The sequence below is a fragment of the Streptomyces sp. NPDC014676 genome, from assembly GCF_043084105.1.
Lineage (GTDB): Bacteria > Actinomycetota > Actinomycetes > Streptomycetales > Streptomycetaceae > Streptomyces.
Map to the genome: position 1 here is coordinate 308211 of NZ_JBIBZI010000005.1, position 219959 is coordinate 528169.

General features: G+C 73.1%; 220 protein-coding genes, 4 pseudogenes and 1 riboswitch (2 of these 225 cut by a window edge). Of the genes and pseudogenes, 118 read left to right on the top strand and 106 right to left on the bottom strand.

What is annotated here, in order from left to right; genetic code table 11:
* Nucleotides 1-827, top strand: the 3' portion of a protein-coding gene (locus tag ACF1DX_RS16885; protein WP_391791930.1) for a LacI family DNA-binding transcriptional regulator. It extends 268 nt beyond the left edge of the window; the window shows 827 of its 1095 coding nt (coding positions 269-1095); the start codon falls outside the window, past its left edge; its stop codon occupies nucleotides 825-827.
* Nucleotides 828-834: 7 nt separating this feature from the next.
* On the top strand, nucleotides 835-1650 hold the full coding sequence (locus ACF1DX_RS16890; protein WP_391791931.1) for a hypothetical protein: 816 nt from the start codon (nucleotides 835-837) through the stop codon (nucleotides 1648-1650).
* A 4-nt stretch (nucleotides 1651-1654) separates the two neighbouring features.
* Here the strand turns inward: ACF1DX_RS16890 and ACF1DX_RS16895 are convergent, their stop codons facing one another.
* The 7 genes from ACF1DX_RS16895 to ACF1DX_RS16925 all read right to left on the bottom strand — a co-directional run bounded on the left by ACF1DX_RS16895 (nucleotide 1655) and on the right by ACF1DX_RS16925 (nucleotide 7058).
* Entirely contained in the window at nucleotides 1655-1873 is a 219-nt protein-coding gene (locus tag ACF1DX_RS16895; RefSeq protein WP_030865797.1) for a helix-turn-helix transcriptional regulator, read from the bottom strand.
* Nucleotides 1873-2370, bottom strand: coding sequence for a DUF2975 domain-containing protein (locus ACF1DX_RS16900; protein WP_391791932.1), 498 nt, complete (start codon nucleotides 2368-2370; stop codon nucleotides 1873-1875). The genes ACF1DX_RS16895 and ACF1DX_RS16900 overlap by 1 nt, the downstream gene beginning before the upstream one ends.
* Before the next feature lie 74 nt (nucleotides 2371-2444).
* A complete protein-coding gene (locus ACF1DX_RS16905; RefSeq protein ID WP_391791933.1) occupies nucleotides 2445-3716 on the bottom strand; it encodes a DUF6986 family protein in 1272 nt (423 codons plus the stop codon).
* Between the two features lie 275 nt (nucleotides 3717-3991).
* Nucleotides 3992-4954 (bottom strand): electron transfer flavoprotein subunit alpha/FixB family protein, encoded by a 963-nt coding sequence (locus ACF1DX_RS16910; protein ID WP_391791934.1) that lies wholly within the window; start codon nucleotides 4952-4954, stop codon nucleotides 3992-3994.
* A gap of 61 nt (nucleotides 4955-5015) precedes the next feature.
* Nucleotides 5016-5804, bottom strand: coding sequence for an electron transfer flavoprotein subunit beta/FixA family protein (locus ACF1DX_RS16915; RefSeq protein WP_391791935.1), 789 nt, complete (start codon nucleotides 5802-5804; stop codon nucleotides 5016-5018).
* A gap of 221 nt (nucleotides 5805-6025) precedes the next feature.
* Nucleotides 6026-6535 (bottom strand): flavin reductase family protein, encoded by a 510-nt coding sequence (locus ACF1DX_RS16920; RefSeq protein ID WP_391791936.1) that lies wholly within the window; start codon nucleotides 6533-6535, stop codon nucleotides 6026-6028.
* Between the two features lie 217 nt (nucleotides 6536-6752).
* Nucleotides 6753-7058, bottom strand: coding sequence for a TlpA family protein disulfide reductase (locus tag ACF1DX_RS16925; protein ID WP_391791937.1), 306 nt, complete (start codon nucleotides 7056-7058; stop codon nucleotides 6753-6755).
* 289 nt (nucleotides 7059-7347) lie between these two features.
* Here ACF1DX_RS16925 and ACF1DX_RS16930 point away from each other — a divergent pair, with 289 nt between their 5' ends.
* Nucleotides 7348-8076 (top strand): lysophospholipid acyltransferase family protein, encoded by a 729-nt coding sequence (locus ACF1DX_RS16930; RefSeq protein WP_391791938.1) that lies wholly within the window; start codon nucleotides 7348-7350, stop codon nucleotides 8074-8076.
* 269 nt (nucleotides 8077-8345) lie between these two features.
* Here the strand turns inward: ACF1DX_RS16930 and ACF1DX_RS16935 are convergent, their stop codons facing one another.
* The 4 genes from ACF1DX_RS16935 to ACF1DX_RS16950 form a co-directional block, all read right to left on the bottom strand.
* Complete coding sequence (locus ACF1DX_RS16935; RefSeq protein ID WP_391791939.1) at nucleotides 8346-8939, bottom strand: transglutaminase domain-containing protein; 594 nt, start codon at nucleotides 8937-8939, stop codon at nucleotides 8346-8348.
* 75 nt (nucleotides 8940-9014) lie between these two features.
* Entirely contained in the window at nucleotides 9015-10085 is a 1071-nt protein-coding gene (locus tag ACF1DX_RS16940; protein WP_383340934.1) for a threonine aldolase family protein, read from the bottom strand.
* Entirely contained in the window at nucleotides 10082-10828 is a 747-nt protein-coding gene (locus ACF1DX_RS16945) for an SDR family NAD(P)-dependent oxidoreductase (RefSeq protein WP_391791940.1), read from the bottom strand. The genes ACF1DX_RS16940 and ACF1DX_RS16945 overlap by 4 nt, the downstream gene beginning before the upstream one ends.
* Nucleotides 10829-10866: 38 nt before the next feature.
* Complete coding sequence (locus tag ACF1DX_RS16950) at nucleotides 10867-12264, bottom strand: DUF6421 family protein (RefSeq protein ID WP_391791941.1); 1398 nt, start codon at nucleotides 12262-12264, stop codon at nucleotides 10867-10869.
* A gap of 253 nt (nucleotides 12265-12517) precedes the next feature.
* Here ACF1DX_RS16950 and ACF1DX_RS16955 point away from each other — a divergent pair, with 253 nt between their 5' ends.
* A complete protein-coding gene (locus ACF1DX_RS16955) occupies nucleotides 12518-13201 on the top strand; it encodes a glycerophosphodiester phosphodiesterase (protein WP_391791942.1) in 684 nt (227 codons plus the stop codon).
* 4 nt (nucleotides 13202-13205) lie between these two features.
* On the opposite strand, the gene ACF1DX_RS16960 is transcribed toward ACF1DX_RS16955, so the two are convergent.
* Nucleotides 13206-13748, bottom strand: a complete 543-nt coding sequence (locus tag ACF1DX_RS16960; RefSeq protein ID WP_391792140.1) for a GNAT family N-acetyltransferase — start codon at nucleotides 13746-13748, stop codon at nucleotides 13206-13208.
* An 82-nt stretch (nucleotides 13749-13830) separates the two neighbouring features.
* On the opposite strand from ACF1DX_RS16960, the gene ACF1DX_RS16965 reads away from it, so the two are divergent.
* Nucleotides 13831-14235, top strand: coding sequence for a VOC family protein (locus ACF1DX_RS16965; protein WP_391791943.1), 405 nt, complete (start codon nucleotides 13831-13833; stop codon nucleotides 14233-14235).
* 109 nt (nucleotides 14236-14344) lie between these two features.
* Here the strand turns inward: ACF1DX_RS16965 and ACF1DX_RS16970 are convergent, their stop codons facing one another.
* On the bottom strand, nucleotides 14345-14926 hold the full coding sequence (locus ACF1DX_RS16970; protein WP_391791944.1) for a MarR family winged helix-turn-helix transcriptional regulator: 582 nt from the start codon (nucleotides 14924-14926) through the stop codon (nucleotides 14345-14347).
* Nucleotides 14923-16608: an FUSC family protein gene (locus ACF1DX_RS16975; protein WP_391791945.1), complete on the bottom strand. Its 1686-nt coding sequence runs from the start codon at nucleotides 16606-16608 to the stop codon at nucleotides 14923-14925. The genes ACF1DX_RS16970 and ACF1DX_RS16975 overlap by 4 nt, the downstream gene beginning before the upstream one ends.
* A 158-nt stretch (nucleotides 16609-16766) precedes the next feature.
* Between ACF1DX_RS16975 and ACF1DX_RS16980 the strand changes: the two genes are divergently transcribed.
* The 4 genes from ACF1DX_RS16980 to ACF1DX_RS16995 all read left to right on the top strand — a co-directional run bounded on the left by ACF1DX_RS16980 (nucleotide 16767) and on the right by ACF1DX_RS16995 (nucleotide 20139).
* Nucleotides 16767-17321 (top strand): DUF5134 domain-containing protein, encoded by a 555-nt coding sequence (locus ACF1DX_RS16980; protein ID WP_391791946.1) that lies wholly within the window; start codon nucleotides 16767-16769, stop codon nucleotides 17319-17321.
* 94 nt (nucleotides 17322-17415) lie between these two features.
* Nucleotides 17416-18354, top strand: coding sequence for a M56 family metallopeptidase (locus ACF1DX_RS16985; protein ID WP_391791947.1), 939 nt, complete (start codon nucleotides 17416-17418; stop codon nucleotides 18352-18354).
* Between the two features lie 249 nt (nucleotides 18355-18603).
* Nucleotides 18604-19284: a phosphatase PAP2 family protein gene (locus tag ACF1DX_RS16990; RefSeq protein ID WP_391791948.1), complete on the top strand. Its 681-nt coding sequence runs from the start codon at nucleotides 18604-18606 to the stop codon at nucleotides 19282-19284.
* Nucleotides 19285-19461: 177 nt separating this feature from the next.
* Complete coding sequence (locus ACF1DX_RS16995; RefSeq protein WP_391791949.1) at nucleotides 19462-20139, top strand: TetR/AcrR family transcriptional regulator; 678 nt, start codon at nucleotides 19462-19464, stop codon at nucleotides 20137-20139.
* Here the strand turns inward: ACF1DX_RS16995 and ACF1DX_RS17000 are convergent.
* Entirely contained in the window at nucleotides 20127-21629 is a 1503-nt protein-coding gene (locus ACF1DX_RS17000) for an LVIVD repeat-containing protein (RefSeq protein ID WP_391791950.1), read from the bottom strand. The two genes, ACF1DX_RS16995 and ACF1DX_RS17000, sit on opposite strands and share 13 nt — an antisense overlap.
* A 236-nt stretch (nucleotides 21630-21865) precedes the next feature.
* On the opposite strand from ACF1DX_RS17000, the gene ACF1DX_RS17005 reads away from it, so the two are divergent.
* On the top strand, nucleotides 21866-22483 hold the full coding sequence (locus ACF1DX_RS17005) for a DUF305 domain-containing protein (protein ID WP_391792141.1): 618 nt from the start codon (nucleotides 21866-21868) through the stop codon (nucleotides 22481-22483).
* A 59-nt stretch (nucleotides 22484-22542) separates the two neighbouring features.
* Here the strand turns inward: ACF1DX_RS17005 and ACF1DX_RS17010 are convergent, their stop codons facing one another.
* A complete protein-coding gene (locus tag ACF1DX_RS17010; protein WP_391791951.1) occupies nucleotides 22543-23010 on the bottom strand; it encodes a DUF6214 family protein in 468 nt (155 codons plus the stop codon).
* A gap of 199 nt (nucleotides 23011-23209) precedes the next feature.
* On the opposite strand from ACF1DX_RS17010, the gene ACF1DX_RS17015 reads away from it, so the two are divergent.
* Nucleotides 23210-24553, top strand: a complete 1344-nt coding sequence (locus ACF1DX_RS17015; RefSeq protein WP_391791952.1) for an FAD-dependent oxidoreductase — start codon at nucleotides 23210-23212, stop codon at nucleotides 24551-24553.
* Between the two features lie 337 nt (nucleotides 24554-24890).
* Here the strand turns inward: ACF1DX_RS17015 and ACF1DX_RS17020 are convergent, their stop codons facing one another.
* Nucleotides 24891-25244, bottom strand: coding sequence for an ArsR/SmtB family transcription factor (locus ACF1DX_RS17020; RefSeq protein WP_391792142.1), 354 nt, complete (start codon nucleotides 25242-25244; stop codon nucleotides 24891-24893).
* A 133-nt stretch (nucleotides 25245-25377) separates the two neighbouring features.
* Here ACF1DX_RS17020 and ACF1DX_RS17025 point away from each other — a divergent pair, with 133 nt between their 5' ends.
* Nucleotides 25378-26457, top strand: coding sequence for an NADH:flavin oxidoreductase/NADH oxidase (locus ACF1DX_RS17025; protein WP_391791953.1), 1080 nt, complete (start codon nucleotides 25378-25380; stop codon nucleotides 26455-26457).
* Between the two features lie 239 nt (nucleotides 26458-26696).
* Entirely contained in the window at nucleotides 26697-27494 is a 798-nt protein-coding gene (locus tag ACF1DX_RS17030) for a pectate lyase (protein ID WP_391791954.1), read from the top strand.
* 64 nt (nucleotides 27495-27558) lie between these two features.
* Here ACF1DX_RS17030 and tnpB read toward each other — a convergent pair whose 3' ends face one another.
* Together tnpB and ACF1DX_RS17040 are read right to left on the bottom strand one after the other, a co-directional pair.
* Nucleotides 27559-29013 (bottom strand): IS607 family element RNA-guided endonuclease TnpB, encoded by a 1455-nt coding sequence (gene tnpB / locus ACF1DX_RS17035; RefSeq protein ID WP_391791955.1) that lies wholly within the window; start codon nucleotides 29011-29013, stop codon nucleotides 27559-27561.
* Nucleotides 29010-29180, bottom strand: a pseudogene (locus ACF1DX_RS17040) (IS607 family transposase); the annotation flags it as partial. The pseudogene ACF1DX_RS17040 and the gene tnpB, both read right to left, overlap by 4 nt.
* Here ACF1DX_RS17040 and ACF1DX_RS17045 point away from each other — a divergent pair.
* The 5 genes and pseudogenes from ACF1DX_RS17045 (at nucleotide 29146) to ACF1DX_RS17065 (ending at nucleotide 33319) form a co-directional block, all read left to right on the top strand.
* Nucleotides 29146-29301, top strand: a complete 156-nt coding sequence (locus tag ACF1DX_RS17045) for a hypothetical protein (protein WP_391792149.1) — start codon at nucleotides 29146-29148, stop codon at nucleotides 29299-29301. The pseudogene ACF1DX_RS17040 and the gene ACF1DX_RS17045 overlap by 35 nt on opposite strands.
* Nucleotides 29302-29391: 90 nt before the next feature.
* A pseudogene (locus ACF1DX_RS17050) lies at nucleotides 29392-30547 on the top strand (WD40/YVTN/BNR-like repeat-containing protein).
* Nucleotides 30548-30629: 82 nt separating this feature from the next.
* Nucleotides 30630-31307, top strand: a complete 678-nt coding sequence (locus ACF1DX_RS17055) for a uracil-DNA glycosylase (protein WP_391791956.1) — start codon at nucleotides 30630-30632, stop codon at nucleotides 31305-31307.
* Nucleotides 31304-32311 (top strand): N-acetylglucosamine kinase, encoded by a 1008-nt coding sequence (locus ACF1DX_RS17060; RefSeq protein ID WP_391791957.1) that lies wholly within the window; start codon nucleotides 31304-31306, stop codon nucleotides 32309-32311. Before ACF1DX_RS17055 ends, ACF1DX_RS17060 begins: the two co-directional genes overlap by 4 nt.
* An 84-nt stretch (nucleotides 32312-32395) precedes the next feature.
* Nucleotides 32396-33319 (top strand): sirohydrochlorin chelatase, encoded by a 924-nt coding sequence (locus ACF1DX_RS17065; RefSeq protein ID WP_391791958.1) that lies wholly within the window; start codon nucleotides 32396-32398, stop codon nucleotides 33317-33319.
* A gap of 84 nt (nucleotides 33320-33403) precedes the next feature.
* Here ACF1DX_RS17065 and ACF1DX_RS17070 read toward each other — a convergent pair whose 3' ends face one another.
* Entirely contained in the window at nucleotides 33404-34432 is a 1029-nt protein-coding gene (locus ACF1DX_RS17070) for a lactonase family protein (RefSeq protein WP_391791959.1), read from the bottom strand.
* Nucleotides 34433-34526: 94 nt separating this feature from the next.
* A complete protein-coding gene (locus ACF1DX_RS17075; protein WP_391791960.1) occupies nucleotides 34527-36014 on the bottom strand; it encodes an FUSC family protein in 1488 nt (495 codons plus the stop codon).
* Between the two features lie 206 nt (nucleotides 36015-36220).
* On the opposite strand from ACF1DX_RS17075, the gene ACF1DX_RS17080 reads away from it, so the two are divergent.
* From ACF1DX_RS17080 to ACF1DX_RS17095, 4 genes are all read left to right on the top strand, one after another.
* A complete protein-coding gene (locus tag ACF1DX_RS17080) occupies nucleotides 36221-36697 on the top strand; it encodes an Lrp/AsnC family transcriptional regulator (RefSeq protein ID WP_073934751.1) in 477 nt (158 codons plus the stop codon).
* A gap of 20 nt (nucleotides 36698-36717) precedes the next feature.
* Nucleotides 36718-37413: an HAD family hydrolase gene (locus tag ACF1DX_RS17085; protein WP_391791961.1), complete on the top strand. Its 696-nt coding sequence runs from the start codon at nucleotides 36718-36720 to the stop codon at nucleotides 37411-37413.
* Between the two features lie 138 nt (nucleotides 37414-37551).
* Complete coding sequence (locus ACF1DX_RS17090; protein ID WP_391791962.1) at nucleotides 37552-40368, top strand: beta-L-arabinofuranosidase domain-containing protein; 2817 nt, start codon at nucleotides 37552-37554, stop codon at nucleotides 40366-40368.
* A 92-nt stretch (nucleotides 40369-40460) separates the two neighbouring features.
* Nucleotides 40461-41210 (top strand): DUF4142 domain-containing protein, encoded by a 750-nt coding sequence (locus tag ACF1DX_RS17095; protein ID WP_391791963.1) that lies wholly within the window; start codon nucleotides 40461-40463, stop codon nucleotides 41208-41210.
* Nucleotides 41211-41215: 5 nt separating this feature from the next.
* Here the strand turns inward: ACF1DX_RS17095 and ACF1DX_RS17100 are convergent, their stop codons facing one another.
* Complete coding sequence (locus ACF1DX_RS17100) at nucleotides 41216-41956, bottom strand: LysR family transcriptional regulator substrate-binding protein (protein ID WP_391791964.1); 741 nt, start codon at nucleotides 41954-41956, stop codon at nucleotides 41216-41218.
* Nucleotides 41957-42014: 58 nt separating this feature from the next.
* On the opposite strand from ACF1DX_RS17100, the gene ACF1DX_RS17105 reads away from it, so the two are divergent.
* Together ACF1DX_RS17105 and ACF1DX_RS17110 are read left to right on the top strand one after the other, a co-directional pair.
* Complete coding sequence (locus ACF1DX_RS17105) at nucleotides 42015-42413, top strand: DUF5997 family protein (protein ID WP_391791965.1); 399 nt, start codon at nucleotides 42015-42017, stop codon at nucleotides 42411-42413.
* Between the two features lie 100 nt (nucleotides 42414-42513).
* Nucleotides 42514-43002, top strand: coding sequence for a hypothetical protein (locus tag ACF1DX_RS17110; RefSeq protein WP_391792143.1), 489 nt, complete (start codon nucleotides 42514-42516; stop codon nucleotides 43000-43002).
* Here ACF1DX_RS17110 and ACF1DX_RS17115 read toward each other — a convergent pair.
* Complete coding sequence (locus ACF1DX_RS17115) at nucleotides 42968-43279, bottom strand: hypothetical protein (protein WP_391791966.1); 312 nt, start codon at nucleotides 43277-43279, stop codon at nucleotides 42968-42970. The genes ACF1DX_RS17110 and ACF1DX_RS17115 overlap by 35 nt on opposite strands.
* A 174-nt stretch (nucleotides 43280-43453) precedes the next feature.
* On the opposite strand from ACF1DX_RS17115, the gene ACF1DX_RS17120 reads away from it, so the two are divergent.
* A complete protein-coding gene (locus tag ACF1DX_RS17120) occupies nucleotides 43454-44539 on the top strand; it encodes a MerR family transcriptional regulator (RefSeq protein ID WP_391791967.1) in 1086 nt (361 codons plus the stop codon).
* Nucleotides 44540-44570: 31 nt separating this feature from the next.
* Here ACF1DX_RS17120 and ACF1DX_RS17125 read toward each other — a convergent pair whose 3' ends face one another.
* Both ACF1DX_RS17125 and ACF1DX_RS17130 read right to left on the bottom strand, forming a co-directional pair.
* Complete coding sequence (locus tag ACF1DX_RS17125; protein ID WP_391791968.1) at nucleotides 44571-45818, bottom strand: cation:proton antiporter; 1248 nt, start codon at nucleotides 45816-45818, stop codon at nucleotides 44571-44573.
* Nucleotides 45819-45822: 4 nt separating this feature from the next.
* Complete coding sequence (locus tag ACF1DX_RS17130; RefSeq protein WP_030865659.1) at nucleotides 45823-46293, bottom strand: cation:proton antiporter regulatory subunit; 471 nt, start codon at nucleotides 46291-46293, stop codon at nucleotides 45823-45825.
* A 286-nt stretch (nucleotides 46294-46579) separates the two neighbouring features.
* On the opposite strand from ACF1DX_RS17130, the gene ACF1DX_RS17135 reads away from it, so the two are divergent.
* From ACF1DX_RS17135 to ACF1DX_RS17150, 4 genes are all read left to right on the top strand, one after another.
* On the top strand, nucleotides 46580-47416 hold the full coding sequence (locus ACF1DX_RS17135) for a universal stress protein (RefSeq protein WP_391791969.1): 837 nt from the start codon (nucleotides 46580-46582) through the stop codon (nucleotides 47414-47416).
* A gap of 340 nt (nucleotides 47417-47756) precedes the next feature.
* Nucleotides 47757-49169 (top strand): cytochrome P450, encoded by a 1413-nt coding sequence (locus ACF1DX_RS17140; protein WP_391791970.1) that lies wholly within the window; start codon nucleotides 47757-47759, stop codon nucleotides 49167-49169.
* Nucleotides 49144-50154, top strand: a complete 1011-nt coding sequence (locus tag ACF1DX_RS17145) for a (-)-alpha-amorphene synthase (RefSeq protein ID WP_391791971.1) — start codon at nucleotides 49144-49146, stop codon at nucleotides 50152-50154. The genes ACF1DX_RS17140 and ACF1DX_RS17145 overlap by 26 nt, the downstream gene beginning before the upstream one ends.
* Before the next feature lie 199 nt (nucleotides 50155-50353).
* Nucleotides 50354-53263 carry an ATP-binding protein gene (locus ACF1DX_RS17150; protein ID WP_391791972.1) on the top strand — a complete coding sequence of 970 codons (2910 nt, stop codon included), beginning with the start codon at nucleotides 50354-50356 and terminating at the stop codon, nucleotides 53261-53263.
* 343 nt (nucleotides 53264-53606) lie between these two features.
* Here ACF1DX_RS17150 and ACF1DX_RS17155 read toward each other — a convergent pair whose 3' ends face one another.
* Nucleotides 53607-54029 carry a secondary thiamine-phosphate synthase enzyme YjbQ gene (locus ACF1DX_RS17155; protein WP_391791973.1) on the bottom strand — a complete coding sequence of 141 codons (423 nt, stop codon included), beginning with the start codon at nucleotides 54027-54029 and terminating at the stop codon, nucleotides 53607-53609.
* A gap of 92 nt (nucleotides 54030-54121) precedes the next feature.
* Here ACF1DX_RS17155 and ACF1DX_RS17160 point away from each other — a divergent pair, with 92 nt between their 5' ends.
* The gene (locus tag ACF1DX_RS17160; RefSeq protein ID WP_391792144.1) at nucleotides 54122-55192 is read left to right on the top strand and encodes an NAD(P)-binding domain-containing protein; all 1071 of its coding nucleotides are present in this window, start codon (nucleotides 54122-54124) and stop codon (nucleotides 55190-55192) included.
* A gap of 18 nt (nucleotides 55193-55210) precedes the next feature.
* Here the strand turns inward: ACF1DX_RS17160 and mltG are convergent, their stop codons facing one another.
* Together mltG and ACF1DX_RS17170 are read right to left on the bottom strand one after the other, a co-directional pair.
* Entirely contained in the window at nucleotides 55211-56056 is an 846-nt protein-coding gene (gene mltG / locus ACF1DX_RS17165) for an endolytic transglycosylase MltG (RefSeq protein WP_391791974.1), read from the bottom strand.
* A 43-nt stretch (nucleotides 56057-56099) separates the two neighbouring features.
* Nucleotides 56100-57902, bottom strand: coding sequence for an ABC transporter ATP-binding protein (locus ACF1DX_RS17170; RefSeq protein ID WP_391791975.1), 1803 nt, complete (start codon nucleotides 57900-57902; stop codon nucleotides 56100-56102).
* A gap of 101 nt (nucleotides 57903-58003) precedes the next feature.
* Here ACF1DX_RS17170 and ACF1DX_RS17175 point away from each other — a divergent pair, with 101 nt between their 5' ends.
* The 5 genes from ACF1DX_RS17175 (at nucleotide 58004) to ACF1DX_RS17195 (ending at nucleotide 63479) form a co-directional block, all read left to right on the top strand.
* Nucleotides 58004-58468: a MarR family winged helix-turn-helix transcriptional regulator gene (locus tag ACF1DX_RS17175; RefSeq protein ID WP_085576243.1), complete on the top strand. Its 465-nt coding sequence runs from the start codon at nucleotides 58004-58006 to the stop codon at nucleotides 58466-58468.
* Between the two features lie 192 nt (nucleotides 58469-58660).
* On the top strand, nucleotides 58661-60493 hold the full coding sequence (locus tag ACF1DX_RS17180) for an ABC transporter ATP-binding protein (protein ID WP_391791976.1): 1833 nt from the start codon (nucleotides 58661-58663) through the stop codon (nucleotides 60491-60493).
* Nucleotides 60490-62271 (top strand): ABC transporter ATP-binding protein, encoded by a 1782-nt coding sequence (locus ACF1DX_RS17185; protein ID WP_391791977.1) that lies wholly within the window; start codon nucleotides 60490-60492, stop codon nucleotides 62269-62271. The genes ACF1DX_RS17180 and ACF1DX_RS17185 overlap by 4 nt, the downstream gene beginning before the upstream one ends.
* Nucleotides 62272-62738: 467 nt before the next feature.
* Nucleotides 62739-63209 (top strand): DUF5709 domain-containing protein, encoded by a 471-nt coding sequence (locus ACF1DX_RS17190; protein ID WP_391791978.1) that lies wholly within the window; start codon nucleotides 62739-62741, stop codon nucleotides 63207-63209.
* 15 nt (nucleotides 63210-63224) lie between these two features.
* Complete coding sequence (locus ACF1DX_RS17195; protein WP_085572959.1) at nucleotides 63225-63479, top strand: type B 50S ribosomal protein L31; 255 nt, start codon at nucleotides 63225-63227, stop codon at nucleotides 63477-63479.
* A 20-nt stretch (nucleotides 63480-63499) separates the two neighbouring features.
* Here ACF1DX_RS17195 and ACF1DX_RS17200 read toward each other — a convergent pair whose 3' ends face one another.
* Entirely contained in the window at nucleotides 63500-64294 is a 795-nt protein-coding gene (locus ACF1DX_RS17200; RefSeq protein ID WP_030865603.1) for a metal-dependent hydrolase, read from the bottom strand.
* A 145-nt stretch (nucleotides 64295-64439) separates the two neighbouring features.
* On the opposite strand from ACF1DX_RS17200, the gene ACF1DX_RS17205 reads away from it, so the two are divergent.
* Together ACF1DX_RS17205 and ACF1DX_RS17210 are read left to right on the top strand one after the other, a co-directional pair.
* Complete coding sequence (locus ACF1DX_RS17205) at nucleotides 64440-66953, top strand: DEAD/DEAH box helicase (protein WP_391791979.1); 2514 nt, start codon at nucleotides 64440-64442, stop codon at nucleotides 66951-66953.
* Between the two features lie 19 nt (nucleotides 66954-66972).
* The gene (locus tag ACF1DX_RS17210) at nucleotides 66973-67839 is read left to right on the top strand and encodes an acyl-CoA thioesterase (RefSeq protein ID WP_391791980.1); all 867 of its coding nucleotides are present in this window, start codon (nucleotides 66973-66975) and stop codon (nucleotides 67837-67839) included.
* Nucleotide 67840: 1 nt separating this feature from the next.
* Here the strand turns inward: ACF1DX_RS17210 and ACF1DX_RS17215 are convergent, their stop codons facing one another.
* The 7 genes from ACF1DX_RS17215 to ACF1DX_RS17245 all read right to left on the bottom strand — a co-directional run bounded on the left by ACF1DX_RS17215 (nucleotide 67841) and on the right by ACF1DX_RS17245 (nucleotide 74459).
* On the bottom strand, nucleotides 67841-68761 hold the full coding sequence (locus ACF1DX_RS17215) for a DUF6397 family protein (RefSeq protein ID WP_391791981.1): 921 nt from the start codon (nucleotides 68759-68761) through the stop codon (nucleotides 67841-67843).
* Between the two features lie 125 nt (nucleotides 68762-68886).
* Nucleotides 68887-69294, bottom strand: coding sequence for a roadblock/LC7 domain-containing protein (locus ACF1DX_RS17220; RefSeq protein WP_391791982.1), 408 nt, complete (start codon nucleotides 69292-69294; stop codon nucleotides 68887-68889).
* 170 nt (nucleotides 69295-69464) lie between these two features.
* Nucleotides 69465-70070, bottom strand: a complete 606-nt coding sequence (locus ACF1DX_RS17225) for an ATP/GTP-binding protein (RefSeq protein WP_391791983.1) — start codon at nucleotides 70068-70070, stop codon at nucleotides 69465-69467.
* 106 nt (nucleotides 70071-70176) lie between these two features.
* Nucleotides 70177-70587 (bottom strand): DUF742 domain-containing protein, encoded by a 411-nt coding sequence (locus ACF1DX_RS17230; RefSeq protein WP_391791984.1) that lies wholly within the window; start codon nucleotides 70585-70587, stop codon nucleotides 70177-70179.
* Nucleotides 70588-70609: 22 nt separating this feature from the next.
* A complete protein-coding gene (locus tag ACF1DX_RS17235) occupies nucleotides 70610-71047 on the bottom strand; it encodes a roadblock/LC7 domain-containing protein (protein WP_391791985.1) in 438 nt (145 codons plus the stop codon).
* Nucleotides 71044-73620 carry a nitrate- and nitrite sensing domain-containing protein gene (locus tag ACF1DX_RS17240; RefSeq protein ID WP_391791986.1) on the bottom strand — a complete coding sequence of 859 codons (2577 nt, stop codon included), beginning with the start codon at nucleotides 73618-73620 and terminating at the stop codon, nucleotides 71044-71046. The genes ACF1DX_RS17235 and ACF1DX_RS17240 overlap by 4 nt, the downstream gene beginning before the upstream one ends.
* 65 nt (nucleotides 73621-73685) lie before the next feature.
* A complete protein-coding gene (locus ACF1DX_RS17245) occupies nucleotides 73686-74459 on the bottom strand; it encodes an MHYT domain-containing protein (RefSeq protein ID WP_391791987.1) in 774 nt (257 codons plus the stop codon).
* 150 nt (nucleotides 74460-74609) lie between these two features.
* On the opposite strand from ACF1DX_RS17245, the gene ACF1DX_RS17250 reads away from it, so the two are divergent.
* From ACF1DX_RS17250 to ACF1DX_RS17265, 4 genes are all read left to right on the top strand, one after another.
* Complete coding sequence (locus tag ACF1DX_RS17250; RefSeq protein ID WP_391791988.1) at nucleotides 74610-75209, top strand: class I SAM-dependent methyltransferase; 600 nt, start codon at nucleotides 74610-74612, stop codon at nucleotides 75207-75209.
* Between the two features lie 281 nt (nucleotides 75210-75490).
* The gene (locus tag ACF1DX_RS17255) at nucleotides 75491-75805 is read left to right on the top strand and encodes a hypothetical protein (protein WP_391791989.1); all 315 of its coding nucleotides are present in this window, start codon (nucleotides 75491-75493) and stop codon (nucleotides 75803-75805) included.
* A gap of 138 nt (nucleotides 75806-75943) precedes the next feature.
* The gene (locus ACF1DX_RS17260) at nucleotides 75944-76813 is read left to right on the top strand and encodes a hypothetical protein (protein ID WP_391791990.1); all 870 of its coding nucleotides are present in this window, start codon (nucleotides 75944-75946) and stop codon (nucleotides 76811-76813) included.
* A 181-nt stretch (nucleotides 76814-76994) separates the two neighbouring features.
* The gene (locus tag ACF1DX_RS17265) at nucleotides 76995-78380 is read left to right on the top strand and encodes a tannase/feruloyl esterase family alpha/beta hydrolase (protein WP_391791991.1); all 1386 of its coding nucleotides are present in this window, start codon (nucleotides 76995-76997) and stop codon (nucleotides 78378-78380) included.
* A gap of 4 nt (nucleotides 78381-78384) precedes the next feature.
* On the opposite strand, the gene ACF1DX_RS17270 is transcribed toward ACF1DX_RS17265, so the two are convergent.
* Nucleotides 78385-78567 carry a hypothetical protein gene (locus ACF1DX_RS17270; RefSeq protein WP_391791992.1) on the bottom strand — a complete coding sequence of 61 codons (183 nt, stop codon included), beginning with the start codon at nucleotides 78565-78567 and terminating at the stop codon, nucleotides 78385-78387.
* A 286-nt stretch (nucleotides 78568-78853) separates the two neighbouring features.
* Here ACF1DX_RS17270 and ACF1DX_RS17275 point away from each other — a divergent pair, with 286 nt between their 5' ends.
* Nucleotides 78854-81694, top strand: a complete 2841-nt coding sequence (locus tag ACF1DX_RS17275; protein WP_391791993.1) for an SNF2-related protein — start codon at nucleotides 78854-78856, stop codon at nucleotides 81692-81694.
* An 11-nt stretch (nucleotides 81695-81705) separates the two neighbouring features.
* The gene (locus tag ACF1DX_RS17280; protein ID WP_391791994.1) at nucleotides 81706-82977 is read left to right on the top strand and encodes an SWF or SNF family helicase; all 1272 of its coding nucleotides are present in this window, start codon (nucleotides 81706-81708) and stop codon (nucleotides 82975-82977) included.
* Nucleotides 82978-83136: 159 nt separating this feature from the next.
* Here ACF1DX_RS17280 and ACF1DX_RS17285 read toward each other — a convergent pair whose 3' ends face one another.
* Together ACF1DX_RS17285 and xylA are read right to left on the bottom strand one after the other, a co-directional pair.
* A complete protein-coding gene (locus tag ACF1DX_RS17285; RefSeq protein ID WP_391791995.1) occupies nucleotides 83137-83535 on the bottom strand; it encodes a hypothetical protein in 399 nt (132 codons plus the stop codon).
* A gap of 433 nt (nucleotides 83536-83968) precedes the next feature.
* On the bottom strand, nucleotides 83969-85135 hold the full coding sequence (xylA, locus tag ACF1DX_RS17290; RefSeq protein ID WP_030865575.1) for a xylose isomerase: 1167 nt from the start codon (nucleotides 85133-85135) through the stop codon (nucleotides 83969-83971).
* Between the two features lie 127 nt (nucleotides 85136-85262).
* Between xylA and xylB the strand changes: the two genes are divergently transcribed.
* The 3 genes from xylB to ACF1DX_RS17305 all read left to right on the top strand — a co-directional run bounded on the left by xylB (nucleotide 85263) and on the right by ACF1DX_RS17305 (nucleotide 88864).
* Nucleotides 85263-86708: a xylulokinase gene (xylB, locus tag ACF1DX_RS17295; protein WP_391791996.1), complete on the top strand. Its 1446-nt coding sequence runs from the start codon at nucleotides 85263-85265 to the stop codon at nucleotides 86706-86708.
* Between the two features lie 292 nt (nucleotides 86709-87000).
* Nucleotides 87001-88209 carry an ROK family protein gene (locus ACF1DX_RS17300; protein ID WP_391791997.1) on the top strand — a complete coding sequence of 403 codons (1209 nt, stop codon included), beginning with the start codon at nucleotides 87001-87003 and terminating at the stop codon, nucleotides 88207-88209.
* 259 nt (nucleotides 88210-88468) lie between these two features.
* Nucleotides 88469-88864, top strand: coding sequence for a luciferase family protein (locus ACF1DX_RS17305; protein ID WP_391791998.1), 396 nt, complete (start codon nucleotides 88469-88471; stop codon nucleotides 88862-88864).
* A gap of 21 nt (nucleotides 88865-88885) precedes the next feature.
* On the opposite strand, the gene ACF1DX_RS17310 is transcribed toward ACF1DX_RS17305, so the two are convergent.
* From ACF1DX_RS17310 to ACF1DX_RS17340, 7 genes are all read right to left on the bottom strand, one after another.
* Nucleotides 88886-89080: a hypothetical protein gene (locus ACF1DX_RS17310; RefSeq protein ID WP_030865562.1), complete on the bottom strand. Its 195-nt coding sequence runs from the start codon at nucleotides 89078-89080 to the stop codon at nucleotides 88886-88888.
* Nucleotides 89081-89182: 102 nt separating this feature from the next.
* Nucleotides 89183-90046 (bottom strand): phosphatidylinositol-specific phospholipase C/glycerophosphodiester phosphodiesterase family protein, encoded by an 864-nt coding sequence (locus tag ACF1DX_RS17315; RefSeq protein ID WP_391791999.1) that lies wholly within the window; start codon nucleotides 90044-90046, stop codon nucleotides 89183-89185.
* A gap of 179 nt (nucleotides 90047-90225) precedes the next feature.
* Nucleotides 90226-91302: an acyl-CoA dehydrogenase family protein gene (locus tag ACF1DX_RS17320; protein ID WP_391792000.1), complete on the bottom strand. Its 1077-nt coding sequence runs from the start codon at nucleotides 91300-91302 to the stop codon at nucleotides 90226-90228.
* On the bottom strand, nucleotides 91299-92480 hold the full coding sequence (locus tag ACF1DX_RS17325; protein WP_391792001.1) for an acyl-CoA dehydrogenase family protein: 1182 nt from the start codon (nucleotides 92478-92480) through the stop codon (nucleotides 91299-91301). Before ACF1DX_RS17325 ends, ACF1DX_RS17320 begins: the two co-directional genes overlap by 4 nt.
* Nucleotides 92477-93454 (bottom strand): NADPH:quinone oxidoreductase family protein, encoded by a 978-nt coding sequence (locus ACF1DX_RS17330; RefSeq protein WP_391792002.1) that lies wholly within the window; start codon nucleotides 93452-93454, stop codon nucleotides 92477-92479. The genes ACF1DX_RS17325 and ACF1DX_RS17330 overlap by 4 nt, the downstream gene beginning before the upstream one ends.
* Nucleotides 93455-93571: 117 nt before the next feature.
* Nucleotides 93572-94147, bottom strand: a complete 576-nt coding sequence (locus tag ACF1DX_RS17335) for a helix-turn-helix domain-containing protein (protein WP_391792003.1) — start codon at nucleotides 94145-94147, stop codon at nucleotides 93572-93574.
* A gap of 110 nt (nucleotides 94148-94257) precedes the next feature.
* On the bottom strand, nucleotides 94258-95454 hold the full coding sequence (locus ACF1DX_RS17340; RefSeq protein WP_391792004.1) for an RNA-guided endonuclease InsQ/TnpB family protein: 1197 nt from the start codon (nucleotides 95452-95454) through the stop codon (nucleotides 94258-94260).
* A gap of 178 nt (nucleotides 95455-95632) precedes the next feature.
* On the opposite strand from ACF1DX_RS17340, the gene ACF1DX_RS17345 reads away from it, so the two are divergent.
* The 5 genes from ACF1DX_RS17345 to ACF1DX_RS17365 all read left to right on the top strand — a co-directional run bounded on the left by ACF1DX_RS17345 (nucleotide 95633) and on the right by ACF1DX_RS17365 (nucleotide 100352).
* Nucleotides 95633-96580: an NAD(P)/FAD-dependent oxidoreductase gene (locus ACF1DX_RS17345; RefSeq protein ID WP_391792005.1), complete on the top strand. Its 948-nt coding sequence runs from the start codon at nucleotides 95633-95635 to the stop codon at nucleotides 96578-96580.
* A 51-nt stretch (nucleotides 96581-96631) separates the two neighbouring features.
* Entirely contained in the window at nucleotides 96632-98170 is a 1539-nt protein-coding gene (locus tag ACF1DX_RS17350) for an ATP-dependent DNA ligase (protein ID WP_391792006.1), read from the top strand.
* Nucleotides 98167-98631, top strand: a complete 465-nt coding sequence (locus tag ACF1DX_RS17355) for an NUDIX domain-containing protein (RefSeq protein WP_391792007.1) — start codon at nucleotides 98167-98169, stop codon at nucleotides 98629-98631. The genes ACF1DX_RS17350 and ACF1DX_RS17355 overlap by 4 nt, the downstream gene beginning before the upstream one ends.
* Nucleotides 98632-98707: 76 nt before the next feature.
* Nucleotides 98708-100093, top strand: coding sequence for an NADP-dependent succinic semialdehyde dehydrogenase (locus ACF1DX_RS17360; protein WP_391792008.1), 1386 nt, complete (start codon nucleotides 98708-98710; stop codon nucleotides 100091-100093).
* 25 nt (nucleotides 100094-100118) lie between these two features.
* Complete coding sequence (locus tag ACF1DX_RS17365; RefSeq protein ID WP_391792009.1) at nucleotides 100119-100352, top strand: DUF6213 family protein; 234 nt, start codon at nucleotides 100119-100121, stop codon at nucleotides 100350-100352.
* A gap of 88 nt (nucleotides 100353-100440) precedes the next feature.
* Here ACF1DX_RS17365 and ACF1DX_RS17370 read toward each other — a convergent pair whose 3' ends face one another.
* Complete coding sequence (locus tag ACF1DX_RS17370) at nucleotides 100441-101097, bottom strand: transcriptional regulator (protein WP_391792010.1); 657 nt, start codon at nucleotides 101095-101097, stop codon at nucleotides 100441-100443.
* Between the two features lie 103 nt (nucleotides 101098-101200).
* On the bottom strand, nucleotides 101201-102427 hold the full coding sequence (locus tag ACF1DX_RS17375; protein ID WP_391792011.1) for an acyl-CoA dehydrogenase family protein: 1227 nt from the start codon (nucleotides 102425-102427) through the stop codon (nucleotides 101201-101203).
* Between the two features lie 170 nt (nucleotides 102428-102597).
* Between ACF1DX_RS17375 and ACF1DX_RS17380 the strand changes: the two genes are divergently transcribed.
* Nucleotides 102598-103239 carry a TetR family transcriptional regulator gene (locus ACF1DX_RS17380; RefSeq protein ID WP_391792012.1) on the top strand — a complete coding sequence of 214 codons (642 nt, stop codon included), beginning with the start codon at nucleotides 102598-102600 and terminating at the stop codon, nucleotides 103237-103239.
* A gap of 89 nt (nucleotides 103240-103328) precedes the next feature.
* Here the strand turns inward: ACF1DX_RS17380 and def are convergent, their stop codons facing one another.
* Nucleotides 103329-103874 (bottom strand): peptide deformylase, encoded by a 546-nt coding sequence (def, locus tag ACF1DX_RS17385; RefSeq protein ID WP_391792013.1) that lies wholly within the window; start codon nucleotides 103872-103874, stop codon nucleotides 103329-103331.
* Between the two features lie 146 nt (nucleotides 103875-104020).
* On the opposite strand from def, the gene ACF1DX_RS17390 reads away from it, so the two are divergent.
* The 7 genes from ACF1DX_RS17390 to ACF1DX_RS17420 all read left to right on the top strand — a co-directional run bounded on the left by ACF1DX_RS17390 (nucleotide 104021) and on the right by ACF1DX_RS17420 (nucleotide 111880).
* Nucleotides 104021-105259, top strand: a complete 1239-nt coding sequence (locus ACF1DX_RS17390; protein WP_030865523.1) for a MurT ligase domain-containing protein — start codon at nucleotides 104021-104023, stop codon at nucleotides 105257-105259.
* 25 nt (nucleotides 105260-105284) lie between these two features.
* A complete protein-coding gene (locus tag ACF1DX_RS17395) occupies nucleotides 105285-106016 on the top strand; it encodes a type 1 glutamine amidotransferase (RefSeq protein ID WP_073934696.1) in 732 nt (243 codons plus the stop codon).
* Between the two features lie 199 nt (nucleotides 106017-106215).
* On the top strand, nucleotides 106216-107241 hold the full coding sequence (locus ACF1DX_RS17400) for a 6-phosphofructokinase (RefSeq protein WP_073934695.1): 1026 nt from the start codon (nucleotides 106216-106218) through the stop codon (nucleotides 107239-107241).
* A 206-nt stretch (nucleotides 107242-107447) separates the two neighbouring features.
* On the top strand, nucleotides 107448-108398 hold the full coding sequence (locus ACF1DX_RS17405; RefSeq protein WP_391792014.1) for a cytochrome c oxidase assembly protein: 951 nt from the start codon (nucleotides 107448-107450) through the stop codon (nucleotides 108396-108398).
* A gap of 201 nt (nucleotides 108399-108599) precedes the next feature.
* On the top strand, nucleotides 108600-109880 hold the full coding sequence (locus ACF1DX_RS17410; RefSeq protein ID WP_391792145.1) for a DUF6777 domain-containing protein: 1281 nt from the start codon (nucleotides 108600-108602) through the stop codon (nucleotides 109878-109880).
* 4 nt (nucleotides 109881-109884) lie between these two features.
* Nucleotides 109885-111690 carry a protein kinase gene (locus ACF1DX_RS17415; RefSeq protein WP_391792015.1) on the top strand — a complete coding sequence of 602 codons (1806 nt, stop codon included), beginning with the start codon at nucleotides 109885-109887 and terminating at the stop codon, nucleotides 111688-111690.
* A gap of 13 nt (nucleotides 111691-111703) precedes the next feature.
* Nucleotides 111704-111880, top strand: coding sequence for a hypothetical protein (locus ACF1DX_RS17420; protein ID WP_391792016.1), 177 nt, complete (start codon nucleotides 111704-111706; stop codon nucleotides 111878-111880).
* Nucleotides 111881-111901: 21 nt separating this feature from the next.
* Here the strand turns inward: ACF1DX_RS17420 and ACF1DX_RS17425 are convergent, their stop codons facing one another.
* From ACF1DX_RS17425 to ACF1DX_RS17440, 4 genes are read right to left on the bottom strand one after another with little or no spacing between them, the layout of a single operon-like run.
* Nucleotides 111902-113107: a sensor histidine kinase gene (locus ACF1DX_RS17425; RefSeq protein WP_391792017.1), complete on the bottom strand. Its 1206-nt coding sequence runs from the start codon at nucleotides 113105-113107 to the stop codon at nucleotides 111902-111904.
* Nucleotides 113104-114816, bottom strand: a complete 1713-nt coding sequence (locus ACF1DX_RS17430; protein ID WP_391792018.1) for a cation acetate symporter — start codon at nucleotides 114814-114816, stop codon at nucleotides 113104-113106. Before ACF1DX_RS17430 ends, ACF1DX_RS17425 begins: the two co-directional genes overlap by 4 nt.
* 19 nt (nucleotides 114817-114835) lie before the next feature.
* Complete coding sequence (locus tag ACF1DX_RS17435) at nucleotides 114836-115192, bottom strand: hypothetical protein (protein WP_391792019.1); 357 nt, start codon at nucleotides 115190-115192, stop codon at nucleotides 114836-114838.
* An 11-nt stretch (nucleotides 115193-115203) separates the two neighbouring features.
* The gene (locus ACF1DX_RS17440) at nucleotides 115204-115977 is read right to left on the bottom strand and encodes a LytR/AlgR family response regulator transcription factor (protein WP_391792020.1); all 774 of its coding nucleotides are present in this window, start codon (nucleotides 115975-115977) and stop codon (nucleotides 115204-115206) included.
* 77 nt (nucleotides 115978-116054) lie between these two features.
* Here ACF1DX_RS17440 and ACF1DX_RS17445 point away from each other — a divergent pair, with 77 nt between their 5' ends.
* The 4 genes from ACF1DX_RS17445 to ACF1DX_RS17460 all read left to right on the top strand — a co-directional run bounded on the left by ACF1DX_RS17445 (nucleotide 116055) and on the right by ACF1DX_RS17460 (nucleotide 121311).
* The gene (locus tag ACF1DX_RS17445; protein ID WP_391792021.1) at nucleotides 116055-116558 is read left to right on the top strand and encodes an Lrp/AsnC family transcriptional regulator; all 504 of its coding nucleotides are present in this window, start codon (nucleotides 116055-116057) and stop codon (nucleotides 116556-116558) included.
* A gap of 124 nt (nucleotides 116559-116682) precedes the next feature.
* On the top strand, nucleotides 116683-117495 hold the full coding sequence (gene ddaH / locus ACF1DX_RS17450) for a dimethylargininase (protein ID WP_391792022.1): 813 nt from the start codon (nucleotides 116683-116685) through the stop codon (nucleotides 117493-117495).
* Nucleotides 117492-118718, top strand: a complete 1227-nt coding sequence (rocD, locus tag ACF1DX_RS17455; RefSeq protein ID WP_391792023.1) for an ornithine--oxo-acid transaminase — start codon at nucleotides 117492-117494, stop codon at nucleotides 118716-118718. Before ddaH ends, rocD begins: the two co-directional genes overlap by 4 nt.
* Before the next feature lie 127 nt (nucleotides 118719-118845).
* The gene (locus ACF1DX_RS17460) at nucleotides 118846-121311 is read left to right on the top strand and encodes a SpoIIE family protein phosphatase (protein WP_391792024.1); all 2466 of its coding nucleotides are present in this window, start codon (nucleotides 118846-118848) and stop codon (nucleotides 121309-121311) included.
* A gap of 164 nt (nucleotides 121312-121475) precedes the next feature.
* Here the strand turns inward: ACF1DX_RS17460 and ACF1DX_RS17465 are convergent, their stop codons facing one another.
* Entirely contained in the window at nucleotides 121476-121931 is a 456-nt protein-coding gene (locus ACF1DX_RS17465) for an RpiB/LacA/LacB family sugar-phosphate isomerase (protein ID WP_391792025.1), read from the bottom strand.
* A 165-nt stretch (nucleotides 121932-122096) separates the two neighbouring features.
* Between ACF1DX_RS17465 and ACF1DX_RS17470 the strand changes: the two genes are divergently transcribed.
* The gene (locus tag ACF1DX_RS17470; protein WP_391792026.1) at nucleotides 122097-122822 is read left to right on the top strand and encodes a lysophospholipid acyltransferase family protein; all 726 of its coding nucleotides are present in this window, start codon (nucleotides 122097-122099) and stop codon (nucleotides 122820-122822) included.
* Between the two features lie 70 nt (nucleotides 122823-122892).
* On the opposite strand, the gene ACF1DX_RS17475 is transcribed toward ACF1DX_RS17470, so the two are convergent.
* Complete coding sequence (locus ACF1DX_RS17475) at nucleotides 122893-124494, bottom strand: alpha/beta hydrolase (RefSeq protein WP_391792027.1); 1602 nt, start codon at nucleotides 124492-124494, stop codon at nucleotides 122893-122895.
* 232 nt (nucleotides 124495-124726) lie between these two features.
* The gene (locus ACF1DX_RS17480) at nucleotides 124727-125356 is read right to left on the bottom strand and encodes a TetR/AcrR family transcriptional regulator (RefSeq protein ID WP_391792028.1); all 630 of its coding nucleotides are present in this window, start codon (nucleotides 125354-125356) and stop codon (nucleotides 124727-124729) included.
* A gap of 107 nt (nucleotides 125357-125463) precedes the next feature.
* Here ACF1DX_RS17480 and ACF1DX_RS17485 point away from each other — a divergent pair, with 107 nt between their 5' ends.
* On the top strand, nucleotides 125464-126465 hold the full coding sequence (locus ACF1DX_RS17485) for an ABC transporter permease (RefSeq protein WP_391792029.1): 1002 nt from the start codon (nucleotides 125464-125466) through the stop codon (nucleotides 126463-126465).
* A gap of 92 nt (nucleotides 126466-126557) precedes the next feature.
* Here ACF1DX_RS17485 and ACF1DX_RS17490 read toward each other — a convergent pair whose 3' ends face one another.
* Nucleotides 126558-126845, bottom strand: a complete 288-nt coding sequence (locus ACF1DX_RS17490; RefSeq protein ID WP_391792030.1) for a type II toxin-antitoxin system Phd/YefM family antitoxin — start codon at nucleotides 126843-126845, stop codon at nucleotides 126558-126560.
* Between the two features lie 68 nt (nucleotides 126846-126913).
* Here ACF1DX_RS17490 and ACF1DX_RS17495 point away from each other — a divergent pair, with 68 nt between their 5' ends.
* The 3 genes from ACF1DX_RS17495 (at nucleotide 126914) to ACF1DX_RS17505 (ending at nucleotide 128878) form a co-directional block, all read left to right on the top strand.
* Nucleotides 126914-127549, top strand: a complete 636-nt coding sequence (locus tag ACF1DX_RS17495) for an ATP-dependent Clp protease proteolytic subunit (protein ID WP_391792031.1) — start codon at nucleotides 126914-126916, stop codon at nucleotides 127547-127549.
* 7 nt (nucleotides 127550-127556) lie between these two features.
* The gene (locus tag ACF1DX_RS17500) at nucleotides 127557-127865 is read left to right on the top strand and encodes a hypothetical protein (protein ID WP_030865466.1); all 309 of its coding nucleotides are present in this window, start codon (nucleotides 127557-127559) and stop codon (nucleotides 127863-127865) included.
* Nucleotides 127866-128198: 333 nt separating this feature from the next.
* Nucleotides 128199-128401, top strand: a riboswitch (cyclic di-AMP (ydaO/yuaA leader).
* A gap of 3 nt (nucleotides 128402-128404) precedes the next feature.
* Nucleotides 128405-128878, top strand: a complete 474-nt coding sequence (locus ACF1DX_RS17505) for a C40 family peptidase (protein WP_391792032.1) — start codon at nucleotides 128405-128407, stop codon at nucleotides 128876-128878.
* A gap of 38 nt (nucleotides 128879-128916) precedes the next feature.
* Here ACF1DX_RS17505 and ACF1DX_RS17510 read toward each other — a convergent pair whose 3' ends face one another.
* Complete coding sequence (locus tag ACF1DX_RS17510; RefSeq protein ID WP_391792033.1) at nucleotides 128917-129378, bottom strand: ATP-binding protein; 462 nt, start codon at nucleotides 129376-129378, stop codon at nucleotides 128917-128919.
* Between the two features lie 212 nt (nucleotides 129379-129590).
* Here ACF1DX_RS17510 and ACF1DX_RS17515 point away from each other — a divergent pair, with 212 nt between their 5' ends.
* On the top strand, nucleotides 129591-130451 hold the full coding sequence (locus tag ACF1DX_RS17515) for a helix-turn-helix domain-containing protein (RefSeq protein WP_391792034.1): 861 nt from the start codon (nucleotides 129591-129593) through the stop codon (nucleotides 130449-130451).
* 9 nt (nucleotides 130452-130460) lie between these two features.
* Nucleotides 130461-130685: a DUF397 domain-containing protein gene (locus tag ACF1DX_RS17520; protein ID WP_391792035.1), complete on the top strand. Its 225-nt coding sequence runs from the start codon at nucleotides 130461-130463 to the stop codon at nucleotides 130683-130685.
* 53 nt (nucleotides 130686-130738) lie between these two features.
* Here ACF1DX_RS17520 and ACF1DX_RS17525 read toward each other — a convergent pair whose 3' ends face one another.
* Nucleotides 130739-131866: an 8-amino-7-oxononanoate synthase gene (locus ACF1DX_RS17525; RefSeq protein WP_391792036.1), complete on the bottom strand. Its 1128-nt coding sequence runs from the start codon at nucleotides 131864-131866 to the stop codon at nucleotides 130739-130741.
* Nucleotides 131867-132014: 148 nt separating this feature from the next.
* Between ACF1DX_RS17525 and bioB the strand changes: the two genes are divergently transcribed.
* The 4 genes from bioB (at nucleotide 132015) to ACF1DX_RS17545 (ending at nucleotide 135927) form a co-directional block, all read left to right on the top strand.
* Nucleotides 132015-133166 carry a biotin synthase BioB gene (gene bioB, locus ACF1DX_RS17530; RefSeq protein ID WP_391792037.1) on the top strand — a complete coding sequence of 384 codons (1152 nt, stop codon included), beginning with the start codon at nucleotides 132015-132017 and terminating at the stop codon, nucleotides 133164-133166.
* Nucleotides 133159-134439 (top strand): adenosylmethionine--8-amino-7-oxononanoate transaminase, encoded by a 1281-nt coding sequence (locus tag ACF1DX_RS17535; protein WP_391792038.1) that lies wholly within the window; start codon nucleotides 133159-133161, stop codon nucleotides 134437-134439. Before bioB ends, ACF1DX_RS17535 begins: the two co-directional genes overlap by 8 nt.
* Before the next feature lies 1 nt (nucleotide 134440).
* Nucleotides 134441-135157 (top strand): dethiobiotin synthase, encoded by a 717-nt coding sequence (bioD, locus tag ACF1DX_RS17540; RefSeq protein ID WP_391792039.1) that lies wholly within the window; start codon nucleotides 134441-134443, stop codon nucleotides 135155-135157.
* Nucleotides 135158-135225: 68 nt separating this feature from the next.
* Nucleotides 135226-135927 carry a class I SAM-dependent methyltransferase gene (locus tag ACF1DX_RS17545; protein ID WP_391792040.1) on the top strand — a complete coding sequence of 234 codons (702 nt, stop codon included), beginning with the start codon at nucleotides 135226-135228 and terminating at the stop codon, nucleotides 135925-135927.
* Here ACF1DX_RS17545 and ACF1DX_RS17550 read toward each other — a convergent pair whose 3' ends face one another.
* Together ACF1DX_RS17550 and ACF1DX_RS17555 are read right to left on the bottom strand one after the other, a co-directional pair.
* Complete coding sequence (locus ACF1DX_RS17550) at nucleotides 135928-136302, bottom strand: fic family toxin-antitoxin system, toxin component (RefSeq protein WP_391792041.1); 375 nt, start codon at nucleotides 136300-136302, stop codon at nucleotides 135928-135930.
* A 4-nt stretch (nucleotides 136303-136306) separates the two neighbouring features.
* A complete protein-coding gene (locus tag ACF1DX_RS17555; RefSeq protein ID WP_344561835.1) occupies nucleotides 136307-136546 on the bottom strand; it encodes a toxin-antitoxin system HicB family antitoxin in 240 nt (79 codons plus the stop codon).
* 185 nt (nucleotides 136547-136731) lie between these two features.
* Between ACF1DX_RS17555 and ACF1DX_RS17560 the strand changes: the two genes are divergently transcribed.
* A complete protein-coding gene (locus ACF1DX_RS17560; protein WP_391792042.1) occupies nucleotides 136732-137559 on the top strand; it encodes an ABC transporter ATP-binding protein in 828 nt (275 codons plus the stop codon).
* A 7-nt stretch (nucleotides 137560-137566) separates the two neighbouring features.
* A pseudogene (locus ACF1DX_RS17565) lies at nucleotides 137567-138382 on the top strand (ABC transporter permease); the annotation flags it as partial.
* Here ACF1DX_RS17565 and ACF1DX_RS17570 read toward each other — a convergent pair.
* Both ACF1DX_RS17570 and ACF1DX_RS17575 read right to left on the bottom strand, forming a co-directional pair.
* Nucleotides 138351-140264 carry a recombinase family protein gene (locus ACF1DX_RS17570; RefSeq protein ID WP_391792043.1) on the bottom strand — a complete coding sequence of 638 codons (1914 nt, stop codon included), beginning with the start codon at nucleotides 140262-140264 and terminating at the stop codon, nucleotides 138351-138353. The pseudogene ACF1DX_RS17565 and the gene ACF1DX_RS17570 overlap by 32 nt on opposite strands.
* 155 nt (nucleotides 140265-140419) lie before the next feature.
* Nucleotides 140420-140587, bottom strand: coding sequence for a hypothetical protein (locus tag ACF1DX_RS17575; RefSeq protein ID WP_391792044.1), 168 nt, complete (start codon nucleotides 140585-140587; stop codon nucleotides 140420-140422).
* Nucleotides 140588-140902: 315 nt separating this feature from the next.
* Here ACF1DX_RS17575 and ACF1DX_RS17580 point away from each other — a divergent pair, with 315 nt between their 5' ends.
* From ACF1DX_RS17580 to mug, 6 genes are all read left to right on the top strand, one after another.
* Nucleotides 140903-141328: a GNAT family N-acetyltransferase gene (locus tag ACF1DX_RS17580; RefSeq protein WP_391792045.1), complete on the top strand. Its 426-nt coding sequence runs from the start codon at nucleotides 140903-140905 to the stop codon at nucleotides 141326-141328.
* Between the two features lie 159 nt (nucleotides 141329-141487).
* A complete protein-coding gene (locus ACF1DX_RS17585; protein WP_391792046.1) occupies nucleotides 141488-142855 on the top strand; it encodes a hemolysin family protein in 1368 nt (455 codons plus the stop codon).
* A complete protein-coding gene (locus tag ACF1DX_RS17590) occupies nucleotides 142852-143865 on the top strand; it encodes a hemolysin family protein (protein ID WP_391792047.1) in 1014 nt (337 codons plus the stop codon). Before ACF1DX_RS17585 ends, ACF1DX_RS17590 begins: the two co-directional genes overlap by 4 nt.
* 58 nt (nucleotides 143866-143923) lie before the next feature.
* Complete coding sequence (locus ACF1DX_RS17595) at nucleotides 143924-144700, top strand: SGNH/GDSL hydrolase family protein (RefSeq protein WP_391792048.1); 777 nt, start codon at nucleotides 143924-143926, stop codon at nucleotides 144698-144700.
* Between the two features lie 72 nt (nucleotides 144701-144772).
* Complete coding sequence (gene purB, locus ACF1DX_RS17600; protein WP_391792049.1) at nucleotides 144773-146215, top strand: adenylosuccinate lyase; 1443 nt, start codon at nucleotides 144773-144775, stop codon at nucleotides 146213-146215.
* Nucleotides 146212-146760: a G/U mismatch-specific DNA glycosylase gene (gene mug / locus ACF1DX_RS17605; protein ID WP_391792146.1), complete on the top strand. Its 549-nt coding sequence runs from the start codon at nucleotides 146212-146214 to the stop codon at nucleotides 146758-146760. The genes purB and mug overlap by 4 nt, the downstream gene beginning before the upstream one ends.
* Nucleotides 146761-146785: 25 nt before the next feature.
* On the opposite strand, the pseudogene ACF1DX_RS17610 reads toward mug, so the two are convergent.
* The 3 genes and pseudogenes from ACF1DX_RS17610 to ACF1DX_RS17620 all read right to left on the bottom strand — a co-directional run bounded on the left by ACF1DX_RS17610 (nucleotide 146786) and on the right by ACF1DX_RS17620 (nucleotide 148899).
* Nucleotides 146786-147195, bottom strand: a pseudogene (locus tag ACF1DX_RS17610) (hypothetical protein).
* Nucleotides 147196-147250: 55 nt separating this feature from the next.
* Nucleotides 147251-147976, bottom strand: coding sequence for an ABC transporter permease (locus ACF1DX_RS17615; RefSeq protein WP_391792050.1), 726 nt, complete (start codon nucleotides 147974-147976; stop codon nucleotides 147251-147253).
* A 2-nt stretch (nucleotides 147977-147978) separates the two neighbouring features.
* Nucleotides 147979-148899, bottom strand: a complete 921-nt coding sequence (locus ACF1DX_RS17620; protein ID WP_391792051.1) for an ABC transporter ATP-binding protein — start codon at nucleotides 148897-148899, stop codon at nucleotides 147979-147981.
* Between the two features lie 108 nt (nucleotides 148900-149007).
* Between ACF1DX_RS17620 and ACF1DX_RS17625 the strand changes: the two genes are divergently transcribed.
* From ACF1DX_RS17625 to ACF1DX_RS17635, 3 genes are all read left to right on the top strand, one after another.
* A complete protein-coding gene (locus tag ACF1DX_RS17625; RefSeq protein ID WP_391792052.1) occupies nucleotides 149008-150177 on the top strand; it encodes a sensor histidine kinase in 1170 nt (389 codons plus the stop codon).
* Between the two features lie 14 nt (nucleotides 150178-150191).
* A complete protein-coding gene (locus tag ACF1DX_RS17630) occupies nucleotides 150192-150854 on the top strand; it encodes a response regulator (RefSeq protein WP_391792053.1) in 663 nt (220 codons plus the stop codon).
* Nucleotides 150855-150951: 97 nt separating this feature from the next.
* Nucleotides 150952-152109 carry an ROK family transcriptional regulator gene (locus ACF1DX_RS17635; protein WP_391792054.1) on the top strand — a complete coding sequence of 386 codons (1158 nt, stop codon included), beginning with the start codon at nucleotides 150952-150954 and terminating at the stop codon, nucleotides 152107-152109.
* 173 nt (nucleotides 152110-152282) lie between these two features.
* Here ACF1DX_RS17635 and ACF1DX_RS17640 read toward each other — a convergent pair whose 3' ends face one another.
* Both ACF1DX_RS17640 and ACF1DX_RS17645 read right to left on the bottom strand, forming a co-directional pair.
* Nucleotides 152283-153044, bottom strand: a complete 762-nt coding sequence (locus tag ACF1DX_RS17640; protein WP_030865405.1) for a GntR family transcriptional regulator — start codon at nucleotides 153042-153044, stop codon at nucleotides 152283-152285.
* 160 nt (nucleotides 153045-153204) lie between these two features.
* A complete protein-coding gene (locus ACF1DX_RS17645; RefSeq protein WP_391792055.1) occupies nucleotides 153205-154092 on the bottom strand; it encodes an RNA polymerase sigma-70 factor in 888 nt (295 codons plus the stop codon).
* Between the two features lie 163 nt (nucleotides 154093-154255).
* Here ACF1DX_RS17645 and ACF1DX_RS17650 point away from each other — a divergent pair, with 163 nt between their 5' ends.
* The 3 genes from ACF1DX_RS17650 (at nucleotide 154256) to ACF1DX_RS17660 (ending at nucleotide 158348) form a co-directional block, all read left to right on the top strand.
* Nucleotides 154256-155086, top strand: a complete 831-nt coding sequence (locus ACF1DX_RS17650; RefSeq protein ID WP_391792056.1) for an alpha/beta fold hydrolase — start codon at nucleotides 154256-154258, stop codon at nucleotides 155084-155086.
* 302 nt (nucleotides 155087-155388) lie between these two features.
* A complete protein-coding gene (locus tag ACF1DX_RS17655) occupies nucleotides 155389-156975 on the top strand; it encodes an alkaline phosphatase D family protein (protein WP_391792057.1) in 1587 nt (528 codons plus the stop codon).
* A 110-nt stretch (nucleotides 156976-157085) separates the two neighbouring features.
* Nucleotides 157086-158348, top strand: coding sequence for a GNAT family N-acetyltransferase (locus tag ACF1DX_RS17660; RefSeq protein WP_391792058.1), 1263 nt, complete (start codon nucleotides 157086-157088; stop codon nucleotides 158346-158348).
* 276 nt (nucleotides 158349-158624) lie between these two features.
* On the opposite strand, the gene ACF1DX_RS17665 is transcribed toward ACF1DX_RS17660, so the two are convergent.
* On the bottom strand, nucleotides 158625-159812 hold the full coding sequence (locus ACF1DX_RS17665; protein ID WP_391792059.1) for a trans-sulfuration enzyme family protein: 1188 nt from the start codon (nucleotides 159810-159812) through the stop codon (nucleotides 158625-158627).
* 60 nt (nucleotides 159813-159872) lie between these two features.
* Between ACF1DX_RS17665 and ACF1DX_RS17670 the strand changes: the two genes are divergently transcribed.
* Nucleotides 159873-160364, top strand: coding sequence for an Lrp/AsnC family transcriptional regulator (locus ACF1DX_RS17670; protein ID WP_391792060.1), 492 nt, complete (start codon nucleotides 159873-159875; stop codon nucleotides 160362-160364).
* A 32-nt stretch (nucleotides 160365-160396) separates the two neighbouring features.
* A complete protein-coding gene (locus ACF1DX_RS17675; RefSeq protein WP_391792061.1) occupies nucleotides 160397-162085 on the top strand; it encodes a DUF885 domain-containing protein in 1689 nt (562 codons plus the stop codon).
* Between the two features lie 15 nt (nucleotides 162086-162100).
* On the opposite strand, the gene ACF1DX_RS17680 is transcribed toward ACF1DX_RS17675, so the two are convergent.
* From ACF1DX_RS17680 to ACF1DX_RS17690, 3 genes are all read right to left on the bottom strand, one after another.
* On the bottom strand, nucleotides 162101-162946 hold the full coding sequence (locus ACF1DX_RS17680; RefSeq protein WP_391792062.1) for an SDR family oxidoreductase: 846 nt from the start codon (nucleotides 162944-162946) through the stop codon (nucleotides 162101-162103).
* Between the two features lie 226 nt (nucleotides 162947-163172).
* Nucleotides 163173-163685, bottom strand: a complete 513-nt coding sequence (locus ACF1DX_RS17685) for an immunity 21 family protein (protein ID WP_391792063.1) — start codon at nucleotides 163683-163685, stop codon at nucleotides 163173-163175.
* A 43-nt stretch (nucleotides 163686-163728) separates the two neighbouring features.
* The gene (locus tag ACF1DX_RS17690) at nucleotides 163729-164202 is read right to left on the bottom strand and encodes a rhodanese-like domain-containing protein (RefSeq protein ID WP_391792064.1); all 474 of its coding nucleotides are present in this window, start codon (nucleotides 164200-164202) and stop codon (nucleotides 163729-163731) included.
* A 94-nt stretch (nucleotides 164203-164296) separates the two neighbouring features.
* On the opposite strand from ACF1DX_RS17690, the gene ACF1DX_RS17695 reads away from it, so the two are divergent.
* The gene (locus tag ACF1DX_RS17695; RefSeq protein WP_391792065.1) at nucleotides 164297-164743 is read left to right on the top strand and encodes an Lrp/AsnC family transcriptional regulator; all 447 of its coding nucleotides are present in this window, start codon (nucleotides 164297-164299) and stop codon (nucleotides 164741-164743) included.
* Nucleotides 164744-164753: 10 nt separating this feature from the next.
* Here the strand turns inward: ACF1DX_RS17695 and ACF1DX_RS17700 are convergent, their stop codons facing one another.
* From ACF1DX_RS17700 to ACF1DX_RS17720, 5 genes are all read right to left on the bottom strand, one after another.
* Entirely contained in the window at nucleotides 164754-167750 is a 2997-nt protein-coding gene (locus ACF1DX_RS17700; RefSeq protein ID WP_391792066.1) for an AAA family ATPase, read from the bottom strand.
* On the bottom strand, nucleotides 167747-168910 hold the full coding sequence (locus tag ACF1DX_RS17705; protein ID WP_391792067.1) for an exonuclease SbcCD subunit D: 1164 nt from the start codon (nucleotides 168908-168910) through the stop codon (nucleotides 167747-167749). The genes ACF1DX_RS17700 and ACF1DX_RS17705 overlap by 4 nt, the downstream gene beginning before the upstream one ends.
* A gap of 117 nt (nucleotides 168911-169027) precedes the next feature.
* Complete coding sequence (locus ACF1DX_RS17710; protein ID WP_391792068.1) at nucleotides 169028-169654, bottom strand: YigZ family protein; 627 nt, start codon at nucleotides 169652-169654, stop codon at nucleotides 169028-169030.
* Nucleotides 169655-169682: 28 nt separating this feature from the next.
* A complete protein-coding gene (locus ACF1DX_RS17715; protein ID WP_391792069.1) occupies nucleotides 169683-170225 on the bottom strand; it encodes a SixA phosphatase family protein in 543 nt (180 codons plus the stop codon).
* A complete protein-coding gene (locus ACF1DX_RS17720; protein WP_391792070.1) occupies nucleotides 170222-170935 on the bottom strand; it encodes a hypothetical protein in 714 nt (237 codons plus the stop codon). The genes ACF1DX_RS17715 and ACF1DX_RS17720 overlap by 4 nt, the downstream gene beginning before the upstream one ends.
* A 202-nt stretch (nucleotides 170936-171137) precedes the next feature.
* Here ACF1DX_RS17720 and ACF1DX_RS17725 point away from each other — a divergent pair, with 202 nt between their 5' ends.
* The gene (locus ACF1DX_RS17725) at nucleotides 171138-171545 is read left to right on the top strand and encodes a CoA-binding protein (RefSeq protein ID WP_030865347.1); all 408 of its coding nucleotides are present in this window, start codon (nucleotides 171138-171140) and stop codon (nucleotides 171543-171545) included.
* A 38-nt stretch (nucleotides 171546-171583) separates the two neighbouring features.
* A complete protein-coding gene (locus ACF1DX_RS17730; protein ID WP_391792071.1) occupies nucleotides 171584-172807 on the top strand; it encodes a 4-hydroxybenzoate 3-monooxygenase in 1224 nt (407 codons plus the stop codon).
* Nucleotides 172808-172817: 10 nt separating this feature from the next.
* Here the strand turns inward: ACF1DX_RS17730 and ACF1DX_RS17735 are convergent, their stop codons facing one another.
* Complete coding sequence (locus tag ACF1DX_RS17735; RefSeq protein WP_391792072.1) at nucleotides 172818-173177, bottom strand: ArsR/SmtB family transcription factor; 360 nt, start codon at nucleotides 173175-173177, stop codon at nucleotides 172818-172820.
* Nucleotides 173178-173237: 60 nt separating this feature from the next.
* On the opposite strand from ACF1DX_RS17735, the gene ACF1DX_RS17740 reads away from it, so the two are divergent.
* Nucleotides 173238-174266 carry a cation diffusion facilitator family transporter gene (locus ACF1DX_RS17740; RefSeq protein WP_391792073.1) on the top strand — a complete coding sequence of 343 codons (1029 nt, stop codon included), beginning with the start codon at nucleotides 173238-173240 and terminating at the stop codon, nucleotides 174264-174266.
* Nucleotides 174267-174301: 35 nt separating this feature from the next.
* Here the strand turns inward: ACF1DX_RS17740 and ACF1DX_RS17745 are convergent, their stop codons facing one another.
* The 3 genes from ACF1DX_RS17745 to ACF1DX_RS17755 all read right to left on the bottom strand — a co-directional run bounded on the left by ACF1DX_RS17745 (nucleotide 174302) and on the right by ACF1DX_RS17755 (nucleotide 176383).
* A complete protein-coding gene (locus ACF1DX_RS17745; protein ID WP_391792074.1) occupies nucleotides 174302-174859 on the bottom strand; it encodes a YbaK/EbsC family protein in 558 nt (185 codons plus the stop codon).
* Between the two features lie 23 nt (nucleotides 174860-174882).
* The gene (locus ACF1DX_RS17750) at nucleotides 174883-175455 is read right to left on the bottom strand and encodes a helix-turn-helix domain-containing protein (RefSeq protein ID WP_391792075.1); all 573 of its coding nucleotides are present in this window, start codon (nucleotides 175453-175455) and stop codon (nucleotides 174883-174885) included.
* Between the two features lie 130 nt (nucleotides 175456-175585).
* Nucleotides 175586-176383 (bottom strand): acyltransferase, encoded by a 798-nt coding sequence (locus ACF1DX_RS17755; protein ID WP_391792076.1) that lies wholly within the window; start codon nucleotides 176381-176383, stop codon nucleotides 175586-175588.
* 115 nt (nucleotides 176384-176498) lie between these two features.
* Between ACF1DX_RS17755 and ACF1DX_RS17760 the strand changes: the two genes are divergently transcribed.
* Nucleotides 176499-177029 (top strand): gamma carbonic anhydrase family protein, encoded by a 531-nt coding sequence (locus ACF1DX_RS17760; protein WP_391792077.1) that lies wholly within the window; start codon nucleotides 176499-176501, stop codon nucleotides 177027-177029.
* Nucleotides 177030-177115: 86 nt separating this feature from the next.
* On the opposite strand, the gene ACF1DX_RS17765 is transcribed toward ACF1DX_RS17760, so the two are convergent.
* Together ACF1DX_RS17765 and ACF1DX_RS17770 are read right to left on the bottom strand one after the other, a co-directional pair.
* The gene (locus ACF1DX_RS17765; RefSeq protein ID WP_391792078.1) at nucleotides 177116-177745 is read right to left on the bottom strand and encodes a DedA family protein; all 630 of its coding nucleotides are present in this window, start codon (nucleotides 177743-177745) and stop codon (nucleotides 177116-177118) included.
* Nucleotides 177746-177829: 84 nt separating this feature from the next.
* The gene (locus ACF1DX_RS17770; RefSeq protein WP_217135657.1) at nucleotides 177830-178267 is read right to left on the bottom strand and encodes a DUF4442 domain-containing protein; all 438 of its coding nucleotides are present in this window, start codon (nucleotides 178265-178267) and stop codon (nucleotides 177830-177832) included.
* Nucleotides 178268-178401: 134 nt separating this feature from the next.
* Between ACF1DX_RS17770 and ACF1DX_RS17775 the strand changes: the two genes are divergently transcribed.
* Entirely contained in the window at nucleotides 178402-179409 is a 1008-nt protein-coding gene (locus tag ACF1DX_RS17775; protein ID WP_391792079.1) for a hypothetical protein, read from the top strand.
* Between the two features lie 62 nt (nucleotides 179410-179471).
* The gene (locus tag ACF1DX_RS17780) at nucleotides 179472-180770 is read left to right on the top strand and encodes an MFS transporter (RefSeq protein WP_391792080.1); all 1299 of its coding nucleotides are present in this window, start codon (nucleotides 179472-179474) and stop codon (nucleotides 180768-180770) included.
* A 108-nt stretch (nucleotides 180771-180878) separates the two neighbouring features.
* Here ACF1DX_RS17780 and ACF1DX_RS17785 read toward each other — a convergent pair whose 3' ends face one another.
* The 3 genes from ACF1DX_RS17785 to ACF1DX_RS17795 form a co-directional block, all read right to left on the bottom strand.
* Nucleotides 180879-181724 carry a spermidine synthase gene (locus ACF1DX_RS17785; protein WP_391792081.1) on the bottom strand — a complete coding sequence of 282 codons (846 nt, stop codon included), beginning with the start codon at nucleotides 181722-181724 and terminating at the stop codon, nucleotides 180879-180881.
* 72 nt (nucleotides 181725-181796) lie between these two features.
* A complete protein-coding gene (gene tuf / locus ACF1DX_RS17790; protein ID WP_391792082.1) occupies nucleotides 181797-182966 on the bottom strand; it encodes an elongation factor Tu in 1170 nt (389 codons plus the stop codon).
* 319 nt (nucleotides 182967-183285) lie between these two features.
* Nucleotides 183286-184017, bottom strand: coding sequence for a DNA alkylation repair protein (locus ACF1DX_RS17795; RefSeq protein ID WP_391792083.1), 732 nt, complete (start codon nucleotides 184015-184017; stop codon nucleotides 183286-183288).
* A 49-nt stretch (nucleotides 184018-184066) separates the two neighbouring features.
* Here ACF1DX_RS17795 and ACF1DX_RS17800 point away from each other — a divergent pair, with 49 nt between their 5' ends.
* Nucleotides 184067-184840 (top strand): TVP38/TMEM64 family protein, encoded by a 774-nt coding sequence (locus ACF1DX_RS17800; RefSeq protein WP_391792084.1) that lies wholly within the window; start codon nucleotides 184067-184069, stop codon nucleotides 184838-184840.
* A gap of 16 nt (nucleotides 184841-184856) precedes the next feature.
* Here ACF1DX_RS17800 and ACF1DX_RS17805 read toward each other — a convergent pair whose 3' ends face one another.
* On the bottom strand, nucleotides 184857-186026 hold the full coding sequence (locus ACF1DX_RS17805) for a thiolase family protein (protein WP_391792085.1): 1170 nt from the start codon (nucleotides 186024-186026) through the stop codon (nucleotides 184857-184859).
* A gap of 114 nt (nucleotides 186027-186140) precedes the next feature.
* Between ACF1DX_RS17805 and ACF1DX_RS17810 the strand changes: the two genes are divergently transcribed.
* From ACF1DX_RS17810 to ACF1DX_RS17820, 3 genes are all read left to right on the top strand, one after another.
* Nucleotides 186141-186611 (top strand): winged helix-turn-helix transcriptional regulator, encoded by a 471-nt coding sequence (locus ACF1DX_RS17810; RefSeq protein ID WP_383341395.1) that lies wholly within the window; start codon nucleotides 186141-186143, stop codon nucleotides 186609-186611.
* Between the two features lie 159 nt (nucleotides 186612-186770).
* Complete coding sequence (locus ACF1DX_RS17815) at nucleotides 186771-187646, top strand: undecaprenyl-diphosphate phosphatase (protein ID WP_391792086.1); 876 nt, start codon at nucleotides 186771-186773, stop codon at nucleotides 187644-187646.
* 136 nt (nucleotides 187647-187782) lie between these two features.
* Nucleotides 187783-187962 (top strand): hypothetical protein, encoded by a 180-nt coding sequence (locus ACF1DX_RS17820; RefSeq protein ID WP_030865293.1) that lies wholly within the window; start codon nucleotides 187783-187785, stop codon nucleotides 187960-187962.
* 17 nt (nucleotides 187963-187979) lie between these two features.
* Here the strand turns inward: ACF1DX_RS17820 and ACF1DX_RS17825 are convergent, their stop codons facing one another.
* Together ACF1DX_RS17825 and ACF1DX_RS17830 are read right to left on the bottom strand one after the other, a co-directional pair.
* On the bottom strand, nucleotides 187980-188720 hold the full coding sequence (locus ACF1DX_RS17825) for an SDR family NAD(P)-dependent oxidoreductase (protein WP_391792087.1): 741 nt from the start codon (nucleotides 188718-188720) through the stop codon (nucleotides 187980-187982).
* A 734-nt stretch (nucleotides 188721-189454) separates the two neighbouring features.
* A complete protein-coding gene (locus ACF1DX_RS17830; protein ID WP_391792088.1) occupies nucleotides 189455-189739 on the bottom strand; it encodes a hypothetical protein in 285 nt (94 codons plus the stop codon).
* A gap of 300 nt (nucleotides 189740-190039) precedes the next feature.
* Between ACF1DX_RS17830 and ACF1DX_RS17835 the strand changes: the two genes are divergently transcribed.
* Together ACF1DX_RS17835 and lnt are read left to right on the top strand one after the other, a co-directional pair.
* On the top strand, nucleotides 190040-190525 hold the full coding sequence (locus ACF1DX_RS17835; RefSeq protein ID WP_391792089.1) for a nuclear transport factor 2 family protein: 486 nt from the start codon (nucleotides 190040-190042) through the stop codon (nucleotides 190523-190525).
* 70 nt (nucleotides 190526-190595) lie between these two features.
* Complete coding sequence (gene lnt / locus ACF1DX_RS17840; RefSeq protein ID WP_391792090.1) at nucleotides 190596-192161, top strand: apolipoprotein N-acyltransferase; 1566 nt, start codon at nucleotides 190596-190598, stop codon at nucleotides 192159-192161.
* On the opposite strand, the gene ACF1DX_RS17845 is transcribed toward lnt, so the two are convergent.
* Nucleotides 192085-192990, bottom strand: a complete 906-nt coding sequence (locus ACF1DX_RS17845) for a Gfo/Idh/MocA family protein (RefSeq protein ID WP_391792091.1) — start codon at nucleotides 192988-192990, stop codon at nucleotides 192085-192087. The genes lnt and ACF1DX_RS17845 overlap by 77 nt on opposite strands.
* Before the next feature lie 13 nt (nucleotides 192991-193003).
* Nucleotides 193004-194197 (bottom strand): FAD-dependent monooxygenase, encoded by a 1194-nt coding sequence (locus ACF1DX_RS17850; RefSeq protein ID WP_391792092.1) that lies wholly within the window; start codon nucleotides 194195-194197, stop codon nucleotides 193004-193006.
* Nucleotides 194198-194289: 92 nt separating this feature from the next.
* Here ACF1DX_RS17850 and ACF1DX_RS17855 point away from each other — a divergent pair, with 92 nt between their 5' ends.
* The 3 genes from ACF1DX_RS17855 (at nucleotide 194290) to ACF1DX_RS17865 (ending at nucleotide 196039) form a co-directional block, all read left to right on the top strand.
* Entirely contained in the window at nucleotides 194290-194892 is a 603-nt protein-coding gene (locus ACF1DX_RS17855; protein ID WP_391792093.1) for a TetR/AcrR family transcriptional regulator, read from the top strand.
* Between the two features lie 30 nt (nucleotides 194893-194922).
* The gene (locus tag ACF1DX_RS17860; RefSeq protein ID WP_391792094.1) at nucleotides 194923-195435 is read left to right on the top strand and encodes a DinB family protein; all 513 of its coding nucleotides are present in this window, start codon (nucleotides 194923-194925) and stop codon (nucleotides 195433-195435) included.
* A gap of 145 nt (nucleotides 195436-195580) precedes the next feature.
* Complete coding sequence (locus tag ACF1DX_RS17865) at nucleotides 195581-196039, top strand: hypothetical protein (protein WP_391792095.1); 459 nt, start codon at nucleotides 195581-195583, stop codon at nucleotides 196037-196039.
* Nucleotides 196040-196061: 22 nt separating this feature from the next.
* On the opposite strand, the gene ACF1DX_RS17870 is transcribed toward ACF1DX_RS17865, so the two are convergent.
* The 5 genes from ACF1DX_RS17870 to fabG form a co-directional block, all read right to left on the bottom strand.
* Nucleotides 196062-196577, bottom strand: coding sequence for a hypothetical protein (locus ACF1DX_RS17870; protein WP_391792096.1), 516 nt, complete (start codon nucleotides 196575-196577; stop codon nucleotides 196062-196064).
* 139 nt (nucleotides 196578-196716) lie between these two features.
* The gene (gene ung, locus ACF1DX_RS17875) at nucleotides 196717-197400 is read right to left on the bottom strand and encodes a uracil-DNA glycosylase (RefSeq protein ID WP_391792097.1); all 684 of its coding nucleotides are present in this window, start codon (nucleotides 197398-197400) and stop codon (nucleotides 196717-196719) included.
* A gap of 90 nt (nucleotides 197401-197490) precedes the next feature.
* The gene (locus ACF1DX_RS17880) at nucleotides 197491-199077 is read right to left on the bottom strand and encodes an ABC transporter substrate-binding protein (protein WP_391792098.1); all 1587 of its coding nucleotides are present in this window, start codon (nucleotides 199075-199077) and stop codon (nucleotides 197491-197493) included.
* Nucleotides 199078-199355: 278 nt separating this feature from the next.
* Nucleotides 199356-200114: an SDR family oxidoreductase gene (locus ACF1DX_RS17885; RefSeq protein WP_391792099.1), complete on the bottom strand. Its 759-nt coding sequence runs from the start codon at nucleotides 200112-200114 to the stop codon at nucleotides 199356-199358.
* A 13-nt stretch (nucleotides 200115-200127) separates the two neighbouring features.
* Nucleotides 200128-200889 (bottom strand): 3-oxoacyl-ACP reductase FabG, encoded by a 762-nt coding sequence (gene fabG / locus ACF1DX_RS17890; protein ID WP_030865253.1) that lies wholly within the window; start codon nucleotides 200887-200889, stop codon nucleotides 200128-200130.
* A 281-nt stretch (nucleotides 200890-201170) separates the two neighbouring features.
* On the opposite strand from fabG, the gene ACF1DX_RS17895 reads away from it, so the two are divergent.
* On the top strand, nucleotides 201171-201731 hold the full coding sequence (locus ACF1DX_RS17895) for an excalibur calcium-binding protein (protein ID WP_391792100.1): 561 nt from the start codon (nucleotides 201171-201173) through the stop codon (nucleotides 201729-201731).
* Between the two features lie 132 nt (nucleotides 201732-201863).
* Here the strand turns inward: ACF1DX_RS17895 and ACF1DX_RS17900 are convergent, their stop codons facing one another.
* On the bottom strand, nucleotides 201864-202247 hold the full coding sequence (locus ACF1DX_RS17900; RefSeq protein ID WP_391792101.1) for a DUF3037 domain-containing protein: 384 nt from the start codon (nucleotides 202245-202247) through the stop codon (nucleotides 201864-201866).
* Nucleotides 202244-203008, bottom strand: coding sequence for a HipA family kinase (locus tag ACF1DX_RS17905; RefSeq protein ID WP_391792102.1), 765 nt, complete (start codon nucleotides 203006-203008; stop codon nucleotides 202244-202246). The genes ACF1DX_RS17900 and ACF1DX_RS17905 overlap by 4 nt, the downstream gene beginning before the upstream one ends.
* A 190-nt stretch (nucleotides 203009-203198) precedes the next feature.
* Between ACF1DX_RS17905 and ACF1DX_RS17910 the strand changes: the two genes are divergently transcribed.
* Nucleotides 203199-203702, top strand: coding sequence for a Rieske (2Fe-2S) protein (locus tag ACF1DX_RS17910; RefSeq protein ID WP_391792103.1), 504 nt, complete (start codon nucleotides 203199-203201; stop codon nucleotides 203700-203702).
* A 41-nt stretch (nucleotides 203703-203743) separates the two neighbouring features.
* Nucleotides 203744-204214: a pyridoxamine 5'-phosphate oxidase family protein gene (locus ACF1DX_RS17915; RefSeq protein ID WP_391792104.1), complete on the top strand. Its 471-nt coding sequence runs from the start codon at nucleotides 203744-203746 to the stop codon at nucleotides 204212-204214.
* Here ACF1DX_RS17915 and ACF1DX_RS17920 read toward each other — a convergent pair.
* Complete coding sequence (locus tag ACF1DX_RS17920) at nucleotides 204189-205130, bottom strand: LysR family transcriptional regulator (protein WP_391792105.1); 942 nt, start codon at nucleotides 205128-205130, stop codon at nucleotides 204189-204191. The genes ACF1DX_RS17915 and ACF1DX_RS17920 overlap by 26 nt on opposite strands.
* A gap of 75 nt (nucleotides 205131-205205) precedes the next feature.
* Between ACF1DX_RS17920 and ACF1DX_RS17925 the strand changes: the two genes are divergently transcribed.
* A complete protein-coding gene (locus ACF1DX_RS17925; protein WP_391792106.1) occupies nucleotides 205206-206165 on the top strand; it encodes a DMT family transporter in 960 nt (319 codons plus the stop codon).
* Nucleotides 206166-206448: 283 nt separating this feature from the next.
* Here the strand turns inward: ACF1DX_RS17925 and ACF1DX_RS17930 are convergent, their stop codons facing one another.
* Nucleotides 206449-207786 carry an aminotransferase class I/II-fold pyridoxal phosphate-dependent enzyme gene (locus tag ACF1DX_RS17930; RefSeq protein WP_391792107.1) on the bottom strand — a complete coding sequence of 446 codons (1338 nt, stop codon included), beginning with the start codon at nucleotides 207784-207786 and terminating at the stop codon, nucleotides 206449-206451.
* 35 nt (nucleotides 207787-207821) lie between these two features.
* Between ACF1DX_RS17930 and ACF1DX_RS17935 the strand changes: the two genes are divergently transcribed.
* Nucleotides 207822-208502, top strand: coding sequence for a pyridoxamine 5'-phosphate oxidase family protein (locus ACF1DX_RS17935; RefSeq protein ID WP_391792147.1), 681 nt, complete (start codon nucleotides 207822-207824; stop codon nucleotides 208500-208502).
* Nucleotides 208502-209134: an FMN-binding negative transcriptional regulator gene (locus ACF1DX_RS17940; RefSeq protein WP_391792108.1), complete on the top strand. Its 633-nt coding sequence runs from the start codon at nucleotides 208502-208504 to the stop codon at nucleotides 209132-209134. The genes ACF1DX_RS17935 and ACF1DX_RS17940 overlap by 1 nt, the downstream gene beginning before the upstream one ends.
* Before the next feature lie 44 nt (nucleotides 209135-209178).
* On the opposite strand, the gene ACF1DX_RS17945 is transcribed toward ACF1DX_RS17940, so the two are convergent.
* From ACF1DX_RS17945 to ACF1DX_RS17960, 4 genes are all read right to left on the bottom strand, one after another.
* Nucleotides 209179-210135: a DMT family transporter gene (locus tag ACF1DX_RS17945; protein WP_391792109.1), complete on the bottom strand. Its 957-nt coding sequence runs from the start codon at nucleotides 210133-210135 to the stop codon at nucleotides 209179-209181.
* A 225-nt stretch (nucleotides 210136-210360) separates the two neighbouring features.
* Nucleotides 210361-211341: a DMT family transporter gene (locus tag ACF1DX_RS17950; RefSeq protein ID WP_391792148.1), complete on the bottom strand. Its 981-nt coding sequence runs from the start codon at nucleotides 211339-211341 to the stop codon at nucleotides 210361-210363.
* Nucleotides 211342-211408: 67 nt separating this feature from the next.
* Nucleotides 211409-211942, bottom strand: coding sequence for a Clp protease N-terminal domain-containing protein (locus tag ACF1DX_RS17955; RefSeq protein ID WP_391792110.1), 534 nt, complete (start codon nucleotides 211940-211942; stop codon nucleotides 211409-211411).
* A 180-nt stretch (nucleotides 211943-212122) separates the two neighbouring features.
* Entirely contained in the window at nucleotides 212123-212755 is a 633-nt protein-coding gene (locus ACF1DX_RS17960; RefSeq protein WP_391792111.1) for a PadR family transcriptional regulator, read from the bottom strand.
* Between the two features lie 163 nt (nucleotides 212756-212918).
* Here ACF1DX_RS17960 and ACF1DX_RS17965 point away from each other — a divergent pair, with 163 nt between their 5' ends.
* Complete coding sequence (locus ACF1DX_RS17965) at nucleotides 212919-213728, top strand: PhzF family phenazine biosynthesis protein (RefSeq protein WP_391792112.1); 810 nt, start codon at nucleotides 212919-212921, stop codon at nucleotides 213726-213728.
* A gap of 54 nt (nucleotides 213729-213782) precedes the next feature.
* Here ACF1DX_RS17965 and ACF1DX_RS17970 read toward each other — a convergent pair whose 3' ends face one another.
* Together ACF1DX_RS17970 and ACF1DX_RS17975 are read right to left on the bottom strand one after the other, a co-directional pair.
* Nucleotides 213783-214583, bottom strand: coding sequence for a CPBP family intramembrane glutamic endopeptidase (locus ACF1DX_RS17970; RefSeq protein WP_391792113.1), 801 nt, complete (start codon nucleotides 214581-214583; stop codon nucleotides 213783-213785).
* Between the two features lie 79 nt (nucleotides 214584-214662).
* Nucleotides 214663-216180 carry a glutamate-cysteine ligase family protein gene (locus ACF1DX_RS17975; protein WP_391792114.1) on the bottom strand — a complete coding sequence of 506 codons (1518 nt, stop codon included), beginning with the start codon at nucleotides 216178-216180 and terminating at the stop codon, nucleotides 214663-214665.
* Between the two features lie 561 nt (nucleotides 216181-216741).
* Between ACF1DX_RS17975 and ACF1DX_RS17980 the strand changes: the two genes are divergently transcribed.
* From ACF1DX_RS17980 to modA, 5 genes are all read left to right on the top strand, one after another.
* Nucleotides 216742-217326 carry a hypothetical protein gene (locus ACF1DX_RS17980; protein WP_391792115.1) on the top strand — a complete coding sequence of 195 codons (585 nt, stop codon included), beginning with the start codon at nucleotides 216742-216744 and terminating at the stop codon, nucleotides 217324-217326.
* Between the two features lie 314 nt (nucleotides 217327-217640).
* Nucleotides 217641-217841, top strand: a complete 201-nt coding sequence (locus ACF1DX_RS17985; RefSeq protein WP_351999691.1) for a DUF5999 family protein — start codon at nucleotides 217641-217643, stop codon at nucleotides 217839-217841.
* A 233-nt stretch (nucleotides 217842-218074) separates the two neighbouring features.
* Nucleotides 218075-219106 carry a LacI family DNA-binding transcriptional regulator gene (locus tag ACF1DX_RS17990; RefSeq protein ID WP_391792116.1) on the top strand — a complete coding sequence of 344 codons (1032 nt, stop codon included), beginning with the start codon at nucleotides 218075-218077 and terminating at the stop codon, nucleotides 219104-219106.
* Nucleotides 219107-219137: 31 nt separating this feature from the next.
* Complete coding sequence (locus tag ACF1DX_RS17995) at nucleotides 219138-219533, top strand: molybdopterin-binding protein (RefSeq protein WP_391792117.1); 396 nt, start codon at nucleotides 219138-219140, stop codon at nucleotides 219531-219533.
* Between the two features lie 151 nt (nucleotides 219534-219684).
* Nucleotides 219685-219959 carry the 5' portion of a molybdate ABC transporter substrate-binding protein gene (gene modA / locus ACF1DX_RS18000; RefSeq protein WP_391792118.1) on the top strand. 520 nt of this gene lie beyond the right edge of the window, so the window shows 275 of its 795 coding nt (coding positions 1-275); it begins with the start codon at nucleotides 219685-219687; its stop codon lies beyond the right edge, outside the window.

Sequence of the window (219959 nt, forward strand, 5' to 3'; positions counted from 1 at the left end):
GCCGCACCGCCAGCATCGGTCTGGTCCTGGAGGATCTCGCGGACCCGTTCTACGGGCCGCTGAGCCGGGCGGTCGAGGAGGTGGCCCGCGCGCACGGCGCCCTGCTGATCAACGGCTCCAGCGCGGAGGACGCCGACCGCGAGCAGGAACTGGTGCTGGCGCTGTGCGCCCGGCGGGTGGACGGTCTGGTGGTGATCCCGGCCGGGGACGACCACCGCTATCTGGAGCCGGAGATCAAGGCGGGCGTCGCCACCGTCTTCGTGGACCGTCCGGCCGGGCACATCGACGCGGACGTCGTCGTGTCGGACAACTACGGCGGCGCCCACGACGGCGTGAGCCACCTGATCGCGCACGGTCACCGCAGGATCGGCTTCATCGGCGACATGCCCCGCATCCACACCGCGGCCGAGCGGCTGCGCGGCTACCGGACCGCCATGGAGGACGCGGGGATAACGGTGGTGGACTCCTGGATGTCGCTGGGCATCACCGACCCGGAGCGGGTGCGCCGGGCGGCCGAGGAGATGCTCTCGGGACCGGACCCGGTCACTGCGATCTTCACGGGCAACAACCGGGTGACGGTCACCGTGATCCGGGTACTGGCCGGGCACACCCGCCGGGTCGCCCTGGTCGGCTTCGACGACATCGAACTCGCCGACCTGCTCCAGCCCGGTCTCACGGTCGTCGCCCAGGACGCGGCGGCTCTCGGCCGGACCGCGGCCGAGCGGCTGTTCCGCCAGCTGGACGGCACCCTGCTCACCCCGGAGCGCATCGAGCTCCCCACCCGCCTGATCACCCGCGGCTCCGGCGAGCTGCCCCCGGCGGACTGAGCGGGCGGTGCCGTCGGAGGAGGACCGCACCCTGCGGGCGCTGGGGCTGGAGAAGGCCCCGCGCGAGCACCCGCTGCTGTATCCGGGCGCCTGGCCGCGGGATTCGGGGCTGCTCGACGGGGACCGGCTGCTGCCGCTGGACCGCCTGGTGTACGAGGACCGCGCGCCCGTGCTCGCGGTCGGCTCCAACGCCTGTCCCGGTCAGCTGCGGCACAAGATGGCCGAGTCCGGGATCATCACACCGGTGCCGATGGTGCGGACGCGGGTGACGGGCGTCGGCATCGGTGTCTCGGCGCACGTCAGCCGTATGGGCTATGTGTCCCACTCGCCGGTCCGCGCCCCGGGGACGGTGCGGGAGCTGTTCGTCCTCTGGCTCGACGCCCGGCAGCTCGCGGTGGTCGACGCGAGCGAGGGCGCACCGCGGCCGGACGGCAACTTCCACCGTGCCTGGCTGCCCGCACCCGATGTGCGCGTCGAACTCGCCGACGGCTCCGTGCTCCCCGGCGCGTACGCGTACGTGAACCGCCACGGTGTGCTGCACGACGGCACCGGTGTCCCGCGCGCCCATCCGGGCCAGCGGGCGCTGCTCACCGATCTGCTCGCGCACGTGCCCGGACTGCGGGAGCTGTTCGGCGCCTCCCCCGAGGAGTTCTGCGCGCGGGCCCGCGCCGACCTCCGGCTGTGCGCGCGGGGCACCCGGCTGTTCGCCGAGGAGAGGCTGGTGACGGTCTGCGGCCTGGAGCGGTATGCGGGGTCCGAGCGGTACGGACGTCCTGGCACCGGCGCGTCACCGGCGCCGCTGCCGAGGCGGGGGCACGGGTGACGGGTCAGGGCCGGGTGTCGTCGGGTTCCCAGCGCAGCAGGTCGCCCGGCTGGCACTCGAGCACGTCGCAGAGCGCGGCGAGGGTCGTGAAGCGCACCGCCTTGGCGCGGCCGTTCTTGAGCACCGCCAGATTGGCCGGTGTGATGCCGACGCGTTCGGCGAGTTCGCCCACGGACATTTTCCGCTTGGCCAGCATCACGTCGATGTCGACGGCGATCGGCATCAGATCACCTCGGCCAGTTCGGCCCGCATCCGCGACGCCTCGACGTCGCGCGCGACGGCCTGCGCCAGCAGCATCCTCAGGACGAGTACGACCAGGGCGATGCCCAGGATCGCCAGACCGGCCCCGCCCAGCAGTGCCACGATGCCGGGGGCCACGGCCTCGCCGGGCGCGAGGAGCGCTCCGAGCGCGAACACCAGCAGCGCCGCGGCGACGAACGCGCCGATGACGGTGTGCACGTAGCGGAAGGCGGCGTGGGAGAAGACGGTCCCGCGCCGCACCATCGTCACCAGCCGCCAGACGCAGACCAGGACGACCTGGGCCGTCACGACGCCGAGGACCACGACGAGGAGGAACGGGACGCGCAGGTACGAGTACTCCGCGTCCAGCCCTTCGAGGTCGCTCGCCATCAGCGGCACCATCACCGCCTGGATCCCCAGGGAACCCGCCAGCAGCGTCACCATCACGGCGCGCAACGCGAGCACGGTCAGCCGTCCCATCGCCCCTCCTTGAATCGAATCACGATGGAAAATTATCGAAATTCGATAGGCGAGGCAAGCGGGTGCGACCTGGACTACCGCGCGAGGACCTCCAGGTCGGCGCGGGACAGCGAGGTCGGGCGCTCCACCTCGGCGGCGTCCAGGGCGCCGCAGTCCAGGCCGCGCAGCAGGTATCCGGCGAGGGCCTTGGCGGTGGCGGGCTCGTCCATGATGTCGCCGCCGGCCCGGTCGGCGTACCGGGCGAGGCGGGCGGCGGCCTGCGTGAAGCCCTCGCGGTAGAAGGCGAAGACGGCCGCGTAGCGGGTGGGGAGGTGGCCGGGGTGCATGTCCCAGCCCTGGTAGTAGGCGCGGGCGAGGGCGCGGCGGGTGAGGCCGTAGTGCAGCCGCCAGGCGTCGTGGACCCGCTCCGTGGGGCCGACGGGCAGCACGTTGGTGGAGCCGTCCGAGACGCGTACGCCGGTGCCCGCGGCGGCGACCTGCATGACGGCCTTGGCGTGGTCGGCGGCCGGGTGGTCGCTCGCCTGGTGCGCGGCGGAGACACCGAGGCAGGCGCTGTAGTCGAAGGTGCCGTAGTGCAGCCCGGTGACGCGGCCCCCGGCGGCCTGGATCATGCGGGCGACGGTGGCGGTGCCGTCGGCGGCGAGGACGGCCTGGCTGGTCTCGATCTGGATCTCGAAGCCGATCTGGCCGGGTTCGAGGCCGCGCGTCTCCTCGAAGGCACCGAGGAGGCGGGCCATGGCGGTGACCTGCTCGGGATACGTGACCTTGGGCAGGGTCAGGACCAGCCCGTCCGGCAGGCCGCCGGCCTCCATGAGGCCGGTGAGGAAGATGTCGAGGGTGCGGATGCCCCGGTCGCGGACGGCGGCCTCCATGCACTTCACGCGGATGCCCGTGTACGGGGCCGCGGTGCCGGCCGCGTACGCCTCGGCGATCAGCCGGGCCGCGCGGGCCGCGGCCTCGTCCTCCTGGGCGTCGGGACGCCTGCCGTAGCCGTCCTCGAAGTCGACGCGCAGGTCTTCGACCGGTTCGCGCTCCAGTTTGGCGCGGACGCGGCCGTACACGTCCTCGGCCAGTGCGCCGTCCAGCCCGAGGACGGCGGCGAAGGAGGCGGCGTCCGGAGCGTGTTCGTCGAGCGCGGCGATGGCCCGGTCGCCCCAGGTGCGGAGGGTGTCGGCGGCGAAGACGTCACCGGGGACATAGACGGTGTGGACGGGCTGACGGGTGCCGGGGTCTCCGGGGTAGCGGCGCTCCAGTTCGGCGTCGACCGGTGCGAGGGAGGCGCCGATCTCCTCGGTGACGGTGCCCGCGAGACTCGTCGCCACCCGCTCCTGCCGCCCCTGGCCCATCCCATACCCTCCCGAATTCCGCGATACGGAATCAACAATCCGTTGAATGAAGTTATCGGGCCTCCCTCCCCCGGTCAACACCCGTCCTGCGAGCCGGTCCGCTCCCCCGCCTCCTCACGCTCACGCCCGTCCGGCACCGTTCGCCCGTGCCGGAGCGCTTCCGTTCTCCAGTACAGCACCGCCCCCGGGCCGGCCCGGGGGCTCTTCCCCGGTGGTGACACGCCGAGGCCCCCGCGACCGGAGCGGTCGCGGGGGCCTCGTACGGCTCGGGGTGATCAGCCCTTGCGGGTCTTGATCTCCTCGGTGAGCTGCGGCACGACGTCGAACAGGTCGCCGACGACGCCGTAGTCGACCAGGTCGAAGATCGGGGCCTCGGCGTCCTTGTTGATGGCCACGATGGTCTTCGAGGTCTGCATGCCGGCGCGGTGCTGGATCGCGCCGGAGATGCCGGAGGCGATGTAGAGCTGCGGCGAGACCGACTTGCCGGTCTGGCCGACCTGGTTGGTGTGCGGGTACCAGCCCGCGTCCACCGCGGCACGCGAGGCACCGACGGCCGCGCCGAGCGAGTCGGCGAGCGCCTCGATGATCGCGAAGTTCTCCGCGCCGTTGACACCGCGGCCACCGGAGACCACGATCGCGGCCTCGGTCAGCTCCGGACGGCCCGTCGACTCGCGCGGCGTGCGGCCGGTGACCTTGGTGCCGGTCGCCTGCGCGGAGAAGGTCACCGACAGGGCCTCGACGGTGCCCGCGGCCGGGGCGGCCTCCACGGCGGCCGAGTTCGGCTTGACCGTGATGACCGGGGTGCCCTTGGAGACACGGGACTTGGTGGTGTAACTGGCGGCGAACACCGACTGGGTGGCCACCGGGCCCTCGTCGCCGGCCTCCAGGTCGACGGCGTCGGTGATGACGCCCGAACCGAGACGCAGCGCCAGGCGGGCGGCGATCTCCTTGCCCTCGGCGGAGGAGGGGACCAGGACGGCGGCCGGGGAGACGGCCTCGACGGCGGCCTGCAGCGCGTCCACCTTCGGGACCACCAGGTAGTCGGCGTACTCGGCGGCCTCGTCGGTGAGGACCTTCACCGCACCGTGCTCGGCGAGCGCGGCGGCGGTGTCACCGGCCCCGTTGCCCAGCGCGACGGCGACGGGCTCGCCGATGCGGCGGGCCAGGGTCAGCAGCTCCAGGGTGGGCTTGCGGACGGCACCGTCCACGTGGTCGACGTAGACGAGAACTTCAGCCATGGGACTTCTTCTCTCCTGCTTGCGAAGTGTGAGGGGCGGGAAGCGAGTTGAGCCTCGTGGCTCAGACGAACTTCTGGCTCGCGAGGAACTCGGCGAGCTGCTTGCCGCCCTCGCCCTCGTCCTTGACGATCGTGCCGGCGGTGCGGGCCGGACGCTCGGCCGCCGACTCGACGACCGTGTAGGCACCCTCCAGGCCGACCTCGTCCTCGTCGATGTCGAGGTCGGACAGGCCCCAGGACTCCACCGGCTTCTTCTTGGCCGCCATGATGCCCTTGAAGGACGGGTAACGGGCCTCGCCCGACTGGTCGGTGACCGACACGACGGCCGGCAGGGAGGCCTCGAGCCGCTCGGAGGCGGTGTCGCCGTCGCGGCGGCCCTTGACCGTGCCGTCCTCGACGGACACCTCGGACAGCAGGGTCACCTGCGGCACGCCCAGACGCTCCGCCAGCAGCGCCGGTACGACGCCCATGGTGCCGTCGGTGGAGGCCATGCCGGAGACGACCAGGTCGTAGCCGGCCTTCTCGATCGCCTTGGCCAGGACCAGGGAGGTGCCGATGGCGTCGGTGCCGTGCAGGTCGTCGTCCTCGACGTGGATCGCCTTGTCCGCACCCATGGACAGCGCCTTGCGCAGGGCGTCCTTGGCGTCCTCGGGGCCCACCGTCAGAACGGTGATCTCCACGTCGTCGTCGGAGTTCTCCGAGATCTGCAGCGCCTGCTCGACCGCGTACTCGTCCAGTTCGGAGAGCAGACCGTCCACGTCGTCACGGTCGACGGTCAGGTCATCGGCGAAGTGCCGGTCGCCGGTGGCGTCGGGCACGTACTTCACGGTGACAACGATCCTCAAGCTCACGCCGGCTCTCCTACTGCATCGTCATTTCTGGCTGCCTGCCTGCACAGGCAGCATAGGCGCCTGAAGCGGGCGGTCCCGGCCGGGGCGGCCCGCGCTCCGACCGAAATATTACTCGTCAGTACACCCAGTTCTTTCCCGCTAAGCAAGCGCTTTGAACTGTGACCTTCGCAACGCAGCGTAACCGGAACTCGACGGGTCCGCGACCAGGGGGGAACCCCGCCTCAGTCGCGCAGGCCGTTGAAACGTCCCTGGTGGTAGAGGAGCGGACGGCCGCGGCCGGCGGGGTCGCCGAGCAGGACCTCGGCGATCACGATCCGGTGGTCCCCGGCGGGCACCCGGGCCACCACCTCGCACACCATCCAGGCCGGGACGTCGTCCAGCACCGGAACCCCCTTCGGCCCCTCCTGCCAGGCGGTGGCCGGACCGAAGCGGTCGGCGCCGCTGCGCGCGAAGGTCTCCGCCAGCTCCCGCTGGTGCTCCCCGAGGACGTGCACACCGACGTGGCCGCCCGTCGCGATCGCCGGCCAGCTGGAGCTCCCGGTACCGATGCCGAAGGAGAGCATCGGGGGCTCGGCGGAGACGGAGGCGAGGGAGGTGGCGGTGAAGCCGACCGGTCCGCGGTGACCGCGCGCGGTGATCACGGCGACGCCCGCCGCGTGCCTGCGGAAGACGGAGCGCAACAGCTCGGGCGAGGCGGGCCGGGCGGTGCCCGGGCCGGACGTGGCCGTCATGAAACCGTCCTTCTGCGGGAGGTGACGAACGGGTTCGCGGCCGCTCACCGGCCCGGCCGGCGCACACGCGCGGCGCGGGCGGCGACCGCCGGGCGGCCGGGTACCGGCCGGAGGCGAAGGGGTTCCGAAGGCATGGGGTCAGGCTGACGACGGGTGGCACGCACAGTCAAGTCGCTCCCGTGATGTGGGAGATGCCTCACCACGGCCCGGCCGGCCCTCACACGGCCTCCCCGAGCGCGGCGATCACATCGGCCTTGCGCGGCTGTCCGGTCGCGCGCCGTACGATCCGGCCGGCCGCGTCGAGGACCAGCACCGTCGGCGTCTTCACTATCCCCAGACGGCGTACGAGGTCCAGACGGGCCTCGGCGTCGATCTCCACGTGGGCCACACCCGGCACCAGCGCGGCCACCTCGGCGAGCACCCTCCGGGTCGCCCGGCAGGGCGCGCAGAAGGCGCTGGAGAACTGCACCAGGGTGGCGCGCTCCCCCAGTCCGGCCTCCGGCCCGGCCCACGGTTCCGGCATGCCGGGCCGTCCTCCGTCGTCCCCGTCCCGCACTCGCGCACTCCTCTCACGGATCACCCGTCGACGATGTCCAGCACCGCCGGGAGCGCGGGCATTCCCGCCCGTACGCACAAAGTCCGAGGTGGATCAAGGGGGGACGTGACGAGAATCTCGCCGACGACGGGCACCAGGGCTGGTTCACCGGCCGTTCTTCGGGCACCATCTGCGACAAGCCGTAAAACCTACGGCTGCGTAACTTCGACTGGGAGCCTCCTTCCCAGGCAGAGAAGGAAAGGGTTCCAACCCGCCCATGGCAGAACTCGTCTACCGGCCCGTCGTCGGTTTCGCCCGCACCTTGTTCAAGGCGTGGGACCTCAAGATCGACTGCCAGGGGTCGGAGAACATACCGCGCTCGGGCGGCGCCGTGCTGGTGAGCAATCACATCAGCTACCTGGACTTCGTCTTCAACGGCCTGGCGGCGCTCCCCCAGAAGCGGCTCGTCCGTTTCATGGCGAAGGAGTCCGTCTTCCGGCACCGGATCTCCGGTCCGCTGATGCGCGGCATGAAGCACATCCCGGTGGACCGCGAGCGGGGCGAGGCGGCGTACGAGCACGCGCTGCGGTCGCTGCGGTCGGGGGAGATCGTGGGCGTCTTCCCGGAGGCGACGATCTCCCAGTCGTTCACGCTGAAGAGCTTCAAGTCGGGTGCCGCGCGCCTGGCCCAGGAGGCCGGCGTGCCGCTGGTCCCGATGGCGTTGTGGGGCACGCAGCGGCTGTGGACGAAGGGACACCCGCGCAACTTCGGGCGCAGCCACACCCCGATCACCATCCGCGTGGGCGAGGCGATCGAGGCGTCCAGGGACAAGTACGCGGGCGCGCTCACCCGGCAGCTGCGCGAGCGCGTGCAGGAGCTGCTGGAGGCGGCGCAGCGGGCCTATCCGGTGCGCCCCAAGGACCCGGACGACACCTGGTGGATGCCGGCCCACCTCGGCGGCACGGCCCCGACCCCGGAGCAGGTCCGCGAGGCCGAGGCGCGCTGACGCCACCGCGGCCAGCCGCGCCACACACCCGCCCTCCGCGGACCGACCGCTGCCGCCCTCCGCGGGCAGTCGTGCCGCAGGGCGATGGGGGTCCCCCCGCTCGAGCGAAGCCGAGAGTGGGGGAGGGCGGGCGCGACGGCACCCCGTGAGCGCCGGGCTGCGCTACTCCCCCCGGCCCGCACCAACACCGCTCACCGGCGCTTGCCGGGTGCCGCTGCGCCCGCCCTCCCCCATCGCCCCAGCGGCACGACTGCCCGCGGCTACGGCGGCTACGGCGGGCTGCCCTCGTCTCCGAGCGCGGTGGGGAGCGTCCGCCACAGGTGCGGGCGGTCGGGGGCGGACCTCAGGGCGTTCAGTACGACCGGGTGCGGCGCGGCGTACAGGACCGGGTGGTCGGTCTCGCCGGACGCCGGATCGGGAGCGAAGGCCAGCCGCTCGCCGTCCAGGGAGAACCGCGCGTCCACCCCGGGCTTGTTGCCCCGCGGGTCCTGCCGGTGCCAGGTACCGCGGAACCGCACGGCGACCAGGCCGTGCACGACGCCGAGGTTCTGGTAGCACAGCGCGGTCGGGATGTCCTCGGCCCGCAGCAGCGCGGCCAGCGCGTGGGCCTTGGCGTAGCAGACGCCGGTGCGCTGCTCCAGGACGTCGGAGGCGCGCCAGGTGACCCGGGGATCGCCGGAGTCCTGGGAGTGCGGGATGGTGTCGCGCACGAACTCGAAGGCCACCCGCGCATATTCATACGAGTCGGCCACTCCGGCGGCAAGCCGTGCCGCCGTCTCGCGGACCAGCGGATGGTGATGGTCGATCGTCTCGTCGGCGGCCAGATAGGAGGAGAGGTCCGGGTTTTCCTGGATCAGCTGCATGCCGTCAGAGCATAAGTACGCGGCCGACCGACAGTCAATGCACTTCCGGTCAGCCGCATACCTATGCATACAGCGCTAGCGGGCCATCTCCTCTTTGAGCGCGGCCACGAACATGTCCACGTCGTCCTCGGTGGTGTCGAAGGCGCACATCCAGCGGACGTCGCCGGCCGCCTCGTCCCAGAAGTAGAAGCGGAACCGCTTCTGCAGGCGTTCACTCACGTCGTGCGGCAGCCGCGCGAAAACCGCGTTGGCCTGCACCGGGTAGAGGATCTCCACGCCGTGCACGGCGCGCACGCCCTCGGCCAGGCGCTGGGCCATCTCGTTTGCGTGCCGGGCACTGCGCAGCCACAGGTCACGGGCGAGCAGGGCCTCCAGCTGCACCGAGACGAAACGCATCTTGGACGCGAGCTGCATGGACAGCTTGCGCAGGTGCTTCAGGTGCCGGATGCCGTCCGGGTTCAGCACCACGACCGCCTCACCGAACAGGGCGCCGTTCTTGGTGCCGCCCAGCGAGAGCAGGTCGACGCCGACCGCGTTGGTGAAGGTGCGCAGCGGCACGTCCAGCGTGGCGGCGGCGTTGGCCAGCCGGGAGCCGTCGACGTGCACCTTCATGCCGTGCGCGTGGGCGTGCTCGCAGATGGCGCGGATCTCGTCCGGGGTGTACACCGTGCCCAGCTCGGTGGTCTGGGCTATGGAGACCACCTGGGGCATCGCGCGGTGCTCGTCGTCCCAGCCGTACGCCTGCCGGTCGATCAGCTCGGGGGTGAGCTTGCCGTCCGGGGTGGGCACGGTGAGCAGCTTGATACCGCCGACCCGCTCCGGGGCACCGCCCTCGTCCACGTTGATGTGGGCGCTCTCGGCGCAGATCACCGCGCCCCAGCGGTCGGTGACCGCCTGGAGCGCGACGACGTTGGCACCGGTGCCGTTGAACACCGGGAACGCCTCTGCGGTGGGGCCGAAATGGCTGCGGATCACCTGCTGGAGGTTCTCGGTGTACGCGTCCTCGCCGTACGCGACCTGGTGCCCGCCGTTGGCGAGGGCCAGGGCGGCGAGCACCTCCGGGTGGACCCCGGCGTAGTTGTCGCTGGCGAAACCGCGGACGTCCGGGTCGTGATGACGACGCGCGTCGGTCCTCGGCGGGTTCACGGCTTCTCGGTCAGCCACAGACGGTTTCCGTTCACTTCCGCGGCGGGCTTGTCCCAGACGCCGACGATGGCCTCGGCGAGGTCCTTGACGTCCGTGAAGCCCGCGAACTTCGCGTTGGGGCGGTCGGCGCGCATCGCGTCGTGCACCAGCGCCTTCACCACCAGGATCGCAGCCGCCGACGTCGGCCCCCGTTCGCCCCCGGCCTTGCGGAAGTAGTCGGCCATGGCGAGCGTCCACGCCTCGGCGGCGGCCTTGCCAGCGGCGTACGCGGCGTTGCCCGCGGTGGGCCTGGTCGCCCCGGCCGCGCTGATCAGCACGTACCGGCCGCGGTCGCTGCGCTGGAGCGCCTCGTGGAAGGCGAGCGAGGTGTGCTGCACGGTGCGCACCAGCAGCAACTCCAGGAAGTCCCAGTCGTCCAGGCTCGTCTTGGTGAAGGTCTCGCTGCCGCGCCAGCCGCCGACGAGGTGGACCAGTCCGTCGACCCGGCCGAACTCCTTCTCGACCCGGGCGGCCCACTCGCGGGTGGAGTCCAGGTCGAGCAGGTCGACCGTGTCACCGGTGACGGTGGCGCCGCCGTGCGCGTAGCGCGCCGCGTCCACGGCCTCCGCCAACCGCTCCGGGTCGTTGTCCGAGCCGACGACGGTCGCCCCCGCCTCGGCCAGCCTGAGCAGTGCGGCCCGGCCCGCGGGTCCCCCCGCTCCGGCCACCGCGATCACCGCACCGTCGAGCGCCCCGTTCCCCATGGTTCCCGCCTCCTGAGCAGTTGTGGTCCGGCGATCGCTCACGCGGCGACCCGCTCGGCACCGTCCGCCGTGATGCCCCGAGTGGACGCGATCACGTTCTTCAGCTTCTTGGACAGTGCCTCATAGAACATGCTCAGCGGAAACTCGTCCGGAAGCACGTCGTCGACGAGTTTGCGCGGCGGCTGCGTCAGGTCGAGGGCGTCGGGGCCCTTGGCCCACGTGGAGCCCGGGTGCGGGGAGAGGTAGGCGGAGACCAGCTCGTACCCGGCGAACCAGTGGACGAGCTTGGGACGGTCGATGCCGTCGCGGTACAGCGTCTCGATCTCGGCGCACAGCTGGTTGGTGACCCGCGGGGCGCGCTCCCAGTCGATGGAGAGCTTGTTGTCGGTCCAGCGGACGACGTCGTGCTTGTGCAGGTAGGCGAAGAGGAGCTGGCCGCCGAGGCCGTCGTAGTTGCGGACCCGCTCGCCGGTGACGGGGAAGCGGAACATCCGGTCGAAGAGCACCGCGACCTGGACGTCACGGGCCTGCGGGACGCCGTCGCCGGCCAGCTTCACGGCCTCCTTGAAGGCGGTGAGGTCGCAGCGCAGCTCCTCCAGGCCGTACATCCAGAACGGCTGGCGCTGCTTGATCATGAACGGGTCGAACGGCAGGTCGCCGTGGCTGTGGGTGCGGTCGTGGACCATGTCCCAGAGCACGAACGCCTCTTCGCAGCGCTTCTGGTCGTGCACCATCGCGGCGACGTCCTCGGGCAGCTCCAGGCCCAGGACGTCGACCGCGGCCTCGGTGACCCGCCGGAAGCGGGCGGCCTCGCGGTCGCAGAAGATGCCGCCCCAGGTGAAGCGCTCGGGGGCCTCGCGCACGGCGATGGTCTCGGGGAAGAGGACCGCGGAGTTGGTGTCGTAGCCCGCGGTGAAGTCCTCGAAGGTGATGCCGCAGAACAGCGGGTTGTCGTAGCGGGTGCGCTCCAGTTCGGCCAGCCAGTCGGGCCAGACCATGCGCAGTACGACCGCCTCGAGGTTGCGGTCGGGGTTGCCGTTCTGGGTGTACATCGGGAAGACCACCAGGTGCTGGAGGCCGTCCACGCGGTTCGCGGCCGGCTGGAAGGCCAGCAGCGAGTCGAGGAAGTCGGGCACCTCGAAGCCGCCCTCGGCCCAGCGGACCAGGTCCTTGGCCAGGGCCTCGTGGTAGGCGCGGTCGTGCGGGAGCAGCGGGGAGAGCTCCTCGACGGCACCGGTCACGGCGCGCACCGCGCGCTCGGCGTCGGCACGGTCCGGGGCCCCGTCGGCGTCGAAGTCGATCGAACCGTCCTTGGACTGCCAGGGTCGGATCCGCTCAACGGCATCCTTGAGCACGGGCCATGCCGGGTGCTCCACCACCCTGGTCGCCGGAGGAACCTGTCCCTCGGCACCCACCTGCACAAGAATTTCCGTCATGTCCCATCCTCCACAGGAGAACCTCGCGTAAGAGGACCGTATACATACGGGGTTTCTCCCAGCAAGGGGCACCCCGGGAAATTATCCTGCCCCACCCCGGGCTTCACCGCATTTTTTCCTGTGTGCTACCGGGTTGGGCGACGGTGTCTGCGATCCGGGTTCAGCCTCTGGACGCGGCGGGCACAGGCGATACGGTCCAGGAGGGCCGTAGGGACGCGGTCCCCCGCCGCCGTCGACGGAAGCGAGTCGGATCTTGAACTTCCTCACCATCGGTCACCGCGGAGTCATGGGTGTCGAGCCCGAGAACACCCTCCGGTCCTTCGTCGCCGCCCAGGAGGCGGGCCTCGACGTCATCGAACTCGATCTGCACCTGAGCAAGGACGGCGCGCTCGTCGTCATGCACGACACGGAGGTGGACCGCACCACGGACGGCACGGGCGCGATCGCCGACAAGACCCTCGCCGAGCTGCGTGCCCTGGACGCCGGGCGGGGTGAGCGGGTTCCCGTCTTCGAGGAGGTGCTCGACGCCGTCCGGGCGCCGCTCCAGGCCGAGATCAAGGACGTCCAGGCCGCCCGCGCCCTGGCCGAGGTGATGAACGGGCGGGACCTGGCCGAGCGGGTCGAGGTGTCCTCGTTCCACGACGAGGCGATCGCGGAGATCGCCCGCCTGGTGCCCGGCGTCCGTACGGCGCTCATCGCGAGCCGGTACGACACCGGCATCGTGGAGCGGGCGGTCGCGGCCGGGGCCTCGGCCGTCTGTCTCAACATCCGCCGGCTCACCCTGGAGACCGTGGAGCAGGCGCGGAAGGCCGGGCTGCGGATCATCGGCTGGGTGGTGAACACCCAGGACCACCTCAGACTGGTACAGGCCCTGGGACTCGACGGCGCCACCACCGACTACCCGGAGATCAAGCGCACCGGCCGCTTCACGGCGTGAGCCGTCAGACCAGCTCCTTCACCAGCAGCTCGAACTCCAGGTCGTCCCGCTGCGGAATGCCGAAGCGCTCGTCGCCGTACGGGAAGGGCGTCATCCGTCCCGTACGGCGGTAGCCGCGCCGCTCGTACCAGGCGATCAGGTCCTCCCGCACGGAGATCACCGTCATGTGCATCTCGCTCGCGCCCCAGGTCCCACGGGCCTGGCGTTCCGCCTCCGCGATGACCCTCCTGCCGAGTCCGGCGCCCTGGAGGGCGGGGCTGACCGCGAACATCCCGAAGTAGGTGTGCGCGCCGCGGTGTTCCAGCTGGCAGCAGGCGACCACGCGCCCGGCGCGCTCCACCGTGAGCAGCCTGCTGTCCGGCGCCTTGATGACCTCCAGCACGCCCTCCGGGTCGGTCCGCTGCCCCTGGAGGATGTCCGCCTCGGTGGTCCACCCGGCCCTGCTGGACTCGCCCCGGTACGCCGACTGGATCAGCGCGACGAGGGCGTCCACATCGGCGTCGGTCGCGTCGCGGAAGGTCAGTGCGGTGTCGGTGGCGGATTCCATGGGCACGTCTCCGGTTCTCCTGGGCGCCTTCCGGCGTGGCTCGGGCGGGAACGAGACTAACCCGGCCACTACGCTCGGCCGCATGGTGCACGTACTGAGCAGCCGCGTCCTGCTCCGCCCCACCGACCCCGACCGCTCCCGCGCCTTCTACGGGGAGCGGCTGGGCCTCGCCGTCCACCGCGAGTTCGGCACCGGACCGGAACGCGGCACCGTCTACTTCCTCGGCGGGGGGTTCCTGGAACTCTCGGGCCGCGCGGAACCCTCCCCGGCGTCGCCCTCGTCCCCGGACGTACGGCTGTGGCTCCAGGTCGGGGACATCGCGGTCGCGCACGAGGAACTGGCGGCCGGGGGCGTCGACATCGTCCGTCCGCCGGTGCTGGAGCCGTGGGGCCTGCTGGAGATGTGGATCGCCGACCCGGACGGCACACCGATCGTGCTGGTCGAGATCCCGGCCGAGCACCCGCTGCGCCACCGGCCGGGCATCTAGGCGGCATGCGCCCGGCCCCGGCCGGTTCCGTGCCGGATGGCCGGGGCCCGGGGCCGGGCTCGGCGTGCCGGGAGGGACGGGAGGTGAGCCGGGGGCGGGCCCGCGGCCGTCACGCCCGCAGCGCGCCCAGGCGTCCTTCCAGCTGGCCGAGCAGCTCGCCGAGCAGGGCGGCGAGCTCGCCGAGCTCCGGGCCGTCCAGACCGGACAGCACGGCGGTCTCGTAGGCGAGCTGCGCGGGCAGGATGCCGTCGACCAGGTCGCGTCCGGAGTCGGTGAGGCGGACGTGGGCGACCCTGCGGTCACGGGTGTCGCCGCGGCGTTCCACCAGTCCTCGTTCGGTGAGCTGCTTGAGGCGTTTGGTGACGGCGGCGCCCGAGGAGAAGGTCTCGCGGGCCAGCTCGCCGGGCGTCAGTTCGTGGCCGGTGCGGCGCAGCGCGCCCAGCAGGTCGAACTCCGGGCGGGTCAGTCCGGCGCGGCGCAGCGGGGCGTCCTCCGCCTGCTGGAGGAGGGCGGCGCAGCGGTTGATGCGGCCGATGACCTCCATGGGGCCGGTGTCGAGGCCGGGGTGGACGGCCCGCCACTGCCGGACGACGGCGGCGACGGTGTCGCCCCGCGAGCGGCCGGGCGCGTCCCCGTCGGCCGTCTCCGGTTGCTCGCCGCCGGCCGTCGCCGGTCCTTCGGTCGCCGTCATGGCCGTACGTCCTCCGTGTTCGTGCCCGTGCCGGGGTCCGGGAGCAGTCCCTGGCGTCGTACCGTCGCCGCGAGCGTACGGTGTCCCGACTGCTCGGCGAGCACGACCCGCTCCTGGGCCGGTGCGCGCTGCCACCACTCGCCGGACGCGGCGTCGGCGACGGCCCGCAGGTCGGCCAGGGCGGCGGCGAGGTCGCGGCGGGCCGCGTCCAGGACGGCGGGGGCGGGCCGGGGCCCGGCCAGGAGGCGCGCGGCGTGTTCGCGTGCGCGGTCGGCCGTGGTGAGCGCCCGCTCCACGCGGTCGCCCGCCCGCCGGTTGGTGACGGCCACGGCGGCGGCGAAGCCGACCAGGGCGCCGACGAGGGTGTCCACCGCGCGCTCGGTGATCAGGTCGCCGGGCCGCTGGTAACCGGCGAACTCGGTGACGAGCAGCGCGAGCGGGGTCACGCAGACGGTGCCGAGCCAGTAGTTGCGGCCGATGAGCGCCTCGGCGCCGAAGTTGCACAGCAGGCAGCAGAGCACGAGGGCGAGCGGGCCGAGGTGGGCGACGGGGACGAGGGCGGCGAAGAGCAGTACGCCGGCGAGGTTGCCGACGACGCGCTGGACGGCCCGGTTCCAGGTGAGGGTGACGTTGGCCTGGTAGAGCGAGGCCGCGGTGACCAGGGCCCAGTAGGGGCGGCCGGTGCCGAGGGCGAGGGAGGCGTAGCCGGCGAGGGCGCAGCCGAGGGCGGTGCGGACGGCGATCGGGGTGAGCGGGCCGAGCCCGGTCCACAGGGGGCGTGGCGGGGTGGCGCGCTCGGCGGCCACGCCGAGGAGTTCGGTGGCGTCCGCGCGAGGGTCGTCGGTGGGCGGGACGGCGCCGGTGCCGCGCAGTGCGCCGGCCCAGGCGCGCAGGCGTTCGGGGTCGGCGTCGGCGGGCGCGGCGAGCGCGACCTCCGCGCGGACGACGAGCCGTTCGAGGGCGCGACGGGTGGCGGAGGGCCGGTCGCCGGTGGAGAGCAGGGACTGCCAGGCGGCCTGCACGGCGGCGTAGGCGGCGGCGCGGGCCCCGGTGTGACCGTCGCCGGTGCCGCCGGTCCCGGCGTACGCGGCGGCGGCGTTCAGTGCCTGGGCGGTGGCGCGGCGTTCGGGGCCGTGCGGCCGCAGCGGCGCGGGTGCCATGCCCACCAGGTAGGCCCAGGCACCGGCCGCGGCGGCGAGCGCGAGATGGCCGGGGACCTGTCCGAAGGTCTGCGGCACGAACAGCGAGGCGGAGCTGACGAAGGTGAGGATCACATGGCCGGGCGGGCCGATGCGGGTGGCGTCGCACAGCGTCTTCTGCACGGCGGCCAGGACGGCGCCGACGGTGACCAGGACCACGGCGTTCCGGGTGAGGGAGGCGGCGGCCAGGGAGACGGCGAGGCCGCCGAGCATGCCGAGCACCACCCACGCCAGCACCCTGGCCCGGGCGGCGTACGGGCGGTTGTGGGCGTAGAGGGCGCACAGGGACCCCGCCATGGTGTACATCGCGAGGTCGAGCCGGCCGAGGGCCACCAGGAGCAGGCTGGGCGGCGCGACCGAGGCGACCACGCTGAGGGCCGGTTTGAACCAGATGTCGGAGGGCCGCCCGAGGCGCAGCGCGGCGGCGAGCGGGGGGCGCCGGGCCGTCCGCGGGGCGGTGGGGGTGGGGGGCGTACTGCTCATGAAAAACAAGATTAACAGGTGTTTTACTCGTGAAACACCTGCGCGGGTCCGCCGCACTCCCCCCGGGCGCTCCCCCGCACTCCCGTGCGCTCGGGTGTCCGTCGCCGGGACCGGGCATGCCATGACCGACCGTCGAGCGGGCCGAGGGGGAGGTTCGGGTGCACGGACCGGTGTCGTCCGGCTGGCTGCTGGTCGCGCTCTGCGCGGCGACCGGCGCCTACTGTCTGCTGCGCATGCGCAGCCATGTGGTGGAGCAGCGCCGCGCCGCGGGCGGCGAGGCGCTCATGGGCTTCGGCATGGCCGTGATGGCCGTGCCCGCGGCGGTGTTCACCCCGCCGGTGTGGGCCTGGCCGGCCTACGCGGTGGTGTTCGGCGCGGCCGGGCTGCACGCGCTGTGGGCGGCCCGCACCGGCGCGCGCCATCTGCACCACCTGATCGGCGCCGGGGCGATGGTGTACATGGCGGTGACCATGGCCGCCTCCGCCGGGCAGGGGCAGGGCCACGGGCACGGCGGCTCGGGCATCCCCCTGCTGACCGGGGTCCTGCTGCTCTACTTCGTCGCGTACGTGCTCACCACCAGCGTACGACTGGTACCCGCGGCCGCCGGGACGGGGGGCGGCCGGGGTGCGGGCTGGGGTGACCGGCCGGAGCTGGCGCGGGCCTGCCGGCTGTCCATGGGGATCGCGATGGTGGCGATGCTGCTGACGATGTGAGGGCGGAACACACCGCGCGGCGGCGGCCGTTGCCTGCGTCACTTCGGTGCGCCCGCCCGTGTCCTCGGGCGGCCCGCGCTCATAGGCTGCACGCATGATCCTCCCCGCGGCCCTGCTGCTGCTCGGCGTCCTGACCGCTGTCATGGGTCCCCGGCTGCTCGCCCGGGCCGACTGGCCGGACCGGGAACCGGTGGTGGCGCTGTGGGCGTGGCAGTGCGTGATCGCGACGGTGCTGCTGTGCTGCGCGCTGTCGATGACGTTCAGCGCGGCGGCGGCCTGGCGGGCGGTGGGCGGCCATGTGTTCGCCACCGCGCCCCGTGCGGTCGTGGAGGCGTACACGCTCGGTACGGCGGGGCTCTGGGCGCAGACCACCGCGGCGGCGCTGGCGTGCGGCGGGCTGTGGAGCGCGGCGATGCTGGTCCGGGAGGTCGTACGGGCCCGCGCCCGGCGCCGGGCGCGTCGCGCCGAACTGCGGGTGCGGGCACCGCTGCTGCCCGGGGAGCGGCCGGACTCCGACCGGCTCGTGGTCCTGGAGGGCGAGCGGCCCGACGCCTGGTGGCTGCCCGGCACCCCGCCCCGGCTGGTCGTCACCACGGCCGCGTTGCGCCGGCTGAAGGGCAGGCAACTGGACGCCGTCCTCGCCCACGAGCGGGGGCACGCGCAGGCCCGGCACGACTGGCTGCTGCACTGCTCCTCCGCGCTGGCGGGCGGTTTCCCGCAGGTGCCGGTGTTCGCGGCGTTCCGCGACGAGATGCACCGACTGGTCGAACTCGCCGCCGACGACATGGCGTCCCGCCGCTTCGGCCGGCTGACCACGGCCCTCGCGCTGGTGGAACTCAACGAACACCGCGGGGTGTTCGGCGGCCCCTGCCCGGCCCCGCAGGCCCACGTCCCGGCCCGGGTGCACCGCCTGCTCACTCCCCCGGACCGACTCACCGCGGGACACCGCCTACGGCTCACGGCGGTGGCGTCACTGGTCCCGGTGATCCCGGTACTGGTGGCGTTCGTACCGGGACTGCACGCGCTCGGCTAGCCCGTCCCGACTCCGCACCCCGTTCCCGTTCCCGTTCCCGCGGGCAGTCGTGCCGCAGGGCGGCACGGGTGGGCTGGGGGTACCCCCTCTGGGGGGAGGCGCCCCGCAAACGCCGGGCCGCGCGACCCCACCCCCGGCCCACACCGACACAGGGCACCCCGCAAGCGCGCCCGGCCGGCGCGAGCCCGGAAGAGGCCGGCGGAGACGGGGCACTGGCCCCGGACGCGGGCGTTCGGAGAGGATCGCCTCATGCACACCCCCCACACCGAATCCCCGCCCAGGCCACCGGAGCACCGCCCGGTCGCCCTGTCCACCGGAGTGCTGGCGCTGTGCTCGGCGCTGCTGCTGACACTGGTCGGCGTCGAGTGGCGCCCGCTGCTCGAACTGGACGCCGACATCGCCCGCACCACTCACCGCTGGGCGGTCGAGGAGCGGGGGCTGACGCAGACGTCCCGCATCCTGACGGACTGGGTCTGGGACCCCTGGACGATGCGGGTGCTGTGCGGTGTGGCGGCGGCGCTGCTCGCCTGGCGGTACGCGGCCTCCTGGTCGGCACTCTGGCTGGTGCTCACGGTCGCCGTCGCGACGGTGGTGCAGCAGGGGCTGAAGGCCGCGCTGGACCGCGCCCGCCCGGTCTGGCCCGATCCGGTGGACTCCGCGCACTACGCGGCGTTCCCGTCGGGACACGCCATGACCGCGACGGTCGTCTGCGGTCTGCTGCTGTGGCTGCTGCACCGCCACGGTGCGGGCCGCGTCCTGTGGCGCACGGCGCTGGCCGTGGCGGTCCTCTCGGTGACCGGCGTCGGTCTCACCCGGGTCTGGCTCGGCGTCCACTGGCCCACGGACGTCCTGGGCGGCTGGCTGCTCGGCGCCCTGCTGGTGACGGCGGCCGTGACGGTCCACCGGCGGCGGTGTCCGGCGCGCCGCTGAGCCCAGGCGTCCCCGAACCGGTGGCCCGAGGCCACTTTCGCCGCGAACAAGACCGTTCACCTCGGACGATCCCCCGCGTCGCCCGAGGTGAACGGCACTCCGCAGGGGCCCGCCAAGGGGCCTCTCCGGACGCGCTGAGTATAGTTGGCTGGTAGCCAGTCAACGCAGGAGTCCAGCATGTCCCCGCGCAGCGCCCTGGTCAATGAAGAGTTGCGGAGGCGTTCGAAGGAGCGGCTCCTGCACGCCGCCGTGGAGTTGGTCGACGAGCACGGGTACGAGGCCACGACGCTGGGCGACATCGCCGACCGGGCGGGCTCCGCGCGGGGCCTGGTGTCGTACTACTTCCCGGGAAAACGCCAGCTCGTGCAGTCCGCCGTGCACCGGCTGATGCACCGCACCCTGGAGGAGGCCCTGGAGCGGGAGCCGCGTACCGAGGACGGCCGGGAGCGGATGGCACGGGCCATCGACGCGATCCTGGGCCTGGCGCGGGACCGGCCGGTCCTGATGCGCCAGCACATGGCCGGACTGCTGCAGGCCGAGGGTTTCCTGCCCTGCCCCGAGCAACGGCGGCTGGCGGAGCTGCTGAGGGACACCGTCGCCCGGCACGGCTCCCACGACGTCGACGCGGACTATCCGATGCTGCGCGCCCTGTTGATGGGCGCCGTGTACGCGGCCCTGATGCCGGGCGCGCCCATGCCGGTCCCGGTGCTGCGCGCGGAGCTGTTCAAGCGCTACCGGCTCGACTGGGGGATGGGCGTCCCGCCGGACACCGAGGCGCCCGGCGGGACGTGCGGGAAGGACCGGGCGGACATGGCCCGGTTCTTCGCGACGGAGCCGGACGCTCAGTCGAAGTAGTCCGGCTGGGTCTGCGTGTTGAGCTCACGCAGGTGGACCCGGCGGGCCGGGTCCGTACGCCGGTCGTCGATCTTCAGGACGTCGAAGCCCTTGGCGATGTCGTTCGAGTAGACGTAGCCGTTGTAGTAGTACGCCGACCAGGAACCGCCGGTGACGAGCTGGTCCGTGGAGAGCGGGCCGCGCTCGAAGTAGGCGATCTCCTTCGGCTTCGAGGAGTCGGTGAAGTCCCAGACGGAGACGCCGCCCTGGTACCAGGCCTGGACCATCAGGTCCCTGCCCTTGACCGGGATCAGCGAGCCGTTGTGGGCCACGCAGTTCTCGGTGTCCGCCTGGTGGCGGGGGATCTTGAAGTAGCTGCGGAAGACCAGCTTCTGCCGGTCGCCCTTGCCGACGATGTCGTAGATGCCGTCCGCGCCGCGGTTCGGGCCGATCTCCGCGTTGCAGGTGGCGCCGCTACCGCCGCCCAGCTCGTCGGTGAAGACGACCTTGTTCGCCTTCTGGTTGAAGGTCGCCGAGTGCCAGAACGCGAAGTTGACGTTGTCCTGCACCCGGTCGATCACCCGCGGACGCTCCGGGTCCTTGATGGAGAACAGGATGCCGTCGCCCATGCAGGCACCGGCGGCCAGGTCCTTCGACGGCAGCACGGTGATGTCGTGGCAGCCGGTGGTCTTGGAGACACCCGGGTTGGTGGGTCCGCCGGGGTTGCCGCCGCCGTCCGGTCCCTCACCCGGGAACAGCACCGGGAAGCCGACCAGCGCCGCCTTGTGCGGGGCCTTGCGCGGCACCTTGATCACCGAGATGCCGTCGTGCGGCGGCTGGCAGTCGGGGTAGGCCGCGTTGGGCGAGTACGAGGAGACGTAGATGTAGACGTTCTTGCGCTCGGGCACCAGCGTGTGGGTGTGCGAGCCGCAGGCGGTCTCGACCGCGGCGACGTAACGCGGATTCCGCTTGTCGCTGATGTCGAAGACCTTCATGCCCTCCCACGAGGACTTCTCGGTCGCCGGCTGGGTGGTGCTGTTGCAACTGCTGTCGCTGCGCGAGGAGTCGGTGGACAGGAACAGCAGGTCGCCGGAGACGGAGATGTCGTTCTGCGAGCCGGGGCACAGCACCTGGGCCACCGTCTTCGGCGCCTTCGGGTCGCTGATGTCGAAGATGCGGAAGCCGTCGTAGTTGCCGGCGAAGGCGTACCGGCCCTGGAAGGCCAGGTCCGAGTTGGTGCCGGACAGCGCGTCCTTGGGGATGTTGGTCACGTGCCGGATGTTGTCGGAGTGGACGACCTCGTCCTGGGCGGGTATCTCGCCGCTCCGGATGGCCGCGCGCGCCTCCGCCTGGTCGCTGCGCGAGACCTCCTTCTGGGCGGCCGGCGAGTCCCCGGGGTCGGGGATCGCCGCGGCCGGCGCGGCGGTGAGCAGCGCGGCCAGCAGTCCGCCGGCCGCCGCGGCAACTCCCAGCCGTCTGCGCCGGGTTCGGGAAACGCTCAACAGGATCACTGCTTTCCTCCCTGGTTCCGTTCACGTCGGAACGGTTTTCGCACCGGCAGTATCGTCGTGGACATGCACATACCAACAGGGGGCAACACACTTGCAATGAAGTTTTTTGATCACTGACGCGCGGAAGCGTGCTAGGACGGTCGTCGACACTCACGAGGTGTTCCGCAATACGCCTGCCACAGGAGGTCCTTGTGCACTACCGCCGTGCGTCACGCGTGTCCCTCGTCGCGGCCGGGATGACCGCTCTGGCCGTACTCGGGCTCGTGGGCTGCGACTCCGGCACGGACGACACCAAGTCGACCGCCGCCGCCGGTCCTTCGGTCATCGCGCCGGGTGAGCCCGGGGAGGCCAACCGGACCCTGTCGGCCGAGGAGGCCCAACGGCAGCGCGTCGAGGACGACTCCCCCAATGCGGCGGACGTGTCCTACGCGCGGATGATGATCCAGCACCACACGCAGGCCCTGGAGATGACCGAACTGGTGCCGGACCGCGCCGAGTCGTCGAAGATCGTCAAGCTGGCCGAGCGCATCGCCGCCGCGCAGCAGCCGGAGATCAAGGCGATGAAGGGCTGGCTGAAGAGCCACGACAAGGCGGAGCGGGACGACGGGCACGGGCACGACCACGCCACGATGCCCGGAATGGCCACACAGGCCCAGCTCAAGCAGTTGCGCGCGGCCGACGGCAAGGCCTTCGACCAGCTCTTCCTCACCCTGATGATCACGCATCACCAGGGGGCGATCACCATGTCCACCGAGCTGAAGGGGCAGGGCAACAACATCCGTATGGAGGAGATGGCGGACGACGTGGTGGCCCAGCAGACCAGTGAGATCAGCCGGATGCGCGACCTGATGTGACGGTGCGCGGCACGCCGTGACGGCGGCCGTCGGGGCGGCCCGGTGCCCGGCGGAGCGGCTCAGCGCCGGGCGTGCCGCGAGGGCAGCAGCCCCGCGTCGCGCGTCCGGCCGATGAGCCTGAGCGCACCGCGCCGGCTGTACCCGGTCTCGTCCATCACGGCGAGGACCGGATCGGCTCCCCGCTCCTGCGCCGCGCGGTACGCCCCCGCCACGAGACCGTGCTCCTGCGACCCCCTCGGCCGGTCGGGACGCTCCCGGTGCGCGCCCGTACCAGGAGCGTCCCCGGGGCCCGGCTCGGGCTCGGCGCCGCAGGCCCGCGCCAGTGGCCCCTCGATCCAGTCGGCGAACAGGGCGAGGTCCTCCAGGGCCAGCGCGGGCCGGGCCCGTACGTCCTCGACGCAGACCCATCCCTCGCACACCGTCGCCAGCGCGTCGATGCGGGCCCCGTCGCCGAAGACCAGCCGCACATGGAGCCACCGGGTCGCCCGCTCCCCCTCCCGCACCTCCCACGCGGGCCACACGGACACCGCGCCCTCCGCCGGAGAGCGATCGGAAAGATGAAGAAAAGATGCCTCAAACACACACGCAACGTAATCGCGTGATCAGTTTCCCTCCGTAGAACACGCGCCCCGGACGGCGGACGGCACCCTGTCAGCGGAGCGCGGGCGGTGCCATGCTGGAGACAGCAGCGATCTCCTGTCGATCCGCCGGGTGAGGAGTTCCGCCGTGCTGCGTGTCGCCGTCATCGGTTCCGGGCCGAGCGGGTGCTACACCGCCCAGGGCCTCGTCCAGCAGGACGCCCGGGTGCGCGTGGACGTCCTGGACCGGCTGCCGTGTCCGTACGGTCTGGTCCGCTACGGAGTGGCGCCGGACCACGAGAAGATCAAGTCCCTGCAGAACACCCTCCGCGCGGTCCTGGAGCACGAGCGCGTGCGCTTTCTCGGCGGGGTGCCGGTCGGGCCGGGCGGGGTGCCGGTCGCGCGGCTGCGGGAGCTGTACCACGCGGTGGTGTACTGCGTGGGCGCCGCCACGGACCGGCGGCTGGGCATCCCGGGCGAGGATCTGCCGGGCAGTTGGTCGGCGACCGAGTTCGTGTCCTGGTACAGCGCGCATCCGGACGCCGTCGACGACGGTTTCCTGCGCGGGGTGCGGTCGGCGGTGGTCATCGGGATGGGGAACGTCGCCGTGGACGTGACGCGCATGCTGGCCCGGGGCGCCACGGAGCTGAGCCCGACCGACATGCCGCACGCGGCGCTGACCGCGCTCGCGTCGAGCCGGGTGGACCGCATCCACATGGCGGGCCGGCGCGGCCCGTCCCAGGCCCGCTTCACCACCAAGGAGCTGCGCGAACTGGGGATCCTGCCGGACACCGGAATCGCCGTGGACCCGGCCGAGGCCGCGCAGGACCCGGCGTACACGGACCCGTCCGCGCTGCCCGCTCCGCAGCGCCGCAACGTCGAGGTGCTGCGCGGCTGGGCCGGGGCGCCGGTGCCGGGTGCCCGGCGACTGATCCGGCTGCGCTTCTTCCTCCGCCCGGCCGAACTGATCGCCCGGGAGGGCAGGGTGGCCGCGGTGCGTTTCGAGCGGACGGTGCCGGACGGACACGGCGGCGTCACGGGCACGGGGCGGTTCGAGGACGTCGGGGCGCAGTTGGTGCTGCGCTCGGTCGGTTATCGCGGGGTGCCGCTGGAGGGGCTGCCGTTCGACGCGGCGGCCGGCACGGTTCCGCATCTCGCCGGGCGGGTGCTGCGGGAGGGCGCCGTCGCTCCGGGCGAGTACGTGGCGGGCTGGATCAAGCGGGGCCCGACGGGCGTCATCGGCACCAACCGGCCCTGCGCGAAGGAGACGGTGACCTCCCTGCTGCGGGACGCGCCCTTCCTCACCGACCGCGACCTCCCCGGCGACCCGCTGGCGGCGCTGCGGGCCGAGGGCGTCGAACCGGTCGAATGGACGGGCTGGCAGGCGATCGAACACGCCGAGGCGGAACTGGGCGCCTCCCTGGGCCGGAGCGTCGTCAAACTCCCCGACTGGGAATCCCTGCTCGCGGCAGCCCGCACGGCGGGCCCGTGACCACACGGGGCCCTGCGACCACACAGGAACCGTGACTTCACGGCCGACCCGTGACGGCGCAGAGGCCCGCGACCGCACGGGGAGCCACAACCGCACGACCGGCCCGCGACCGCACAGAGGCTCGCAACCGCACGATCGGCCCGTGGCCACACGGTGAGCCATGGCCGCACGACCGGCCCGCGACCCCACGTAGGTCCGTGGCCGCACGACCGGCCCGCGATCCCACAGGGGCGCCGACGGTCACCGGCGCGCGAGGACCGAACGCCAACGGGCCCCGGCTCCCACAAACCCCTCGGAGCCGAAGGCCCCGGCGGGCAGGCCCCGGGCGCCTGACGGGTCAGTCGGAGGTGTGGCGGGTGGACTGGGCGGCGGCGGCGGCGAGCAGGCAGTCGAGGAGGCCCGGGAAGAGGTCGTCCAGGTCGGACCGGCGCAGGCCGTTCATCTTGGCGGTGCCCTCGTAGACCTGCCGGATCACGCCGCTCTCGCGCAGCACCCGGAAGTGGTGCGTGGTGGTGGACTTGGTGACCGGCAGGTCGAACTGCGAGCAGGTCAGCTCGACGCCCCCGGCGGCGAGTTCGCGGACGATCCGCAGCCGTACGGGGTCGGAGAGCGCGTGCAGCACACCCTCCAGCCGGATCTCCTCGCGCGCCGGGTGCGGCAGATCGCGGCTGCTGGGTGCGGGGACGGCGATCGTCACGGCTGCTCCAGGTGCGGTCCGGGAAACCTCATTGTACGAAAGGCATCGTAGTTTGACACCTCCCGTATTACGGTGCCTATCGTACGAGCCGACCCCTCCTCTGGTTCCCCGCCGAACGGAGTCCGACGTGAGCACGCTGTTCCAGCCCTACACCCTGCGCGACGTGACCATCCCCAACCGGGTGTGGATGCCGCCGATGTGCCAGTATTCGGCCGCGCCCGAAGGGCCCGGGACCGGCGCGCCCGGCGACTGGCACTTCGCGCACTACGCGGCCCGCGCGGCCGGCGGCACGGGCCTGATCGTCGTCGAGGCCACCGCCGTGTCGCCGGAGGGCCGGATCTCGCCGTACGACCTCGGCATCTGGAACGACACCCAGGTCGAGGCGTTCCGCCGGATCACCCGCTTCCTCGTGTCACAGGGCACCGTCCCCGCCGTCCAGCTCGCGCACGCCGGACGCAAGGCGTCGACCGAGCGGCCCTGGAAGGGCGGCGCCCCCACAGGGCCGGACGCCCACGGCTGGCAGCCGGTGGCCCCGAGCGCGGTCGCCTTCGACGAGCGGCACCCGGTGCCGGACGAGCTGTCCGCCGGACAGATCCATGAGATCGTCGGGCAGTTCCGCGCCGCCGCGCGCCGCGCGCTCGCCGCCGGGTTCGAGATCGCCGAGATCCACGGCGCCCACGGCTACCTGATCAACGAGTTCCTGTCCCCGCACTCCAACCACCGCACCGACGCCTACGGCGGCTCGTACGAGAACCGGACGCGGTTCGCGCTCGAGGTGGTGGACGCCGTGCGCGAGGAGTGGCCGGACGACAAGCCGCTGTTCTTCCGCATTTCGGCCACGGACTGGCTGGAGGAGTCCGGCTGGACCCCGGACGACACCGTCCGCTTCGCCTCCGAGCTGCACGCCCACGGCATCGACCTGCTCGACGTCTCCACCGGCGGCAACGCCTCCGGGGTCCGCATCCCGACCGGGCCGGGCTACCAGGTCCCCTTCGCCGCGCGGGTGCGGAACGAGACGCCGATGCCGGTCGCCGCCGTGGGGCTGATCACCGACGCCGAGCAGGCGGAGAAGATCGTGGCCAACGGCGAGGCGGACGCGGTGCTCCTCGGCCGCGAGCTGCTCCGCAACCCCTCGTGGGCCCGGCACGCGGCCCGTGAACTGGGCGGCGAGGTCCACGTGCCGGACCAGTACCACCGCTCGGTCTGAGCCCGTACCGCCACCGACGCCGGCGGCCCGGGGTGCTCCCCGCACCCCGGGCCGCCGGCGTCGGTCTTTCCTGGCCGAATGTGACCCTCGCGAGGCGTTGACTAGAAAGCGCTTACCCCATACGTTTCCCGTTCAGCAGCGTGACCCGCTCACGTCAACGAAGCGGGCACGCCGTGCACCATCACGAACGTCGTTCAGGTACTTGGTCCACACCCCCACACCACGACAGAAGGAACGACATGACTTCCGCGAAACGACCACGCGCCCGCGCACTGGCGGGCGCACTCGCCACCCTGGGCCTCTCTATTGGCATGGTCATGACCACCGGCGCATCCCCGGCGAGCGCCGCCACCTGGCCGACCGCCAACGGCAGCCAGGGCGTCTCCTCCACCATCTCCGTGTCCGGCACCAAGGACTACGGGATGAAGCGCCTGTACGGCACCGGCGACCTGGGCTCCGGCAGCCAGGACGAGGACCAGGGCCCGATCCTGGAACTGGCGAACGGCGCGGTCCTGAAGAACGTCATCCTGGGCGCCCCCGCGGCCGACGGCATCCACTGCAAGGGCTCCTGCACGCTGCAGAACGTCTGGTGGGAGGACGTCGGCGAGGACGCCGCCACGTTCAAGGGCACGTCGTCGGGGTCGGTCTACACCGTCAGCGGCGGCGGCGCCAAGGAAGCCGGCGACAAGGTGTTCCAGTTCAACGGCGCCGGAACGCTGAACGTGTCGGACTTCGCGGTCCAGAACTTCGGCACCTTCGTCCGCTCCTGCGGCAACTGCTCCACGCAGTACAAGCGGACGATCAACCTCAACACCATCGAGGTGACCTGGAAGGGCAGCAGGCTCGCCGGCATCAACACCAACTACGGCGACAGCGCGACCCTGCGGAACATCACGATCATCGGGGACAGCAGCAAGAAGATCGTCCCCTGCCAGAAGTACATCGGCAACGACGACGGTGACGAGCCGAGCAGCAACGGCTCGGGCGCCGACGGCACGTACTGTAAGTACGCGTCGTCCGACATCACCTACCGGTAGCCGTTGCTCAGAACCTCAGCGGTTCTGAGCATTCCAGGCATTTCTGCCTGGAAGGTCCGTCTCGTCACTCAAGCGTGAGGGCTTGGGCTTGAGGACGGTCTCTCGCTTCCGTCTGCCGCTGCTGCGGCAGGGTTGCGCCACCTGCCCGCCCCGCCCCCGCCTTGCGGCGGGGGCGGGTGGCGCGGGTCTTACGGTCGGCTCCACGAGGCTTCGACACCGCCGGGGCGGTGTCCTGGTCTCCGGCCACTCCGGTACCAGTGGTGCAGGCCGCCGCGAGGGCGGCGAGGTTGAACGCGGCGTTGTCGTCCCGGTCGATGGCCAGGCCGCAGGCGTCACATTCGTAGGTCCGTACGTGCAGCGGCAGCTTGGCTTTCACCGCGCCGCACCCGGAACAGGTCTTCGAGGAAGGGCACCAGCGGCTCGCCACGATCACGCGGGTGGCGTGGTGCCGGGTCTTGTAGGTGAGCTGGCGGCGGATCTCGCCGAATCCGGCGTCGGCGATCCGGCGGGCGAGGCGCCGGTTGCGGAGCATCCCGGCGACGTTGAGGTCCTCGATCACGATCGTGCCGTACTCGGCGGTCACGGTGGTGGTGGGCTTGTGCAGGGCGTCCTCACGGAGGTTCGCCACGCGGTGGTGGACCTTGTTGCGGGCGGCCTCGGCCTTCTCCCACCGCTTCGACGGCTTCTGTCCAGTGTGCCGGTCGGGGCCCTGGCGTCGGGAGACGACGCGGGAGGCTCGGCGCAGCTGCCCCAGCGCCCGGCCGTAGTGCCCAGGGCCGGCGACGGTGCGGATCTCGCCCGTAGTGTCGGCCATCACCGCGAGGGTCTTCACTCCGAGGTCGATGCCGACCGCGGTGTCCGGGCGGGCGACGCGTTCGAGGCCCCGCTTTGCCTCTGCCTGGAACGAGGCGAACCAGCGTCCGCGCTCGTGTCGGACGGTTGCGGACAGGATCCGGGCGGTACCGGCCTGGACGCGGGCGAGGAGCCCGGCGGTGGGCTCGTGGGTGCGCAGTGTGCCCACCCTCGGCAGCGTGACATGCCGGCCGTCCTGGTTCACGCGGATGGTTCCAGTGGTGAACCGGCAGGCGAGGCGCGCCTTCCGCTTGGCCTTGAACCGTGGCGCACCCCTCCGGGCGCCCTTGCGCTTGCCGTTCTTGGACTTCGCGTAGTTGTCGAACGCGGCGGCTGCGCCTGCCAGGCCAGTGTTGTATGCCTCCTTGGAGTTCTCCTCCCACCAGCTCGCGAACCTGGGGTCGGTGTGTTTGGCCGCGTTGAACGCCTTCCGCAGCGACGGTAGCGACCACGGCCGCCAATCCGTCAGCGACTCCTCGGGGACGCCGTAGGACTCCTCGGCCTTGCGCTGCCGCCAGGAGGCGGTCACCCAGCCGACAGCCCAGTTGTGCGCCGCGCGCGCCGCACCGCAGTGCGAGCGCAGCGCGCGCTCCTGGGCGGCGTTCGGGGCCAGGGCGAACCGGAACGCCTGCACCGCACACCCGGGCTGCGGCCGGAACTTCTTCACTCGGCGGCCTCTGCGGTCGCCACGGCCACCGCACGGGCGGCCCGGTTCTTCGCCGCTCGCCGCCCGTACAGACGCGCACACATCGACGTGAGCACCTCGGTGATGTCCCGTATCAGGTCATCGGTGGTCTCAGTGGGGTCGAGAACGACCAGGCGCCGCCCGCCCGCCGTCGCCGACGCCTTCTGCGCGACGCGGCTGGGCGGCGACTGGGGACACGCCTTCGGCACCCTGCCCGCGGCGGCCGGCCTGGACGCCGTCCTCGGCCGCGCGCTGCCGGACGGCGGCTGACCCCGCCGTCCGGCTACCGCGCACGGTCGTCCCCGTACCCGCCCGCACAGGCCTCGACCTGCGGTGACGCCGATCCTGGGGTGACTGTCAGTGGTGGGGTGCAGACTGGCCGGTGTCCTGGATCGAGGGCGTCGACGAAGACGTCGCGGAGGTGGTCGGCATGACCGAGGTACTGCTCGCCGTGGGCACCCGCAAGGGCCTGTTCATCGGGCGCCGGCGAGGTGACGCCTGGGAGTTCGACGAGAGTCCCCACTTCAACGCGCAGGCCGTGTACTCGATCGCCGTCGACACCCGTGGCGCGACCCCGCGGCTGCTGGTCGGCGGGGACAGCGCGCACTGGGGCCCCTCGGTGTTCCACTCCGACGACCTGGGCCGAAGCTGGACCGAACCGGCCCGGCCCGCCGTCAGGTTCCCCAAGGACACGGGGGCTTCGCTGGAGCGGGTCTGGCAGCTGCACCCGTCCGAGGCCGAACCGGACGTGGTGTACGCGGGGACGGAACCGGCCGCGCTGTACCGCTCGGAGGACCGCGGGGAGACCTTCGAACTGGTCCGGCCGCTGTGGGAGCACCCCACGCGGGCGAAGTGGGTGCCGGGTGGCGGCGGTGAGGGGCTGCACACCGTGCTGACCGACGCGCGTGATCCGCGCGCCGTGACGGTGGCCGTCTCCACGGCGGGCGTGTTCCGCACCCTGGACGGCGGCGCGAGCTGGGCCCCGTCCAACTCCGGGGTGTCCGCGGTGTTCCTGCCGGACCCGAACCCGGAGTTCGGGCAGTGCGTGCACAAGGTCGCCCGGGACGCGGCGGACCCGGACCGCCTGTACCTGCAGAACCACTGGGGTGTGTACCGCAGCGACGACGCGGGCGGAAGCTGGACGGACATCGGCGAGGGCCTGCCGTCGACGTTCGGCTTCACGGTGGTGGCCCATCCCCGTCGCGGTGACACGGCGTACGTGTTCCCGATCAACGCCGACTCCGACCGGGTGCCGGCCGGCCGGCGCTGCCGGGTCTTCCGGACGGCGGACGCGGGCAGGAGCTGGGAGCCGCTGACGGCGGGGCTGCCGCGGGAGGACCACTACGGCACGGTGCTGCGCGACGCGATGTGCCACGACGGCGCGGACCCGGCGGGCGTCTACTTCGGCAACCGCAACGGCGAGGTGTACGCGTCCGCCGACGACGGCGACAGCTGGCGGCAGTTGGCGGCGCATCTGCCGGACGTGCTGTGCGTACGGGCGGCGGTCGTCGCGTGAACCGCGTGAGCTTCATGAGGATCCCGTCCGGTCCTGGCCACTGGTTGATCTCCGCCGCCGTCGCGGCAGTAAGGTGACGCCCGTGGCACCACGACCCTTGAATGAGATCGTCGAAGCGGGCTGGGCGAAGGCCCTGGAGCCGGTGGCCGAACGGATCGCCGGAATGGGGGACTTCCTGCGCGCGGAGATCGCCGCGGGACGCACCTACCTCCCGGCCGGGGCGAACGTCCTGCGCGCCTTCCAGCAGCCCTTCGACGAGGTACGCGTCCTGATCGTCGGGCAGGACCCGTACCCCACCCCGGGGCACGCGGTGGGACTGTCGTTCTCGGTCGCGCCCGAGGTGCGGCCGCTGCCGGGCAGCCTCATCAACATCTTCCGGGAGCTGAACACCGACCTGGGTCTGCCCCAGCCGTCGAACGGCGACCTCACGCCGTGGACCCAGCAGGGCGTGTTGCTGCTGAACAGGGCGCTGACGACGGCCCCGCGCAAGCCGGGCGCCCACCGCGGCAAGGGCTGGGAGGAGGTCACCGAGCAGGCGATACGGGCGCTGGCCGGCCGGGGCAAGCCCCTGGTCTCCATCCTGTGGGGGCGGGACGCCCGCAACTGCCGTCCGCTGCTGGGCGATCTGCCCGCGGTGGAGTCGGCCCACCCGTCACCGATGTCCGCCGACCGCGGTTTCTTCGGCTCCCGCCCGTTCAGCCGGGCCAACGACCTGCTGATCCGTCAGGGCGGCCAACCCGTGGACTGGCGCCTGCCGTGACCGGGCCCGGTTTCCTCGCCGTGGACTCCGGGGGCTCCGGCCTGCGGGTCGCCGTCGGGGCCGCCGGGCGCGGGCCACTGGCCCGGGGCGCCTCCGGGGAACCGGTACGGACGGGGGCGCGGGGCCTCGACCCGGGGCACCTCATGGAGCGACTGGTCCCGATGGCGCGGGCCCTGTCCGCGGAGGCCGGGGTCGAGGGGCTGGAGGCGGCCGTCGTCGGGGCCGCGGGACTGGCCAGTCTGGGGAACGCGCTGCGCGCGGAGCTGCCGGGGGCGCTCGGCCGTGCACTGGGGGTGCGGCGGGTGGTGCTGGCCGCCGACGCCGTCACCGCGTACGTCGGCGCCCTCGGGGCGCGGCCCGGTGCCGTGATCGCCGCCGGCACGGGGGTGATCGCGGTCGGCACCGATCTGACCGGCTGGCGCCGGGCGGACGGCTGGGGGCACCTGCTGGGCGACTGCGGTGGCGGCGCCTGGATCGGGAGAGCCGGTCTCGAGGCGGCGCTGTGCGCGCACGACGGGCGGGAGGGCGGCTCCGCGCGGCTGCTGGCGAGCGCCGAGGACCTGTTCGGTCCGGCGGCCGGACTGCCCGGCCGGCTGTATCCGCGGACCGACCGGCCGGCCGTGCTCGCCTCCTTCGCGCCCCGGGTGGGCGAGTGCGCGGCCGACGGCGACCCCGTCGCCGTGGCGGTGCTGCGGGCCGCGGCCCGGCACATGGCCGGCTCCGCCGCGGCCGTGTGCCCGGCGGCGGGCGAACGAATGGTCGGTCTCACCGGTGGCCTGTTCCGGATGGGTGCCGTGCTGCTCGGCCCCCTGGACGAGGAGCTGGCCGAGCGGCTGCCGGGGGTGCGGCGGATCATGGCCGAAGGGGACCCCCTGCACGGGGCGGTCCGCATCGCGGAGGACCTCGCCGCCGGCTCGTTCATCCTTCCGTGCGACGAGAAGCTGCTGTGTGTGACGGGTCCGGCAGGTGAGGACGTCACTCACGCGGCCGACGTCCGTACGTAACTCATCAGACAAAACCGGACGGATACCGCTCACCCGCACCCTCCCCGAACAGGGAAGCCCGGGAAACCACTAACATGCGGCAACATGAGCACCCCCACTGGGCCCGCGTCCGGCCTGCCAGTACGAATGCCGCGCCCCCGTCAGCCCGGGCGGCACCGCCGTCCCGAGCCGCTGGTGGCTCCCGAGGACGCGCCCGCGCTCGTCCTCGCCGTGCCGGGTGCGCCCAGTAGTGCCACCCGCTCGCTCGCCGACGAGGTCGTGAGCATCGCCCGTTCCGAGCTGCCCGGTCTGGACGCCCGGATCGGCTACCTCGACGGTGACGACGAGGAGTTCCCGACGCTGCGGTCCGTCCTCGCGTACGCGGCCGAGGAGCGCACCGCCCGCTTCGAGCAGGCCCGCGCCGCCGGCATGGACGTCAAGGAGCCCGACGGCCCCGTCGCCGTCGTCGTGCCGCTGCTCGCCGGTCCGGACAGCTCGCTGCTGCGCCAGATCCGCCAGGCCGTGATGGACAGCCGTGTCGCCGCCGAGCTGACCGATGTGCTGGGCCCGCACCCGCTGCTCGCCGAGGCGCTGCACGTGCGGCTCTCCGAGGCCGGTCTGGCCCGCGCCGACCGTGCCCGCCTGTTCACCGTGGCGACCGCGGCGGACGGCATCATCCTGGCCTCCGTGGGCGGTGACGAGGCCGTGCAGGCGGCCGGGATCACCGGCATGCTGCTCGCCGCGCGCCTCGCCGTGCCGGTGATGGCGGCGGCTCTGGACCAGGAGGGTTCCATCGCCTCCGTGGCCGAGCAGCTCCGTGGCTCCGGCTCGCAGCAGCTGGCGCTCGCGCCGTACCTGATCGGCCCGGAGATCGACGCCGGCCTGATCGAGGAGGCCGCGAAGGAGGCGGAGTGCTCCGCCGCCGAGGCGCTCGGCCCCTACCCGGCGATCGGCAAGCTGGCGCTGGCCAAGTACACGACCGCGCTGGGCATCGCCCCGCAGCAGGCGCAGAGCACCCCGGCCCACTGACCCGGCCGGCTCTCCCGCACGACGCCGAAAGGGCCCGCTCCACGTACCGGAGCGGGCCCTTCGTCATGTCCCTTCGGGCTCCGGTCAGCCGGTGACCACGCAGGACGCCGCGGGCACCGGGACCGAGCCGGCGCGCCGCGGCACTCCCGTGTCCGGGTCGAGCGCGAACCAGGTCACGTCCCCGGAGCGTTCGTTGGCGACGTACAGGACGCCGTCGGAGACGGTGATCGCGCGGGGCCAGTGACCGCCGCAGGGGACGGTGGTGAGCGGGGTCAGCGCCGTGCCCTCCCCCTCGACCGCGAACACCGACAGGACGTCCTCGCCGCGGGTCGCGGTCCACACGAAGCGGCCGTCGGGCGAGACGGCCACCCCGGACGGATAGGCGTCGCCGGCCGGGGCACCGGGCAGGACCGGGATCTCGGCGAGCGGTCTGAGCGCGCCGCCGGCGGCGTCCCAACGGCAGACGACGAGGGTCGGGCTGAGCTCGTTGAGGACGTACGCGTACGCCCCGTCCGGGTGGAAGGCCAGGTGCCGCGGGCCCGAGCCGGGGCGCAGGGCGATCTCCCGGTGCGGTGCGAGCACGCCGCCGGCCAGGGTGCAGACCCGTACCGAGTCCGTGCCGAGGTCGACGCCGACCGCCCAGCGGCCGCTCGGGTCGGGCTGCACCTGGTGGGCGTGCGGGCCCTGCTGGCGCTGCGGATGAGGGCCGGAGCCGCTGTGCCGGAACACCCCGGACACCGGTGCGAGGCCTCCGTCCGGGCGGACGGGGACGACGCTGACGCTGCCGGAGCCGTAGTTCGCGGTGAGGACGTGGCCGGCGAAGAGGCTGAGGTGGGTCGGCCCGCTGCCGTCCACCCGCACCTGGCGTCCGGCCGGCCGCGGCCCGTCCGCGGTCACGCGGAACGCGGCCACGGAACCGTCGGCCGTCTCGCTGACCGCGTACAGCATGCGGCCGTCGGACGACAGGGCCAGGTAGGACGGGTCGGGTACGACGTCCACGGTACTCAGAACGGTCAGCGCGCCGCTGCCGGGGGAGATGGCCGCGGTGACGATGCCGGGACCTCCCGCCGCCGTGAACGACCCGATGAACGCCCGCCGTCTGCCGTCCGTCACGGCTGTCCCCTCTCGTCCTGTGCCGACCGGGGTGACGGTAGCAGTCGATCACTTCAGGTCTAGACCAAAGAGCCGCCCGGTGCGTCCGCTCGTGTCAGGCCCCGACCAGCGGGGAGCCGGACGGCGCCCGCAGCGGCGCGGCCAGCTCGGCGAGGGCGCGTTCCAGACCGTGCAGATGGGCCAGGGCGGGTTCCGTCCCGGCCGGGGAGGTCCGTACGGCGATGTCCCGGCCGCCGGTGAGCGCCTCGACGGCGGCCTCGACGCGCCAGCAGGCGGCGGCCAGCCGGGCGTCGTGCGAGGCCTCCGGGTCGGCGGCGACGGCGACGAGACCGCGGATCTCCCGGGCGCAGTCGTCGAGCAGGGCGAGCACCCGCCGGGCGCGCCGCTTGCGGCCGAGCATGGGGTTCAGCGGATGCACCAGCGGGGCGACCGAGAGCCGCACCCGGGCGAGCAGTTGTTCCAGTTCCGCCACCACGGGTGCCGGGTCGGCGTCCGCGGCCCCGGCCAGCCGTGCGGCCGCCCGAGCGGTGCACGCGTGGACGCAGCGCAGGGCCCGCTGGATCCAGGCGTCGGTGACGCTGTGCGTGGTCACGGGCAGGACGAACGCCACCGCCAGCACGGCGCCGAGCGCGCCGACGGCGGTCTCCGTGAGCCGGAGCGCGAGCAGACCGGGGGTGAGCACGCCCAGCAGGCCGTAGAGCATGGCGGCGAGCACCGTCACCCAGAGCATCATCCAGGTGTAGGACACGGCGGCCGTGTAGAAGATGCCGAAGACGGCGACGGCGACGACCAGCGCGGTCAGCGGCCCGTCCCCGTGCGCGGGGACGGCGACGAAGAACGCGAGCCCGATGCCGATGACGGTGCCGAGCACCCGCCGGAAGCCGCGTACCAGGGTCTCGCCGCGCGAGGTGGTGTTGACGAAGACCCACCAGGTGGCGCCGACGGCCCAGTACCAGCGCTGCCCGGACACCAGCTGGCCGACGACCAGGGCGAAGCCCGCGCCGGCGGTCGCCTGGACCGCCTGGCGGGTGGTCACCCGGGCCAGCCCGGTGCCGGCGGGCGGTGCCGGCACGGCGGCCGGGGGCAGCCGGCGCTCGTAGCACCACAGCCCGAAGCGCACCGCGGCCGCGGCGAGCACGGACAGCAGGACGGAGGCGTACAGCTCGGGGAGCTGGGCGGTCCTCGCGTGCAGGAACTGCGCCACGAAGTAGGTCATGAAGGCGAAGACGCCGAGGCTGTGGCCGCGCGGGCCCCAGCGCCGCGCGTACACGCCGAGTCCGACCACGGCGAGGAAGGTGAGGTCGCGGGCGACCGGGTGGTCGTGCAGCACGGCCGCGGCGGCGAGTACCGGCAGGCCGACGGCGGGCAGCAGCGCCGTGGTGAGGGCCTGTCCGCGGACGGTGACGTCGGTGACGGTGAACAGGGCGAGCAGCGCGGCGAGCCCGCCGGTGACGGCACCGGTGAGCGAGTGCCCGGCCAGGCCGCAGACGACGACGGCCAGCCCGATGCCGAGCACGGCCCGCGCCGCGAAGCGCAGCCGGATCCGGCCCGGGTCCGGAGCCATGAACACCCTTTTCAGCACGTACCGCCCCCTGGGAACTCGTTGCTGTGCGCCGTGGCACGAAAAAGGCGCCGCGGGGTCCGCAGCGCCATCGACCCCTCCATATCAGCATCTCTTCCACCAGTGGCTCAACCGAGTCCCGCAGGAGTGGGCCATTGGTACAGTGTTCGCGGCATTCCTACGGCCGTCCAAGTGCCAATGGCCGATACGGGGACACTTCGGATCTCATGGCCGTGGACGAGCTCGACACCCGCATCCTGCGGCTGCTGCTGGAGCAGCCGCGCACCAGTGTGCGGGAGTACGCCCGCATCCTCGGGGTCGCCCGCGGCACCCTCCAGGCCCGTCTGGACCGCATGGAGCGCGAGGGGGTGATCACCGGTACCGGCCCCGCCCTCTCCCCCGCCGCGCTGGGCCATCCCGTCCTCGCGTTCGTGCACATCGAGGTCACCCAGGGGCACCTGGACGAGGTGGGCGACGCGCTGGCCGCCGTACCGGAGATCGTCGAGGCGTTCTCCACCACGGGCGGCGGCGATCTGCTGGCCCGGGTGGTGGCGCGCGACAACGCGCACCTGGAGGACGTGGTCCAGAAGCTGATCAGCCTGCCCGGTGTGGTCCGCACCCGCACCGAGGTGGCGCTGCGCGAGCGCGTCCCGCACCGGCTGCTGCCGCTGGTGGAGTCGATCGGCCGTACGGCGCGGAAGTGAGCCCTGTCATCCTGGACCCCATGAGCACGCCCGGCGGCCTCTCGGTCATCTTCGATCTCGACGGAACGCTCGTGGACAGCGAGCCGAACTACTACGAGGCGGGCCGGCGGACCCTCGCCGAGTACGGGGTGCCGGACTTCTCCTGGGCCGAGCACGAGCGCTACGTGGGGATCAGCACCCGGGAGACGCTCGCCGACTGGCGGGAGCGGTACGGGCTGTCCGCCCCGGTGGAGGAGCTGCTCGCGGTCAAGGACCGCCACTATCTGGAGCTGGCCGGCGCCTCGACGCGGGTGTACCCGGAGATGCGGGCGTTCGTCGAACTGCTGGCGGCCGAGGGCGTGCCGATGGCCGTGGCCTCCGGTTCCTCAGCTGTCGCCATCGGGGCGGTCCTGGCCGGGACGGGCCTGGACGCGTATCCGCGCACCGTCGTGTCGGCCGACGAGGTCGCGCGGGGCAAGCCGGCCCCCGACGTCTTCCTGGAGGCGGCCCGCAGGCTCGGCGCGGACCCGGCCGACTGCGTCGTGGTCGAGGACGCGGCCCCGGGCGCCGCCGCCGCGCACGCGGCCGGGATGCGCTGCATCGCCGTCCCCTACGTCGCCGCCCAGGCCGACGCGCCCGAGTTCGCCACCGCCGGTCTGCTGCTGCGCGGCGGACAGAGGGAGTTCACGGCGCGGGCCGCGTACGCCTGGCTGACGGACCCCGCCCGGCGCCCCTGACCGGCTCCCGCCGTCCACGCGTCCTCGGCGAACGTCCGGAACCGGTCGCTCCCGCACCGTTGACGCCTTTCCGTCCCCTCCCTATCGTCTGGCCGACCGTTCGCACATCGTTCGTGATACCGAACAGAGGAGCATCCCATGGCACGGCCCCTCTCCAGACGAACCCTCTTCCAGGCGGCCGCCCTGACGGCGACCGCGGTCTCCGCCGCGACCACCGGGCGCGCCGTCGCCGCCCCCGCCACGCCGGCCGCCGCTTCCGGCGTACCGGCGGCGTGGACCGTACGGCCCTTCGGGCTGGAGGACGTGACGCTCGGACCGGGCGTCTTCGCCGGCAAACAGCGGCTGATGCTCGACCACGCCCGTGGCTACGACGTGCACCGGCTGCTCCAGGTCTTCCGCGCCAACGCCGGCCTGTCCACCCGGGGCGCGGTCGCGCCCGGTGGCTGGGAGGGACTGGACGGGGAGGCCAACGGCAATCTGCGCGGCCACTACACCGGTCATTTCCTGACCATGCTGGCGCAGGCGTACCGCGGCACCGGCGAGCAGGTCCTCGCGGACCGGATCGCCACCATGGTCGAAGCCCTGGCCGAGGTCCGGGAGGCGCTGCGCCGCGATCCGGCCGTGCTGAGCGTCGAGGGACGGTTCGGCCGGGCGGCGGAGAACGTACGCGGCTCCTACCAGTACACGGAGCTTCCGCCGGCCGTGCTCGCCGGCTCCCCCGCCCTCACCCTGTCCGCGTGGGTGCGCCCCGCGCACGACGCCGCCTGGACCAGGGTCTTCGACTTCGGCGACGACACCACCCGCTATCTGTATCTGGCCGCCCGCAACGCCGACGGGGTGCCGCGGTTCGCCGTCACCACCTCGGGGCCGGGCGGCGAGCAGGGCCTCGACGGCACCGCGCCGCTGCCGGTCGGCGAGTGGAGCCATCTGGCGGTGACCGTCGCCGACGGCACCGGCACCCTCTACGTCGACGGCACCGCCGTGGCCCGGAGCACGGACATCACACTGACCCCGGCCGCCCTCGGCCCCCTCACCCACCACTGGCTGGGACGATCGAACTTCCCCGCCGATCCGGTCTTCGCAGGCGCGTTCGAGGACGTCAACGTCTACGCGCGGGCGCTGACCGCCGACGAGATCGACGGACTGCACAGCCGCCGTGCCGCCGACGCCTCGGCCGGCCGTGGCGACCTGGCGTCGTACGCCTTCGACGAGACGGCCGGGGGGACGTTCGCGGACGCCTCCGGCCGGGGTCTCGACGCCGTCCTGCGCCGCACCTGGGGCGCGCCCAGCCATCCGGGCTTCCTCGCCGCGTACCCGGAGACGCAGTTCATCGAACTGGAGTCGATGACCGGCAGCGACTACACCCGCGTGTGGGCGCCGTACTACACCGCGCACAAGATCCTCAGAGGGCTGCTGGACGCGTATCTCGCCACGGACGACGACCGGGCGCTCGATCTCGCGTCCGGCATGGGCGACTGGATGCACGCGCGGCTGTCCGTGCTGCCGGCGGCCACCCTGCAGCGGATGTGGGGGCTGTTCTCCAGCGGGGAGTTCGGCGGCGTCGTCGAGGCGGTCTGCGATCTGCACGCGATCACCGGACGGGCCGAACACCTCGCCCTCGCCAAGCTGTTCGACCTGGACCGGCTCATCGACGCCTGCGCCGCGAACACCGACGTCCTCGAAGGACTCCACGCCAACCAGCACATCCCGGTCTTCACCGGCCTGGTGCGGCTGCACGACGAGACGGGCGAGGAGCGCTACCTCACGGCCGCGAAGAACTTCTGGGGCATGGTCGTACCCCACCGGATGTACGCGATCGGCGGCACCAGCAGCGGCGAGTTCTTCAAGGCCCGCGACGCGATCGCGGGCACGATCACCGACACCACCGCCGAGACGTGCTGCGCGTACAACATGCTCAAACTGAGCCGGACACTGTTCTTCCACGAGCAGGATCCGGCGTACATGGACTACTACGAGCGGGCCCTGTTCAACCAGGTGCTCGGCTCCAAGCAGGACCGGCCGGACGCGGAGAAGCCGCTCGTCACCTACTTCATCGGCCTGACGCCCGGTCATGTGCGCGACTACACGCCCAAGCAGGGGACGACCTGCTGCGAGGGCACCGGCATGGAGAGCGCCACGAAGTACCAGGACTCGGTGTACTTCGCGAAGGCCGACGGGTCCGCCCTGTACGTCAACCTCTACAGCGCCTCCCGGCTGACCTGGGCCGAGAAGGGCGTCACGGTCACGCAGACCACCCGCTACCCCGAGGAGCAGGGCAGCACGCTCACCATCGGCGGCGGCCGGGCCTCCTTCACCCTGCTGCTGCGGGTGCCGTCCTGGGCGACCGCGGGCTTCCGGGTGACCGTCAACGGGCGTGCCGCGCCCGGAACTCCGGTCCCCGGCCGCTACTTCGGCGTCTCACGGACCTGGCGTGAGGGCGACACCGTACGGATCTCCGTACCCTTCCGGCTGCGGGTGGAGCGGACCCCCGACGATCCCGCGCTGCAGGCCCTGTTCCACGGCCCGGTCAACCTGGTCGCCCGCCGGCCGGGGCCGGACGCCGTACGGTTCGGGCTGTACCGCAATGCCGGCCTCTCCGGCGATCTGCTGCCCTCCCTCACCCCCGTCCCGGACGAACCCCTGCACTACACGCTGGACGGCATCGAGCTGGCGCCCTTCGCGGAGGGGACCGAGGACCCGGCCCACGTCTACTTCCGGCGCTCGGAACCACGTGTGATCTTCGGCACGTGCGACTCCGGAGTCGCCAACCCGGCCCGGAGCGACGGTACGACGCTGCTCGACGAGATCTGGGCCGGGGCGCCCTTCCGCGGCAAGGGAGCGCTGGTGACACGGGTGCGGTCCACGGTGGCGGCCTGGGTGTCCGAGGGCCTGCTGAGCCGCACGGACGGCGACAAGGTGGTGCGTACGGCACAGAGGGCCGCTTACGCCGACTGAGGCCGGCCGAAAAATTTTTCCCGGACGGTGATTGTCCCGCGCCCGGCGTCCGTACTTCCTGCTGTTGGGCCGTTCATATCCCAGGAGGCACGATGCGCATCTCGCGCAGCACGGCAGGAACCGCGTTCGTGGGCGGAGCCATGATCCTCACCCTCACCGCGCTCGCCTATCCCACCATGCTGGGCGTACAGAACACGTCGACCAAGCCGGACCGGGTGGTGGCCAACACGAACTACGGCCCGCTGACCGAGGCGGACCGCGACTTCGTGGTGAAGGTGCGCGCGGCGGGGCTGTGGGAACACCCGCTGGGGCTGCTGGCGATGGAGCGGGGGACGACGGCGGAGATGAAGGAGGCGGGCGAGCACCTGGTCGTCGGTCACGGCCGGCTCGACGAGAGCTGCCGCAAGATCTCCCTGGAGCTCGGCATCACGCTGCCGAACCAGGCGTCACCGCAGCAGCAGGGGTTCGTGGAGACCGTGAAGTCCACCAGCGGCAAGGAGTTCGACTCCACGGCGGTGAACATCATGCGCGTGACGCACGGGCAGATCTTCCCCGCCATCGCCAACATCCGGGCCAACACCAGGAACACCCTGGTGCGGCAGCTGGCCGACCAGGCCAACGACACGGTGCTCGACCACATCACGGTGCTGGAGAAGACGGGGCTGGTCAATCAGGAGCAGGTCAACTTCCAGCAGACCAGCCCGCCCAAGATGCCCGCGGAGCAGGTGACCCCGCCGGCTCCGCAGGCGGGCGCGCCGGTCCTCGCGCTGGAGATCCCCAAGGGGCTGGAGGACCTCAACACGGCGTCCCCGGCGCCGTCACCGTCCCCGACGGTCCGGTAGCCGGGTCAGGACCTGCGGCGGGGTTTGCCCCGCCGCGGGTTCTTCGCCGTGCCGCCGGTGCCTCCCCGGCGACCGCGGCCGGCCGGTTGCCGCCGGGCGGTGGGTGCGGGCTTCTTCGCCGGCGCCGGCTGCTGTGTGCGGCCCCTGGTGCTGTTGACGGTCCGGCCGCGGACGATCCCGATGAAGTCCTCGACCCGGTCCGTCGTCGCCGCCTCGGGCCAGGACAGCGCCACGCTCGACTCGGGGGCCCCTTCGAGCGGCCGGTGGGTGAGGTCCTTGCGGTGGTGCAGCCGGGCGAGCGACAGCGGTACGACGAGCACGCCGATCCCGGCCGCGACGAGTTCGATCGCGTCGGCGGTGGTGGCGGGACGTTCGAGGGCGGGCCGTCCGGGCAGGCCCTCCCAGGGGAGGACGTCGTCGAGCGGGTGCAGCACGATGTCGTCGGCCAGGTCCTCCGGGGACACCGCGTCGGCCGCCGTGACGAGGTGGTCCCTGGGCACCACGACGACCGTCCGCTCGGTGTAGAGGGGGATCGCGCTGAGGACCGTACGGTCGACGGGCAGCCGGACGAGACCCGCGTCGGCGTCACCGTCCAGCAGCAGCCCCTGCGCCGCCTGGACGGGGACCTGCGTGAGGGTCAGCGGGACGTCGGGCAGCCGCTCGTTCCAGACGCGCACCCATTTGTCGGGCATCACACCGGGTACGTACACGAGCCGGAACGGGGGGGACACTTCCGAGCCTGTCACCTGGCCAGGTTACCGGCCGTGGTCGGCGGCCGCTCACACGCTCGATACCCTGGACGTCATGACGCAGCACCAGAGCACCCAGACCATGAAGCCCGCGACCGCGGCGAAGAAACTGGGTGTGTACCTCGACGCCACCCCCGCCGACTTCCGGGACGGTGTCGTCTCACGCGCCGAGCTGAACGCGCTCCAGGCCGACCCGCCGCAGTGGCTGCGGGACCTGCGGCGCGACGGCCCCCACCCCCGCCCGGTGGTCGCGGCGAAGCTGGGCGTGTCCATCGCCGGCCTCGCGCGCGGCGGGATCACCGAGGCCCTCACCACCGAGCAGATCGAGGCGCTGAAGGAGGAGCGCCCCGAGTGGCTGGAGCGGGAGCGCGCCACCCAGGCCGAGGTCCGCAAGGAGGCGGCCCGGATCAAGAAGCGGGACGCGGAGCGCGCGGCAGGCGACGACACTCCCTAAACGCCAGCCCGCGCCACCCTTCCGGTGGATAGAAATATCTACCAGCATGTCCCTACCGCACGCGCCCGCAGCGGCGCGGCCGACCGTGCCCGGGGTGGACATGCACAGCGTCATGTGGAAGCAAGCCGTCGAGTGGCTGGCCGCGGCGGCCACGGACCCGCAGGAATGCAAGCGCGAGTGGGACCACGGCAAGGGCACGGCGCTGCTCGCGGCGGGCCGGTACTGGGACGTGCTGAGCGTGCCCGACCGGCTCGGGCTGCTCGCCCTGGACATCCTGTGGCGCGACCCCCTGAAGGTGCCCGGACCCACGCTGGTGGACGTCACGGCCCGCAGAGTGGGGTTCTTCCTGCCGCCCGACCCGGCCAGCGAGTGGGTCGGCTTCGGGGTGCGGCACGTGGGCCGCGGGTCCTGGGTCGCCGTGCCGCCGCCGTACCGGCCGGCCGGGCGTCTGGAGTGGCTGGTCCCGCCGGACGGCACCGGCACCCTGCACGCCCCCGGTCCGCTCGAACGGGCGCTGCGCGGGGCGACCGGCACGCTCGCCGTGCTGGCGCCGGTCAGCGCGGAGCCGACGGGTCCGGAGGGCTGGTGAGTTCCTCGCCGGGGTCCTCGGCGGGCGTCCTCAGCAGGGGGACCGGGACGGGGAAGGGCACGGGCAGCACCGTCGCGCGCTCGCTGACCGTGGCGGCGGCGAAGGAGGCCCACAGGCCGTCGCGGTGCTCCGGGACCGTGTGCCCCTTGGCCCGCCACTCCGCGACGAGGGCGGTGTAGATCGGCGTATGACCGCCGTACCCGCTGGTGAGTTCGGCGTACACCCGGCCCGCGGCGTCGTGCCCGAGAAGGCGCCGCGCCGTCTCAGTGCTGTCCATGCCGGTCCAACGCGCCCCCGTGCGCCGGCGGTGCGCCGGTGGCCGCAGGTCCGCCGGGTCGGGTGAAGCCGTCACCCGTACGGCCCCGGCCGGACAGCCGTCGCCGGGCAGGGGCGGGCCGGGGTTGACCCTCGACCTGGTCGAGGGAGCAGGGTCACGGGTGTGGAGAGCGAGATGCGCAGCATCGGTGAGATGGCCCGGGACAGCGGGCTGGGCGTGAGCGCCCTGCGGTTCTACGACCGTGCCGGTGTCCTGGTCCCCGACCGGGTGGACCCGGTCAGCGGCTACCGCTGGTACGCCCCCGGGCAGTTGGAGGAGGCCCGGCTGCTGGCCCGGCTGCGCCGGGCCGGGATGCCGCTGGCGGACATCCGGCTGGTGCTGGCCGGCTGGACGGGCGCCGACACCGATCTCGTACGACAGCTCCTTCAGGCGCATCTGCGCCGGCTGGAGCAGGGGCTGTCCGATGCCCGCGCCGAGTTCTCCGCACTCCGAGTCCTGCTCGACCACAGGGAGAACCCCATGACCTCGCTCCGCACCGACACCGCCGTACGGCTGTCCCTCTCCGGCCCCGGGCTGGCCGCCGCGCTGGACGCGGTCCGGTTCGCGGCCGCCACCGACCCGGAGCTGCCGGTGCTCGGCGGCATCCTCTTCGACGTCGAGGGCGACGCACTGCGCCTGGTGGCCACCGACCGGTACCGGATGGCCGTGGCGCGCGCCGCCGCCGACGGACACGACGGGTCCCGCGTCCAGGTCACCGTGCCCCTTCCGCTCGCCGACGCGATGCGGGCGCTGCTGGACGGGGAGGAGCGGGTCCGGCTCGCCGTGGACGGTGACCGCGTGACCCTGGAGGCCGGGGACCGGCAGACGGCCGGCCGGTGCCTCGGCCACGACTTCCCGGACTACCGGCGTCTCCTCCGCCTCCCGGCGGGGCGGCGCGCCGTGGTGGACGTGCCGGCCTTCCGGGAAGCGGTGCGCACCGGCCCCGCCCGCCCGCGCGAGTCGTGCGAGCAGGGCGGTGAGCCCTACGACCTCAGCGTGCTGGAGGTGGCGGAGGACGGCTCGGTCGCCCTGGCCGGGGACGAAGCCGACGGCCCGGACCTCGTCGCCGTGAACCGCGCGTTCCTGCTGGACGCGCTCGCCGCGGGCGCCGGCGACCGGCTGGTCCTCGAGTTCGGCGCTCCCACGGCGCCCCTCGTGATCCGCCGGCCGGACGACGAGCACACGTTCTCGCTCCTGATGCCGGTACGGCTGGAGGACTAGAGCGTTCTCCGCGGGCCGGGCGCCGGCCCGTTCAGCGTTCGGACCGGCTCTCGTCCACCGGTTCCAGCGTCTCCGCGGCCGGCGCCGTGGCCCGTGCGGGCACGGCGCCGGCGGTGGCGCTGCGCCGGGCGGTCAGGCGCAGCGCGACAGGCTCGGTGTAGCGGGCCGTGAGCGGGCCCAGGACGACCAGGACCAGGACGTACGCCGTCGCCAGGGGGCCGAGGTCCGGTTCGATGCCGGCGGTGACCGCGAGGCCGGCGATGACGATGGAGAACTCACCGCGGGCGACCAGGGTGCCGCCCGCGCGCCAGCGCCCCTTGGACGAGATCCCGGCCCGGCGGGCGGCCCAGTACCCGGTGGCGATCTTCGTCAGCGCGGTGACGACGGCGAGCCCGAGGGCGGGCAGGATCACCGGCGGAATGGACTGGGGGTCGGTGTGCAGGCCGAAGAAGACGAAGAACACGGCGGCGAACAGGTCCCGCAGCGGCGCCAGCAGGCTGTGCGCGCCCTCGGCGACCTCCCCGGACAGGGCGATGCCGACCAGGAACGCGCCCACGGCCGCCGAGACCTGCAACTGCTGGGCGAGTCCCGCGACCAGCAGGGTCAGGCCCAGCACCACCAGCAGCAGTTTCTCCGGGTCGTCGCTGGAGACGAAGCGGGAGATCACCCGCCCGTAGCGGACGGCGACGAACAGCACGAGCCCGGCGACCCCCAGCGCGATGGCCAGCGTGACGCTGCCCGCGGCGAGGCTGACGCCGGCCAGCAGGGCGGTGATGATCGGCAGGTAGACCGCCATCGCCAGGTCCTCGAGCACCAGGATGCTGAGGACGACCGGGGTCTCGCGGTTGCCGAGCCGTCCGAGGTCGCCGAGGACCTTCGCGATGACGCCGGAGGAGGAGATCCAGGTGACGCCGGCCAGCACCACCGCGGCGACCGGGCCCCAGCCGAGCAGCAGGGCCATGACGGCACCGGGCAGGGCGTTGAGTGCCATGTCGGCGAGGCCGGCCGGGTACTGGGTCTTGAGGTTGGAGACGAGGTCGCTGGCCGTGTACTCCAGGCCGAGCATGAGCAGCAGCAGGATGACGCCGATCTCGGCGCCGATCGCGACGAACTCCTCGCTCGCGCCGAGCGGCAGCAGCCCGCCCTCGCCGAAGGCGAGGCCGGCCAGCAGATAGAGGGGGATCGGGGAGAACCGGAGACGTCCGGCGAGCCGCCCCAGCAGGCCGAGCCCGAGGATGATGGCGCCGAACTCGATCAGGAAGACCGCGGAAGAATGCACGCGCTCACTCCCTGCCGAGTATCTCGGCGGCGGCGTCGATGCCCTCGCGGGTGCCGATCAGGATCAGCGTGTCACCGCCGGCCAGCCGGAAGTCCGGTGCGGGGGACGGGATCGCCTCGGCCCGCCGCAGCACGGCCACGATCGAGGCGCCGGTGTCGGTGCGCATCCGGGTGTCGCCCAGCAGCCGGCCGTTCCAGTGGGAGACGGCGGACAGTTCGATGCGCTCGGCGACCAGCCCCAGGTCGGTGGTGTGCAGCAGGTTGGGGCTGTGGTGGGCGGGCATGAGCGCGTCGATCAGCGCGGCCGACTCGGCGACGGTCAGCCGCATCGAGCGGGCACAGGCGTCCGGGTCGTCGGAGCGGTAGACGTTGACCGTGCGGGCACCGTCGCGGTGCGCGATCACGGACAGGTGCTCGTGCTCACGCGTGGTGAGGTCGTATTTCACGCCGATGCCCGGCAGCGGCGTGGCGCTCATCCGTGGAGCAGGCACAGCCCGTCCCCTTCCCGGTTCTCTCGTCGATGGCCGATGTCGTCCGGTGCGGGGTGCCGGCCGTGCCGTCGAACGGCACGGGTGATCCACCCCCACGGGGGCAATGGTGCCATCCCGCCATTCGGCCGGAAAATGGGTGTTGTGACGGATGGACAGAGGGCGCGACGGAACCGAGGATTTCCGGGGAGCCCGTATCGCCGCAGGTCGGACGGGTGAATACACGCTCCTTCCCACGGGTACCCGGAGGAAACGCCGGGGACGGGAGCGAGTGGTGAACGACACGGTGGTCGTAGGAGTGGACGGTTCGCCGTCCAGTCTCGCCGCGGTCGACGTCGCGGCGCGCGAGGCCCTGCTGCGCGGCGCGCGGCTGCGGATCGTGCACGCGTTCAGCCGCCCGGCCGATCTCAACCCGATGATCCACGGGGTTCTGGCGGGGGCCGAGCAGCGTGCCCGCGACCGTGCGCCGGGACTGGAGGTGGCCAGGACCGTGGCGTCCGGTGAGACGCTGACGGTGCTGCGGAGCGAGTCGCGGCACGCGGTGCTGACGGTGGTCGGCGGACGGGGCCACGGTGGCTTCGGGGATCTGCTGCTGGGCTCGACGGTCGTGCAGCTGGCCGCGCACGGGCACGGCCCGCTGATGGTGGTCCGCGGTCGTCCCGGCCCCGAGGGGCCCGTGCTCCTCGCCGTGGACGGCTCGCCGGCCGGGGCCGCGGCGGCGGACTTCGCCTTCGCCGAGGCCGCGCTGCGCGGGTCGCCGCTGGTCGCGACGCATGTGTGGAACACCTGGAGCGAGCCGACGCCGTACGAGGGCCCCGCCGATCCGCTGAACGTGGTGGTGGACCTCGACCGGCTCCGTGAGCGGCACCAGCGGTTGCTGGAGGAGGCGGTGGCGCCGTGGCGGGAGGCCCGGCCCGGGGTCGCCGTGGAGCTGCGCCTGGAGCGGGCGCGGGTGCGGCACACGCTGCTCGACGCGAGCCGGGAGGCCCAACTGGTGGTGACCGGGGCCCGCGGTCACGGCGGCTTCACCGGGATGCTGCTCGGTTCGGTCAGTCAGGCACTGCTGCACCACGCCGACTGTCCCGTCGCCGTCGTCCGTGGCACGGGGTGAAGCGGTACGGGTGAAAGGGTGTCCCTTCTCCTCGCGGGCTTCCTCGCCGCAGCGCGACGGGACCGTGTACCCGACCCGCGCCTCGGGACGTGTGAACGCGCTCCGTCCGGCCGTTCACCGGGCACCCGCCCGGCACTGGCCCGGTTCGCCCGGTTCGTCGAGGCGCACGCCTGAATTCCTGCGCTCCCCGTGCACCCGTGCGCCCCCTGGGCGACGGGACGGGACGCGTCGGATACCGGTCCGGTGCGGGCAGGACAAGGTGCGAGTGCCACATGTATGTGGACTCGTATATGTGGACTCACTGAATTCCGTTTGTGTCGCTCGAGACAGGTGGTATTCGATGAGCAATCGCGTTGATGAACCGGTACCGGCCTGGAGGTCGGGAATCGCGCCGGGCATATTTCCGTCCGTCGGCCACGGTATCGCCTTGTTCCGACGCCCGCTGGAGTTTCTGAATTCTTTGTCCGCGCACGGTGATCTGGTGGAGATACGCCTGGGTCCGGTGCGCGCCTGGGTGGTGTGCCACCCGCGACTGGTCCACGAGATGCTCAGGGACACCCGTACCTTCGACAAGGGCGGCCCCCTCTACGAGCGGCTCCGGGCCCTCATGGGGGACGGGGTCGTCACCTGCCCGCACGGCGATCACCTCAGGCAGCGCAGGCTGCTGCAGCCCGTCTTCCGTCCGTCCCGCGTCGCCGGCCTGACGGAGGCGATGGGCGAGGAGGCCGAGTCGGTGTGCCGCACGTGGCGGGCGGGGCGGGAGGTCGACGTCAGCGCGGCCATGATGACCCTGACCACGGGGGCGGTCAGCCGGGTCCTGCTCTCCGACTCGCTCGACGCGGCGAGGGCCGCCGAGGTGCGGGACTGCCTGGCCGGGATCGTCCACGGCCTGTTCGTGCGTACGGTCGTCCCGGTCGACGTCCTGTTCCGGGTGCCCCTGCCCGCCAACCGCCGGTACCGGGACGCGGTCGCCCGTCTGCACCGGCTCGTGGACGCGGCGATCGCCGAGCGCCGCGCGGGCGAGCCGCGCGACGATCTGCTGGGGGCCCTGCTGGCGGCTGCCGACGCCGGGGAGCACGGCGTGACCCCCGGTGAGGTGCACGACCAGCTCGTCTCCCTGCTGCTCACCGGGTCGGAGAGCCCCTCCCTGGGCCTGTCCTCCACGTTCAGCCTGCTCGCGCAGCACCCGGAGGCCGAGCGCGAGCTGCACGCCGAGGTCGACTCCGTACTGGCCGGGCGCACCCTCCCCACCTCCGACGATCTGCCGCACCTCCCCTACACCCGGGCCGTGATCAGCGAAACCCTGCGCCACTCCCCGCCCGGCTGGCTCTTCACCCGGTCCACCACCAGGGACGTCGAGTTCGGCGGGCGCCGTCTGCCGCGCGGGACCACCGTTCTCTACAGCCCGTATCTGCTGCACCACGCGCCCTCGTCGTTCCCCGACCCCGAGCGGTTCCGGCCCGAGCGGTGGCTGTCGGGCGAGCACACCGACCAGCCGTACGGTGCGATGGTCCCGTTCTCCGCGGGCAGCCGGAAATGCCTCGGGGACTCCTTCGCCATGGCACAGAGCACGGTGGCGGTCGCGACCATCGCCCGGCGCTGGCGGCTGCGGCACCCCCCGGGGCCCGTCGCGCCGGTGCGCCCCGCGGTGACCCTGGGCCCCAGGTCGCTGCGGATGATCTGCGAACCGCGCGGTGGCGGGCTCGGCCGGCGGTCCCGAAGGGCGGGTGACAACCTTGTCGACCACACATGAGGACAGCACGGCCGGCACCCTGCACGGAATTCCCGGCGCCGATCTCAGGGACCTGATCGACACCCATCTGCACATGCCGTTCCCGTTCCGGGCCAATCCGCACGAGCACCTGGTCACGGAGGGCGTCGAGAAGTGGCTGCGGGAAACGGGACTGGCGGACGAAAGCTGGGTTCCGGAAATGATCGCCCGCACCCGTCCGGCCCAGCTCGCCTCCTACAACGGTCCGGAAATGGATTCCGGTCTGCTGCAGATCGTCGCCAATCAGATCGCCTATCAATTCGTCTTCGACGACCGGGCGGAGGAGGTGGGCCGGCGGGGGCCCGGCCGGCTGCTGCCCATGCTGGACGAGAGCATCGCCGTACTGCGGGACGACGCGTCGCCGTCGACGCCGCTCGGCGCCGCCCTGGCCGATCTGCACCGGCAGGTCCGCGAGCGGTGCACGCCCGCCCAGGCCGCGCGATGGGCCGTCAAGAGCCGTGAGTACGTGCACGGCCTGCTGTACGAGGCGGTGGCACAGGCCGACACCACCCCGCTGCCGACCGGACTGTGCACGTCGATCCGGTCGCTGACCGCGGGGGTCGAGCCCTTCCATCCGCTGTGCGAGGCGGCCCAGCCGTGCGAACTGTCCGACGCGGAGCTGCAGCACCCGGCGATGCGGCGGCTGACCCGGCTGTCGGCCGACGCGGCGGTGTGGATACCCGATCTGTACTCCGCGGTGAAGGAGCGACGGGCCGGCGGGATGATCAATCTGGCCCTCGCCCACCAGCGGGCCCACCACTGCTCCCTGCCGGTCGCCGTCATGCTGGCGATCCGGCAGATCAACCGCGCGATCGACGAGTTCGTCGGCCTCTTCGAGGAGATCAGGCCGCGGCTGAGTCCCTCGGCCGTCGGTTACGCGGAGGGCATGGCCGGCTGGATCCGGGGATGCTGCCACTGGTCCCGCACCGTGCCGCGCTACGCCGACACGGCGGCGGCCCCGGCCTGACCCGGGCGCCACCACGGGCCCGCGCCCCCGGGCGCGATCCATTCGAGTGCCCCTACCCACAGAAGGGATGCCTCAAGCCGTCGCCGCCTTCGATTCACCCGTCCTGTCGTGGTCGTACCGGAAGACGGACACGGTGCGCCGCGACAGGCATACGCTCGTCTGCCACCCGTTGGCCGAACGACAGGAAGCGGTAGGGCACATGACGACCGAGCGGCGGCAGCATGTCACGGAGTCCCGGCCGTTGCTGGAGCGCCGACGGGAACTGCGAGCGCTGGAGGAGGCGTTGGCGGCCCTGCGGGACACCCGGGACGGGGTTCCGCAGACACCGCGCGGCGGGCTCCTCGTCTTCACCGGGCCGGGCGGGATGGGCAAGACGGCGCTGCTGACGCAGGCCCGCTCCCGCGCGCTGGCCCAAGGGGTCACCGTGCTGTCGGGCTGCGGCGGCCGGAACGAGCAGGAGCTGGCGTTCCGTGTGGTGCGCCGACTCCTCCAGCCCCCGCTGGCCGCGATGGACGGCGACGAGCTCCGCGCGTTCCTGGGCAGCTGGTACGACGTCGTCGCCACCGCGCTCGGCCTGGAGGCGGGGCCAGGCCCCCACGTGCCCGACCCGTCCGGGGTCCGCGAGGGCCTGGACTGGGTCATGACCCGGCTCGCCGCGCGGAAGGCACCCATGGTGCTGCTGCTCGACGACCTGCACTGGGCGGACATCGAGTCCCTCGACTGGATCACCTCCTTCGCCCCCCGGGTGGCGGACCTGCCGCTGCTGATCGTCCTCGCCCACCGGCCCGACGACCTGCCGCGCGAGGCGGAGCCGCTGCGTGCCCTGCCGGGCAGCCTCGGCACCCGCCCCTACGCGCTGGAGCCGCTCACCTCCGAGGCGGTGGCGCGGATCGTCAGGGACGAGGTGGGGGACGAGGCCGAGGACGAGTTCTGCGAGGAATGCCGGCAGGTCACCGGGGGGAACCCGTTCGAGGCCGTCGAACTCGCCATCCGCCTGGGCGAACGCAATCTGCGGGGCGCCTGGCACGAGCTGCGCACGATGCGGGACCTGGCCGCGGCGCTCAAGGGCCGCGGCCTGATCGAACGCCTGCACGCCCTCGGAACGTCCACCGTCCGCTTCGCCTACGCCGCGGCCGTGCTCGGCGAGTCCGTGTCGCAGGAGCTCGCCGCCACCATCGCCGTGGTCGGCAGTGAGGCGGCCGCCGAGGCGACGGAGCGGCTGCGCGCCGTCCGGATCCTGGCCGAGGAGGACGGGACCGGGGACGGACTCGCCTTCGTCCACCCGCTGATCGCCACCACCGTCTACCGTTCCATTCCCCCGGCGCTGCGGGTCGGACTGCACAACGGGGCCGCCGAGGCCATCCGGGCCGCCGGGTTCGGGCCGGCGGCGGCCGCCCGGCACCTGCTGGAGGTGCCCTGCGACGGCCGCGCCGAGGCGGTGGCGTGTCTGCGCGAGGCCGCCCGCGAGTACATGCGCGCCGGCGCCCCGGAAGCGGCCCGGCGGCTGCTGACGCGGGCGCTCCAGGAGCCGCCGCCGCCGGAGCAGCGCGCCGAGCTGCTGCACGAACTCGCCTCCTCCACCTTCCTCATCAAGCCCACGGCCACGGTCGCGCACCTCCGTGAGGCGCTGGCGGAGCCCGGCATCGACCCGGAACTGCGGGCGTCCATCGTGTACCGGCTCACGCAGGCGCTGGCGCACATCGACCAGGTGGCCGAGGCCGCCGCCGTCGCCGCCGACGAGGCGCGGCGCACCCCGCACCCCCGGATCAGGCTGCGGATGCAGGCCGACCACTTCGTGTGGAGCTCGTACCGCACCGACGAGCCGGACCCCGCCGCCCGCTCGCGCCGGCTCGCCAGGCTGGCCGCGAAGGTGACCGGCCGCGGCCTGGAGGAGCGGTACATCCTGGGCCTGCGGGCCTGGGAGGCGGTGGTGTGCGGCGAGCCGCGGCAGACGGCCCTCGAGTACGCCGAGCGGGCCCTGCGGGGCGGGCTGAGCTGGACCGACGAGAACCGGGGCTTCGAGGTGCCGGTGGCGGTGGCGATGGTGTTCCTGTACGCCGACCGGCCGCGGCGGGCCGAGGAACTGTTCAGCAAGGGCATGGCGGAGTGCGAGGCGAAGGGCTGGCGCGGCTCCCACCTCGCCCTGGGCCAGACCCTCTCCGGGTACATCCGCTACCGCCGGGGCTCCCTGGCCGAGGCGGAGAACCTGGTCCGGGAGGGGCTGCGCATCGCCGACCGGGTGGAGGGGGCGGTGCCCGCCCAGTGGTTCGCCGTCGGCATCCTCATCCAGACGCTCCTGGCCCGCGGGCGTACGGCGGAGGCACGCCGGATCGCCGACCACCACCGCTACGGCAGGCTGGTCCCGAACGCCGTCATCTACCCCGACCCGCGCACGGTGTACGCCGAGCTGCTGCTGGCGGAGGGCCGCGCGGACGAGGCCGCCGCGCTGCTCCGTGACGTCGGGGACTGGCTGGACGGGCGGGAGTGGCGCAATCCCGCCTGGTGCGCCTGGCAGTCGGGGCTGGCGTCCGCGCTCGCCCGCAGCGCACCCGACCGGGCGGTCCGGCACGCGCAGGACGCGGTCAAGCGGGCCCGGGACTTCGGGGCGGCCTCGGCGATCGGGCAGGCGCTGCACACGCTGGCCGAGGTGACCGGCGGCCCGGCCGCGCTCGACCTGCACGCGGAGGCCGTCGGCCACCTGGAACAGTCGCCCGCGGCCTACGAGCTGGCCCGCGCCCTGGTCGGCCACGGGGCGGCGCTGTCCCGCACCGGGCAGTTGCAGGAGGCCGCCGACCACCTCTACCGCGGGCTGGAGAGCGCCGTGCACTGCGGCGCGGAGGCGCTGGCGGCACGGGCCAGGGACGAGCTCGCCGCGGCCGGACTGCGGCCGCTGCCCCTGCGTTACGCCCAGACGGACACCCTCACCGCGCCCGAACGGAAGGCCGCCGAGCTGACGGTCCGGGGAGCGTCCACGGCGGTGATCGCCGGGAAGCTGCGCCTCACGGAGCAGGGCGTACGCCATCTGCTCTCGTCGGTCTACCGCAAGATCGGCACGGACGCCTCCGGCCTGGCGGCCGCACTGGAGTCGTTTCCCCGGCCCCGGCCGTGAACGGGCCGCGGCCCGGGGCGGCCGGACGGCCTGCGGCTCCCGGGCCTCGCCCGCGTGCGACGTGCCGGACGCGGACCGTCCGGTCGGCCGAGGCGGACGACGGGGCCTTCCGGGGCGGCAAGGGTGGGGCCGCGGCCTGACGGGGCGTCCGTGCCGGCCGACTCGCGGCGGGGCGCGGGGCGTTGCCGCCGTCGCGCACCCCCGCGGCAGGGAAGACGTCGCCGAGCTCGAACACACCTCCAGGCCGGGACCGTCGCTGCGCGGCACGACACCGGTGCCGAGTTCGCCGATCCGGCTCCGCGTCGACCGTGCGTCCGTGGAGTCCGGCCCGTAGGGGGCCGATTCAGCCGAGGAAGCTCAGCCGTACCCGGCGGTCGGGGTTGTCGCGGTTGGTGTCGACCAGGCACACCGACTGCCAGGTGCCCAGTTCCAGCCGTCCGTCCACCACCGGGAGCGTCGCGTGCGGGGGGACGAAGGCGGGCAGGACGTGGTCGCGGCCGTGGCCGGGACTGCCGTGGCGGTGCTGCCAGCGGTCGTCGGCGGGCAGCAGGGTGTGCAGGGCGGACAGGAGGTCGTCGTCGCTGCCGGCACCGGTCTCGATGACGGCGATCCCGGCCGTGGCGTGCGGCACGAAGACGTTCAGCAGGCCGTCCCGGCCGGCCGCCGTCTCCCGCAGGAAGGACTCGCAGTCGCCGGTGATGTCGACGACCCTCTCGTCGGAGCCGGTGGCGACGGTCAGGACTCGGGTGGTGAAGGCATCGGACATGTGCTCCATCCTGGCCCATGCGCCGGGGTTCCCGCGGGAGCGCCGACGGGAAGATCCACGGCCTCCGTACGGTTGGTGGAAGCGTGAACGACATGCGCGAGGTCGAAGTGGTCGTCATAGGCGCCGGACAGGCCGGGTTGTCGAGCGCCTATCACCTGCGGCGGTCCGGGTTCGAGCCGGACCGCGACTTCGTGGTGCTGGACCACTCCCCCGGCCCCGGCGGCGCCTGGCAGTTCCGGTGGCCGTCACTGACGTACGGCAAGGTGCACGGGATGCACGCGCTGCCCGGCATGGAGCTGGAGGGCGCCGATCCCGCGCGGGCCTCCTCCGAGGTGATCGGCGAGTACTTCGACCGCTACGAGCGGACCTTCGGCCTGCGGGTACGGCGTCCGGTGGACGTACGGGCGGTGCGCGAGGGATCCGGTGGACGGCTGCTGGTGGAGACCTCGGACGGCGACTGGTCGGCGCGGGCGCTGATCAACGCCACCGGCACCTGGGACCGGCCGTTCTGGCCGCGCTACCCGGGCCGGGAGACCTTCCGGGGACGGCAGTTGCACACGGCGCGGTACCCGGGGCCCGAGGCGTTCGCCGGGCAGCGGGTGGTCGTGGTGGGCGGCGGCGCCTCGGGCACCCAGCACCTGCTGGAGATCGCGCCGTACGCGGCGGCCACGACCTGGGTGACCCGGCGGCCCCCGGTCTTCCGCGAGGGCCCCTTCGACGAGGAGGCGGGCCGGGCGGCCGTGGCGCTCGTCGAGGAGCGGGTGCGGCAGGGTCTGCCGCCGCGCAGTGTCGTCTCCGTGACGGGACTGCCGCTCAACGATGCGGTCCGCCGGGGTCTGGCGGACGGTGTGCTCGACCGGCAGCCCATGTTCGACCGGATCACGCCCGACGGTGTGGAATGGGAGGACGGACGGCGGGTGGCGGCCGACGTCATCCTGTGGGCGACCGGTTTCCGGCCCGCCGTCGGGCATCTCGCCCCGCTGCGGCTGCGGGAGCCGGGCGGCGGCATCCGGGTCGAGGGCACGCGGGCGGTCGCCGACCCGCGGATCCATCTGGTCGGCTACGGCCCCTCGGCGAGCACCATCGGCGCCAACCGGGCCGGACGCGCGGCGGTGCGGGACATCAGGCGGCTGCCGGCGCGGGAGGAGCGGGCCGCGGCGTGACGGCCGGGGGCGCGCCGCTCACTTCTTCGACGGTTCGCCCGCCTTCTTCCCCTGTGCGCCGGACTCGGCGACGTTGCGCTGGTGTTCCGCGTAGTCGGCCGTGAAGCGGGTGTCACCCGGCTTGACGGTGACGAAGTAGAGCCAGTCGCCCGGAGTCGGGTTGATCGCGGCGCGCACCGCGTCCTCGCCGGGGTTGCCGATCGGGGTCGGGGGCAGCCCCATGCGCCGGTAGGAGTTGTAGGGGCTGTCGATCTCGGTGTCGGCGGCCGTCGTGCGCGGCGCCCCGCGGTTCAGGGCGTAGTCGACGGTGGAGTCCATCTGGAGCGGCATCCCGCGCTCCAGCCGGTTGAAGATCACCCGGGCCACCTTGCCCATGTCGGCCTTGGTGACCGCCTCCGCCTGGACGATGCTCGCGACGGTGACCGCCTGGTAGACGTTCATCGCGTTGCGCTGCGCGCCGGCGGCGATCGGGGCTCCGTTGAACTTCTTGTCGGCGGTGTCGGCCATGCGGGACAGCAGTTTCTGCGGGGTCGTCTCCTCCTTCAGCGGATAGGTCGCCGGGAAGAGGTAGCCCTCCGGGTCGCCCCCGGCCTCGTCGGGCAGCTTCAGGTCCGCCTCGGGGAGGGACTTCTTCGTGGTGCCGGCGGGCAGGTCGAGGACCTTGTCGACGGCGGCGTACACCTGGCTCGCGCGCCAGCCCTCCGGGATCACCAGGGTCGTGGGGCGGGAGTCGTCGTCGCCGTTCATGATCAGCAGCGGTACCGCCACGGCGGTGCCGGCCACGACGGCCCCGAGCGCCGCGAGGGCGAAACGGCCCCGGCGCGTCAGTCGGATCGTGCTCCGTGACGGAGTGTTCGTCTGCATGCGGGCACGGTAACCCGCATACCGCCGCAAACCCGGCATATCTTCATCTTGTCGGCTCCAGTTGGGCGTCCCGGCGCACGAGGGCCGCGTAGCGCCCGCCGCGCTCCAGCAGCTCTTCGTGCGTGCCGCGTTCGACCGCGCGGCCGGAGTCGAGGACCACGATCTGGTCGGCACTCCGGACGGTGGACAGCCGGTGGGCGATGGTGACCGTGGTGCGGTCGGCCGACAGCGCGTCGATGGCCTCCTGGACGGCGGCCTCGGTACGGGTGTCCAGGGCGCTGGTGGCCTCGTCGAGCACCAGGACCGGCGGGTCGCGCAGGATGGTGCGGGCGATCGCCAGCCGCTGCTTCTCACCGCCGGAGAACCGGTGGCCGCGCTCGCCGACCACCGTGTCGTACCCGTCGGGCAGGGCGGCGATGTGGTCGTGGATCTGCGCGGCCCGCGCCGCCGCGTACAGCTCCTCGTCGGTGGCGTCCGGCTTGGCGAAGCGCAGGTTGTCCGCGACCGAGGCGTGGAAGAGGTACGTCTCCTGGGAGACGACGCCCACCGCGCGGGCCAGCGTGTCGAAGTCGAGGTCGCGGACGTCGACGCCGTCGAGGGTGACCCGGCCGCCCGTGACGTCGTACAGCCGTGGCACGAGGTGACCGAGGGTGGACTTGCCGGCGCCGGTCGGACCGACCACGGCGAGGCTGCCGCCCGGGGGGACGGTGATGTCGATGCCGTCGAGGACGGGGCCGCTCTTGTCGTCGTATCCGAAGGTGACGCCCTCGAAGCGGACCTCGCCCTTGACCCGGTCGAGGTGGACCGGGTCTTCGCGCTCGGTGATGTCGATCGGGAGGTCGAGGTACTCGAAGATGCGCTGGAAGAGCGCGAGCGACGTCTGGATCTGGACGCCGGTGGACAGCAGGCTCACGGCCGGGCGGAACAGCCCCTGCTGGAGCGAGACGAAGGCGACGATGGTGCCGATGGAGACCTCGGGGCCGCCCGTCCGCAGGGCGATGCCGGCCGTCCAGTAGATGATCGCCGGCATGGCGGCCATGACGATCGTGATGACGGCCATGCGCCAGCGGCCGGCCATGTTCGACCGGACCTCCAGGTCGACCAGCCGCTCGGACTCGTCCGAGAAGGCGCCGGTCAGGGAGTCGGAGCGGCCCATGGTGCGGCCGAGCAGGATGCCGCTGACCGAGAGCGACTCGGTGACCGTGGCGGCCATCGCCGCCATCTGCTTCTGGCGCTGGGTGGTGATCTTCTTGCGTTCGTTGCCGACGCGGCGGCTGATCCAGACGAACACCGGCAGCAGGACCAGCGAGACCACGGTCAGCCGCCAGTCGAGCGCCAGCATCGCGACGACGGTGGCGACCACGCTGGTGAGGTTGGAGACCAGGGACGTCGCCGTGGAGGTCACGGTGGCCTGCATGCCGCCGATGTCGTTGGCGATGCGGGACTGGACCTCACCGGTGCGGGTGCGGGTGAAGAAGGCGAGCGACATGCGCTGGAGCCGGCCGTAGACGGCGGTGCGCAGGTCGTGCATCACGCGCTGGCCCACGGTGGTCGAGATCAGGGTCTGCAGCACGCCGAAGACGCTGGTGAGGACGGCACTGAGGATCATGCCGAGCGCGAGCAGGCTGAGCAGCCCGGTACGGCCCTCAGGGATGGCGACGTCGAGGATCGCCTTCAGCAGGAACGGGGTGGCCACCGAGACCAGCGAGGCGGCGCCGACGAGCAGGCCGACGATCGCGAGGCGGCCCCGGTAGGGACGGAAGAGCCTCAGGATGCGCCGCACCTGCCGGGGCTGCTCCTCGGCACCGGCGGGCGGGGTCCAGGCGGGTTCGTGATCGGGGTGCATGGTCTCCTTCGGTGAGGGTGCCCGGTGACTTCGGGAGAGGGATGAGTCCAGCTCATTGTTACCTATACTCACAATGAACGGCATCCTGATATTGTTCCCGTATGACCGCCCCCGATCCCGACGGCCTGCTGGCCGAGCAGCTGCTTCGGCTGACCCGCCGGGTGCACCGCATCCAGAAGCGCCATCTGGAGGGGCGCGGGCTCGGTATCACTCCTGCCCAGTCACGGCTGCTGCGCACCCTCGCGCACTACGGTTCACCGCCCCGCATGGCCGATCTGGCCGAGCGGCTGGAGGTGGTCCCCCGCGCCGTCACCACACTGGTCGACGGACTGGAGGCGAACGGCAAGGTGCGGCGGGTGCCGGATCCGGCCAATCGGCGGGTGATCCGGATCGAGCTCACCGACGACGGGCGCGCGGCCCTGCGGGAACTGCGCGCCGCGCGCCGGTCCGCAGCGGAGGAGATCCTGGCCCCGCTGGGGGACGCCCAGCGCGAGGCACTGGGCGAGTTGCTGGACACCCTGATCGACGGGGCGGTCCCCACGCGGTGCGGCGACGCGTCCGTATGACCCGTGTGACGTGACGGTACGGCGGTGCCGGCCGCCCGGACCGCCGGTTCTGTGCGCTCGTGTGGAAAACCGTTTGCCTCCCGGTACGTAGCGGGGTCAACCTGTCACGGTTTGCTGCCGCCGTCCCCGGACTGCGCGCACCTCCGCCTTTCCCCGTTTCCGCCGCCCCCTGATCCGAGCCACTGGGACGTCATGCAGATCCAAGACCTTCCGTTTCCCGACCCGGGGGTGCCCGACGCCCGCTCGGGTCCCCGATTCCTGTGGTGGCTCTTCCGGAATCAGTTGTCCGGGCAGCTCAAGTCGCTGGCCTGGGGCCTGCTGCATTTCGCCTCCGTGGCCTCGCTGCCGTTCTGCGTCGGCGTCGCCGTCCAGGCCGCGGTCGACCGCTCCGGCGGCCGGCTCGCGCTGGCCGGCGGCCTGATGACGCTGGCCTGCGCGGGCAACGCCATCGGCGACACCTTCCTGCACCGCGCCGCCGTCACCAACTGGATCACCGCCGCCGCCCGCGTCCAGCAACTGCTGGCCCGTAAGGCGGCGACGCTGGGCTCCGCGCTGACCCGGCGGGTCGCCGCCGGTGAGGTCGTGGCGGTCTCCACCGGTGACGTCGAGAAGATCGGGTGGTTCGTGGAGGCCCTGTCGCGGTTCACCGCGGCGGCGGTCACCATCGTGCTGGTCTGCGCCGGGCTGGTCGTCTACCAGCCGGCGCTGGGGGTCGTCGTCGCCGTGGGACTGCCGGTGCTGGCGATCGCGGTGCTGCCGCTGCTGCCCCGCGCCACCCGGCGGGCGGACGTCCAGCGCGAGAAGGCCGGCCGGGCCACCGAGCTCGCCTCGGACACCGTCGCCGGACTGCGTGTCCTGCGCGGCATCGGCGGCGAGGAACTGTTCCTCGACCGCTACCGCCGCGCCTCCCAGGAGGTCCGTCACGCCGCCGTGCGCAGCGCCAGGATGTGGGCCCTGATCGCCGCGATCCAGGTGCTGCTGCCGGGGATCCTGCTGATCACGGTGGTCTGGTACGGCGTCCGTCTCGCCCGCGAGGGCCGGATCGCCGTCGGTGAAATGGTCACCGTCTACAGCTCGGTCATGGTGCTCACCTACCCGCTGCGGCACTTCGAGGAGATCGCGATGGCGTACTCCTTCTCGCGCCCCTCGGCCAAGCGGGCCGCGCGCGTGCTGTCGCTGGAGCGGGCCACGGACACCGCGGGATCGCGCGCCGCCGAGGACCCGGCCGGGGACCTGTACGACCCGGAGAGCGGTCTGCTCGCCCCCACGGGCCGGCTCACCGCCGTGGTGTGCGGGGACCCGGACGCGGCGGGACGGCTGGCCGAACGGCTCGGCGGGCACGCCTCCGAGCGGGGCACCCCGGTGCTGCTCGGCGGGGTGCCGCTCGACGAACTGCCGCTGGACTCCGCCCGCCGGGCCGTCCTCGTGCAGGACAAGGATCCGGTGCTGCTCTCCGGCACCCTGCGCGAACTGCTCGACGTGCCGGCGTCCGGCGCGGTCGACGCGCGCGACGCGCTGGACGCCGCGCAGTGCGGGGACGTGCTGGCGGCGCTGGCGCAGGGCTCGGTGGACGCCGACGACCCGATGGACGCGCGGATCACCGAGCGCGGGCGGTCCCTGTCCGGCGGGCAGCGCCAGCGGCTCGCGCTGGCCCGGTCGCTGGTCACGGACCCGGAGGTGCTCGTCCTGGACGAGCCGACCTCGGCCGTCGACTCACACACCGAGGCCCGTATCGCCCAGGGCGTGCGCGAACTGCGGGCGCGGCGCACCACCGTGGTGTTCACCTCGTCCCCGCTGCTGCTGGACCGCGCCGACCGGGTGGTGTTCCTGCACGGCGGCACCGTCGCGGCGGTCGGCGAGCACCGCGAACTGGTGCGCACCGAACCCCGGTACCGGGCCGTGGTGACACGCGAGACCGAGGACGAGGCCGCGTCGGCGGAGGTCCTGGACAAGGACGGCGTCCTGCGCGAGGACGAGGTCCTGCACCGGCTGGAAGAACTGGAAGAGATCGAGGAGACGGCATGATCGGCGTAGCGCCACCGGCCTACGACCCGGCGGCCCCGACCGCGGCCAGCACGCTGCCGGTGGGCGCGCCCGCGACCGTCCGCGCCTACGTGAGCGAACTGCTGCGCAGGCACCGCCGGGCCTTCGTGCTGCTGATCACCGTGAACACGGTCGCCGTGCTCGCCTCGATGGTGGGCCCGTACCTGCTGGGCGGACTCGTGGAACGGGTCTCGGACCGGGAGCGGGAGCCGCACCTGGGGCTCACGGTCGCGCTGTTCGTGCTCGCGCTGGCCCTCCAGGCGGTGTTCGTCCGGCAGGTACGGCTGCGCGGGGCGATGCTCGGCGAGCGGATGCTGGCCGATCTGCGCGAGGACTTCCTGGTGCGGTCGGTCGGGCTGCCGCCGGGCGTGCTGGAACGGGCGGGCACGGGTGATCTGCTGTCGCGGATCACGACCGACATCGACCGGCTCGGCAACGCCATGCGCGAGGCCGTGCCCCAACTGGCCATCGGCGTGGTGTGGGCGGCGCTGCTGCTGGGCGGACTGGTCGTCACGGCGCCCGAGCTGGCGCCGGCCGTGCTGCTCGCCGTGCCGCTGCTGGTGATCGGCTGCCGCTGGTACTTCCGGCGGGCGCCGGCCGCCTACCGCTCGGAGGCCGCCGGGTACGCCGCCGTGGCCGCCGCGCTCACCGAGACCGTGGACGCGGGGCGGACCGTGGAGGCGCACCGTCTCGGCGCGCGCCGTGTGGCACTGTCCGACCGGCGGGTCAAGGAGTGGACGGCCTGGGAGCGCTACACCCTCTGGCTGCGGTCGGTGCTCTTCCCCGTCGTCAACATCACCCATGTCACCGTGCTCGGCTCGGTGCTGATGATCGGCGGGGTGTTCGTCCTCCAGGGCTGGATCGGCGTCGGCCAGCTGACCACGGGCGCGCTGATCGCGCAGATGCTCGTCGACCCGGTGGGGCTGATCCTGCGCTGGTACGACGAGCTGCAGGTGGCACAGGTGTCGCTGGCCCGGCTGGTCGGGGTCCGGGACATCGAGCCCGACGCCGGTGACACCGGTCTTGCTCCCGAGGGGCGCCGGGTCCACGCGGACAAGGTGCGCTTCGGCTACCTGGAGGGCGTGGACGTCCTGCGCAAGGTGTCCCTCGAGGTCGCCCCCGGGACCAGGCTGGCACTGGTCGGCCCCTCGGGTGCGGGCAAGTCCACCCTGGGCCGGCTGCTCGCCGGGATCTACGCGCCCCGGGACGGGCGGGTCACCCTGGGCGACGCCGAGCTGTCGCGGATGACCGCGGAACGGGTCCGGGAACATGTGGCCCTGGTCAACCAGGAGCACCATGTCTTCGTCGGCTCCCTGCGCGACAATCTGCGGCTCGCCAGGACCGACGCGGAGGACGCCGAACTGTGGGCGGCGCTCGGGGCGGTCGACGCGGACGGCTGGGCCCGTGCGCTGGGCGAGGGCCTGGACACCGAGGTCGGCTCCGGCGGGTTCGCGCTCACCCCGGCCCAGGCCCAGCAGATCGCGCTGGCCCGGCTGGTACTGGCCGACCCGCACACGCTGGTCCTGGACGAGGCGACGTCGCTGCTCGACCCGCGCGCGGCACGGCACCTGGAGCGCTCCCTGGCCCGTGTCCTGGACGGCAGGACCGTCATCGCCATCGCCCACCGCCTGCACACCGCCCATGACGCGGACGTCATCGCCGTCGTGGAGGACGGCCGCATCAGCGAGCTGGGCAGCCACGACGACCTGGTCGCGGCGGACGGGGCGTACGCGGCGCTGTGGCGCTCCTGGCACGGCTGAGCACGCGCCGCCCCGGCGGGGGTGGCCCCGTGGGCGAGGTCCCCTCGGCCCGCCGGTGTGACCTCGGGCCGGCCCGGAACCCCGGCGCCCGGGCCGGCGGCACCATGCCGCACTCCCGGCCGGACGCCGTCCCAGGCATCCTGCGTCCCCGGCAGCGGTGGGACCGGGGAACGCGGCCCGCGCCGACGGCCGTACCCGTGCGGGGCTCCTGGTCCGGGGACGGTCCCGGGCCGTGGGACGGGGCACCGGCGGGGGTGCCGGGCGGGGTGGGGATCCCGGGCGCGCGGCCCGCCGGTGGTGTGCCGTTGCGCGGTGGGGAGCTCCGGTGGAAGGCTGGAGTCAGGCACCGGCTCGGGGACGCCCGGGGCCCGGCGGACCGGGCACGGACGGCGCCAGTGCCCCGTGCAGCGGCGACCCGCCGCGGTCCGCGGTGAGAAGGGGCCCGTCCCCACCCCCTGGAGGTACCTGTGAACAGCGCCGACGGATGGGGAGACGACGTCTACCAGCCCGACGGTTCCGAGCAGAGGGAGGACACCGGGCTGCTCGACGCGGAGGACACCCTTGAGTACGACGGGGTCGACGATCCCCTCGACCGGGGCTGGTCCCCGCCGGAACGCCCCTGGGCGGTGGAGCACACCGGCGTGACGGCCGGGGAACGCCACCGGGGCGAGACCCTGGAGCAGCGGCTCGCCGAGGAACAGCCCGACTCCCTCGCACCCGACGGCGACGGCCTGGGCGATTCCGAGGACACCGACGGGGAACTCCTGGACAGCGAGGTCGGAGCCGCACGCTCCGGCCGGCTCGTGGCCCCCGACGAAGGGGCGCACGAGGACGAGGAGGAGGCCCTGGTCGCCATGGACGTCGGCATCGACGGCGCGGCCGCCTCCGCCGAAGAGGCCGCGATGCACGTCGTCGACGAGGACAACCTGCCGGGCTGACCCCGAGGAGCATCCATGCAGCAGGACAAGCACCCCGACTACCACCCGGTCGTCTTCCGGGACCGTGCCGCCGGATACGCCTTCCTCACCCGGTCCACCGCGACCAGCGACCGGACCATCGAGTGGGACGACGGCGAGACCTACCCGGTGGTGGAGGTGGAGATCTCCTCGGAGAGCCACCCGTTCTACACGGGCAAGGCCCGGACCGTGGACACGGAGGGCCGTGTCGCCCGCTTCGAGCGCCGGTACGGCGGTGAGGGTTCCGGCTGAGTCCCGGACGGGCGCGGCCCTCAGATCACATTGAGCGCCGCCGCGCAGCCCACTCCGCCCAGCAGCATGAACACGGGCATCAGCACCTTCAGCTCCACCCAGCTGCCCGCCCGGAACCGCATCGCCTTCGGCGGGCCGACCGGGTACCAGCGCTTGCGGCCCACCGGTATCGGCCACAGGACCGGGCAGCCGGAGACGGTCAGCGCGTCCCCGATGTCGTGCACCAGCGCGCCCAGGACGACCGGCAGCCCCAGCCACAGGTACTCCTGGCCCGGCTCGGTGAACAGCCAGTCGGAGCCGTGGCCCGGCTGGTCCAGGACACCCGCGATGATCCAGGCGCAGGCCGCGGCCAGCAGCCACACCAGGACGTCGCTGCTGGAGCCGCGCGTCGCCCGCCACAGCAGGCCCTCGATGGCCAGCACCATGTGCACGAAGAGAATGGCCAGCACCGCCCAGCGGCCGCCCGTGATCGCCAGGACCGCGGTGCCGGCACCGATCAGCACCGCCCACAGCCAGGTGTGCGTGAGCGTGCGGTGCCCGCCGGAGCGGCGCGGGTCGCCCTGCTTCCTGGTGGCCTTGTAGACGGCGTAGGACAGCTTGTCGACGATCTCGCACAGCCAGCGGGACACGGGGCCGAAGGCCCGTGAGATGGTGGCCGCCTTGTGGTCCAGGTCGGGGGCGAGCGCGGCGCCGGCGCAGATCAGGGCGCCGGCCAGGAGCACCGGCCAGGGCATGGGGTGTCCGGCCGCGGCCGTCGCCGCGCCGACCCCGAGCCAGGCCGCGGCGCCCGACAGTGAGTGTGCTGGTCCCATCATCGCCGTTGCCCGCCCCATTCCTCGTTCGCCGCCGGCCGGTCGGCCCGGTGCGTTGACGCCCCGCCGGCGACACAGCGTAGCGTTCGCGATCTTCGCGCCCGCAGCCGATTCCCCCATCGGCCGGGTGGGCAGGCAAGATGGGGGCGTGACCCTCATCGATCAGCTGCCGCCGACCGCCGACCCCGACGCCCTCTACGAAGCCTTCGAGTCGTGGGCCCAGGAGCGCGGTCTCACGCTCTACCCGCACCAGGAGGAGGCGCTGATCGAGGTGGTCTCCGGGGCGAACGTGATCGTGTCGACGCCCACGGGATCCGGCAAGAGCATGATCGCCGCGGCCGCCCACTTCGCCGCCCTGGCGCGCGACGAGGTCACCTTCTACACGGCGCCCATCAAGGCGCTGGTGTCGGAGAAGTTCTTCGAGCTGTGCAAGATCTTCGGCACCGAGAACGTCGGCATGCTCACCGGCGACGCGTCCGTCAACGCCGACGCCCCGGTCATCTGCTGCACCGCCGAGGTGCTGGCGTCGATCGCGCTGCGCGACGGCAAGGACGCCGATGTGGGCCAGGTCGTGATGGACGAGTTCCACTTCTACGCGGAAGGGGACCGCGGCTGGGCCTGGCAGATCCCGCTCCTCGAGCTGCCACAGGCGCAGTTCGTGCTGATGTCGGCGACGCTCGGCGACGTCTCCTTCTTCGAGAAGGACCTCACCCGCCGCACCGGCCGTCCCACCGCGGTGGTCCGCTCGGCGACGCGTCCCGTGCCGCTGTCCTACGAGTACCGGTACACGCCGCTCACCGAGACGCTCACCGATCTGCTCGAGGCCCGGCAGGCGCCGGTCTACATCGTGCACTTCACACAGGCGCAGGCGGTGGAGCGGGCGCAGGCACTGATGAGCATCAACATGTGTACGCGCGAGGAGAAGGACAAGATCGCCGAGCTGATCGGCAACTTCCGCTTCACCACCAAGTTCGGCCGCAATCTGTCCCGCTACGTCCGGCACGGCATCGGCGTGCATCACGCCGGCATGCTGCCCAAGTACCGGCGGCTGGTGGAGAAGCTCGCGCAGGCCGGTCTGCTGAAGGTCATCTGCGGCACGGACACGCTCGGGGTGGGCGTCAACGTTCCCATCCGCACGGTGCTGTTCACGGCCCTGACCAAGTACGACGGCACCCGCGTGCGCACGCTGCGGGCCCGGGAGTTCCACCAGATCGCGGGCCGCGCCGGGCGTGCCGGCTTCGACACCGAGGGCTTCGTGGTGGCCCAGGCCCCCGAGCACGTCGTCGAGAACGAGAAGGCGCTGGCGAAGGCGGGCGACGACCCGAAGAAGCGCCGCAAGGTCGTGCGCAAGAAGGCGCCCGAGGGCTTCGTCGCCTGGAGCGAGCAGACCTTCGAGAAGCTGATCGGCTCCGAGCCGGAGCCGCTGACCTCCCGCTTCCGGGTCACGCACACCATGCTGCTGTCGGTGATCGCCCGGCCCGGCAACGCCTTCGAGGCGATGCGGCGGCTGCTGGAGGACAACCACGAGCCGCGCAAGCAGCAGCTGCGGCACATCCGGCGTGCGATCGCCATCTACCGCTCGCTGCTGGACGGTGGCATCGTCGAGAAGCTCGACCGGCCGGACGCCGAGGGCCGGATCGTCCGCCTCACCGTGGACCTGCAGCAGGACTTCGCGCTGAACCAGCCGCTGTCCACGTTCGCGCTGGCCGCGTTCGAACTGCTGGACCCCGAGTCGCCGTCGTACGCGCTGGACATGGTGTCCGTCGTGGAGTCCACGCTGGACGATCCGCGCCAGATCCTCGCCGCCCAGCAGAACAAGGCGCGCGGCGAGGCGGTCGCCGCGATGAAGGCCGACGGGGTGGAGTACGAGGAGCGCATGGAGCGGCTCCAGGACATCACCTACCCGAAGCCGCTGGAGGAGCTGCTCTTCCACGCGTACAACACCTACCGCAAGAGCCATCCCTGGGTCGGTGACCATCCGCTGTCGCCGAAGTCCGTGATCCGGGACATGTACGAGCGGGCGCTGTCGTTCACCGAGCTGGTGTCCCACTACGAGCTGGCCCGCACCGAGGGCATCGTGCTGCGCTACCTCGCGAGCGCCTACAAGGCGCTGGAGCACACCGTCCCGGACGACCTGAAGTCGGAGGACCTGGAGGATCTGATCGCCTGGCTGGGCGAGACGGTGCGCCAGGTCGACTCCAGCCTGCTGGACGAGTGGGAGCAGCTGGCCAATCCGGAGGAGATGACCGCCGAGGAGGCGCAGGAGAGGGCCGACCAGGTCAAGCCGGTCACCGCCAACGCGCGTGCCTTCCGCGTCCTGGTCCGCAACGCCATGTTCCGCCGGGTCGAGCTCGCCGCCCTCGATCAGGTGGACGAGCTGGGCGAGCTGGACGCCGAGGGCGGCTGGGACGCGGATGCCTGGGGCGAGGCGATGGACAAGTACTGGGACGAATACGAGGAGCTCGGCACCGGTCCCGACGCCCGCGGGCCGAAGCTGCTGCTGATCGAGGAGCAGCCGGAGAACGGGCTGTGGCGGGTCCGGCAGATCTTCGACGACCCCGCCGGCGACCACGACTGGGGCATCAGTGCCGAGGTCGACCTCACCGCCTCCGACGCGGAGGGCCGCGCGGTCGTCCGGGTCACCGATGTCGGCCAGCTGTGAGCACAGGAGAACCCCACCCATGACGAATCCGGCCGAGAGCCTCGTCGCCCTGCTCGACCTGGAGCAGATCGAGGTCAACATCTTCCGTGGCCGCAGCCCGCAGGAGTCACTCCAGCGGGTCTTCGGCGGCCAGGTGGCCGGCCAGGCCCTGGTCGCCGCCGGCCGCACCACGGACGGCGACCGTCCCGTGCACTCCCTGCACGCGTACTTCCTGCGTCCGGGCAGACCCGGGGTGCCGATCGTGTACCAGGTCGAACGGGTGCGGGACGGCCGGTCGTTCACGACCCGCCGGGTCACCGCGGTGCAGCAGGGCCGCACGATCTTCAATCTGACCGCCTCCTTCCACAAGCCTGAACAGGGGAGTTTCGAGCACCAGCTACCGCCGGCCCGCGAGGTCCCGGACCCCGAGTCGCTGCCGACGGTGTCGGACGAGATCCGTGAGCATCTGGGCGCGCTGCCGGAGCAGTTGGAGCGGATGGCGCGCCGCCAGCCCTTCGACATCCGCTATGTGGACCGGCTGCGCTGGAACGCCGACGACGTCAAGGGCGCCGAGCCGCGCAGCGCGGTGTGGATGCGCGCGGTCGGACCGCTCGGCGACGATCCGCTGGTTCATACCTGCGCCCTGACGTACGCCAGCGACATGACCCTCCTGGATGCCGTGCGGATCCCGGTGGAGCCGCTGTGGGGGCCGCGCGGCTTCGACATGGCGTCGCTGGACCACGCGATGTGGTTCCACCGTCCGTTCCGCGCCGACGAGTGGTTCCTGTACGACCAGGAGTCGCCGATCGCCACGGGCGGGCGGGGTCTGGCCCGCGGCCGGATCTACGACCTGGAGGGACGGATGCTGGTGTCCGTCGTCCAGGAAGGGTTGTTCCGGGCCCTGTAGGTCACCGGTTTCCGCGCCACCACCGGCCCAGCAGGCCGCGGGACGTCCCGCGTACCGGCTCGACGGCCTCCGGCGCGCGCTGGACCGGCTCCGGTCGGCGGGGAGCGGGACGGGGTGCCGGCCGGTGTGCCCGCGCCTTCTCCGTCAGCCGGACCAGATCGGCCTGCAGCCGGGCGACCTCGTCCGGGTCCTGAGCGGTCATGAGCTCTTCCGCCAGGTCCGCGGCCGGTGAGCCGGGCGCGCCGTGGGACGGCGGCGGTCGGCGGAACCCGTTGAGGTGGGAGCGGTCGTGGGGGTCGGGGACGGCCTCCGACACGTGCAGCGGGCCGAGCAGTGACGCCACGGCCCCGGCGCGCGCCCAGGGGTCGTCGGTCCGGCGGAGCATGAAGCCCAGCTGCCGGGCGCGCCAGTTGCGCGGGCGCAGGTCGATGCCGGTGTCGAGCTGGCTCCTGAGGTTCTCGGGCGTGCGCCCCGTCAGGAGGGGCAGGTTCCTGTCGTCGGCCGCGAACAGCCGCAGTTCCTCGGCCAGGTAGAGCCAGACCACGGCGCGGTAGCGGTTCAGGTAGAACTTCACGGGCACCAGCAGGCCCAGCCTCGCGAGGCGGGTGAACCGGGTCTTCGTCACGTCGATGAGGGCGGCGCCCTCCGTGGTGCCCACGGCGTGCACGCTCCGGCGCAGGGCCTCCGGAAACCTCGGCCCGGCACGGAGCCGCTCGATCTCGGCCCGGTCGACCCACCGGCCCCCTCCGCCGCCGTCGGGGACCGTGCGGATCCGCCCGAGCTGCACGGCGAGGTCGAACTCGGTGCTTTTGAGACCGAGTTCGCGGGCCGCGCGGCCCGGGCCGATCCGGACCTCCCGTACCGCCGCGGGCCGCGCCGCGGTGGCGGTGGTGTCATGCGTGATGGTGTGCTGTCCGGGCATGTTCGTCTTCCCCCGTGGAGTGTGGGCGGCCGGCGCCGGGTGCGCCGCCGGAAAAACCGTAGCCGCTTCATCACTTTCCGTGGCGAGCCTGTGGATAACTCCGCAGCGGAGGACGGACTGGCAGGTCAGAGCTCTGCGCCGGGTTTCTGTCGGCGGGCGTCCACGTCCAGATGCTCGCCGACCCGGTTGACCAGCAGGGTCATCTCGTACGCGATCCGGCCGATGTCGGCCTCCACCCCGCTGAGTACGCACAGACAGCTGCCGGTGCCCGCCGCGGTGACGAAGAGCACCGCGTCATCGAACTCGATCATCGTCTGGCGTACCCCGCCCGCGCCGAAGTACCGGCCCGAACCCTTGGCGAGGCTGTGCAGTCCGGACGAGACGGCGGCGAGGTGTTCCGCGTCCTCGCGCCGCAGTCCCGTGCTCGCGCCCGTCACCAGCCCGTCGTTGGACAGGACCAGTGCGTGCCGTACGTGTTCGACGCGTTGGGTCAGGTCGTCCAGCAGCCAGTCGAGTCCCTGGTTCTGCGCCATGTCGTGTGTCTCCCCCTGGTTCTTCCCCGTGGTCTGCCCCGTGTGCCGTTCCCTCCTGGCGGGAGGGCCCTCGCGCCAGCCTTCCCCAGGACCGGGCGCCGGGCAAGGAGGACGGGAGCCAAGGGACGGAAGATGACCGAGGAACAGTGGCGCGAGCCCGGATCCCGCGGTCATCCCACCGAGTCGAGCAGCCGGGCGGTGTGCACGCGTCCGGCGTACTCGACGAGCCGGATCAGCACCTCCTTGCCCGAGTCGCGCTCGCGTGCGTCGCACAGCACGACGGGCGTTCCGGCGTCCAGGTCGAGCGCGCGGCAGACGTCCCCCGCGTCGTGGCGCCGGGCTCCCGTGAAGCAGTTGACGGCGACGACGAACGGGATCCGCCGGTGCTCGAAGTAGTCCACCGCGGGGAAGCAGTCCTCCAGGCGCCGGGTGTCCGCGAGGACCACCGCGCCCAGGGCGCCTTGCGCCAGCTCGTCCCACAGGAACCAGAAACGGTCCTGTCCCGGGGTGCCGAAGAGGTACAGGGAGAGTCCCGGGCGAATGGTGATGCGCCCGAAGTCCATGGCGACGGTCGTGGTGACCTTCTGGTCCACGCCGTCGGTGTCGTCCACCGACTGACCGGCTTCGCTGAGCAGTTCCTCGGTGCGCAGCGGCCGGATCTCACTGACCGCGCCCACCAGGGTGGTCTTGCCCACACCGAATCCGCCGGCGACCAGTATCTTCAGCGCCAGCGCGGCCGTCTCGTCGCCGGGGGCGTCGGAGTGTTCGGGGATCATCGATCACTTCTCTCTGGAGTGCCGGCCGCGGTCGGCGGGGATACGGGTGTGCCGTGGGCCCGGGAGTCGTCGTCGCGCGGCGTCCCGGCCGGGGGCGTGGTGTCGTCTACAGGGCCCTCAGCCCCTCGATCACCTCGCGGAGAACGCGCTCGTCGGGCAGGCGGGCGGGCGGTACGGGACGGCTGACGGTGACGTGGCCGCGCTCCAGCAGGTCACCGAGGAGCACCCGGACCACGCCGGCGGGCAGGTCCGCGCCCGCGGCGAGTTCGGCGACCGACTGTGTCTCCGGGCGGCACAGGTCGATCAGGACACGGTGCTCGGGGCCGAGCGCCGTGTCGTCGGCGCCGGGGGCGGCCGGGTCCAGGGTGACGAGGGCGATCAGGTCGAACCGCATCCCGCCGGGACCGGGCCCGGTGCGTCCGCCGGTCATGGCGTAGGGCCGGACCAGGGGTCCGGCCTCGTGGTCGTACCACTGGCTGCCCGCCGCGTGCGGAACGCCCGTCGTGTCCTCGGTCATCTTCCCGGACCGCTTCCTCGTCTCATCCGGCGGCCGGTGGCCGCGCGCCGGCCCGCGGCGGGGTGTAAAGGTGCTCGCCGACGCGCTTGACCAGCCGTGCCATCTCGTAGGCCACCAGGCCGATGTCGGCGGTCACAGCCGTCAGGAGGGCGAGGCAGGTGCCGTCTCCGGCGGCGGCGACGAACAGGAAGCCGTCGTCCATCTCGACCATCGTCCGGCGCACTCCGCCGGCCCCGAAGTGCCGGCCCGCGCCCTTGGCGAGGCTGTGGAAGCCGGAGGCTACCGCCGCGAGGTGCTCGGCGTCCTCGCGTCCGAGGCCGCCGGAGGCGCCGACGGCGAGTCCGTCGTCGGAGAGCACCACGGCGTGCCGGACGTCGCCGACACGGAGCACCATGTCGTCGAGCAGCCAGTCGAGTTCGCCGGATCGCCGGCCGGTCCTCGTGCTCGGTTCCTGGATCATGCGGGGTCTCCTTCGGTGCTGTGCTTCACGGGACCGGGACCGGCACCACGGCCGGAGGGTCTGCCGCCGCCGCGCACCCAGCCGTCGCGGTAGGCCACCATGCGGTCCCGTACGAGTTCGGGGGTACGGTCGCCCCGGCCGCCGTGCCGCGCGGGCGCGGGCGTTTCCCGGCGGTCGTCGCGCAGTTGGGGGGCGAGGCCGGCCTGTCGTACGCGGCGTGGAAGGTCGTCGGAGCCGGCGGACTCCTCCTCCGGGCGGTGCGGTCGCAAGGCGGCGACTCCTGGGGATCGGTTCGCGGCGGTGCCCCGCGCGGTGTCGGTGATGCGGTCCGGCGGGCCGTAGCCGGTGTCCGCCGTGGCGAGGGTGCCGTCCGCCGTGGCGGCGGCCGGAGCCACCAGGACGGGCCGGTCGTCCGGTGCGGGGACGGCCTCGTGGCGCGCGAGCCCGTCGGACATCCGCGCGGGGGCATGCTCCTCGTGCCGTGCCTCCGGCGATGTCCCGCCGCCGGGATGTTCCGTCGCGCCGTCGTCCAGCAGGGCGGTGGGGAGCAGGACGACCGCGGTGGTGCCGCCGTACGGAGAGGTCCTGAGGTGCACCTTGATGTCGTGCCGGGCGGCGAGCCTGCTGACCACGAACAGGCCGAGCCGGTCGCTGTCGAACAGGTCGAGCGCCTCGGACTCGGTGATGCGGCGGTTGGTCTCGGCGAGGGTCTCCTTGCCCATGCCCAGTCCCCGGTCCTCGACCTCGACGGCATAGCCGTTGCCGACGGGTTCGCCGGTGACGCGTACGCGCGTGTGGGGCGGTGAGAACTGGGCGGCGTTCTCGATGATCTCGGCGAGGAGGTGGGTGAGGTCGGCGACGGCCGCGCCGACGACGGACGCCTCGGAGAGCTGCCGTACCTCCACGCGCGCGTAGTCCTCGACCTCGGACACGGCCGCGCGCACCACGTCGGTGAGCGGGACGGGCATGCGCCAGGCACGGCCCGGTGCCGCTCCGGAGAGGATGATCAGGCTCTCCGCGTGGCGCCGCATCCGCGTGGTGAGGTGGTCGAGGCGGAAGAGGTCACTCAGCTCGCCGGGATCGTCGGAGCGGCGTTCCATGCTGTCCAGGAGGCTCAGTTGCCGGTGGACGAGGATCTGGCTGCGGCGGGCGAGATTGACGAAGACGCCGGAGATCCCGCCGGCCAGCTCCGCGCGCTCCACGGCGGCGCGCAGCGCGGCGCGGTGCACCGTGCCGAGGGCCTCGGCGACCTGACCGGTCTCGTCCTGGGCGGGCGGCCCGGACGGGGCCTCCGCGTGGATGTCGATCTCTCCGCCCGAGCGCAGTTTCCACATGGCCTCGGGGAGTTTGCGGCGGGCGATCTCCAGGGCGTCGTTGCGCAGGCCCACCAGCTCGACCACGAGGCCCCGGCCGATGCGTACGGAGATGACCAGCGACGCGGCGACGGCGGCGAGGCCGAGGAGCACGGCGGCGCCGGCCGGGGTGAGCAGTCCGCGGGTGAACGGGTCGGCCCGGTGGGCGGCGCCGGTGGCCGCGCGGGTCTCGACGCTCCGCATGCCGTCCCGCACGCGCGCGTGCGCCGTGTCCCAGGTGTCCCGCGGGACCGCGTGGGCGGCCCGGGCGCCGGGGCCGTCGGCGAGGATCTCGTCCTCGGCGGTGCGGAGGACGGCGTAGGCGCGGCTGTCGGCGAGGGCGCGCCACTCGGCGCGGGCGGGGTCGCGCAGGTCGGCGACGGCGGAACCGGTGAGCGTGCGGCGCAGTTCGACGGCCCCGGTGAACAGGCGCAGCCGTTCACCGCCGAGGCTGCCGTGCAGCCGGGCGCCGGCCAGGATCGTGTCCTCCTGGGCCAACGCCTCCCCCGCGCGGGAGAATTCGAGCAGCACGCGCGCGTCGGAGCCGAGTTCGGCGTCCTGGACGCCGGTGAGGGCGCCGCCGACGCCGAAGGCCGTGGAGACGGTGCTCGTGTACTGGTCGTAGGTCTGCGTCCAGCCCGCGCGGCCTTCGCTCAGTGCCGTCCGCAGCGGACCCAGCCGTCCGGCCGCGGTGACGAAGGCTTTGAGGCGGCCGGCCACCGCGCGGGGCAGTTCCTCGCCGTCGGCCACGGTCCGGTGCTCGTCCAGCCGCAGTTCCGCGACCGCCCGGTCGGTGCGCCGTGCGAGTTCCGTCAGTTCGTCGGAGCGTACCGCCGAGGTGTCGGTGGCGCGGCGCACCGCGGCCGCGCGTTCGGCCTGGAGGGCGGCGACGGCGGCGGAGAGCGGGGCGCGGACCGCGGCGTCCACGCGCTGGACCTGACGCAGCCGGGAGACGTCCTGGGCGGTGGTCACGGTGGCGTACGCCCACAGGGCGAGCAGGGAGACGACCGGCACCATCAGCAGGCAGATGATCTTGGCACGCACGGTACGGGGGCCGCCGAACCGGCGTCCCGCGTGCGTGGGTGCCGTGTCCGGCGCCGGATCCCCCGGGATGTGCGGGCCTTCGTCGGCCGGTGGTCCGGCGTGCGCGCGCCGGCCGCGCGGGGGAGGCGGGGACGGCGCCTCCGCGCGGGCTGTCGGGGTCCTCCGGGATGTGCGCATGGACTCCTCGCTCGGGAGTGGTGCGTGGGGCGGGCCGGAACGGTCGTCGGCGCCGCGGGGCGCGGTCAGTGGGCGGGGTGCCCGGCCGGGCGCTGGGCCGAGGCGGACGCCTCGCGTTCCCCGGCCGTCGGCGACAGCGCCACGAAGGCCGAGGTGATGAAGAGGTAGGACCCGAGTCCGACGGCGAGCGGGAAGATGAACTGCATCGCCGTGGCGCCGGGCAGGGGTTCGCCGGAGGGCGTGACCCGCACGCTCACCGCGAACATCCCCGTGTAGTGCATGCTGCTGACCGCGACGCCCATGATCAGGGAGGCGAGGGTGACCGCGACGGGCGACCGGATGTTGAGCGCCGCCCACAGGGCCGCCGTGGCCGCGACGACGGCGATGAGGACGGAGAGGCCGACGAGCACGGGGTCGTAGCTCACCTCGCCGTGCAGCCGCACCGCCGCCATGCCCAGGTAGTACATGCCGGCGATGCCGAGACCGGTGGTGAGCCCTCCGAGCAGCAGCGCCCGGACCCGGTCGCGGCCGTGGCCGACGGCGAACACGCCGGCGCAGACGAAGGCCATGGCGACGAGCAGGCTGACGAGGGTGAGCGGCACGTCGTAGCGGATGCCGGTGCCGCTGACGGCGAATCCGAGCATGGCCACGAAGTGCATGGTCCAGATGCCCGTGCCGACCGCCGAGGCGGCGGTGAGCAGCCAGTTGCGGCGTGCGCTGCCGGTGGCGCCGAGCGCGCGGACGGTACAGCGCAGTCCGAGGGCGGCGCCGGTGCAGGCCATCGCGTACGACAGCACGGGGGTAAGCCATCCCAGGGCGGCGTGGTCCAGGTGTCCCATGGCCCCGGGACGCTAGGGGGCACGGGCACGCGAAGGGGACGCGTTTCGAAAACGGCTGAAATATGACGCAGCGGTGTACCGGAACGACCGCGTCACGCTCGAACGTGCGCACAGGGGCGTCGCCCGTCCCGGTGAGGGATCATGCGGAGCATGAGCGACGACCACACACACGTCCAGGAGTTCTTCACCGCGCGTGCCGCCGACTGGGACCGCCGCTTCCCCGACGACGGTCCGGTCTACGCCGCCGCGGTCGCCGGCCTCGGGCTGCGCGAGGGGGACCGGGTGCTCGACGCGGGCTGCGGCACCGGGCGCGCCCTGCCGCCGCTGCGTGCGGCCGTGGGGCCCTCGGGCGTGGTCCTCGGCGCGGATCTGACGCCGGCCATGCTGTGGGAGGCGGCACGGGCCGGGCGGGACCGTGACGGGGCGCTGCTGCTGACCGACGTCGCCGCGCTGCCGTTGCGCCCGTCCACGCTGGACGCCGTGTTCGCGGCGGGTCTGATCGCCCACCTGCCCGATCCGGCAGGCAATCTCCGGGAGATCGCGCGGGTGGTGCGGCCGGGTGGCGTGCTCGCGCTGTTCCATCCGGTCGGCCGGGCGGCGCTCGCTGCCCGGCAGGGTCGCACGCTCTCCCCGGACGACCTCCGCGCGGAGCCGAATCTCCGTGCGCTGCTGTCCCGTTCGGGGTGGCGCATGACGTCGTACACCGATGAGGACACACGCTTTCTGGCGCTGGCCGTCCGCGCGGACTAGAGCGCCCGGTCACGCGCCGGGCGCCCGGTCCGGGTTCCGCACCGGGCCGCTCCGAAGTCCCGGTGCGGGGTGGCTCCCGGGTCCGCCGGCCGGTGGCCGCGCCTGCCGGACCGCTCCGTGAGCTCTGCCGTCCGGGCGAGCAGCCGGCCGGTCCGCGGAACGGTGCAGGTTCCGAAGTGCCGCGCCGGGCTGCCCTCTTCTGCTGTCGGGGCCGCAACTCTACGTTGAACGGCAGGAGATGAACGGTCGGCGAGGACAACCGTGCCGGGAAGGCGGACCGCATGTGGGGAAGGGTTCGGGGGATCGGGAGCAGAGTGATCGGCAGGTGGCGCGCGGAGGAGCGGGCCGGGCGGAAGGAACGGGCCGGGCGTGAGAAGCGTCCGCACAATCTGTTCGAGGCCGCCGCGGCGTACGTCTCGGCCTGCGCGGACGACGATCAGGACCGGATCGACGAGGCGGCCGGCTGGGTGTCGCCGGAGGCGCTGTCGTTCGGGGTGAACGAGCTGGCGTGCCGGGCGGTGATCGCGCTCGCGCGGGAGCGGGACGAGTCCCCGGGGACGGTCGCGCGGGCGCTACTGGGGCTTCCGGCCGCCTGAACCGTCCGCCGGCACGTGGTCGATTCGCCCCGTCCGGCCGGAAACCTGCAGCTCCGGGCATGGCTGCGGAGGTCGTGACAAGCGGCTCGGGGTCGGCATAGGGTGCGCGCCGGTGGACGAAGCGATGGGGAGGCTGGGATGGCCGGGACGGACGAGGAAGCCGTCGCCGCCGCGGACGACGCGCTCTATGTGCTCACGGCGGCGCTGCTGACGCCGGCGAAGTTCCCGAGCGTGCTGGGCGACGACTACCCGGAGGCGTGCGCGGCGCTCGGCCTTCCGCCCCTCGCCGACGGGTACGGCCTGGTGCTCGGCCAGGACGGCGAGGGCGCCCGGTGGACCGTCGTCGTCGACGACGTCTCGCTGGTCGCCGTCGCGATCGCGTCCTGGGACTGCGGGATGGAGCACGATCTGTCGCCGGACGAGCGCACGGTCGTCGCCGCGCTGCCCGGCTGGCCCCTCGCGGTGGCCGTCGCCGCGCCGAACGTGCCCGCGCCGCACGATCCCGGCCCGGACGCCGCGGACGGGCCCCCGCTGGCTCCGCCGGACGCCGGGGCCTGGGGACCGGCCCAGCGCCGGCTGGGTGCCGACGAGATCGCCCTGCAGTGGGCGGTCTGGCGGGAGCAGGTCGACGACGCGGCGTTCCCGGCGCCGGGCGGCTCGGCCCGGGCGGCCGACGACGAGGAGCCCGCCGAGGACGGCCGGACGGAAGAAACGGGCGGCAGGACGGACGGGCGACCGGGACACGGCAGGCTCCGGCGGGTGCTGGCGGAGGCGCGCGCGTATGTCGACTCACCGCCGCCGCTCGGCCGGGTCCGCTCGTCCTTCGCCCCGGGTGGCGCACGCATCCTGCGCGCCGACGGCCCCGGCTGGTCACTGGTGGCCCGGACCGACGACATCGCGTTCGTCCTGCTCGACGACGAGCCCGGCGAGGTCCTGCCGGTGGGCCGGGGCCCGGAGCTGCCGGGCCTGCTCGAAGCGCTCGAACGGATGGCCGTACGGCCGCTCTGAGCACACGCGGCTTCGAAAGGGCCAGGGGTGATGGACGTCAGCATGTGTGGAAACCCCACGCGTGGGCGCCGGTCCATAGGGCGCCAACCCATCGATGACGGCGAGGGCGGGCCCTCACCATGGGGCAGTTCCGCGATCGACCCCATGTCCCCTTCCGCTGCCCGTCCTTTCGGAGGCCGTCATGCGCCCCTCCCGTGGCGTTCCCCTGCTCGTCGCCGCCCTCACCGCGGCCGCCCTCACCGCTCCGGCTCCGGCCGGCGCGGCCGGGAACGGTCACTGCGCGCGCCAGGAACGCGTGCGTGTGCCGGGCGCCGCCCATCAGCGCAGTGCCTGTCTCACCGATCTGACCACGGCGGGGCTGGCCGGTACGCCGTACACCGACATGGCCGACCAGGCGGGGCTGACCGCCGCGGCCACCCGGTCGCCGTCCGGCGTGCCGGGGGTGCAGATCGACGGCTACTTCCCGGACTCGTCCCGCTTCAACAACACCCACGGCTGGCGGCACGACGCCCAGTTCGTGATCCGGCTGCCCGACCGCTGGAACGGCGGGCTGGTCGTCACCGGGGCTCCCGGCAACCGCAAGCAGTACGCGACCGACAAGGCGATCTCCGACCAGGTCCTGGCACGGGGCTACGCCTACGCGGCGACCGACAAGGGCAACAGCGGCGTCGACTTCCACCGCGACGGCAGACGGCCCGGTGACGCGGTCGCCGAGTGGAACGCGCGCACCACACAGCTCACCCGCGCCGCCCGGCGCGCGGTGGCCCAGCGCTACGGGCACGCCCCGCGCCGCACCTACGTGACCGGCGTCTCCAACGGCGGCTACCTCACCCGCTGGCAGCTGGAGAACCACCCGGAGCTGTACGACGGCGGGGTGGACTGGGAGGGCACCCTGTGGACCGCCGAGGGGTACCACCCGCTGCTCTCCCTTCCGGTGGCGGTGGCCCGGATGTACGGCAGGGCCACCGACGAGGACATGTACGCGGCGGGCTTCGCACGCGGGTCCGAGTTCCTGTGGCCGTACCACGAGAAGGTCTACTGGGGGCTCACACAGAAGATCTACCGCGCCGAGTTCGACCCGGATTACGACCCGGGCTGCCCCGGCCCCTCCGCCGGGTCGACGACGGAGCGGATCCTCGCGCCGTGCCCGTCCGACGCCGCCTACGACTACACCTCGCGCCCCGCGTCCGTGCACCGTGCCGTGGAGCGTGTGGCGCTCACCGGGCGGATCGGGCGGCCGATGATCACCCTGCACGGCGATCTGGACGCGCTGCTGCCCAAGTCGGTCGACTCCGATGTGTACGACGACATGGTCGAGGCGAGCGGACGCGGGCGGATGCACCGCTCCTACACGGTGCGGGGCGGGACGCACGTCGACGGACTGTACGACACCCATCCGGACCGGCTGCGGCCGATCCTGCCCTGCTACCGCTCGGCGTTCGACGCCCTGGTCGCGTGGGTGGAGCGCGGAATCGCGCCGCCCGCGGACCGGACGGTCGGCGGGCCCGCGGGCGGCGATGTGGTCGACTCCTGCGCGCTGGGCTCCGGTGAGGCGGTGACGCCATAACGCCTCAGCGGCCCAGCTCCTTGCGCGAGACGCGGCGCAGCCTGCGCCGCTGTGCGGGGTCCAGGGTGAGGTACGCGGCGGCCGGGACCCCCAGGATGATCAGAAGGGCGGCCCACCAGGGCAGCCAGATGAGCAGGATCAGTCCGGCCGCCACACCCCCCGCGGCGATCTTGGCGTTCTTCGACATGAGTGTCGCCTCCTTCGCGGCCACTGCCGCTCTCTGCCGTGAAAACGGGCCCGCGCCCGCGACGGTTCCGGACCGCGGCCCTGAGACATCCCTGAGGCGCGACCCCTAAGGTCTTCGAGAGCCCGTCGGGGCTCCCGGACGGGGAGGCCCCGACGCACCTTCATGGTGACCCGTCTCACAGCTCAGGCACACCCGGCCGACGCCGCTCGTGCTGTACCCTCGGCGACTCCGGCTTCACTAGTCAAGTTTGAGGACTCCTGTCATCGTTGCGCAGACGACTCACCCGGTGCCCTCCGCCGCACACTCCGCACACTCCGAGCCGGCCGACTGTCCGGCCGTATTCGTCCCGGGTGACCCCGCCCGTACCGGCCGGGTCGCGTTCTGGCGGCCCGACGGCTCGCCTCCGCCGACCGTGGGCGCTGACGCGGCGTCGGCCGAGGACCTGACCGTCGTGGTGCCCGGCGACGACGGGATCGAGGCAGTGCGTGTGCCCGCCACCGTTCTGCCGGTGCGCGACGCGCTCCCGTTCCTCACGCGTGCGCGGGCCGGTGGTGCGGGGCACCGGGCCACCCGGTTCTGGGGCGCCGCCGCCGTGCACGCCCTGCACCTGGTGGCGCGCGGCCTGCTGCTGCCCGGCCTCTCCCCCGCCGACCACGACGCCTGGCGCGTCGGACCGCTGGACGCGGAGGACGTCGAGGCGATCCGCCGGCTCGCCGCGGCGATGCCGCCGGAGGCACACGCGACGCCGCTGGACGGCACCGTGCCGCCTAGGCTGCCCGACCCCGAACGGCTGCTGCGCGCCTTCCTCGACGCGGTCGCCGACACCCTCCCCCGCTCCCCCGCCGCCCGTCTCGCGACCGGCACCGCCGCCTTCGCGGTACCGGGGCCGCAACGGCTGCCCGAACTGCGGACCTGGGCCGCCGACATCGCCGCCGGCCACGACACCGGCGTACGGCTGTCGCTGCGGATCGAGGCGCGCGGGCTCACGGACGCGGCCGACGCCGCGGACGTGTCGTTCCGCGCCGTCCTCCAGATGCACGGCGTGCACGACCCCGCGCTCGTCGCGGACGCCGGCGAGGTCTGGGCCGGGGCCTTCGACGCGGCCTTCGACTCCCGCGCGCGGATGGACGCCCTGCTCGCGCTCCGCCGCGCGGCACGGGCCTGGGCGCCGCTCACCCCCTTGTTGTCGGCGGCCGTACCGGACGCGGTGGACCTCGCGGAGGAGGAGATCACCGAACTCCTCGGCGAAGGCGGCCGGGTGCTCGCCGGCGCGGGCGTCGACGTGCACTGGCCCAGGGAACTGGTCCGGGAGCTCACCACCCGCGCGGAGGTCGGTCCCGCCGACGACGAGCCCGGGCCCGGGAGGGCCGGGTTCACGGACGGGCCGTCGTTCCTGTCCGCCGACGCGCTGCTCGCCTTCGACTGGTGGTTCGCCCTGGGCGACCGGCGGCTCACGCGCGAGGAACTGGACCGGCTGGCCGAGGCGAACCGCCCCCTCGTGCGGCTGCGCGACCAGTGGGTCCTGATCGACCCTCGGGAACTGGCCCGGGCCCGTGCGCGCCAGGACCGCACGATCACGCCGGTCGACGCGCTCGGCGCGGCCCTGACGGGCTCCGTGGAGGTCGACGGCGGCCGGATCGAGGTCCGGCCCAGCGGGTGGCTGGCGGCTCTGCGGGACCGGCTCGCGGACCCCGAGGCGCAGGAGCCCGTCGAGCAGCCCGCCGCGCTCGCCGCCACGCTGCGGGACTACCAGCGGCGCGGCCTGAACTGGCTGGCCCGGACGACCTCCCTGGGCCTGGGCTGCTGTCTCGCCGACGACATGGGGCTCGGCAAGACCATCACCCTGATCGCCCTGCATCTGCACCGCCAGACCGATCCGGAGTCCGCGGGCCCCACTCTCGTGGTCTGCCCGACCTCCCTGATGGGCAACTGGCAGCGGGAGATCGAGCGGTTCGCGCCCGGCACCCCGGTGCGCCGCTTCCACGGCGCGCGGCGGACGCTGGACGACGTGGCCGACGGCGAGTTCGTACTCACCACGTACGGCACCATGCGGCTGGACGCCTCCCGGCTCGCCGGGGTCCCCTGGGGCATGGTCGTCGCCGACGAGGCCCAGCACGTGAAGAACCCGTACTCCTCGACGGCCCGACGGCTGCGTTCCATCGGCGCACGCGCGCGCGTGGCGCTCACCGGCACGCCGGTGGAGAACAACCTGTCGGAGCTGTGGGCGATCCTCGACTGGACGACTCCCGGCCTGCTGGGCCGACTCGGCACCTTCCGGCGGCGGTACGCGGACGCCGTCGAGGGCGGGCAGGACCCGGCCGCGGCGGACCGGCTGGCCCGTCTGGTACGGCCGTTCCTGTTGCGCCGCCGCAAGTCGGACCCCGGGATCGCGCCCGAGCTGCCGCCCAAGACGGAGACCGACCACGCGGTGTCGCTCACCCAGGAGCAGACGGCGTTGTACGAGGCCGTGGTGCGCGAGGCGATGGCCGGGATCGCGGGCGCCGGCAGTATGGCGCGGCGCGGGCTGATCGTGAAGCTGCTGACCGGCCTGAAGCAGATCTGCAACCACCCGGCGCAGTTCCTCAAGGAGGAGCGGCCGGTGGTCGCCGGGAGGTCCGGGAAGCTGGAGCTGCTGGACGAACTCCTCGACACGGTCCTCACCGAGCGGGCCGGCGTTCTGGTGTTCACGCAGTACGTGCGGATGGCGCGGCTGCTGGAACGGCACCTGGCCGCGCGGGGCGTGCCGACGCAGTTCCTGCACGGCGGCACGCCGGTCGCCGAGCGCGAGGCGATGGTGCGCCGTTTCCAGGACGGCGAGGTCCCGGTCTTCCTGCTGTCGCTGAAGGCGGCGGGCACGGGGCTGAACCTCACCCGCGCGGAGCACGTCGTGCACTACGACCGCTGGTGGAACCCCGCCGTCGAGGCGCAGGCGACGGACCGCGCGTACCGCATCGGCCAGACCCGGCCGGTGCAGGTGCACCGCATCATCGCCGAGGGAACCATCGAGGACCGTATCGCCGGGCTGCTGGAGCGCAAGCGTGAGCTGGCCGACGCGGTGCTCGGCTCCGGCGAGGCGGCGCTCACCGAACTGACCGACGCCGAGCTGGCGGAGCTGGTCGAACTGTGAGGGGGACTGCGATGACCCGGTACGACGGTGACGAGGCCGGCGTGGAGCGCGTCTTCGCCGCGCTGCCGCCCGCGCGGGGGCGCGGTTTCGCGCAGAGCTGGTGGGGCCTGGCCTGGCTGACGGCGCTGGAGGGTACGGCGCTGGACTCCAAGCAGCTCAAGGCGGGCCGCGGACTGGCACGCGCGGGAGCGGTCGGCGCGGTGTCCGTACGGCCGGGGCGCATCACGGCGGTCGTACTGGACCGGGACCGTACGGCCCACCGCGCGGACGTGCTGCTGCAGGAGCTGTCCGGGGAGCAGTGGGACCGGTTCCTGGCCATGACCGTGGAGCGGGCCGGGCATGTCGCGGCGCTGCTCGACCGCGAGATGCCGACGCAGCTGGTCGAGGACGCGGAACTGGCCGGGGTCGAACTGCTGCCGGGCCTGGGCGATCTGGAGCCGGAGTGCGACTGCGACGCCTGGGACCACTGCGGCCACACGGCGGCGCTGTGCTATCAGGTGGCCCGGCTGCTGGACCAGGACCCGTTCGTCCTGCTGCTGATGCGGGGGCGGGGTGAACGTGCCCTGCTGGACGCGCTCCAGGCCCGGGGCGACGCGTCCGCCCGGCGGCCCGCCCAGGGCCCGGAAGGCGTGGACGCGGCCGAGGCGTACGCGGCCGGTGACATCCTGCCGTCGCTTCCCGGCGCCCCCGCCCTCCCCGCAAAGCCGGGTATTCCGCCGTCGCTGGACACGGAGGCGGAGCCCACGGCCGGGATCGATCCGCCCGCGCTGGAGTTCCTGGCCGCCCGGACCGCCGTACAGGCCCACCGGCTGCTGGCCCGGGCACTCCAGGACGGGCACGAACGGCAGCCCGTGGAACCGGAACCGGCCGTCGCGCGGGACGCGGTGCGGCTGGCCGCCGGGGAGCCCGGCGGCGCGGTGGCGGAGCGGCTCGCCGAGGGATCGGGGCGCGGCCGGGAGGGACTGGCCGTGGCCGTACGGGCCTGGCGGCACGGCGGTACGGCGGCCCTGGCCGTGCTCGACGAGGAGTGGGCCGTGGACGGCGAACGGCTGGCACGCGCGCGTGCCGCCCTCGCCTCGGCGTGGGACGAGGACGAACGGCCGGTGCTCCGGGCCCGGGCCAACCGGTGGACGGTGGCCGGCGCGCCCGTCCAGCTGCGCCTGGACCGCGAGGGACGCTGGTGGCCGTACCGCGAGGAACGCGGCCGGTGGGTCCCGGCGGGGGATTCCTCCCAGGACCCGGCGACGGCACTGGCCTCGGCCGAACGCGCACCCGAAAGGTAGCCGCCGGCGAGTTCGTCACCACACCGAAGCCACGACCGGCCCGGCGGCCGTACCACGAGGAACACGGCCGCCGGGCCCCGGCGGGAGTTCCCGCCGGGATCCGGCGAGGGTCTCGGCGGAAGGCCCCTCCAGGGAGTGGCCGTGTTCCGTGCGGTGTCGTCAGGGCAGTTCCACGTCGCCCAGGGACGGCAGGAGCGACTCCAGGCCACTCGGCAGCTCGCTCGGGAACTCGGACGGCAGTTCCGTGGGGAATCCGGAGGGGAACCGGCTCGGGAGGCCGCTGGGCGGCTCTGAGGGGATGTCCAGGGACGGAGCGGGTGAGCCGCCGGTGCCCGTGCCGCTCTCGGTGGGCTCCTTGTCCGGCGAGTCGTCGTCGCCCGTGGCCATCAGTACGACGAGGGACACGGCCACGATGGCGACGACAACGGCGAGCAGGAGGAGCACGGCCCTGCGCCCGCCGGGCGGTCCGGGAGGGCGGGGCGGCGGCGCGCCGTCGTTCGCGGGTGGTCCGAAACTGCCGCCGTCCGGCGGCCGGGGCGGTACGGGTGGCATGGCCATACAGACCATCGTCGCCGCGCGCACGGGGTCCGCGCGAGGACGCCGCGCGGAAGTTGATACGGACTCAGGGCACGGGCGCCATGCTGACGGCGTACCCCACGCGGAGCGCGCGCCCGGCACAGCACCGTCCGCGCGACGGGCCTGGCCCGTACCGCTCGCGTGCGCCACGCGGTCGTACCGCGCGAGGGCGCACGCGGGATGCGTACCGGGCCGGTGCGGGCCGCGCCATCGCGCGCGGGCCGCCGCCGGGAGGCCCCACGTCGGCCCCGACACACGCCACCGCGCGCGTATGTGATTGTGATTCCGCGCGGTCGTCGCGTCGGCCACGACCGGGGGCGAACCGCACGTGGGGGCGCGGTTCTCCCGGACACGCGTGCGAGGGCGTGGCCGTCCCGTGGCAGGGGTGGGACGGGCACGCCCTCGCGGCCGGGGTTCAGCCCCGGGCGCCCAGCAGGTGGTCCATCGCCAGCTGGTCGAGGCGCTCGAAGGCCATGCCCCGCGCGGCGGCCTCGTCGACGTCGAAGTCCTCGAAGGCGGACCGGTCGTCGAGCAGGGCCTGGAGGCCGTCGGCCGCCGTGGGCTGGGCAAGCTGGTCCAGACGGGCCGCGCGCAGTGCCTCCTGCACCTCGGGGTCCGCGCGGAAGGCCGCCGCACGCTCCTTGAGGATCAGGTAGTTGCGCATGCAGCCGGCCGCCGAGGCCCACACGCCGTCGAAGTCCTCGGTCCGCGGCGGCTTGAAGTCGAAGTGCCGCGGGCCCTCGTAACCGGCCGACTCCAACAGGTCCACCAGCCAGAACGCGGCGCGCAGGTCGCCCGCGCCGAAGCGGAGGTCCTGGTCGTACTTGATGCCGGACTGGCCGTTGAGGTCGATGTGGAAGAGCTTGCCCGCCCACAGTGCCTGCGCGATGCCGTGCGGGAAGTTCAGCCCGGCCATCTGCTCGTGGCCGACCTCCGGGTTGACGCCGTACAGCTCCGGGCGCTCCAGGCGCTCGATGAACGCCAGGGCGTGGCCGATGGTGGGCAGCAGGATGTCGCCGCGCGGCTCGTTCGGCTTGGGCTCGATGGCGAAGCGGATGTTGTAACCCTGGGAGGTGACGTACTCGCCGAGCAGGTCGAAGGCCTCCTTCATGCGGTCGAGGGCGTCCCGCACGTCCTTGGCGCCACCGGACTCGGCACCCTCACGACCGCCCCAGGCCACGTAGGTCTCGGCGCCGAGCTCGGCCGCGAGGTCGATGTTGCGGATGGTCTTGCGGAGCGCGTAGCGGCGCACGTCGCGGTCGTTGGCGGTGAAGCCGCCGTCCTTGAACACCGGGTGGGTGAACAGGTTGGTGGTGGCCATCGGCACCTTCATGCCGGTGTCGTCCAGCGCCTGCCGGAACCGCTTGATGTGCTCCTCGCGCTCGCTGTCGCTCGAGCCGAAGGGGATGAGGTCGTCGTCGTGGAACGTGACGCCGTGGGCGCCGAGCTCGGCCAGGCGCCGCACCGACTCGACCGGGTCGAGGGCACGCCGCGTGGCGTCACCGAAGGGGTCCCGTCCCTGCCAGCCGACGGTCCACAGTCCGAAGGTGAACTTGTCCTCGGGGGTGGGCTGGTAGTTCATGCCGCGGCTCCTCGCTCGCTGAGACTATTTCGTCATGGCGGTTTACAAATTAGTATGCAGGAACATTTCTGGGAAGAGACACACCCCGCCGAGTCGCGGAAGTGGGTCGCAGAAGAGGGAGAGACCGATGTCAGCAGCCGAGGGTCCGCTCGTCGTCGGCGTGGACACATCCACCCAGTCCACCAAGGCGCTGGTCGTCGACGTGGCCACCGGCCGGGTCGTCGCGAGCGGCCAGGCACCGCACACGGTGACCTCGGGGGCGGGCCGGGAGAGCGATCCGCGCCAGTGGTGGGACGCCCTGTCCGAGGCGCTGCGCCAGTGCGGCGAGGCGGCGCACGAGGCCGCCGCGGTGTCGATCGGCGGGCAGCAGCACGGTCTGGTCACCCTGGACGGGCACGGGGAGCCGGTCCGCCCGGCGCTGCTGTGGAACGACGTGCGTTCCGCGCCGCAGGGCCGCCGGCTGATCGAGGAGCTGGGCGGCGCGAAGTTCTGGGCCGAGCGCACCGGAAGCGTGCCCGCCGCCTCCTTCACGGTCACCAAGTGGGCCTGGCTGGCGGAGCACGAGCCGGACGCGGTGCGCGCCACCAAGGCGGTCCGGCTCCCCCACGACTACCTCACCGAGCGGCTCACCGGCCAGGGCACGACCGACCGCGGCGACGCCTCCGGCACCGGCTGGTGGGCCTCGGGGACGGAGGCGTACGACGAGGAGATCCTCGCGCACGTGGGGCTCGACCCGGCACTGCTGCCCCGCGTGGTGCGGCCCGGCGAGGTCGCCGGGACCGTGCGCGACGGCCACGACCTGCCGTTCTCCAAGGGCACCCTGGTGGCGTGCGGCACCGGTGACAACGCCGCCGCCGCCCTGGGCCTCGGGGTGCGTCCCGGCACGCCGGTGATGAGCCTCGGCACCTCGGGCACGGTGTACGCGGTGACGCAGCGCAGGCCGGCCGACCCGACCGGCACGGTGGCGGGGTTCGCCGACGCGCGCGGCGACTGGCTGCCGCTGGCCTGCACGCTCAACTGCACGCTGGCCGTGGACCGGGTCGCGGCGCTGCTGAACCTGGACCGCGAGGCCGTCGAACCCGGACGCGGCGTCACGCTGCTGCCCTTCCTGGACGGCGAGCGCACCCCGAACCTGCCCAACTCCTCCGGCCTCCTGCACGGACTGCGCCACGACACCACCGGCGGACAGCTGCTCCAGGCCGCGTACGACGGTGCCGTGTACTCCTTGCTGGCCGCGCTGGACCTGGTCCTCGACGAGGACGCCGACCCGTCGGCGCCCCTGCTGCTGATCGGCGGCGGCGCCCGGGGCACGGCCTGGCAGCAGACCGTACGGCGGCTGTCGGGGCGGGCCGTGCAGGTGCCGCAGGCGAAGGAGCTGGTCGCGCTCGGTGCGGCGGCGCAGGCGGCCGGGCTGCTCACCGGAGAGGACCCGGCCGCGGTCGCCCGGCGCTGGGACACGGCGGCGGGCCCGGTGCTGGAGGCCGTGGAGCGGGACGAGGAGACGCTGGCCAGGCTGGCCGGGGTACTCTCCGACGCGGCCCCGCTGCTGAACCGCGGCACGGACACCGACTGACGACACCGACGGGCCGGCACCGGCCTGCGGGCACGGCCCACCGGCACGGACCGGCAGGCATCCACCTGCCGACACCGGCCCCCGGCACGAGTCCGCGGGCACCGGCCTGCGGGCACGAACCGACGGACACCGGCCCACCGGCACGGACCGCCGGCGGGCACCGGCCCGCCGACACCAGCCGACGGGCACGAACCGACCGGCACGTGCCGGCAGGCACCGGCCCACCGGCACGGACCGCCAGCGTCGGCCGACAGGCCGACGCCGGCCGCAGAGACCGAGGAACGACGGAGGAATGAGCGCACCGCCGCACAAGGCCCGCCCGGCCGGTCCGGGGCGCGCGCTGCCCGACACCCAGCAGGGCATGCGCCGCCGCAACCTCTCGCGGGTGATGCACGCCGTCAGCGCCGAGGGCCCGCTGTCCCGGGCCGCCGTCGCCTCCCGCATCGGCCTGACCCGCGCGGCGGTGTCCACGCTGGTCGACGAACTCATCCGCTCGGGCCTGCTGGAGGAGCTGGGCCCCGAGCGGCCCGGCCGCGTGGGCCGTCCCGGCTCGGCGCTCGCCGTCAGCGGGCGCGGCCCCGCGGGGATCGGCGCCGAGGTCGGCGTCGACCATCTCGCGGTCTGCGCGGTCGACCTGCGCGGACGGGTCCGGTCGCGGGCGGTGCGGCACGTCCCGAACCGGGACCGCTCCCCCGGGCCGGTGCTCGGGGAACTCACCGAGCTGACGGAGCGGGTGGTCGCCGAGGCGGAGGGCGAGGGCCTGTGGCCGGCGGGGCTCGCCGTGGCCGTACCGGGTCTGGTGGCCCGTGACGCCCGGACCGTCGTACGCGCTCCGAACCTCGGCTGGCTCGACACGGACCTCGGTGACCTGCTCCCGGCAAGCCTGCCGCTCACCGTGGCCAACGAGGCCAACTTCGGCGCACTGGCCGAACTGTGGCTCGGCGAGGACACCCCGCGCGACTTCCTCCATGTGTCCGCCGAGATCGGTATCGGTGCCGCGGTCGTCGTGGACGGGCGGCTGCTGCACGGAAACCGCGGGTTCGCGGGCGAGCTGGGCCATGTACCGGTACGGCCGGACGGACCGGAGTGCGCCTGCGGCGGACGGGGCTGTCTGGAGCAGTACGCCGGCGAGGAGGCGGTGCTGCGCGCGGCCGGACTGGAGCCGGGCGAGGACCGCGTCGGCCTCCTCGCGGGCCGCGCCGAGCAGGGCGACACGAACGTACGGCGCGCCCTGGAGGACGCGGGAACGGCGCTCGGGATCGCCCTGACCGGGGCGGTCAACCTGCTGGACCCCGAGAGCGTGGTGCTGGGCGGAGCCCTGTCCGGGCTCGCACCCTGGCTGCTGCCGTCGCTCCGCTCCGAACTGGCCCGCCGCACCGCGGGGCCGGCCTGTCCCGTCTCCGTGTCCCCGCTGGGCTCCGAGGGCCCGCTGCTGGGCGCGGCGCACTCGGTGGTGCGGGGGGTCCTGGACGACCCGGCGGCGGTGGCCGAACGGGCCTGACACGCGGGCCACGCGGACGCGTCTCCCCGCGGATTCCGCACGAAGTCGCGCGGGGGCGTCGCCGCCGGCGATCGCCTTCCGGCTGTCCCGGTCGCACACGGGGACGGGAACGCCGTACCAGGTCACGAGCTTCCCGGCTGCCATGACACGATCACGGGTCAGGTTCTCGCCGGGGTTCCGGCGGTCTCACCACCTCACCGCTCGATTACGAATCGCCCAACTCCTGGTGTCCGGACGTTGAGCAGGCAACGATGAGGGCATGACACCGGCGCAGCGAGCCATGGAGCGACTGCTCACCTGGTCCGATCTCACGGCCTGTCCGGCCGGTTGCGGTACGGGGCAGGCCCTCCGCACCGCCCGTTCCGAGATCGTCCACTTCCACTCCGCGCGGGACGTGGACCTCCACCTCACCCGTCGCGCCATCCAGCGCTTCCACTACGACCTGGGCGGGTCGAGCGCGATACAAGTGGTCCCGAGTTCCGACTGGGTGACGGTGCATCTGGACTGCGCCACGGACGTGGACCTGCTGCTCAGCCTGGTGAGCGTCGCTCTCAAGACGCACCAGAACAGGCCCCCGTCCGCACCGCCGGCACCGGCGGGGTGCAACTTCCACCGCGTCACCGTGCTGCCGCGCGACGCGGTGTCCGACCGCTGAACCACGCTCCGCGCGGTGGCCTCACGGCCGCAGACCGCCGACGATGTCGGCGGTCGCCGTGAGGCCGCTGTGGATCGTGGGCGCGATGCTCGTGCTGGCCAGGTAGAAACCGAGCAGCAGGCAGACCAGCGCGTGGGAGATCTTCAGCCCGCCGTTGCGCAGGAAGATCACCGCAAGGACCGCCAGCAGCAGCACCACAGAGATGGAAATGGCCATCGTCAACCTCCTCCGCCACATCCGTTTCGCGGCGTTCGGCCGCAAGTGTGGCGTAACAGAAGGTTCGTCCGGGCGGCTGACCTGTCCTCCGAACGTGTGGTGTCACGCCCTCCGGTAGGCGTCGAGGAAGGATTCGAGCCCCGCGAGGTCGTCGGTGTTGAGGTGGTCGACGTCCGCCGCCACCAGTTCGCCCCAGAGCGCGTCGCGGGCGGGGCCCGGCAGGTCGGGGGTGGCCCAGAACCGTACCCGCTGCCCGCGCGCGTGGGCGGTGCCCACGATGTCGCGGAGTTTTTGGCGCTCGGCGTCGGGGAAGGCGCCGACGCCCTGCCAGGTGAAGTTGAGCGTCCAGTTGTCGCTGATCAGCGGGACGAAGGAGGCCGGTGCGGTGCTGCCGAGGTCGCTGAGCCGGCCGTCGTAGAAGGCGCGGCGCACCCGCTGGGCCTCCATGGGTGCACGGGCCGCGCGGTCGCCGGAGACGACGGCGGTGACCGGTCCGGGCAGCACCCTGCCGTGCGCGTAGGTGGTGAACAGGTTTCGGTAGCGGCCCAGTCGGCGGTCGAGTTCGAGATAGGTGGCCGCACCTTCGGTCTTGATGTCGATCAGCAGTTGGAGCGCCTTGCGGTGCCCGCGGTACACCGAGCCGTGGTGGGCACGGACCCGGGCGGCGAGCGGGTCGAGGTAGAGGGATTCGAGGGTGCGGGACGGGTCGAGGTCCTCGGGGTCGTGGGCGACGAGGAGTTGGCCGTCGACCAGGTAGATGTCGGCCTCGACGCTGCCGAAGCGGTGGTCGAGGGCGTCGAGGAGGGGGCGGGGGTGCTCGTAGTCGTTGTGGGCGTGGGCTCGCCACAACGGGCGTGGCCGGTGCTTCTGTTCGCCGGCCAGTGCCTGCGCCGCGGGGAGGACGGCGGTACCGGCGAGGGCGGCGCCGAGGGTGGTGAGGGCTCTGCGACGGGTGGTGAGGGCCATGCTCTGCCTCCCTGGAAGGACCGTACGGGACCAGGGAGAGTATGAGGCTCACGGGTGGCCGAAGAGCAGGATGGTGCGGGGAGTTGGCCGATCCGCCGTCGGTCGTTCACCTCGCCGGAACAGGGCGCGCGGAAGAAGCCCGCCCCCGGAGGGACGGGCTTCTTCCGTCGTTCGACCGGTCAGGGCGCTCTCAGATCGACCAGTTCCGCCAGCGCCTCGCGGTGGGCGCCCGCCGTGCCGTAGGCGATCGAGTCGGCCTTGGCCCGCTTGAGGTGCAGGTGCACCGGGTGCTCCCAGGTCATGCCGATGCCGCCGTGCAGTTGCAGTGCCTCCTCCGCGGCCCGGACCGCGACGGGCGCGGCGTAGGCCTGGGCGACGGTGACCGCCACGGCGGCGTCCTCGCCGGTCGCGAGCGCGTCGGCGGCGCCCCGCGCGGCGGCGCGGAGGCTGACGACCTCCAGCCAGAGCCGGGCGAGCCGGTGCTTGAGCGCCTGGAAGCCCCCGACGGGGCGGTTGAACTGCGTGCGGTCCTTCACGTAGCGGACGGTCTCCGTCAGCGACCAGTCGGCGGAGCCGAGTTGCTCCGAGGCGAGCAGTCCGGCGCCGGCCCGCAGGGCACGGGGTACGGCGGTTCCCGCGTCGCCCAGCCTGCGTCCGGGCGCGCCGTCCAGGGCCACCCGGGCCACCGGACGGGTCAGGTCCAGGGAGACCTGCGGGGTGACGGTGGCCGCGCCGGCCTCCACCGCGTACAGCCCGCCGTCGTCCGCCGGTACGAGCAGTACGTCGGCGACGGCGGCGTCCGCGATACCGGTCAGCTCCCCGTGCAGTACGCCGTCCTCCAGCCGTACGGTGGTGAACGCGGCGCCGGGAGCGGTGTGCAGGCCGACGGCGAGGGCGCCGATGCGGCGCCCGGACGCCAGCTCGGTGAGCAGGTCGCCTGCGTTCTCGCACGCCAGCAGCGCCTCGGTGGCCACCACGGCGCTCGTCAGATACGGCACGGGAGCGACCGCGCGTCCCAACTCCTCCAGGACGACGGCGGCTTCGCGGTGGGTGGCGCCCTGACCGCCCCGGTCCTCGGGGACCAGCAGGCCGGCGAGGCCCATGCCGTCCGCGAGTGTCTTCCACAGGGACAGGTCGTGCGGGGCGTCCGACTCGGTACGGGCGATCACGCCCGCCGCGTCGCAGTGGTCGGTGAGCAGGTCCCGGACGGCGGCGCGCAGCGCCTCTTCCTCCTCCGAGTACAGGAGATCGCTCATCGGGCCAGGTCCTTCCACGCGACGTCCTTGTCGGTGCGCGGCTCGGCGGGCAGGCCCAGGACGCGCTCGGCGACGATGTTCAGCAGGACCTCGCTGGTCCCGCCCTCGATGCTGTTGCCCTTGGAACGGAGGTAGCGGTAGCCGGCGTCGCGGCCGGTGAAGTCGACCAGTTCGGGGCGGCGCATGGTCCAGTCGTCGTACAGCAGGCCCTCCTCGCCCCGCAGTTCCACCTCCAGGCCGCTGATCTCCTGGTTGAGGCGGGCGAAGGCCAGCTTCATGCCGGCGCCCTCGGGTCCGGGCTGTCCTGCGACGAGCTGCTGGCGCAGGCGTTCGCCGGTGAGCCGGGCGACCTCCGCCTCGACCCAGAGCTTCAGCAGCCGCTGGTGCAGGTCGTGGGTGCGCAGTCCGGGCCGTTCGCGCCAGGTCTTCGCGACCGGGCCGATCATGCCGCCCTCGCGGGGCAGCCGCATGCCGCCGATGGCGACGCGTTCGTTGTTCAGGGTGGTCTGCGCGACCCGCCAGCCGTCGCCGGCCTCGCCGAGGCGGTGGGCGTCGGGGATGCGGACGCCGGTGAGGAAGACCTCGTTGAACTCGGCCTCGCCGGTGATCTGGCGCAGCGGCCGCACCTCGACACCGGGGTCGGTCATGTCGCACACGAAGTAGGTGATGCCCCGGTGCTTGGGCACGTCCGGGTCGGTGCGGGCGATGAGGATGGCCCAGCGGGCGAGGTGGGCGCTGGACGTCCACACCTTCTGCCCGTCGACCACCCAGTCCTCGCCCTCCCGGACGGCACGCGTGCCGAGGGCGGCCAGGTCGGATCCGGCGCCGGGCTCGCTGAAGAGCTGGCACCAGACCTCCTCGCCGGTCCACAGGGGCTTCAGGAAGCGCCGCTTCTGCTCCTCGGTGCCGTACTGGAGGATGGTCGGCGCGGCCATGCCCAGGCCGATGCCGATGCGGCGCGGGTCGTTGTCGGGTGCCCCGGCGGCCGCCAGCTCGGCGTCCACGACGGCCTGGAGCGAGCGCGGGGCACCGAGTCCGCCGAGCCCTTCGGGGAAGTGCACCCAGGCGAGTCCGGCGTCGAAGCGGGCGCGCAGGAAGTCCAGGCGCTCCGTGCCGGCCGGAGGGTGCTCGGCCAGGAAGTCCCGGGTGATGCGGCGCAGTGCGGCGGCGTCGGTCATGCGGCGGCTCCGTTCTCCGGCGAGGGCAGCACCGCGACGCGCCCGGTGGTGGCACCGTCCGCGACCCGCTGCACGGCGTCGGCGGCCCCGGCGAGCGGCACGCGCTCGCTCACCAGCGGCTTGATCGCGCCCCGCGCGGCGAGTTCGGTGAGCTGCTCGTGGCAGTGCCGGACCAGCTTGGGGTTCTTGGTGTTGTACAGGCCCCAGTGCAGGCCGAGGATCGCGTAGTTCTTGACGAGGGCGTGGTTCAGGGCGGGGCTGGGGATGGACCCGCTGGCGAAGCCGACGACGACGATCCGGCCCTCGAAGGCGACGGCCTTGGCGGACTGGGCGTAGGCCTGGCCGCCGACGGGGTCGTAGATCACGTCGGCGCCCCGGCCGCCGGTGGCCTCCTTCACGGCGGCGACGACGTCCTGCTCGTGCCGGTCGATCACCACGTCGCAGCCCAGTTCACGGGCGACGGACGCCTTCGCGGCGCCGCCGGCCACGCCGATGACGGTGGCGCCGGCGGCCTTGCCGAGCTGTACGGCCGCGCTGCCGACCCCTCCGGCGGCGGCGTGGACGAGGAGGGTCTCGCCGGCCTCCAGGCGGGCCCGGCGGTGCAGGCCGAACCAGCCGGTCTGGTAGCCGATGTGCAGGGCGGCGGCCTCGGCGTCGTCCAGCGCGTCCGGCGCGGGCAGCAGCGCGGCGGCGTCCGCGACGGCGTACTCGGCGAAGCCGCCGTGGGGCAGCGCGGGGTTGGCGATCACGCGGCGCCCGTCCTCGGTCTCGCCGCAGATCTCCACGCCCGGGGTGAACGGCAGCGGCGGCCTGACCTGGTACTGGCCCCGGCACATCAGCGCGTCCGGGAAGTTGACGTTGGCGGCACGCACCTTCAGCAGGACCTGCCCGTCACCGGGTGCCGGCCGGGCCACCTCCGCGAGGCGCATCACCTCGCCCGGCTCGCCGAGCTCGTGCACTTGCCATGCCTGCATGCGGGGCCTCCACGGGAGCGTGAACGTCGGGTTCGCCTGACCGGGTCCACCGCATACTAAGCGGTCGCTTGCCGATCAGGGAACCGTCGCGTCCGTCACGCCCGGCAGACGCGTCCGTCACGGCTGCCTGGGCCGCGCCCGCACATGCATCCGTTCCCCCTGCGCACCGAACAGGCTGAGGAACTCCACGGGCCCCTCCCCCGTCGACCCGAACCAGTGCGGCACCCGCGTGTCGAACTCGGCCGCCTCCCCGGCCACCAGTACGACGTCGTGCTCGCCGAGCACCAGGCGCAGCTTCCCCGACATCACGTACAGCCACTCGTAGCCCTCGTGGGTGCGCGGCTCGGGCTCCAGCCGCCGCTTCGGTTCCAGCACCTTGTACGCCTGGAGTCCGCCGGGCTGCCGGGTGAGCGGCCAGAAGGTGCGGCCGTAGCGCTGGATCGGCTGGGAGGCGCGGATGCGCGGGTCACCGACCGGCGGGGCGCCGACCAGCTCGTCCAGCGGCACCTGGTGGGCCTGCGCGATCGGCAGCAGCAGTTCCAGACTGGGTTTGCGCAGGCCGGACTCCAGCCTGGAAAGGGTGCTCACGGAGATGCCGGTCGCTTCGGACAGCGCCGCGAGGGTCACCTCCCGCTCCTTCCTGATCCGCCGCAGCCGGGGGCCCACTTCCGCGAGAACGTCGTCCGTAGTCATACCGGTATTGCAGGTTCGGCAAAGTCGTTTGTCAATGCGGCAGTGTCCGGGCGACTCTCGTGGTGGAGGTGGTCACGTTGACTTCCTCCCCTCCTGGAAGGAGGGGATTCCTACGGCTTGCGCCGTGAGGTTTCCTGCTTCACCGCCGAATGCCCGCCCGGAGTTCTCCGTTGAGGTCTTACACCGGCTCCACAGGCCGACACCGTCAGTCCGACGGCCAGCAGGTTCTCGGCTGCGTTCACGTCCCGGTCATGGGTCGCGCCGCAGCTCTCACACGTCCACGTACGGACGCCGAGCGGCATCTGCTTGCGCAGGGTGCCGCAGACGGAGCACAGTCCGGAGGAGGGGAAGAAGCGGTCGACCGCGATCACTTCCCGCCCGTACCAGGCGGCCTTGTACTCCAGCATGCCGCGGAACTGCGACCACGCGGCATCACTGATGGCGCGGGCCAGGTTCCGGTTCTTGACCATGGTGCGTACGGTCAGGTCCTCGATCACGAGCGTTTGGTTCTCACGCACGAGTCGAGTGGTCAGCTTGTGCAGCACGTCGCGCCTGCGGTCGGCGATACGGGCATGGATACGGGCGACCTTGCGCCGGGCCCTGTCCCGGTTCGCCGAGCCCTTCGCCTTCCGCGACAGCTCCCGCTGGGCCTTTGCGAGGCGGGTACGGTCCTTGCGTTCGTGCCTCGGGTTGGTGATCTTCTCCCCGGTGGAGAGGGTCAGCAGATGGTTCAGGCCCATGTCGATGCCGACCGCCGTATCGGTGGCCGGGAGGGGCTGGACGGCGGGGTCGTCGCACAGCAGGGACACGAACCAGCGCCCGGCCGCATCCTGCGAGACCGTCACCGTGGACGGCTGCGCCCCTTCCGGCAGTGGCCGGGACCACACGATGTCCAGCGGCTGCGCCATCTTCGCCAGCGTCAGCCGCCCGTCCCGGTAACGGAAGCCGCTGGTGGTGTACTCGGCCGACCTGCGGGACTTCTTCCTCGACTTGAACCGCGGATACTTCGCTTGTTTGCCGAAGAAGTGGGTGAACGCCGCCTGCAGGTGGCGCAGGCACTGCTGAAGCGGGACCGAGGACACCTCGTTCAGGTAGGCGAGCTCCTCGGTCTTCTTCCAGGCCGTCAGCATCGCCGACGTCTGGTTGTAGTTGACCCGCTCCTGCCGCGCCCACGCCTCGGTGCGGGCGGCGAGGGCCAGGTTGTAGACCTTCCGCACACACCCGAACGTGCGCGACAGCTCGGCCGCCTGCGCATCGGTCGGACGGAAGCGGTACTTGAACGCCCGCTTCACGCACATCGTGGTCATGCTCACAAACTAGCGAAGCTATTTGTGAGTACCAAATCCGCCGGTCAGGGCACAGCTTTCCGCCGCTGATCGCGGAACCTCGCTCCATGTCCCGCTCCGCCGGGGTGTCGTTTCTCCCCGCGAGCGGGCGCTCCCCCCGCTCCCGCCTGAAGGCGGGGATATCCACGAAAGGACTCAGATGAACGAGACATTCGGAAGCGAGACGTACGACGTGGTCGTCGTCGGCGGCGGGGCGGCGGGACTCTCCGCCGCGCTGGTGCTCGGCCGGGCCCGGCACCGCACGCTGGTCGTCGACGCGGGCGAGCCGCGCAACGCGCCCTCGTCCCACATGCAGGGCTATCTGTCCCGGGACGGGATGGCACCGGCCGAGTTCCTGGCGCTGGGCCGGGAGGAGATCGCGCGCTACGGCGTGGAGCTCGTCCGGGACCGGGTCACGGACGTCACCAAGGACGGGGAGGACTTCACCGTCGTACTCGACGCGGGACCGGCCGTACGCGCCCGGCGGCTGATCGTGGCGACCGGGCTGAAGGACGAGATGCCGGCGGTCCCCGGGGTCGCCGAGCGGTTCGGGCGGGACGTGCTGCACTGCCCGTTCTGCCACGGCTGGGAGGTGCGCGACGAGCCGTTCGGCGTGCTCGCGTCGAGCGCGATGAGCGTGCACCAGGCGCTGATGGTGTCCCAGTGGTCGAAGGACGTCACCTTCTTCCTGCACGAGGTCGCCGAGGAGGAACTGTCCGACCTGGACCTGCGCCGGCTGGCCGCCGCCGGGGTCGCGGTGGTGCCCGGTGAGGTCGCGGAGCTGGTGGTCGAGGACGACCGGCTCACCGGGGTGCGGCTGGCCGACGGCACCACCCACGCCCGCTCCGTGCTCTTCGTCGGGCCGCGCCCGGTGCCGCAGACGTCTTTGCTGGAGGCGCTGGGCGCCGAGATGAACGAGACCCCGTTCGGCACGTACCCGGTGATCGACCCGACCGGCCTGACCACGGTGCCCGGGGTCTGGGCGGCGGGCAACGCGATCGGCTTCGCCGAGCAGGTGGTGCACGCGGCGAGCGGCGGTTACCGCGCGGCGGCCGCGATCGTCGGGGACCTGCTGATGACCGGCCTGGACGCCGCGGTGAACGGGTAGGCGCCGGACGGCGGGGGTGTGGAACACCCGCCCCCGGAGCACTATGACTGCATGCTGCTGTCCCGGCTGGCCCGTGTGTCCCAGGAGGTCGCCGCCACCTCGGCGCGGTCCCGGAAGATCGAGCTGCTCGCCGAGCTGTTCCGGGAGGCGGAGGCGGACGACGTGCCGGTCGTCATCCCGTATCTGGCCGGCCGGCTGCCGCAGGGCCGCATCGGGGTCGGCTGGAAGGTGCTGAGCCGTCCGGTCGCCCCCGCCGCCGAGCCGTCGCTGACGGTACGCGAGGTCGACGCGCTGCTCACCACGCTCGGCGAGGTGTCCGGTCCGGGATCGCAGGCCGAGCGGGCCCGCCTGGTCGGCGAGCTGCTGGGCGCGTCCACCGAGGAGGAGCAGCGGTTCCTGTCCGGGCTGCTCACCGGTGAGGTCCGGCAGGGCGCCCTGGACGCGGTCGCGGTCGAAGGGCTGGCGCGGGCGACGGGAGCGCCGCCGGCCGATGTGCGGCGGGCGGTGATGCTGGCCGGTTCGCTCCAGTCGGTGGCCGGGGCGCTGCTGGCGGACGGCCCCGGGGCGCTGGAGCGGTTCCGGCTGACCGTGGGCCGGCCGGTGCTGCCGATGCTGGCGCACAGCGCCTCCTCGGTCGCGGAGGCGGTGGAGAAGCTGGGGGCCTGCGCGGTCGAGGAGAAGCTGGACGGCATCCGCGTCCAGGTGCACCGCGACGGGGACACCGTGCGCGTGCACACCCGCACCCTCGACGACATCACGAGCCGGCTGCCGGAAGTGACGGCGGCGGCGCGGGGGTTGCGGGGCGAGCGGTTCATCCTGGACGGGGAGGTCATCTCCTTCGACGAGGACGGCCGCCCCCGCTCGTTCCAGGAGACCGCCGGACGGGTCGGCTCCCGGGTGGACGTGGCCACGGCCGCACGGGAGGTCCCCGTCTCCCCCGTCTTCTTCGACGCGCTCTCCGTCGACGGCCGCGACCTGCTGGACCTGCCGTTCACCGAGCGCCACGCGGAGCTGGCCCGGCTGGTCCCGGAGCCCATGCGGGTGCGGCGCACCCTCGTGTCGGGGCCCGGGGATCTGGGCGCGGCGGAGGGGTTCCTCGCCGAGACGCTGGAGCGCGGCCACGAGGGCGTCGTGGCCAAGGGTCTGGACGCCCCCTACAGCGCGGGCCGGCGCGGCGCGTCCTGGCTGAAGGTCAAGCCCGTCCACACGCTCGACCTGGTGGTGCTGGCCGCCGAGTGGGGCCACGGCCGCCGCACCGGGAAGCTCTCCAATCTGCACCTGGGCGCCCGCACCGCCGACGGCGGCTTCGCCATGCTCGGCAAGACCTTCAAGGGCCTGACCGACGCGATGCTGGCCTGGCAGACCGAGCGGCTGCGGGAACTGGCGGTCGACGAGAGCGGCTACGTCGTGACGGTGCGTCCCGAACTCGTCGTGGAGATCGCCTACGACGGCCTCCAGCGCTCCACCCGCTACCCGGCCGGCGTCGCCCTCCGCTTCGCCCGCGTGATCCGCTACCGCGAGGACAAGCGCCCCGAGGAGGCGGACACGGTCGAGACCCTGCTCGCCGCGCACCCCGGGGTACGGCCGTGAGGGGCGCCCGGAGCGCCGGGCTGCTGTTGTTCCGACACACCGGTCAGGGCGTCGAGGTGTTGCTCGGTCATATGGGCGGCCCGTTCTTCGCCCGGCGGGACAACGGGGCGTGGACCGTGCCGAAGGGCGAGTACGACCCCGGTGAGCCGGCCTGGGAGGCGGCGCGCCGCGAGTTCCGGGAGGAGCTGGGGCTGCCGCCGCCGGACGGGGAGGCACTGCCGCTCGGGGAGGTCCGGCAGTCCGGCGGGAAGACCGTCACGGCCTGGGCGGTGGAAGCGGACCTCGACCCGGCGGCGGTCGTCCCCGGCACCTTCACCATGGAGTGGCCGCCCAGGTCGGGGCGGATCCAGGAGTTCCCGGAGCTGGACCGGGTGGCGTGGTTCCCCCTGGACCGGGCCCGCGAAGTGATCGTCGGCGCGCAGACCGCGTTTCTCGACCGCCTGGCGGAGCACTCGCCCTGAGGAGACCTCCCGCGTTGCGCCGCCCACCACCGCGCGGGAAGGTCGGAAAGCACAGCCCGCCCCAGGGAGGTCAGCGATGCACATCGCCACGGTGAACCCGGCGAACGGCGAGACGGTCAAGACGTACCACCCCATGGACGAGGAGGAGATCGGGCACCGGATCCAGCTCGCGGAGGCCACGTTCCGGACGTACCGGACGACGACCTTCGAGGAGCGTGCGCGTCTGATGCACCGGGCCGCCGAGATCCTCGACGAGGACCGGGAGACCATCGGCCGGGTGATCACCACGGAGATGGGCAAGCCGGTCAAGCAGGCCCGCGCGGAGGCCGCGAAGTGCGCCAAGGCGATGCACTGGTACGCCGATCACGCGGCGGAACTCCTCTCCGACGAGGAACCCGACGCCTCCGACGTGAAGGACTCCGGCGCCTCCCGGGTCCTGGTGCGCTACCGGCCGCTCGGCCCGGTGCTCGCCGTGATGCCGTGGAACTTCCCGCTGTGGCAGGTGGTGCGGTTCGCCGCGCCCGCGCTGATGGCGGGCAACGTGGGACTGCTCAAGCACGCCTCGAACGTGCCGCAGACCGCCCTGTACCTGGAGGACCTGTTCCACCGCGCGGGCTTCACCGAGGGCTGCTTCCAGACCCTGCTCATCGGCTCCGCCGCGGTCGACGACCTCCTGCGGGACGAGCGGGTGAAGGCGGCCACCCTCACCGGCAGCGAGCCCGCGGGCCGCGCGGTCGCCTCCACCGCCGGGGAGATGATCAAGAAGACGGTGCTGGAGCTGGGCGGCAGCGACCCGTACGTGGTCATGCCCTCCGCCGACCTGGACCGGGCCGCCGAGGTGGCGGTCACCGCGCGGACGCAGAACACGGGGCAGTCCTGCATCGCCGCCAAGCGGTTCATCGTGCACACGGACGTCTACGACGCCTTCGCCGAACGCTTCGTCGCGGGCATGAGGGCGCTGAAGGTCGGCGACCCGATGGACGAGGAGACCGACGTCGGCCCCCTCTCCAGCGAGAAGGGCCGCAGCGACCTGGAGGAACTGGTCGACGACGCCGTACGCGCGGGCGCCACCGTGCTGTGCGGCGGCGAGCGCCCCGACGGGCCCGGCTGGTTCTACCCGCCGACCGTCCTGGCCGGCATCGGCCGGGAGATGCGCATCCACCGCGAGGAGGCCTTCGGCCCGGTCGCCACCCTCTACCGCGCGGCGGACGTCGACGAGGCGGTCCTGATCGCCAACGACACCGACTTCGGGCTGAGTTCCAACGTCTGGACCCGCGACGAGGCCGAGGTCGACCGGTTCGTACGGGATCTGGAGGCCGGCAGTGTGTATGTGAACGGGATGACGGCGTCCCATCCGGCGTTCCCGTTCGGCGGGGTGAAGCGGTCGGGGTACGGGCGTGAGCTGTCCGGGCACGGAATCCGCGAGTTCTGCAACATCACGACGGTTTGGCAGGGTGCGTGATGTCCGCGCGGCTACGATCCCGACTGTGAACCGCGAAGTGACTCTGCCTCTGATCGTCGACGACCGCGGGACCCTCCAGGTTTCCGCTGCCGATGTCAGCAAGCTGCTGCGTACGGTGGGCGGGCGGTGGGTCCGGCTCGTCGAGGCGGGGGAGGAAGGGCTCGATGAGGACACGGTGGCCGCGTTGACCATCGAGCTGGCGAAGCTCGCCGATCGGATCGACGTGGCGTGTATCGCCCACAGCAGTGGTACGCCGTAGGGCGCAGTGTTTCGTTGCCGGGTGCGGGTCGTCTGTGGTTGATCGCGCCCACGCGGCGGAGCCGCATATCGAACGCAGCCCCGCGCCCCTAGGATGTTTCCCCCAGAGTTGTCCAGAACATCGCCTCGTAGGTCTGGAGCAAGTGGGCGTACTGGTGTGCGCGAGGTTCGTTCAAGGTTTCCTCGTCCAGCGCTGCCTGGACTGCCTCGGTGGCCATGCGGTCCAGGTCGGGGGACGGCTGCGCGAAGAAGTCGAAGAAGGCACAGGGCTCTTCCGTGAAGCCGTAGTGGGTGCGCAGGGCCTTCGCGATCGTCGCACAGTAGCCACCCCAGGCCGAGAAGTTCGCCGTCAGGGCCAGGACCACGTCGGACGGGTCCGCGTTGAGGGCCAGCCAGGCCACGTACGCGGGGTAGGACTGGCAGCCCGGCAGGGGGGTGTACGCGTCCGCCCGGGTCTCGTCCACGCCGCACGCGGCCGTGAACGTCTCCAGGTGTTCCGCCGCCAGGGTCTCGCCCTCGGCCAGGGCGGTGAAGTACGCGGCCGACTTCGGATCGGCCCGTTCCGCCAGGTGCAGGAAGGCGCGGCGGTCCGCCGGGATCACCCGACGCTGCTCCAGGGCGAGCGCGGCCAGGACGGCCCGGTCGGCCTCGCCGCGGGCGATCAGGGGGATCAGGGGGTTGGACCCCGGGTCGGGGGCGAGTTCCCTGGTGGTCGTCTCCAGCAGTTCCCGGGCCGTGCGTGTCATCGCGTCCTCCGTCGCGTCGGTCACGCACGAGCCTTTCCCGGGAGCGGGGCAGGGGTAACCCGGCGGTGCCGTCCGCACCGCCGGGTCGTCCGGGTGGCCGGCCTCAGCGGATGGGCATGCCCGACAGGGTGCGGGCGATCACCAGGCGCTGGATCTCGCTCGTGCCCTCGAAGATGGTGTAGATCGCGGCGTCGCGGTGCATGCGCTCCACCGGGTACTCGCGGGTGTAGCCGTTGCCGCCGAGGATCTGTATGGCCTGGGCGGTGACCTTCTTGGCCGTCTCGCTGGCGAACAGCTTGGACATCGAACCCTCGGCCGCCGTGAACGGCTTGCCGTTGATCGCCATCCAGGAGGCGCGCCACACCAGCAGGCGGGCGGCGTCGATCCGGGTACGCATGTCGGCGAGCTGGAAGGCGACGCCCTGGTTGTCGATGATCGGGCGGCCGAACTGCTCGCGCGTGGTCGCGTAGTCGAGGGCGACCTCGTACGCCGCGCGGGCGGTGCCCACCGCCATGGCGCCGACGGCGGGCCGGGACGCCTCGAAGGTGGCCATGGCGGCGTTCTTCACGCGCTCACCGCCCTGCCTGGCCTTCTCGCGGGCGCGGGCGAGGCGCTCGTCCAGCTTCTCCTTGCCGCCGAGCAGGCAGGAGCCGGGCACGCGCACGTTGTCGAGGACGACCTCGGCGGTGTGCGAGGCGCGGATGCCGTGCTTCTTGAACTTCTGGCCCTGGGACAGGCCCGGGGTGCCCGGCGGGACGATGAAGGAGGCGTGGCCCTTGGAGCCGAGCTCGGGGTCGACGACCGCGACCACGACGTGGACGTTGGCGATGCCGCCGTTGGTCGCCCAGGTCTTGGTGCCGTTGATCACCCACTCGTCCTTGGCCTCGTCGTACACCGCGCGGGTGCGCATCGAGGCGACGTCGGAGCCGGCGTCGGGCTCGGAGGAGCAGAAGGCGGCGACCTTGACGTCGCTTGCGTCGCCGTACATCTGGGGGATCCAGGTGCCGATCTGCTCCTCGGTGCCGTTGGCGAGGACGCCGACGGCGGCCAGGCCGGTGCCGACGATCGACAGGGCGATGCCGGCGTCGCCCCAGAAGAGCTCCTCCATGGCCATCGGGATGCCGAGGCCGGTTGCGTCGAAGTACTGCTGGGCGTAGAAGTCCAGGGAGTAGATGCCGACCTTGGCGGCCTCCTGGATGACCGGCCAGGGAGTCTCCTCACGCTCGTCCCATTCGGCGGCTGCGGGGCGGATCACATCGGCGGCGAAGCCGTGCAGCCAGTCCCGGACCTCCTTCTGTTCGTCGTTGAGCTCCATGGTGAACTCGGCCATGTCCCCTCCAGCGGCGCACATGCATGTTACTTGCGGTAACTCCGAGTCTGTTACCGGCGGGTAGGAAAAGTCAACTCCCCCGGACCCCCCGGCATCCCGTTCGATGACCGGATCACCTTCAGTGTTAGTTTGCGCAGGCGTCACCGAATCAGCACGGGTGGGGAGAGATCATGAACACCACACAGCGGACCGATCAGCAGCGGTCCGCCGACCGACGCCGGCGCGAGCTGCTGGAGGCCGCCGACCGGGTGGTGCTGCGCGACGGGCCGGGTGCCTCGATGAACGCGATCGCCGCCGAGGCCGGCATCACCAAGCCGATCCTCTACCGGCACTTCGGTGACAAGGGAGGACTCTACGCCGCCCTGGCCAAGCGGCACACCGACGCGCTGCTGGACTCGCTGCGGGCCGCCCTGGACGCCCCGGCCGACCGGCGCGAACGGGTCGAGACCACCCTGGACACCTACCTCTCGGCGATCGAGGCACGGCCCCAGGTGTACCGGTTCCTGATGCACCCGGCGGAGGAGTCGCAGAGTGACCAGGGCTTCGACGTCGGCAAGCACTCGGCGCCGCTGCTGCGCCGGATGGGCGAGGAGCTGGCCCAGGTCATCGGGGACCGGCTGGACCTCGGGCCGGACGGCCGGCGGCTGGCCCGGGTGTGGGGGCACGGCATCGTCGGCATGATGCACGCGGCCGGCGACTGGTGGCTGGGCGAACGGCCCTGCTCGCGGGCGGAGTTGGTGCGCAGTCTGGCCGATCTGCTGTGGGGGCGCCTCGCGGCGGCGGGGGACAAGGTGGGAGGTCCGGGGTTCTGATCTCCACAGATCGCGTGCAGATTGTGTGCGGCCGGCCGGGCCCACGCGGCGGGGCCGCGCCTCGACGCGGCCCCGCGCCCCCGGGGTGTTCAGTCCACCCGGCGCCAGGAGGCCCGGGCCACCTGCCGCATCAGTTTCCGGTGGCGCCGGCCCGTCAGGCGGTCGGCGTAGATCCGGCCCTCCAGGTGGTCGCACTCGTGCTGCAGACACCGGGCGAAGAAACCCGTGCCGTGGACGGTGACCGGCTCGCCGGTCGCCGTGAAGCCCTCGACGACCGCGTGGTCGTACCGCTCCGTCCCCGCCTCCAGGCCGGGCAGGGACAGACAGCCCTCGGGGCCGCGCACCACCACCCCGTCCGTCTCCACCAGCCGCGGGTTCACCACATGGCCCAGGTGCCGGACGTCCTCGTCGTCCGGGCAGTCGTAGACGAACACCCGCAGCGGCTCGCCGATCTGGTTGGCGGCCAGGCCCACACCCCGCGCCGCGTACATCGTGGCGAACAAATCGTCCACCAGCCGTGCGAGTTCCGGACCGAAGCCGGTGACCTCCCGGCAGGGCGCGTGCAGCACCGGGTCGCCGAGCAGGGTGAGGGGCCGTACACGTCCGTGGACGCCGGGGATGGAGCCTTGTCGCATGACCGTCAGAGTACGGTCCTCCCAGCAACGCCCGTCTCACGATGGTGCCGCGGTTCTGGAGTGCGAACGGATCTCGATAGGCTGAGGTCTCACCACGTGGCCGTCAGGCACAGACGCGGCGCGTACGCAAGGAGGATCGAGAACTGATGGCAGGCAACTCGGACCCGCTCACGCCGCGGGCCAAGCTGGCCGTGACCGCCGGCAAGGCGGTCGCGGCGGCATCCCGCGCCGCCGGGCGCGGCAGCGGTTCGGTGATCGGCGGCCGGGTGGCGCTCAAACTCGACCCCGATCTCCTGGCCCGGCTCGCGCAGCACCTGGACGTGACCCTGGTCTCGGCGACCAACGGCAAGACCACCACCACCCGGCTCATCGCCGAGGCCCTCAAGGCCGCCGGGCCGGTCGTCTCCAACGCGCTCGGCGCCAACATGCCGGCCGGCATCACCTCGGCGCTGGCCGGCGGCTCGGATGCCAGGTTCGGCGTCATCGAGGTCGACGAGAAGTACCTCGCGGGCGTCGCCCGGGACACCGACCCCAAGTGCATCGCGCTGCTCAACCTCTCCCGCGACCAGCTCGACCGCGCCGCCGAGACGCGGATGCTCGCGGAGAACTGGCGCGAGGGCCTGGCCGGCTCCAAGGCCGTGATCGTCGCCAACGCCGACGACCCGCTGGTGGTGTGGGCCGCGTCCTCCTCCCCCAACGTGATCTGGGTGGCCGCCGGCCAGATGTGGAAGGACGACGCCTGGTCCTGCCCGTCCTGCGGCGGTGTGATGCAGCGCCCGGGCGACGACTGGTTCTGCAGCGAGTGCGGCTTCCGCCGGCCGACGCCGAGCTGGGCGCTCTCCGGCGACCACGTCCTCGACCCGCACGGCTCCGCCTGGCCGATCCACCTCCAGCTGCCGGGCCGCGCCAACAAGGCCAACGCCGCGAGCTCCGCGGCCGTCGCCGCCGTCTTCGGGGTGCCGCCGCAGGTCGCCCTGGAGCGCATGTACCAGGTGCAGGCCGTGGCCGGCCGCTACGACGTGGTCCAGTTCGAGGGCCGTGATCTGCGGCTGCTGCTCGCCAAGAACCCCGCGGGCTGGCTGGAGACGTTCTCGCTGATCGACCCGCCGCCCACCCCGGTGATCCTCTCGGTGAACGCGCGCGGCGCCGACGGCACCGACACCTCCTGGCTGTGGGACGTCGACTACACCCGGCTGACCGGCCACCCGATCTGCGTCATCGGTGACCGGAAGCTGGACCTCGCGGTGCGCCTGGAGGTCGCGAACCAGCAGTTCCAGGTCTGCGAGAACCTCGACCAGGCGGTGCAGCTGTGTCCGCCGGGCCGGATCGAGGTCATCGCCAACTACACCGCGTTCCAGGACCTGCGCCGCCGCGTCGGCAACTGACCAACGACACCCCAGGGGACTTGAAGTGAGCGACAACCAGCTGCGGGTCGTGTGGATCTACCCGGACCTGCTCAGCACCTACGGCGACCAGGGCAACGTCCTCGTCGTGGAGCGCCGGGCCCGGCAGCGCGGCCTGGACGTGGCGCGGCTCGACGTGCGCAGCGACCAGCCGATCCCGACCTCCGGCGACATCTACCTGATCGGCGGCGGCGAGGACCGTCCGCAGCGGCTGGCCGCCGAGCGGCTGCGCCGCGACGGCGGTCTGCAGCGGGCGGTGGGCAACGGCGCGATCGTCTTCTCGGTCTGCGCCGGCTACCAGATCCTCGGCCACGAGTTCATCAACGACCTCGGCCAGCGCGAGCCCGGTCTCGGCCTGCTCGACGTGGTCTCGGTACGCGGTGAGGGTGCCCGGTGCGTCGGCGACGTGCTGGGGGACGTCAATCCGCAGCTGGGCCTGCCCCCGCTGACCGGGTTCGAGAACCACCAGGGCGTCACCCACCTGGGTCCTTCGGCCCGCCCGCTCGCCCAGGTGCGCTTCGGCAACGGCAACGGCACCGGGGACGGCACGGAGGGCGCGTTCAACGAGACCGTCTTCGGTACGTACATGCACGGTCCGGTGCTGGCCCGCAACCCGCAGATCGCGGACCTGCTGCTGAAGCTGGCGCTCGACGTCAACGCGCTGCCGCCGACCGACGACCGCTGGTACGAGGCGCTGCGGGGCGAGCGCATCGCGGCGGCGCAGCAGCAGCCCGCGTGAGTCTCCGTCCGCCTGCGGACAACCTCCCGAGACCCCGGCGCAACCGGCCCGTCTGACGGCTGGTCCGCACAGGTGAGCGGGGTCGTCCAGCAGGCGGACGCCAGGTGCGGCCCCGCCCCCCGGAGCGGCTAGGGTGGCGGAGATCGAGCCGGACGACGCGGTCCGGTCCCGGCCCACTTCGAGAAGGTTGTTTCGGGCTATGCGCATTGGTGTCCTCACGTCCGGCGGCGACTGCCCCGGCCTGAACGCCGTCATCCGGTCCGTCGTGCACCGTGCCGTCGTCGACCACGGCGACGAGGTCATCGGCTTCCGGGACGGCTGGAAGGGCCTCCTGGAGTGCGACTACCTCAAGCTCGACCTCGACGCCGTGAGCGGCATCCTCGCCCGCGGCGGCACCATCCTCGGCTCCTCCCGGGTCCGCCCCGAGCACCTGCGGGACGGCGTGGAGCGGGCCAAGGGGCACGTCCGGGAGCTCGGCCTGGACGCGATCATCCCGATCGGCGGTGAGGGCACGCTGAAGGCGGCCCGGCTGCTGTCGGACAACGGCCTGCCGATAGTGGGTGTGCCGAAGACCATCGACAACGACATCGCCGTCACCGACGTCACCTTCGGTTTCGACACGGCCGTCGGCGTGGCGACCGAGGCCCTGGACCGGCTGAAGACCACCGCCGAGTCGCACCAGCGGGTGCTGATCGTCGAGGTCATGGGCCGGCACACGGGCTGGATCGCGCTGCACTCCGGCATGGCGGCCGGCGCGCACGCCGTCGTCGTGCCCGAACGGCCCTTCGACATCGACGAGCTGACCGCGAAGGTCGGCGCGCGGTTCTCGGCCGGCAAGCGGTTCGCGATCGTGGTCGCCGCGGAGGGGGCCAAGCCGAAGGCCGGGACCATGGACTTCGACGAGGGCGGCAAGGACGTCTACGGCCACGAGCGGTTCGCCGGCATCGCGCGGCAGCTCTCCCTGGAGCTGGAGTCGCGGCTCGGCAAGGAGGCGCGGCCGGTGATCCTCGGGCATGTGCAGCGCGGGGGGACGCCCACGGCGTACGACCGGGTGCTGGCCACGCGGTTCGGGTGGCACGCGGTGGAGGCGGTGCACCGGGGGGAGTTCGGGCGGATGACCGCGCTGCGCGGGACCGACATCGTGATGGTGTCTCTCGCGGAGGCGGTGGAGACGCTGAAGACGGTGCCGGAGGAACGGTACGCGGAGGCGGAGTGCGTTCTGTGAAACGCCGGTAACGCTCGGGGCCGGCGGTTCCCCGCGGGCCGCGGGCGGTCCGCGGGGTGTCGCGCCCACGCGGCGGAGCCGCATGCCGATACGGTCCCGCGCCCCTGGAGGGTGTCTCCCGACCCCGGTCACAGGTGTGGCCGGGGTCGGTCGTACTCTGAGTGCGGACAGACTGCGTACAACCCCCACGAAACAGGAGCCGGTGGATGGATCACGGCGGGCACGGCATGACCATGGATCTGCCGCCGTTCACGCTGGGGCGAGGGCTCGGCTGGTCGGCGGACTCCTTCTTCCTCATCGCCTGCCTGCTCGGGCTGGCACTGTACGGCTGGGGTGTGGTCCGGCTGGTGCGGCGCGGTGACAAGTGGCCGGTGGGGCGGACCGTCGCGTTCGTCGCCGGTGTGCTGAGCATCGGGCTCATGATGTGCACCAGGCTGAACGACTACGGCATGGTCATGTTCAGCGTGCACATGGTGCAGCACATGGTGATCAGCATGGTGTCGCCGATCCTGATCCTGCTCGGCGCCCCGATCACCCTGGCCCTGCGCGCGCTGCCGCCGGCCGGGCGGGGCCGGAAGGGGCCGCGCGAGCTGCTGCTGATGCTGCTGCACAGCCGCTACATGCGGGTCGTCACCCACCCGGTGTTCACCATCCCCCTGTTCATCGCGAGCCTGTACGGCCTGTACTTCACCCCGCTGTTCGACTTCCTGATGGGCTCAAAGGTGGGGCACATCGCGATGATGGTGCACTTCCTCGCCGTCGGCCTGGTCTTCTTCTGGCCGATCATGGGGGTGGATCCGGGGCCGCACCGGCCGGGGTATCTGATGCGGATGCTGGAGCTGTTCGCGGGCATGCCGTTCCACGCGTTCTTCGGCATCGCGCTGATGATGGCGTCGACGCCGATGGTCACGACCTTCGAGAACCCGCCCGGCTCGCTCGCCGTCGACGCGCTGTCCGACCAGAACGCGGCCGGCGGTATCGCCTGGGCGTTCAGCGAGGTCCCCTCCGTACTGGTACTGCTCGCGCTGCTGTTCCAGTGGTACGCCTCGGACCAGCGGCAGGCCAGGCGCGAGGACCGTGCCGCCGACCGGGACGGGGACAAGGAACTCGAGGCGTACAACGCCTACCTGGCCTCACTGAACGCACGCGGGAACTGAGTTCACCGTCTCCCCGATCCCCTTGAACGGGGATTTTCCACCGGTAGCATGAATGCGTCGGGGGAACCGCAGGGGGGAGCGGTGATGGCACTTCACGCGTTCACGCACAGGGCGGGAAAAGCGGCGATTCGGAAGATCGCCGTCCTGTCGTCATTACTTCTTGTCGCCAGTGGGTGCGATTCAGGTGCACCTTTGTTCGACGTGAAGGCGGTGGCCGCGGGAGCCGCCTCCCTCGCGCCGTTCTTCGACGAGCGCAGCGGACTCGGGCGGGATGCCGACGTGCGGTCGCGGCCCGCTCACGGCGGTCTCCGGCAGGGGGACACGCCCGGCCTGTACGGGGGCACCGCCGAGGCGGCGATCTGCGACGTCGCGCGGTTGAAGCGGTATCTCACCGAGCCGCGCAACGACCGCAAGGCACGTGCCTGGGCCGGGGCGCTGGATCTCCGTACGGATGAGATACCGGGGTATCTCGACGGGCTCACCCCTGTTCTCCTGCGTCACGACACTCTGGTGCGGAACCACGACTACAAAAAGGGAAAGGCTGTTCCCTTCAACGCACTGCTTCAGGCGGGAATCGCGATTCTGGTCGACGAGCAGGGTATGCCGGCGGTGAAGTGCTCGTGCGGAAATCCGCTGCGTCCCTTCGAGGGGGACAGGAACAGGATTTCCGTCTCGTTCGACGGCGGAAACGAGCGGTGGAAGGGGTACGACCGTTCCGAGGTCGTGGTCGTACGGCCCGCCTCCCACGAACTGGAGCGGATCGCCCTCGTCGATGTGGAGGATCCCGGCCGGGGCATCGAGCGGCCCGTGGGGACGGCGGGCGAGGAGGACACCGCCTTCGACACGAGGAAGCGGCGGGCGGTGCCGTCCCTCATCGGCACCACGTTCGGTGAGGCGAGCCGGCGGCTGGCCGGGCGGGGGCTGGCGGTCGCGTACGACGGGGAGGAGCTGCCGCCGGACGGCGCGCGGGTCACGGCGTCCGATCCGGCCGCCGGGGCCGAGCTGCGTTTCGGGACGCACGTCACGCTGAGCGTGGTGAAGGACGGGAGTCCGTCCGGTGGTGGGACCACTCCCCCGGAACCGTCACGACCGACGACGAGTCCCGCATCCCCGTCCTCGCCGTCCACGCCGTCCTCGCCGTCCACGCCGTCCGCACCATCCTCACCGTCCGCGCCGTCCGCGCCGTCCTCCGGCCCGTCGAGGTCCGAGCGGCCGGCGTCGTCGAGCGGGACGTCGGAAGCCCCATCCACGCCGGCCGACCCGGCACCGCCGCCTCCGCCGAGCAGCTCCTCCGGCCCACCGCCTTCCCCGCGCTCCGCGCCTCCGGACGCCCCCGGAACCACCTTCACGCCTCCCCGCACCGCTCCCCCGCCGCCCACCGGCGGACCCGCGAGCAGCGCTCCGGCCACGAGCGTGCCCGCCACCTCCGAAGCACCCACCACGAGCGCCCCCGCTGAGCGCCCCCGCCGGACCCGGGAGTGACCGGATGCCCTCATCACCGACGTCGGGAGTGGGCCGGGTCATCGCCGGCCGCTATCTGCTGCTGCGCCGGCTGGGCAGCGGCGGCATGGGACACGTCTGGCTCGCCCACGACCAGAGACTCGCGTGCGAGGTCGCGCTGAAGGAGATCGTGTTCGGCGACCCGGCCGAGCCCGGCCAGGAGCGGGAGGCCCGGGTCGCCCGGGCGCGCGCCGAGGCCCGGCACGCGGCCGGTCTGCGCGGTCACCCCCATGTGGTGACCGTGCACGACGTGCTGGAACACGAGGGACTGCCGTGGATCGTCATGGAGTACGTGGCGGGCGCCGTCGACCTGCGGGAGCTGCTCGCCCGGAGCGGTCCGCCCGCCCCCGCCGAGTGCGCCCGGATCGGGCTGGCCGTGCTGGACGCGCTGACCGCCGGGCACGAGCGGGGCGTGATGCACCGGGACGTGAAACCGGCGAACATCCTGCTGGCACCGGACCGCACCGGATCGCCGTACGGGCGGGTGCTGCTCACCGACTACGGCATCTCGGTGCGGCCGGACACCGGGGAGACGCGGTACACGATGGCGTCCGCGCTGGTCGGCACGGCGGGCTACCTGGCACCGGAGCGGGCCACCGGCGGTCCGCCCACCCCCGCGGCCGACCTGTTCTCACTGGGCTGCACGCTCTACCACGCGGTGGAGGGGCGCGGCCCCTTCGCGCGGGAGTCCCCGCTGGCCTCGGTCACGGCCGTGGTCATGGAGGACCCGCGTCCACCGGTGCGGGCGGGCGCGCTGGAGCCGGTGCTGCGGGGACTGCTCACCAAGGATCCGGAGCTGCGGGCGACAGCGCGGGAGGTGGAGGCCGAACTGGCGCGGATCGTGACGCCCCAGACGGAGGCGTACGCGCGGACGCGGACGGACCTCGGTTCCCAGCCGCCCTGGGCCGCCTCCGCGCACCCGGCGTCCGAGGCGGGCGCGCGGGGCCCCACCGCCACCGGCACCCGCCGCCGTCCCCGCCCGCACGCGTTGCGCGCCGCCCTCGTCGGCGGGCTGGGCCTGGTGCTGGCGCTGGGCGGTGCCTGGTACGCGCTGGCCGGCCGGGAGAGCGGAGGCGGGACGGCGGTGCCGTACGGGGAGGCGGTCGGGCTGGCCGAGCCGCTGAAGGAGGGCGACTGCGTGCTGGCCGACTGGCCCGGCGGCTCCCCGTTCACCGGCACGCCCCGGCTGACCCTCGACCCGACCTGCGCGGACCAGGCGCCCGACGGACAGGTCGTGACGTTCGTCGAGGCCGCCTCGGACGAGGAGGCGCGGGAGCGGGGCCCGGCCCGCTGCGAGGAGCGGACGCGGGAGCTGCGCGGCCGGCTGGCCGACGTACGCGCTCTGGCCGTCGTACCCACGCCGGACGGGTTCGAGGCGGCCGGGGGGCGTACCGCCTGTCTGGTGCTGGGGGCGCACGGGCCGGTGTACGGGCCGCTCGGGGACCGGCGCCGCCCGGGGACGGCGTTCGCCGACACGGCGACCATGCAGCGGCGGGACTGCCTGGACGTACGGTCCCGCCGGGAGGCGCGGCTGGTGTCGTGCGACGGGAGGTACGACGAGCAGGTGCTCGGGTTCACCCGGCTGGGCGAGGACGTCACGCTCGCCGAGGCGCGCACCGAGTCGGACACGGCGTGTGCGCGCGAGGTGCCGCCACGTGACTACGGTTTCGACCCGTCGGTCCACGAAGCGGGATCGTGGACCAGCGAGGGGCCCTGGAAATCGGGCACACATGTCGTCGTGTGCACCGTAAGGAGGCAGAACGGGGGCACCATGGAGGGAGCCGAACCATGAGGAGGGTGTCGCGATGCCCGGTTCCACGAACGGTTCCACGTCGACGAAGACCATGGGGGTGCTCACCGTCGGCGGTCTGGTCGCCGTGACGGCGTACACGGTGGCGCTCGGCAGCAACGGCTGGCTGTGGTTCGGCTGGGTCGTCCTGGGGCTGATCACCTTGGGAATGGTGGCCACCCACAGCACCTGAGGAACGCCTGGGCGGCCTGCCTCACCTCGGGGTGAGCCGCCCCGTCAGGTGCACGCCCGGCTGGTACTTCGGCAGCCGGACGGTGATCTTCATGCCCGCGCCCACGGCCGTCTCGATGACGAGGCCGTGGTCGTCGCCGTAGACCTGACGGAGCCGGTCGTCGACGTTGGACAGTCCGATGCCGCCGGTGGGGCTGACCTCGCGGGCGAGGATGCGGCGGAGCAGGCCGGGGTCCATTCCGGCGCCGTCGTCCTCGATGACGACCAGGGCCTCGGCGCCGGCGTCCTGCGCGGTGATCTGGATGCGGCACGTGTCGGCCTTGCCCTCCAGTCCGTGCTTGACGGCGTTCTCCACCAGCGGCTGGAGGCAGAGGAAGGGCAGCGCGACCGGCAGCACCTCGGGGGCGATCTGCAGGGTGACGGAGAGGCGGTCGCCGAAGCGTGCCCGCACCAGCGCCAGATAGTGGTCGATGGCGTGGAGTTCGTCGGCGAGGGTGGTGAAGTCGCCGTGCCGGCGGAACGAGTAGCGGGTGAAGTCGGCGAATTCCAGGAGCAGTTCGCGGGCCCGTTCGGGGTCGGTGCGCACGAACGAGGCGATCACGGCGAGCGAGTTGAAGATGAAGTGCGGGGAGATCTGGGCGCGCAGGGCCCTGATCTCGGCCTCGATGAGGCGGGTGCGGGACTGGTCGAGGTCGGCCAGTTCGAGCTGGACGGAAACCCAGCGGGCGACCTCCCCGGCGGCCCGGACCAGGACCGCGGACTCGCGGGGCGCGCAGGCGACGAGCGCGCCGTGCACCCGGTCGTCGACGGTGAGCGGGGCGACGACCGCCCAGCGCACCGAGCAGTCGGGGGTGTCGCAGGTGAGCGGGAAGGCCTCGCCGCGGCCGGTGTCGAGGGGGCCGGTGAGGCGCTCCATGATCTCGGCGCGGTGGTGGGCGCCGACGCCGTCCCAGACGAGGACCCGGTCGCGGTCGGTGAGGCAGAGGGCGTCCGTCCCCAGCAGGGAGCGCAGTTTGCGGGCGGACTTGCCGGCGGTCTCCTCCGTCAGGCCGGCCCGCAGCGGGGGCGTGGCCAGGGACGCGGTGTGCAGGGTCTCGAAGGTGGCGTGCTCGACGGGGGTGCCGAGTCCGGCGAGGCCGGCGGGACGGGCGGTGCGCCGGCCGATCCAGAACCCGGCGGCCAGCAGGGGCAGGACGGCGACGAGCAGACCGGCGAGGAAACCGCTCATGCGGACACCTCCGTACGGAGTTCCTCCGGCAGGTGGAAGCGGGCCAGGACCGCCGCCGTGCCGGGCGGCACCCGGCCGGGGGTGGCCAGGGACACCAGGATCATGGTGAGGAAGCCCAGCGGCACCGACCACAGCGCGGGCCAGGCGAGCAGGGCGTGCCAGGGCCCCGCGCCCGGGTAGCCGGCCATGGTCGCGGCGACGGCGAGGAACGCGGAGCCGCCGCCCACCAGCATCCCGGCCGCGGCGCCCGGCGGGGTGAGCCGGCGCCACCAGATGCCGAGGACGAGCAGCGGGCAGAACGACGAGGCCGACACGGCGAAGGCGAGCCCCACGGCGTCGGCCACCGGCAGCCCGCCGACCAGGAGGCTCGCCCCGAGCGGTACGGCCATGGCGAGCACGGTGCCGAGCCGGAAGTGCCGTACGCCGCGGGTGGGGAGCACGTCCTGGGTGAGCACGCCGGCGACGGCCATGGTGAGCCCGGAGGCCGTCGACAGGAACGCGGCGAAGGCGCCCCCGGCGACCAGCGCCCCGAGGAGGTCTCCGCCCGTCCCGCCGATCATGCGGCCGGGCAGGAGCAGGACGGCGGCGTCCGCGTCGCCGGTGAGGGTGAGCTCGGGCGCGTAGAGCCGGCCGAGGGCTCCGTAGACCGGCGGGAGGAGGTAGAAGGCGCCGATCAGGCCGAGGACCGCGACGGTGGTGCGGCGGGCGGCGACGCCGTGCGGGCTGGTGTAGAAGCGGACCACCACGTGGGGCAGGCCCATGGTGCCGAAGAAGGTGGCGAGGATCAGCCCGTACGTGGCGTACAGCGGACGTTCCTCGCGGGACTCGGCGCGGGAGGGCGACAGGGCGTCGTCGGCGCCGTGTCCGGCGGCGGGGACCTCGGTGCCCTCGGCGAAGGTGAGCCGGGTGCCGCCGTCGACGCGGTGGGTGCCGGCGGGCAGGCTCACTTCGGTGCCGTCGAGGTCGCGGCCGTCGACGGTGCCGTCCACCGTGACGGTGAGCGGTCCCTCGAGCCGGAGGTCGAGGGTGTCGTCGACGCGGACCACCCGCTGCTCGCGGAAGGCGGCCGGCTCGTCGAAGGCGTGGCTGGGGGCGCCGTCGCTCTGCCAGGCGGCGATCAGGAAGAGCGCGGGGACGAGCAGGGCGGTGAGTTTCAGCCAGTACTGGAAGGCCTGGACGAAGGTGATGCTGCGCATGCCGCCCGCGCCGACGATGACGGTGACCACGACGGCGACGATCACCCCGCCGAGCCAGTCGGGCGCCCCGGTGAGGACGGTCAGGGTGAGCCCCGCGCCCTGGAGCTGCGGCAGCAGGTACAGCCAGCCGACGCCGACGACGGAGGCGCCCGCGAGCCGCCGTACCGTCTGCGAGGCGAGCCGGGCCTCGGCGAAGTCGGGCAGCGTGTAGGCGCCGGAGCGGCGCAGCGGGGCGGCGACGAACAGCAGCAGCACCAGGTAGCCGGCGGTGTAGCCGACCGGGTACCAGAGCATGTCCGGGCCCTGGACGAGGACGAGTCCCGCGATGCCCAGGAAGGAGGCGGCGGAGAGGTACTCGCCGCTGATGGCGGCCGCGTTGAGGCGGGGGCCGACGGTGCGGGAGGCGACGTAGAAGTCGGAGGTGGTGCGGGAGACGCGCAGGCCGAAGGCGCCGACGAGGACGGTCGCGAGGACGACGAGGGCGACGGCGGGAACGGCGTAGGCGGAGTTCACGGCGGTGTGCGTCCCGGTCTCAGCGGTCCTCGACGAGCCGCACGAAGTCGCGTTCGTTGCGTTCGGCGCGGCGCACGTACCAGCGGGCGAGCAGGACCAGCGGGGGGTACAGCCCGAAGCCGAGCACCGCCCACTCCAGGCGGGCGTCCTGGGCGGCGGCGAAGACCAGCGGGAGCGGGCCGATGAGCAGGACGAGGACGGCGAACACGACGAGTCCGGTGCGCAGCTGGATGCGCATCAGGGAGCGGACGTAGGTGTGGCCGAGGGTGGTCTGCTCGTCGATCTCGGTGCGCGGGCGGTAGTGGCCGGAGGAGCGGCGGGCGCGGCGGGGCGGGCCGGTGACGACCACGCGGCGTTCGGTCGGGTCCTGGGGCATGCGTCCTCCCCCTAGCTCGTGGTCCGGCGCATCAGCAGGTCCCGCAGTTCACGGGCGTGCCGCCGGCTGACCTGGAGTTCCTCGGAGCCGATCAGGACGCTCACGGTGCCCGCGTCGAGCCGGAGCTCGCCGATGTGGCGCAGGGCGACCAGATGGCGGCGGTGGATGCGGACGAAGCCGCGGGAGCGCCAGCGCTCCTCCAGGGTGGAGAGCGGGATCCGTACGAGGTGGCTGCCCCGGTCGGTGTGCAGGCGGGCGTAGTCGCCCTGGGCCTCGACGTGGGTGATGTCGTCGACGGCGACGAAGCGGGTCACGCCGCCGAGTTCGACGGGGATGTGGTCGGGGTCGGGTTCGTGCACGGGGATGCGCGGGGCGGCGGTGTCGCGCCGCGCGGCGGCGCGCAGCTCGACGACGCGGCGGACCGCCTCGGCCAGCCGTTCCCTGCGCACGGGTTTGAGGACGTAGTCGGCGGCCTTGAGGTCGAAGGCCTGGACGGCGAAGTCCTCGTGGGCGGTGACGAACACGACGAACGGCGGCCGGGCGAACCCGGTGAGCAGCCGGGCCAGGTCGAGGCCGTCGAGGCCGGGCATCTGGATGTCGAGGAAGACGACGTCGATGGCCTCGGGCCCGTCGGGTCCCGACTCCAGGGCGCGGTTGATGCGGCGCAGCGCCTCGGTGGCGTCGCCGGCACCCTCGGCGCTGCCGATGCGGGGGTCGGTGTTCAGCAGGTAGAGCAGTTCCTCCAGTGAGGGACGTTCGTCGTCGACGGCGAGGGCGCGCAGCATGAAGGTGGAGTGTAGGGGTGATTTCCACGTCTGGACATGCCCCGGACGTGGGCGTTCGCGCTGGATACAGTGCCCGCATGAACAGCAGGCCCGCCTCCTTCGACGAACTCGACCGGAAGATCGTCACCGCGCTGATGGCGAACGCCAGGACGTCCTTCGCCGAGATCGGCGCGGCCGTCGGGCTGTCGTCGACGGCGGTCAAGCGCCGGGTGGACCGGCTGCGCGAGACCGGGGTGATCACCGGGTTCACGGCGACGGTGCGGCCGTCCGCGCTGGGCTGGCGCACCGAGGCGTACGTCGAGGTGTACTGCGAGGGGGCGGCGCCGCCCCGGCGGCTGGCGGAGGTGGTGCGCAACCACCCGGAGATCGCCGCGGCGATGACGGTGACCGGCGGCGCGGACGCGCTGCTGCACGTGCGGGCGCGGGACGTGGAGCACTTCGAGGAGGTGCTGGAGCGGATCCGCCAGGAGCCGTTCATCCGGAAGACGATCAGTGTGATGGTGCTGTCCCATCTGCTGCCGGACAGTCCTGAGGCAGGAGTGAGCCAGCCGGCTCCGGACGGCGCAGCGGACGTGCGCTGAACGGGGGAACCGCGCAGCGTTCCTGCGTGAACGCGCAGCTTTTGTTCCTTGTCGCCCGTATCACTCGCTTCCTACCGTGGTCTCACCCCCTGTCGGAACCGCGTGGAAGCGGAGGAACCCCTCTGTGCCCGACTCCCGTGTGGCGTCCCGGCGGCGCTATCTCGTCTGCGAACCCAGACACTTCGCCGTCCGGTACGCGATCAATCCCTGGATGCGTCCCGACCGCCCCGTCGACGTCGCCCTGGCGCAGCGCCAGTGGCGGTCGCTGATCGCCGCCTACAGCGAGCACGGTCATACCGTGGAGAGCGTGACGCCCGAGCCCGGACTGCCCGACATGGTGTTCGCCGCGAACGCGGCGGTCGTCGTGGAGGGCCGCGTCTTCGGCTCCCTGTTCCTGGCGCCCGAGCGGCGTCCGGAGTCCGTGCCGTACGAGGCCTGGTTCAAGGCCGAGGGGTACGAGGTGCACCACCCCGAGTCGGTGTGCGAGGGCGAGGGCGACCTGGTGCCCGCCGGGCGCTGGATCCTCGCCGGCACCGGCTTCCGCACCACTCCCGAGGCGCACCGCGAGGCGCAGGAGTTCTTCGGGGTGCCGGTGATCGGCCTGACACTGGTGGATCCGTACTTCTACCACCTGGACACGGCGCTGTTCGTGCTGGACGAGGAGAACGTCGCGTACTACCCGGAGGCGTTCTCGCCGGGCAGCCGCGAGGTGCTCGCCCGGCTGTATCCGGACGCGGTGCTCGCGACCCGTGAGGACGCGATGGCGTTCGGGCTGAACTCCGTCTCCGACGGACGCCATGTGTTCATCTCCCCCGGGGCCACCGCCCTGGCCGCCCGGCTCGCCGACCGCGGCTACGTTCCCGTCCCCGTCGACCTGTCCGAATTCCACAAGGCGGGCGGGGGCATCAAGTGCTGCACACAGGAGATCCGCTCATGACTGCTGTCGTCCCCGCGCGTACGTCCGCCGAGCTGATCGGCGCGGAGGAGCCGGTCCTCGCGCACAACTACCACCCGCTGCCCGTGGTCGTCGCCCGCGCGGAGGGCGCCTGGGTGGAGGACGTGGAGGGCCGACGGTACCTCGACATGCTGGCCGGCTACTCGGCGCTCAACTTCGGCCACCGGCATCCGGCGCTGGTCGAGGCGGCGCACCGCCAGCTCGACCGGCTCACGCTGACCTCGCGCGCGTTCCACAACGACCGGCTCGCGGAGTTCGCGGAGCGGCTGGCCGCGCTGACCGGTCTGGACATGGTGCTGCCCATGAACACCGGTGCGGAGGCGGTGGAGAGCGGGATCAAGGTGGCCCGCAAGTGGGCCTACGACGTGAAGGGCGTCCCGGCGGACCGGGCGACGATCGTGGTGGCGGCGGACAACTTCCACGGCCGTACGACGACGATCGTGAGCTTCTCGACGGACGAGGTGGCGCGGGCCGGGTTCGGGCCGTTCACCCCGGGCTTCCGGGTGGTGCCGTACAACGATCTCGCGGCGCTGGAGGCGGCGGTCGACGAGACGACGGCGGCGGTGCTGATCGAGCCGGTCCAGGGCGAGGCGGGCGTGATCGTCCCGGACGACGGCTACCTCACCGGGGTGCGGGAACTGACGCGCCGCGCGGGGTGCCTGTTCGTCGCCGACGAGATCCAGTCGGGGCTCGGCCGCACCGGCCGTACGCTCGCCGTGGAGCACGAGTCGGTCGTCCCGGACGTGGTGCTGCTCGGCAAGGCGCTGGGCGGCGGCATCGTCCCGGTGTCGGCGGTGGTGGCCCGGCGGGAGGTGCTCGAGGTGCTCCATCCGGGTGAGCACGGGTCGACCTTCGGCGGCAATCCGCTGGCCGCGGCGGTCGGTACGGCCGTGGTGGAGCTGCTGGAGACGGGCGAGTTCCAGCGCCGGGCGGCGGAACTGGGCGGGATCCTGCGCGAGGGCCTGGAGTCGCTCGTCGGCAAGGGCGTGGTCGGGTTCCGCTCCCGCGGTCTGTGGGCGGGCGTGGACGTCGACCCGGCGCTCGGCACCGGCCGTGAGATCAGCGAACGCCTGATGCGGGAGGGCGTCCTGGTCAAGGACACCCATGGCTCCACCATCCGCCTGGCCCCGCCGCTGACCGTCACGGCGGAGGAGCTGCAGGGTGCCCTGCGCACCGTGGAGAAGGTCCTGGCCCGGCAGGTCTGAGCCCCCGCCGTCCCCCGCCGAGGGGCCCGGCGGGGGACGGCGTATCCCAGGGAGCCCTCATCCCGCCCGAAGGGTGAAGATGGGGACAAGAGGGGATGGACCACTCTCAGCGACAGAGAGGTCGGCCGTGGGCGGACACAAGGAGCAGGACGTTGCCCGGCAGGGGTTCGATGTGGCCGACGCCGTTCCCCTGTTGCTCGATCCGCACGGCATGGTGTCGAGCTGGACCGCCGGGGCCGAGCGGCTGCTGGGGTACCGCGCCGCCGAGGCCGTGGGCCGCAAGTTCGCCGAGCTGCTGGTCCCCGAGGACGCCGAGCGGGTGCCGGACCTGGTCGAGCGGTGCCGCTCGGACGGCGACTGGGCGGGGTTGATGACGGCCCGGCACCAGGACGGACGGCCGGTCGCGGTGATGGTGCGGATCACGCCGACCGTGGAGCCGCGGGGCCGTTCGTCGCTGCTGGTCCTGCTGTCGGAGCTGGCCGACTCGCCCGGCTGGGACATGAGCCGCGCCGTGCTGGAGCAGATGGTCACCGGGACGCCGATCGGCATCGCGATCGTGGACACGGAGCTGCGCTTCGTGTGGTCCAACGCCGCGCTCGAACAGTTCGGCGGCGGGCCGGCCGGGCGGCGCCTGGGGCTGCGGTTCGCGGACATCCAGCCGGGGCTGGACGCCGAGGCCGTCGAGGAGCGGATGCGGCACGTCCTGGACACCGGGGAACAGGTGGTCGGCTACGAGCTTGTCGGCCGGGCCCGCTCGGCACCGCTGCGCGAGACCGCGCACGTGCTGTCGTTCACCCGCCTCGACGACGCCCGGGGCCGTCCGACGGGCGTGTACTACACCGTCGTGGACGTCACCGAGCGGCACCGCGCCCGTCAGCGCCTCGCCCTGCTCGACCGGGCCGGCAAGCACATCGGCCGCTCCCTGGACGTCCTGCGCACCGCGCAGGAACTGGCGGACGTGGCCGTGCCGGAACTCGCGGACTACATCGTCGTGGACCTGCTGGAGCCGGTGCTGCGCGGCGCCGAGGTCCAGCCGGGGCCGCCCACCGGTTCCGGCCGGGTGCCGCTGTGCCGGGCGGGCCACCGGTCGCTGTACGAGGACCTGCCGCGGGCGGCCGTGGAGACCGGGACGGTCCTGTGGTACCTGGCGGATTCCCCGCCGGTGCACTGTCTGACCACGGGCCGGGCCTGGCTTCAGGAACGGCTCGACCCGCTCGCCCTGGCATGGGCCACGCCGCCGGGCGGCCGGGAGTCCACCTTCCTGGAGCTCGGCCTGCGGAGTGCGATGATCGTCCCGGTCCGGGCCCGGGGCGTCACCCTGGGCATCACCGGGTTCTTCCGCCGTCGGCACGACTCCTTCACCGAGGACGACCTCCATCTGGCCGAGGATCTCGTCTCCCGCGCCGCCGTCTGCGTGGACAACGCCCGGCGCTACACCCGCGAGCGGGACGCCGCGCTGGTCCTGCAGCGCAGTCTGCTGCCCCGCCGGCTGCCCGAGCAGGACGCCGTGGAGGTCTCCGCCTGCTACCGCCCGGCGGACGAGCTGACCGGGCTGGGCGGTGACTGGTACGACCTGATCCCGCTGTCCGGCGCCCGTGTCGCCCTGGTCGTCGGCGAGGTGCCGGGGCACGGCATCGACGCCGCCGCGGCCATGGGGCGGCTGCGCACCGCCGTACGGACGCTGGCCGCGATCGACCTGCCGCCCGAGGAGGTGCTCGCCCATCTGGACGACCTGGCGTCCCGGCTGGCACGGGACGAGGGCGACGGGGAGTCCGGGGACTTCCCCGGCCGGTCCGTCGGGTCCGGCTGCCTGTACGTCGTCTACGACCCGGTGACCGGGCAGTGCACGATGGCGGCCGCCGGCCATCCCGCGCCCGCCGTGGTGGCACCCGACGGCACGGTCACCTTCGTCGACCTCCCGCAGGGACCGGCGCTCGGTGTGGGCGGCCCGCCGTTCGAGGCGGTGGAGCTGGCCCTGACCGAGGGCAGCACGCTCGCCCTGCACACGGACGGTCTGCTGACCGGCGGGAAGCCCTCGCCCGACGGGAGGCCCTCGCCCGACGAGACGGACCGCGAACGGCTGCGGCAGGCCCTGCGGGGCACCGCGACCGCGCTCGAGCCGAGCTGCCACGCGGTGGTCGACATGCTGGTCCCGGCCAGACCGTACGACGACGTGGCCCTGCTGATGGCCCGTACCAAACGTCTCGCTCCCGGACGGATCGCGGTCTGGGACCTGCCGGCGGACCCGGCGGTCGTGGCCGAGGCCCGCAGGACCAGCACCCGGCAGCTGGCCCGCTGGGGGCTGGACGACCTGGTCTTCACCACGGAGCTGGTCGTCAGCGAACTGGTCACCAACGCCATACGGCACGCCGGCGGCCCCGTGCGGCTGCGGCTGATCCACGAGCGGGCGCTGGTGTGCGAGGTGTTCGACGGCGGCGCCGCCGCACCCCATCTGCGGCATCCCCGCGCGATGGACGAGGGCGGGCGCGGGCTGCTGCTGGTCTCGCAGCTCGCCCAGCGGTGGGGCACCCGGTTCGTCCCCGAAGGGAAGATCATCTGGGCGGAGCAGTCACTGACCGCGCCACTGGAATGAGACGAGGGCCCACGGCGGAAGCGCCCATCGACCACGCGGCGGTCCACCGGCCCCTGCCCGGCACAGGCCAAGGGGGACGGGCCGGCCGCGCAGCGCGCTGAGCGCCGCCTCCCGGGTGGCGCCACCGGCGACACGGCGCTGGTCGTCGTACGGCTGCGGGCGGGTCAGGGGCCGGTGCGCTCCCGGTCGAGGCGTGCGGTGTGTTCCACGTTGCGCCGGTCCTCCGGGTCGTCGCTGGGCGCCCCGGCGAACCAGGCGTCGAGGATCTCCGTCAACAGCGGCCCGGACGTCAGCCGCAGGCCGATCGCCAGCACGTTGGCGTCGTTCCAGCGGCGCGCGCCGTCCGCCGTGTAGGCGTCCGTGCACAGGGCGGCCCGGACACCGGGCACCTTGTTCGCGGCGATCGAGGCGCCGGTGCCGGTCCAGCAGCACACCACCGCCTGGTCGGCGGTGCCGGCGGCGACCTCACGGGCCGCCGCCTCCGAGCACACGGCCCACCGCGGATCGTCCCCGGGGTTCAGGGCACCGTGCACGCGTACCTCGTGGCCGCGCTCGCGGAGTTCGGCGAGGAGGGCGCGGGCCACGGGTTCGTCCATGTCGGAGGAGACGGAGATCCGCATGCGTCCGAGCCTACTCGGCCGGCCGTCCGGCACGGTGCCTTCCGGTCGCGTCGAACCTGATGCCGGGCCGCACCGCCCGCGCCTAGACTGGCACCCCACGACGTGCCGGATGGCCTGCCGGGACGCGGCGGCACCGCCCGTCCGCCGGAGTCGAGGAGCGTGTCCTTGTTCTACCACCTGCTCAAGTACGTGCTGCTGGGCCCGCTGCTGCGTCTGGTCTTCCGGCCGCGAATAGAGGGCCTGGAGCACGTGCCGTCGTCCGGTGCCGCCATCGTCGCGGGGAACCACCTGTCGTTCTCGGACCACTTCCTGATGCCGGCCGTGCTCAAGCGGCGCATCACCTTCCTCGCCAAGGCCGAGTACTTCACCGGCCCCGGCCTCAAGGGCCGGCTGACGGCGTTCTTCTTCCGCAGCGCGGGGCAGATCCCCGTGGACCGCTCCGGCAAGGAAGCCGGGCAGGCCGCCATCCGGGAGGGCCTCGGCGTGCTGGGCAGGGGGGAACTGCTCGGTATCTACCCGGAGGGCACGCGTTCGCACGACGGCCGCCTCTACAAGGGCAAGGTCGGTGTCGCGGTGATGGCCCTCAAGGCGGGCGTCCCGGTGATCCCCTGCGCGATGATCGGCACGTTCGAGGCCCAGCCGCCCGGCAGGAAGATCCCCCGGATCCACCCGGTGGTGATCCGTTTCGGCAAGCCGCTGGACTTCTCGCGCTACGCGGGGATGGAGAACGAGAAGGCGGTCCTGCGCGCCGCCACCGACGAACTCATGTACGCCATCCTCACCCTGTCCGGGCAGGAGTACGTCGACCAGTACGCGGCCGTCGCCAAGGCCCAGGACGCCGGGCGCGGGGCGGAGGACAAGCGCCGTTTCCCGCGCATGCCGCTGGGCTGATCCCGGTGCGCGCACGGGCGAGGGGCGGCCGGGAAGTTCCGGCCGCCCCTCGTGCCGTACGGCGTGGGTGTTACGGCTTCGGCGTGGCGTGCGGTGCGCAGGTCACGTCGGACCGGTCCACCTCGCCGGTGAGCAGGTAGGTGTCCACCCGGTCGTTGACGCAGGGGTTGACCAGGCCGGTGACGCCGTGGGATCCGGCGTCCCGCTCGGTGATGAGGCGGGATCCCCTGAGCCTCTGGTGCAGTTCGACGGCGCCCGCGTACGGGGTGGCCGCGTCGCGTTCGGACTGGACGATCAGCACCGGCGGCAGTCCCTTGCCGGACCGGACGTCGACGGGCGTGTGCTGCTTGACCGGCCAGGTGGCGCAGGGCAGGTTCATCCAGGCGTTGGCCCAGGTCATGAACGGGTGGTCCCGGTGCAGCCGGGTGTTGTCGCGGTCCCACGTGCGCCAGTTGGTGGGCCACTTGGCGTCGGTGCACTCCACGGCCGTGTAGACGGCGTTGCCGTTCTCCGAGGCCGCGTTGCCCGCCGTGTCGGAGGGATCGGGGGCGGCGGCGTCGACGAGCGCCTGGGTGTCGCCGGCGACGTACTGGCTGAAGACGGCCGCCGTGGGGGCCCACGCGGAATCGTAGTACGGGGCGCTCTGGAAGAAGGAGATCAGCTCGGCCGGGCCGACGACGCCGCCGAGGGGGTTCTTCTCGGCGGTGGCGCGCAGTTCGAGCCACTGCTCCTGGACCTCGGCGCGGGTGTCTCCGAGATGGTAGGTCGCGTCGTTCTTCGCGACCCAGTCCTGCCAGTCCTTCCAGCGGCCCTCGAAGGCGACGTCCTGGTCCAGGTTGGCCTGGTACCAGATCTTCTCGCGGGAGGGGTTGACGACGCTGTCGACGACCATGCGGCGGACGTGTCCCGGGAAGAGGGTGGCGTAGACGGCGCCGAGGTAGGTGCCGTAGGAGACGCCGAGGAAGTTGAGCTTCTTCTCGCCGAGGGCGGCGCGGATGACATCGAGATCGCGCGCGGTGTTCGGCGTGGTCATGTGCGGCAGCATCTCGCCGCTGCGCTCGTGACAGCCCTCGGCGTACTCGCGGGCGAGCTTGCGCTGGGCCCGCTTGTCGGCCTCGGAGCGGGGCACCGGGTCCATCTTGGGCGCCTTGACGAACTCCTGCGGGTCGGCGCAGGAGATGGGCGCGGACTTGCCGACGCCGCGCGGGTCGAAGCCCACGAAGTCGTACGCCTTGGCCGTGTTGGCCCAGACCGGGTTCTTGGCGGTGACCCGGGCCGGGAAGCGCAGACCGGAACCGCCGGGACCGCCCGGGTTGTACAGGAGCGCGCCCTGGCGTTCGCCCTTGGTGCCGGTGTTGCCGATGCGGTCGACGGCGAGCTTGATCTGCTTGCCGTACGGCTTGGCGTAGTCCATCGGCACCGAGACCCAGCCGCACTGGATGGGTTCGGCCAGGTTCCAATCGGCGGGGCAGTCCTGCCAGTCGATGCCGGTCTGCGCGGCCCGGGCGGCGGCGATCGCCACGCCCCTGGCCTCGCGGTCCTTGCCGTGGTGGGTGTCCGCCGTCGCGTTCGCCGTGGGCGCCGCGACGGCGCCGGCTATGAGCGTCGCCGTGACGAGTACTCCGGCCGAACCGAGCGCTGCCGCCCGCCTCTTCGGTCCGCTGTCCCTCAAGTGGGGCCTCCCCCTACGTCGTTGCGATGAGCAGGGGGATCCTCGCTGCTGCGAGGTGGCTGGGAACAGGGTTCGAGGCCGTTCTTTGCCAATCCGATAACCGGGTACTGACGCGCCGTCAATCGGACGCGCCTTCAGCAGGCCGAGGCCTTCCGGCCCGTCCGGCGTTCGGGGACGGGGCCGTTCAGGCCGAAGGGGGCCGGGGCGCGGCCCCCGCGGCGGCCACCACCCGTCAGGTGTCCGCGCGGACGGAACCCATGGCCGTCAACGCCCGCAGCCCCTCCCCCAGCGTCCGCTCGGAAATCCCCCCGAAGAGCGCCATCTGAGCGGCGAACCCCTGCACGAGCGCGATCATCGCCCGCGCCACCGCGTCGGTGTCGACGTCGGCGGACATCAGACCGGCGTCCTGATAACCCTCGACCACCCTCCCCCAGGCCCTGCGGACGTTGTCGTACCCCTCCCTCAGCACGGCCGCCAGCTCAGGACTGCGCGTGGTCTCCGTCCACACCTGGATCATCAGCCGCGGGAACATCCACTCACCGCCGTCCAGGGTGGCCGGCCGTTGCTCCCTCATCCGGGTCAGGGCCCGCGGAATGAGCACGTCCGGGGTGGGCGGCGGGCTCTCCTGGATGGCCTGTTCGAGGATGCCGCGCACCGTGTCGAGCACCTCGGTCACGATCGCGGCGATCAGCTCGTCCTTCCCCCGGAAATACCGGTAGACGGCACCCGCGGAGAGGTCCGCCTCCTTGAGCACGTCCTGCATCGAGGTGGCGTGGAAGCCGTTGCGGGCGAAGCAGGAGGCGGCGCCGTCGAGGATCTGGCGGCGGCGGGCGTCGAGGTGTTCCTGGGATACGCGGGCCATGACCGCAATCTAAAACGAACATTCCTTCTTGACAAGGAGCGGGCCGCGCGGGACGGTGGCCATGAACCTAAAACGAACGATCCTTCTTTATGATCGCCGGAGTCCTCATGTCCCCTTCGCCCCTGTCACCGCGTCGTCGCGTCGCCGCCGTGACGCTGCTGATCCCCGTCCTGGTGGCGCTGGCACTCTGGGCCTTCGCCTGGCCCGCGGCCCGTACGGCACCCCGCGACCTGCCGCTCGGCGTGGCCGGCCCCGCCGCCGCGACCGCGCCGGTGGAGCAGCGGCTGGAGCACCGGAAGGGTGCCTTCGACCTCCACCACTACGCGGACGAGGCCGCCGCCCGGGAAGCGGTCGAGGACCGCGAGGTGTACGGCGCGGTCGTCGTCACCGGGCAGGGGCCGAAACTGCTCACCGCGTCCGCCGCGAGTCCGGTCGTGGCCCAGTTGCTGCAGCAGGCGGTGACCTCTCAGGCCTCCGCCCCGGGCGGCCGGATCGCCACCGTGGACGTGGTGCCCGCCCCCGAGGGGGACCCGCGCGGCGCGGTCCTGAACACGAGCGTGCTGCCGCTGGCCCTGGCCGGGATCGGCGCCGGTGCCGCGGTGACGCTGCTGGGGCTGCGCGGCGCCCGCGCGGTGGCCGCGCTGACCGGTTCCGCCACCCTGGTCGGCGCGGTGACCGCGGCACTGGCGCACAACTGGCTGGACGCCGTTCCGGGGAACTGGTGGGCGGTGGCCGGCACGTTCGCGCTGGCCGCGCTGGCCACGAGTGCGGCCGTCGCCGGACTCGCGGCGCTGATCGGACGGGCGGGCATCGCGCTCGGCGGCTTTGTGATCGTGCTGCTCGGCAACCCCTTCTCGGGGGCGTCCTCGGCGCCGGAGATGCTGCCCGAGCCGGCCGGGGCGATCGGCCAATGGCTGCCGCCGGGGGCTGGAGTGTCGCTGCTGCGCTCGGTGTCCTTCTTCGACGGCGCGGCGGCGGCCGGCCCCGCCCTGACGCTGACCTGGTGGGCGGCGCTGGGCCTGGGCGCCGTACTCCTCGGCCGCGCGCCGAAGGAGCGCACGGGGAACGCGGCACACGCCACCGAGCCCGGCCCGGCCCTGGTCGGCTGACCGGCCGCCCGAGGGCCGCCCCCGGCCGCACGGAACGACCGCGCGCCCCCGCCGCACCGGACGGGGGCGCGCGGTCCTGTCATGTCATAGGCCTACGAGCCCGCAGTCCCCCGGTGCTCCGCCGCGATGCCGAAGCGCTGCCGTTCGCGGGGAGCGGACGCGGCCTCGCGGACACCGGCCACCGTGCTGATCACCTGCTCCTCGGCGGACTCCGGCGCTTCCCTGAGCTCTTCGAGTCGTCGCAGGTCATCGGCGGAGACGAGGGCGACGAGGGGTTTTCCGTGCCGGGTCACGACGACGCGCTCACCGCCGTACACCACGCGGTTGATGAGGTCGGCGAGCTCAGCCCTGGCTTGGGTAACCGGAATCTCGTAGGCCATGAACCCATCATAACGTCACGTACGTCCTGTACATTTTTTACAGAGACAACCAGACAGGAGGGGCTCTCATGACCCGACCGTCCGCCCACCACGTCCTGCCCGAGTTCACCGAACGCACGGCATCGGGGAACCGGACCACGGACCCCTACTCGAAGCTGCTCGAGGAGCGGATCGTCATTCTCGGCACACAGATCGACGAGACCTCCGCGAACGACGTGATGGCGCAGTTCATGTACCTGGAGCACCACTCCCCCGACCGGGACGTCTCGCTCTACGTCAACTCTCCCGGCGGCTCCTTCCACGCCATGTCGGCGATCTACGACACGCTGCGCTACGTCTCCTGCGACGTGCAGACGATCTGCCTGGGCCGGGCGGAGGGCGCCGCCGCGCTGCTGCTGGCCGCCGGCACCCCGGGCAAGCGACTGCTGCTGCCCGGTTCCCGTCTGGTGCTCCGTCAGCCCTCCCTGCAGGAGCCGGTCGAGGGACAGACCAGCGATCTGGCGATCCAGGCCGAGGAGTTGACCCGTATCCGGTCGCGGATGGAGGAGATCCTGGTCCGGCACACGGGCCGCACCCCGGAGCAGGTCCGGGCGGACATCGAACGGGACAAGGTCCTCGACGCGCGGGCGGCGGTGGAGTACGGCCTGGCGGACCGGATCGTGCCCGACCGCAGGGGCCTGTCCCCCGCCTCCGGCGCGAGGTGAGCCGCGGATGCTGCCACCGGAGCTGCCGCCGCTGCCCGCGCTGACCCGCGCGGAGGCCGAGCTGATCGACCGTTACCTCGAGGCCGTCGACCTGCTCGGCCGGGTCAACCCGGCCCTGGGCGGTGACACCTACCGCGGACTGCGCGCGGCTCAGGCGCTGGTCGGCAAGGCCGTCGCGCTGCGCGACGCGCTGACCCTGATGCACCGGCGCGGCGAGAGCGAACTGCACTCCGGCACGCTGGCCCGGGCCCTGCGCGTGCTGGACGGCGAACGGCGCACGGCCAGGGTCACCCTGCCGCCGGCCCCCGGCAGTTGACACCCACGGCCCCCGGACGGCGGCCCCGGTCGGCGGTGCGCCCCGGCCGGGGTTGAAACGGACCAAACGGTGTACCCCCGTCCGGCGTAGACGAACCTGCTGTTTTCGGGCGCCCGGAGTTGCGCAACGCGCGTACCGCACGGCCGGAACGGTGCTTTCCACCCCTGGTCCGCGGCTCCCCGGGCCCTCGGCGAGGGCCCGAACACGGAGGCGTCCACCCGAACGGGTGATTGGTGAGTAACAACACAAACCCCACGTTCCGTTGGGATTTCGATCGCGCCATGAGCCAAGATCCCTGACTGACGACAAGACCCCGCCGCCGCGGCGGGGCGATCCGGGCGGACGCCGAGTCCTGCCGCCGCCCGGATGACCGGTCGACAGGAGTGGATCGGCAGGAGTGGAGGACCCAAGCACGACGGGCCGCCGGGACGTCAGTTCCGAGCAGTCCTTGGGGTGAAGCCGCACATGTGCGGCCGGGCCACTTCGCCAGCCCGAATCCGACAGGTCATCCTTCACAGGCGGCTGACGAAGGGTTGCGCATGACTGCGCTCAATCGTGTCCCGTCTCTCATGGCCCGGGCCGGCACGGCCTCGGCCCTCACCCTGGCCGCCGTGGGCGGCTCCATCGTGGTCCCCGGCGCCGCCTCGGAGGCGGCCGCCGCGGGCCTGGCCACCAAGGCGCTGAACATCGCCGCCTCCAAGAAGGGCTCGCCCTACCAGTGGGGCGCCACGGGGCCGTACAGGTTCGACTGCTCGGGTCTGACGCTGTACTCGTTCAAGAAGGCGGGCAAGAAGCTGCCGCGCACCGCCGCCCAGCAGTACAACAAGACGCGCCACATCTCCGCCGGGAACCGCAGGGCGGGAGACCTGGTGTTCTTCCATTCGGGCGGCTACGTCTACCACGTCGGCATCTACGCGGGTAAGGGCAAGATCTGGCACGCCCCGAAGACCGGGGACGTGGTGCGTCTGCAGAAGATCTGGACCCGCAGCGTCTCGTACGGCCGGGTGAGGTGACCCCGGGGGCGGCGGTGTCCCAGGGCACCGCCGCCCGGCTACTGCTCCTGCTGCCCGGCCGCCGTGACCGCCCCGGCGGCCTGGACGGTCCACGGGAGTTCGACCGATACGGTCTTGCCGCCCTCCCGCGTGGGGCGGATCCTGAGCCTGCCGCCGCATTCCACGGTCAGCCAGCGGATGATGACCAGCCCTCGGCCGTTGTCCTGCTGGACCGCCGCGGGCAGCCGCTTGGGGAACCGCGGGTGGCTGTCCGTGACACCGATGTGCACCCGTTCGTCACGGACCAGGACGACGTCCACGGTGAACGTGGGCGACTGCCCGAACGTGTGCTGCACCGCGTTGGTGGCGAGTTCGGAGACGATCAGCCGGACGGTGTCGCACAGTTCCGCGTCCGCCGGCATGCCCCATTCCTTCAGCGTGCCCACCACATGGGCACGGGCGGCCGAGACCGAGGCGGGATCGCTCGGCAGAGTGACGGATGCTTCCAGATGGTCTGCCATGGCGACGTCGTCCCTTTCCCACGGGACCGCAGTCCGACACGGAGCGGATGGTTCGAGTACGGTCCCGCACTGGTGCTTCGCCGCCAGACTGCCATCCCCGCCCGGCGCGGGGCGGCGATCCGCCAAGATGTGCATATATCTGTCGCTCAAAACGGTGAACTCTGCGACGGGAGACCGTATCCGGGCGACTCGGAAGGAGTAAGGAGAAGTCCATGCAGCACGGTCCCGCGGTGCGCCGCCGGAAACTGGGCGCCGAACTGCGCGCGCTGCGCACCTCGGCGGGACTCACCAGCGGTGAGGCGGCCCGCCTCGCGGGCTGGCACCAGTCGAAGGTGAGCCGGATCGAGACGGGCACGAGCGGGGTGAAACCGGCCGACGTGCGGTTACTGCTCGACGTCTACGGCGTGGCCGACCCGCAGTTGCGGGAGTTGCTGCTGGTGCTGTCGGGCTCCGGCGACGGCGACGGACGGCACCACTGGTGGCACGCCTACCGGGGCGTACTGCCGCCGACCTACCGGGACTTCATCAGCCTGGAGTCGCAGGCGAGCGCGATGCGCACCCTGGAGACCACGGTGATCCCTGGGCTGCTGCAGACACCGGAGTACGCGCGCGCCGTGACGGAGGCGGCCCTGGAGGACGCGTCGGAGGAGCGCCTGGACGCGCTGGTGGAGGTACGGCTGGCCCGGCAGGACGTGCTGCGGACGACACCGCCGCTGGAGCTGAGCGCGGTCCTGGACGAGGCGGTGCTGCGCCGGGAGGTCGGCGGTCCCGGCGTGATGGCCCGTCAGCTCGACCGGCTGGTCGAGGCGGCCCGCCTGCCCCAAGTGCGGTTGCAGGTCCTGCCGTTCAGTGCCGGCGCGCACATCGGTGTGACCGGTCCTTTCGTAATCTTTTCATTTTCGCGCACTTCTGATCTGGACGTGGTTGTTCTCGACCACTTGACGAGTAGCCTCCATCTGGAGCGGAAAGAAGACCTCCGGGTGTACTCGGAGGCCTTCGACGCCCTCTCGATCCACGCCCTTTCACCCGAGGACTCGTTGGATTTCATCGCCGGCACAGCCGCCGGCGCGTAAGGAGGCACGATGCCCGTACCGCCTCGGACCATCCCTTCCGCTCTCGCACTGCGCGATGTGAGGTGGCTGCGCAGCAGCTACAGCACGGGGGCGAACAACTGCGTGGAGACGGCCCGGCCGGCCGCCGGCCCCCTGGCCGGACTGCTCGCCGTGCGCGACTCCAAGGCCCCGGACGGACCCGCGCTGCTCTTCTCCCCTGCCAGCTGGACGGAGTTCGTGGCCGCGGTCGGCTGACGACCCGGCCGGTCGACCCGTCGTCGGGCGACGCACGGCCGTGTCCCGCCGACTCATGGCCGCGTCTCGCCGACCACCCGTACAGCGCGTTCGATCTCCGCCCCGGACAGGTCCGCGCGGGCGGTCAGTCTGAGCCGTGAGACGCCGTCGGGCACGGAAGGAGGACGGAAGCAGCCCACGGACAGGCCGGCCGCCCGGCAGTCGGCCGCCCATCGCACGGCCCGCTCCGGGGAAGGGGCACGCACGGAGACGACCGCGGCGTCCGGACGCACCGCTTCCAGACCCGCGGCCGTCAGCCGGTCGTGCAGTTCCCGCGCCACCTCGCCCGCCCGTGCCGCGCGCCCGGGTTCGCGGCGCAGCAGCCGCAGGGCCGCCAGGGCCGCACCCGCGGCGGCGGGGGCGAGCCCCGTGTCGAAGATGAACGTCCGGGCCGTGTTGACCAGGTGTTCGATCACCCGGGCCGGGCCGAGCACCGCTCCGCCCTGACTGCCGAGCGACTTGGACAGCGTCACCGTCACGACGACGTCGTCGGCGCCCGCCAGCCCCGCCGCGTGCGGGGCCCCGCGTCCGCCGTCGCCGAGCACACCGAGACCGTGCGCGTCGTCGAGCACCAGACCCGCGCCGTGCTCCCGGCACACCGCGGCGAGCCCGGTGAGCGGGGCGGCGTCGCCGTCCACCGAGAACACCGTGTCGGACACCGCGACCGCGGGCCCGTCGTGCCCGTCCAGCGCCTTGCGCACGGCATCGGGATCGGAGTGCGCCGCCACCTGTGTCGTACCGCGGGCGAGCCGGCAGCCGTCGATCAGCGAGGCGTGGTTGCCCGCGTCGGAGACGATCCTGGAGCCGTGCGGGGCCAGTGCGGTGACGGCGGCGAGGTTGGCCGCGTAGCCGGAGGAGAAGACCAGGGCCGCCTCGAAGCCGCAGAAGGCGGCCAGTTCGCGTTCCAGTTCGGTGTGGAGCCCGGTGGTGCCGGTGACGAGCCGGGAGCCGGTCGACCCGCCGCCCCAGGTCCGCGCGGCCCGCGCGGCGCCCTCGGTGACCTCCGGGTGCCGGGCCAGGCCCAGGTAGTCGTTGCTCGCCAGATCGAGCAGCGGCGTGTCGGCGGCCCGGGGACGCAGGGTGCGTACGAGTCCGGCCCGGCGGCGCAGTTCCGCCTGCTCGTCGATCCAGCCGAACGCCATGGGTCCTCCGAGGTTTTTTGTAGGCAGTGCACAGACATTAGCGGGAGGCCGGACGGACCACTGTGTGGTGATACCCACACCTCGAAGTGCCCCTGTTGTACGAACCCACCTTGGCCCGGACGGGTCGGGTACGACAGGATCGGCTCCCATGGACCTGCTGAACACGCTGGTGGACAAGGGGCTTCGGCGTGAGACGCCGACCCGCGGGGAAGCTCTGGCCGTGCTGGCCACCTCCGACGACGACCTGCTCGATGTGGTGGCCGCGGCCGGGAAGGTGCGGCGGCACTGGTTCGGCCGACGGGTGAAACTCAACTATCTCGTCAACCTCAAGTCCGGCCTGTGCCCGGAGGACTGCTCCTACTGTTCCCAGCGGCTCGGCTCCAAGGCCGACATCCTGAAGTACACCTGGCTCAAGCCGGACCAGGCGTCGCAGGCGGCCGCCGCCGGTCTCGCGGGCGGCGCCAAGCGGGTGTGCCTGGTGGCCAGCGGCCGGGGTCCCACCGACCGTGACGTGGACCGGGTCTCCGACACCATCAAGGCCATCAAGGAGCAGAACGAGGGCGTCGAGGTGTGCGCCTGTCTCGGTCTGCTCTCCGACGGCCAGGCGGAGCGGCTGCGCGAGGCGGGCGCGGACGCCTACAACCACAACCTCAACACGTCCGAGTCGACGTACGGGGACATCACGACCACCCACACGTACGCCGACCGGGTGGACACGGTGCGCAAGGCGCACGCCGCCGGCCTGTCGGCCTGCTCGGGTCTGATCGCCGGCATGGGCGAGTCCGACGAGGACCTGGTCGACGTGGTCCTCTCGCTGCGGGAACTGGACCCGGACTCGGTGCCGGTCAACTTCCTGATCCCGATGGAGGGCACGCCGCTCGCCAAGGAGTGGCACCTCACCCCGCAGCGGTGCCTGCGCATCCTGGCGATGACGCGGTTCGTCTGCCCGGACGTCGAGGTGCGGATCGCCGGCGGCCGTGAGGTGCACCTGCGCACGATGCAGCCGCTCGCGCTGCACCTGGCCAACTCGATCTTCCTCGGCGACTACCTCACCAGCGAGGGCCAGGCAGGCAAGGCGGACCTGGAGATGATCGCGGACGCCGGGTTCGAGGTGGAGGGCACCGGCGAGGTGACGCTGCCCGAGCACCGCGCGGGGGGCGGCTGCGGCTCCCACGAGAGCGGCGGCGCGTGCGGTCCGGCGACCGCGGACTCCCGCGGGAGTACGTCCGGGGAGCCCCGTACGGACCTGGTCGCCGTGCGCCGCCGGGGCGCCGGAACGGACCTCGCGCCCAATGCCTGAGCGGTCCGTCGCCGAGCTGCTGGAACTCGACCGGCGGCATGTCTGGCACCCGTACGGGCCCATGCCGGGCCGTCAGGAACCGCTCGTCGTGGAGTCGGCGAGCGGGGTGCGGCTGAGACTCGCCGACGGCTCGGGTGAACTGGTCGACGGGATGTCGTCCTGGTGGTCGGCGATCCACGGCTACAACCACCCGGTGCTCAACGAGGCCGCGCGCGGGCAACTGGAGCGGATGAGCCATGTGATGTTCGGCGGGCTCACCCACGAGCCCGCCGTGCGACTGGCGAAGCTCCTTGTCGACATGTCGCCGGACGGTCTCGAGCATGTGTTCCTCGCCGACTCCGGGTCGGTGTCGGTCGAGGTCGCGGTGAAGATGTGCCTGCAGTACTGGCGCTCGCTGGGCCGGCCGGAGAAGCGGCGGCTGCTGACCTGGCGGGGCGGCTACCACGGCGACACCTGGCAGCCGATGTCGGTGTGCGACCCCGAGGGCGGGATGCACGAGCTGTGGTCCGGCGTGCTGCCGCGCCAGGTCTTCGCGGACGCGCCGCCGGCCGGGTACGAGGAGGAGTACGCCGAACACCTGCGGTCCACGGTCGAGCGGCACGCCGGCGAGCTGGCCGCGGTGATCGTGGAACCGGTGGTGCAGGGCGCGGGCGGGATGCGGTTCCACTCCCCCGCGTACCTGCGGGTGCTGCGCGAGGCGTGCGACGCGCACGGCGTGCTGCTGGTGTTCGACGAGATCGCGACCGGGTTCGGGCGCACGGGCGCCCTGTTCGCGGCGGGGCACGCGGCGGTGACGCCGGATGTGATGTGTGTGGGCAAGGCGCTGACCGGCGGTTACCTGACCATGGCGGCGACGCTGTGCACCGCGCGGGTGGCCGAGGGCATCTCGCGCGGCGAGGTGCCGGTGCTGGCGCACGGGCCGACGTTCATGGGCAATCCGCTGGCGGCGGCCGTGGCCTGCGCCTCCGTCGAACTGCTGCTCGGCCAGGACTGGCTCGCGGAGGTCGAGCGGATCGAGGCGGGCCTGCGGGAAGGGCTGGCGCCGGCGGCCGGGCTGGCCGGGGTGCGGGACGTGCGGGTGCTCGGCGCCATCGGGGTGGTCCAGCTCGATCACGCCGTCGACCTGCGGGCGGCCACGGAGGCCGCCGTGCGCGAGGGCGTGTGGCTGCGGCCGTTCCGCGATCTGATCTACACCATGCCGCCGTACGTCACGGGTGACGCGGACGTGGCGCGCATCGCCCGCGCGGTGTGCGCGGCGGCGAAGGAGGGATGACATGCCGGTGATGGTGATCACGGGCACGGGCACCGAGGTCGGCAAGACGGTGGTGACGGCCGCCCTCGCCGCGACGGCGCTGGCGGCCGGCCGGTCGGTGGCGGTGCTGAAGGCGGCGCAGACGGGTGTGCTTCCGGCGGACGCCGGGGACGCCGACGAGGTCGCGCGGCTCGCCGGTGCGGTGACGACGGCCGAACTGGCCCGGTACCCGGATCCGCTGGCGCCGGCCACGGCGGCCCGCCGGGCCGGCCGGGCGCCGGTGCATCCGCACGAGGTCGCGGAGCGGGCCGCCAAGCTGGCCACGGAGCACGACCTGGTGCTGGTGGAGGGCGCGGGCGGGCTGCTCGTACGGTTCGACGCGGCCGGCGGGACGCTGGCGGACGCGGCGGCGCTGCTGGCCGCGCCGGTGCTGGTGGTGGCGTCGGCCGGGCTCGGCACCCTGAACGTCACGGAGCTGACGGCTCGTGAACTGCGCGGACGCGGGCTGGACCTGGCGGGTGTGGTGATCGGCAGCTGGCCCACCGAGCCGGACCTGGCCTCGCGGTGCAACCTGCTGGACCTGCCGGACGTGACCGGTGCCCCGCTGCTGGGCGCCGTACCGGCCGGGGCGGGCCTGCTGGACCCCGCCGGGTTCCGGGCCTCGGCACCGCGCTGGCTGGCGCCCCGGCTGGAGGGGACCTGGGACGCGGAGACGTTCCGGGTGCGCGAGGCGCCCTGACGGCGGGCGGGGGTGTGGATCGTCCGTTCGGGGGAGAATCACCGTAGGCCCGTTCCGGGGAGGTCCTCATGCAGCTACGGTCCGGCCGGTCCACGAAGGTGCGGCGGGATGCCGTGCACCATCCGGTGTTCGCGCGGTACTACGCCCGGCTCAGCGTCGCCGCCGAGACCCGCGCGGGGATGGCCCAGGTGCGGCGCGGACTGCTCGGCGGGCTGTCCGGCCGGGTGATCGAGGTCGGCGCGGGCAACGGTCTGAACTTCGCGCACTATCCGGGCACCGTCTCGGAGATCGTCGCCATCGAACCGGAGCGTGGGCTGCGGGCGCTGGCCGTGGAGGCCGCCCTGCGCGCCCAGGTGCCGGTGGACGTGGCGCCGGGTGCGGCGGAGGCGCTGCCGGTCAAGAGCGAGGCGTTCGACGCGGCGGTGCTCTCGCTGGTGCTGTGCAGCGTCCGGGACGTGCCGCGGGCGCTCGCGGAGCTGCGGCGGGTGCTGCGGCCGGGCGGCGAGGTGCGGTTCTTCGAGCACGGCCGGGGCGGCGGCCGGGTCATGCGCCTCACCCAGCGGGCGCTGGACCGCACGGTCTGGCCGCCGCTGGCCGGGGGCTGCCATGTGGCGCGGGACCCGGTCGGCGCGCTGCGCCGGGCGGGGTTCGAGCTCGGCCCCTACCGGCGGGTGCTGATGCCGGACAAGGGGCCGGCGCTGCCCACCTCGTACTGCGTCATGGGCACCGCGTGGCGCCCGACGGGCGACACGGCGGCCGACGGGAGCTGATCACTCGCACCAGCGGCGCAGCTCGGCGGCGATGTCGTCCACGGTCGCCTCGCCGTCCTTGACCAGGCGGGCCAGATCGCGCACCCGCTCCGGCGAGGTGACGACCTTCAGACCGCTGGCGACGAGATAGGCGTACGCGACGGCGGAGGCGAACAGCGCGTTGGAGCGCTCCAGCGCGGGGATGTGGATCAGCAGCTGGAGCAGCGAGGCGGCGCGGGCGTGCGGGCTGTCGTAGACGGGGACGTCGAAGATCTCGGCCTCATGGCGTGCGACGGCGGCGACGAGGGCGCCCCAGTCGGTGACCTGAGGGTCCCCCGGGGTCTGCCGCTCGGCGAGCATGAGCAGCCACGCGAGGTCGATGCGCAGGTCTTTCAACGGCTCAGCGGCGGCCTTCGCGCGTGCCTTCGCGCTCCTTGCCGAATTCCTCGGCGAAGACGCTCTCGTACTGCTTCATGAAGTCGGCGGCGGCCTCGACGAAGGCGCGGCCCGCCTCGCCGGTGTCCTGCCGGACCAGTTCCTCGATGTAGCGGTTCACGCTCATCCCGCGCGCCAGGGCACGTTCCCGTGCCGCGCGGGCGGTGCCCTCGTCCACGCGCACGTTCAGCTGGGTCTTCGCCATGTCTCGAAGCTAGCGCCGGAGTGCTAGCGGCGGCAAGTGCCGTGGCGGGACCGGGGGACGCGAAGAACGTGCCCCTTACGCCGGTATCGGGGACCTGCACCCACGGGGGGATACCGGATGTGGGCTGGATCACACTACCCTCGGCGCGACGAGCACGACCTGACGTCCACTCGGAGGAGGCGGCCTTGTCCACACCTGCTGCGGAGCACGCCCTGGGCCTCGCGTCGGCCGACGGGATCGCGGCCCGCGCCCGCGGTCTGACCAAGGCGTACGGCTCGGGCGAGACGACCGTGCTCGCCCTGGACTCGGTGGACGTGGACATCGCGCGCGGACGGTTCACCGCGGTCATGGGCCCGTCGGGATCCGGGAAATCCACGCTCATGCACTGTCTGGCGGGGCTCGACACCGTTTCCGCCGGACGGGTGTGGCTGGGAGACACCGAGACAACAGGACTGAAGGACCGTGAGCTGACCCGGCTGCGGCGGGACCGGATCGGGTTCATGTTCCAGTCCTTCAACCTCATCCCGACGCTGAACGCGCGGGAGAACATCACCCTGCCCATGGACATCGCGGGCCGGAAGGCCGATGAGAAGTGGCTGGACCAGGTCATCGACACGCTGGGGCTGCGGGACCGGCTCAAGCACCGGCCCGCGCAGTTGTCGGGCGGTCAGCAGCAGCGCGTGGCCTGCGCGCGGGCGCTGGCCTCCCGCCCCGAGCTGATCTTCGCGGACGAGCCGACCGGCAACCTCGACTCCCGCGCGGGGCTCGAAGTGCTCGGCTTTCTGCGCGAGGCCGTGGACGCGCTCGGGCAGACCGTCGTGATGGTCACGCACGACCCGGGCGCCGCCGCCCACTCCGATCTGGTGCTCTTCCTCGCGGACGGCCGGATCGTGGACGAGATGCGCCGGCCCACGGCGGAGTCGGTGCTGGAGCGGATGAAGCGCTTCGACGTGCTCCGCGCCCCCGCGGACACCGCCGGCGGCCCGGACGCGCCGGTGCCCGGGAAGGACTGACGCCGCGCTGAGGGCGACACTGCGGAGCTTCCTCGCGCACAGGGGCCGGCTGCTGCTGTCCGCGCTGGCCGTCGTCCTGTCCGTGGCGTTCGTCGCGGGCAGTCTGATCTTCTCCGACACGGTCTCCCGTACCTTCGACCGGCTGTTCGCCTCCACGTCCGCCGATGTGACGGTGGCACCCCCGGAGGACCTGGAGTCGTCGGTGCCCACGGGGGCCGTCCGGACGGTCCCGGCCTCGCTCGCCCAGGAACTGTCCCGCGTCGACGGCGTCGAGTCCGCGCGTCCGGACGTCGAGGCCGACAACGTCACGGTCGTCGACGGCGACAACGAGTCGGTGGGGCCGACCACGGGCGCGCCGACCCTCGCGGTGGACTGGTACGTCAGCGAGCGCAGTGTGGTGGAGCTGACCTCCGGCCGCGCCCCGCGCGGCGACGGCGAGGCGGTGCTGGACGCGGACACGGCCGGCGTCGAGGACGTCGGGATCGGGGACACGCTGTCCGTGCAGGCGCAGCCGGGCACGTTCCGCGTGGAGGTCGTCGGGATCGCCACGTTCACCACCACGAACCCCGGCGCGGCGCTGGTCTTCCTCGATCCCGAGGTGGCGGCCACCAGGCTGCTGGGCTCGGCGGACCTGGCCACGAGCGTCTCCCTCGACGCGGCGCCGGGCGTGACCGACACGGAGCTGAAGCGCCGTGTCACCGCGGCGCTCGGCGACGGCGGCTACGAGGTGCGGACGGCGGACGAGCTGGCCGAGACGGCCGCCGACGAACTCGGCGGATTCCTCGACGTGATCAAGTACGTGATGCTCGGCTTCGCGAGCCTCCGACCACGTTCTGTTCCGCGTCTAGGAGTAGTTCCGGGATCACCCATGTCCGGATGGACATGGACGGGGCCACCCAGGGCTGGAACGGCTCCGCTCCCCCGACGCCGGTCAGACGGTCCATGGCCTGCTCCCACAGGCCCGCCTTGCTCCACCGGGTCCAGTGGTTGTGCAACAGCGTGTGTGGCCCGTACCCAGCGGGCATCTGCGTCCACTGCACGCCGGTGCGCGCCTTGTACAGCAGCCCTTCGACGACCTTCCGCGGGTCGCCCTTGCGGAGCTTCGGCATCAGATCGGCGATGGCCTCCCATGCGGCGTCGTCCAGCTCGGGCACGAGCCGTTCACGCTCACGGAACCAGCCGGCCAGGGCACAGGGCGTGCCCTGGCGTCCCTTCGGGGGTTCCTTCGTCACGGTGACCGTGGTGTCCAGCAGCTCCAGAAGCCGCAGCTTCTGGGCAGGGGGCAGGTTCTCCAGCCTCTTGTGGGCCGTCTCGGCCATCTTCAGCAAGTCCTTGGCCCTCTGCCCGGCTGTCGCCGTCTCAGCCGCCCAGGCGGCCGTCTCGGCCCTCAGCTTCTCCAGACTGGCCAGTTCCTCGGTGAACGGCCTCACGGCCGCTGCGGCGGCCTCCTCGGCCTCCGCATCCGTGGCGCCCTCGCCGATGGCCTCGCGCACGGCCATGGACATGGTGACGTTCCTGGTTCTGCGCAGAGTGGTGATCTGCTTGTCCAGGTCGGCGATGCGTTCGGCGTGGTTGATGTTCTGGCCCTTGTTGACGCCGGTCCAGTCCTCGGCCACCTTTTTCAGACGCTCGATGTCCCCCAGCGCCTCACTGAATGTGGACCACACGGTCTCTTCGGTGACGTTCGCCTCGATGAAGACGCATTCACAGCCGGAGCCGTTACAGCGGTAGCCGGCGACTTTCCCGTTCTTGAGGTGGCCGGTGTACCGCTGGCCGCACGGGGAGATGAGCCGGGTGCTCAGGATGTACACGCGCCCACGATTGACGGGCGGGCCCTTCTTCACCAGTTCGGCAACCTCCTTCAGCTCTTCCACCTCTTCCGGGGTGAAGACGGGAGGCAGGTTGATGATGACGGACTCCCCGTACATCGGCTTGCCGTCACGGTCCAGCTTGGCCTTCTTCGCCTTGCGGAAGATCATCCTGGAGTTCAGGACGGGATCCCCCAGCATGATCTGCTGGAGGTTCTGGTAAGACCAGGGCTTGCCGGTCTTGGTGAACAGTTCTTCGGCGTTCAGGACGGCGGCCGTGTCCGGCCAGCTCTTGTTCCTGACGAACTCTTCACGCCCGCGGCGCAGAGTGCGACGGTCGCTGTCGCACAGGACGAGTCGGGATTCACCCTTCACACCCTGGTTCTCGACCTCATACCCGAAGGGCACGAACCCGCCCGTGTATCCCCCGTCTTCGGCCTTCTCCTGAAGGCCGCCCTGGGTCCGGTCGCGGATTGTCTCGCGCTCGTCCTCGGCCCGGTCGGCATCTTTGCGCATACGGCTACGGCCTTCGGCGGTGGTGTCGTCGTAGTCGCCTTTGACGACAGCGACGTACACCCCGAGATCTTCCAGTTCCCACACCCACGGCCAGAAAGCCCGATCCCGTCGGCCGATGGCTCGCGCTTCTGCGACGGCCACGACGTCGAACGTCCGCTGTGGCTGGCGAGCGAGTTCCATCAAGCGCTTCAGGTCGGGGCGCTCGTGCCACTCCAGGCTGCCGCTGAATCCTTCGTCGGCGAACACGTCGACGAGTGCCCAGCCCTTTTTTGCGATGTGCTTGACGACCCGCTTGCCGGTGCAGGAGATGCCGTACCCCTTCTTTTGCTCCTCAGTGGAGACCCGAAGGTAGGCGACGGCCCGGAGCTGTCCGGGCTCCACAGCTTGAGTACGGCGTCGATGGCCGAGAAGAGACGCTGCTTCTCGGTTGTGAGAGTCTGGTTCATGTCAGTCCCCTTACGACTGGCCATGTGATCCCGGGAGGGCCTCAGAAACGCTCCCGGGATCACTCATGTTGCGGCAATTGTGCGGTCAGCTCAGCCAGTTGGGGGGCCAAACAGGATCTCCAGCACCTCCTGGTAGGCGGCCGGTGACGGCTCGCCCGGTATCAGCGTGATGTCCACGCGTGGCTGTGGATCGTCCTTGAAGTGGTCCCGCAGCCACTGGCTGGCCTCTCCGGCCGGGGTGTTCTTCCCGTCCTGCACAGCCCCTCCTTATGATCCCCCCTCGTGTTCCTCGGCCCACAGCACGGGTGGGCGCAGCGGCACCCCTCCAGCGGGGCGAGCGCAGACCCACCCCCGCCCAGCAGTCACTGGGGTGTCCACTGAGCGGGGGGGCACGCAGCCCGGCGTCAGCGGGGTGCCTCCCCCGCTCTCGGCTGCGCTCGAGCGGGAGGTGCCCCCACCGCCCACCCGTGCCGCCCTGCGGCACGACTGCCCGCGGGAGCCGGGACCCGGGAGCCGGTGGTCCGGATTGTGGAATGGTGTGTCCGGTGGGAGCACGCGTGCTGTGATCACCGTATGACCGAGCTGCGTGTACGGGCCGCGACGCCCGGGGATCTCGACACCGTGCTGGCCTTCTGGAAGGTGGCCGCCGAGGGCACGAGCATCAGTGACGACCGGGACGGCGTGGAGCGGCTGGTCGCCCGCGACCCCGGGGCGCTGATCCTCGCGGAGAGCGGCGGTGAGCTGGTCGGCACGGTGATCGCGGGCTTCGACGGCTGGCGGTGCCATCTCTACCGGCTGGCGGTGCGTCCGGACCGCCGCCGCCGGGGCGTCGCCTCCGCGCTGCTGACCGCCGCGGAGGAGCGGTTCGTACGGCTCGGCGGGCGTCGCGCGGACGCGATGGTGCTCGAGAACAACGGGACCGCCCATCATGCCTGGGGCTCCGCCGGGTATGCGCGGGAGGAACGCTGGCGGCGCTGGGTGAAGCCCCTCACCGGATGATCCACGGCCCGACAGCACACCTTTGCCGATCCTTTACCCTTGTGGGGCCACTCGGTCCTCCATGAAAGGTTGTGTGCGTCCGCCCATGGGCGAGCCTCCCGGTCCGCGACATCGCGCATCCGTTCCCGTCCTGTCCGACCATGGGACAGAGGTGACCCGATGACCGAAGTGCTCCTCCTCCTGGCGGCGATCCTGCTCTCGCTCGCCTGCGGCGCCTTCGTCGCGGCCGAGTTCTCCCTCACCACGGTCGAGCGGGCCGAGCTGGAGCGGGCCGTCGAGCGCGGCGAGCGGGGGGCCGCGGGCGCCCTCAAGGCCGTACGGAACCTGACCTTCCAGCTCTCCGGCGCGCAGCTCGGCATCACGGTCACCAACCTGGTGGTCGGCATGCTGGCCGAACCCTCGATCGCCGCGCTGATCGCGGGCCCGCTGGAGGACATCGGTGTCTCCGCTTCGGTGGCGAGCTCCCTCGCCCTGGTGATCGGCACGGCCCTGTCCACGGTGTTCCTGATGGTGGTCGGCGAGCTGGTGCCCAAGAACTGGGCGATCTCCTCGCCGCTGGCCGTCGCCAGACGGGTGGGCAACGCGCAGCGCTGGTTCAGCGCCGCCTTCCGCCCGTTCATCACACACCTGAACAACACGGCCAACCGCATCGTGCGCCGCATCGGCGTGGAGCCCGCCGAGGAGCTGGAGTCCGCGCGCGGACCGCAGGAACTCGCGGCGCTCGCCCGGCACTCCGCCCGGGAGGGCGCCCTGGAGCCGGACACCGCCGAGCTCTTCGTCCGCACGCTGAACCTCGCCGACCTCACCGCCGAGAACGTGATGACACCGCGCGTCCAGGTCATCGCGCTGGAGGTGCACGCCACGTGTGAGGACGTGGCCAACGTGACCCGGGCGACCGGGCTGTCCCGGTTCCCCGTCTACCGCGACACCCTCGACGCGGTCGTCGGCACCGCGCACGTCAAGGACGTACTGGCACTGCCCGCGGAGCGCCGGGCCCAGGTGCCCGTGTCGGAGCTGATGCGCGAGCCGCTGCTGGTCCCCGGCTCGCTCACCGTCGACCGCCTCCTCGACCGGCTCTCCGGGCGGCGCACCATGGCCGTGGTGATCGACGAGTACGGCGGCACGGCCGGTGTGGCCACGCTGGAGGACATCGTCGAGGAGGTCGTCGGCGAGGTCCGCGACGAGCACGACCCGCACGAGACCCCCGACCTCGCCCGGGCCGGCACCGACGAGAGCGGGCGCTCCCTGTTCTCGGCCGACGGCTTCGCGCGGGTGGACCAGCTCGCCCGGGTCGGCCTGCGCGCGCCGGAGGGGCCGTACGAGACCCTCGCCGGACTCGTGGCGGCCGAGCTGGGCCGGATACCGGCCGCCGGCGACACCGTCGAGGTCGTCGGCTGGCGCCTGGACGTGGTGGACGCCACCGGCCGCCGCGCGGCACGCGTCCTGCTGCACGCGCCCCTCGACGACCGGCACGCGGCGGAACGGCGGACGGCCGGGACCACGGATGACAGGGGGGCACGGCGATGACCGTCGTACAGCTGCTGATCGGTCTGGCGACGCTGGTCGTCAACGCCTTCTTCGTCGGTGCCGAGTTCGCGCTGATCTCGGTCCGCCGCAGCCAGATCGAGCCGTACGCCGACCGGGGCGACCGGCGCGCGAAGAGCGTGCTGTGGGGTCTGGAGCACGTGTCCGCGCTGATGGCGGCCGCGCAGCTCGGCATCACCCTGTGCACGCTGATCCTCGGTGTCGTCGCCGAGCCGGCCATCGAGCACCTGCTGGAGCCGGTGTTCCACGCGGTGGGTGTCCCGGAGGGCGCGGGACACGCGGTGTCGTTCGTGATCGCGCTGGTGCTCGCGACGTATCTGCACATGCTGCTCGGCGAGATGGTGCCGAAGAACATCGCGCTCGCCGAACCGGTGCGCAGCGCCCTGGTGCTGGGTCCGCCGCTGGTGGCGCTGTCCCGCGCACTGCGCCCGGTGATCTTCACGGTCAACGCGTTCGCCAACGCGCTGCTGAAGCTGATGCGGGTCAAGACACGGAACGAGGTCGTCGCGTCCTTCTCGGACTCCGAGCTGGCCCAGATCGTGAAGGACTCCGGCGAGGCGGGCCTCATCGACGACCGCGCGCGCGAACGGCTGCACGACGCGCTGGAGCTGGGCCGACGGCCGGTGCGGGACGTGGCGATGCCGCTGGAGCGCGTCGTCTACGCGAGCGTGGGGGTCACCCCGGAGGGGCTGGAGCGGCTGTCGGCGGAGTTCGGGTTCTCCCGCTTCCCGGTGGTGGACGAGCAGCGGCGGATCGTCGGCTACCTGCACGTGAAGGACGCCCTCGACACCTCGCCGCGGGACCTGCCGTTCCGGCTGGGCGACATGCGGCCCATCGCGCGGGTGCGGGAGAGCACGCCGATGGACGACGTCCTCACCGCCATGCGGGGCAGCCGTACGCATCTGGCGGCCGTCCTCGGGGCCGACGGGCGGCTGGCCGGGCTGGTGACCATGGAGGACGTGCTGCGGGAGCTGTTCGGGCAGCGGACCTGAGCCCGGGACAGGGTGACCGACCGGTGGGTATGTGCCGCGGGATACCATCTGTGTCGCCATGCAGACGAACCCCACCTACAGCAGCCTCGTCGCCCTCGGTGACTCCTTCACCGAGGGCATGTCGGACCTCCTCCCCGACGGCACCTACCGGGGCTGGGCCGACCTCCTCGCCGCGCGGATGGCGGCCACCACTCCCGGTTTCCGGTACGCCAACCTCGCGGTGCGCGGCAAGCTGATCCAGCAGATCGTCGACGAGCAGGTCGAGGTCGCCGCCGCCATGCGGGCCGACGTCGTCACCCTGGTCGGCGGGCTCAACGACACCCTGCGGCCCAAGTGCGACATGGGGAGGGTGCGGGACCTGCTGACCGAGGCCGTGGAGCGGCTGGCGCCGCACTGCGGGCAGTTGGTGCTGATGCGCAGCCCCGGCCGTCAGGGCCCGGTCCTGGAGCGCTTCCGCCCGCGCATGGAGGCGCTGTTCGAGTGCGTCGACGAGCTCGCCGAGAAGCACGGCGCGCTGGTCGTCGACCTGTACGGGGCGCCGTCGCTCGCCGACCCCCGGCTGTGGGACGTGGACCGGCTGCACCTGACCGCGGACGGGCACCGCAGGGTCGCGGAGGCGGTCTGGCAGACGCTGGGCCACGCACCGGAGGATCCCGAGTGGCACCTGCCCCCGGAGGCGACGCTGCCGCCGCGCTGGGTGGCCCGGCGGGTCGCGGACGCCCGGTTCGCGCGGCAGCACCTGCTGCCGTGGATCGGCCGCCGCCTCACCGGCCGTTCCTCGGGCGACGGCCTGCCGCCGAAGCGGCCCGAGCTGCTGCCGTACGAGGGCCGGTAGCGCCTCCTTGTGCTTTCCTCCAGGCCACCCGGTGGCGCCGGCCTGCAGGAATCGCCAGTAGACTCCGGATACGTGACTGCTGCGCCCGCCAAGCCCCGTATCCCGAACGTCCTCGCCGGACGCTACGCCTCCGCCGAGCTCGCCACGCTCTGGTCGCCCGAGCAGAAGGTGAGGCTGGAGCGGCAGCTCTGGCTCGCCGTGCTGCGGGCCCAGAAGGACCTCGGGATCGAGGTGCCCGACACGGCGATCGCCGACTACGAGCGGGTCCTCGACACCGTCGACCTGGCCTCGATCGCCGAGCGCGAGAAGGTCACCCGGCACGACGTGAAGGCGCGGATCGAGGAGTTCAACGACCTCGCCGGGCACGAGCACGTGCACAAGGGAATGACCTCCCGCGACCTCACCGAGAACGTCGAGCAGCTGCAGATCCGGCTCTCGCTGGAGCTGATCCGCGACCGCACGGTCGCCGTGGCGGCACGGCTGGGCAAGCTGGCCGGTGAGTACGGCGAGCTGGTCATGGCCGGCCGCTCGCACAATGTGGCCGCGCAGGCCACCACCCTCGGCAAGCGGTTCGCCACCGCCACCGACGAGCTGCTCGTCGCGTACGGCCGGGTGGAGGAGCTGCTGGGCCGCTACCCGCTGCGCGGCATCAAGGGCCCGGTCGGCACCGCGCAGGACATGCTGGACCTGCTCGGCGGCGACGCGGGCAGGCTCGCGGAGCTGGAGCGGCGGATCGCCGGGCACCTGGGCTTCTCGCAGGCGTTCACCAGCGTCGGCCAGGTCTACCCGCGCTCGCTGGACTACGAGGTCGTCACCGCGCTGGTGCAGCTCGCCGCCGCGCCGTCGTCGCTGGCGAAGACGATCCGGCTGATGGCCGGGCACGAGCTGGTGACCGAGGGCTTCAAGCCGGGCCAGGTCGGCTCGTCCGCGATGCCGCACAAGATGAACACCCGCTCCTGCGAGCGCGTCAACGGCCTGATGGTGATCCTGCGCGGCTACGCCTCGATGACCGGCGAGCTGGCCGGCGACCAGTGGAACGAGGGCGACGTGTCCTGCTCGGTGGTGCGCCGGGTCGCCCTGCCGGACGCGTTCTTCGCGCTGGACGGGCTGCTGGAGACGTTCCTGACGGTGCTCGACGAGTTCGGCGCCTTCCCGGCGGTCGTGGCCCGCGAGCTGGACCGCTACCTGCCGTTCCTCGCCACCACCAAGGTGCTGATGGGCGCCGTGCGCGCGGGCGTCGGCCGCGAGGTCGCGCACGAGGCCATCAAGGAGAACGCCGTCGCCACCGCCCTCGCCATGCGGGAGCGGGGCGCCGAGCGCAACGACCTCCTCGACAAGCTCGCCGCCGACGAGCGGCTGCCGCTCGACCGCGCGGAGCTGGAGGCGCTGATGGCGGACAGGCTGTCCTTCACCGGCGCCGCGGGCGACCAGGTCGCCACCGTGGTCGGCCGCGTCGACGAGCTCGTCAAGCAGCACCCGGAGGCCGCCGGGTACACCCCCGGGGCGATCCTCTGACGCGCTTCACCCGGGAGGAGCTGGAGGCCGCCCGCGACCGTCTCGTACCGGACGTGGTCGCGGACGGCCTGCGCGTGCTGTTCTGCGGCATCAACCCCGGTCTGATGACGGCCGCGACCGGCCACCACTTCGCCCGCCCCGGCAACCGCTTCTGGCCGGCGCTGCACCGCTCCGGCTTCACACCCCGGCTGCTGCTGCCGTCCGAGCAGCGGGAGCTGCTGTCGTACGGTCTCGGCATCACCAATGTGGTGGCGCGGGCGACCGCGCGGGCCGACGAGCTGAGCGCCGAGGAGTACCGGGAGGGCGGGCGGCTGCTCGCCCTGAAGGTGGCCCGGCTGCGGCCGCGGTGGCTGGCCGTGGTGGGGGTCACCGCGTACCGCGCGGCGTTCGACGACCGGAAGGCACGGGTCGGACCGCAGGAGCGGACCATCGGCGACACCCGCGTGTGGGTGCTGCCCAATCCCAGCGGTCTGAACGCGCACTGGACGCCGGCGACGCTGGCGGAGGAGTTCGCCCGGCTGCGGGAGGCCGCGGCCGGGCGGTGACGGCCGGTGGTCAGGACGGGGGTGTTCACGTGACCACCGCCGGGAGTCGGATCGCGTCGTCCGGGTCCCGGTCGGCGACCGCGACGGCGACCCGGCGGCCGGTGCCCTGCGCTTCCCGCACCCGGGCCACGCCGGCGCGGGCGGCGAGCCAGGCCCACGGCCCGGGTGTCTCCTCCCGCCCGGTGCGCGGGTTCCAGGGGCCGGTGTCCCCCCCCAGCGGGAGGCCGGCACCTCGTACACGGCGTCGTGGTCCTTCTCGAACCGGTCCACCGTGACCGCCCGCCGCGCGGGATCCCCGTCCGGGCCGTCGTCGGTCTCCAGTACGGCGACGTGGTGGCCCGGTCCCCCGAAGCCGACGTCCGACGGGCCGTGCTCCGCCGGGAAGAGGCGGAAGCACAGCTCGCCGATGAGGGCGGTGTGCCGGGCGATGTCCACCGGTCCGGTGAACCCGTCGGCACGGGCGGGCGGCGGGGCGTCGGCCGACTTCCGGTCAGGCGTCGCGGCGGCGCAGGCTCCACGCCCCGGCCGCCAGTGCGGCGGCCGTCCACAGCGCGGTCACCGCCAGTCCCGACCAGGGGCCCAGTGCTCCGTCGTAGGTCTCGTACAGGACCACCTGTCCGGCCCGGTCGGGCAGGAAGTCGGCGACGGTGCCGGCCGCGTCGCCGATCACGAAGGACACGACGAGGATGAAGGGGATCAGTACGGACAGCGTGGCCACTCCGCTGCGCAGCAGGGTCGCGAGGCCCGCGGCGAACAGGGCCGTCAGCGTGAGGTAGACGGCGCAGCCCATGACGCCCCGGATCTGCTCGGCCGGGGTGAGGCCGCCGGCCGCCTCACCGAGCCCCGCCCGTGCCACGAGGAGAGCGGCCAGGGCGGTCAGCAGACTCACGACCAGCGTGGGGACGGCGATCGCCGTGGCCTTCGCGGCGAACCAGCGTCCGCGCCGCGGGACCGCGGCCAGCGAGAGCCGCAGGGCGCCGTTGTGGTACTCCGCCGCTACGGCCATGGCGCCGAAGGAGATGGCGGCGATCTGCCCCGGTGCGACACCGGACAGGGCCATGAACAGGGGGTCGAACTCGGGGTCCGACGTGTTGGAGACCCCGGCGATCGCGGAGAACGCCGTGGTCGCGGCGAACAGCGCGAACAGGGCCCCGGGGAGCGAGCGGACGGTACGGATCTTCAGCCACTCGGCGTGGAGCACGGGTGCGAACTGCATGGTCAGGCCTCCTGGGGCTGCGCGGCGAACTCGGTCTCGGCGGCGGTCAGGTCCAGATAGGCCTGTTCCAGCGTGCCCTCGTCCGCGGTGAGTTCGAGGATCGGCACCCCGGCGGCGGAGGCGAGGCGTCCGATGTCGTCCACGCGCGCGTCCGGCACGGTCCAGTGGCCGTCCGGGTGTTCCACGGCGTCGTGACCGTGCCCGGCGAGGACGCTCTTGAGGGCGGTGGGGTCGGAGGTGCGGACGCGGACGGCGGGGCGCACGCGCGCGTCGATGAACTCCCGCATCGGGGTGTCGGCGAGGAGCCGGCCCCGCCCGAGGACGACGAGGTGGTCGGCGAAGGAGGCGGTCTCGTTCATCAGATGGCTGGAGACCAGGACGGTCCGCCCCTCGTCCGCGAGCCGGCGCAGCAGGGTTCGGATCCACACGATGCCTTCGGGGTCGAGGCCGTTGGACGGTTCGTCGAGCATGATCACCTCCGGGTCGCCGAGCAGCGCGGCGGCGATGCCCAGCCGCTGGCGCATGCCCAGGGAGTAGGTCCGCACCCGGCGGCGCCCCGCGGAGCCCAGGCCGGTCTCCTCCAGCACCTCGTCGACCCGGCGGTCCGGGATGCGGTGGCTCGCCGCCAGGACGCGCAGATGGTCGCGGCCGGTGCGGGAGCCGTGCGCGGCCTGCGCGTCGAGCAGGGCGCCGACCCGGCGCAGGGGTTCCGTGAGGGTGGCGTAGGCGCGGCCGCCGACGGTGGCGGAGCCGGACGTGGGGTGGTCGAGGCCGAGCACCAGGCGCATGGTGGTGGACTTGCCGGCGCCGTTGGGGCCGAGGAAGCCGGTGACGCGGCCGGGCAGGACGCGGAAGGTGAGGTGGTCGACGGCTCGCCGGGTGCCGTACTCCTTGGTGAGGTCCTGGACGTCGATGCTGGTCATGGCAGCAGCGTGACGGCTCGTACGGGGTCGGGGCCTCCCCCGCCGGTGGAGATCGTCTCCCCCGTGCGGGGGAGGTCCGTCGCCGGTGGCGGCTGGCACGATGACGGCATGATCCGCTTGCTGCGCCCGTTCGGCCGGACGGTGACGTACACACGATTGCTGCATCTGTTCATCGCGATCGTGTGGCCGTCGCTGTGGCTGTTCCTCGAGGAGGCGTGGTGGACCTGGGCGGCGGCGGCCGTGGTGCTCCTGCCCGTCGGCCTGGTGCCCGCGATGCGCACCGTGGAGGGGCTGCAGGCCAGGCTGCTGCTGACCGGTCAGCGGCACGACAGCGACAGCGCCGGCATCGTCGTCGCGCCGTCCGCCTCCTGGAGCGACCGGGGCAGGCTCGTCGTATGGCTTCAGGCGCGGCTGCTGATCGGCTGCGCGACCTCCGTGTTCACCGCGAACCTGCTCATGGCCGCGGTGGACCTGGTGGCGGCGGCGTTCGGCGGGGACACGGCCTCCGGCGAGCCGTTCCTCCTCGAAGGCCACAGCCGGTGGCACGTCCTTCTGCTGCCCCTGGTGTCGGTGACCCTGGCGGCGACCGTGGTCGGCTCGGGCCGGCTGATCACGGCGCTGGCCCGCCGTCTGCTCGGCCCCTCCCCCGCCGAGCGGCTGGCCGCCATGGAGGAGCGCACCGAGCAGCTCCTGGAGCGCACCCGTATCGCCCGGGAACTCCACGACTCCATCGGTCACGCCCTGACCGTGGCCGTCGTGCAGGCGGGCGCCGCCCGCGCGGCCGGCGATCCCGCCTTCACCGAGCGGGCGCTGGACGCCATCGAGGAGACCGGCCGGGCCGCGCTGGAGGACCTGGAGCGGGTCCTCGGCGTCCTGCGCGAGTCCGGGAGGCCGGTCGGCGGCCGCCCTGCCCTCACGGACGCCGACCGGCTGCTGGAGTCCGCGCGGGCTTCCGGCGCGCAGGTCGACGCCGCCATGACCGGGCCCCTGGACACCGTGCCCGGGCCGGTCTCCCGCGAGGGGTACCGCATCCTCCAGGAGGCCCTGACCAATGTGCTGCGGCACGCGGGTGCCGTCCCCGTGCGGGTCCGTATCGCGGTCGACGACGGCTCGCTCGGCCTGGAGGTCCGCAATCCGCTCACCGGGGCGCCACCCGGGCCCGGCCGGGGCAGCGGTCTGCGCGGCATACGCGAGCGCGCGGCGCTGCTGGGCGGGCGGGCGCACACCGGTCCCGACCGGGGTGACTGGCGGGTGCGGGTGGAGCTGCCGTTGCGCTGATCTACGCTGGCCGCATGCCGGTCACCGTTCTGCTCGTCGACGACGAACCCCTCGTACGCGCGGGTCTGCGGGCCGTGTTGGAGGCGCAGCCGGACATCGAGGTCGTCGGGGAGGCGGCCGACGGCGCGGCGGTGATCCCGCTCGTACGGCAACTGCGGCCGGACGTGGTCGCCATGGACGTACGCATGCCGCTGCTGGACGGGATCGAGGCCACACGCGCGCTGCTGCGCTCGGTCGACGCGCCGCCGAAGATCCTCGTCGTGACGACGTTCGAGAACGACGAGTACGTGTACGGGGCGCTGCGCGCGGGCGCCGACGGGTTCCTGCTGAAGCGGGCGCGGCCTGCGGAGATCGTGCACGCGGTGCGGCTGGTCGCCGAGGGCGAGTCGCTGCTGTTCCCCGCCTCGGTGCGCCGGCTCGCGGCCGAGTACGCCGACGGCGAGGGCAACCGCGCGGCGCGTGACGTGCTGGAGCGGGCACGGCTGACCGACCGTGAGGGGGAGGTGCTGCGGCTGATGGCGCGGGGCCTGACGAACGCGGAGATCGCCGCGCGGCTGGTGGTGGGGACGGAGACCGTGAAGTCCCATGTGAGCGCCGTACTGGCGAAGCTGGGGGCGCGGGACCGGACCCAGGCGGTGATCGCGGCCTACGAGTCGGGCTTCGTGGCGCCGGGCTGAAACCGCGTCCGCAGAAGCGGCCGTGCCCGGAGGTCGCCGGGGTCGGTGGCGCCGAGTACGATCCGCCCAACACGCGCACGAGCTGGGAGGACGGACGGTGGGTCGGCTGACCGGCGGGGACCCCTCGCTGCTGCGGAGGATCAACTCCGCGGTGGTGCTGCACGCGTTGCGGGCGACGGACTGCGCGACGCTGACCGAGGTGACCCGGGTGACGGGACTGTCCCGGCCGACCGTCGAGGGCGTCGTGGAGGGGCTCATCGAGGCGGGTCTCGTGGTGGAGACGGCGGCCGAGGAGGGGGCCGCGCGGCGGCAGGGGCGGCCGGCGCGGCGGTTCCGGTTCCGGGCGGAGGCCGGGCATCTGCTCGGCCTGGAGATCGGCGTGCACCGGGTGGCCGCGCTGCTGGCCGATCTGGACGGCAAGGTGATCGGCGCGCAGGCACGTGACGTCGACGAGACGGTCGACGCCGACGAGCGGCTGGAGCGGATCGGCACGGCCGTCGCGGAGCTGCTGCGGCGGGCCGGTGTCCCGCGCGGCTCGCTGCGGGCCGTGGGCGTGGGCACGCCGGGGATCGTGGAGGCGGACGGTACGGTGCGGCTGGGCACGGCGCTGCCCGGCTGGACGGGCCTCGGCCTCGGCGAGCGGCTGAGCCGGTCCTTCAAGTGTCCGGTGCTGGTGGAGAACGACGCCAACGCGGCGGTCGTCGCCGAGCACTGGAAGGGCGCCGCCCGGGGGACCGACGACGTGGTGTTCGTGCTGGCCGGGCTGAGTCCGGGCGCCGGCTCACTGATCGGCGGGCGGCTGCACCGGGGGTACGGCGGGGCGGCCGGCGAGATCGGCGCGTTGCATCTGCTGGGCCGGGAGGCGACCCCCGAGACCTTGCTGTCCACCACGGACGAGCCGCTGCACCCGCTCGACGAGCAGGCGGTCGCCGAGGTCTTCGCCCAGGCCCGCGAGGGCGACCAGCGGGCGCTGGCGGCCATGGACCGGTTCATCCGCCGGCTCGTCCACGACGTGGCGGCGCTGGTGCTGGCCCTCGACCCGGAGCTGGTCGTGATCGGCGGCTGGGCGGCCGGCCTGGACGGCGTCCTGGAACCGCTGCGCCGCGAACTGGCCCGCTACTGCCTGCGTCCGCCGAAGGTCACCCTGTCCCACCTCGGCGAGGCGGCGGTCGCCACGGGTGCGGTGCGCCTGGCCCTCGACCACGTGGAGGAACAACTCTTCGCGGTGGAGGGCACGGTGACGGCCCGCCGGTAGCAGGCACGCCGTATCGGCGCCCAGCGCCCCGGGGGTCCCGGCTCGCGCGTTCCCGCTCCCGCGGGCAATCGTGCCGCCCTGGGGGCACCTCCCAGGCCCTCAAGGCACTGGGGGAGGCACGACTGCCCGCAGCGGCGGCGGTGCGGCTGTCCGCAGTGGTGGCCTGGGTGGGGTCAGGACGCGTGGCGTTCCGGACCGTGGTGGATCTCGACGCCGCCCGAGTCGCCGAAGGTGAGGCGGCAGGTGTCCGCGCGGTACGTGGCCACGGAGAGCGCGGCGGTGCGACCGCGGGCGATGAAGCGGGTGGTGACGACGAGGACGGGCGCGCCGGGCAGGCGGTCCAGTTCGCGCGCGTCGTCCGCACGGGCGGAGCCGAGCTCCACCGCGTTCTCCTGCCGCTCCAGTTCCAGGCGCTGCAGCTCCCGCAGTACCGCACGCGCGCGTGCCGTACCGGACGGCGCGTCGATGCCGGACAGGTCCGGTACCGAGTCCGCGGGGATGTAGAGGAGTTCGGCGGCGACGGGCTGGCCGTGGGAGACGCGGGAGCGCCGCACGACGTGCACGGGCTCGTCGCGGCCGGTCACCAGCGTCTCGGCGACGGCGGCGGGCGGCACCTCGGGCGCGCAGTCGAGGGTCTGCCAGGCGTCGTGCGGTCCGCCGGGCCAGGCGTGCTGTGCCGTGCCGACGGACACGCCCATGCGCGGCGGGGCGACCGTCGTGCCCACACCGCGGCGGCGCTGCAGCCTGCCTTCGAGTTCGAGCTGTTCCAGGGCCTGCCGGAGCGTGGCGCGGGCGACGCCGAAGCGGGCGGCGAGGTCGCGCTCGTTGGGCAGGACCTCGCCCACGGAGAACTCCGAGTCCAGCGCCTCGCTGAGCACGGTCCTGAGGTGCCAGTACTTCGGTTCCGGCACCGTTTCCAGCTGCGTGGTCCCCACCCTGTCCTCCACGATCGCCGTGTCCGGCCGCGTTTTAGCGCCCTTGTTTATTAAAGGTTGTTTCACTTATCTGCGACCATAAGGCGCCTCTCACCCTTGGTCAATACCAATCGGGCACGATGACGGGCCCCGTCGCGACGGGGGCTTCGGCGCGGGGCTCCTACCGGACCTCGGCGAGCGGACGCAGCTTGTCGGGATTGCGGATGACGTACACCGTCCGGACGCGTCCGTCGGCGACGTCGAGCTGGACGACGGAGTCGGGCTCGTCACCGGACAGGACGAGCACCGCGGGGCCGCCGTTGAGCTCCAGGAAGCGGAAGGAGAGGTCCGGCACGCCCTTGCGGGCGACGCCGAGGAGGAAGCGCCCCACGTGGTCGGCGCTCTCCAGGACCCGCAGCGGGGCACGCGACTTGCCGCCGCTGTCGCCGACCAGCCGCGCGTCGGGGGCGAGGAGTTCCAGCAGGCCCTCCAGGTCGCCGTCGGCCGCCGCGGCCAGGAAGCGTTCGGTGAGGTCGCGGCGCTCGGCGGGGTCGACCTCGTAGCGCGGGCGGCGCTCCTCGACGTGCTTGCGGGCCCGGCCGGCGAGTTGGCGTACGGCCGGTTCGCCGCGGTCGAGCATGGCCGCGATGTCGGCGTACGGGTAGCCGAAGGCCTCCCGCAGCACGAACACCGCGCGTTCCAGGGGCGACAGGGACTCCATGACGACGAGGACGGCGAGGGAGACGGAGTCGGCGAGGACGGCCCGCTCGGCGGCGTCCGGGACGGTGTCGCCGAAGTCGGTGACGTAGGGCTCGGGCAGCCACGGGCCGACGTACGTCTCGCCGTGCGCCTTGATCTGGCGCAGCCGGTCGATGGCGAGGCGGGTGGTGACGCGCACCAGGTAGCCGCGCGGTTCGCGCACCTCGGCCCGGTCGCCGCCCGACCAGCGCAGCCACGCGTCCTGCACCACGTCCTCCGCGTCGGCCACCCGGCCCAGCATGCGGTAGGCGACCCCCAGGAGGACGGGGCGGTGTTCCTCGAAGACGTCGGTCACGGTGTCGGTGGTCACGGCACCATCCCAGCCGACCCGCGCGGTCGTGTCCAGGCGGCACCGGCCGGCGGCCGGCGGGACACGCCGACCGTGGGGCTACCCGCCGGTAGCAATTGCTGACAAGCTGTCCACGACGCCGGGCGGCGTCCGTTTCCGCGAGTCCCAGACGAGGAGCACCCTCATGTCCGCGACCGTCTCCTTCGAGGTCACCTCCCCCCTCGGCCCGCAGTCCGTGACCCTGTCCTACGCGCGCGTGGGCCGCGGCGAACCCCTGCTCCTGCTGCACGGCATCGGCCATCACCGCCAGGCCTGGGACCCGGTGGTGGACATCCTGGCGACCGAGCGCGAGGTGATCGCCGTGGACCTGCCCGGCTTCGGCGCCTCCCCGTCGCTGCCCGGCGGCCTCACCCACGACCTGCCGACCATGAACGCCGCCCTGGGCGCCCTGTGCGAGGAGCTGGAGCTCGGCCGGCCGCATGTCGCGGGCAACTCGCTCGGCGGCCTGCTGGCCCTGGAACTCGGCCGGGAACGGCTCGTACGGTCCGTCACCGCCCTGTCCCCGGCGGGCTTCTGGACGCAGGCCGAGCGGCGGTACGCCTTCGGCGTGCTGACCGCCATGCGGCGGATCGCGGAGCGGATGCCGCTTCCGCTGGTCGAGCGCCTCGCCCGCTCCGCGGCCGGCCGGGCGGCGCTGACCAGCACCATCTACGCCCGTCCTGGGCGCCGTTCCCCGGAGGCCGTGGTCGCCGAGACGCTCGCGCTCGCCGGGGCCACCGGTTTCGCCGAGACCCTCCGCGCGGGCACCGCCGTACGGTTCACCGACGACGTGCCCGGCATCCCGGTGACCGTCGCCTGGGGCTCCCGGGACCGGCTGCTGATCCCCCGGCAGGGCGTCCGCGCCAAGCGGATCATCCCCCGGGCCCGGCTGGTCAGGCTGCCCGGCTGCGGTCACGTCCCGATGAACGACGACCCGGCGCTGGTCGCGCGCGTCATCCTCGACGGCAGCCGCTGAGGGCGGGCCGTACGGCGCCGGCCCCGTTCCCGGAACGCCCAGTGCGTGCCTGGCATGGCGGCACCGCGGACCGGCCCCGAAGGGCCCGCCGCCTCCGCGGCGCCGCGCGAGGCGGTGCGGTCGGGGCGGCTCGCCCCGGGGACCCGGCTGCCGTCGAACCGTGACCCGGTCGGCCGCCGCCCGGCAGGGGCCCGCTCCCCCACCCGTGCGAGTTGTTCACTCGGTGTTCGTGTGCGGGCCGCGCCGTCCGCGTAGGTGTGGTTGCGCACACTGGCCGGATCCCGTCCCTGGAGGCGCATCCCATGTCACACCGTCCGCTCCCCGGCCGTCGCGCCGTGCTGCGCGGCTCGCTCGCGGCCTCGGCGGCCCTGACCCTGCCCACCGCGCTCGGCGCGGCGCCCGCCTTCGCCCTCTCCGGGCGCCCGCGGGCCGAATGGGGCGTGCAGACCGGCGACGTCACCCGTGACTCGGGGCTGGTGTGGGTGCGCTCCGACCGTCCGGCGCGGATGATCGTCGAGACGTCGGCGACCGAGTCGTTCCGCCGCCCGCGCAGATGGCACGGTCCGCTGCTCGGCGCGGACACCGACCTCACCGGTACGACCCGGCTGCACGGACTGCCGTCCGGCGAGCAGATCCACTACCGGGTGCTGCTCGCCGACCCCGACGACCCGCGCCGCACCGGCGAGCCGGTCACCGGCACGTTCCGCACGGTCGCCGCCCGGCGCCGGGACGGTGTGCGGTTCCTGTGGTCGGGCGACCTGGCGGGACAGGGCTGGGGCATCAATCCCGACGTCGGCGGCTACCGCATCTTCGACGCGATGGCCCGGCTGGACCCCGACTTCTTCCTGTTCAGCGGCGACACCGTCTACGCCGACGGACCCCTCTCCGCGACCGCCGCCCTGCCGGACGGCGGTGTCTGGCGGAACGTCACCACCGAGGAGAAGGCCAAGGTCGCCGAGACCCTGGCCGAGTTCCGGGGCAACTTCCGCTACAACCTGCTGGACGAGAACCTGCGCCGGTTCAACGCCCAGGTGCCGTCCATCGTGCAGTGGGACGACCACGAGGTGCGCAACAACTGGTACCCGGGGCAGCGGATCGCCGACACGGACGCCCGGTACACGGAGAAGAGCGTCGACGTGCTGGCCGCCCGCGCGCGGCGCGCGTTCGGCGAGTACTTCCCGATGTCCACGCTGCGGCCGGGCGCCCGGGAGGGCCGGGTGTACCGGGTGCTGCGGCAGGGGCCGCTGCTCGACGTGTTCGTGCTGGACATGCGGACGTACCGCAACGCCAACTCCCCCGGCGACCAGACCGTGGACCCGCAGGGCATCCTCGGGCGTGAGCAACTGGAGTGGCTCAAGCGGGAGCTGTCGCGGTCGCGGGCGGTGTGGAAGGTGATCGCCGCCGACATGCCGATCGGTCTCGTCGTGCCCGACACGACCGAGGGCAGTCGACACGTCGAAGCGGTGGCCCAGGGCGACCCGGGGGCGCCGCTGGGGCGGGAGCTGCAGATCGCGGAGCTGCTGCGGTTCGTCAAGCACCGGCGGATCACCGGTACGGTGTGGCTGACGGCCGACGTGCACCACACCTCGGCGCAGCACTACCAGCCCTCGCGGGCCGCGTTCGACGACTTCGAGCCGTTCTGGGAGTTCGTCTCCGGTCCGCTGAACGCGGGCGCCTTCCCGGCCAGCGCGCTCGACGGCACCTTCGGCCCCGAGCGGGTGTGGGTGAAGGCGCCGAGCGCCTCGAACGTCTCGCCCGCCGGCGGTTACCAGTTCTTCGGCGAGGTCGACATCGACGGCGACAGTGGCGAGTTGACGGTGCGGATGCGGGAGCAGGACGGCACCGTGCTGTTCACGAAGACGCTGCGGCCGGGTCTGGTCGGCCAGTAACTTCGGTCGGCAACTCAACAAAACGGTCAGAAGCGCGCTTTACCCATCAGTCACAGTACGTTCGTGATCACGAAACACGGTTCCTTCACAGTGGCTGTATGAGTCGAGACATGTCTGAAGTGACGAACACCCCGCACGGCGGCCCCACGAACGGCCGCCGGGACCCGGCCGGACTCGCCGCACGGTGCACGGCGGCGTTCCACGCCTGGTGGGTACGCCGCCACGGCCACGCACCGCCGGCGCACGATACCGGCGGTGCCCCGCCGCCCTCCGCCGGGGCCGGCGGCAGCGTGCTGTGGCGGATGCGGACGACGGTGAAGGACGAACCGGGTGCGCTGGCCACGCTCTGCACGGCGCTGGCCGAGCGGCGGGTCGACATCCTGAGCCTGCAGACGCACCCGCTGGGCGAGGACACCGTCGACGAGTTCCTGCTGCGGGCGCCGGAGGGGACGGACCTCGTCGCCGCCGTGTCGCTCGCCGGGGGCGCGGACACCTGGACCGAGCGGGCCGACGCCCACGATCTGGTGGACGCGCCGACCCGGGTCCTCGGGCTGGCCGCCCGCACCGCACAGGACGCGGCCGAACTGCCGCTCGCGCTGCGCCAGCTGCTGGGCCGGTGCACGATCCGCTCCCTGCCGGGCGGCGGTCACCGGGCGGCCACGACCGTGCCCGAGGAGGGCTCCCTGGAGGACACCGTGATCCGGCTGCGCGCCCCGGAGGGCGGGGTGATCACCGTGGAGCGGCCGTATCTGCCGTTCACACCCACCGAGTTCGCCCGCGCGCGGGCACTCGTGGAGCTGGACGCCCGGCTCGGTCCGCGGATCCCGCGCGGTCGTGACGTCCTCACGCTGTCCGAGGGCAGTGCCGTCTCCGTGCGCCGCGCGGACACCGCCGATCTGGCGGCCGCGCGGGCGATGCACGAGCGGTGCTCCACCGAGACCCTGCGCATGCGGTACCACGGGCCGGTCGGCGACGCCGACCGCTATCTGAACCACCTGCTCAGCCCGCGCTTCGGCCGCACGCTCGCCGCGCAGACCGCCTCGGGCCGCATCGTCGGCCTCGGCCATCTGCTGTGGGACGGCGACGAGACCGAGGTCGCGCTGGTCGTGGAGGACGCCTGGCAACGCCGGGGCATCGGCTCCGAGCTGCTCACCCGGCTGGTGGCGATGGCGGCCGAGGACGGCTGCGCCCAGGTGTACGCCGTGACGCAGGCGTCGAACACCGGCATGGTCGCCGCGATGCGCGGCCTGGGGCTGCCGCTCGACTACCAGATCGAGGAGGGCACGCTGGTCGTCACGGCCCGCCTGGACGCCGCGGCGGACCGCCGCGCGGAGGAGGGACGGGAGCACGGCGAGCGGGTCGGCCGGTCGTAGCCCGTCACGCGCGCGCACGCGGCACCGGCACCGCGCGCGAGCACGAGGGCGCCGCGCGGGCGCGGGACGGCGGGGGCGATGGTCACGACGCGCCGGCCGGCACACGGCGAGCACGCGGACACGGGGCTCCGGGCGCCGCACGGCCGCGGGAGGACGACCACACCATGCCGACCGGCGCACAACGAGCGCGCGGGCACGGGATCCCAGCCGCCGCGCGGGCGTCCGGAAAGCGGTCCGGCGGTGCGATTCGCCGGGCCGTCCCCCGTGGACCCGGCCTCAGCCCCGGGCCGACGCCTCCGCCGGTGCGGGCGTTCCGGCTCCCTCCCCCAGGGCCGCGTCCAGATCGGCCCACAGGTCCTCGACGTCCTCCAGGCCGACCGAGAGCCTCAGCAGCCGGTCGCTCACCCCGGCGCCCCTGCGGTCGTCGGCGTCGACGATGCGGTGGCTGATGGAGGCCGGGTGCTGGATGAGGGAGTCCACACTGCCCAGGCTGACGGCCGGGGTGATCAGGCGTACGCCGGCGATCACCTCGTGCGGGTCCCCGTGCACTTCGAAGGAGACCATCGCCCCGCCGATGCGCGGATAGTGCACCCGGGCCACGCGCGGATCGGCGGCGAGCCGGCCGGCGAGTCCGACGGCGTTCGCGGACGCGGCCCGCACCCGTACCGGCAGGGTCGACAGGCCGCGCAGCAGCAGATATCCGGCCAGCGGGTGCAGCACGCCGCCCGTGGCGAACCGCACCTGGCGCAGCCGCCCGGCGAACTCCTCGTCGCAGGCCACCACGCCCGCCAGGACGTCCCCGTGCCCGCCGAGGTACTTGGTGGCACTGTGCAGCACCAGGCGCGCCCCGTGCTCGGCCGGACGCTGGAGGACCGGCGTGGCGAAGGTGTTGTCGACGAGCAGCGGCACGGAGCCGCAGGCGTGGGCGACGGCCCGCAGGTCGATCTCGGTGAGCGTGGGGTTGGCCGGGGTCTCCACGAGCACCAGGCCGGTGTCGGGGCGCAGCGCGTCGGCGACCCCGGCCGGATCGGTCCAGGTCACCTCGGAGCCGAGCAGCCCGGCGGTCAGCAGATGGTCGCTGCACCCGTACAGGGGACGTACGGCGACGACGTGCCGCAGCCCCGTCGAGCCGCGGACCAGCAGGACGGCGCTGAGCGCGGCCATGCCGCTGGCGAACGCCACCGCCGACTCGGTGCCTTCGAGCCGGGCCAGGGCGGTCTCGAAGCGGGCGACGGTCGGGTTGCCGAGCCGCCCGTAGACGGGCGGGCCCTCCGGCTCGGCGCCGGTGGCGGCGAAGGCGTCGATGCGGGCGGCCTCGGCGCGGCTGTCGTACGAGGGGTAGGTGGTCGACAGGTCGATCGGCGGGGCGTGCAGTCCCAGTCCGGCGAGGTCGTCGCGGCCTGCGTGCACGGCCTCGGTGGCGAGTGCGCGGGTGGTGCGTCGCGTGTCCATGCCCAAGTCCATGGACGGAAGGGTGAACACCGAACGGGTCGGAGGAGCAGAAGCCCGTGTTACGTTCGGCCAGTGGCCGAATCTGTCGTACTGGATCCGGTGGACCTCCATCTGTTGCGGCTGTTGCAGAACGACGCCCGGACGACGTACCGGGATCTCGCCGCGCAGGTCGGGGTCGCGCCGTCGACCTGTCTGGACCGGGTGACCCGGCTGCGCCGCTGTGGCGTGATCCTCGGGCACCGGCTGAAGCTGGATCCCGCCAGACTGGGGCGCGGGCTCCAGGCGTTGCTGTCGGTGCAGGTCAGACCGCACCGGCGGGAACTGGTGGGGCCGTTCGTGGAGCGGATCCGGGCGCTGCCGGAGTCGCTGACCGTGTTCCACCTGACCGGCCCCGACGACTATCTGGTGCATGTCGCGGTCGCGGACATGGCGGATCTGCAGCGGCTGGTGCTCGACGAGTTCACCGCCCGGCGGGAGGTGGCCCGCGTGGAGACCCGGCTGATCTTCCAGCAGTGGGACTGCGGCCCTCTGCTGCCGCCTTCGCCCACAGCTCAAACCGGGTGACGTGCGAGGGGCCGCGTACCAGGATGGTCCGCATGCCTCAGACCAACAGCGCGCTTCCCCGTCAGGTCGCCGACACCTACGTCGACGAGCTCATCGCCCTCGACCCGGTCACCGGAACGTTCCTCGGAGTGAAGGAGAGCTCCTCCCGGCTGCCCGATCTCTCGCCCGCCGGACAGGAGGCGCTCGCCGAGCTCCAGCGGGCCACCCTCGCGCGGCTCGACGAGGCCGAGCGGCGGCCCGGCGCGGACAGCGACATCGAGCGCCGCTGCGCCCGCCTGCTGCGCGAGCGGCTCACCGCCGAACTCGCCGTGCACGAGGCCGACGAGGGCCTGCGCGCGGTCGGCAACCTGGGCACGGTCGCGCATTCGGTGCGCGAGGTGTTCACCGTGACGCCGGCCGAGACGGAGGAGGACTGGACGGCGATCGCCGAGCGGCTGCGCGCGGTGCCGGCCGCGCTGGCGGGCTACCGGGAGTCCCTCGCGCTGGGCCTGGAGCGCAAGCTGTACGCGGCTCCGCGCCCGACGGAGACGTTCATCGGGCAGCTCGGCGAGTGGGCGGACACCGGTGAGGGCCGGGGCTGGTTCGAGGACTTCGCCGCCGCGGGACCGGACGCGCTGCGCGCGGAGCTGGACGAGGGCGCCCGCGCGGCGACCGCGGCCGTCGTGGAGCTGCGGGACTGGATGCGCGACGTGTACGCGCCGGCCATCGAGGGCGCGCCGAACACGGTGGGCCGGGAGCGGTACGCCCGCTGGGCCCGCTACTACAACGGGACCGATCTCGACCTGGACGAGGCGTACGCGTACGGCTGGTCGGAGTACCACCGGCTGCTCGGCGAGATGAGGAAGGAGGCCGAGAAGATCCTGCCGGGAGCCGCCACGCCGTGGGTGGCGCTGGCGCACCTGGACGAGCACGGCCGGCACATCGAGGGCGTCGACGAGGTCCGCGCGTGGCTCCAGGGCGTGATGGACCGGGCGATCGAGTCCCTGGACGGCACGCACTTCGACCTCGCGGAGCGGGTACGGAAGGTGGAGTCGCGGATCGCGCCGGCGGGCAGTGCGGCGGCGCCGTACTACACGCCCCCGTCGGAGGACTTCTCCCGGCCGGGCTGCACCTGGCTGCCCACGATGGGCCTGACCCGCTTCCCGGTCTACGACCTGGTCTCCACCTGGTACCACGAGGGCGTCCCCGGCCATCACCTGCAGCTCGCGCAGTGGGTGCACGTGGCCGAGAACCTCTCCCGCTACCAGGCCTCGGTGGGCGGGGTCAGCGCCAACGCGGAGGGCTGGGCGCTGTACGCGGAGCGGCTGATGGACGAGCTCGGGTTCCTCGCGGACGCGGAGGAGCGGCTGGGCTACCTGGACGCGCAGATGATGCGGGCGGCCCGGGTCATCGTCGACATCGGCATGCACCTGGAGCTGGAGATTCCGGCGGACTCGCCGTTCCGCCCGGGCGAGCGCTGGACGCCCGAGCTGGCCGAGGAGTTCTTCGGGGCGCACAGCAGCCGCCCGGCGGACTTCGTGGAGAGCGAGATGACCCGGTATCTGACGATCCCGGGCCAGGCGATCGGCTACAAGCTGGGCGAGCGGGCGTGGCTGCTGGGCCGGGAGAAGGCCCGCGAGCGGCACGGCGACGCCTTCGACCTCAAGGCGTGGCACATGGCCGCCCTGTCCCAGGGTTCGCTGGGCCTGGACGACCTGGTGGACGAGCTGTCGGCGCTGTGAGCCGGTCCGGCGCCGTCAGCGCCTGAAGCCGCCCTCGGAGTCGATGACCTGACCGGTGATCCAGTCCGCCTCGTCCGTGGCCAGCCACGCGATGAGGCGGGCGGGGTCGTCGGGCATGCCCCAGCGGCCGGCGGGGAAGAGGGCGGCGATGGCGTCGTAGGTGTCGCCGGTCAGGTAGTCCGTGTCCACGGGGCCGGGGTTGACGGTGTTCACGGTGACCGCGTGCTCGGCCAGGGTGGTGGCCAGGGAGCGGGTGATGGAGGCGAGGGCGCCCTTCTGGAGGGCGTAGGCGATCTCGCCCGGCATGCCGCCGGCGATGTCCTGCCCGGAGGTCATCATCACCACGCGCCCGCCCGGGGTGCGCGGCGGCAGGGCTGCGCGGTGCCGGGCGTGGGCCTGGACGAGCAGCAGCACCGAGCGGGCGTCGACGGCCCAGTGCGCGTCGAGCACGGCGGCGTCGATCGTGTCGAGGTCGCCGTCGGAGCCGCTGAGGGCGTGGTTGGCGACGAGGATGTCGAGCCGTCCGCCGAGCGCCTCGGTCGCGCGGGCGTGCAGTTCGGCGGGGGCCGTAGGGTCGGTGAGGTCGCCGGGACCGGCGAGCACGGTCGCATCGGGGTCGCCGAGGGCGTCGCGCACGGAGGCGGTCACGGCCTCGGGCCGGTCTGCGCCCCAGGGCATGGCGGCGTCGTGCGGCACGTGGTGGTGCAGGTAGACGCTCGCCCCGTAGGCGGCGAGACGCCGGGCCACGGCATGACCGATGCCTCCGCGCCGGCTGGCCCCGGTGACCAGCGCGGTCCGGCTCCGCAGGGGCAAGGGGTCACGGCGGAGTGCCTCGGGCGTGGGGTGCGGGAGCTTGGGCATGATCGTCCATGATGCGGGGCCGGGCGGGCCGGCGCACGCGAATATCGGCCGGACGATCCGCCCGCTCGGCGGTACGGTCGCCGCCGTCCCTGGTCCGTGCGCGCCGTGGCCGTCCACGGTGCGCACGGACCAGGGACGGCGGGACCGGCCGCCCACGGTGCGTGCGGACCGGGACCGGCGGGGCCGGCCGCCCACGGGCGCGACCGCCGTGACGGCGGGCCGCCCGTCAGGGCAGCGGTCGGAGCTGGACGAGGACCAGCCAGGTTTCCGGGCCCGGCTGGACCCGGGCCGCGCGGACCGCGTAACGGCCCGGAGCGAGCGTGAGGCTCACATGGTCGGTGCCCGTGGAGCCGGTACCGGGCCAGGCCGCGTCGAACAGGACGACCGTGCCGGGCACCTTCCAGTGCACCTCGGGCTGCCACCGCGCGGTGTGCAGCGCGGCCGGGAGGCTCGCCAGGAGTTCCGCCTCGGAGTCACCGGCGATCCAGCGGACGAGGGTGCCGTGCTCGGGGAGGAAGGCGGTCGCGGCGGGCTCGTCGCCCAGGACCAGGGCCGTCGCGTCGCCGACCGGAAGAAGCCCGACGAGTCCGTCCACCTCGCAGGCCCGGTCGTAGTCCGAGGCCGTCTCGTCGCCGTCGGCACCCGTCCAGAACGGCAGCACCGTCTCCGGCACCGCGACGAGCGGCCCGCCGCCCGACTCCACCCACTCGACCGTGACCGGCTCCGCGTATCGCACCATGCGCAGAACCTACCGGGCCGACTCCCTTACCGGGACCGGGGGTTCAGCATCCGCAGTCGCCGGCGCCCACGGGCGCCGTCAGCGGGTCGGGGGCGCGGCGCTCCCGGTCCCGCCGGGTCTCGAACTCGAAGCCCTCACGCACCCAGTACTCGAATCCGCCGAGCATCTCCTTGACCCGGTAGCCGAGTTCGGCGAGGGCGAGCGCGGCTCGGGCGGCGCCGTCGCAGCCGGGACCCCAGCAGTACGTCACGACCGGGACCGACGGGTCCAGGAGCTCCGCGGCCCGCTCGGGGACGAGCGCGGTGGGAAGGTGCACCGCGCCGGGGACATGGCCCTGGTCCCAGGCCTCGGTGGAGCGGGAGTCCACCAGGACGAACCCGGGGTCCCCGCCGGCCGCGAGCGCGGCGGCCACGTCGGAGACGTCGGTGTGGAAGGCGAGGCTCGCGCGGAAGTGGGCTGCGGCCTCCGCCGGGGAGGCGGGGGCGACGCGCAGGACGGAGTTCACGGTGGTGGTCATGGGAGAGAAACTACGGCCGCGGAAGCCGGTCCTGAAGCGGAGACCCCCGGCCTTCACCTTGATCCGCAGGGGATTCCCCTGCTACTTCTCCTGCATGACCGCGTATTCCCCGGACGCCACCGACTGGCGCATCCTCGACGTCCTCCAGCGGGAGGGACGGGCCAGTTTCGCCGAACTCGCCCGTGCCGTCTCGATGTCCGCGAGCGCGGTCACCGAGAGAGTGCGCCGCATGGAGGAGGCCGGGATCATCCAGGGCTACGCGGCGGTGGTGGACCCGGAACGGATCGGGCTGCCGATCCTGGCCTTCGTACGGCTGCGCTACCCGACCGGGAACTACAAGCCGTTCCACGACCTCGTCGCCGTGACGCCCGAGGTCCTGGAGGCGCACCACGTGACGGGCGAGGACTGCTTCGTCATCAAGGTCGCCGCCCGTTCGATGCGGCACCTGGAGGAGGTGGCGGGCCGGATCGGCACCCTCGGCTCGGTGACCACCAGCGTCGTCTACTCCTCGCCGCTGCCGCGCCGCCCGCTGGGGCGCTGAACCGCGGCCCTCAGCGGGTGCCGTGCCGGCGCAGCTCCGAGCCCGAGCGTCCCTTCACGACCTCCAGCCGGGCGTGTATCCGGCGCCGCAGATCGCCGACATGGCTGACGATGCCCACGCTGCGGTCGCGTTCGCGCAGGGAGTCCAGGACGTCCAGGACCTCGTCGAGGGTCTGGTCGTCGAGGCTGCCGAAACCCTCGTCGATGAAGAGGGTGTCCAGCCGGACCCCGCCCGCCTCGTCGGTGACCACGTCCGCGAGACCGAGCGCCAGGGCGAGCGAGGCGAAGAAGGTCTCGCCGCCCGAGAGGGTCGCGGTGTCGCGCTCCCGTCCGGTCCAGGCGTCGACCACGTGCAGTCCGAGTCCGCTGCGGCCGCGGCCGGTGCGGTCGTCGGAGTGGACGAGGGTGTACCGGCCGGACGACATGCGGTGCAGCCGTACGGTCGCGGCGGCGGCGACCTGTTCCAGGCGGGCGGCGAGGACGTACGACTCCAGGCGCATCTTCCTTTCGTTGTCCGCCGAGGTGCCCGCGGTGAGTCCGGCCATACGGGCCACCCGCTCGTACTCCTCGCGCAGGGGACCCAGCCGGCGCACCGAGGCGGCGGCCCGCGCGGAGAGCCGGTCGAGTTCGGCGCAGCGCCGTTCGGCGGCGTCCCGCGCGGAGACCGCCTCACGCACCCTGCGGTCCGCGTCCTCGGCGGCCCGCTGCGCGGAGCCGAGGTCGGCGGGCGGCCGCTGTGCGGCGGCGACGGTCTCCGGCTCGGCGAGGACGGCCCGTACGGCGGCCTCCTCGTGCTGCCAGGCGTCCAGGCGCCGCTGGAGTTCGCGGTGGGCCGCGTCGTCGAGGAGGGCTTCGGCGGCGGCCTCCGGGGTGTCGAAGCCCGCGCGGAAGGCGGCGTCGGCGAGCCGGGCGTCGGCCTCCTTGAGCCGCTGGGCCGCTTCCTCGGCGGCGCGGGCGGTGTCGGCGGCGTCCGTGAGCAGTCCGACGCTCCGCTCCAGCTGCGCGGCGCGCGCGGCCACGCTGGTGGCGTCCCCCCGCGCCTGCGCCAGCTCCTCCTCCAGCGCGGCGTGTTCGCGGTCCAGCCGCTCGCGGTGGCCCACGCGGGAGGCGGCCCGGACGGCCGCCTCCCGCTGGGCGGTGATCCGCAGCTCGTGCTCGTCCTCCGCGCGGCGCAGCCGTTCCTGCTCGGCGTGCAGCACGGAGGCCGCGTCCCGCGCCTGCGCGTACTGCCGCTCCAACTCGTCCACCGCGCGGGAGAGCTGTTCGGTGGCGCCGTCCCCGGCTTCGGCGCTCGCGGCGGCCAGTGCCTCCCTCAGGGCGCCGAGCCGCTGTTCGGCCTGCGCGCGCTGGTCGTCGGCGCGCTGGTGGCCGGCGAGGGCGCGTTCCTCCGTCTCACGGTCGACGTGCCCGGCGTCCTTGCGGGCGGGGTCGGGGTGTTCGGTGGCGCCGCAGACCGCGCAGGGTTCGCCGTCGGTGAGACCGGCGGCCAGTTCGGCGGCGATGCCGTTCAGCCGCTGTTCCTTGAGGTCGAGCCAGTGCTGCTTCGCCGCGAGCGCCCGCTCCCGGGCGGCGCGGACCTGCTCCTCGGCCGTTTCCGTCTCCCCGGCCAGCCGGTCGCGCAGCCGCGCGGCGTTCAGCCGCTGCCGTGCGGGGTCGCGCCGCACGGCGAGTTCACGGGCCGTGGTCGCGGCCTGCTGAGCGGACTCGATGCCGGCCTGCAGACCCGCGCGGGTCTCCTCCCAGTCCGCGAGCCAGGTCTCCGCGTCCTCCCGCGCCTCCTCGTCGGCACGTTCCTGGCGGTCCAGGTCGGCGCGCTCACCGAGGAGTTCCGTCAGCCGCCGCTCGGCGCGGCGGGCCGACTCCAGCCCGCCCAGTTCCTCGGCGGCCCGGCGGGCGGCGGCCGCGAGCCCGGCCGCCCCCGCGTCCGCGAGGGGCGCCGGGAGCAGGGCACGCGCGCGCAGCTCGGCACCGGCCGCCCGTGCGTGCTCGGCCCCGGCGGAGTCCCGCAGCTCCAGGGCGGGGGCGACGGTCTCGGCCTTGCGGGCCCGCTCCATGCGGGTCCGCTCCTCGTGATGAACGCCGGACCGCTCCCGAAGCCGGTCCGCCCGCTCCCGTGCCTCGGCGAACCGCCGTTGCAGCCGGTCCCGTTCGCGTACGGCGTCCAGGGCGCGGCCGGCGCCGGCGAGGGCGGACTCGGCGGTGGCGAGGCGGCAGCGGGCGGCGGTGAGCTGTTCCCGCGCGGTGCTGCGGGCGACGGCGGCGGCGGACAGCACGGCCTCGGCCAGTCCCGGTTCGCCCGGCGTGAGCTCGGGCAGTTCCATGGAGCCGCCCGCGGCCTGCTGCATCCGGTGCGCGTCGGCGAGCAGGTCGGCGTCGCCCTCACGCACCCGGGACTCGGCGGCCCGCCGGCGTTCGGCGAGGCGCTTCTCGACGTCGGCGAAGCGACGGGTGTCGAAGAGGCGGCCCAGCAGCTTGCCGCGGGCCTCGGCGTCGGCGCGCAGGAAGCGCGCGAAGTCGCCCTGGGGCAGCAGCACGACCTGGCAGAACTGCTCCCGGCTCATGCCGAGGAGCTGGGTGATCTCCTCGCCGATCTCCTGGTGCGAGCGGCTGAGGTCCTTCCAGGTGCCCGAGGCGGCGTCGCGTTCGCGCAGCCAGGTCTGGGCCTTGTCCACCGTGGTGCCCGCGCGGCGGCCCTTCTTGGGACGCTCCCAGGGCGGCTGCCGGGTGATCTCCAGCCGGCGTCCGGCGACGGTGAGTTCGAGGGTGACCTCGGTGCGGACGCCCGGGGCGGCGTGATCGCTGCGCAGGGTCATGCCCTGACCGCTCTGCCGGGCGCCGGGGACGGAACCGTACAGCGCGTAGCAGACGGCGTCCAGGACGGAGGTCTTGCCGGCGCCGGTGGGGCCGTGCAGCAGGAAGAGCCCCGCGGCGGACAGCTCGCCGAAGTCGACGCTCTGGGTGTTCCCGAACGGCCCGAAGGCCGTCATGTCCAGCCGGTGCAGCCTCACCGCGCCACCTCCCGCACCGCGTCGTCCGCGCGGACCGCGTCGAAGGCGTCCCGCAGGACGGCCCGTTCGTGCGGGTCGGGTCCCGCGCCGCGCACATGGGCGACGAAGTCCTCGGCGATCTGCTGGTCGTCGCGGCCGGCGAGGCGGCGGGCGTAGGAGACCGCGGGGTCGTCCGCCGTCCGGGCCGGGTCGAAGACGAGGCTGAGGGTGTGCGGGAAGCGCTCGGTGAGCCGGGCCATGGGGTCGGCCGGGCGGACCGGGTCGGTGAGGGTCGCCTCGACCCACGCCTCCGTGTGCGGTGCCAGCGCGGGGTCGGCGAGCAGTTCCTCGAGGGTGCCGCGGATCCGGGCCAGCGGGCGCGGCACCGGGCAGTCCACGCGCTCGGCGGTGACCGCCCCGTCGGCGGCCAGGTCGACGAGCCACATGCTCTTGCGGTGGCCGGCCTCGGAGAAGGAGTACGGCAGCGGGGAGCCGGAGTAGCGCACCCGCTCGGTGAGGGTCTGGCAGCCGTGCAGATGCCCCAGCGCCACGTAGTCGACGCCGTCGAACACCCCGGCGGGCACGGCGGCCACCCCGCCGACGGTGATGTCCCGCTCGCTGTCGCTGGGTTGGCCGCCGGTGACGAAGGCGTGCGCGAGGACGACCGAGCGGGTGCCGGGCGCGCGGGTGGCGAGGTCCGCGCGGACGCGGTCCATGGCGGCGGCGAGCACCGTCTCGTGACCGGCCTTCTCCACCGCGAACTCGTCCTTCACCAGCGCGGGTTCGAGGTACGGCAGCCCGTAGAAGGCGACGTCCCCGTGCTCGTCGGACAGCACCACGGGCGTGCCGCACGCGGACGGTTCGGTCCGCAGATGGATGCCGGCGCCCCCCATGAGCCCGGCGCCGACGCCGAGACGGCGGGCCGAGTCGTGGTTGCCGGAGATCATCACCGTCGGCACCCCGAGGCCGGCGAGACGGTGCAGGGCGTCGTCGAACAGCTCGACCGCGGCGAGCGGCGGCACCGCGCGGTCGTACACGTCTCCCGACACGACCACCGCGTCCACCTCGCGCTCACGCACGGTGCCGACGAGGTGGCCGATGAACTCGGCCTGGGCACCGAGCATGCCGACCCGGTGGAAGGACCGGCCGAGGTGCCAGTCGGAAGTGTGCAGCAGTCTCATGATCCCCGCAGCGTAACCGGAGGGCCCGACAGCACGGGCGGTAACTCCCGTATCGCTCCGTCATGACCCGGTGCGCATTCCTCCTTCATGCCCTCAAAAGGGTTGAACACGGACCGGTCACGCGTCCCCGTACGCCTCCCCGCCCAGTTCGAACCGGGCCGTCCCGGCGGTGATGTCGGCGAGCCACGCGCGGAAGGCGGGCACGTCGGCGTCCGGGAGGCCGATCTCGATCGTGACCTCCTCGCCGTAGCGCACGTCGCGCACCTCGCGTCCGGTGGCGCGCAGGTCGTTCTCGACCTTGCCGGCCCGCTGGTGGCCGACGGTCACGGTGGCCAGCCGGAAGCGGCGCCGGGTGATCGTGCCGAGGGTGTCCAGTGCCTCGCCGACGGCGCCGCCGTACGCGCGGATGAGGCCGCCGGCGCCGAGCTTGACGCCGCCGTAGTAGCGGGTGACGACGGCGACGACGTACCGCATGTCGCGGCGGAGCAGCATCTGGAGCATGGGGACGCCGGCGGTGCCGCCGGGCTCCCCGTCGTCGCTGGCCTTCTGGGTGGAGGCGTCGGCGCCGATGACGTACGCCCAGCAGTTGTGGGTGGCGTCGGCGTGCTCCTTGCGGACGGCCGCGACGAAGTCCTGCGCCTCCTGCTCGGTGGCCGCCGGGGCGAGGGCGCACAGGAAGCGGGAGCGGTTGATCTCGGTCTCGTGCACACCCGCGCGGGCGACGGTGCGGTACTCGTCCTGCATCCGGCCAGCCTATGCGTCTCCGCGCGGGCTACCGGTGCCCGCCCCGGGGCACGGTCAGCGACGTCAGGAGGGCGGCACCGGGGGTGAGGTCCCGCCATGCGGCGCCGCGCCAGGACAGTACGGCGATCGCGGAGGTGGGGAACTTGGCGCGGACGCGGTCCAGGGTGTCGTCCAGGCCGTCGCCGGCCAGGGTCAGGACGAGGTCCTCCAGCCCCGGATTGTGTCCGATCAGCAGCAGCGTCTCGACCTCGGCCGGTGTCTCGCGCACCACGTCCAGCAGTTCGGGGACGTCGGCGTGGTACAGGCGGGGGTCGTGGCGGACCGGCGGGGGTGTGCCCCACTGCGCGGCGGCCAGCTCCCAGGTGCGGCGGGCCCGGACGGCGGTGGAGCACAGCGCGAGGCCCGGCAGGCAGTCGGCCTCGGCGAGGGCGCGTCCGGCGGCGGGTGCGTCCCGGAGGCCGCGCGGGGCGAGGGGGCGCTCGTGGTCGGTGACGCCCTCCGGCCGGGCGGACTTGGCGTGGCGCAGGACGACCAGGCGGCGCAGCGGTCCCGGTCCGGCACGCTCGATCATGCCGGGGATCCCAGGTCCCGGGTGAGGTCGAGACCGAGCAGCCGGTCGGCGTAGGCGTACGTCTCGAAGCGGGCGCCGTCCGCCAGGCCGGGGTCCGTCTCCACCGCGCGGAGGACGCCCAGCACGCCGGCCGTGTCGAGATCGTCCTCCCACGCGGTGCGCAGATCGGCGCGTACCGCGTCGGGGACCGGCTTCGAGGGCCGTCGCGCCCAGTCGGCGACCGCGCGGCGCCAGCGGCCGAGGGTTCCGGCGGCGTCGCCCAGGGCGGCCGGGCCGATCGTCACGGGCTCGCTTCTGGGGCGGGCGAGCAGGGCCAGGCGCAGGGCGGCGGGGTCGGCGCCGGCCGCCTCCCCGTGCGCGGGGGCCACGGCGACGCGCACTCCGTCGGGTGTCGCGCCGCCCTCGCTCACCACGTGCAGTACCTGGGCCTCGCCCAGGCCGGTGCCGGTGTCCCCGCCGTCCTCGAAGGGCCGGACCCCGAGGGCCGCGCCCGCCGCGCGGAGTTCCGCCCGCCGCCGATCGCCGGTGAGCAGCGCCCAGACCGGCGTGCCGCCGAGTTCCAGGGCGCGTACGAGCAGGTCGGCGACGAGCAGCACACGCAGGTTCGTCGGGTCGGACCCCTGGGTGTGGGCCTCGACCCGGATCAGGCCCCGCCGGGCGGGGGCGGCGTCCACGGGTTCGCCGGTTCGGGCGTCGGTGATGCGCAGCACGAGGCGAGCGTAGGCGCGTGAGCGGGCGTACGCAGGTATCCGGGCCGCTTTTCGGGTCGCCGTGTGCGGTTCCCGGCGCCGGGCGGCCCGGTGGCCGGTACAGTCCACCCCCCGGCGGAGGACGGGCGGTTCCGGGAATCACCACGCGTCCCGCTTCGTTGTGCGGGGCGACAGCTCTTTCACGACTCCCGGGAGGCCTACGGTGTACGGCGACGAGGCGACGGTCCGCAAGATCCTCACCGGACTCGGTGACACCTGGGCCGTGGTCGGCCTGTCGTCGAACCGGCAGCGCGCGGCGTACGGGGTCGCCCAGGTGCTCCAGCGGTTCGGCAAGCGGGTGGTACCGGTGCACCCGAAGGCCGAGACCGTGCACGGCGAGCAGGGCTACGCCTCCCTCGCGGACATTCCCTTCCCGGTGGACGTCGTGGACGTGTTCGTCAACAGTGACCTGGCCGGGGCCGTCGCGGACGAGGCGGTGGCCAGGGGTGCCGGGGCGGTGTGGTTCCAGCTCGGCGTCATCGACGAGGCGGCCTACGAGCGGACCCGCGCGGCGGGCCTGGAGATGGTGATGGACCGCTGTCCGGCGATCGAGATACCCCGGCTCGGTTAGGACCTGTCCCGGGGGCGCCGGGCCGCCATAATGGCGCGATGGACGAGCGTTCCCCCCGCCTCGACTCCCTTTCCTCGCGACGCTTTCCGGTCGTCGTCGTGGGTGCCGGGCCCGCCGGGCTCACCGTGGGCAACATCCTGCGGGCGGCCGGTCTGGAGTGCCTGGTCCTGGAGACGGAGAGCCGGGAGGTCATCGAGCGGCGGCCGCGGGCCGGGGTGATCGAGGAGTGGGCGGTACGGGGTCTGGAGCGGCGGGGTCTCGCGCGGAACCTGCTGGAGCGGGCCGGTCTGCACACCGCGTGTGAGTTCCGCTTCGGCGGGGAGCGGTACCGCTTCTCCTACCGGGAGCTGGCGGGGAGTCACCACTGGGTGTATCCGCAGCCGTCGCTGGTGACGGACCTGGTGCGGGAGTACGCGGACGTGCGGCGCGGAGCCGTGCGGTTCGGTGTGCGCGACGTGCGGCTGCACGACCTGGACGGCGGCCGTCCCTCGGTGTCGTACGTCTGTCCGGAGACCGGTCGGCGGGAGGTCGTCGCCTGTGACTTCGTCGCGGGCTGCGACGGAGCCCGCGGGGTGACCAGGGCCGCCCTCGCTCCGGAGCGGGTCCGGGTGGCACGGCACGACTACGGCATCGGCTGGCTGGCCCTGCTCGCCGAGGCTCCGCCGTCCGCCGACTGCGTCCTGTTCGGCTGCCATCCGGACGGCTTCGCCGGTCAGATGCCCCGCAGCCCCGAGGTGACCCGCTACTACCTGCAGTGCCCGCCCGGCGACGACCCGGACGCCTGGCCGCACGAGCGGGTCTGGGCTGAGCTGCGGCGCCGTCTCGGGGCGGCCGGAGCGGCCCCGATCGCCGAGGGGCGGCTGATCGAGAAGCGCGTGCTGGACATGCACGACTACGTCACCGAGCCGATGGCGTCCGGCCGGCTCTTCCTGGCCGGGGACGCGGCCCACCTGGTCGCGCCGATCGCCGCCAAGGGCATGAACCTCGCCCTGCACGACGCGTTCCTGCTCGGCGACGCGCTGGTCGCCCGACTGGCCGAGGGCGACGACAGCGGACTGGCCGGTTACTCGCAGGAGTGTCTGCGGCGCGTGTGGGACTACCAGGAGTTCTCGCAGTGGCTGTCGGAGCTGTACCACGGCAGTGCGGCGGGCGACCCCTTCCGCGCGGGCACCACGGCCGCCCGGCTGCGCCGCCTGTTCTCCTCCCCCGCCGCCGCTGCCGCCTTCGCGGAGCAGTACCTGGGCACGGCCGCGCGGTACTGAGGCGGGCCCGTCAGTCGTGCGGAGGCCGGTCGCCGATCCGGTGGTCGGCCACGTTCAGCGCCTCGTCCACCAGCCGCCGCAGATGGCCGTCGCGCAGGGAGTAGATCACCCGGCGGCCCTTCTTGCGGGTGTCCACGAGACCCGCGAGCCGCAGCCGCGCCAGATGCTGGCTGACCGCGGGCCGGGCCGCGCCGCAGGCCTCGGTGAGCGTGGTGACATCGGCCTCGCCGCCGGTCAGGGCGTGCAGCAGGGTCAGCCGGGTGCGGTCGCCGAGCAGGGCGAGCAGTTCCGCCGCGAGCGCGAAGTGCTCCTCGCCGGGTGTGCGCGGGTGCGCGTCGTGCGCAGGTGACAGGTGCATGCGTGCGCTCATACGCACATAATGGCGGGGTGGGCGCCGCCGCGTCCACCCGCGCACCGGAAGGGGACGACCATGAGCGACCGCCACCACCGTCATGAGCACGGGCACCACCGGGCTTCGCCGCTCCACCGCCTCGCCCACCTCCTCACTCCGCACTCCCACGAGACGGCCGACAGGCTCGACTCCGCGCTGGAGTCCTCGGCCCGGGGCATGCGCGCCCTGTGGGTCTCGCTCGCGGTGCTGGGCGTGACGGCGCTGGCGCAGGCGGCCGTGGTGGCCGTGTCGGGCTCGGTGGCGCTGCTCGGCGACACGGTGCACAACGCGGCGGACGCGCTGACCGCCGTGCCGCTGGGTATCGCCTTCGTCCTGGGGCGGCGCGCCGCCACCCGCCGCTTCACCTACGGCTACGGGCGCGCGGAGGACCTGGCGGGCATCGCGATCGTGCTGACGATCGCCGCGTCCGCGGCCTTCGCCGGCTGGACGGCGCTCGACCGGCTGCTGGACCCGCGCCCGGTCGCGCACGTCCCGGTGGTCGCCGTCGCGGCGCTGGCCGGGTTCGCGGGCAACGAGTGGGTGGCCCGGTACCGCATCCGGGTCGGGCGTGACATCGGCTCGGCCGCGCTGGTCGCCGACGGGCTGCACGCCCGTACGGACGGGTTCACCTCGCTGGCGGTGCTGCTGGGCGCCGGCGGCTCGGCCCTGGGGTGGCGGTACGCGGACCCGGTGGTGGGGCTGGCGATCACGGCGGCGATCGTGTTCGTGCTGCGGGACGCCGCGCGGGAGGTGTTCCGGCGGGTGATGGACGCCGTCGACCCGGCGCTGGTGGACCGGGCCGAGCGGGCCCTGACGGCGGTTCCGGGGGTACGCGGGGTGGGTGAACTGCGGCTGCGCTGGATCGGCCACCGGCTGCGCGCGGAGGTGGCGGTCGTGGTGGACGGCGGGGCGACGGTGCGCGAGGCCCATCGCGTCGCCGTCGAGGCCGAGCACGCGCTGCTGCACGCCGTCCCCCGGCTGACCGCGGCCCTGGTCCACGCCGACCCGGAACCGGTGCCCGGCGCGGCGGATCCGCACCTGCCGCTCGCCCACCACGCGGTGCGGTGAGCTCAGGCCGCTCCCTGCCCTTCCGGCACGACCGCTCAGGCCGCTCCCAGTCCCTCCAGCACGACCGCTCCGGGCAGCTCCGCGAACGCCTTGCCCGGCACCAGCAGCTTGCCGCGCCGCCGGCCGCTGCCGACGAGCACGTACGGCAGGTCCACGACGGCCGCGTCCACCAATACCGGCCAGTCGCCGGGCAGTCCGACCGGGGTGATGCCGCCGTACTCCATGCCGGTCTCCCCCGTGGCCGTGTCCATCGGGGCGAAGGACGCCTTGCGGGCGCCGAGGTGACGCCGTACGACGCCGTTGACGTCGAGCCGGGTGGTGGACAGGACGACACAGGCGGCGAGTGTGGTCTCTCCGCCGCGCTTGCCCGCCACCACCACGCAGTTCGCCGACCGCTCCAGCAGCTCTTGGCCGTAGTGCTCGACGAAGACGGCGGTGTCCGCCCAGCGCGGATCGGTGTCGACGTAGAGGATCTGGTCCGCGGGGACGCTGCCGCTCCAGGCGCGGACGGCGGCGGCGACCGGGGCGGTCAGCTCGTCGAGGCAGTCGGGGGTGGGGGTGGCGTGGTCGAAGTCTCCGATGGGTGCGCGCATGGCCGCACCGTAACAGGGGCGCCTCAGTGCACGGGAGGCACCGAGACCGTCATGATCATCTCCATCGGGGCGTCGCCCCGATTGCCGTACGTGTGCGGTGTGTCGGCCTCGAAGGAGGCACTGGCGCCGGCCGGCACCCGGTGCTCCGCTCCGTCGACGGTGAGGGTCAGTTCCCCGGACGTGACGTGGACGAGTTCGACCGTGCCGGCGGGGTGCGGGTCGGAGTCGCTGCTCTCGCCCGGCATGAGCCGCCAGTCCCACATCTCCAGCGGGCCGGGCGCCTCGGTGCCGGCGAGCAGCCGGCTGTAGCTGCCGCCCTCGGTGTGCCACAGCCGCACGGTCTGGTCGGCGGGGACGATCCGGACCTCCGGGCCACGCTCGTAGTCGAGCAGGGTGGGGACGCTGACGCCGAGCGCGTCGCCGATCTTGACGACCGTGCCGATGCTCGGGTTGGTGCGGGCCTGTTCGATCTGGATGAGCATGCCGCGGCTGACACCGGCCCGCGCGGCGAGCGCGTCCAGCGTGAAGCCGCGCTCGGTGCGCCAGCGTCTGACGTTGCGCGCCAGGGACTGGGTCAGCAGGTCGAGGTCCGACACGTTCCGTCCGTTCCGTCCAGCATGTGGGGCGACCGGGGCTCTGTGTCCGGCTGCCGCGGGGCGGACCCGGTCGTCCGTCGCACTGTACTGCGACCGGAATCGGCGCCGCCCACGACCGGGTGAGGACGGCTCAGCCCTCGGGTTCCAGCTCGGCGAGCCGGACCGCGTCCTCCTCGTCCAGCTCCGCGAGCCGTGCGACGTCCTCCTCGTCCAGCTCCGACAGCGCCCGCAACTGCTCCGGGGTGATGCCCTCCGGGATCGGTACGGGCGCCGGGGTGCGCAGCGGCGGCTGCCAGCCGTCGGCGGGGGTCCAGCGGCGTACGACACGGGCCGGGGCGCCCGCGACCACGGCGTGGTCGGGCACCGTGCCCCGGACCACCGCGCCCGCGGCCACCACCACGTTCCGCCCGACGCGTGCCCCCGGCAGGATCACCGCGCCGGTGCCGATCCAGCAGCCGGGGCCGATCTCCACCGGCTCCATCCGCGGCCACTGCTTGCCGATGGGTTCGTGCGGATCGTCGTAGGAGTGGTTGGTGGAGGTGACGTAGACGTACGGTCCGAAGTAGCAGTCGTTGCCGATGGTGACCGTCGTGTCGGCGATGACGTGGCTGCCGCGGCCCAGCACGACCCCGTCGCCGATGCGCAGGATCGGCTCGGGGCCGAGGTCGAGGCCGGGCATCAGACCGGCGGTGAGGGTGACCTGCTCGCCGACGATGCAGTGCGCGCCGATCCGGATCCAGGGTTCACCGAAGACCGTGCCGAGCGGGAAGGCGAGCCTGGTACCTGTTCCCATCGCCCCGAAGCGGAAGCGGCCGGGGTGCTCGGCGGTCACCGAGCCCGTGCGCTGCGCCCAGGCCCAGCCCGCGTGGACCGCGCGCTGAGCGAGGCGGCGCGGCCAGGACGAGAACGTGTTCTTGCGCTTCGGCACCCGCTCACCGTAGTCGGCGGGCACCCCGGGGACGGGCCCACGCCCCTGTGATCTTCACCCCACCGGGCCGGCGTACGGTGCGGGGTGTCTACGACGTCGTGTGGAGGAGAGGGCGATGACGCACCGCGCGCTGATCACGGGTATCGGGGGCAAGGAGCCGAAGGTGGACGGGGACGCCTTCGTGGCACCCACGGCCTCGGTGATCGGGGATGTGACGCTGCACGCGGGGGCGAGCGTCTGGTACGGGGCGGTGCTGCGCGGTGACGTGGAGCGGATCTCCGTCGGGGCGAGCAGCAACGTGCAGGACAACTGCACGTTGCACGCCGATCCGGGGTTCCCGGTCAGCGTGGGCGAGCGGGTTTCCATCGGGCACAACGCCGTGGTGCACGGGGCGACCGTCGAGGACGACTGCCTGATCGGGATGGGGGCGACGGTGCTCAATGGCGCCGTGATCGGCGCGGGGTCTCTTGTCGCCGCGCAGGCGTTGGTGCCTCAGGGGATGCGGGTGCCGCCGGGGTCGCTGGTGGCGGGGGTGCCGGCGAAGGTGCGGCGGGAGTTGAGCTCCGAGGAGCGCGAGGGGCTCACACTCAACGGCACGATGTACGCGGAACTGGCCGGGGTTCACCGGGAACAGCACGAGAGGTGACGGTGGGGGCTTTGGGTCGACCGGGCTTCTCGCGCCCACGCGCGGAGCCGCACATCGGCACGGCCCCGCGCCCCTTCGGGGCGCTTCTACTCGGCGGCGACGACTGGTTCCGGGGTCGCCTTCTTCGCCTTGCGCCTCAGGACCAGCATCGACGTCACGCCGATCAGTACCGCCAGTACCAGGCCCAGCCAGGAGAAGCGCTTCAGCCACGACTCGGCGACGATGCCCACGTAGTAGATGACGGCGGTGGTGCCGCCCGCCCAGACGATGCCGCCGAGGACGTTGGCGATCAGGAACTTCCAGTACGGCATCCGCAGCACGCCCGCGAGCGGGCCGGCGAAGATGCGCAGCAGGGCCACGAAGCGGCCGAAGAAGACGGCCCACATGCCCCACTTCTGGAAGGAACGCTCGGCGGTCGCGATGTGCCCTTCACTGAAGTGACGGGGGAACTTGGCGCCCAGCCAGGCCAGCAGTGGCCGTCCGCCCTTGCGGCCGATGGCGTAGCCGATGGAGTCGCCGATGATCGCGCCGGCGGTGGCGCAGGCGCCGAGGACCACCGGGTCGATGTCGCCGTGCTGGGAGGCGAGCAGCGCGGAGGAGACCAGGATGATCTCGCCCGGCAGCGGGATGCCCAGGCTCTCCAGTCCGATGACCAGCCCCACCAGGGCGTACACGGCGACCGCGGGTACGGTCTCGAGCCACTCCTGCACGTGCAACGCCCTGTCCTCCCGGTCCGCCGTTCGTGCGCCGGTCCCGGCGCACGAACGGGAAGCCTACCGGCCCCGCCGGTGTGCCGGTGGTCAGCCGTTGGGACGCAGGGTCCACACGACGGTCATCTCGCCGGTGACGGCGCCGTCCTCGCGGCGGATGGCGACCGAGACCGGGAACTCGGGGCGCACGCCCCCGTCGAGTTCGGCGACGACCTCGGCGGCCGGGCGGCCGAGGGTCGCGGTGGCGGTGACCGGGCCCATCGCCAGCTTCTTGTAGGCGATCTCGGCGCTGACGGCCAGCGGCACGGCCCGCGCGAGCTGGTCCCCGAACGCGGCGAGCACGATCGCGCCGCTCGCCGACTCACCGAGGGTGAACATCGCGCCGGCGTGCGGCCCGCCCACGTGGTTGTGGTAGTCGGCTTGGTCCGGCAGGGCCACCACGGCCCGCTCGGGCGTGGTCTCCAGGAACTGGAGGTTGAGGGTCCGGGCCATGGGCACCGTGGCGGCGAGCATCTCGCCGATGGACATCTGGTCTGCGCTCATGAACGCAGGTTACCCACGAGTAGCCTCAACCCGCCATGCCGCGCGGCATCCGGTTTGCTACGTCCCTGTCAAAGGGCGGTGACCCCATCGTGTCCCTGGCGCGGCTAGGGTGGCTGCCCATGTGGCCAGGACAGCAGCCGCCCGGGGGCGAGCAGAACCCGCAGTCGAACAACCCGTACCAGCAGCCGGGGTACCAACAGCCGAATCCGTATCAGCAGCCCGGCTACCAGCAGCCGAACCCGTATCAGCAGCAGCCCGGATGGGGCGCGCAGACCGTGGCGGGCGGGCCGCAGCCACCGCAGGGCGGGGGCGGGAACCGGACGAAGCTGGTGGCGATCATCGCCGCGACGGCCGTCGTCGTGGCCGCCGGTGTCACGGGGTTCCTGGTGCTCGGCGGCGACAAGGACGACGAGGCCGACGGCAAGAAGGGCGCCAAGCCGACCGCGACGGCGACCAAGGACACCTCCGCCGAACCGAGCGCCTCCGCCTCGGACGACAACCCGCGCGGCGGCGAGGGGGAGAAGGCGACCATTCCGGGCTGGCAGGTCGTCGTCAACACCCGCTTCGGCACCAAGTTCGACGTCCCCGCCGACTGGGAGATCGAGACGCCCGGCACCAGTGTGGGCTTCGAGTGGGAGGAGAAGGACGGCGAGATGGACCGCACCACCGTCACCGCTCCCGCGTATCTGAAGTCCAAGTGGTGCACGAGCGACGACAACAAGGACGGCCGCGAGGAGGACACCGCCCTCGCCACCGCCGGAACCCGCGGTGAGAACGGCGCCAAGACCACCCAGGAGGCGGCCGAGACCCGCGTGCCGTGGTGGATCTACGGCGGGTACACGCAGCCCGACAAGAAGAGTGTGAAGCAGGACAAGCCGAAGGCGTACACCACGGCATCGGGCCTCAAGGGCCACGTCGCCACGTCGCACTCGGAGAACACGCCGCAGAACGGCAAGTGCGACAGCGAGGGCAAGGCGATCACGTTCGCCTTCAAGAACGGCGCCGGGGACTTCGTCACCTGGAACCTGTACGGCGCGAAGGGCGTCAAGGACGAGATCCCGGAGGAGACCGTGCAGAAGATCCTCAGCACGGTGCGCCTGACGGAGGACGGGCCGCAGGGGGCGTAGAGCAGGCCAGGAGGGCGGCGGCCCATTTGGCAAGTCGGCCGCGGCCCGGCGATAGTCACGGGGTGCCGACCACCGTCATCCGCCGCCGCCCCGCCTGGGCCGGCCGCAACTACTCCCTGCTGACCGCCGCCGCCGTGGTGACCAACCTGGGCAGCCACGGCGCGCTGATCGCCGCCGCGTTCGCCGTGCTGGGCTCGGGCGGCGACGGCGGCGACGTGGGTCTGGTGGCCGCCGCCCGCACCCTGCCGCTGGTGCTGTTCCTGCTGATCGGCGGTGCCGTCGCGGACCGGCTGCCGCGGCACCGGGTGATGGTCGCGGCCAACGCCCTGAACTGCGTCTCGCAGGCCGCGTTCGCGGCGCTGGTGCTGACGGGCGAGGCGCGGCTGTGGCAGATGATGCTGCTCAGCGCGCTCGGCGGTACCGGTCAGGCGTTCTTCAACCCGGCCGCCGAGGGCATGCTGCTGTCGTCGGTGCGGGGCGAGGAGGCCGGCCGGGCGTTCGCGGTGTTCCGGATGGCGATGCACGGGGCGACCCTCGGCGGTGCCGCGCTGGGCGGCGCCATGGTCGCCGCGATCGGGCCCGGCTGGGTGCTGGCGGCGGACGCGGTGGCGTTCGCGGTCGCCGCCGCGCTGCGGGCGTTCCTCGACGTGAGGCACATACCGGCGCGCGCCCCTGGCGGCGGCATGCTCGCCGACCTCAAGGAGGGCTGGCGGGAGTTCACCGGGCGGCCCTGGCTGTGGGGCGTCGTCGTCCAGTTCTCCGTCGCCAACGCGGTCGTCGGCGCGGCCGACGCGGTCTACGGTCCGCTCGTCGCCCGGGACCACCTGGGCGGCGCCGGGCCCTGGGGCGTGGCGCTGGCCTTCTTCGGCGGGGGCACGGTGGCGGGCGCGCTGCTGATGACCCGCTGGCAGCCGCGCCGTCTGCTGTTCGCCGGCACCCTGTGCGTGTTCCCGCTGGCCCTGCCGTCCGCCGCGCTCGCCGTGCCGGCGCCGGTCACCGTGCTGTGCGCGGTGATGTTCGTGACCGGTGTGTCGCTGGAGGTGTTCGGCGTCTCCTGGATGACCGCTCTGCACCAGGAGATACCGGAGGAGAAGCTGTCCCGGGTCTCGGCGTACGACTGGTTCGGCTCGGTCGCGCTGGTGCCGGCGGCGATGGCCCTGGCGGGCCCCGCGGAGACGGCGTTCGGCCGCCCGGAGGCGCTGTGGGGTTGCGCAGCGCTGGTCGTGGTCGTCACGGCGGCGGTGCTGTGCGTCCCGGACGTACGGAACCTGCGCCGCCGAACCCTCCGGATCACCGGCGCGGCCCCGAACGCCGACAGCGCGTCAGCCGGCACCGAACGCCCCGTCGGCGGACTCGGATGACGGGCGCGCCACGCGCCACGTCGCACGGGACCACACCGCCGGACCCGGCACGAACACCGCACCGGCCACCACCGAACGCCCGTCGGCGGACTCGGTACGGGCGCCGCCTCAGCCGATGCCGAAGGCCCCCTCCGGGGGTTTGGGGGACGGTACGGCGTCCTCGTCGTGCACCGGGCGCGCACCGCGGGTGAAGTCCCGCAGGGCCGCGCCGTGCTCGACCCGCGCGGGGAAGGCGTCGGCGGCGGTGGCGCGGGACAGGGCGGCGATGTCCAGGGGCCGGTGGGCGGCGGCCAGGACCGCGTTGCCGAAGCGGCGGCCGCGCAGTACTCCCGGCTCGGCGATCAGCGCCAGCTCCTCGAACCGCGTCCCCAGGGTGGCGAGCTGGGAGCGGAGGAAGGCGAACGGGGCCGCGTCCGCGAGGTTGGCGAGGTAGACCCCGCCGGGCCGCAGGACACGCGCGGCCTCCCGCGCGTAGGCGACGGAGGTCAGATGCGCCGGGACCCGTGAGCCGCCGAAGACGTCGGCGACCAGGACGTCCGCGCTGTCGTCGGGGGCGGTCTCCAGCCAGGCGCGGGCGTCCGCCGCGTGCAGCGTGACATCGGCGTCGGCGGGGAGGGGCAGGTGCTCGGCGACCAGTTCCAGCAGTCCCCGGTCGAACTCCACGACGTGCTGCCGGGAGCCGGGGCGGGTGGCGGCCAGGTAGCGGGGCAGGGAGAGCGCGCCGCCGCCGAGGTGCAGGGCGTCCAGGGGGCGCCCCGGCTCGCCCACGGTGTCGAGGACGTGCCCGAGCCGCCGCGCGTACTCGAACTCCAGATGCGTCGGCTCGTCGAGGTCGACGTAGGACTGCGGTGCCCCGTCGACGGTCAGCAGCCAGGCCCGTTCCCGGTCGACGTCGGGCATCAGTTTGGCGGTGCCGTGATCGACGGCGCGGGTCACGGGGATGGGCTCGCTCACCGTCCCATTGTGCCGTCGTCCGTACGGACGGCTGCCCGCCCCCTGTACGGGGGCGGGCAGCCGTTCCGCCGCTCAGCCGACCGCCGTCACCGTGCCGGCGCCGACCGTGCGGCCGCCCTCGCGGACGGCGAAGCCGAGCCCGGACTCCAGGGGCACGTCCCGTCCCAGTTCGACGGTCATCATGACCGTGTCCCCGGGTCGCGCCACGGCCACCTCGCCGAGGTCGACGTCACCCACGACGTCCGCCGTACGGATGTAGAACTGCGGCCGGTACCCGGTCGACACCGGTGTCGTGCGGCCGCCCTCGCGGGCCGACAGCACGTACACCCGCGCCGTGAAGCGCCGGCTCGGCACCACGCTGCCCGGCGCGGCCACCACGTGCCCGCGTCGCACCGCGTCGCGCGGCACCCCGCGCAGCAGCAGCGCCACGTTGTCCCCGGCCTGCGCCTCCTCCATGGGCTTGCCGAAGGTCTCCAGACCGGTCACCACGGTCTCCGCCTCGGCGCCGAGCACCTCGACCCGGTCGCCGACGCGGACCGTGCCGCGCTCCACCGCGCCGGTGACGACGGTGCCCCGGCCGGTGATGGTGAGCACGTTCTCCACCGGCAGCAGGAACGGCGCGTCCAGGTACCGTTCGGGCACGGGCACGTACGTGTCCACCGCGTCGAGCAGCGCGTCGATCGACGCCGTCCAGCGCGGGTCGCCCTCCAGCGCCTTCAGCCCGGAGACCCGTACGACGGGCGCGGACTCGCCGCCGTAGCCGTGCGCGGAGAGCAGGTCGCGGACCTCCAGCTCGACCAGGTCGGTCAGTTCCTCGTCGCCCGCGTCGGCCTTGTTGAGGGCGACGACGATGTGGTCGACACCCACCTGGCGGGCGAGCAGCACGTGTTCGGCGGTCTGCGGCATGATCCCGTCGAGCGCGGAGACGACGAGGATCGCCCCGTCGAGCTGCGCGGCGCCGGTGACCATGTTCTTGACGTAGTCGGCGTGGCCGGGCATGTCGACGTGGGCGTAGTGCCGGGTGTCGGTCTCGTACTCGACGTGCGCGAGGTTGATGGTGATGCCGCGCGCGGCCTCCTCCGGCGCCCGGTCGATGCGGTCGAACGGGACGAAACCGCCGGAGCCGCGCTCGGCGAGGACCTTGGTGATGGCGGCGGTCAGGGTGGTCTTGCCGTGGTCGACATGGCCCATCGTGCCGATGTTCAGATGCGGTTTGGTGCGGACGTACGCCGTCTTGGACATGGCGGTACCTCGAAGCCTCTCGGTGATGACGCGTGGTGACGCGTGACGGCCCCGGGCGCGGCGGATCGGCGCGCGGCCGGGACGGGGACCCCAGGAACCTGGCCGACCCTCCCCCTGGGGGTCCGCCGGGCGATCCGGGGAGGGTCAGCTTCGGGCGCCGTCGACTGCGGCGAGGAAGGCGGGAACGGCAGCCTTCGGGGCATCCGCGACCGCGGATGCTGCGAGGTGGAAGGCGTACCGGAACATGGCGTCGATCCTTGCCGACGGCCCGCCCCGCGTCGAATGGTTTTCCGCGCCGCGCCGCGCCGGGCCGGGCCGGCTACCGGGCGCCGATGTTCCTCAGCGCCTCCCGTACCGACAGCGGCGCGAACCGTCCCTGTTCGCGCGCCAGGAAGGCCCGTACGGCGTCGGGGTCGGTCCTGGCGTACTCGCGCAGGCACCAGCCGATGGCCTTGCGGACGAAGAAGTCCCGGTGGCCGGAGTGGCGCAGGCAGTGGTCGAAGAGCCGCGCGGTGTCGGTGCGTTCCTTGTAGCGCAACTGGTGGAGCAGGGCGGTGCGGGCGAGCCACATGTCGTCGTCACCGATCCATTCGTCCATCTCGGCGGTGAGGCTCCGGTCGGCGGCGACCAGCGCCCCGACGACGTGCGCGGCGAGCGGGTCGACGGTGTCCCACCAGGGGACCGTGGTGACGAGGTGCCGGGCGACGGGCAGGAAGCCCGAGGAGCAGTGCCGTACGTGACGGCGCAGATAGTCCACGGCGAAGTACTGGTACTCGCGCTCGGGCAGTTCCCAGCAGCGCAGCGCGACGGCCGTGCAGTCGGCCTCATCGGGGCGGGGCAGCCCTTCCACGACGGTGCGGGACAGGGCGCGGCGGACCGGGGTGGTCAGGCCGAGGAAGGGGGCGACGTCCTTCATGTAGGCGCGCATCGCCACGGCCCGTTCCGGGTCTGCCGCCGGCCCGTACGCGGCGGTGAGCCGCTCCAGCACCATGTCGGCGAGCGGGCTGCCCGGCACCGGTGGCGTCGCCGTACCGTCCTCTGTGACGCGCATGAGACGAACACTACGGCGATCACACATATTTGTCGGTTAGTGTCACCGAATGCTCGATGCCACCACCCGCTCTGGGGGCACCGCCACGGCCTCTCCCCGGGCCACCGCCACGGACCTCGCCGCGTCACTGCCGCCGGCCACGGCCACCGGATTCGCCGCCCGGTGCGCCAGACTCCTGCTGTCGCCCCGGTCACGGCTGTCCCTGCTCGTCGTGATCCTCGTCACCGCCGCGTCGCTGATGCTCGCGTTCGAGCCGCAGCGGCTGCTCACCGACGGCTGGCCGGACCGGCTCGGCGGGGCCGCGGCGGTCGTGGCGTACGCGGTGGCCTACGGGGTGTGCACGGTGGCGTTCGTGCCGCGCCCGTTGCTGAACCTGGCCGCGGGCGCGCTGTTCGGCTCCCAGCTCGGCCTGGGCGCGGCGCTGGGCGGCACGGTGCTGGGCGCCGGGCTGGCCTTCTGCCTGGGGCGGGCTCTCGGTCAGGAGGCGCTCCGTCCGCTGCTGCGCGGACGCTGGCTGAAGGCCGCGGACGACCAGCTCAGCCGGCACGGCTTCCGCTCGATGCTGGCGGCCCGGCTGTTCCCGGGCATCCCGTTCGCCGCGTCCAACTACTGCGCCGCGGTCTCCCGCATGGGCCTGCTGCCGTTCCTGCTGGCGACGGCGCTCGGCTCGGTCCCGAACACCGCCGCCTACGTGGTGGCCGGCGCCCGCGCGTCGACGCCGACGTCCCCGGCCTTCCTGATCGCGCTGGCCTGCATCGCCGTACCGGGTCTGGCGGGCGCGGTGGTGGCGTGGCGCAAGCGGCACCAGTTGCGCGGACGGTGAGCCGGCCGGCGGTGCGTCAGATCCGCTCCAGGATCATCGCGTTGGCGAGTCCGCCGGCCTCGCACATGGTCTGCAGGGCGTAGCGGGCGCCGCGTTCGCGCATCGCGTGGACCAGGGTCGTGGTCAGCCGGGTGCCGCTGGCGCCGAGCGGGTGGCCGAGGGCGAGGGCGCCGCCGTGCACGTTGACCCGGGCCAGGTCGGCGCCGGTCTCCTGCTGCCAGGCCAGGACCACACTGGAGAACGCCTCGTTGACCTCGAACAGGTCGATGTCGTCGAGCGACAGGGAGGCGCGGCGCAGCACCTTCTCGGTGGCCGGGACGACGCCGGTGAGCATCAGCAGCGGGTCGGAGCCGGTGACGGCGAAGCTGTGCAGCCGGGCGAGCGGGCGCAGGCCGAGGCGGGCGGCGGTCTCGCCGGACGTGATGAGCACGGCGGAGGCGCCGTCGTTGACGGGGCTGGCGTTGCCCGCGGTGACGTTCCACTCGATCTGCGGGAAGCGCTCGGCGAAGACCGGGTCGTGATAGGCGGGCCGCAGGCCGGCCAGGGTCTCGGTGGTGCTGTCCGGCCGTACGCACTCGTCGCGGGTGACGCCGTCGAGCGGTGCGACCTCGGCGTCGAACAGTCCGGCGTTCCAGGCCTCGGCGGCCTTGCGGTGCGAGGAGACGGCGAAGGTGTCCATCCGCTCGCGGCTGATCGACCACTTGGCGGCGATGAGTTCGGCGCTGATGCCCTGCGGGACGAGCCCTTCCGGGTAGCGCCCGGCGACTCCGGGACCGAAGGGATCCTTGCCGGCGGGCACGTTGGACCACATCGGCACCCGGCTCATGGACTCCACGCCGCAGGCGACGACGAGGTCGTACGCACCGGACATGACCCCTTGCGCCGCGAAGTGCACGGCCTGCTGGGAGGAGCCGCACTGGCGGTCCACGGTGGTGGCCGGGACGGACTCCGGCAGACCGGCGGAGAGGACGGCGTAGCGGGTGGTGTTCATGGCCTGCTCGCCGACCTGGTCGACGGTGCCGCCGATGACGTCGTCGATCAGCGCGGGGTCCACGCCGGAGCGCTCGACGAGGGCGCGCAGGGTGTGGGCGAGGAGTTCGACGGGGTGGACATGGGCGAGGGCGCCCTGCGGCTTGCCCTTGCCGATGGGGGTGCGTACGGCTTCGACGACGACTGCGTCACGCATGGGCGGGCCTCCTTGGCCGGGACCGGTTCAGGACGACGTACCGGTGAGTAGGAAATCCGAACTCACCATAACCCTATGAGTTGGAAAAGCAAACCCTCCTCTAGACTCGGCCGTATGGCCGCCTCCAAAGACCCGCGTCCCTGCTCGATCGCCGACACGCTCGCGCTGGTCGGCGAGAAGTACTCCCTGCTCGTCCTGCGCGAGGTGTGCCTGGGCAACGGCCGCTTCGACCAGTTGGTGCGCAACATCGGCGCTCCGCGCGACATCCTGGCCACCCGGCTGCGGCGGCTGGTCGACGCCGGGATCCTGGCCAAGCACCCCTACAGCGAGCGCCCGCAGCGCTTCGAGTACCGGCCCACCCGGGCGGGGCTGGAACTGGAGCCCGTCCTGCTGACCCTCAAGGAGTGGGGCGACCGCCACCTGCACCAGGACGGCGACCTGCCCATGGTGCTCGAGCACGCCTGCGGCAACGAGTTCGTCCCGGTCGTCACCTGCCGGGCCTGCGGCGACGAGGCGCGTCACGAGGACCTGACCTCGCATCCGCAGGCGCCGGGGTGGACGGTGAGCGGCCCCACGGCGGCCTGAACCGCCGGCTTTCCACCAAGGGAGGGGCCGTGGAGCCCCTGTGGCGGGACTGTTCATCTTGGGGCGCTACGCTTCCCCCTCGGCGCGCCTGATCACCGCTCACGGCGGTGCGGTGCGCCGTCGCCCGTCCCACGATCGGCACTTGGACTCCGCTACCTCATGTCTTGGTTCGAATCACTCATCCTCGGACTCGTCCAGGGGCTGACCGAGTTCCTGCCCGTCTCCTCCAGCGCGCACCTGCGGCTGACCGCGGCCTTCTCCGGCTGGGAGGACCCGGGCGCGGCCTTCACCGCGATCACCCAGATCGGCACGGAGACCGCGGTCCTGATCTACTTCCGCAAGGACATCGGGCGGATCCTGTCGGCCTGGACCCGCTCGCTGACGAACAAGGAGATGCGCCGCGACCAGGACGCGCGCATGGGCTGGCTCGTCATCGTCGGCTCGATCCCGATCGGCGTGCTCGGGGTGACGCTCAAGGACCAGATCGAGGGTCCGTTCCGCGATCTGCGGCTCACCGCGGCGATGCTGATCGGCATGGGCATCGTGCTCGGCGTCGCCGACCGCCTCGCGGCGCGGAGCGAGAGCGGCGGCCGGCACCGCGTGGCCAGGCAGCGCAAGGAACTGAAGGACCTGAGCGTCAAGGACGGTCTGATCTACGGCGTCTGCCAGGCCATGGCCCTCATCCCGGGTGTCTCCCGCTCCGGCGCCACCATCAGCGGCGGTCTGTTCATGGGCTACCGGCGCGAGGCCGCGGCCCGCTACTCCTTCCTCCTCGCCGTCCCCGCGGTGCTGGCCTCCGGCGCGTTCGAACTGAAGGACGCCGCGGAGGGCGGGCACGTCTCCTGGGGTCCGACGCTCTTCGCGACGGTGATCGCCTTCGCCGTCGGGTACGCGGTGATCGCCTGGTTCATGAAGTTCATCTCGACCAAGAGCTTCATGCCCTTCGTCTGGTACCGCATCGCGCTCGGCATCGTCATCATCGTGCTGGTCGCCATGGGCACCCTCAGCCCGCACGCGGCGGAGTCGGCGGGCTGAGTCCCGACGGGGAACACACCTCCCCGTCGGGAACGGCGCCCCGGCGGGAACGTGACTCGGGCACGTGACCGAAGACATACGGTGCGCGTAGCCGTCCGGTAGCGCACTGTCAGTCCCTGGCCCTAGGCTTGTCCGCATGTCCCCCGATTTAGTGACCCCTGGTTCCGTGCGGTCCGCCGCCGAAATCAACGAGCAGATCCGCGCGCTGTGGCTGCGCGCGGGCGGGTCCCTGTCCGCCCAGGAACGCGAGCAGTACGAACTGCTGGTGGTCGAGTGGGCGGCGGCGATCCGCGGCCGCGTCGTCAAGGCGGCCTGACCCTCCCGCGCCGCGGCTCAGCGCCCACCCGCCACTCTCAGCACCGTCCCCGTGGTGTACGAGGCCTCCGGCGACATCAGCCACGCCACGGCCGCCGCGATCTCCCCGGCCTGTCCCGCCCGCCGCAGCGGGATGCTCCCGGCCATCTCCCGGGCACGGTCCGGGGCTCCCATGGCGGCATGCATCTCCGTGTCGATCGCGCCCGGCGCGACCGCGTTGACCCGGATGCCGTCCGGGCCGAGCTCCTTGGACAGGCCGAGGGTCAGGGTGTCGACGGCGGCCTTCGTCGCCGCGTAGTGCACGAACTCGCCGGGACTGCCCAGGGTGGCGGCACCCGAGGAGATGTTCACGATCACGCCCTCGCCCCGGGGCGTCATGAGCTGCGCCGCCCGCCGCGAGCACAGCAGCGTACCGATGAGGTTGACGTCGACGACCCGCCTCAGGACGTCCGTCCCGACCTCGGTGAACCGCCCCAGCGGCCCCGTCACCGCCGCGTTGTTCACCAGTCCCGTCAGCGGCCCGAGTTCCCGTTCCGCCACCTCGAAGAGACGGTCGACATCCGCCTCGACGGACGTGTCCGCGCGCACGGTCACGGCCCGCGCCCCGGCCGCCCGCACCCTCTCCGCCACGTCCTCGGCGGCCGCGGCGTCCCGGACGTAGTTCACCGCCACGTCGTGCCCCTCCGCCGCGAGCCGCAGACAGGTCGCGGCGCCGATTCCCCGGCTGCCACCGGTGACCACCGTGACGAGACGCTTCATGAGTACCTCCAGGCGCAGAGCGCGAAGATCGCGGGACGAGGATCGTCAGGCTCTCAGACGCGCGAGCACCTCGTCGTCGAGGGGGTGGGGACGCTCCTCGGGCAGCGGCCCGGCCGCACGGTCGGACCGCCCTCCCGCACCGGGGCACGGATCTCCGTGGCGAGCGGTCTCACGTCCCCGACGCCTACGGTCCACTCGTCCGCGTACCGCGCCGCGGCCTCCCCCGCGAGCCCCGGTCGCAGCGATCGGCGGGTCGAGCCGCGGATACCGCTCCGGGTTCCACCGCACCCGCGCGGGCGCCTTCCGCGACGCTCTCTTCCAGGTCTCCGCGTCCCCGCGCGGCACGGGGACGCGATGCGACGGACACGCGGGGTCCGGTGCCGTCACTCCTCGGCGCCACCGGAAGGTCCGTCGTCCGTCCTGCGCGTCCACAGGGAGAGGTCGCTGCTCGTCGCCACGGCGATGGTGCGTCCGGAAGGCGAGAAGCCGGCCGCACATCGCCCGCTGGTACGCCGGGAGCCCGGGCTCACGCCCCGGCTGTCCGGCCGGAGGCACCTTCTTCGTCCGCTTCCTCACGGCTCCATGATCCGCGTTCCGTCCGGCTCGTCCAACGAAATTGACGCGGCCCGGCGTTCGGGCACGTGCCCACGGCCCCCTTCGCGGCCGACGGCACCTCGCCGAGAGGGCCGGGCCAGTCCCGTGGGGACCACCTCATACGGCCGGACCGAACGCCGTCACGCGGAAGCCACCACCTCGCCGGCCATGATCTCGGGAGGTTCGGGAAGCAGTGACGCGAGGTTGTCCCGTACGAAGCCCGCAGCCCTCAGGATCGATTCCTCGGCGCCGGCCCGGTCCTGGAAGACGCTGATCGAGACCATCACTCCGTCCCCGGCGTCGATCCAGTAGTAGGCCACGAAGCCCGCGACCTGACGCATGAGCGGCACGAACCCCTCGTTCACGAGACGTGCCGCCTCGGCCGTATCGGTCACTCCCTCGTACCGCCGGACTGCTGCGTACATCCCCAAGCTCCTCACGGCGTCGCCGGACTCGTCCTCTGCCGGGACGTCGTACCCCTGCGACGGCTGTCCGGCTCATGAGGCGTCCGGCAATCACCTGAAGGGCCACCTCGGGTGATCCGAACGGCGGCCGCCGGCCCGGACGCGCGGCCCTCGGCAGCCGCGCCGCGCGACGGCCTCGCCGTGCGGTGGCCGGTCTTCGGACGGTGGGCCCGGCGGGGCGGGCGCGCGAGGGGGCGAAGGCCGGTGGATATCCGCGCACGCCCCCTTGGCTGCGCACGTCCCATGGCCAACACTGAGCCGATGACGCAGCGTGTGGAGCTCGCGACCGTGAGGGACCGGCTGGCCGTGGACGGGCTCGTCACCGAGTACGCGGTGGCCGTGGACGACGGTGACTGGGAAGCGTACCGGGGGCTGTTCACCCCGGACGGGCGGGCGGACTACCGCTCGGCCGGCGGCATCGAGGGCAGCGCCCGGGCGGTGGCCGGATGGCTGGCGGACCGTCTCGGGGGCTTCCCCGTGCGGCAGCACCTGATCGTCAACCGGCGGGTGCGGTTCGGGGTCTGGGAGCAGGACGCCGGCGACACGGCCCAGGTGCAGGCCGACTACGTCAATCCGATGGGCCGCGCCGGGCAGGACGGCGCCCTCGCCGCGCCGGACTTCGTGTGCGGCGGCCGGTGCGCCTTCGCGATGCTGCGCACGGACGACGGCTGGCGGCTGAGCGAGGTGGTCGTACGGGAGAAGTGGCGCCGCCCGTCCGACCGCCGGACGGTTCCTGTGATCGACTGACCCCGGCGTGCCCTGTCCCGGATCACCGAGGGGACGCACACTGGAGGCACCACGGGGTAGGGAGGCGCCTATGAAGACGCTCGGCCACTGGCTCACCTCCCCCTGGCGGCGCTCGACCGTCGCCGCGATCGTGGGCGCCCTGCCCGTCCTGGCCTTTCCCGCCCCCTCCTTGTGGTGGTTCGCCTACGTCGCCCTGGTCCCGTGGGTGCTGCTGACCCGTACCGCTCCCACGGGAAGACGGGCGGCCTGCGACGGCTGGTGGGGCGGGTTCGGCTTCATGCTGGCCATGCACCACTGGCTGCTGCCCAATCTGCACGTGTTCACGTTCGTCATCGCCGCCCTGCTGGGCGCGCTGTGGGCGCCGTGGGGGTGGCTGGTGCGGCGGCTGCTCGGCGGGGTGCCGTCGCGCGGGCGGGCCGCGGCCGCGCTCGTCGTGGTGCCGTCGGGGTGGCTGGCGATCGAACTCGTCCGCTCCTGGCAGGGTCTCGGTGGTCCCTGGGGCGTGCTCGGTGCGAGCCAGTGGCAGGTGGAGGCCGCGCTGCGGCTGGCGTCGGTCGGAGGAGTGTGGCTGCTCAGTTTCCTGGTGGTGGCCCTGAACGTCGCCGTGGCCGTGCTGGTCGCGGTCCGGCGGGCCCGGGTGCCCGCCCTGGCCGGGCTCGTCGCCGCGGCCGCCGCCGCTTCCGCCGCCTGGGTCCTCGCGCCCCGGCCCGGCACCGACGACCGGGTGCGGATCGCGCTCGTGCAGCCGGGCGTCGTCGCCGGGCCCGACAGCGCGGACCGCCGCTTCGACCGCGAGGAACGGCTCACGCGCGAGCTCGCCGGGCAGGACGTGGACCTGGTCGTCTGGGGCGAGAGCAGCGTCGGCTTCGACCTCGGGGACCGGCCCGACCTCGCGGGGCGGCTGGCCGCGCTGTCCCGCGGGACGGGCGCCGGACTCCTGGTCAACGTGGACGCCCGGCGGTCGGACAAGCCCGGCATCTACAAGAGCTCGGTGCTGATCGGCCCGGACGGCCCGACCGGTGACCGGTACGACAAGATGCGGCTGGTCCCGTTCGGCGAGTACGTCCCGGCCCGTTCCCTGCTGGGCTGGGCGACCTCCGTCGGCGAAGCGGCCGGCGAGGACCGCCGGCAGGGCTCCGAGCAGGTGGTGATGGACGCGGGGAGCGGGCTGCGGATCGGCCCGATGGTGTGCTTCGAGTCCGCGTTCCCCGACATGAGCCGGCACCTCGCCGAGGACGGCGCCCAGGTGCTGCTCGCCCAGTCCTCCACGTCGACGTTCCAGCAGAGCTGGGCGCCCGCGCAGCACGCCTCGCTCGGCGCGCTGCGCGCCGCCGAGACCGGCCGCCCGATGGTGCACTCGACCCTGACGGGCGTCTCGGCGGTGTACGGGCCGGGCGGGGAGCGCGTCGGCGCGCGGCTCGGCACGGACACCGCCGCCGCGCGGGTGTACGAGGTTCCGCTGGCGCACGGCACCACGCCCTACGTCCGCTTCGGCGACTGGGCGCTGTACGGGGCCCCCGTGATCCTCGTGGTCTGGGGCGTCATCGAGGTACTGCGGGTCAGGCGGGGCGCTCGTGGACCGCTCGCAGCACCCGCTCGCACAGCTCATGGGTCGCCAGCGCGTCCCGGGCGCTGAGCACCTCGCCCGCGCGGACCGCGTCCAGGAAGGCGAGCACTGCCTGCTCGATGCCGCGCTGCCGCGACACCGGCACCCAGTCGCCGCGCCGGCGCACGGTGGGCTGTCCCTTGTGGTCGATCACCTCGGCGAGGTTGACCACCTGACGCTTGGTGTCCTGCCCGGAGACCTCGAGGATCTCCTCGGCCGAGCCGCTGAGCCGGTTCATCACACCGAGCGCGGTGAAGCCGTCCCCGGAGAGCTGGAGCACCACGTGGTGCAGCAGGCCGTTCTCGGTGCGGGCGCGCACGGTCACGTCGTCGACCGTGCCGGGCACCAGGAAGCGCAGGGTGTCGACGACGTGGATGAAGTCGTCGAGGATCATCGTGCGGGGTTCCTCGGGCCGTCCGACGCGGTTCTTCTGCATGAGGATCAGCTCGCGCGGGTGGTCGGCGCACTGGACGTAGCCGGGGGCGAAGCGCCGGTTGAAGCCGACGGCGAGGCTCGTGCCCCGTTCCTCGGCGAGCGCCACCAGCCGCTCGGAATCGGCGAGTTCGTAGGCGAGCGGCTTGTCGACGTACGTCGGCACGCCCGCTTCCAGGAGCCGGGTCACGATCTCGGGGTGGACCTCGGTGGGCGCGTGCACGAAGGCCGCGTCGAGGTCCTGGGCGATCAGGGAGCCGAGGTCCGCGTGGCGCCGCGCGGGCGGGAGGTGAAGGCCGTCGGCGACCCGGTCGAGGGTCGCGGGGGTGCGGGTCTGCAGGTGCAGTTCCACTCCGGGCTGGTGGGCGAGCACCGGAAGATAGGCCTTCTGCGCGATGTCACCGAGTCCGATGCAGCCGACCTTCACCGTGTGTTCTCCTCTAGCCCTTGCCTTGCGTGGTGTGCTGCGAAGCATACGGTTGCTGCGGCGGCCGCCAGCCGGCGATCGAGTCGAAGCCGCGCAGGAGCAGGGCCGGTCCGGCCTTGGACAGCGCGGCGACCGCCTGGTCGCGTACGGCGATGCCGACGCGGTTGGTCATCAGGTTGAAGCGGGCCACCCTCACGGCCCGGCGGGCGATCCGGGTGGTGCGGGGCAGCCGGGCCGCGGTGTAGGCGGGCAAATCACCGGCGTGGTGGGCGAGGGTGATCGCGTCCTCGATGGCCTGGTTGCCGCCCTGGCCGAGGGTCGGCGGCATGGCGTGCGCGGCGTCGCCGACCAGGGCCACCCGGCCGTGATGGCAGGCGGGCAGCGGCTCGGTGATGTGGTGGACGTCGTGACGGAGTACGTCCTCGGGACGGGCGGCGGCCAGTACGTCGGGGACCGGGCTGTGCCAGTCGCCGTAGAGCCGCAGCAGTTCGGCCCGCTCGTCGTCGGGGGCATGCTCTCCGGCGGGGGCCACGGCGGCTGCGTAGGCGTAGATCCGGCCGTCCTTGAGCGGATGCGTGCCCCAGATGCGGCCCCGGCCCCAGGTCTCGTGGGAGGCGAACTCCACGCCGGGCAGCGGGATCACCACCCGCCAGGTGGTGAACCCGGCGTACACGGGCCCGGGGTGGCCGGGGAACAGCACGCGGCGTACGGCGGAGTGGATGCCGTCGGCCGCCACCACGAGGTCGGCCTCCAGTTCGCCGTCGGGGGTGCCGACGCGGGCCGGCCGGCCGGAGTCGCCGGGGACACCGGGGTCGAGGAGGCGGGCGTCGGTGGCCGTGCGGACGGCGTCCGGCGGGAGCAGTGCGGCCAGGTGACCGACGAGGGTGGCGCGGTGCAGCAGGACGAGGGGGCCGCCGAAGCGCTCGGCCGCCGCGGCGGCGCTGGTACGGGACAGCCACCGTCCGCCCGGCGCGCGCAGCCCTCCGTCGCCCTGCCAGGCGGACAGGGCGCGGATGTCGTCGCCGAGGCCGATGACGTCGAGGCCGCGCAGCGCGTTGGGGGCCAGGGAGATGGCCGCGCCGACCGGTTCCAGCGAGCCGGCCCGCTCCAGCACCGTCACCCGCACACCGCGCCGGTGCAGGGCGGCCGCCGCGGTCAGGCCGCCGATCCCTCCGCCGATGACGACCGCCCGCTCGATCCGCGCCATGACTCCTCCTCGCATCCCACCTGGACTACACCTGTAGTGAACGCAGGACTCCAACGTACTACATCCGTAGTGAGGTGGGTAGTTTGACTTCCATGTCCGTACGCACCGCAGGCGCCGCCCGTGCCGATCTCGTCGCCGACACCGCCCTCGCCCTGCTCGCCGAACGCGGGATGCGCGGCCTCACCCACCGGGCGGTCGACGAGGCGGCCGGACTCCCCCAGGGGTCCACCTCGAACCTGGCGCGCACCCGCCAGGCACTCCTCGATCTGGCGGTACGGCGGCTCGCCGAGCGGGAGGCACGGGTCCTCGCACTGCACGAGATGCCCGACCCACGGGCCGGCGCCGGCTCACTGGTGGACGCCCTCGCGCTGGCCACGCACCGCGCGCTGACCCGTAACCGGGCGCTGACGATCGCCCGCTACGAGCTGGCCCTGGAGGCCACCCGCCGCCCCGAGCTGCGGGCGCACTTCGACGCGGCCGGTGCCCGCTTCCGCGACCTTCTCACCGCCCTCGTCACCGGGCTGGGCTCGACGGACCCCGACCGTCATTCCCTGTCGCTGGTCGCCTGGGCGGACGGGCTGATGTTCTCCTGCGTGGCCGGTTCCTTCAGCGCGTGCGTGCCGAGCCTCGCGGAGGTGCGCGCGGACCTCGGGGAACTGCTGGCGGGGATGCTCGGCACCGAAAAACCCTGGTGAAGGAAGCTCGCGCTGGGCAAGGATGGCGGCATGACGATCGAGCGCAGTGAACCCGCCGTCGACGCCGACGAACGCACCATGCTGGAGGGGTGGCTCGACTACCACCGCGACACCCTCGCCCAGAAGTGCGAGGGACTGACCGACGAGCTGCTGCGCACCGCGTCGGTGCCGCCCTCGAAGCTGTCCCTGATGGGCCTGGTGCGGCACATGTCGGAGGTGGAACGGAGCTGGTTCCGCAGGGTGCTCGCGGACGAGGACGCCGGCCCCCTGTACTACAGCGAGGCCGACCCGGACGGCGAGTTCCATCTGACCGAGGCGGACACCTGGCAGGAGGCGTACGCGACCTGGCAGTCCGAGATAGGCGCCGCCCGGCGCAACGCGGCCGGTTTCACCCTCGACGATCCGTCCCGGGGCCGCCACCGGTTCAGCGAGGATCCGTACACCCTGCGCTGGATCTACACCCACATGATCGAGGAGTACGCGCGTCACAACGGCCACGCCGATCTGATCCGCGAACGGATCGACGGCGCCACCGGCGAATGACGTCACCCACGGCACCCCCGGGGCCTCCGTACGGGGCGGGAGATCACCCGTGCGGGGCATGCCGTGCCCGTCCGGCCCCCCCCGGGCGGCCGGAGCCAGCAGAGTGGCGCGGGTGCATCGAACGACGACCACAGCAACGCTTCTGGTGACCGTGGCCCTCTCGGCCCTCTCGGGCTGTACGACGGTCCACCGCCCCCTCGCGCCCGGACCGGCGACGGCACCGTCCCGGGATCCGGAGCCGCGTCCGGTGGGAGGCGACGAGACGGAGGTCGTGCAGGCACCGGCGCGCGAGGCCCTGGAGATGATCGGCCCGTCCCGGCCCTCGAAGACCCCCGCGCCCCCGTCGCGCCGGGCCGCTCCCGGGGCCACGCCGGAGCGGGACGCACCATCCGGCGACCGGACCAGGCAGGCCCGGCCGCCCCGTCCCGCGACCGGCGGGAACGTCCGGCCGCGGCCTCCCGCGACGGACCTCCCCGACATGGCGGAGTCGATGCGCCGCGGCTCCTCCGGCGGAACGGACGTGTGCGCGCTGGGCAGGCGGTACGGCGGCTGGCGCCCGGGCAGCCCGGAGGCGACCATCTGCGAGAAGACGTACGGAGGATGAAGCGGCCGGGGCGATGCCGGTCCTAGGAACGTCGCTCCGGCGGCCACCGGCCCTCGGGCGTCCCGTCCTCGTCCAGCCGGATCTCCAGCCGCCGGATGGCGGCCCGTACGCCCTCGCCGTAGCGGTCGTCGGCCAGGGTGCGGGCGGCGCCCCGGGCCCGGTGGAGATGGGTGCGGGCGGCGTCGGGGCGGCCGAGGCGGGCGTAGTCGGCGGCCAGGTTGAGCTGCAGGGACGGGTAGAGCGCGCGCACGGCGGGGGATTTCCCGGGCACGCCGGCGCGGTCGTCCGCGGCCTCCTCGGCCGCCGTCAGCGCCCGCAGGTCCCAGGCCAGTTCGTCCTCGGGGTCGTCCTGTGTGTCGGCGAGGTAGTGGGCCAGGGTGCAGCGGTGCAGCGGGTCACCGTGCTCGCCGATCTCCGCCCACAGGCCGAGCAACCGGTGCCGGGCCTCCTCGCGGTCCCCCGCGTGGTGCAGCATCACGACCTGACCGATCCGTGTGAGCACGGCGTCCGGCGCCGCCTGCTCCTGTCGCTCCGCCACCACGTCCTCCGCACCGCTCGCCGACTGTCGCCCCCGACGCTAACCGCAGGCCGGGGCAATACCGGACAAGCCGCTCCGTAACGCCTCGAGCGGGCCGGGTGCGGGGCCGACGGAGCGCTCCGCACCCGGCGGGGCGACGTCAGCCCAGATTCGGGATCGTCCAGTCGATCGGCTCGTGGCCCTGCGCGGCCACCGCCTCGTTGATCTGCGTGAACGGCCGGGAGCCGAAGAACTTCTTCGCGGACAGCGGCGAGGGGTGCGCCCCCTTGACCACCACGTGCCGGCTCTCGTCGATCAGCGGCAGCTTCTTCTGCGCGTAGTTGCCCCACAGCACGAAGACCGCCGGGTCGGGGCGGTCCGCCACCGCGCGGATCACCGCGTCGGTGAACCGCTCCCAGCCCTTGCCCTTGTGCGAGTTGGCCTCACCGGCGCGGACCGTGAGCACCGCGTTGAGCAACAGCACGCCCTGCTCGGCCCACGGCATCAGATAGCCGTTGTCCGGGACGGGCGTGCCCAGTTCGGCGTGCATCTCCTTGTAGATGTTGCGCAGGGACGGGGGGATCTTCACGCCCGGGCGGACGGAGAAGCACAGACCGTGCCCCTGCCCCTCGCCGTGGTACGGGTCCTGGCCGAGGACCAGGACCTTCACCTTGTCGTACGGCGTGGCCTCCAGCGCCGCGAAGACCTCCTCGCGGGGCGGGTAGACCGGACCGTTCGCCCGCTCCTCCTCGACGAACTCGGTCAGCTCCTTGAAGTAGGGCCGTTGCAGCTCGTCGCCCAGAACCCCGCGCCAGGACTCGGGCAGCATGGCGATGTCGGTCACGTCAATGTCCTTACGTGTGCGGTCGCTTCCAGAGCACAGAACCTACAGGCGACCACTGACAACCCGCCCGGCGAACGGCCGCACCCGGCTCTACCAGCTCGTCTTCCGGGAGAGCTGCCACAACATCATGATCGTGGACGGGTCCAGGGCCCGTTCCGCGCCCGAGATGTCGCGGCTCGCCGCCACGTACGGCCGGCCCTGCCACAGCGGCAGCAGCCGCACGTCGTCGACGAGGATCCGCTGGGCCTCCTCGAACTGCTTCACCACGTTCCCGCGGTCGCTCTCCCGGCGGGAACTGGGCAGCAGCTCGTTTACGATCCTGGCCGCCTCGTAGGGTGTGCCGAGCGCGTTCTGCTTGCCGACGAACGGGGCGATGAAGTTGTCCGCGTCCGGGAAGTCGGGGGCCCAGCCGCGCCCGAACACCGGGTACTCACCGTTCTGGTAGCCCTCGACGTACGTCTTCCAGGGACGGCTCTCGAGCGTGATGTCGAACAGCTTCGACGCCTCCAGCTGCCGCTCGAGCTCCTTGAACTCCAGGGCGGTCTCGGAGCCGTAGCGGTCCGTGGTGTACCAGAGGGTGAGCGGGACCGGCTCGGTGATGCCCGCCTCGGTGAGGATCCGCCGGGCCTTGGCCACGCTGGGCTCGCCGTAGTCGTCGAAGAAGCCGGTGGTGTGCCCGGTCAGCCCCTTGGGGACCATGGAGTACAGCGGGTCGACGGTGTCCTTGTAGACCTTGTGCGCGATCGCCGCGCGGTCGACGACCTGGGCGACGGCCTGGCGCACCGCCTTCTTGCCGGCCCACCGGTCCTTCGGGTTGAACACCAGGTAGTTGATGTCCGTCCCGGTGCCGTCGATCAGCTGGAGCTCCTCCTCCTTGGAGGTCTTGCCCTGGAGATCGATGATGTCGTCCGCCGCCAGACCGCGGTAGGTCAGGTCGATCCGGTCGTCCCGCAGCGCCTTGACCATGGTGCCGGAGTCCTGGAAGTAGCGGATGGTCACCGCGTCGTTCCGGCGTTCGGCGAAGCCCTTGTAGCGGTCGTTGCGGGCGAGTTCGGCCTCCTCGCCCTCCTTGTACGACCGGAGGGTGTAGGGACCCGAGCCGACGACGCCGTCGTCCTCGCGCAGGGCGTCGGCCGGGTAGGCGTCGGGGTCGACGATGGACATCGCCGGGGTGGCGAGCACGAACGGGAAGGTGGCGTCCGGCTTGTCGAGGTGGAAGACGACCTCGCGCTCGCTGGGCGCCTGCACCCGTTCGAGACTGCCCAGCAGACCGGCCGGGCCGCCGTTGACGTTGATCTCCCGGATCCGGTCGATGGAGTGCTTGACGGCCTTGGCGTCGAGGGCGTCGCCGTCGGAGAACGTCAGCCCCTCGCGCAGCTCGCAGCGGAACACCTGGTTGGAGGCGTCGGAGAACTCACAGCTCTTGGCGGCGTCCGGCTGCGGGGCGCTCGCGCCGACCGGGTAGCTCAGCAGGGTCTGGTAGACGTTGCGGAACAGCTCCCAGGAACTGTCCCAGGAGGCGGCGGGATCCAGCGTGCTGGGCGAGCTGGTGGTTCCCACGACGATGGGTCCCTCGTCGTCCGAGATGTCGGACGACAGGACGCCGCACCCGGTCACCAAGGACGCTATGGACGCGATGGCCGCCACCCGCCGCAGGCATCGGTTCCGGTTGAACACGCGCACGCTCCTCGCTCTGCCGTCCCAAGAGTCGGCAGACCATACCGCAGTGTTCGCCCCGTTGACCCCCCTCTGTACGGCCCTTGAGATCAACTCTCCGATGACTACGTTGTCACGCACCGTCGCGACCCCGGTACGCCGGCACGGGCGCCGTTTTCGTCGACGGACGCCCGTGCCGGATCGTCGAACAGGGGTCCCGCGCGGGCACGCGCGTCACCGGCGCGGGGCGTGGAACCGTCCCGCGCGGCGCACCTGTCGCACCGCGCGGGACGTCCGGTTCAGGCGACGCCGGCGTTGAGGAAGATGCCGCCGTCGACGACCAGGGTCTGGCCGGTGACCCAGTCCGACTGGTCCGAGGTGAGGAACGCCGCGGCACCGCCGATGTCGGAGGGCACACCGAGCCGGCCCAGCGGGTAGCCGGCGGCGGCCTCCGCCTCCCGGCCCTCGTACAGCGCCTGCGCGAACTTGGTCTTCACCACGGCCGGGGCGATGGCGTTGACCCGCACCCCGGGCGCGAACTCGTGCGCCAGCTGCTGGGTCAGGTTGATCAGCGCGGCCTTGCTGACCCCGTAGGCGGCGATGAACGGCGAGGGCGCGATGCCCGCGACGGAGGCGATGTTGACGATCGCGCCGCCGTTCTCCTTCTGCCAGGCGTGCCAGGTCTTCTGCGCGAAGCCGAGCGCCGAGATCACGTTGGTCTCGAACACCTTGCGCGCCACGTTCAGGTCGAGGTCGGCGATCGGCCCGAACACCGGGTTGGTACCGGCGTTGTTGACCAGGTAGTCGACCCGGCCGAAGGCCTCCATCACCCGCTCGACGGCGAGGGCCTGATGGGCCTCGTCGTGCGCCTTGCCGGCGACGTAGACGGCACGGTCGGCGCCGAGCTTCTCGACGGCCTCCTTGAGGGCGTCCTCGCCCCGGCCCGTGATGCAGACCCGGTCGCCGCGCGCGACCAGCGCCTCGGCGACGCCGTAGCCGATACCGCGGCTGGCACCGGTGATCAGGGCGACCTTGCCCGAGAGTTCCACAGCAGTCATGTTCCCGGTCTTCCTAGTCGAGCGGTCCGCCGGCGACGTACAGCACCTGGCCGGAGACGAAGCCGGCCGCCTCGCCGGTGAAGAAGGCGATCGCGTTGGCGATGTCCTCGGGCTCGCCGACGCGGGCGACCGGGATCTGGGTGGCGGCGGCGGCCTTGAAGTCCTCGAAGCCCATGCCGACGCGGTCGGCGGTGGCCTTGGTCATCTCGGTGGCGATGAAGCCGGGGGCGACGGCGTTGGCGGTCACGCCGAACTTGCCGAGCTCCTTGGCGAGGGTCTTGGTGAAGCCCTGGAGGCCGGCCTTGGCCGCCGAGTAGTTGACCTGGCCGCGGTTGCCGAGCGCGGAGGAGGAGGACAGGTTGACGATCCGGCCGAACCCGGCGTCCACCATGTGCTTCTGACAGGCCTTCGACATCAGGAACGCGCCGCGCAGGTGCACGTTCATGACGGTGTCCCAGTCGGAGACGCTCATCTTGAACAGCAGGTTGTCGCGCAGTACGCCCGCGTTGTTGACGAGGATCGTGGGCGCGCCGAGCTCCTCGGCGATCCGCGCGACGGCCGCCTCGACCTGTGCCTCGTCGGAGACGTCGCAGCCGACCGCGATCGCCTTGCCGCCGGCGGCGGTGATCTTCTCAACGGTGTCCTTGCAGGCGGCCTCGTCGAGGTCGATCACGGCGACCGCGCGGCCCTCGGCGGCCAGTCGTACGGCGGTGGCGGCTCCGATGCCGCGCGCGGCGCCGGTGACGACCGCGACCCGCTGCTCAGTGGTGGACATTGCTGCTTCTCCTCGCGCTTGGGATGCGGCTCCTGCGGCCGGACCGGAATCAGTGAGCGACCGCTTAGTACCTTCAGCAGACGTGACGCTAGAAGCCCTGGCACCCGGTGTCAACGGCACACCGCGCGGGTGTGATCCATTCCCCGCGCGGGGACCGTCTCCGCCCTGCCGTGGGCGGCCCCCGGGTGGAACACCCGATCGGCCCCGCGCTGCGCGCCCCGGCGCCGGACAGCCCCTAGCGTCGAAGCGCGAGCCACCCGCGGCCGGAAAGGAGGCACTCCATGCGCCGTCGCACCGGTGCCATGGGCACGCTGATCGCGCTCGCCGCGATCGTGCCGTTGGCCGACACCGCTCACGCCCAGGACCTGAACTGCAGCGACTTCACCTACCAGGAGGACGCGCAGGTCTTCTTCGACACGGACCGGAGCGATCCGCACCGGCTCGACGAGGACCCGGGTCCGGACGACGGAGTGGCCTGCGAGGCGCTGCCCCGGCGCGGTCTCACGTCGTCCACCTTCCGTCCGGCCCCCGCCACCCCGGCACCGGCCCGGCCGCCGTCACCGGCGCCGACGACCGCTGCGCCCACCCGGCCGCCGGTGCCGGCGCCGACGACCGTCACGCCCACGCGCACCGTGCCTCCCACGTCCGCGCCGGCGACCCGGACCGCGCCCGCGCCCCCCGCCTCCGTCGCGCCTACGCGCGGCGTGGAGGGCGGACTCGGTGGCCCGGCGGCGTCCGGGCCCAGCGGCTGGGATCTGGGGATCGGGGCGACGTTCGTGACGGGTGCGGCGGCCGCGACGGGATACGTCGTACGACGACGGGCCGTGGGCGGCCGCCGGTAGCCGGTGGCCGGTCGCGCGGTTCCCCGCGCTCCTTGCGGTGGGTCGGCCGGACCTGTCTGAAAGAGGCACGGGGCCATGTCGGTACGCGGCCCCGCCGCGTGGGTGCGAGAAGCCACCGGCCGCCCGCAGCCGTCAACGCACAAGCAACTCCAGCAGCCGTTCCGCCTCCGCCGCCGGATCGGTGGTGAGTCCGGTGTGCACGGGGCCGGGCTGGACGATGGTGGACCGGGGTGCGATCAACCAGCGGAAGCGCCGTCCGGCGTCGTCCCGCGCCGCCTGCCCCGCCGCGTCCCCGCCCGCGCAGACGCCCTCGACGGCGCGCAGCGCGGCCCGTACGCCGGGCACGTCGGCCTCCGGGTCGAGGGCCAGCAGCCGCGCCTCGTCGAGATGGGTGCGGGCCGCGACGAACGACTTCGGGCGGCAGTACACGAGCACCCCGGCGTTGACGCACTCCCCGCGCTCGATGCGCGGTACGACCCGCAGCAGCGCGTACTCGAAGACGTGCCGGTCGCTCACTGGTCCCCCTCGAGGCCGTGGATGTCGTGGTGGACGGTGGCCGCGCGGGCGATCAACGGCCGCGCGTAGGCCGACCGGAGCTCGTCCGGGGTGTCGAAGCCGGGCTCGCCGGTCAGCCAGAGGTCGGGGATCTCCGCGGTGACCTCGGCGAGCAGTTCCTCGGTGACCCGCGGCGCGAGCCGGGCCGCGGCGGACGCGATGTCCGGCGCGAACGGTTTCAGGGCGTGCTCGGAGGCGTCGTAGGGGCGGGCGGCGGAGGCTGCCGCGCCGGGCCAGTTGTGATGCCAGATCATGGTCGCGCCGTGGTCGATGAGCCACAGTTCGCCGCGCCGGCGGAGCATGTTGGGGTTGCGCCAGGAGCGGTCGACGTTGTTCACCAGCGCGTCGAACCAGACGATCCGCCCGGCCTCCTCCGGGCTCACCTCGAAGGCGAGCGGATCGAAGCCGAGGGCACCGGAGAGGAAGTCCATGCCGAGGTTGGTGCCGCCGCTGGACTTCAGCAGCCGCTGCACCTCCGGCTCGGGCTCGCCGAGCCCCAGCACGGGGTCGAGTTCGACGGTGACCAGGCGGGGCACCCTCAGTCCCAGCCGGCGGGCGAGTTCCCCGCAGACGACCTCGGCGACCAGCGTCTTGCGGCCCTGTCCGGCGCCGGCGAACTTCAGCACGTACGTGCCGAGGTCGTCGGCCTCGATCAGTCCCGGCAGCGAGCCGCCCTCGCGCAGCGGCGCGATGAAACGGGTCGCGGTGACTTCCTTCAGCATCGCACCAGGCTACTGGCGTGTCGCCGCACGTCGTAGGCGACCCGGGCGGGACGGTCCGGGGCCGACAGCGAAACGACAGCCGTGATTTACGCCCGCCCGACCGCGGACAGGCCAGGCTCGGCAGCGCATGAACGGCGTGGGCCCGCTGACCGTACCTCTCCCCAGATCACGTATCCCGGAAGGAACACGCATGACCAGCGCATCGCTCCACCGCACCTCCGGACCCGCTCGTCGAACCGTCGTGGCGGCGGCCGGAGCGGCGGGCCTCACCGTCGCGCTGACCGCGTGCGGCGGCTCCGACGACGACGCGTCGAACTCCTCCGCGGACTCCGGCTCGGCCGGCGGTTCCTCGGACGGCGGCGCGAGCGGCGGGGGCTCGGGCGGCGGCGAGAACGCCGGCGCCGGCGCCGACCCGCTCGCCTCGACCGCCGACATCCCCGAGGGCGGCGGAAAGGTCTTCGCCGACCGTAAGGTGGTCGTCACCCAGCCGGCGGCGGGCGAGTTCAAGGCGTTCTCGGCGACCTGCACCCATCAGGGGTGCGCGGTGAAGAGCATCGCCGACGGGGTCATCAACTGCCCCTGCCACAACAGCAACTTCTCCATCACCGACGGCAGTGTGCAGAGCGGCCCGGCGACCAAGCCGCTGCCCGCCGTGGAGATCACGGTGAGCGGGGACTCGATCACCCTCGCCTGAGCCTCCGGCACCGGGCACGGCACGAGAGACGAAGGGGCCGTATGACCGCCACGCAGCGCCGGGGCCGGAAGATCATGATGACGCCCGGTGAACTGGACGACTTCCTCACCGTCCAGCGCACCTGCCGGGTCGCCACCGTGTCCGCGGACGGAGCACCGCACGTCAGCACGCTCTGGTTCGCCTGGGACGGCACCTCGCTGTGGCTGTACTCCGTGGTGCGCAGCAGGCGCTGGGCGGATCTGCGCAGGGACCCGCGGGTGGCGATCGTGGTCGACACGGGCGAGGAGTACGACGAGCTGCGCGGTGCGGAGCTGTCCGGACGGGTGGAGTTCGTGGGCGAGATCCCGCGCACCGGCGAACTGCGCGCGGAACTCGACGTTCCGGAGACGCTGTTCGCCCGCAAGAATTTCGGCCTGGACGAGATGCCCCACGACGGCCGGCACGCCTGGTTGCGCCTGACTCCGGAGAAGACCGTGTCCTGGGACTTCAGGAAGCTGCCGACACTGCCTTAGGCCTCTCGCTCGTCGCCCCGACGCGCTCCCCCGCCGCCCTCAGTGCCCGTACCGCCGCCCGGATCGACGGGCGGCGGTCGGCGTCCGCGCGCCAGACGACGAAGACGTGCCGTCGTACGCGCTGCCGGAGCGGGACGGTCACCACCCCGTCGGGCAGCGGGTCGCGGCCCAGCAGCGGGGCGATGCAGACGCCGAGCCCCGCCGCGACCAGGCCGAGCTGGGTGTGGCTCTCGGCGGCGCGGTGGCCGATGACCGGCTCGATCCCCTTGGAGCGCAGGGTGAACATCAGCCACTCGTGGCAGAACTCGCCCTCGCCCCAGGTGATCCACTCGTCCTCGGCGAAGTCGGCGAGGTCCACCTCGTCGCGGCCGGCGAACCGGTGGCCGGCCGGGAGCGCCACATCGGCCGGGTCGTCCAGCAGGGGCGCCTTGACCAGGCCGTCGGGCAGCGGCATCGGCTTGTTGTACCAGTCGAGCACCACCGCGAGATCGAGGTCCCCGCGCACCACTCCCCGGATGCCCTGCTCCGGCTCCTGCTCGCGGGAGCGCACGCGCAGCGCGGGGTGCCGCTCGCGCAGATCCGCGAGCGCGACCGGGAACAGTCCCCGCGCGGCGGTCGGGAACGCCGAGACCCGCAGCTCACCGCCGACCTGTCCGCGCTGCGCCTCCAGGTCGGACTGGGCCAGCTCGACCTGGGAGAGGATGCGCGCCGCGTGCTCGGCGAGCAGCCGGCCCGCGTCCGTGAGCCGGACGCCCCGCCCGTTCTTGGCCAGCAACTGCTGGCCGATCTCGCGCTCCAGCTTGGACATCTGCTGCGAGACGGCCGAGGTCGTGATGTGCAGTCCTTCGGCCGCGCCGCTGACCGAGCCGTGCCGGGCGAGGGCATCGAGGGTGCGCAGGCGCTCCAGGTTCAACATGTAAGCGATGCTACGAGATACCGCGTGCGAAATCTCGATTGTGCTACGAGATGGATGTCCCGCATCGTTGCGTCCATGAGCAGCGTCACCGCGACCACCACCGCACCGGCTCCGGCCGGCCCCGCCCCGGAACCCGTCCGCCCCCGCCTGGACTGGCGGCTGCGTTTCGGCGCGCTCTCCCTGATCTGGGGGTTCAGCTTCCTCCTCATCAAGGTCGGCACCCAGGGCTACGCCCCCTTCCAGGTCACCTTCGGCCGGCTGGCCTTCGGTACCGCCGTCCTGGCGGTGGCGATGGCGGTGCGGCGGGAGGGGCTGCCGCGCGGTGCGCGCACCTGGGGTCACCTCGCGGTCGCCGGGTTCCTGCTGAACGCCCTGCCGTTCTCGCTGTTCGCCTTCGCGGAGCTGACCATCCCGTCCACGCTGGCCGGCATCTGCAACGCGACCTCGCCGCTGTGGGGCATGGCGCTGTCACTGGTGGCGCTGTCCGAGGACCGGCCGACCCGGGTGCGGGTGGCGGGGCTCGGCCTCGGCTTCCTCGGGGTGCTGACCGTGCTGGGCGCCTGGCAGGGCTTCGAGGGCCTGGACGCCCGCGGCACGACGCTGGCCCTGCTGGCCTCGCTGAGCTACCCCGTCGGCTGGATCTACGTCCGCCGCACCCTGGCGGGCAGCAGCCACTCGAACCTGTCCCTGACCGGCGGCCAGTTGCTGCTGGCCACGCTCCAACTGGCCGTCGTCACCCCGCTGTTCACCACACTGCCGACCAGGTTCGCCGTCGGCCCGCTGCTGGCGATCGCCGCGCTGGGCACGCTGGGCACGGGCCTGGCCGTACTCATCCAGTACGGCCTGGTCGCCGAGGTCGGTCCGACGACCGGCCAGATGGTGACCTACTTCGTTCCGGTGATCGCCGCCGCGGCCGGCATCGCCATCCTCGGCGAAACCCTGACCTGGTCGACACCGGTGGGCGCGGCAGTCGTGCTGGCGGGCGCAGCCCTGACTCAAGTAAGGCCGAAGCGACAGGCACAGCCGCGCCGGTGACACCGGTACCAACGCCATGGCTGAACCACCTGCCCGTCACCACGGGTGGTCGTGCCCCCGCCCCGTCACTGCGGGCGCCCTCGCCGCCCGACTGCGGGCAGTCGTGCCTCCCCCAGTGCCTGAAACGGCCTGGCCGGTACCCCCAGGGCGGCACGGGTGGGCGATGGGGGTCCCCCCGCTCATGGGGGTCCCCCGCTCGAGCGAAGCCGGGAGTGGGGGAGGCACCCCGCGAACGCCGGGCCACGCGACACCCCCCGCCCAGCCCTCACCCCGGGCACCCGTCTCAGACGTACGTCCGCCCCGGCCCCCCGGCCGGACCGATCGCCTCGGCGATCGCCTCGGCCAACGGCCCGATCTCCTCCTCGGTGAGCGTCGAGACGGTGACCCGGATCCCCGGCGCCGCGCTCATCCGGAAGCGGGCGCCGGGAGCCACCGCCCAGCCCGCGTGCAGCAGCCGGGCGACCGCGCCGGTCTCGTCGGGGACCGGCACCCACACGTTCATGCCGCTGCGCCCGCGCGCGGCGACCCCGCACCGGGCCAGCGCCCCGATCAGCGCCTCCCGGCGCCGCCCGTACCGCGCGGCCACGGCCGCCGGATCCACCGCGCCCTCGCTCCACAGCCGCACCACCGCGCGCTGGACGATCCTGCTGACCCAGCCCGGCCCGAGCCGCTGCCGTCCGCGCACCCGGTCGAGGGTGACCGCGTCCCCGGTGAGCACCGCGAGCCGCAGGTCGGGGCCGTACGCCTTGGCCACCGAGCGCACGAAGGCCCAGCTGCGGGTCGTACCCGCCAAGGCGTGCAGCGGCAGGTCGACGATGTGGTGCCCGTGGTCGTCCTCGACGAGCAGCGTCTCCGGGTGGCCGGCGAGCACCGGACGCAGGGCACGCGCGCGTGCGGCGCTCAGCGCGGCGCCGGTCGGGTTCTGCGCCCGGTCCGTGACGATCAGGGCCCGTGCCCCGCCCGCCAGCGCCCTCCGTACGTCATCGGGCAGCGGGCCCTCGTCGTCGACCCCCACGGGGACGGTCCGCAGTCCCAGCGCCGGAACCAGGTCCAGCAGACTCCCCCACCCCGGATCCTCCACCGCGACCGCGTCCCCGGGCCTGAGGTGCGCCACGAGCACCCGCTCCATCGCGTCCAGCGCGCCCGAGGTGACGGCGACGGGCCCGTCGGGAACACCGTCGGCGTCCAGCCCGGCCCGCGCCAGCCGCGCCAGCTCGGGCTCCACGGGCGCGTGCCCGTACAGCACCGGCTCCCGGTCGCCCTCCCCGGCCGCCTCCGCGAACACCCCGGCCAGCGCGGGCAGCAGTGCCGGGTCCGGGTTGCCCTCGGACAGGTTCCGCACGCCCGGCGGGACCTCCACCCGGATGAGTTCACGCGCGGTGGTGGCCGGCTTGGACCGCACCCGGCTCCCCCGCCGGCCCGCGGTCTCGATGACCCCGCGCTCGCGCAGGGTCCGGTACGCGGCGGCGACGGTGTTCGGGTTCACCCCGAGCCGCTCCGCCAACTCCCGCATGGGAGGCAGCGGTTCGCCCGGCCCCAGCGCCCCCTCCCCCACCGCGCGCTCGATGCTCGCGGAAATCTCCGCCGCACGCCGCCCACTGATCCGATACTCTCCTAGCACAAATCAAATTATGCACTAGTGCAATGGAGAACGCCATGCAGGGGACCCGGCAGCAGCGGCCCGCCGCCACCTACCCGCCCACCGAGCGCACCGTCCCCACCCGCTCCCCCGACCGTGCCGCGTACGACAAGGAGCTGGTGCACGCGATACTCGACGAGGGCTACGTCTGCCATCTCGGCTTCGTCCGGGACGGCGCGCCGGTGGTGCTGCCCACGCTGTACGGCCGGGTCGGCGAGGTCCTCTACATCCACGGTTCGACCGGCTCGCGCCCGCTGCGCGCGGCGGGCCAGGCCGACCCCGGCCTCCCGGTCTGCCTGACCGTCACCCACGTCGACGGGCTGGTGCTGGCCCGCTCGGCCTTCCACCACTCGATCAACTACCGCTCCGTGGTGGTGCACGGCACGGCGCGCGACGTGACCGACCCCGAGGAGAAGCGGCGGGCCCTCGACGCCCTGGTCGACCATGTCGTACCGGGCCGCGCCGCCGACTCCCGGCCGGCCGACAAGAAGGAACTGGCCGCCACGGCGGTGATCCGCCTCGACCTGGACGAGGTCTCCGCCAAGCTCCGCACCGGCGGCGTCAACGACGAGCCCGAGGACCTCGCCCTGCCCCACTGGGCCGGCGTCGTCCCGCTGCGCAAGGGCTACGGCACCCCGCTCGCCGACCCGCACCTGGCCCCCGGCACCGAGCTGCCCGGCTACCTGACGGCCCTGTGATGCCGATCCACCCCTGGGACGCGCCCCGCGACGACGAAGAGTGGCGGCGATGGCTGGCCGTGCACGACTTCGGACAGCTCGCGGTCAACGGCCCGCCGGGCGAGCCGCCCCACGTCCAGCCCCTGCACTTCGCCTACGACGCCGAGCGCGGCGAGGCGGTCACCCACCTCGCCCGGCCCAACCCGCTCCGGTCCGCCGTCGAGGCGAACCCGGAGGCCGTGCTGAGCGTGGTCGACGACTACGTCCACGTCCCCGGCCCCTGGCAGGCCGAGCCCGGCGCCCCGTCCGAGCACGGCGTTCCGACGAGCCTCTACGCGTCCGTCCAGCTGCGCTGCCGCGCCCATGTCGTGGACGATCCGGCGGAGAAGGCCGCGCTCCTCAACCGCCAGACAGGCCACTTCCAGCCGGAGGGCGGCTCCGCGCGGGCGGCGGCGGGCGAGGCCCCGTACGGCAGGCTGCTGTCAGGGATCCGCGGGCTCCGGCTCGAAGTGACGGGCGTACGGGCGAAGTTCAAGTACGCGGGCAAGCGGTCCGAGGCGGTACGGGAACGCATCACGGCCGGGCCGGCGGACCGGAACGGCGCGCGTGACGCGGAGGCACGCGCACACGTCCTGCGCCGGCAGCCGGCCTGACCACCGGGGTCAGGGGCCCTCCCGCGCGGAAGGGCCCCGCGCCGTCACACCGGCACCACGTCCGGCTCCTCCCCACGGGTCCGCGCGCCCCGTGCCTCGCCGACCGCGAGGCCCGCGACCGAGCCGAGCATCAGCAGGGTGCCGGCCAGGGTGGCCGTGGTGAGCCGCTCACCGAGGAGGGCCACCGCGAGCACCGCCGCGCTCACCGGCTCCAGCAGCATGATCACGGAGACGGTGGCCGACCGTACGACGGCCGCGCCGGCGAAGTAGAGGCCGTACGCGAGCGCCGTCGGCACGGAGGCGACGTACGCCAGCAGGCACAGCAGCGCGCCGGGGGCGTCGGTGTGCGGCACCAGTCCCTCGGCCGCGGCGAACGGCAGCAGCACCAGACTGGTGACGGCGAACGCACCGACGGTCGTGTCGGAGGAGTCCGTACCGCCGTCACGTCCCCACCAGCGGGTGAGCAGCGTCATCGCCGAGTACCCGGCCGCGGAGACCAGGGCGAGCAGGACGCCCCACGGGTCCACGGTCGCGCCCCCGCCGCCGAGGACGAGCACGACGAGCCCGGCGAGCGCGCCCACGACGGCGGCCAGTCCGCCGCGCCCCAGGCGCTCCCCCAGGGTCAGTCGCGCGCCGAGTGCGATCAGTACGGGTCCGGCGCCGAGGGTGACGACGGTGGCCACGGCGAGTCCCGTGGCGGAGACGGCCGCGAAGTAGGCGGTCTGGAAGACCGCGAGCCCGATGCCGGTGGCCCCGGCCCGCAGCACCCGGCGTCCGAGCGGCTCGGGTACGGCGGACCGGGGGCGGCGGGACAGCAGCCGGGCGGCGAGCAGCAGGACCAGGCCGACGGCGCAGCGCCAGAAGGACAGGGCGACGGGGCCCATGTCGCTGGTCCGGTAGACCAGCGACGCGGCGGCGCCCGCGGTGCCCCAGGCGGCACCGGCGACGATCAGATAGAGGAGGCCTCGCCCGACGGGCAGACCGGAGACGGCGTTCGACACGTGTTCTCTCCGCGGATGCGCGCACCACGCGCGTCGGCGTGGGCGCGGAAGTTCGGGAAGGGATCCCGGATCAGGCCCGCTCGGGGCCGGGTCGGCGGGATCCGCGGACTTCGTTCGCGGGCAGCACCGTCAGGCCCGGCGGCGTGCCGGGCGGCTGGACGGGAGGGCCCGCGTCAGGCGGCCGGAGGCGGAAGAACACGTGCGCGCGCATGCATGATCAGCACCCTAGGCGGTCGTTCCCGGCGTGGACAACTCCCTTTCGGGACCGCCGCTCGCCACGGGTTCCTCCGAGCCCTTCGCGGGGGCCGAGGACTGGGCGATGAAAGCACCCGTCAGGACCACCGCACCGCCCACGATCTGCGGTGCCGACAGGTGCTCGCCGAGCAGGACCCAGGCGAGGACGGTGGCGATGACCGCCTCCAGACAGGCCACGACACCGGCGACCTGCGGGGAGAGCCGGCGCACCGACACCACCCCGGTGACGTACGCGGCCACCGTGGCGACGAGGACGATCCAGGCCAGCAGGACGAAGGCGGCGACCGGGGTGCCGTCCATCTCCGCACTGCCGGTGAGCACGGACCACTCCATGGACCAGGGGCGGGCGACGGCCGTCAGGACGGCGGCACCGATCAGCAGCCCGTAGGCGATCACACCGAGCGGGTCGGGTGCCTCGTCGCCGTCGCCGCCCTGGTCGGACAGGACGAAGTAGCCGACCTGACAGCAGGCCGCGCCGAGCGCGAGCAGCAGACCGAGCACGTCGAAGCCGAGGCCCGACCACACCTCCACGACACAGGCGAGCCCGCCCACCGCCAGGACCACGCCGACCGCGGCGGCACGGGTCACCGGCCGCCGCCGCACGAACCGCACCCAGCCGAGCACGAGCGCGGGCGCCAGGTACTCGACCAGCAGGGCGACCCCGACGGGGATGCGGGAGAGCGCGGCGAAGTAGCAGGCCTGGACGCCGGCCACGGCGAACAGGCCGAACCCGGCGAGCAGTCCGGGCCTGCTGCGCAGGAGTCCCCGGTGGCGCACCGCCGACGGCAGCATGACGAGCGCCGCGCCCGCCACCCGCAGCCACACGACGTGGAGCGGGTCGAGACCCGCTTCGATCAGCGGCTTGGCCGCCACACCGGAACCTCCGAAGGCCAGCGCGGACAGCAGCGCGAGGCCGAGTCCGACGCCCTTCCGGTGGTCGCCCGGGGTCATCACAGAGGTAGGCACCGGCACATGATGACAGGCCCCGACAGGAGCGTCACCCCTTGTGGCACCTGTCTCACCGACCGGACGGCGCCTCGAGCCGGACGAACAGTTCACGGGGGTCGATCCCGGCGCGTTCGAGCACCTCGACGGCGCGCGCCCGGGGGTCCGTGACGATCGCCGCGAGCAGATCCGTACCGCACGCCGGGCCGCGGCCGTGGCGGGCGGCGCGCTCGTGGGCGTACTCCATGCAGCTCGCGGCCAGCGGCGAGAGGCCCGCGGCCTCGGTCACCACGGGGACGCCTCCGGAGTCCTCGACCACGCCCTGCCAGCGCAGTCCGTAGCCGATGCTGCGCTGGACCAGGTAGCCGAGCAGCCGGGCGATCCGCGGGCCCTCACCGAAGACGGCCCTCACGTCGGTGTCGGACTCCAGGAGCGAGTGCAGCAGATGGGCGGTGTCGATCTGACGGTCCCCGTCCCGGACCGCTCTGCGCCGGGCACCGGTCACCACCGCTGCCAGCTCGGCGCCGAGCCTGGCATCGTTCTCCGCGCGGTGGATGCCCTGCTCCTGGAGCTCCTGGGCCTGCTGCCGGGGGATACGGGGTTGCACGTCCCCCACCTCATCAGCCGCACGGGCCCGGGGCATCCCCGGCGGGAAGCATCTTGGCGTCCGACGGAAAGCGGACGTCCCGGTCCGGGATCTCCTCCTCGCGAAGGACATCAGGGCGTTTCCGCCCGAGGGGCGCGCGCCGGTTTGCGTCACGCCCCTCGGCGGTCCTCACCGACCCCGTCAGTACTCGTCGGCGAGGATCAGGTACAGCTTCTTGCGGGCCTCGTTGATGACGGCGAGGGCCTTATCCCGCTGCTCCTTGCTGCCCGTCTTCCAGACCTGCCCGAAGGCCTCCATCAGGCCGAAGCCGGCCTGCCGGATCTCGCTCAGCGCCTCCCAGTCGACCCCGCGCGAGGCCTCCTCCCAGGGAGCCTCGGGGCCTTCCCCGGCGGCCGAGCGGCCGGCGTCGGTCAGCGAGAACAGCTTCTTGCCGCCCTCGGACTCGCTGGCGATCAGCCCCTCGTCCTCCAGCAGCTGAAGGGTGGGGTACACCGAACCGGGGCTGGGCTTCCACGCCCCGCCGCTGCGCTCGGCGATCTCCTGGATCATCTCGTAGCCGTGCATCGGCCGGTCCTTCAGCAGGGCCAGGATCGAGGCCCGTACGTCACCGCGCCGCGCCCTTCCCCTCGGTCCGCCGCGCCCTCGTCCGCCCCAGGGGCCGCCGTGCCCGAAACCCGGGCCGAAGGGACCACCGGGACCACCCGGGCCCCCCGGACCGAAGGGCCCGAAGGCCGCCCGCAGTCGCTCGAAGTCGCCACGGCCGCCACGCGGGCCGCCATGACCGTGCCCATGCTCGTGACCATGGGTACGCATCGCCACCACTCCATTCTGTCGTTGATCTGTCGCGATGCTTCAACGATATATCGGAACTGTTCGTCCGACAACCCCCTTCGGCCGGGCGACAGCCGCGGCAACCGGGCCGGCACCCTCGAATTGGCCTTGGCCTGCGGCTTCGCGGAGCCCCTACCGTCAGGACATGCGGATTCGAATCGTCGACGCCTTCACCGACCGGCCCTTCGCCGGCAACCCCGCCGGGGTACTGCTGCTGGACGCCTTCCCGGACGACCCCTGGCTGCAGAACGTCGCCCTGGAGGTCAACCACGCCGAGACGGCCTTCGCCCACCCGCTCCCCGCGGGAGGCGAGGCCGACTGGGCGCTGCGCTGGTTCACCCCCGTCACCGAGGTCGCGATGTGCGGCCACGCGACGCTGGCCACCGCGCACGTCCTGCACACCACCGGCGCACACCGGGGCCCGGTGCGGTTCGCCACCCGCAGCGGCGTCCTCATCGCCACGCCCGACGAGGACGGCGCCGTCACCCTGGACTTCCCCACCGCCCCGCTCGCCCCGGTCGACGTCCCCGAGGGTGTCGCCGAGGCCCTGGGCGCCCGGCCGCTCACGGCCTTCGACACCGGCCCGGACATCGGGGACCTGCTCGTCGAGGTCGCCGACGAGCGGACCGTCCACGCCCTGCGGCCCGACCTCAAGGCCCTGGCCGCCTACTCCGAGCGCGGCCTCATCGCCACCGCCCGCGCCGAGAACCCCGCCCTCGGCTACGACTTCGTCTCCCGCTGCTTCTTCCCGAACGTCGGCATCGACGAGGACCCGGTCACCGGCAGCGCGCACACCGCTCTGGCCCCGTACTGGTCCGAGCGCCTCGGCCGCCCCGCCCTCACCGGCCTCCAGGCCTCACCGCGCTCCGGCCGCGTCCGCACCGAGGTGCGCGGCGGGCGCACCCTGCTGGGTGGACGGGCCGTGACGGTCATCGAGGGCGACCTGCTGGTCTGAACCCGGTACGGCGAAGGGGCGTACGGCCGCGCCGCACGCCCCTTCGCCGCCGCCTCACGCCGTCGGCAGCCAGCCCACCTTGCCGGCCAGCAGGGCGTACCCCACGAAGGCCCCGATGTCGAGCAGCGTGTGCGCGACCACCAGCGGCCCGACGCGCCCCCAGCGCCGGTAGAGGTACACGAACACCACGCCCATCACCATGTTCCCGATGAAGCCGCCGATGCCCTGGTAGAGGTGGTACGAGCCGCGCAGCACCGAACTGGCCGCCAGCGAGGCGCCCGGGGACCAGCCCAGCTGGTCCAGCCGGCGCAGCAGGTAGCCGACGACGATGACCTCTTCGAGGATCGAGTTCTGCATCGCGGACAGGACCAGCACGGGGTACTTCCACCACACCTCGGGCAGCGCCTCCGGCACCACGGTGAGGTTGAAGCCGAGGCCGCGCATGGCCAGGTAGAAGGCGATGCCGCTGCTGCCGATGACCGCCGCGACCGCCGCTCCGCGGCCGAGGTCGGACCAGGGCCGGGTGCGGTCGAAGCCGAGGGTGCGCAGCCCCGCGCCCTCGCGCAGCAGGAAGTGCGCCACCAACGCGACCGGGACGAGCGCCGTGGTGATCCCGAAGAGCTGCCAGGCGAGGTCCAGCCAGGGGCGGCCCGGCGCGGCCGACGCGTTGAGGGTGGCCGCCTGGTCCTTCAGGCCGCCCGGTTCGGTGACCGAGCCGACGAAGCTGATCAGGGCCGACACTCCGCTCGCGCCGAGTGACAGCGCGAGCACGAGGAGCGTCTCGTCGCGGAGCGTCGTCCGCGAGGGCCTCCGCTCAGGGTACGAACCGGCCGCCGGGCCCGCCTCCGCCTGCACACCTGCCTCCACATCACCGATCGGTCCGATCAGTATGAGGGCAGCGGCTGTGCGCCCGGCCGGGGGGCCGGTGGCGGCGTCAGCCCGTGGGCACCCGTTCCGGCAGTCCCACCGGCCAGCTGTGCACCGGATCGCCCTGCTCCGTCAGCTCGCGGTAACGGCGGGTGGTGGCGGCCAGGGCGGCCTCCCGGCCGAGGCCCAGGTCGAGGGCCCGGTGGAAGGTCGCGGCCTGCCAGGTCGCGCCGTTCACCCTCCGCCGGCACCGCTCCTCGATCACCCCGAGGTACAGATCGCGGTCGGCGGGCTCGATCCCCCACGCGTCCAGCCCGGCCTCGGCGAGCGGCAGCAGCTCGTCCCGTACGAGGGTGACCGCGTCCACCTCGCCCAGCCCGCCGAGACGGCCGCGCCGGGGCCAGGTGAGGCGGGCGTCGATGCCGTACCTGCAGGCGGCGTCGAAGTTGGCGGCCGCCGCCTCGAACGGCAGCCGGGTCCACACCGGCCGGCTGTCCTCGGCGAGGGCGCGGACCACGCCGTAGTAGAAGGCCGCGTTGGCGATGACGTCGGTGACCGTGGGGCCGGCGGGCAGCACGCGGTTCTCCACGCGCAGGTGGGGCACGCCGTCGGCGATGCCGTAGACGGGGCGGTTCCAGCGGTAGACGGTGCCGTTGTGCAGGACGAGTTCGGCGAGGCTGGGGACGCCGCCCCGGTCCAGCACCTCGAGCGGGTCCTCGTCGTCGCAGAGGGGCAGCAGGGCCGGGTAGTAGCGCAGGTTCTCCTCGAACAGGTCGAACGCCGAGGTCACCCAGCGCTCCCCGAACCAGGTGCGCGGCCGTACGCCCTGGGCCTGGAGCTCGGGCGGGCGGGTGTCCGTGGACTGCTGGAACAGCGGGGGCCGGGACTCGCGCCACAGTTCGCGGCCGAAGAGGAACGGCGAGTTGGCGCCGACGGCGATCTGGGCGGCGGCGACGGCCTGGGCCGCGTTCCACACACCGGCGAAGCGCTCCGGGGTGACCTGGAGGTGCAGTTGCACCGAGGTGCAGGCGGCCTCGGGGGCGATGGACTTGGAGGTGCAGCTGAGGCGTTCGACGCCGTCGATGTCGAGGGTGAACTCCTCACCGCGCGCGGCCACGATCTGTTCGTTGAGCAATGCGTAACGGTCGACGTCGGAAAGGTTCGAGGAGACCAGGTCGTCCCGGTCCAGTGTCGGCAGGATGCCGATCATCACGATCCCCGCGTCCACTTCACCGGCTTTCCGGTCGGCATACGTGAGCGAAGTGCGCAGTTCCTCGTCGAGCCGGTCGAATACCCGCCCGCCCAATCGGTGGGGGGCGATGTTCACTTCCAGATTGAACATGGCGAGTTCCGTCTGGAAGTCCCTGCTGGCGATCCGTTCGAGGACTTGCGCATTCAACATTTTCGGCATGCCGTCGGCGCCCGCGAGATTCAACTCGATCTCCAGCCCCATGAGGTTCTTGGGGCGGTCGAACCGCTTCTCCGCCAGCAGTCGTTCCAAGCCCGTCAGACAGCTGCGGAGCTTCTCGCGGTAGCGCTGGCGATCGGACAGGTCGAACTGACCTGCCACGACCTTCTCCCCCATCGAAGGGTCCTTCCTCGCACGGGCGGGCCGAAGAGCGGCCGCCGGGTCCCGGTCCACAGGGGAGGATGCCCCGTCGATGCGATCGATAACGCCCCGGACGGAACCGCCGGCCGCTAGTCTGGTCGGGGTGACCAGTGGCACATTCACGAGGCATGGCACAGAAGACGCCTTACGGGTCGGTTGCGAACTCGTGAAAAACGCCGACGAGAATGGGCCGACCGCTTCGCGGCCGTTATCCGAGGTCATCGGCGTGCATCCGGCCTGGAATCGGGATGATTTTCACATTTCACCGGCCAGAAGTACCCTTGTTCCGCCGGTCGAAAACAGCTAGGCGAAACACAGTCCGAACGCGTGTCGTATAAACTTTGCGCACAAGGCAGAAGGTTGGCGCCCACGGTTCGAGCGATCCAGCCGGGAGGTGGCGTGCGGCACTCCTCACCCCCGTCTCCCGGGCTCAGCCCCCGGCCCCTGCCTCTCTGACCTTCGCGAGCTGACAGCGCCGTCCGCCCCGCCACGCCCCGCCCTCGCGCCACTGTGCCTTCGAATGAGAGGCGACCCACCATGCCGCTGCATGTTCCCCCGGCTCCCGCGCCCGCACTGCGTTCCGTCCTGACCGCGCTCTCCTCGCCGACCGCGGTCCGCGAAGCCCGAACTCCCTCCCTGCTCGTCACCCAGGGACCCGTCTCACCCGAGCTGCCCCTTCCCGTGCACGTCCTGGACCGGACCACCCCCGACGACGGGACCTCGACCCGGCTGGCCGGCTGGCGTTTCCTGATCCGCACCGGCGACCGCGCGGTGGCCGCAGCGGACACCGTGCCCACCGCCGACGGCTGGACGTTCTCCCGCTTCTTCGAGGGCCCCTACATCACCTCCACCGAGCTCGCGCTGCGCCAGGCCGAGGCCATGACACAGCCGTACCAGCCCCGGCTGCTGTCGGTGCCGAGCCTCTACATGCTGGCGCTCTGGCTGCACGGCGATCCCACCGCGGACGGCGCCACCGGACACCCGGCCGCCACCGATCTGCTCGTCCCGCTCGCACCGGCGCCGCCCGGCATCGCGGCCCACCGCCCGCACCGGTTCACCGACCTGCTCCCGGTCCTGACGCACCGGGTGGCACCGACCCGCCTGCTCGGCTCGCCCGCCTGAGCGTTCACCCCGTGCCCCGCCGCCCGGACCCCCGACGCGGCGGGGCACACGCGTCTCCCGGACGGACTAGCCCCATCCGGCCACGGCGAACCATCCGAAGTGACAGTGCAGTTGGGATGAACCGTCCGCGCGGGTGACGCGTCCTCAAGCTGTGAGGAGCGGTGCCGCGAAATCCCTGCGGATCCTCGCCCATGGGGCAACACTGGTTTCCGACCGACTTATCACAACGGGGGGCGGCCATGAACGAAGCTTCACGCCGCGGAACTGAAACGACAGCCGACTCACAGGTCACCACAGAGCGAGAGATCCCACCCATGTGCCAGCACCAGCCACCGTGCCCCTCAGCAGACTCCGCCGACCGGGAATCCGCCCGTCTCGTGGCGCACCACCCGGAGCAGGGCTGGAGCCTGCTGTGCAACGGTGTCGTGTTCTTCGAGGACACCGGTGAACTCCTGCCCGACGGCAGGGTCATCGCCCCGCAGCGTCCCCGGGGCGCCAGCCTGACCACCGCCTGAGCACGACCGGGCGGAACGGGGCCGCCCGAGGCGACGAGGGGCCGGACGCAGGACCTCCTGCGCGCCGGCCCCGACGCCTGTCCGAGGCCGGTCACCCACCGTGGTCCGGCATGCGGGAGGAGTGACCGGCCGGCCCCTCCGCCAAGAGTCGGCCCCGCGACGCCTTCCCACGGACGTCCGCTTTCCGGAAGACTCCTGGAAGTTTCGCGGGTTCCGTCACGGAGGTGGGGCAAGTGGCAGCACATGAGGCCGACGCCGGGGGCAGAGTCACGATCACGGAGATCGCCCGGCAGGCCGGCGTCTCCGTGCCGACCGTCTCCCGCGTGGTCAACGGCCGTTCCGACGTCTCCCCGGAAACCCGCGCCCGGGTCGAGGACCTGCTGCGCCGTCACGGCTACCGCAAGCGCCCCCACGCCTCCGCCTCGCGCGCGGTCCTGCTCGACCTGGTCTTCAACGACCTCGGCAGCCCCTGGGCGGTGGAGATCATCCGCGGTGTCGAGGAGGCCGCCCACGCGGCCGGGGCGGGCACGGTGGTATCGGCGATCCACGGACGTTCCGGCGACGCCCGGGAGTGGACGCGCAATCTGCGGGCGCGCGCGTCCGACGGTGTCATCCTCGTGACCTCCGCGATGAACACACTGCACGAGGAGTTGCAGGTCCTGGGCGTCCCGCTGGTGGTCGTGGACCCGGCCGGCTCCCCCGCCGCGGACGTGCCGACCATCGGCGCCGCCAACTGGTCGGGCGGCATGGCCGCGACCGAACATCTGCTGGCCCTGGGACACCGCAGGATCGGGCTGATCGCCGGACCGTCGCGCCTGCTCTGCGCACGCGCGCGGCTCGACGGCTACCGGGCGGCGCTCGAGGGCTCCGGCATCACGCTCGACGCATCGCTGATCGTTCCCGGTGACTTCCGCCCGGAGGCCGGCTTCGCGGGCTGCAACGCCCTGCTGGACCTGCCGGAGCCGCCGACCGCGGTGTTCGCGGCCAGCGACCAGATGGCGCTGGGGGCGATCGAGGCGCTGCGCGGCCGGGGACTCAGGGTCCCGGAGGACATGAGCGTGGTCGGCTTCGACGACCTTCCGGAGGTCCGCTGGTCGGCGCCGCCGCTGACCACCGTCCGCCAGCCCCTGGCCGACATGGGCAAACTCGCCGTCCGTACGGTGCTCCGTCTCACCCGTGGCGAACAGCCGGACTCCCCCCGTGTGGAACTGGGCACGGACCTCGTCGTCCGGGCGAGCACGGCCGCTCCCGTCGAGCGGGGCTGAGGCACCTCCGGCACCACCTATCGTGACCGGCATGCAGTCCTACACGATCGGCCAGGCAGCGAGGCTGCTCGGCGTGAGCCCGGACACCGCCCGCCGCTGGGCGGACGCGGGACGTATCACCACCCACCGCGACGACGGCGGACGCCGGCTCGTCGACGGGCAGGCCCTGGCGGCGTTCTCCGTCGAACTCGCCAGGGCCGGCGCCGTCGAGGAGGGCACTCCGTACACCTCCGCCCGCAACGCCTTCCCCGGCATCGTCACCGCGATCAAGCTCGGCGACGTCGCCGCCCAGGTCGAGATCCAGGCCGGCCCGCACCGCCTCGTCTCGCTGCTCACCCGGGAGGCCGTCGAGGAACTGGGGCTGGAGGTCGGCATGGAGGCCACGGCCCGCGTGAAGTCGACGAACGTCCATATCGACCGCACCTGACGGCGACAACGCACCTGCGTACCCCTTGACCGCCTTCCCTGGCTCATGCGATGTGACATGGGGTGAACGCCTTGCAGATGCGCCAGTATGATCGGCGTAGCGGGAGGGCGTTGCGGGCTCTTCCGCAGCCCCACGGAGGGAGTGCTCCACCATGCCCCGTTCGCATGGGACCCGTCGGATCGCCGGTGCCGGGACAGCCGCCGCCGTACTGGTGCTGAGCGCCTGTTCCACGTCCGGCTCGGATTCGCCGGCGTCCGGCGGGCAGGACGTCACCGGCACCGTCACCGTCTTCGCGGCCGCCTCGCTGAAGGAGAGCTTCACGACGCTGGGCGCGCGGTTCGAGAAGGAGCACCCGGGGACCGAGGTCACCTTCAACTTCGGCGGCAGCGACAGCCTGGCCGCCGGCATCGACGGCGGTGCCCCGGC

Bases quoted from the DNA above. Each gene is read 5' to 3' on its own strand.
- ACF1DX_RS17505 (WP_391792032.1), top strand. From the start codon at position 128,405: ATGACTGCGCTCAATCGTGTCCCGTCTCTCATGGCCCGGGCCGGCACG.
- ACF1DX_RS17585 (WP_391792046.1), top strand. From the start codon at position 141,488: ATGACCGAAGTGCTCCTCCTCCTGGCGGCGATCCTGCTCTCGCTCGCC.
- ACF1DX_RS17995 (WP_391792117.1), top strand. From the start codon at position 219,138: ATGCAGTCCTACACGATCGGCCAGGCAGCGAGGCTGCTCGGCGTGAGC.
- ACF1DX_RS17390 (WP_030865523.1), top strand. From the start codon at position 104,021: ATGGCAGGCAACTCGGACCCGCTCACGCCGCGGGCCAAGCTGGCCGTG.
- ACF1DX_RS17230 (WP_391791984.1), bottom strand. From the start codon at position 70,587: ATGACCGAGGACACGACGGGCGTTCCGCACGCGGCGGGCAGCCAGTGG.
- ACF1DX_RS17090 (WP_391791962.1), top strand. From the start codon at position 37,552: ATGGCACGGCCCCTCTCCAGACGAACCCTCTTCCAGGCGGCCGCCCTG.
- ACF1DX_RS17710 (WP_391792068.1), bottom strand. From the start codon at position 169,654: ATGCAGGACGAGTACCGCACCGTCGCCCGCGCGGGTGTGCACGAGACC.
- ACF1DX_RS17170 (WP_391791975.1), bottom strand. From the start codon at position 57,902: ATGCACCCCGATCACGAACCCGCCTGGACCCCGCCCGCCGGTGCCGAG.
- ACF1DX_RS17425 (WP_391792017.1), bottom strand. From the start codon at position 113,107: ATGAGCGGTTTCCTCGCCGGTCTGCTCGTCGCCGTCCTGCCCCTGCTG.
- ACF1DX_RS17180 (WP_391791976.1), top strand. From the start codon at position 58,661: ATGCAGATCCAAGACCTTCCGTTTCCCGACCCGGGGGTGCCCGACGCC.
- ACF1DX_RS17325 (WP_391792001.1), bottom strand. From the start codon at position 92,480: ATGACCGACGCCGCCGCACTGCGCCGCATCACCCGGGACTTCCTGGCC.
- ACF1DX_RS17935 (WP_391792147.1), top strand. From the start codon at position 207,822: ATGCAGGGGACCCGGCAGCAGCGGCCCGCCGCCACCTACCCGCCCACC.
- ACF1DX_RS16975 (WP_391791945.1), bottom strand. From the start codon at position 16,608: ATGAGCAGTACGCCCCCCACCCCCACCGCCCCGCGGACGGCCCGGCGC.
- ACF1DX_RS17320 (WP_391792000.1), bottom strand. From the start codon at position 91,302: ATGAGCGATCTCCTGTACTCGGAGGAGGAAGAGGCGCTGCGCGCCGCC.
- ACF1DX_RS17350 (WP_391792006.1), top strand. From the start codon at position 96,632: ATGCTGCTGTCCCGGCTGGCCCGTGTGTCCCAGGAGGTCGCCGCCACC.
- ACF1DX_RS17360 (WP_391792008.1), top strand. From the start codon at position 98,708: ATGCACATCGCCACGGTGAACCCGGCGAACGGCGAGACGGTCAAGACG.
- ACF1DX_RS17150 (WP_391791972.1), top strand. From the start codon at position 50,354: ATGACGACCGAGCGGCGGCAGCATGTCACGGAGTCCCGGCCGTTGCTG.
- ACF1DX_RS17330 (WP_391792002.1), bottom strand. From the start codon at position 93,454: ATGCAGGCATGGCAAGTGCACGAGCTCGGCGAGCCGGGCGAGGTGATG.
- ACF1DX_RS17830 (WP_391792088.1), bottom strand. From the start codon at position 189,739: ATGTACGCAGCAGTCCGGCGGTACGAGGGAGTGACCGATACGGCCGAG.
- ACF1DX_RS17080 (WP_073934751.1), top strand. From the start codon at position 36,221: ATGGCCGTGGACGAGCTCGACACCCGCATCCTGCGGCTGCTGCTGGAG.
- ACF1DX_RS17215 (WP_391791981.1), bottom strand. From the start codon at position 68,761: ATGCCCGGACAGCACACCATCACGCATGACACCACCGCCACCGCGGCG.
- ACF1DX_RS16965 (WP_391791943.1), top strand. From the start codon at position 13,831: ATGGTGCACGTACTGAGCAGCCGCGTCCTGCTCCGCCCCACCGACCCC.
- ACF1DX_RS17270 (WP_391791992.1), bottom strand. From the start codon at position 78,567: ATGTCGAAGAACGCCAAGATCGCCGCGGGGGGTGTGGCGGCCGGACTG.
- ACF1DX_RS16945 (WP_391791940.1), bottom strand. From the start codon at position 10,828: ATGGGGAACGGGGCGCTCGACGGTGCGGTGATCGCGGTGGCCGGAGCG.
- ACF1DX_RS17465 (WP_391792025.1), bottom strand. From the start codon at position 121,931: ATGCGGATCTCCGTCTCCTCCGACATGGACGAACCCGTGGCCCGCGCC.
- ACF1DX_RS16925 (WP_391791937.1), bottom strand. From the start codon at position 7,058: ATGCCGGAACCGTGGGCCGGGCCGGAGGCCGGACTGGGGGAGCGCGCC.
- ACF1DX_RS17085 (WP_391791961.1), top strand. From the start codon at position 36,718: ATGAGCACGCCCGGCGGCCTCTCGGTCATCTTCGATCTCGACGGAACG.
- ACF1DX_RS17260 (WP_391791990.1), top strand. From the start codon at position 75,944: ATGGCCGGGACGGACGAGGAAGCCGTCGCCGCCGCGGACGACGCGCTC.
- ACF1DX_RS17155 (WP_391791973.1), bottom strand. From the start codon at position 54,029: ATGTCCGATGCCTTCACCACCCGAGTCCTGACCGTCGCCACCGGCTCC.
- ACF1DX_RS17665 (WP_391792059.1), bottom strand. From the start codon at position 159,812: ATGGACTTGGGCATGGACACGCGACGCACCACCCGCGCACTCGCCACC.
- mltG (WP_391791974.1), bottom strand. From the start codon at position 56,056: ATGCAGACGAACACTCCGTCACGGAGCACGATCCGACTGACGCGCCGG.
- ACF1DX_RS17130 (WP_030865659.1), bottom strand. From the start codon at position 46,293: ATGAGCGCCACGCCGCTGCCGGGCATCGGCGTGAAATACGACCTCACC.
- ACF1DX_RS17310 (WP_030865562.1), bottom strand. From the start codon at position 89,080: ATGGCCATTTCCATCTCTGTGGTGCTGCTGCTGGCGGTCCTTGCGGTG.
- ACF1DX_RS17485 (WP_391792029.1), top strand. From the start codon at position 125,464: ATGTCCCCTTCGCCCCTGTCACCGCGTCGTCGCGTCGCCGCCGTGACG.
- bioB (WP_391792037.1), top strand. From the start codon at position 132,015: ATGGACCTGCTGAACACGCTGGTGGACAAGGGGCTTCGGCGTGAGACG.
- tuf (WP_391792082.1), bottom strand. From the start codon at position 182,966: ATGTCCAAGACGGCGTACGTCCGCACCAAACCGCATCTGAACATCGGC.
- ACF1DX_RS17675 (WP_391792061.1), top strand. From the start codon at position 160,397: ATGCCTCAGACCAACAGCGCGCTTCCCCGTCAGGTCGCCGACACCTAC.
- ACF1DX_RS17895 (WP_391792100.1), top strand. From the start codon at position 201,171: ATGCGCCGTCGCACCGGTGCCATGGGCACGCTGATCGCGCTCGCCGCG.
- ACF1DX_RS16895 (WP_030865797.1), bottom strand. From the start codon at position 1,873: ATGCCGATCGCCGTCGACATCGACGTGATGCTGGCCAAGCGGAAAATG.
- ACF1DX_RS17240 (WP_391791986.1), bottom strand. From the start codon at position 73,620: ATGCGCACATCCCGGAGGACCCCGACAGCCCGCGCGGAGGCGCCGTCC.
- lnt (WP_391792090.1), top strand. From the start codon at position 190,596: ATGAAGACGCTCGGCCACTGGCTCACCTCCCCCTGGCGGCGCTCGACC.
- ACF1DX_RS17435 (WP_391792019.1), bottom strand. From the start codon at position 115,192: ATGCCCCAGGACCCGACCGAACGCCGCGTGGTCGTCACCGGCCCGCCC.
- ACF1DX_RS17340 (WP_391792004.1), bottom strand. From the start codon at position 95,454: ATGACCACGATGTGCGTGAAGCGGGCGTTCAAGTACCGCTTCCGTCCG.
- ACF1DX_RS17065 (WP_391791958.1), top strand. From the start codon at position 32,396: ATGAGCACCCCCACTGGGCCCGCGTCCGGCCTGCCAGTACGAATGCCG.
- ACF1DX_RS17825 (WP_391792087.1), bottom strand. From the start codon at position 188,720: ATGAAGCGTCTCGTCACGGTGGTCACCGGTGGCAGCCGGGGAATCGGC.
- ACF1DX_RS16910 (WP_391791934.1), bottom strand. From the start codon at position 4,954: ATGGCTGAAGTTCTCGTCTACGTCGACCACGTGGACGGTGCCGTCCGC.
- ACF1DX_RS17975 (WP_391792114.1), bottom strand. From the start codon at position 216,180: ATGGGGGAGAAGGTCGTGGCAGGTCAGTTCGACCTGTCCGATCGCCAG.
- bioD (WP_391792039.1), top strand. From the start codon at position 134,441: ATGCCGGTGATGGTGATCACGGGCACGGGCACCGAGGTCGGCAAGACG.
- ACF1DX_RS17620 (WP_391792051.1), bottom strand. From the start codon at position 148,899: ATGACCAGCATCGACGTCCAGGACCTCACCAAGGAGTACGGCACCCGG.
- ACF1DX_RS17770 (WP_217135657.1), bottom strand. From the start codon at position 178,267: ATGTCCATCGGCGAGATGCTCGCCGCCACGGTGCCCATGGCCCGGACC.
- def (WP_391792013.1), bottom strand. From the start codon at position 103,874: ATGCGACAAGGCTCCATCCCCGGCGTCCACGGACGTGTACGGCCCCTC.
- ACF1DX_RS17615 (WP_391792050.1), bottom strand. From the start codon at position 147,976: ATGCAGTTCGCACCCGTGCTCCACGCCGAGTGGCTGAAGATCCGTACC.
- ACF1DX_RS17965 (WP_391792112.1), top strand. From the start codon at position 212,919: ATGCGGATTCGAATCGTCGACGCCTTCACCGACCGGCCCTTCGCCGGC.
- ACF1DX_RS17380 (WP_391792012.1), top strand. From the start codon at position 102,598: ATGAACACCACACAGCGGACCGATCAGCAGCGGTCCGCCGACCGACGC.
- ACF1DX_RS17745 (WP_391792074.1), bottom strand. From the start codon at position 174,859: ATGCGCGCACCCATCGGAGACTTCGACCACGCCACCCCCACCCCCGAC.
- ACF1DX_RS17630 (WP_391792053.1), top strand. From the start codon at position 150,192: ATGCCGGTCACCGTTCTGCTCGTCGACGACGAACCCCTCGTACGCGCG.
- ACF1DX_RS17225 (WP_391791983.1), bottom strand. From the start codon at position 70,070: ATGATCCCCGAACACTCCGACGCCCCCGGCGACGAGACGGCCGCGCTG.
- ACF1DX_RS17490 (WP_391792030.1), bottom strand. From the start codon at position 126,845: ATGGCCTACGAGATTCCGGTTACCCAAGCCAGGGCTGAGCTCGCCGAC.
- ACF1DX_RS17960 (WP_391792111.1), bottom strand. From the start codon at position 212,755: ATGCGTACCCATGGTCACGAGCATGGGCACGGTCATGGCGGCCCGCGT.
- ACF1DX_RS17220 (WP_391791982.1), bottom strand. From the start codon at position 69,294: ATGGCGCAGAACCAGGGACTCGACTGGCTGCTGGACGACCTGACCCAA.
- ACF1DX_RS16905 (WP_391791933.1), bottom strand. From the start codon at position 3,716: ATGGGCCAGGGGCGGCAGGAGCGGGTGGCGACGAGTCTCGCGGGCACC.
- xylB (WP_391791996.1), top strand. From the start codon at position 85,263: ATGTCAGCAGCCGAGGGTCCGCTCGTCGTCGGCGTGGACACATCCACC.
- ACF1DX_RS17120 (WP_391791967.1), top strand. From the start codon at position 43,454: ATGCGCAGCATCGGTGAGATGGCCCGGGACAGCGGGCTGGGCGTGAGC.
- ACF1DX_RS17545 (WP_391792040.1), top strand. From the start codon at position 135,226: ATGCAGCTACGGTCCGGCCGGTCCACGAAGGTGCGGCGGGATGCCGTG.
- ACF1DX_RS17200 (WP_030865603.1), bottom strand. From the start codon at position 64,294: ATGATGGGACCAGCACACTCACTGTCGGGCGCCGCGGCCTGGCTCGGG.
- ACF1DX_RS16960 (WP_391792140.1), bottom strand. From the start codon at position 13,748: ATGGAATCCGCCACCGACACCGCACTGACCTTCCGCGACGCGACCGAC.
- ACF1DX_RS17265 (WP_391791991.1), top strand. From the start codon at position 76,995: ATGCGCCCCTCCCGTGGCGTTCCCCTGCTCGTCGCCGCCCTCACCGCG.
- fabG (WP_030865253.1), bottom strand. From the start codon at position 200,889: ATGTCCACCACTGAGCAGCGGGTCGCGGTCGTCACCGGCGCCGCGCGC.
- ACF1DX_RS17680 (WP_391792062.1), bottom strand. From the start codon at position 162,946: ATGCCCAAGCTCCCGCACCCCACGCCCGAGGCACTCCGCCGTGACCCC.
- ACF1DX_RS17175 (WP_085576243.1), top strand. From the start codon at position 58,004: ATGACCGCCCCCGATCCCGACGGCCTGCTGGCCGAGCAGCTGCTTCGG.
- ACF1DX_RS17775 (WP_391792079.1), top strand. From the start codon at position 178,402: ATGTGGCCAGGACAGCAGCCGCCCGGGGGCGAGCAGAACCCGCAGTCG.
- ACF1DX_RS17650 (WP_391792056.1), top strand. From the start codon at position 154,256: ATGTCCGCGACCGTCTCCTTCGAGGTCACCTCCCCCCTCGGCCCGCAG.
- ACF1DX_RS17805 (WP_391792085.1), bottom strand. From the start codon at position 186,026: ATGCGTGACGCAGTCGTCGTCGAAGCCGTACGCACCCCCATCGGCAAG.
- ACF1DX_RS17715 (WP_391792069.1), bottom strand. From the start codon at position 170,225: ATGATCGAGCGTGCCGGACCGGGACCGCTGCGCCGCCTGGTCGTCCTG.
- ACF1DX_RS17335 (WP_391792003.1), bottom strand. From the start codon at position 94,147: ATGACTACGGACGACGTTCTCGCGGAAGTGGGCCCCCGGCTGCGGCGG.
- ACF1DX_RS17095 (WP_391791963.1), top strand. From the start codon at position 40,461: ATGCGCATCTCGCGCAGCACGGCAGGAACCGCGTTCGTGGGCGGAGCC.
- ACF1DX_RS17655 (WP_391792057.1), top strand. From the start codon at position 155,389: ATGTCACACCGTCCGCTCCCCGGCCGTCGCGCCGTGCTGCGCGGCTCG.
- ACF1DX_RS17850 (WP_391792092.1), bottom strand. From the start codon at position 194,197: ATGGCGCGGATCGAGCGGGCGGTCGTCATCGGCGGAGGGATCGGCGGC.
- ACF1DX_RS16995 (WP_391791949.1), top strand. From the start codon at position 19,462: ATGTCCCCGCGCAGCGCCCTGGTCAATGAAGAGTTGCGGAGGCGTTCG.
- ACF1DX_RS17910 (WP_391792103.1), top strand. From the start codon at position 203,199: ATGACCAGCGCATCGCTCCACCGCACCTCCGGACCCGCTCGTCGAACC.
- ACF1DX_RS17405 (WP_391792014.1), top strand. From the start codon at position 107,448: ATGGATCACGGCGGGCACGGCATGACCATGGATCTGCCGCCGTTCACG.
- ACF1DX_RS17885 (WP_391792099.1), bottom strand. From the start codon at position 200,114: ATGACTGCTGTGGAACTCTCGGGCAAGGTCGCCCTGATCACCGGTGCC.
- ACF1DX_RS16990 (WP_391791948.1), top strand. From the start codon at position 18,604: ATGCACACCCCCCACACCGAATCCCCGCCCAGGCCACCGGAGCACCGC.
- ACF1DX_RS17800 (WP_391792084.1), top strand. From the start codon at position 184,067: ATGCTCGATGCCACCACCCGCTCTGGGGGCACCGCCACGGCCTCTCCC.
- ACF1DX_RS17305 (WP_391791998.1), top strand. From the start codon at position 88,469: ATGACACCGGCGCAGCGAGCCATGGAGCGACTGCTCACCTGGTCCGAT.
- ACF1DX_RS17985 (WP_351999691.1), top strand. From the start codon at position 217,641: ATGTGCCAGCACCAGCCACCGTGCCCCTCAGCAGACTCCGCCGACCGG.
- ACF1DX_RS17705 (WP_391792067.1), bottom strand. From the start codon at position 168,910: ATGAGACTGCTGCACACTTCCGACTGGCACCTCGGCCGGTCCTTCCAC.
- ACF1DX_RS17735 (WP_391792072.1), bottom strand. From the start codon at position 173,177: ATGAGCGCACGCATGCACCTGTCACCTGCGCACGACGCGCACCCGCGC.
- ACF1DX_RS17195 (WP_085572959.1), top strand. From the start codon at position 63,225: ATGCAGCAGGACAAGCACCCCGACTACCACCCGGTCGTCTTCCGGGAC.
- ACF1DX_RS17005 (WP_391792141.1), top strand. From the start codon at position 21,866: ATGACCGCTCTGGCCGTACTCGGGCTCGTGGGCTGCGACTCCGGCACG.
- ACF1DX_RS16930 (WP_391791938.1), top strand. From the start codon at position 7,348: ATGGCAGAACTCGTCTACCGGCCCGTCGTCGGTTTCGCCCGCACCTTG.
- ACF1DX_RS17905 (WP_391792102.1), bottom strand. From the start codon at position 203,008: ATGCTGAAGGAAGTCACCGCGACCCGTTTCATCGCGCCGCTGCGCGAG.
- ACF1DX_RS17810 (WP_383341395.1), top strand. From the start codon at position 186,141: ATGGCCGCCTCCAAAGACCCGCGTCCCTGCTCGATCGCCGACACGCTC.
- ACF1DX_RS16985 (WP_391791947.1), top strand. From the start codon at position 17,416: ATGATCCTCCCCGCGGCCCTGCTGCTGCTCGGCGTCCTGACCGCTGTC.
- ACF1DX_RS17515 (WP_391792034.1), top strand. From the start codon at position 129,591: ATGCAGCACGGTCCCGCGGTGCGCCGCCGGAAACTGGGCGCCGAACTG.
- ACF1DX_RS16970 (WP_391791944.1), bottom strand. From the start codon at position 14,926: ATGACGGCGACCGAAGGACCGGCGACGGCCGGCGGCGAGCAACCGGAG.
- ACF1DX_RS16935 (WP_391791939.1), bottom strand. From the start codon at position 8,939: ATGCAGCTGATCCAGGAAAACCCGGACCTCTCCTCCTATCTGGCCGCC.
- ACF1DX_RS17160 (WP_391792144.1), top strand. From the start codon at position 54,122: ATGCGCGAGGTCGAAGTGGTCGTCATAGGCGCCGGACAGGCCGGGTTG.
- ACF1DX_RS17815 (WP_391792086.1), top strand. From the start codon at position 186,771: ATGTCTTGGTTCGAATCACTCATCCTCGGACTCGTCCAGGGGCTGACC.
- ACF1DX_RS17855 (WP_391792093.1), top strand. From the start codon at position 194,290: ATGTCCGTACGCACCGCAGGCGCCGCCCGTGCCGATCTCGTCGCCGAC.
- ACF1DX_RS17030 (WP_391791954.1), top strand. From the start codon at position 26,697: ATGACTTCCGCGAAACGACCACGCGCCCGCGCACTGGCGGGCGCACTC.
- ACF1DX_RS17445 (WP_391792021.1), top strand. From the start codon at position 116,055: ATGAACAGCAGGCCCGCCTCCTTCGACGAACTCGACCGGAAGATCGTC.
- ACF1DX_RS17280 (WP_391791994.1), top strand. From the start codon at position 81,706: ATGACCCGGTACGACGGTGACGAGGCCGGCGTGGAGCGCGTCTTCGCC.
- ACF1DX_RS17730 (WP_391792071.1), top strand. From the start codon at position 171,584: ATGGACGAGCGTTCCCCCCGCCTCGACTCCCTTTCCTCGCGACGCTTT.
- ACF1DX_RS17980 (WP_391792115.1), top strand. From the start codon at position 216,742: ATGCCGCTGCATGTTCCCCCGGCTCCCGCGCCCGCACTGCGTTCCGTC.
- ACF1DX_RS17915 (WP_391792104.1), top strand. From the start codon at position 203,744: ATGACCGCCACGCAGCGCCGGGGCCGGAAGATCATGATGACGCCCGGT.
- ACF1DX_RS17370 (WP_391792010.1), bottom strand. From the start codon at position 101,097: ATGACACGCACGGCCCGGGAACTGCTGGAGACGACCACCAGGGAACTC.
- ACF1DX_RS17480 (WP_391792028.1), bottom strand. From the start codon at position 125,356: ATGGCCCGCGTATCCCAGGAACACCTCGACGCCCGCCGCCGCCAGATC.
- ACF1DX_RS17625 (WP_391792052.1), top strand. From the start codon at position 149,008: ATGATCCGCTTGCTGCGCCCGTTCGGCCGGACGGTGACGTACACACGA.
- ACF1DX_RS17590 (WP_391792047.1), top strand. From the start codon at position 142,852: ATGACCGTCGTACAGCTGCTGATCGGTCTGGCGACGCTGGTCGTCAAC.
- ACF1DX_RS17210 (WP_391791980.1), top strand. From the start codon at position 66,973: ATGACGAATCCGGCCGAGAGCCTCGTCGCCCTGCTCGACCTGGAGCAG.
- ACF1DX_RS17345 (WP_391792005.1), top strand. From the start codon at position 95,633: ATGAACGAGACATTCGGAAGCGAGACGTACGACGTGGTCGTCGTCGGC.
- ACF1DX_RS17660 (WP_391792058.1), top strand. From the start codon at position 157,086: ATGTCTGAAGTGACGAACACCCCGCACGGCGGCCCCACGAACGGCCGC.
- ACF1DX_RS17835 (WP_391792089.1), top strand. From the start codon at position 190,040: ATGACGCAGCGTGTGGAGCTCGCGACCGTGAGGGACCGGCTGGCCGTG.
- ACF1DX_RS17110 (WP_391792143.1), top strand. From the start codon at position 42,514: ATGCACAGCGTCATGTGGAAGCAAGCCGTCGAGTGGCTGGCCGCGGCG.
- ACF1DX_RS17685 (WP_391792063.1), bottom strand. From the start codon at position 163,685: ATGGTGCGATACGCGGAGCCGGTCACGGTCGAGTGGGTGGAGTCGGGC.
- ACF1DX_RS17420 (WP_391792016.1), top strand. From the start codon at position 111,704: ATGCCCGGTTCCACGAACGGTTCCACGTCGACGAAGACCATGGGGGTG.
- ACF1DX_RS17105 (WP_391791965.1), top strand. From the start codon at position 42,015: ATGACGCAGCACCAGAGCACCCAGACCATGAAGCCCGCGACCGCGGCG.
- ACF1DX_RS16920 (WP_391791936.1), bottom strand. From the start codon at position 6,535: ATGACGGCCACGTCCGGCCCGGGCACCGCCCGGCCCGCCTCGCCCGAG.
- ACF1DX_RS17950 (WP_391792148.1), bottom strand. From the start codon at position 211,341: ATGACCCCGGGCGACCACCGGAAGGGCGTCGGACTCGGCCTCGCGCTG.
- ACF1DX_RS17235 (WP_391791985.1), bottom strand. From the start codon at position 71,047: ATGATCCAGGAACCGAGCACGAGGACCGGCCGGCGATCCGGCGAACTC.
- ACF1DX_RS17510 (WP_391792033.1), bottom strand. From the start codon at position 129,378: ATGGCAGACCATCTGGAAGCATCCGTCACTCTGCCGAGCGATCCCGCC.
- ACF1DX_RS17285 (WP_391791995.1), bottom strand. From the start codon at position 83,535: ATGGCCATGCCACCCGTACCGCCCCGGCCGCCGGACGGCGGCAGTTTC.
- ACF1DX_RS17250 (WP_391791988.1), top strand. From the start codon at position 74,610: ATGAGCGACGACCACACACACGTCCAGGAGTTCTTCACCGCGCGTGCC.
- ACF1DX_RS17300 (WP_391791997.1), top strand. From the start codon at position 87,001: ATGAGCGCACCGCCGCACAAGGCCCGCCCGGCCGGTCCGGGGCGCGCG.
- ACF1DX_RS17375 (WP_391792011.1), bottom strand. From the start codon at position 102,427: ATGGCCGAGTTCACCATGGAGCTCAACGACGAACAGAAGGAGGTCCGG.
- ACF1DX_RS17495 (WP_391792031.1), top strand. From the start codon at position 126,914: ATGACCCGACCGTCCGCCCACCACGTCCTGCCCGAGTTCACCGAACGC.
- rocD (WP_391792023.1), top strand. From the start codon at position 117,492: ATGACTGCTGTCGTCCCCGCGCGTACGTCCGCCGAGCTGATCGGCGCG.
- ACF1DX_RS17115 (WP_391791966.1), bottom strand. From the start codon at position 43,279: ATGGACAGCACTGAGACGGCGCGGCGCCTTCTCGGGCACGACGCCGCG.
- ACF1DX_RS17595 (WP_391792048.1), top strand. From the start codon at position 143,924: ATGCAGACGAACCCCACCTACAGCAGCCTCGTCGCCCTCGGTGACTCC.
- ACF1DX_RS17690 (WP_391792064.1), bottom strand. From the start codon at position 164,202: ATGACCACCACCGTGAACTCCGTCCTGCGCGTCGCCCCCGCCTCCCCG.
- ACF1DX_RS17920 (WP_391792105.1), bottom strand. From the start codon at position 205,130: ATGTTGAACCTGGAGCGCCTGCGCACCCTCGATGCCCTCGCCCGGCAC.
- ACF1DX_RS17315 (WP_391791999.1), bottom strand. From the start codon at position 90,046: ATGGCCCTCACCACCCGTCGCAGAGCCCTCACCACCCTCGGCGCCGCC.
- ACF1DX_RS17400 (WP_073934695.1), top strand. From the start codon at position 106,216: ATGCGCATTGGTGTCCTCACGTCCGGCGGCGACTGCCCCGGCCTGAAC.
- ACF1DX_RS17580 (WP_391792045.1), top strand. From the start codon at position 140,903: ATGACCGAGCTGCGTGTACGGGCCGCGACGCCCGGGGATCTCGACACC.
- ACF1DX_RS17500 (WP_030865466.1), top strand. From the start codon at position 127,557: ATGCTGCCACCGGAGCTGCCGCCGCTGCCCGCGCTGACCCGCGCGGAG.
- ACF1DX_RS17255 (WP_391791989.1), top strand. From the start codon at position 75,491: ATGTGGGGAAGGGTTCGGGGGATCGGGAGCAGAGTGATCGGCAGGTGG.
- ACF1DX_RS17555 (WP_344561835.1), bottom strand. From the start codon at position 136,546: ATGGCGAAGACCCAGCTGAACGTGCGCGTGGACGAGGGCACCGCCCGC.
- ACF1DX_RS17940 (WP_391792108.1), top strand. From the start codon at position 208,502: ATGCCGATCCACCCCTGGGACGCGCCCCGCGACGACGAAGAGTGGCGG.
- ACF1DX_RS17535 (WP_391792038.1), top strand. From the start codon at position 133,159: ATGCCTGAGCGGTCCGTCGCCGAGCTGCTGGAACTCGACCGGCGGCAT.
- ACF1DX_RS17140 (WP_391791970.1), top strand. From the start codon at position 47,757: ATGAGCAATCGCGTTGATGAACCGGTACCGGCCTGGAGGTCGGGAATC.
- ACF1DX_RS17520 (WP_391792035.1), top strand. From the start codon at position 130,461: ATGCCCGTACCGCCTCGGACCATCCCTTCCGCTCTCGCACTGCGCGAT.
- ACF1DX_RS17245 (WP_391791987.1), bottom strand. From the start codon at position 74,459: ATGGGACACCTGGACCACGCCGCCCTGGGATGGCTTACCCCCGTGCTG.
- ACF1DX_RS17795 (WP_391792083.1), bottom strand. From the start codon at position 184,017: ATGCGCGTCACAGAGGACGGTACGGCGACGCCACCGGTGCCGGGCAGC.
- ACF1DX_RS16950 (WP_391791941.1), bottom strand. From the start codon at position 12,264: ATGACGGAAATTCTTGTGCAGGTGGGTGCCGAGGGACAGGTTCCTCCG.
- ACF1DX_RS17925 (WP_391792106.1), top strand. From the start codon at position 205,206: ATGAGCAGCGTCACCGCGACCACCACCGCACCGGCTCCGGCCGGCCCC.
- ACF1DX_RS17440 (WP_391792020.1), bottom strand. From the start codon at position 115,977: ATGCTGCGCGCCCTCGCCGTCGACGACGAACGTCCCTCACTGGAGGAA.
- ACF1DX_RS17185 (WP_391791977.1), top strand. From the start codon at position 60,490: ATGATCGGCGTAGCGCCACCGGCCTACGACCCGGCGGCCCCGACCGCG.
- ACF1DX_RS17525 (WP_391792036.1), bottom strand. From the start codon at position 131,866: ATGGCGTTCGGCTGGATCGACGAGCAGGCGGAACTGCGCCGCCGGGCC.
- ACF1DX_RS17415 (WP_391792015.1), top strand. From the start codon at position 109,885: ATGCCCTCATCACCGACGTCGGGAGTGGGCCGGGTCATCGCCGGCCGC.
- ACF1DX_RS17740 (WP_391792073.1), top strand. From the start codon at position 173,238: ATGAGCGACCGCCACCACCGTCATGAGCACGGGCACCACCGGGCTTCG.
- ACF1DX_RS17860 (WP_391792094.1), top strand. From the start codon at position 194,923: ATGACGATCGAGCGCAGTGAACCCGCCGTCGACGCCGACGAACGCACC.
- xylA (WP_030865575.1), bottom strand. From the start codon at position 85,135: ATGAACTACCAGCCCACCCCCGAGGACAAGTTCACCTTCGGACTGTGG.
- ACF1DX_RS16900 (WP_391791932.1), bottom strand. From the start codon at position 2,370: ATGGGACGGCTGACCGTGCTCGCGTTGCGCGCCGTGATGGTGACGCTG.
- ACF1DX_RS17820 (WP_030865293.1), top strand. From the start codon at position 187,783: ATGTCCCCCGATTTAGTGACCCCTGGTTCCGTGCGGTCCGCCGCCGAA.
- ACF1DX_RS17760 (WP_391792077.1), top strand. From the start codon at position 176,499: ATGACGCACCGCGCGCTGATCACGGGTATCGGGGGCAAGGAGCCGAAG.
- ACF1DX_RS17695 (WP_391792065.1), top strand. From the start codon at position 164,297: ATGACCGCGTATTCCCCGGACGCCACCGACTGGCGCATCCTCGACGTC.